Consider the following 230,686-nt stretch of genomic DNA (forward strand, 5'->3'; position numbering starts at 1 on the left):
AGGAGCCCCATTGACATACACGCATATTTTATTCGACGCGGACGATACGTTGTACGATTACTCGAAGGCGGAAAGCCAGGCCCTGACCGGGACGCTTGCCGAAGAAGGAATCGCCTGCACCGACGAGGTCATGAAAGCTTACCAGGCGATTAACCAGCAGCTCTGGCGGGAATTCGAGCAGGGACGAATCGCGCTGGCTGCGCTGCGGACGGAGCGGTTCGCCAGGCTGATTCGGGAGCTTGGATTAACTCCCCGCTCCCAGGTGGAGGAAATCAGCGAGCGTTACCTGGAACGGCTGGGAGAAGGCAGTTTTCTCATCGACGGCGCCGCCGATATCTGCCGGGATTTGAAAGAAGCGGGGGTATGTCTCGCCATCATCACCAACGGCATCAAGAAGGTACAGACGAGCCGGATCGTCGGCTCGGGATTGGCGGATATGTTCGAAGCCGTCGTCGTGTCCGAGGACACGGGATATCAGAAGCCGCATCCGGGCATTTTCGATTATGCGTTCGACAAGCTGGGTCTGCGACCGGAGGACAAAAGCCGGGTGCTGATCGTTGGCGATTCGCTGACTTCCGATATGAAAGGCGGCCTGGATTACGGCATCGATACCTGCTGGTTTAACCCGTTCCATCGGCCGAATACGTTGGGCCGGCGGCCGACCTATGAAATTCGCAGCCTGGAGGAAGTGAAAAAACTGGCTGGCGGCCGACGGAAGTAGAAACGATCCCTGCCCGAGAGGAGGTGGAGCGTGTGAGTACCGGACTGTTTGGAGTACTGCCCGGCCTGATGCTGCTGTTCTACATCGTCATGGCCGGTTTGGGATTATACGCGCTGATTTTATTCATTAAGCTGGCCCGCCGGGGCATCGAAGCCCTGGATATTTATCTTCGGGACCAAAGGGGAAGGTAGTTCGCGAAACCAAGGAGGGGTTCGGCATGGACGTTCGAATCGCGAAAATTTTACCGTCTCAAAAGACAAGGTTCTTTCATTTGTTTAATTTGTACTTGCATGATTTGTCGGCTTTCACCGGCGAGGAGCCGGGGGAAGACGGGAGATTCGACCTGGCGAACACGTACCTTTACTTGGAGCGGGAAGAACTGCATCCTTATTTTATTTACTGTTCGGGCAAGGTGGCCGGCTTCGTATTGGTTTGCGCACCGCCATTCGTGCCGGAGGACATCGACTTTACGGTGCAGGAGATGTTCGTGCTGCATAAATACCGCGGGCAAAAAACGGCGGAGAAGGCCGTATCCGAAATCCTGCGGCGCTTGTCGGGCCGGATCCGGGTGGAGCAACTGCAGAATAACGCCGTTGCCGTAGCTTTCTGGAAGAAGATTTACCGGCAGCACGGTATTTCATTCGTCGAGACGATCGAAAGCGTGGAAACCGAAGGCCTGCCCGGCCTCCACGAAGTTCTGGCACAAACCTTCTTGCTGCAAGGGACTTCGAAGACTCCAAACGATGCGAAATAGGGTATAATGGAGAGAACAACGCACGAGACCCGGCCCCAGGAAGAAATGATCGGCGGCCGGGCATTTTTTTACCTAGGGGGAGAGACATGGCGCATCTTTTTCACGCGGACCGCGTTACGTATCATCAGAAGCAATCGCCCATTCCGGAGTTTGCTTGGCATACCAGCGAACGCTTGGCGGAACTGACCGGCTCCAAGCACTTGACGTTTGATATCCGTTCGCTGGATCCGGGGAAGTACTCCTATCCTTATCATTTTCACCGCAATGCCGAGGAACTCTTCGTCATTCTGGAGGGAAGTGCGTTGCTCCGTACGCCGGAAGGGCATCAGGAATTGCATACCGGGGACATTGCGTTCTTCGAAATGGGGCCCTCAGGGGCTCACCAGTTGTTTAATCACACGGAACTACCGTGCAAGTACCTGGATATTCGCACGAATATGGGGCTGGATGTCTGCGAATATCCGGACTCGGGGAAAATTAATATTTTGCCTTATCAGGAAATTTACGAAAGCGCCGGCCAAGTGGATTATTTCAAGGGTGAGGGCCAGGTTGCCGACAAGTGGGCGGCGAAGGAGTGCGGGAAAGAGAATGTGTAATCGATCGCATCTTCGTTTTTATACCGAGGACGATTTCGAAGCGTTCCAACGGTTTGAGCTTCCTTCCGAGCAGGTCGCGTTTACCGCGCTGCCTGGCGAGGCTTTGGAAGCGGCGGCCCAGGATCCAAACCGCTATCCGGTGGTCATTCAGTCGCTGGAAGGGGAAACGGTCGGATTCTTCGTTCTGCACCTGAACGCGGAATTAACTTCGTTGGTCGACAATCCGCGGGCCATCCTCTTGCGGGCTTTATCGATCGACTTCCGGCAACAGGGACAGGGGTATGCCAAAGCGGCCATGCTGCAGCTTCCCGCCTTCGTGGGGAAGCATTTTCCGGAAGTTGATGAAATCGTGCTGGCCGTTAACGCGAGGAACCTTGCCGCGCAGCGGCTATACCATCAAGCCGGATTTGAAGACCGCGGCTTAACCCGAATGGGCCCGATGGGGATGCAACATATTTATCATTTCAAGGTGGAGAGAACCGTATGATGGAAATTAGAGAAATCCGGGAAGATGACGCTGAGCGTTTCTTGTGTCTCTGCTTGCGGTTGGATCAGGAAACGAAATATATGCTTTATGAACCCGGGGAACGGACCACGACGGTCGAGGCGCAGCGGGGCCGGATTCAAGCGATCCTGGCCGAAGGCCGCTCCACGATTGTGGTAGCGGAGGATCAGGGTGAGCTGGTCGGTTATTTGGCCGTTTTCGGCGGGAATGCCAATAGAACGAAGCATGTCGGTTACCTTGTCGTCGGCATCGTTGAAGCCCATACCGGAAAGGGACTGGGGACTTCCTTGTTCCAGGCAGCCGAGGCATGGCGCGCGCAAACCGGACTCACGAAGTTCGAATTGACGGTGATGGTCCCGAACGAACGGGCCATTGCACTATACAAGAAAATGGGTTTTGAAGTGGAAGGCGTTAAACGAAATTCTATCCGGATGGACGGGAAATACGTCGATGAATATTATATGGGCAAAATTTTTGAAGCCTAATCCTTAAGGAGGCGGAAACGTGATTCAGTGTCCTTGGTGCGGAGAGCGGGTCGTTTTGGTCCAAGACGTCTGCCCCGAATGCAGACACGAGGTGCTGCCGGAGCATCTGGAAGGGTTGCCCGGGCCGGAGCCCGGCGATCCCTCCGAATCCCCTCGGGTCATGGATTATTTCGATTTGGAGGAAGTGCTGCAGCGTCGCTTTAAATGCGGCAAGTGCGGGAACCGGGAAGCTGCGGTAAAAGAGGTGGCGATGACCGGCACCGGACTAAGCAAGCTAATGGACATCCAGTACAACCATTACTTATTCGTCTCCTGCCTGCATTGCGGTCATGTGGACATCTATGATCCGGAGGTGCTCCGGGGACAGCCGTCGGGGAAATTCTCGACGATTTTGGATTTGTTGTTTGGAGGCTAACGATGAGAAGGACGAATGTCGTGTATCTGTTGATTCCCGATGAGACTAGAACCAAGGTGCTCATGGTGCAAAATGAAAACGAAGCCTGGACACTGCCGGGAGGCGCGGTGGAGCCCGGCGAAACGCTGCAGATGGCGGCGATCCGCGAAGGCAAGGAGGAGACGGGGCTGGATGTTGAAGTCTACGGGATCGTGGCCGTCAATGAATTCGTACATACGGACAACAATGAGCACGTGATCTTGCTGACGTTCCGGGCGGAAATTGCCGGAGGCCAACTGGAGATTACCCGTCCGGACGAGATTTTGGACATCGCCTGGGTCGATTTGAACCGTGCCGACGAGCTGATGCCATACTACCCGGGAGGCATCAGTTCAATCGTGGCGAAGGGCGTCGAGGTCACATACTTCGACGAGGGCCGGATATGAATAAGGCTACGGTGAAGTTCCGCTATTTTCGAACATTATTTTCGGATCGTGCTATTAAGGTGATAAATTCACTCTATTTCGCTCAAATTCGGCGAAGATGAAGGAATAGGGTGAAAAAGTAACGCTATTGCTCGGAACCTGGGCGAAATGCGGTCAGTTGGAGTCACTTAAGGTGATAAATTCACTCTATTTCGCTCAAATCCGGCGAAGGTGAGGGAATAGGGTGAAAAAGTAACGCTATTGTTCGGAACCTGGGCGAAATGCGGTCAGTTGGAGTCACTTAAGGTGATAAATTCACTCTATTTCGCTCAAATTCGGCGAAGATGAAGGAATAGGGTGAAAAAGTAACGCTATTGCTCGGAACCTGGGCGAAATGCGGTCAGTTGGAGTCACTTAAGGTGATAAATTCACTCTATTTCGCTCAAATTCGGCGAAGATGAAGGAATAGGGTGAAAAAGTAACGCTATTGCTCGGAACCTGGGCGAAATGCGGTCAGTTGGAGTCACTTAAGGTGATAAATTCACTCTATTTCGCTCAAATTCGGCGAAGATGAAGGAATAGGGTGAAAAAGTAACGCTATTGCTCGGAACCTGGGCGAAATGCGGTCAGTTGGAGTCACTTAAGGTATCCAGCGAAGTGGCCTTCCGCCGGCTGAAGCGCAGCTGAATCACGAGAAACAGCAGCGCGATCAGCAGCGGGTAGAGCATGGCCCAGCCAGTGAACGGAAATACGACGGCCGTGGCCGCAAACGAAATCCAACTGAGGACGACGCCGGTGCGGCTGCCTTTCAGGAGCCGGATCCCGGCAGCGCACCCGCCCATGTACGTAAGAATAAAGGTCGCGTTCGGAAACTGGATCAACGTGCTTAAGGATACCGCCCCGGTTCCGTAAAGCAGCATCACCGCCGCAAAGCAGAACAACAGGAACAACAGCGATCCGGCGGGCGTATGAAACCGCGGGGATAACCCGCTCCACCATTTCGGAGCGTTCCCCTCGCGGGCCATGGCGTAAGCGACCCGGGCAGCGGCCCCGGTATAGGCGATGATCCCGGCCATGCAAATGAACAGCCCGGTGACTCCCGCAACAATTCCGCCCCAGGAGCCAAGCGGCTGGCTGATGATCCAGACCATCGAAGACTCCGAGCCGCCCTTCACGTAGCTTTGCGTGCCGACCGTGGCCAGCGCCGACAGAAAATATAAAATCCCGACGATAATCGCGGCGGCGGTCACTCCTTTGATCGCCGCTTTTTGCGGATCCTTAAACTCCTCGGACATGTGCGATACCGCCTCCCAGCCGATGAAGCACCAGAACAGCATCGACGCCGCCTGACCGACGCTGAACCAGCCGTGCGGCATAAACGGGGTGAAATGAATGCTTTCCATCCGCGGCAGCGCGGCCCCGAAAGCGAAGATCAATACGGAGGCGATGGCGATGACGACGGCAATCTGGATTTTGCCGGCGAGCTTCATGCCGATCCAGTTCGTCAGCAGGCCGGCGGCCAGCATCGCCGCGGCAACGGCCAGCTTGGCCCCTTCGCCCCAGCCCAGCGCGGCGGTTAAATACCCGGCCCCGGTTAAGGCGGCGACCGGCGCACCAATCGGCACCGACATCAGGAAGAACCAGCCGACGAGCGTCCCCGCCTTCTCCCCATAAGCCAATGTCACGAAGTGTGACACGCCTCCGGCATTGGGATATTTGGCCGACAGCAGTCCCATGGACAAGGCCATCGGCAAGATCAGCATCGTCATGAATCCCCACGCGAGCAGGGAGGCCGGGCCAGCCATTTCCGCCGCCAGCCCGGGGACGATCAAGACGCCGGAACCCAGTACGGCGCCGATGTATAAAGCGATGGCTTGCGGCAAGCCGATCCCTTTTTGAAGGTTGCTGCTTGTTTCTTTCATGGAGCGATTCCCGCTTTCGTTGTGTTTTTTTCTAGCGTATCAGATAATAGATCCATAGGAAAAACAGAATTATCGAATTCTATCCATTCGAATTTCCGATGGAAAAGCAGGTGAACTCATGGAATCCCGTCATTTGTTTACGTTTCTGGTTGTAGTCGAAGCCGGCAGCTTTACCCGGGCCGCGCAGCAACTCGATTATGCGCAGTCCAGCGTAACGGCGCAAATTCAGGCGTTGGAGGCGGAAATCGGCTTACCGTTGTTCGATCGGATCGGCAGGAGGATCGTTTTGACCGACGCGGGGCGGCGGCTGCTGCCTTACGCCCAAGAAATTTCCAAGATCCACGAGCTGGCCAAAAATGCCCTGCACCCGGAAGCCGAAATGGCCGGCTCCCTGAAGATCGGCGCGCCGGAATCGCTGGCCGCGTTCCGGTTGCCGGAGATCATCCGCCTTTACAGACAGCGTTACCCGCAAGTCCAGATCGTGCTAAAACCCGGCCAATGCTGGGAATTAAGGGATCTGGTGCGTTCGGGGGAACTGGACGTGGCCTTCTTGCTGCAGCCGGTAGTGGAGGATCGGGATTTACAGATTGAAACGCTCGTACATGAACCGATGGCATTGGTCGCACCGGCCGACCATCCTTTAAGCCGGGAACCGGAAGTCGTTCCGGTCCAGTTGAAGGATCAGACGATCCTGCACACCGAAAGCGGCTGTTCTTATCGCACCTTGTTCGAGCATTATTTGAACAGCCATGGCGTGTTCCCCGATCCGAATTTGGAGTTTTGGAGCGTCGAAGCGATCAAGCAATGCGTGATGTCCGGATTGGGATTGTCTTTCTTACCGCTGATTACCGTGCGCAGCGAGCTCAGGGAAGGCAAGCTGGTCAAGCTGAACTGGAACGACGAATCCCAGCGGGTCGCCACGCAGTTGGCTCTACACCGCAAGAAGTGGCGATCACCCGCTTTGGAGCAATTGGTCTCGATGGTTCGGGAGAAAGCGGAAATGTGGCGTGAAGAAGCCGCTTTGTAGTCTTGGCCTCAAGGTTATGCGACATAATTTCGCTAATTTTCGCCAATACTCCCTATAGTTTACTAAAGCTTAGGGAGGCATGGCTTATGGGCAGCGGCAAGGCTAGGGAAAAAGGGATCTCGACATTTCATTTAACGATGCTGGCGCTGGGAACCGTGGTCGGCGGTTCGTTTTTTCTCGGCTCGGGCGTGGCGATCAAAGCAGCGGGTCCCGGCATCTTGTTTTCGTACATCCTGGGCGGTTTGCTGGTCTACGTCATCCTCTATGCCCTCTCGGAAATGTCGGCCGCCGATCCGGTGCCGGGCTCTTTCCGCACGTATGCCGAACGCAGCTTTGGCCGGGGCGTCGGCTTTGTCACCGGCTGGGTATATTGGGTCGGCTTGATTCTGGCGATGTCCAGCGAATCGATTGCAGCATCGACCTTTCTGCGGGAGTGGTTTCCGAACTTCCCGGAAGTCGTTATGGGCATGCTCATTATTGTGGGGGTCACGCTGCTTAATTTGCTTGGGGCTGACTACTTGAGCAAGCTTGAAAGCGGTCTGGCGGCGGTCAAGCTGTTGGCGATCGTCGGGTTCATCGTGATCGGCCTGGCCCTGATCGCCGGCTGGGTCCCCGGAACTCCGGCCGCAGGCGCGGGTGAACTGCGCGGCGAAGCGTGGTTTCCCGGCGGAATTGCGGGGATTGCCGGCAGTATGCTTATCGTAATTTTCACTTACGCCGGATTTGAGGTGATCGGCTTGGCCGCGTCCGAGGTCGAGAACCCGAAGAAGACGATTCCCCGGGCGATTAACATGACCTTGATCAGCCTGGTGGCTCTTTATGTCGCCGCCATCGCCGTGATTCTCATGTTGTATCCGACGCAGGGCATGATCGCGGACCAAAGCCCGTTGGTATTGGCCCTGACTCGTTGGGGGATGGGGTGGGCCGGGACACTGATTAATATCGTGATGATTACGGCGATTCTGTCCACCATGCTGGCCGCGACGTTTGGCCTGGCCCGGATGCTGCGTTCGCTGGCGGCGGAAGGCCACGCCCCCGCCTGGCTGAAGGACCGGCAGGATATCCCGTACAAGGGCATCCTGTTCTCCGGCGCCGCGATGCTGTTCGGCCTGGCCATGGGTTACCTGCTTCCTCAACAGGTGTACCTCTTCCTGGTCAGCTGCGGCGGGTTTTCGCTGTTGTTCTCCTACTTTATCATTTTGGCTTCCCACTATCGCTGGCGGCGTACGACGCCTTGCTCCCCTGAAGCGGCCTGTCAGCTTCCGGGTTATCCGTATACGTCTTGGGCCGGCCTCATCGGCATGGTCGGAATCATCGTGAGCATGCCCTTCATTTCCGGACAGGGAGCGGGCCTGGTGGTCGGGTTAAGCCTGGTCGCCCTGCTTGCCGGGATCTACTGGGTGAAACAGAGACGGACCCGGGTGCCGGCTCAGTCTACCCAAGGACGGATTGCCGAGCCGCTAATGGAAGCGGCCGAGGAGATGACCGGCATTCGCGGAGATCGGGAGGCGCCTGGTGAAGCGCCGGACTTGGCCGCCACGCCCAGAAAGTAAATTTGCCCTGAGGCCTTCCCATTTGGACCGACCTGCTCCGATCTTTTCGGGGAAGGTCTTTTTTTGGTTTTGTTCCGGACTCCCGCGTAGTAGAATGGGATAAAATGCCGGAAAAGGAGTGGATCAGGAATGGAATCGCTGCAGCTTGAGGACTTTACCGAGTATCGTTTCCTGTCGGCCGTACAGCTCTCGCCGAACGGAGGCTATGCCGCATACGTCGTGAAAACGAGCAATCCAAAGAAACAGGGATATCTCTCCGACTTGTGGATCACATCGGTCCGGGACGGACAAACCCGTCAGTATACGGGAATGGGGGATGTAGGTTCGTTTAGATGGCTGGATGATGAGACGTTGTTGATTCAGGCCGACCGGGAGCATCTCGACAAGGAGCCGCATCCGCTTGAGCCGCAAACCGTCTTCTATACCCTCCGGCTCGATGGGGGTGAGGCGCTCAAGGCCTTTACCGTGCCGCTCCGGGTGACGGAAATCTTGCCGCTCGATGGAAGCCGCTGGGCGGTTCGCGCCACATATGACAACGCCTACCCGAGCCTGACTGGGCAAACGGACGCGGAGAAGGACAAGGCCCGGAAAACCTACGATGAAGAGCTGGATTACACCGTTATGGATGAAATTCCGTTCTGGCAAAACGGCGCGGGGATCACCAACAAGAAGCGCAGCCGGGTTTATTTGTACGATGCGGCAGCCGGGAGCTTGATGCCGGTGAGCGGCCCCTCTTTTGACGTATCCCTGATGAAAGTCAATAAGGCTCGTACGCAGCTGATGTACATAGGTGTGGACTATTCCGACAAAATGGAGCTGACCGATTCGCTCTGGACGGTGGACCTTGGCACGGGCCAGGCGCGCGAGCGGATTCCCGCCGGCACCTATCAGTTTCGGGCGGCTGAATATCTGGGAGACGATATCGTCTTCGCCGCCTCGGAGTGCCGGAAATATACGATCAATGAAAACCCGACGTTTTCGCGCATAGACCCGCAGGGACGGATTACTCGGTTTGCCGATCCGGACCTGTCCGTCGGCAACACGGTAGGAACGGATTGCCGTTTGGGCGAAGGCGGCTGGTTCACGGCGTCAGAGGATGGCGTCTACTGTCTCGTGACCGACCGGGCTTGTTCCCGGCTGTGCAAAATCACTTACGACGGCCGTACCGAGTTCCTCAGCCAAGCCGAAGGGTCCATGGATGTTTTGGCCAAGTGCAAGGAGACGGTGGTGTTCATAGGGATGCGGGAGCAGCGCTTGCAAGAGGTATACCGTTTGGACTTATCTACAGGGGAGGAGACGAAACTTACGAATTTCAATGATCGGGTCCTGCATGGAAAATACGTTGCCGTCCCGCAGCCGCTTGGCTTCGTGAACAAGGACGGCGTGGAGATCGACGGCTGGGTGCTGCTGCCGAAGGATTATGACGCTAAGCGGACCTATCCGGCGATCCTGAACATTCACGGCGGACCGAAAACCGTATACGGAACCGTGTTTTTCCATGAGATGCAGCTATGGGCGAATGAAGGTTACTTCGTGTTATACGGCAATCCGCGGGGCGGGGATGGCCGCGGAGACGATTTTGCCGATATCCGGGGACGTTACGGCACGATCGATTATGACGATCTAATGGAATTTACCGACCGTGTACTGGACGCGTACCCTGCGATCGATCCCCGACGGCTGGGCGTCACCGGCGGCAGCTACGGCGGATTTATGACGAACTGGATCATCGGGCATACCCAGCGGTTTGCCGCCGCCGTCTCGCAGCGCTCCATCTCCAATTGGATCTCGATGTGCTGTACCACCGATATCGGCTACTATTTCGCCGTGGATCAAACCGCGTCGACACCTTGGGACGGGGTGGAGCGCATGTGGGAACAGTCCCCGCTGAAGTATGCGGACCGTGTGCGAACCCCGACGCTGTTTCTCCATTCCGATGAAGATTTCCGCTGCTGGCAGGTGGAGGCGCTGCAAATGTTTACCGCTTTGAAAATGCACGGCGTGGCGTCGCGGTTGTGCCTGTTCAAAGGCGAAAACCACGAGTTGTCCCGTTCCGGCAAACCGGTGCACCGGATTCGCCGGCTGAAGGAGATTTCGGCCTGGTTTAAACATTATTTGCAGCCGACGACCTAACCGGATGATCTTGGCTCTTCGGCCGGCCGGTTCGAGAGATTTGGCATAGAAGGAACCGGGCGAAGATGGTAAAGTAGACGGAGTATGTTTACAGGAATTTTTATCCCAGAAGGAGCCCGGGATCATGGAGTTGTCCGTTCTTATTTTGCTTGGAGTCGTCGTCATCATGGTCGCCGGATTTACCCAAGGGCTGACGAGTTTTGGTTTTGCGTTGATCGCAACGCCGATCCTGGGGCAAATTATCCCGCTGCAGCAAGCCGTGCCCATCGTCGTGATTTTAAGCTTATGCACAAATGCGATCATATTTGCCGGCTGCTACAAACACGCCGACATCCGTAAGATTTGGATCCTGATCCTCTCTAGCCTGCTGGCGGCGCCGCTTGGTACCTATCTCTTGCTGTTTCTGAGCGGGGACGTCTTAAAGCTGGCAACGGGAGCCCTCATTATCATCGTGGCTGCCCTGCAGTTGGCGGGCAAGACGTTTCCGGTGAAGCGGGGCAGGCTGACCTACTTGCCGGTCGGGGCGGCGAGCGGGCTGCTGAACGGCAGCATCTCGATGAGCGGCCCGCCGGTTGCTTTGTTCCTTTCGAACCAAGGCGTGGGCAAGGAGACGTTTCGGGCGAATCTTTCGGTGTACGGAATTTTTCTGAACATTGTGACGATCCTAACCTACCTTTATGGGGGATTGCTGACACGGGAGACGCTTCACTATACCGCATGGTTCGTTCCCAGCATGCTGATTGGCGTATTCGTCGGCATTCGTGCGCTTCAGAAGCTTGACGAGCAGCGGTTTAAACGAATCGCCCTATGGCTGATCGTCGCATCCGGACTCTGGACGATCATCGGCGTCGTGACGGGGTAAGCCGGCTGCGATTCGGCCGGACGTTCCAGCGCTGACGTGGGGCAAGGGGGGATTGGCGTGATAAGGATTGAGCAGGCGCTTGAACAGGATATCGAAGGTATCGCCTACGTTCATACAGAAAGCTGGAAAACCACCTATCGCGGGTTAATTTCTGATGAGTTCCTCAACCCAATCACCCAAGAGCGCGGAATCAAGCAATGGTCAGGCGTCTTCTCCTCTTTTGCTAACAAAGAAATTCGGATTGGAACCGAAACAAAGAGCGAAATCGCTATTGGTTGGAGTCTACTTCGTTAGGAGGTTCAGTAAATGGACAACTTAAGCGTTTCATCCCTGGTTTGGCTGTTTCTCGCGGCGTTCGTCATCCACGACATGGAGGAGATCATCTGGGTGGGACCTTGGGCGAAGCGAAACCGTCAGAAGGCGGTGGCTGCGGTGCCGGCACGCATGAAGCGCCCGTTAGCGCAGATGCTGAACATCACCAGCAGTCAATTTGCCGTGGCCGTGCTGCTGGAATTTGTCGTCTTTGTGCCGTTTACGCTGCTGGCGGCCGAGCAGGGGAGGTATTTTGTTTTTGTATCGTTTAACACGTTGTTCTTTTTGCATGTGTTTACTCACGTGGCCCAGTCGTTGTATCTGAAAATGTACACGCCGGGCGTCGTCACCGCGGTAGTGATTGTGCTTCCTTATACGCTTCTGCTGTTTAGCCGCTTCCTCTCGGAGAACCTGGTTACCTGGGGAGAAATCCTGCTCAGCATTCCGGTCGGCCTGCTCGTTGTGCCGCTGGTGTTGGCCGGCCACGAACTGGGTAAACGTTGGGTGCAATCTTAGAGGCCGACGATGGTTGTGAACAAAATTACATATCAACTGGAGCGTGATGGTTTTGCAGGACATTTTCAAGCAAGTTCCGCTTTACCGGTTTCTGGCCTATTGCCTGGAGACGAATTTGCCGAGACGGATTCTCGATTGCGGGGCAGGCGGCGACATGCCTCCTTTAAGCCTGTTTAGCGCATACGGCTTTACAACCTGCGGCATCGATGTGGAACCGGCCCAATGTGAACGGGCTAACGATTATGGCCGGCAAAGGGGCCAATCCTTGAACATCCGCCAAGGGGATATGCGCCAATTGGACTTTCCGGATCAATCGATAGGATTTGTCTACTCCTACAATTCGATTTTTCATATGCGTAAAAAGGAGGTCCAACAATCGGTCGAAGAAATGAAACGCGTCTTGATGCCGGGCGGCCTGATGTTCGTAAACTTTTTGACCACAAACGATTTCCGGTGCGGACAAGGACCCGATGTAGGCACCCACGAGTATGAGCAATTTGACGATGACCTGCCGGTGATTCATTCCTACTACGAGCCGGGGGAGGCGGATCGGCTTCTCAGCGATATGGAGGTATTGTACAAAGAGGACCGGGTGCTTGAAAGAATTTATGCAGGCGAAGGCATCAGACAAGGGTTTGTCGATTACATTGTTAGAAAGAAAGCGATTTCATGAAAGGGGGTAGCTTTCCCCTTCGAGATCAGTGTATCATAGATTTGTAACGCGGCACTTGTATATCTTATTGACATCCGACCCGGCTGGAGATAGGCCCATATCCAAGGCTGGGTCCGGTTATTTATGACAGAGAAAGGATTGAAGCTGATGGATTCACTGCTGATCCGTCCGGCAAGGCTGAACGATATCGACGGCATTCGCGAGGTAGCCGTGGAAACCTGGAACAGCACGTACGAAACGATTTATCCGGAGCATTTTATCGCCACGTATTTGACCCATGCTTACGCCAAAAGCAGCCTGGAGCAAAGTATTACGCTGGATGAAGCGCAAACGTCGCGCAAATTTTTGGTAGCGGAATGGGAAGGGGAAATCGTCGGGTTCGGTCAACTGTCGGAGCCGGATGAGGGAGTCAGCGAGCTGACTCGGCTATATATATTGAAGGAGCATCAGCGGAAGAGTATCGGCAAGCAATTGCTGAACGAACTGATTCGCCAGAACCCCTTGATCAAGGAAATCTACGCCTGGTGCGAACGGGAGAACGGCATCGGCACGCTCTTCTACAAATCGAACGGATTCGTGTATACGGAAGAAAAGGAAGAAGTATTGTTTGACTACCGCACGATGATGGCCAAATACGTAAAACAAATCTAAGCAAGCCAGAATTTCGGAGAGCAAAGTGGAGATGAAATTCAATTGACGACCAATTTGGCGATTGTCTGTATCCTTACGATGATTATTCATGCAGCGGAGACCCTATCTTATTCGATTCGTTATGCCGGCGTGAAATTGAACAAAATCGTTGTGGCGCTTTCATTGACCAGCATCGTTGTGCTCGTATCCAGAACGGCCAATTTAATTCAGGCACCGATGACGGCCAAGTTCATTGATTTTGCCAAGAAACATCCCGATTTTCAGGTGATGGATACGCTGCGGATCATCCTGTTGGCCGGCTCCGCCGGAACGCTGCTGGCGATGTTTCTGTTTCCCACCTGCGTAAATCTCTTTGGACGCGTGATAGCGAAGCTGGAGGTTGCAGGATCGCTGCCCAAGCTGGTTACGAGCGTATCGGTTACGCAGCTCAAGAACGTCCGGCATTATTTTCGCAAACCGAGCTTTCGGCTTCGTTCCGTTCGTCCGTTGGGGGTTCCTAAGCGCTTTGTTTTGCTGAATATCGCGGTCACCGCTTTTTACACGGTTGGCGTGTTGGCTTCGTTGTATGCCGCTTATCTGGTGCCGGCGCTGAGCACGACCGCTTCGCAAGCGTCCGGCATCATTAACGGCGTTGCCACCATCCTGCTGACCATCTTCATCGATCCGCAGCTGGGGCTGATCACCGAACGCGCGCTGCATCAGGAGGAGTCCCGGCAGCAGCTCGGAAAGATCTATATTTTATTGATGGGCGCGAGATTTGCGGGTACGCTTGCGGCACAGGCGATTATCCTGCCGGCAGCCCATTTGATCGCCGTGGCGGTGCAGTGGATATAGTTCATTTTTACACGAAAGGATAGAATGCTATGTCGGACTCGATTCCGCAATTGCTATGGCTGGAATGGGCGAAGCAAATCCAGGCGATCAGCCAGGCCGGGCTGGCTTATTCCAAAGATAGGTATGACCTTGAGCGTTTTGAGATGCTGCGCGATCTTAGCGTGAACATCCTGGCCCGCTATACCGAAGCCGAGACGGAAACGGTGAAAACCTTATTCGCCGGCGAAACCGGGTATGCCACCCCAAAGGTGGACGTTCGCGGCATAGTGTTTCGGGACGACCGGATTTTGTTGGTCCGCGAGCGCATCGACGGTGCGTGGGCGCTTCCCGGCGGTTGGGCGGACATCGGACTTTCTCCGAAAGAAGTCGTTGTCAAAGAGGTGAAGGAAGAAGCCGGTTTTACCGTTGTTCCCGTCCGGCTGCTGGCCGTTTTGGACAAAAAGTTCCACGACCACCCTCCTGAAGCTTTCCATGTTTACAAACTGTTTATTTTATGCGAGATCGCGGGTGGAGAAGCGGAGGCCGGCATGGAGACGCTGGAGGTCGGCTTTTTTGGCCAAGACGAATTGCCGCCCCTGTCCACGGAGAGAAACACCGTGAAGCAGGTACAGCGCATGTTCTCATTGCGGCATGAATCCGAGGTATGGTTGGATTAGGATCTATCATCTCATGAGGAAGGCGGCCCCCTAATATGTCCAAACGCAGTGCGCTGATCATTTTGATTGCGACGCAAATCGTCTATGTTTTATTCTCGGTCGCGTGGCTGGTGGTGCTCGGCATTTCCTCGTACCTGTTTCAATCGTCCGGGGCGGTAGATCAAGGGATCAGGTGGTTGTTTTACTATCTGCAGGCTTACCCCGGCGGGCTGCTGCTGGCCCTGATTCTGAGTTGGACTTTCTTCGCCAAAGGCAAATACAAGCCGGCGCTTTGGTGGAACCTGCCGCCATTGCTTTGGGTCGTTCCTTATATCGGAATCATCATCTATGCGAATGTGTTGGCATAATCCAGCCATCCAGCCCGTGAAAAAGGAGGAGGTATATTGGAAAAAAAACATCTATTTCACCGGATCGGTCACATCCATGTGCCGACGACCGATTTGGACGCTTCCATAGCGTGGTACACCCGCCTGCTGTCGTTCAAACGGGTCAGCCGCTTTACGGACCGCGGGTCGGAGCTCGCCGTGCTCCATCATCCCCATATGCAGGCCATCGCTTTGTTGTTGATCCACACTGCCGATAAGCAGCGCCTCGAAATTTCGCGAAACGGAAAGCCGTTTCCGCTATTTACCCTATACGCGCCGGATATCGACGAGGCTTACCGGCATTTGACGGCGAACGGCGTTGAAGCGGACGGCATCCATGTTTTGGGGGACGGCGAATGCAAATATTTTTATTTTCGCGATCCCGAAGGCCATTTATTGGAGGCGTCCTGGTCCATCTGGGATCCGCAGGATGAGTTGAAACCCGGTTTTTAGCCATGATTCAGTTTTAAACGAAAGAAGGTCTTTTTTATGCCGCATATTCACGGGGAACGCGTGACGTTAAGGGAATACCGGATGGAGGATTTGTCCTATATCCGGCAATGGGTCAATGACGAAGACATTACCGGCCTACTGAGCGGGATCTTTACCTTTCCGCAGACGCTGCACGACAGCGAGTCGTTCTTAAAAATGATGGTTGAAGGGAAGACCGATGCCAAAGGCTTTGTCATCGCGGAAAAGGATACGCTGGAGTATATCGGCCAAATCGATCTGCACAAAATCGACTGGTTGAACCGTTCGGCCGTGCTCGGCATCGTCATTGGACGCAAGGACCGGCTTGGCCAAGGCTATGGCCGCGAAGCGATCGGGCTGCTGAAGCGGTTCGTCTTCGAGCGGTTGAACCTGAACCGGCTCGAGCTGGAGGTCTGTGCTAATAACGAGCGGGCTTACCGCTGCTACGTTAGCTGCGGCTTCAAGGAAGAGGGCAGGCTGCGCCAGAAGGTATTTAAGAACGGAGGGTATCACGATCTGATCCTGATGAGCGTGCTGGCGGAGGAATGCCGGTGATCCCGCTTGCTTTGGCATACTGAAAGGCAGGACCTTCGACGGGATATCCCGTTCGGGAGCAATAAACGGATAGGAGAGAGAAGATATGAGCAAATCCATGCTGGGCGTTCCTTTGGAAGGTTTCGCCGAATATAGCAGAATCGCGGCGGCCGAAGGCGGCGTCCTGTTGAAAAATGAAAACGCGATGCTTCCGATTGGGGAACATGAAGTTGTATCCGTTTTCGGAAGATGTCAAATCGATACTTATCGAAGCGGCACGGGATCGGGCGGCGCCGTGAACGTTCCTTATGCTGTCAGCATTTTGGACGGGCTGCGGGCAAATCCGCGCATCCGGGTCAATGAACGGCTGGCCGGGCAATATGAACAATGGATCGCCGAGAACCCGTTCGATAACGGCGGCGGCGGTTGGGCGGCCGAGCCTTGGTGCCAGAAGGAAATGCCGTTGACGGACGAAATCGTGGCGGAAGCCAAGAAAGTGACGGACAAAGCGGTGGTCATCATCGGCCGTACGGCCGGCGAGGACAAGGATAACGCCGATACCGAGGGCAGCTATCGGTTAACGGAGCAGGAACGGCTGAATCTCGAAACGGTCACCCGGCATTTCGACCGGGTCGCCGTCCTGATGAATGTCGCCAATGTCATCGACATGAGCTGGCTCCACGATCCGGTACACCAAGGCCGGATCCGGGCGGTGATGTTCGTATGGCAGGGCGGGATGATCGGCGGTCATGCGGTGGCCGATCTGCTGTCGGGGGACGTCACGCCAAGCGGCAAGCTGCCGGATACGATCGCTTATCGCATTGAGGATTATCCGTCCACGGCCAACTTTGGCAGCGAGGTGCGGAACTTCTACGAGGAAGATATTTACGTGGGTTATCGCTATTTTGAAACGTTCTGCCCGGAGAAGGTCCAATTTCCCTTCGGCTATGGTCTTTCCTATACCTCCTTCTCCTGGAACGTGCAAGGTGTGAAGCTTGAAGGAGCCGGCATCGATGCCCGGCTTGAGGTTGAAGTGGCGGTGGCGAATACCGGAACGGAGTTTGCCGGCAAGGAAGTGCTTCAGCTCTATTATGAAGCGCCGCAGGGGCAATTGGGCAAACCGGCCCGGGCGCTTGGCGCGTTCGCGAAAACCAAGCTGCTCCAGCCTGGCGAAACCGAAGTTCTGACGCTGCAATTGCCGGTGCGGCGGATGGCCTCTTATGACGATGGCGGCTTTACGGGGAATAAATCCTGTTATGTGTTGGAAGCCAGCGATTACGAGCTTTATATCGGCAACAGTATTCGCAGCGCGGAGCGTGTTGCCCTAGACGGGAAAGCCGCCTTCCGCCTTCCCGAACTGGCGGTTGTCGAACGGCTGGAGGAAGCCGCAGCCCCGGTTGAGCGTTTTTCCCGGATCAAGCCGGGAGAACGGAAGCCGGACGGTACGTTTGAGCTCGTACGGGAAGAAACGCCGCGGCGAACCGTCTCGCTGCGCGAACGCATCGCAAGCAGATTGCCGGAAGCTTATCCGCAAACGGGCAATCGCGGCATCAAGCTGAAGGACGTTCGGGCGGGCAAAGCCAGCCTGGAGGAATTCGTCGCCCAGCTCAGCGACGCGGAGCTGGCCACGATGGTTCGGGGCGAAGGCATGAGCAGCCCCAAGGTTACGCCGGGAACGGCTTCGGCCTTTGGCGGAGTAGGCGACAACCTGCTGGAGTACGGAATCCCGGTGGCCAGTGGCGCCGACGGCCCTTCGGGCATTCGCATGGACAGCGGCTTGAAAGCAACCCAACTGCCGATCGGCACGCTGCTTGCTTCCAGTTGGGATGTCGGCCTCGTCGAGTCGCTATACGTGCTGGAGGGGCAAGAGCTGCTGCAAAATGAAATCGATACGCTGCTCGGTCCGGGGATTAACATCCATCGGCACCCGTTGAATGGGCGGAATTTCGAATATTTTTCCGAAGACCCTTATTTGACCGGCTGTTTCGCGGCGGCCGTGACGCGGGGCATCAAGAAAGGCGGATCGTCCGCGACCGTGAAGCATTTTGCCGGCAATAACCAGGAACAGGCGCGTTCGAAAGTCGACACGGTCGTCTCCGAGCGGGCTTTGCGCGAGATTTACCTGAAAGGTTTCGAAATGGCGGTGAAAGAAGGGGAAGCCTCGTCGATCATGACCTCCTATAACCCGGTCAACGGTCATTGGGCCGCATCCAATTATGACCTAAACACGACCATTCTCCGAAACGAATGGGGGTACGAGGGCATCGTCATGACGGACTGGTGGGCGGTCATGAACGACTGCGCGGAAGGCGGACCGGCCGATGCCAAATACACGTCCTTCATGGTACGGGCCCAAAACGATTTATACATGGTCGTCAACAACAATGGCGCGGAGATCAATTCGCTGGGCGACAATACCCTTGAAGCGCTGGCGAACGGCACACTGACGGTCGGCGAGCTGCAGCGCTGCGCCATGAATATTTGCCGGTTTTTGATGAACGCTCCGGTGTTTGGGCGAGAACCGAAATCGGCTGACGAAGTTCGTTCGATCCAAGCCGTCCAAGGCCGCAAGCCGGATCCGGCGGAAGCATCGGACATCTATGCGCTGTCGCGTTCGCAAAGCGCCAGGATAACGCCAAGCGCACAGAAGGTAGTGGTGAAAGTTCGGGAAGCCGGCGTGTATACCGTTACGGCGCACATTCGCTACGAAGCGATGAATTTGTCGCAGTCGGCCTGCAATTTGCTGCTGAACGGCGAACTGCTGACCACGATACAGACGAACGGCACCTTCGGCAAATGGGTCACTCAGAAGCAGCTTCGCGTCGCGCTGACGGAAGGCGATTACGAGCTGAAGTTCGATTATATCAAGCCGGGGCTGGAGATCGGCTGGATCGAGTTCCTTTCATAAGAATCACAAAGGGATGAGCCCTTCCGTTCGGAAGCGAAGCTCATCCCTTTGGATTTCAAGAAGTTATGCCTTACGGCAAGGAGAGGAAACCGTCTTTAAAGATTTCCAGCAAATATTCCAGTGTCACCGGATCGCTATATGTCGAAGCGGCGGTATCGATTTCGATTACGCGGCCGTTTTTGACGGCCGGAATCTTCTTCCACGTATTGGATTGCAAAAATTCGTTTTGGGCCTCTTTATTCTGGCTCAGGACGATATAATCTCCGGCATATTCGGGAAGGATTTCGTTCGACAACGTGTAGTAGCCGGGGCCCAAGGCATCCTTCTTCGCTTTTTCCGGCATGCTGAGCTCCATCATCTGATACAACAGCTCCGTACCGCGAGCCCAGTTGTTTCCGAATACGTAAAAGTTCTTCGCATCATATTCGAAAACGGAGACGGTGGCGTCCTTGCCGATCTTGGCTTTGATCTCATCGCCTACGGCTTTGGCGCGGGCCGTGAAATCCTCAACCCAGGCTTTGGCCTCCGCTTCCTTATTCAATACCTTCCCGATCTCCACCTGCTGCGCCAAATAGTCCAGTTTGCCCCAGGTATAAATGATCGTCGGTGCGATTTCGCTCAGCTTATCGAGGTTCTTCATGTGCGACCCGGCAATGATGAGGTCGGGCTCCAAGGCGAAGATTTTCTCCGGATTCTCTTCGGACACAATGGCTACATCTTTTAATTTCTCGGTAAAAAGCGGGTTGTTCATCGTCCAACTGTCGACGCCGACCAGCGAGCCGCCCAGGGCCACGATGTTGGGAGCGTTCGTCAAAGCCACGATGCGCTTCGGATTGGCGGGGATTTCGATCGGACCGTTTTCCGCCGGATAAGTAACCGTACCGGAAGCCGTCTCCGCCGCCGCGTTATTCTGGGTATTGGACGCAGGGTCCTGCCGAGCCGCTTCGTTGCCGCAAGCGCCGGCCAGGACGGCAAAGGCTAAAATAAGGGGAATAAACAGCTTCTTCATACGCGATTCTCCTTGTCACCGATTAACATGATAATGATTATCAGTATCACGATACGGATTTCTCCGCCGTTTGTCAATACTTATCCTTGGATGTTCCCTCCAGCAATTTCTTAAGCTTGGCTTCGGTCGCCGTTCCTTCGATCGGGGTGTAGATGCTGCAGCGCAAATCGGCATCGCCCTGTACCTGAAGCGAGGTCAAATTAAATAACATTTTGCCGGCTTTGGCGTGGCGAAATTCAATCATAACCTCCGGAGCGGCGCTGACTTCGCTCTGGTTCCATAACTCTTGGAAATCCGGATAACGCCGCGACATCCGATCGATAAACCGCGAATACCAGGGGTCGGCGACGTATTGTCCGTAATAGGCGCGAAAGATGGCCAAGAAGCCCCTTACGAAATGCGGCCAGTTGACGGCCAGGCTGCGCAGCTCCTTCTTGGCGAACAGAAGGTAGATCAGGTTGCGCTCTTCTTCCGGGAGCTGCTCGAAATCCACAAACACGTGGGCGGCGGCCGGATTCCAGCCAACGATCTGGCAGTGGCGGTCGGAGATGATCGTCGGGCAATATTTCAGCTCCTGTAAAATTTTATGGAGCGACGGGTTGATCACCGGCGTCTTCTCTTCCACCCAATCGGGGTGAAATCCGCTGTCGGAGGCGAGGTCGAACAGGTACTTGCGCTCGTCGGTATTGAGGCGAAGCGCTCCGGCAATTGCATCCAGGACGGAGGGGGAGACCTTGATGTTCCGGCCTTGCTCCAGCCAGGTATACCATGTCGTGCTCACCCCGGCGAGCTGGGCGACTTCCTCGCGGCGCAAACCGGGCGTTCTTCGTCGCGAGCCCGTCGGCAGTCCTACGGTATGGGGGTGCAGCTTGGCGCGCTGTGTTTTTAAGAAATTGGATAAGGCCTCCAATCTCGGTTCCGTGCTCATCGGTCGGCGTCCTCCTCTGGGGTTTCTTTAATGTGTTATCTATTATACTAGGATAAATGAAAACTTGTAATAGGATACTTTGGAGATACAATAGAGAACAACAGAGGTTTGACCAGCAACACGCAGCAAACGATATGCCGTACTTGAAGGGGGATGCTTATGGAACGGGTTGTAATTACCGGGATGGGGATTTTGTCCCCGCTGGGCAATGATGTAAATACATTTTGGCAAGGGTTGCAGGAGGGAAGATCCGGAATCTCGCCGATCGACCGATTTGACGTCACGGGGTTTGATACCAGGATTGCGGGACAAGTGCACGGGTTTGACGGCGAGGCGTTGTTCGGGCGAAAGGAAGCCCGCAAAATGGACCTGTTCTGCCAATATGCGCTGTTTGCCGCCGAACAGGCGGTACAGGACGCCGGTTTGCAGCCGGAACTGCTGGATCGCGAGCGGTTTGGCGTATACGTCGGTTCGGGAATCGGCGGGATCGAGACGCTTGCGGACAATGTAAAAATTTTTGCGGAGCGCGGACCGAGCCGGGTGAGCCCGAGTCTCGTGCCGATGATGATCTCCAACATGGCTGCCGCGCAGATCAGCATCCGCTTCGGCGCGTTGGGCGCAACGCTGTCGCCGGTCACGGCCTGCTCGATCGGAAATACGTCGATCGGCGAAGCGTTCCGGCTGATCCGCAGCGGCGAAGCCGACGTGATGATCGCCGGCGGGACGGAAGCGGCGGTGCATCCGCTTGCCCTGGCCAGCTTCGGGAATGCGACCGCGCTGTCAAAGCGCAACGATGCCCCCGAGCGGGCCAGCCGGCCGTTCGATGCCGACCGCGACGGCTTCGTCATGGGGGAAGGCGCGGGGATCGTGGTGCTCGAGTCGTTGACGCATGCGCTGCGGCGTGGGGCGTGCATCCACGGCGAAGTGATCGGCTACGGCGCAAGCTCCGATGCCTACCACGTCGTTGCGTCGCATCCCGAAGGCTTAGGCGCCTATCAGGCGATGAAGCGGGCGATCGCTTCGGCGGGCATTACCCCGGACCAGGTGGACGTGATTAGCGCTCATGCGACAAGCACTCAGGTTGGCGATCTCGGGGAGACGAAGGGGATCAAGAAGGCGTTTGGCGAACACGCCTACCGGATTCCGGTCACGGCCAACAAATCGATGATTGGCCATATGTTCGGCGCGGCTGGCGGCGCGGAAGCGATCGCCCTGGTCCAATCGCTGAAGGAAGGCCTGGTCCCGCCGACGATCAACCTGATGAATCCCGACCCGGAATGCGACCTCGACTATGTTCCGAACCAAGCGCGCCGGGCCGAGCTCGAGATCGGGTTGTCCAACTCGTTTGGGTTCGGCGGCCACAACGCCGTCATTGTGCTTCGCAAATATCGCGAATAAATCCGATAGTTATCCGTCCCGTCATCCGGGGCGGTACTTTTTTTTGGCGGGACGGGCAACTTTCCGGCTTCGGGCTGCGTTAGGGTAGATAAGAGACGCCGGCGCATGGTGAACATAGAGCGAACCGACCAAGCCGCTGCGGGAGTCTTGAAAACCTGAAACAATAGGGGGTCATACCTATGGGGAAAAGGGGAAGAAAGGTTGTCGTTTGGGGCTTTATCGTAATGCTTCTGCTGCTGCTCGGCGGCTGTGGGAGCGCAAGTTATGATGCGGCCTCGAATTCGTTAGCCGGCAGCGAAGCGGCGAACATGGTAACCAGTACGGCCGAAAGCGAAATGGATGGAGGAGAAACCTCGGAGGTTGCCGCCGACATGGCGAAAGCGCCGGCCGCCGGCTCCGGTGCGCCGGATTCGGCGGCGGATAACGCCGGAAGCAGCAGCGCGACGGTCAACTCCGCGCCGGGGTTTCAGCAAGCTGCCGGGGATACCGGACTGAACAAAAAGCTGATCTACCGGGCGAACGTCGTCATGGAAGTGAAGGATTACGCCAAGGCGCAATCGGAGATCCGCAATCAGGTGATGCTGGCGGGCGGGTACATCGTGGAATTCTCCGAAAACCAGTCGCAGCACGAACAAGGCGGCAGCTTTGTGCTGAAGGTCCCGGCGGCGGGCTTCTCCTCGTTCCTGGATCGGCTGGAGGGGCTGAAGCCCGTGTCGATGCAGCGAAGCATTCAAGGACAGGACGTCTCGGAAGAGTATGTCGATCTGGAATCGCGGCTGAAGGTCAAGCAGGCCATGGAAGCGCGGTACTTGAAATTCGTCGAGGAAGCGACCCAAACCAAGCAACTGGTTGAATTCGTAAACGAGCTGGAACGGATTCAAACGGAGATTGAACAGATCAAAGGGAGAATGCGGTACATCGACAGCAATGTGTCCTTTTCGACGATCGAGATCCGCGTCTACCAGCCGGATGCGTCGAAGCTGACGGTATCGAGCGGCGACACGCCGCTGCTGGAGCGGATGAAGAACGCATTGACGGGCAGCATCGACGTCTTGTCGCTCTTCTTCCAGTGGTTGGTCGTGTTTGCGGCCGGAGCGCTGCCGCTGCTCGTCATCGCGGCCCTCGTCGTGATCCCGGTCTGGATCGCGCGTCGGAAGAACCGGGCGGAGCGGGAGAAACGCCGGGCGCAGCTTCATGCAGGCCCGGCGGCGGCACCGCCGGGAGCCTCGCCGCTGAAGCCCGGCACGGAGGAGGAACACGAAGAGTCTCCGCAAGATAATTAAGCGCAGGAACGAATAAAAACGCAAGCCCAAGGGAATGCCCTTAGGGCTTGCGTTATTTTTACGCGTAAGGACTCACGGAAAAACATCGCCAAATCTTAAACTAAACTTAAACGGGATGGAACCCGTTCTATGTTAAGATGAATCAAACCACTTGAGAAGGGAAAGGGCTGACACTGCGATGTTAGAAAACTATTTGTTCCCTATTAAATATGCTTTCGGTGCGTTTCCGTTTGCGGCGCTGCTGTTCACCCTGCCGTTCCTGGTGGTGCAATACCGGCGGCACGGTTATGTCAACAAGGTGCGGGCCTTCGTGCTATACTTGTTCCTGCTGTATTTGATGAACGCGTTATTCCTCGTGATGCTGCCGCTGCCCTCCAGCCGGCATAACCTGCCGCTTGGCGACGGGGCGCTGCAGTTGATTCCTTTTCATTTCATTCAGGATATCTTAAGGGAAACGTCAATCGTTCCCGGGGAGCCGTCAACCTATTTTCGGCTGCTTAAGGAGCGCGCTTTTTTGCAGGTTGCCTTTAACGTTGCATTGACCGTGCCGTTCGGGATGCTGATCCGTTATTACTTTCGCTCCGGTCCGATCGCGAGTCTGGTCCTGTCGTTCCTGCTGTCCTTGTGGTTTGAAGTGACGCAGTTGACCGGAATCTACGGGCTTTATGACCATCCTTACCGCGTCTTCGACGTCGATGACCTGATGACCAATACGCTGGGGGGAATGATTGGCTTCCTTCTGTCCGTGTGGTTATCCCGGTATTTGCCGCGGATTGAGCACCTGGACCGGGGCGTGGATCTGGCCGCCAAGCGGGTGACGTATACCCGGCGGGGACTGGCCTTGTTTTTCGACTGTATCCTCTCGGGGGCATTGATGACCGTCATTTCCCGGCTAGGGGTATCGGGGGCGTATTTTGTGTCTACGGGATTGTATTTCATGTTGATCCCTTATTTGAACGGCGGGAAAACTCCCGGTAAATGGCTGGTGCGGATCCGGCTGGTCGGACTTGCCTCAGACGAGGTTGAATGGACACGAAGGGGCCGGCTGGCCGCTGCCGCGCATCGGTATTTGTCCGCTGGAGGCGAGCGGCAAACCGTGGGACTGCTTCCCCTGATCGTTCGTTATGGGCTGCTTTATTGGGGAGTGTTCGGTTTAAACCGCCTGCTGGTCTTCCCGCCGGTCGGCATGCCGAGTTTGTTTCGGGTGGTGCTGGCTCTGATCGTGCTGGGCGTGAACGTCAGCTTCTTCATCCATGTCGCCAAATGTTTCTTTCGGAAGGAGCCGCGGCTGTTTTACGAAAACATCAGCCGTACCGGGCACGTCATCCTGCTGAAAGAGCCGGCTCGCCACAGGGCAGCCCGTGTACGGCACTAATGTGAATTGCGGAGAATATCATGTCAGGCACCTTCCGGTGCAATAGGTAATGTGACGATAAAAGCCGTTCCTTCTCCGGGGCGGCTTTCCGCTTCCAGCATCCCCCGGTGGTTCGAGACGAATTCCTTGGCGATGGCCAGCCCGAGCCCCATCCCTCCGGCGTGCCGAACACGCGCCTCATCCGTACGGTAAAATCGGTTGAACAAATATGGCAAATGTTCGGGTGCGATGCCGGGGCCGGTGTCTTGAACGCGAATCTGCAGCATCCGGATGGGGCCGGCGCCGGGGCCAGCCGACGAAACGCCCTCCACTTCCCGCAGGGACAAGAGGACGTGTCCGCCTTCCGGCGTATACCGCACCGCATTATGCAGCAGGTTAAGAAAAACCTGCATCATCCTCTCCGCATCGACCGAGACCGCCGGGCAATTTCCGTTCGCCTCGATGCAGACCGCAATGTGCTTCGCTTCCGCTTCATAGCTTACTCGCTCTATGGCTTGTCGCAGCAGCCCGGCCATATCCGTCGGCCGAAGATCCAGCGGCAGCTTGCCGGCTTCCGCCAGCGACAGCTGATGCAAGTCGCCGACGAGCCGCGTCAGACGGATCAATTCGTCCTGGATCGGCAGCAGGTTTTCCGGTCGAATCTCGCCGCTGCCTTGCTGCAGGAGCTCCAGCTTGCCGCGGACAATCGTAAGCGGCGTACGCAGCTCATGGGCCACGTCGGCGACCAGATTGCGGCGTACTTCCTCGGCCCTCGCCAACTGTGCGGACATGCCGTTGATTGCCTGTGCGACTTTGCCGTATTCATCCTTGGAGCTCACCGGCGCTTGAATCCCGAATTCGCCCCGGCCCAGACGGTCGATGATCGGAATCAACCGACGCAGCGGGGAGGTGAGCCAGCGAGACACGAAGAAAGCCGCTCCCAGCGACAGCAGGATGAAAACAACCGCCCCGGCTCCAACGAGAAATACGACCGAAATCGGCGTGCCAATCCGCAGCTTGGACAGATTGGCCACATCGGAGTCGTAATAATAGGCCCAACCGATGGTTTTGCCTTGGCTGGAGAGCTCCCTGTGAATTCCCAGCCGCTCCAATAATCGGACCGGCAAGTCGTCGCTAACCGTTAACATCCGCCGTTCCGAATCCATCAGCCCGATGCTGGACGCCTGTCTTCCCTCCGGCGCAAGGCGCGCCAAATCCGCAGGCGTCAACGCCGCCCATGAGTTTCCGTGTGCCTCATAATAGGCCTCGAGCTGATTCTCCAACGTATTCAGTTCCTCCGTTCTGGACGATTGCAGCATCACCTCCAAGGAGTCCCGAATCGTGAAATAGGTAAACAGCATAAACATCAGGCTAACCCCGAAAATAAAAGCGGCGATGACGAGAAAAAGCTTGCGTGATACGGTCATGGCTGCGGGTTCTCAAACCGGTAACCAAACCCGTAAACCGTTTGGATGTAGGCAGGGCGACTCGGATCGTCTTCGATTTTTTTGCGGATGCGGCTGATGTGGGCGTCGGCGGTTCGTTCATCGTTCAAGAAATCGTCCTCCATGGCGGCCAGCAGTTGCAGCCGGCTGTAGACGATCCCCGGTTTGGCGGCCAGCGTCAGCAGCAGCTTGAATTCCGTTGGCGTCAGGGCAAGCTCCATATCCCGCTTCCATACGCGGCATTGCGCTTCGGAAATCGTCAGTTCCCCACGTTTGAGCAGCGGCTCGGCCGCCGCATTCCCCTCGATCCGCCGTAATACGGAACGGATGCGGGCGGCCAGCTCGCGCAAAGAAAACGGCTTGGTCACGTAATCGTCGGCACCGACCTCCAGTCCGATCAATTTATCGGTTTCCTCCACGCGTGCGGTCACCATAATGATCCCGACCGGCCCCGACTTTCGCAGTTCCCGGCAAACCTCGATTCCGCTCAACTCCGGCAGCATCCAGTCAAGCACGACGAGCGACGGCTTGTGCAAGGCGGCCTTGTGCAACGCTTCCCTTCCCGTTGCGGCTGTGACCGTTTGAAATCCTTCCTGCTGCAAAAAAGGCTCCATAAATTCGATGACTTGACGCTCATCGTCGACAAGCAGCAAGGTGTGCGGCATTGGTGGTTGTCCTCCCATGCTTGTTTTTTTTTCATTATATCCGCTTTTCCCCCGCTTTCCATCCCGCTCGGGGAATTTCACGGAACCCGTAAAGGATCGTCACAAGTTCACAACATTTGACGGTTATGATGAGACCAACCCCGGAAGGAGGAGGAAGCGAGATGGCCGGAATCGGCTTGGAATTGAAAAAATCAATGCTCTGGAGCGCCTGCTTCGCTGGACTGATGCTCTTGGCCTCTTGCGGATATAACGAACTTCGTTACCCGGAGGAAGTCGATATGAGCCAAATGCACCACGGAGTCGAACATGGAAATGCCGCTAGTCATAGCGGCCATGAGGATCATGCTGTGCCCGGAACCGGCGAGCCGGCTGCTGCGGTATCCTGCGCCGAGTTGAAGGAGGCCGAACCCGCCGCGGGGGAGCGGGTGAGGAGTTATGAGCTGACCGCGGCAAAGACCGTTCTAACCTTGGACAATGGGAAAAGGACGGAGGCCTGGACGTTTAACGGAACCTCGCCCGGCCCGGAGCTGCGGGTCAAGGAAGGGGAACGCGTGAAAGTAACGCTAACGAATCGCGATATCGGCAAAGGGGTGACGATTCACTGGCATGGCGTCATCCTGCCCTGTTCCCAGGATGGTGTGGCCGGCGTCACGCAGAATGCCGTTTGGCCGGGCGAGCAGTTTACCTATGAGTTCATTGCCCGTCACCCCGGAACGTACTGGTACCATTCTCATCAGCAAAGCTCGGAACAGGCGGGGAAAGGGCTGGTCGGCCGGCTGATCGTCGAACCGAAGCAGTCAGATTTCGACTACGACCTTGATTACGCGGTCACGCTGCAATTGCTGAACGATAAGCTGAAGCTGACCAATGGCCGAGCCGATGGTTTACGTCTCGATGCAGCCCCCGGAGAAACGGTAAGGCTGCGGCTGATCAATGCCTATAGCGAGGTGCAGTGGATCGGGGTGGCCGGTGCGGAGTTCCGGGTGATCTCGATCGACGGGCAGGACTTGAACGGCCCGGAGGCTCTCAAGGAAGAGTGGATTCCGATCGGCGGAGGCCAGCGATACGACGTGCTGTTCACGATGCCGACCAGCGGGCAGGTCAAAATGTACAACAGAGAGCATCAAGCCTGGCACATTCTGTTGGGGAGCGGGCCCCAGCCGAAGCCGCTAAGCAAAGACGCGCCGTCATTCGATTTCACGGATTACGGGACGCCGCTTGCGGACGGGATTACCGCGGACATGAAGTTCGACCGGGTTTACGATCTAAAGCTCGGCGTCCTCGATATTAACGGCAAGAAGTTTCATGAAATTCCGCCGCTTCTAGTCAAGGAAGGGGAGTGGATCAAAATCCGTTTCAAACATACCTTTGGTGGTCCGCATCCGATGCATCTGCACGGACATCTCTTCAAGATCTTGACGAAGAACGGCAAGCCGCTGACGGGCAGCCCCATCTATGCGGACAGCGTGCTCCTGTTCAGCGGCGAAGAATATGAAGTGGTCTTCAAAGCGGATAATCCCGGCTTGTGGATGGAACATTGCCACAATTTGGGGCATGCCGCCAACGGGATGACGATGATGGTGAACTACGAAGGGGTGACTACGCCGTTTCGCGTAGGCACCAAATCGGGCAATCTCCCGGATTAACCAATCAGCGAAGATGGAGGAGGAATTTAAGTGAAAAAAGCACTTTGGCTTATCGCGGCGCTAGCCGGCGGTTTGATCGGCGGATTGGTGCTCAGCGAGCTGATCGCCATCACCGCGGTCACCTTGTTCAGAGGGGACCTCTCCTGGCTGAGAGGCATTAAATATTTGCCGCTCGTCACCGCGGCGCTGGCCGGCATCTTGGTGCTAAAGCGGACCTCGCGCCGCGGGAACCGCTAAGACATTTACGCGCCGCTATAATATTCGCCCAGAAACTGCCGAAACCGGCGCGCGGCTTCGGATAAATATCGGCGCTCCAGCCAAGCGACGGAGAAAACGCGCCGGCACACCGGGCTTTCGATCCGCAGCATCGAGTAGGGAGGACGTTCGTCCTTCCGACATGCCGGAACGAAGGCGACGCCCAGTCCGGCGAAGACGAGGCTGCCAAGCGCGCCGGGTTCATCCACCTCGCAGACGATGCGGGGGCGAATGCCTGCGGCCAGGCAAAACGCTTCGTTGATCTTGCGAAACGGGTGGCCCGCTTTATATTCAATGAAAGGTTCGTCCGCCACGTCCTCGAGGCGGACGCTTTTGCTTGCCTCCAGCCGGTGGCCGGGCGGGACGGCGAGAAACACCTCGGCGTCCAGCACCGGCAGCTCTCGCACTCCCGGATGATCAAGCGAGGAAGCAGTGAAGCAGAGATCCACCTCGCCCTTCTCCAACAGCTCGATCATTTCCGCAATGGATGCCGGCGACGTCTGCAGGATGCGGAAGTTCACCTCGGGATAAGCTTCGCGGAAAGCCCCGAGCGCAGCCGTAATGCGTCCCAGCGTATTCGTGGCCAAATGGATGCTGCCGCGCTCCATCCCCGCCAGATCCGCCACCTCCTGCCTTCCCTCTTCCAGGATGTCCAGCGCTGTCTCGACCTTTTTCAAAAAGGCTTTGCCGAAGGCGTTCAGCCGAATCTGACGATTTTGCCGATCGAACAACGGGACCCCCAAATCCTCCTCGAGCCTGGCAATCGTTTTGCTGAGCGCCGGCTGGGCGATATGCAGCTCTTGGGCGGCTCGGGTCATATGCTCCAAATGGGCGACCGTGCGAAAATACTCCAATTGCAGCAACTCCATGCGGATGACAACTCCTCTCTTAAGGGAATTTGATGATTAATATCCTTTAGGTTATGAATACATAAATTAATATATATTTTTCATTATTAATATTCAATCCTACAATAACTTGTGAGGAAATCGATAGGGGGGACGATACGATGAAAAATGCCGATTCATCCGAGGCACGCGAGAAGCTGATCCGCATTTTGGCGTTTACCATGATCTTGTCATCCATGGGGGCAACGATGTTTAATATCGTGCTCCCTGAAATCAAAGGTGAATTCGGCTTATCCGTCACTCAAGTCAGTTGGGTTTCGACGGCATATGCTCTGATTTACGCCATCGGCGCCGTGATTTACGGGAAGCTGGCGGATGCTTTTCAGTTGAAAAAACTGCTGACGTTCGGGTTAATCCTGTTTTGTTTGGGTTCAATGACCGGATTGTCGGCTCAGGCGTATTGGATGGTCTTGCTGGGCCGCGTGCTGCAGTCGGCCGGCGCGTCGGTGGTTCCCGCAGCCGCGATGATCATTCCGGTGCGGCATTTTCCTGCCGAGCGCCGCGGATATGCGCTGGGAATTACAGCCACGGGGCTGGCGATCGGGGGCGCGATTGGGCCGGTCGTATCCGCGCTGCTGGTCAGTCTGGTCGATTGGCGATGGTTGTTTTGCATCCCGATGCTGATGCTGTTTACGCTGCCGTTCTACCGCAAATACCTCAGCGATGAGCCGATTCGGGCCGTTCGGATCGATTGGCTCGGCGGAGGGGTGCTGGGCATCACGGTCACTCTGTTATTGCTCGGCGTAACCTATGGGCGATGGGAGCTTTATTTAGGCAGTTTGATCGGGTTTCTCCTGTTTCTATGGCGGATCCGCCTAGCTCCGCAACCGTTCGTGGATCCGCGATTATTTCGGAACACGGGCTATGCGCTGGGTCTGCTGTTGTCGGTGCTGGTCATGGGGATCGGCTATGCGCTGCCGTTCCTGACGCCGCAGCTGCTGGCCGAGGTGAATCGGCTGCCTGCCGGTTGGATCGGATTTGCCATGGTGCCCGGGGCTGTTGCCTCGGCGATCCTCGGCCGCAAAGGGGGCAAGTTGGCGGATGCCAAGGGCAATTCCTTCGTCATCTATGTGGCTTCCCTGCTGCTAATCAGCTGTTTTGCCCTGATTTCGGTGCTGTCCGGGGCGGCGGCGGGCTGGATTGCGGCGATTCTGATCCTGGGCAATGTGGGGCAAATGTTCATGCAACTGGCGTTGTCCAACACGATTTCCCGCACGCTGCCCAAAGAGCAGACCGGGGTAGGCATGGGTCTGTTGTCCATGTTGGGCTTTTTGTCCGGCGCGGTTTCGACCAGCCTTTACGGCCATGCCGTGGATCACGGCTCGTCGTCGCACTGGAATCCGCTGAATCCGTTTGAGGGCTCTGCCGTGTATGGCAATATCTACATGGTTTTGGCAGTGCTTCATATCGGAATCCTTCTTTTTTACTATTTTTTCTTTAGTCGAGTCGGACGATCCCGCAAGGAGGAATCGATAATGAGGCAGGTCTAAAGACCTGCATAAAAGACGGTTTTGGAGCCGAGTAGGATGAATCCGGATTAACAAATGACATGATCTGTGCCGATACAACTTCTAAAGAGCTTTATCCGATAAAGGCAAACCTGTCGAAAGGCAGGGACGCAAAGCTATAGGGCCTAAGATAGTTTGGCAGCCAGCTACCGAAGGGAGTTTTTTTGTCATGAGAAAGTGGATATCCGTAACGCTCGCGATCATTATTGGGTTCGGAGGAGCCGGCGCAATTCCGGTTCAAGGGGCGGAAACCCCGGGCTGGATCGATAAAACCATGGTGGATCAGGGAGCGATCCGCATCAACTATGACGTTAAGACGAAGATCAAAACCAAGCTGCAGATCGCCAAGGGCGAGGAGAAATACACCTACACGTTAACACCCGGAACGAACGGAGAGACGTTTCCGCTTCAACTGGGGAACGGAGAGTATGCGGTCAGTCTTTTGGAACAGCTTAAAGGGACAACGTACCGTTTGGTCCATAAGGACACGGTCAAGCTGCAACTGAAGGACGAGAAGCAGGTGTTTTTGCATTCCACGCAAAACGTAAATTGGGAACCGGACGGCCGCGCGGCGAAAATCGCCAACGAGTTGATTCAAGACGCGGTCGGAACCGAGGAAAAAGTTCAGATCATCTATGATTATGTCACCAGCACCATCAAGTACGACGACAGCTTGGCCTTCAGCGCCACCTCCAGTTACCTGCCCGATCTCGACCGGACGCTGACCCGGAAGAAGGACATTTGCTATGGATTCTCTTCCTTGTTCGCGGCGATGCTGCGCAGCGTAGGGATTCCGGCCAAATTGGTGATGGGGACCTCGGATTATGTCAGTACCTATCACGCCTGGAACGAGGTTTATGCAAACGGTCGCTGGATCACGATTGATACTACGGCGGACGCGGGCTGGAAAGGAACGACGACCGCTTATACGATGATCAAAGATCCCGCGAAATATAAGGCCGAGAAAATATACTAAGTTGCGAACCCAATCACGCCGGTTGCGGAATACGCGCCGCTTCTGACATTTCGATCCTGTTTGCCGGGTCGGGTGTCGAAGCGGCTTTTTTGCGTTCACCGTTCCTCCGATTCCCGCCAACCGATCAGGATTGTTCAGAAGTTGTATAGACTCCCTGTTTATACTCCTTGCAAACGTATGTCACAACAAAGCACGCCAAGCAGGGAGAGGTTCAAGGTGATGAATGTTGTCGCTCACTTTAGGGACGGTTCCCGCGGCATGGAGCTGGATACCTTTCGAGAGATCGAACTGACCAAGCAACTGAGAAGATACCGGCAAAGAGGCTTTTATATGAACTACCGGAAAAATCGAATCGGAATCGTGGCGACGCCGGACGGCCCCGTTTTTTTTGGCAACGGGCAGGTTTACCTTTTGCGGGAGCAGCCGTTTCGATTTTGGCTCCACCAGCAGAAATGGAGAATCGGGTTTCGCTTTGAATGGAACGGCGAAATGAAGCTGAGCTTCACCTATCCCCGGATCGTTTACCGCGATGGCCGAACGTGGGAGGTTGACGAATTTCGCGATTTTTGCTGCTGGTTGGTGGAAGCGGTGAAAAAAAACAATTTTATGGATTTCTATACCGTAAAAACCCAAGAAAGACAGAGTTATCGGGCGAAAAACGCCGGTCAAGTCAATGAATAATATCACTTATAACCAAGGGGACTTGGCTTTATTTGGTCGATTGTCGAGGAATTGTTTAGAATGCTGAAATACGATGGTCATGTTGCCCACCACAACGTTTCGAGAAGGAGGTAGGGAGAAGCGTCGTTTGAACACATCGATATCGATAGAAAAAAGGAGGCAAAAACACGACTTATGAAACGCAAATTCATGGCCATCATTATGGCTGCTGCTCTTGTTTTTCAAGGGACATTCGGAGCGGGAGCCACTCTGGCCAGCGCCGATTCGGAAGGAGCCCCGAGCGATGCCGCCGTCAGCGCCACGGATACGGTCACTGACGCGGTTTACGGCCCTGATGGGCGGCAGGGAGCAAACATCCTGCTCGCGGCTTCCGTGAGTCCGGTCATTACGGATAATCTTATTACAAACGCGGAAATTCGCAATCAAAAGCCCGAATATGATCCGGCTACCGGAGATTTAGTTATCAAGGGGGATCGGATTCAGGATATCCGGCCGGCGGTTAAGGATGAAGTGGCTGTCATTTACACATGGAGCTTCCCGAATGAATCCCACGGTTATGGGGACGGCTCTACCTTTACTTTTCAATTGCCTGACAAATTTAAAATCGGGCAGCGATTGACAGGCGATCTGGATGGTGAAGTTGGAGAGTATACGGTCGAACCCGACGGGGAAGTTACTTTTACTTTTAACGACAGTATTGTCGGGCAAAAGCTGAAAGGCTACTTTTACGTGTGGGTCAGCTTTGACGAAAACAAGTTTGGGGATGGCTTAGAGCAGCAGATTGACTTTAGTTCCAACGGGCTGGGAATCATCGATGTTCATTTTGCGAATACGGCCGAGGATAAGCTGAAAAAATCGGGGAAGGCAAACCGAAACGGCTTTAACTCCGACGAAATCGAGTGGACGATCGATTTCAACCAAGGCGAGAAGGAGATCCAAAATGCCGTCCTCGCGGATACTTTGCCGGCAGGATTAGAACTCGCTGGCCCGATCGAAATTCGCAAACTGCAGGTGCAGATTGACGGATCGGTCAAAGAGGGAGCTGTGGAACGTACGGAAACGGCGTTTCCGATTTCGCTGGGCGATATCCATGAAGCCTACCGAGTGAAGTACAAGACGAGTGTAGAGGCGCCAACCGCAGAGCCTTTTACCAACCGACCTTATAACAACGAAGTAGTGCTTACCGGCGACAATATCGAGGATAGCAAAGCTGCCGGAAGCGTGAGAATCAGCTTTAACGAGCCGTTGAACAAGGTAAGTAAAGCTTACGATCCGGTGACCCAGCGCATTACCTGGAAAATCGAGTACAACTATAACCAGCAAACGCTGGAGCCGTTTAATCCGGCCGATCCCAACAAACCGAATGTCGCGTGGCTCAAAGATCAGTTTGATACCACGAAGCAGCGTTTGGTTGAAGAGGCGGGCGAAGTTAACGTTCGCGTATATGAAGTTGAGCTTGATGATAGCGGGAAGGTCGTAAATCGTACCGGACCTATCGATTCGTCGGCGTACACCGTCACCAAGACGGCCGATGGCTTCGAGTTCAAGTTCAATCAAGGTATCAACAGCGCTTATGATATCGAATACCAGACGGAATCCATTAACCGCGTTTATGCGAACGACCGGATCACCAATTCGGTCGAACTCAAAAATGGCATGATAAAATCGGCGGAACAAGGCATTCGCGAAAATATTTTTGCGAAAAGCGTAAACAAAGAGGATTTCAACAAGAAGGAAATCGAGTGGAAGCTGGTTCTCAATTCCGACCTGAAGGACATGTCGGACATCGTCATTACGGAGAACTATGCAGGTAGATTTATGAAGCTGGTCCCTGACAGTTTGCAAATCACCGGTGCTCACAAGGACGATTTCGAACTGGAAGCCAACGCGGATGATCCGGATTATGAAAAAGGTTTCGTGCTCAAACTGAAGTCGGGCATCACGATTAACTCAGAGCATGTGTTCACATTCACCACAACCTTTGATCCGACAATGGGAATGCCTCTGGACAACCGGTACCGCAATGAGGCTACGCTTGACTGGAAAGAAGCCGGTGTGCAACAAACGGCAATTCTCAAGTCGGCCAGTGTCACAGCTCAAAGCTATACGATTGAAAACGGCAATAAAATAGGCGATTACAGCGCTAAGGATAAAGCGATCACCTGGAAGATCGACGTCAACTACAATTTATTCGATATTCAGGATGCCGTGGTCAGAGATACTTACACCGGCAACCAGTCTTATCTCGACGGTTCGATCCAGGTGAACAAGCTGGTGTTGGATAGCCGAAATAACGCCGTCGCTATTGGTGAGGAAATTAAGCCTAAAAGCCCGGACAATCCGAACGGCTTTGATTTCCAGCTAAATCCGGATGGCAAGGGCTTTACGCTCAATCTTGGCAATATCGGTAAGACGGCTTACCGGGTCGAGTATAAAACTAGTCTGGCCGGCGAGTTCCCGATTGTAGATACTTACTCCAACCATGCTACATTGCACGACGGCACGGTCTTGCGGTTTGAGAAATCTGCCGAAGTCGAGCCGGCACATGGCGGGAAGTATATCAACAAAACCGGGAGGCAGCAAGGGACAACCGATATCGCGGCCTGGACGGTGAGTATCAACCCGAGTCAATCTTATATCCCGGCAGGCTCCGAACTGACGGATACGCTGTCGGACAATCAAATTTTATTGCCCGATACGTTGAAGCTGTACAAAACGGATATGCCTGCGGATAATTCCGGAAATGTATCGATCAAAGCCGGGTTGGTCGATCCCGAAGATTATGAATTGGCCGTGAACGGGAATACCTTTACGTTCACCTTCAAAGAAGCGTTGACCACCGCGTTCATTCTGGAATACCAATCGTATATCAACGCGGACAATGGCGACCGGATTACCAATAAGGCCGAATTTGCCGGTCAAGACTCTTCCGTGAAGGGGGGAGACGGGCAGGAAGGCGTGAAGGTGTCGTTAGCCGGTGCCGGCGGCGGCGCCTCGGGAGGACGGGCGCCGATCCAGATCGTGAAGGTAGACGATCGGGGGCGGCCGCTGGAAGGGGCAGTATTCGAAATTTACAATGCTTCCGGGACCGTACTGCTGGAAACATTGCCGGCAACGAACGCTTCGGGCGAAACGACAAGCTTGAAGGAGTACCGGTTTAACGGCACGGACGGACTCCCGTATCGAATAAAGGAAGTGTCGGCACCAGCGGGTTATTTGCTGGATCCCGAATACGGCGCTGGCACAGGCAAACCCGTCGCCTTCAAAAACGATGGGCCGTTTACCGTCGAAAACAAAAAAATTCGGCAGGGATTCCAGTTCACGAAGGTGGATGCCGCCGATCCATCCAAGAAATTAAAGGGCGCCGTTTTTGATTTATACGTTAAGAACGGGGCAGACAGAGAATTCATCGAGACGTTGACGTCAGGTGAAGACGGCACGATCGCCAAGGGCGATCTGGCGCCGGGAGAATATGAACTGGTTGAAACGAAAGCTCCTGATTATTACCAATTGAATGCGCAGCCCGTTGCCTTCACCATCATCGCGAATCAAACCGAGATTGTTACTCGCGACGTACCGAATGAGCGGGGTTCCGGCGGCAAATTGGTGATCACAAAGGTCAATGCCAAGGACCAAACCGTTCTGAGCGGCATTGAATTTGAATTGCGCGACAGTGCTAATGCGGTGATCGGCAAGGAAAGCACCGACCTCGACGGCGTAATTGAATTCGATAACTTGCCGTACGGTCTCTATACTTTAGTGGAGATCCAAGCGGAGGGGTTTGTGATCGAAAAGCCGGAGACCGAGGTCTCCATTAAGGAACCGGTTACCGCTTTGACGATCGAAAATAAACCCATCGATCGTTCGGTGAAGTTAATTAAAACCAATGCCGCCAAAACGCTAAGACTCCAAGGTGCGGTATTTGAATTGCTCGCCCAGAGCGTGTTCTTTGATGCACAGGGAAATTATGAGTTTAAAAAGGTTGAATCGATCGATCCGGCCAAGCTCATCACGGATCGGAACGGCGAATTGTTCCTGGATCAATTGGAGCCCAACAAATATCGGCTGGTGGAAATTTCCGCGCCTGCGGGTTATGTGTTGGATAAAACGCCAATCGAATTTGAAATTACGGACAAACAAACCGAACCCGTGATTTTGGAAAAAACGAACAACCTGATCTACACTCCTACCAACCCGGGGGGTGGGGGCGATCCCGGTAATCCCGGCACTCCGTGGAACCCGGAGACACCGGTAGATCCTGAACAACCAGAACAACCAGAACAACCGGAACAACCGGAACAACCGGGCGACGGTACGGTTGAAGTGCCGGAGGATCCGTCGACTTCTGACGGAACGGGCGGCGAGAAGCCGCAGCCGGATCAAGACCAGCCTACGGATGTGGAACTGGATGAAGACGGCAATCCGCTGGGCGGTACCCGCGGAGCATTGCCTTCTGGCGATTCGGACGGAAAACCGGGGAACGGTCTCTTGCCGAAAACCGGGGAAGGCAGTCTTCTTCCGTGGCAAATGACGGGCGTTGCCTTCATCCTTGCAGGACTATGGTTCAGACGGAAACGTAAGCAACAAGAATCCTAAAATTAGGGGGCATTTCCAAGGATTCGGGAGACCGGAGCTTGGAGATGCCCTCTTTCAGTTTCATGTTCAGAAATTGTCCAGAACCATGAATTACAATAAGGGATGTCACATGACTTTGGGTAATCGTGAATTTTTTTCGGCAGTAAAAGGAGAAATCGGGCCATGAAACAAATGCGTAAACACGTCCTTTCTTCCGGGATTGGGATCCTCCTCGTCCTCGCGTTGACCGCCGGATGCCAGTCGGCAGGAAACGGATCGGACCTGGCGGGCGGCGGAGCTCAGGAGGTCGCCAAACCCGAGATTCATCGCTACACCGGGGAGAAGAGCCGGGAAATTCCCTTCGTATATACGGCCAAAAAGGAGTTGTCTCTCACGTTTAACGGGATGGGGGAGCGGGATACGATGTATCGGCTGTTGGACGAGCTGGATACTTACCGGATCCAAGCGACGTTTTTTTTGCCGGGCATGAGGGTGGCCGAGGAGCCGGACATCGCGGCCGAGATTTTGGCCAGAGGTCATGAGATCGAGAACAACACGCTGAATCAGTTGAACCTTAAAGATCTGGATTATGAGCAAATCTATAAGGAGATCAAGCTGAGCAACGAAGTGATCGAACAGCAGACCGGGGTTAAGCCGAAGTACGTGCGCACGAAATCCGGCGATTATCCGGAGGACGTTCCGCTGATCGCCGCGCAGTTGGGCATGAAAGGGGTCGTAAGCTACAACATCAACCCGCGCGACCGGGACATGCAGGACGCCAAAGCGATCGGCGATTACGTCAAACGGTATATCCAGCGGGGTGGGATCATCTCGCTGAACACCGACATCAACCCGGAGGTGATCCCGGCCATTCGCTACATCGCCGAAGCTGCCGATGAGATCGGGTACCGGCTGATCCCGCTGGACGAACTGGTCGAGCATGGAGGGATCCGCAAGCCGCTGGCGGAAATTCCGGGTTCCGACGCGGCCCAACTCAACCCGGATTATCAAGACGCCCAATACCGGTTGATCTATCAGGTAGATACGCCGCAAAAGCACGTGGCGCTTACCTTCGACGATTGGGGCAGCGACAAAACGGTCACCCGCATTCTCGACATTTTGGCGGAGGGCCATGTTCAGGCCACCTTCTTCCTGCGGGCCAAAGGCGTCGAAACGAATCCGAATCTGGCCCGGGCGATGGTGGAAGGCGGCCATGACGTCGCCAACCATTCCTATAGCCATCCGGTGGTGACGTCTTTAACTCCGGCCGAGCTGCAGGAAGACCTGGTCAAGGCGCACCAGGTCATTACCGAGGCGATTCAGCAGCAGCCCGTCATGTTGTTCCGCCCGCCGACCGGCGTCGTGGACGACGAGCGGGCCAAGGCGATTGCCGCCATCGGGTACCCCGATATCGCCATGTATGATGTGACGACGCTGGATTGGGATGCCTCCAACAGCGCCGATGACATCGTGAACGGGGTGCTGGAACAGACCAAGCCGGGGAGCGTCATTTTATTGCACATGCTTGACGATATCCATACGATCGAAGCGCTGCCGCGTGTGATTCAAAGCTTGAAAAGCAAAGGGTACGCGTTCGTGAAGATGGCGGATTTGATTCAAGAACAGAATTCGACAGTAACGGAGCAGAAATGATATGGACTTATTTGAGAAAATAACATCGCGCCAAGCCACGATCGCCGTGATCGGCTTGGGATACGTGGGGATGCCGATCGCGGTCGCCTTTTCCCGAAAAGCCAAGGTCATCGGATTTGATGTGAATGCGCGAAAAATCGAAGCTTATCGCCAAGGCCGGGACGTTACCGGCGATATCGGAGACGAGATGATCGAGAACTGCAGCATCGAATTCACGTCGGATCCGGAGCGGCTGCGGACGGCCGAGTGCTTTATCGTGGCCGTCCCTACTCCGGTGAAAAGCGGCAACGTGCCCGATTTGCAATTCGTCCGCAACGCGAGCAAGCTTGTCGGAAGCGTGATGGACAAAGGCGCGGTCGTCATTTACGAATCCACCGTGTATCCGGGGGTGACGGACGAGGTTTGCGTGCCGATCCTGGAAGCGGAATCGGGGCTTGCCTGCGGACCGGATTTTAAAGTCGGCTATTCGCCGGAACGAATTAATCCCGGAGATCAGCAGCACCGGCTTGAAAACATCGTGAAAATCGTCTCCGGGAACGATCGGGAGGCGTTGGAACTGGTGGCCCGGTTATACGGACTGATCATCGACGCCGGCGTCCACCGGGCGGAGAGCATTCGGGTCGCGGAGGCGGCCAAGGTCATCGAGAACGCCCAACGGGACATTAACATCGCGTTCATGAACGAGCTGTCGATGCTGTTCCATGAGATGGACATCGATACCAACGCGGTGCTGCAGGCCGCCGGAACCAAATGGAATTTCCTGCCCTTCCGGCCAGGGCTGGTCGGCGGGCACTGCATCGGGATCGATCCGTATTATCTTACCTATAAAGCGGAGGATGCCGGTTACCACTCGAAAATCATCTTGGCCGGCCGGCATATTAACGACGGGATGGGGAAATACGTTGCCCAAAACATCATTAAAAGGATGGTCCGCCAGCAGGTTGACCTCAAGCATTCGCGGGTAGGGGTGCTCGGTTTGTCGTTCAAGGAAGATTGCCGGGATATCCGGAATTCGAAAGTGATCGACATTATCCGGGAGCTGGAGGATTACGGTATCGCTCCGCTGGTGGCCGACCCGCTCGTGGATCCGCGGGAAGCATACGAGGAGTACGGCATCGAGCTTAGCGACATGTCCGCCATGCGGGATTTGAACGTGGTGGTTCTCGCCGTGCCGCATCGCCCGTTCGCAAGCTTAAGTCTCCCCGAGGTGGAGGCGATGTTTCGCCCGGGCCAGACGAAATTGATGGTTGATGTGAAGGGCGCTTTTTCCAAAAGCGGATATGAGGAGAAGGGCATCCATTATTGGAGCCTGTAGAGCTTGGAATGAAATAGATAGGAGAGCGAACCGTGTTCAGAAGGAAGTCTAAACGTTCGGAAGAAATCATAGCCGTGCCGCGCGGAGACAGAAGAACCCTTGGGTACGTCCCCGACCCCGAGCGCCTTCGCGTCTCGGCGGACAGGAGGGGGCGTCAGAAGGCATTGCCCCGCCGGATCCCCGGTCTGGATTCGCAACAACTCGGCCTGAGATATATCGCGGATTTTCCGGTCATGCTTAGCTTAAAAGGACATCGAAAAAAAGACGGCAGCCAGGGGCGAGCGGATGATATTTCCTCGACAGGGATGCTCGTTGAGCTGCCGGAGACAGTGCGCTTGGGCGAGAAGGATAAAGCGAAGCTTCGCTTCCGTATTCCCCCGGGGACGATGCCGGAAGGGTTCGAAGGGAAAGTGAAGCTGCCCGCGTCCGTCGTTCGGACGTTCGAAACAACCGGGGAAGGCGGCGTCAAACGCATGGCCGCTTTCGAATTCGATGAGCCGTTGACGGCCTATTTTCAGAAGAAACGCTGGGGTTATTCAGTGTATACGGCCAGCGCAACTATGCTGGCGGCCATCGTCTTCGTCATGCTGCTTCGTGCCGAAAGCGTCATCTACTTCAAATACAACCTCGTCTTGTACTTATACAGCTTGATCGCTGCGGCCTTCCTCATTACGCGCTATCTGTTCGGCGCGTTGTATCGGGATGTGCCAATCAACCCGGAATATACGCCGGGCGTGTCGATCATCATTCCCTGCTTCAACGAAGCCGAGTGGATCCAGCGGACGGTCGTCAGTTGCATGAATCAGGATTATCCGATCGACAAGCTGGAGGTCATCGTCGTCGACGACCGGTCGACGGACGCATCCGCAGCGCGCATTCGCAGCATCGTGGAGCAGCTTCATACCGAGGAGGAGCGTTTTGCCACCCACGAACGGCTGAAGTTTACTGTCCTGGAAGAAAACGGAGGGAAACGCGCGGCTCTCGTCAAAGGCGTGGAAATGGCCAAACATGATTTGGTCGTGTTCGTCGATTCGGACAGCTTTCTGGCGCCGACGGCGATCCGCCATCTGGTCCAGCCGTTTCAAGATCCGAAGATGGGCGGCGTGGCCGGACGCACGGATGTGGAAAACAAATATACGAATGCCATTACCAAGCTGCAGACGGTCAGGTACTACATCGCCTTTCGGGTCATGAAAGCGGCCGAATCGTGGTTCGATAGCGTTACCTGCCTGTCGGGGCCGTTATCCTGCTACCGCAAGGAGTTGATCCTGAAGCATGCCGAAGCGTGGCTGAATCAGAAATTTCTCGGTCAACCCGCCACGTTCGGCGACGACCGGAGCATGACCAACTTTATTCTGAAAACACACCGGACCGGCTATCAGGACACCGCGATCTGCTCCACGATCGTTCCTTCGCGGATGAACGTATTCCTGAAGCAGCAGATGCGCTGGAAGCGTTCCTGGCTGCGTGAATCGTTGCGGGCGGCGGGTTTCATTTGGCGGAAAGAACCGTTTATGGCGCTGTTTTTCTATATCGGGCTGATCGTTCCGATCGCCGCGCCGGTCGTGGTGTTGTACAATCTGGCGTACGTGCCGCTCGTTTACGGAGTTTTTCCGGGAACGTTCCTGACGGGGCTGCTGATGATGGCGATGCTGATGAGTTTGGCGCATCTGTTGTACCGCAAGAGCAGGTTATGGGTGTTCGGCTTTGTCTTTTGCCTGTTCTACGAATTCGTGCTGCTGTGGCAGATGCCGGTCGCCTGGGTGACGTTCTGGAAGTCCACTTGGGGCACGCGGGAGACGCCGCAGGATGTTGAAGCAAAGCGAAAAAAGGAAGCGCGAAAGAAAAACAAACAAAAAGGGATCGGAATCCCCTTTTAGTGCCTACGAATGCATTGATTTGGGTTTGGGGTGAGAATGACTGCGATGGCACGGAAAATACGAAACACTGTTATGAACGTCCGCCGGAAAAACCGTCGGAAACTCGTTCGGGTCCTCCTGCAGGCGGCGATCTTGCTGATCTTGGGAACCGTCCTGTACCAAGTGGCGTTCGACGCGAAGACTTACGAGGAGCCGGACAAATCGTCCTGGAATCAGAAGCGGGGGTTCATCGCGTTGTCCTATTTCGGCGTGGGGCGGAACGGAACGGCGAAGCTGGTGGCGAAGAGCCAGCTGGATGAGCAATTGAAGGCGCTGCACGATCAGGGATATCGGACGATCTCGCACCAGGATATCCTCGATTTTTATACCAAAGGCGCTCCGTTGCCGGACAAGGCGCTGTTTCTTGCGTTTGAGGACGGTCGCAACGACTCGAGTTTGTTTGCCGAGCCGCTGCTGGAAAAATACAACTATAAAGCGACATTCCTCTCCTATGCGGACAAAATGGGCAACAGCGAACGAAAGTTTGTGCAGCCCAAGGACATGCTCGGCATGGCGAAATCCGGCTTTTGGGAGCTCGGAACGAACGGGTATCGGCTTAGCTATATCAACATTTTCGACAAGGACGGCCGGTTTATCGGGATGAAGGACGAAAAGGAATTAACCGACAAGGCAAACGTAGCCTACTACAACCATTACTTAATGGACTTCATCCGGGACGAGAATATGATTCCGGTCGAAAATCGCGCGCAAATGGAGGAGCGGATCGAAAGCGACTATACGGCGATGAAGGAAGTCTATACGAAATCGCTCGGATACGTTCCTTCGGTTTATATGATCATGCATGCGAACGCGCTCGGAGAAGGCATGAATCCCTTGGTGACGGCAACCAATACGGCGAATATCGAACGGTTGTTCATGCTTCATTTCAACCGGGAAGGTTCGTCGTTGAATACGAAAGACAATGGCGTGTTGGACTTGACCCGGGTTCAACCCGAACCCTATTGGTCGACGAATCATCTGCTGATGAAAATCCGCAAGGATACCGGGGAAGCGTTGGAGTTTGTCCGCGGGGACAAGGAGGCGGCGAGCGCCTGGGAAGGACTGGACGGGGCCGCGGAGTTTGCCGGCAACAAGATCGTGCTGACGTCGCCTCCGGGCGGCATCGGCAGACAGGTCCTGAAGGGGGAGGTCCGCGACGTCAAAGTAGCCGCTACGGCGGCCGGCAACGTCGTCGGCAAGCAAATGATCGACCTTCGTTACGACCGCGAGAAAGAAAGCTATGTGCGTTTGACTTTGGAAAACAACAACGTCTCGGTCGTGCAGAAAAAGTCCGGACGTCCGCCGGAAATCCTGTTTAAGCGGGAGCTGGCACCCGTCACGTGGCAAGAGGAGGATCTGGCTTTTGACAAAGCTTCGGTCTATACGCGGGAGCAGACCGCGGCCGGTGCTTCGAAAGAGATGGAAATTCCGGTCAACATCCGGGATTCCCGGCGAATCGAAGCCGTACTGCAAGAAAACGAGCTGAAGCTGACGGTGGACGGGGAGGTTCTGCTGGACCGTCTGCGTATCGACGACTCGATCCGCTCCGGGCGGGTCGCGTTAGCGGCGCAGTACAGCGAGCAAAACGAAAAGGACGATATTTACGACGCGGTGTTCGAGAATGTGCAGATCACCTCGCTGGGGGCGGTGGACGGCAGGCCGGCGGTGTTGTTCAATAATCGGCATTCGGGCTGGAAGGGCTTGGCAAGGCAAGCGAAGTTCATGTTTGACGGCACCGTCAACTGGATGATCGAGCATTTTTGAATCGAGAACGGACGTTTCGGATAAGGGGGACAATCGGTGCGAAAGAAGCTGTCGCTGCTGTTTATCATCCTTGGATTCGCCATTTTGGTCGCTCCGGCGCTGCTGGAGTGGAGCGCGGACCGGGAGCAGGAGAAATTGCTGGCCCTGGCGGAGCAAACGCAGGGGAGGGGCGGCTCCGCGGAGGCTCCGGAGCTGGCCGCCGGATTGGAGCGGGTATCTCGCTTGCTGGAAGAGGAAGCTGTCGAAGAGCCGCCGGCGGAGGAGTCCGCGCCCTTTACGCCGGGAGTGGATGGGAAAACGCCGATCGCCATGATTGAAATTCCGGCGATCGATCTAAAACTTCCCGTGCTGGAAGGCGCGACGAAAGCGAACATGAAATATGCGGCGGCGCATATGACTGAAACGGCGCCGCTCGGCGAAGCGGGAAACGCGGCGATCGCCGCCCATCGGGCGCGCACAAAAGGGCGGTTGTTTAACCGTCTGAACGAGGTGAAGATCGGGGATCAAATCGAGATCGCCACCGAAGGCGGACGCTTCGTTTATGAAGTTTTCGAGATTTCGGTCGTTGAGCCGACCGACGTCTCCGTTCTGGAGCCAAGAGGCGACGAGCGGATGTTGACCTTAATCACTTGCGACCCGCTGAAAAATCCGACCCACCGGTTGATCGTTCATGCCAAACAGCTTCCCGGGGACGGGAAAGAATCACAAAAATCCATATAGAAGATCACTTTATTATCGTTACTCCTCCTGGACAAGATAGTAGAATGGAAGAAGATTCGTACAAGAAAAGTCAGATTAGAACATTCCAGGAGGATCGTGAAATGCCCATCATTTTCGACGAAGCGAAAGGCCTCTTCCATCTGCAATCCCGCAATACGAGTTACTTGATTCAATTGGTTCACGGGTATCCCGCCCATGCGTATTTTGGCGCTAGGCTGCGGCACGACAGCAATCTCGAAGGCTTGGTGACCTTTCAGGAGCGCGCTTCGTTCAGCCCGAACCCCGTCCCGGAGGACAAATCGATTTCGCTGGACTCCCTTCCGCAGGAATATCCGCAGTACGGGACCAGCGACTTCCGCAGCCCGGCCTATCAAGTGCGGCTTGCTAACGGAGCCCGGGCGACCGAACTAACGTACCGTTCCCATCAGATCATCCCGGGGAAACCTGCTCTTGCGGGACTTCCAGCCGTTTACGCGGAGCGCGAAAGCGAGGCGGAAACTTTGGAGTTGGAGCTGGAGGATCGCGTTTTCGGGCTAACGGTTGTTTTAAGCTACACGGTTTTTGCCGATTTCGACGCCATTGCGAGATCGGCCCGGTTCAGCAACGGCAGCGGTGACCCGATCCGGTTGGAGCGGGCGCTCAGCGCGTCGGTCGATTTCCCGGATGCTTCCTACGACGCCCTGTATCTGTCGGGTGCCTGGGCGCGCGAACGCCATGTGCAGCGGAGACGGCTGGCTCCGGGCGTAACCGGGATCAGCAGCCGACGCGGATCGAGCTCGCATCAGCAGAATCCGTTCCTGGCGCTGCTGCGGCCGGACGCAACGGAGCAGCAAGGCGAGGTATACGGCTTCAGCCTGGTCTATAGCGGGAACTTTACCGCCGAAGCGGAAGTGGAGCAATTCGGGACGACCCGCGTGTCGATCGGGATCAATCCGTTTGATTTTAATTGGAAGCTGGAGCCCGGCGAGACCTTCCAAACGCCGGAAGCGGTGCTTGTGTATTCCGCCGAAGGGCTGGGGGGCATGTCCCGCACTTATCACCGCTTGTACCGGACCCGGTTGTGCCGCGGGCCGTTCCGCGATCAGGAGCGGCCGATTCTCGTCAACAACTGGGAAGCGACGTATTTTGATTTCAACGCCGACAAAATCGAGTCGATTGCCAAGGCGGGCAGCGAGCTGGGGATCGAGTTGTTCGTGCTCGACGACGGCTGGTTCGGCCGGCGCGACCGCGACAACAGCTCGCTGGGCGACTGGTACGAGGATCGCCGCAAGTTGCCCGGCGGATTAGCGGACTTGGCCCGCCGCGTCAGGGATACCGGCTTACAATTCGGTCTATGGTTCGAGCCGGAAATGGTCTCCCCGGACAGCGACTTGTACCGGGCTCATCCGGACTGGTGCCTGCACGTCCCGGGGCGGCGGCGTACGGAAGCTCGTGACCAGTTGGTGCTCGATATGTCGCGCAGCGATGTGCGTCAGTACTTGTATGAGCGCTTGAGCGACATCTTCTCCAACGTGCCGATCACTTACGTCAAATGGGACATGAACCGGAATATGACCGAGATCGGTTCGGCAGCCAGCCCGGCCGAGCGGCAAGGGGAGATCGCCCACCGTTATATGCTGGGGCTGTATGAGCTTCTCGAGCGCTTGACGGGCGAATTCCCGCATATTTTGTTCGAAAGCTGCTCCGGCGGCGGCGGACGGTTTGATCCGGGCATGCTGTATTACATGCCGCAAACGTGGACGAGCGACGATACGGACGCGGTGGAGCGCTTGAAAATCCAATACGGCACCAGCATCGCGTATCCGGTGTCGACGATGGGTGCCCATGTCTCGGCGGTGCCGAACCATCAGGTGGAGCGGACGACCCCTCTTGCATTCCGGGGGGATGTAGCGATGTCCGGGAATTTCGGCTATGAACTGGATCTCACCAAGTTTACGGACGAGGAGAGAGAAACGGCCCAACGCCAAATCGCCTTGTATAAAGAAATTCGCGGCTTGGTACAGCAAGGCGATCTCTACCGCTTGCAAAGCCCGTTCGAAGGCAACGAGACGTCATGGATGTTCGTCAGCCCGGACCAAAACGAGGCGCTGCTGTTTTACTTCCGCGTCTTGGCCGAGCCCAATGGCCCGCTGCGCAGCGTCAAGCTGCAAGGGCTTGACCCGGCGAAGGATTATGAAGTGGCCGACAGCGGCGAGGTCTACGGCGGCGACCGCTTGATGAGCGCCGGCTTGTCCGTGGCCAAGGTTCGCGGCGACTTCAGCAGCCTGATGGTGCGGTTGAAAGCCGTGCGATAATGTCAAAAGACCTGAAGAAGGGATCGGCCTTCTTTCAGGTCTTTTTTTGGTACGCTTACGCTTCGTCGCGGCAGCCGGGAAACATGCCCGTGGTGATGGCGATCCGGTTCCAGCAATTGATGACATTGATCGCGAAGATGAGATCCATCGTTTCCTTCTCGCCGAAAAAGACGCGAACCCGGTCATATACCGGCTGCGGCACGCCGTTATCGGCGATTCGCGTCACGGCTTCGGTCAACTCCAGCACGGCTTGTTCCCGCTCGGTATAGCAGGGCGATTCCCGCCAAACGCTGATCAGGGCAATCCGCTGCTCGCTTTCCCCGAGCTTGCGCATTTCCGATGTATGCATATCGAGACAAAAAGCGCAGCCGTTGATTTGCGAAGCCCGGATTTTGATCAGCTCATACAATACCCGGTCAAGCCCGCTCTCCGTGACTTGCCGTTCCAACCGGCTCATCGCCTGGTAAACGTTCGGATTGGCTTGATAATGATCCATTCTGACTTTCATGAGATATCCCTCCATCAAAGAATGATTTGTTTCTTACACAGGTAAGACAAGAGGAGGGAGCGATTTGTGACCGGTCCTCAAGGCTATTGCCTCGGGGCTTTGGCGATTTTCTCGGGATTGCTGATCAGATAGAAACGCCGGATACGGCCTTGCGCATCGCCTTCAAACAAAATCACGCGAATGACCTTCCCGTCGCGGTAATGAACAAGCCCGATTTCCCCGTTGATCCGCGTCGGCACCAGTTCGCCCTGCAGCGAGCCTTTAGCCCGGATGCCTTGCCAAAACGCAATAATGCGGGCTTTGGACAGGATGGGATTGAGGGCAGCTCTGACCTTGCCGCCACCGTCGGTAACCAGTACCGCATCCTCGCGAATCACTTCCAGGAGCGGTCCGAAATCTCCGGTTTTTGCGGCTTTCAAAAATTCACCGGTCCATTTCGCCACGGTTTTTTCGTCTGCGGAGGCCGCTTCCCGATCGGTTTTGACCTTTTGCCGGGCCCGGCTCAGCAGCTTGCGGCAGGCGACCGCGCTTTTACCCAAAAGCTTGGCGATTTCTTCGTATTCCATGGCGAACGATTCCCGCAGGACAAAGACGGTTCTCTCGTCAGGGGTCAAGCGCTCCAGCAAAACCATGAATGCATAAGAGATTTGTTCTTCCCGCAACAAGCGATCAAGCTGCGTCTCCGGGAGCGGTTCGAAGACGGGTTCCGGCAACCAGGGACCGGTATACAGCTCCCGGGACAAACGCGGCGATTTCAACGCATTAAGACTGCGGTTTACGACGGAACGCATCAAATAAGACTTCGGCTGACGAATACCGTCCACCTGTACGTTCTGCTGCAGCTCGGCAAATACTTCCTGCACGATATCCTCCGCTTCCGACCACGATCCGGTTAGCCGATAGGAGAGAGCGGTCATGGAAGCGCGGTAATCGCGATAAAATTGGGCCAGTTGGGCAGATGTCAGCAGGTTGCCCGCCTCCTTTCATTAATACTCACCATCTATTATCTTATCTAAAAAATGAAAAAAGCCCAGCCCCCTTGCAAATGTGGGCTGGGCTTGTGCGGCGACGGGTTAAAACTTGAAGATATGTATCGTCTTTTGCAGTTGAAATACCGCGTTTTTCATCGCTTCGGCCTCCTCGGCCATCGCCCGGATCGAGGTGATTTGCTCATTCATGGATGCCGATACCTGTTCGGTGCCCGCCGCGGATTCTTCGGTGATAGCGGAAATGTTCTGAATCGCGGCCGAGATATTTTGCGCGCTTTCCAGCATCGCTTCGCTTTCTCTGGAGAACGCGGCGATTTCCCCGCTGATGTACTGTACGCTTTGCACGATTTCCTGGAAGATCTGCTCCGCTTCACGGATCATTTCGCTTTGTTGCCGGACAACCTCTTCATTGATCTTGATGTTTTGTCCCGCCCGTTTTACGTCCTGCTCGATGCTGCGCACCAGGTTAAAGACTTCTTTGGTCGATGCGGTCGATTCTTCGGCCAGCTTGCGTACCTCGTGGGCAACCACGGCAAAGCCGGCCCCGTGCTCCCCTGCGCGGGCGGCTTCAATGGAGGCGTTCAGCGACAGCAGGTTGGTCTGCTCGGCAATTTCCGAGATGGTGGCGGTAATTTTGGTGATGCCCTGCGCGTTTTTGGCCAAAGCCTCGATGGAATCGGCGACTTTCTCCGTCGCTTCAATGTTCTTGCGCATGCCGTTCGCTTGCTTGGAGACGGATTCACGTCCGCGTTCCACCAGCAGGATCATTTCGTCGGAACGTTGATTCATTTCACGGGTGGCATCGGTATAATTGCTTACCTTCTGTTCGATCTCGCCGATCGCGTCTTTCATGCCGCCGACGTCCTCGGAGATCGCGTTAGCGCCAAGCGCCAGCTCATTGGAGGAGTGGGTGACTTGGGTCATGACTTCGATCAATTCTTGATTGCGGTCGGAAATGCTACGGCTGGAATCCATCACCTTGCGGGTGATATCAGACGTCTCCTGCAGAATCTTCCGCAGCTTGTCCACCATGCTGTTGAAGGAGCGGCTGAGATCGTCCATGCCTCCGGAGTCCGCAATTCGACTGGTGAAGTCGCCTTTGGCGATCTTTGCCGAAGCGCTGGTGATATCGTCGAACGAACCCGTAAGCGCTTTCTGGAGATAACGCGAAAGCGGGAAAGTAAGCGCTGCCAACACTGCGATCAACAGGATGCCGATGACGATATGTCCCAGGAAAATGTAGACGAGCAGCGAAGGGACGGCAAAGAGCGCGGCTACGAGATAACACGCAGCGGAGATCTTTCCGGATAAGGGAAGTCGGTTGAACCATGCCATGAGATTCATGTCCTCCTTAAGTAATAGGTGAATTCTACCATGATTATATCATTCAGACCGTCAGGGGGATAGGACGAAATTTTCCAAGAAATCCTAACCCAGAGTTGAACAGACCCAACATACGGGCAAAGCCCTTTCGGCTTTCTGACGGGAAGCGAAAGGGCTTTGTTTATTTATTATCCGAGCACCACTTCGACACGGTGCACGCCGCCGTCGCCAACCGGCGCAATGACATTGCCTTGGATCGGCTGGCCGTCGACCGTGATGCGGGCTACGCCTTTTTCCACATGGTTCGGGTTGCTGACCCGGATCACATATGTGTCGCCGCGGAAGACGCGGGTGATCTCGTAGCCGTCCCAAGCGGACGGAATGCAAGGGTCCACCTTCAGACCGTTAAAGTCGGCTTGAATGCCGAGAATTGCCTGCGTAATCGCTACGTAGTTCCATGCAGCCGTCCCGGTGAGCCAGGAGTTCTTCGCTTCGCCGTGACGCACCGCGTCTTTACCGGCGATCATTTGCGAGTAGACATACGGCTCCATCCGATGAACCTCGCTGATCTCTTCAAGGTAAGCCGGCGCGATCTTGGCGTACACTTCAAACGCCCGGTCGCCGTGGCCCAATACGGTTTCGGCGATCATGATCCACGGGTTGTTGTGGCAGAAGATCCCGGCATTCTCTTTATATCCTGGCGGGTAACTGGAGATTTCGCCCAGGTTCAGATAATATTTCGAATACGGCGGCTGCTGCAACACGATGCCGTATTTTGTATCCAGACGCTCCGCGACGGAAGTGAGCGCTTTGGCTGCCAACCCTTCCTGGACGCCGATGCCGGCCATGACGCACATGCCTTGCGGCTCGATGAAGATTTGTCCTTCGGCGTTTTCCTTGCTGCCGATTTTCTCGCCGTAATGGTCGTAGGCACGCAGGAACCAGTCGCCGTCAAAGCCGTGCTCCAAGGTCGTTTTGCGCATTTTTTCGGTCCAGTCGAGCGCCTCTTTCGCTTCGGTGTCCAGCCCGCGCAGGCGGCAGATTTCCGCGAAATCCGGACCGACGAAGACGAACAGGCCGGCGATAAATACGGATTCGGCCACGCGGCCTTCGATGTTTGCGGTCGTTTGGAACGACTCGCCCGGTTCCTTGGAGAAGCAGTTCAGGTTGAGGCAGTCGTTCCAATCGGCGCGGCCGATCAGCGGCAAGCCATGCGGCCCGAGGTTATGCACGACATGATAGAAGGAACGTCTCAAATGCTCAAACAGTGTCGCCGTGTTGTCCGGGTTGCTGTCGAACGGCACTTGCTCGTCGAGGATGCTGATATCGCCGGTCTCCTTGATATAAGCCGCCGTTCCAAGCACCAGCCACAACGGGTCATCGTTAAAGCCGCTGCCGATTTCGTTGTTGCCTTTCTTCGTGAGCGGTTGATATTGGTGGTATGCGCTGCCATCCTCGAATTGCGTGGCGGCGATGTCGAGGATCCGCTCTCTGGCCCGTTCCGGAATTTGATGCACGAAGCCAAGCAAGTCCTGGTTGGAATCGCGGAAGCCCATGCCGCGGCCAATGCCGGATTCGAAATAGGAGGCCGAACGCGACATGTTGAACGTTACCATGCATTGATACGGATTCCAGATGTTGACCATGCGGTTCAGCTTGTCGTCGCCGCTTTGGATTTGGTATTTGGACAGCAAGCCGTCCCAATATGCCGCAAGGTCGGCCATCGCGCGGTCAACGTCGGCGTCGGTGGCGAATTTGGCGATCATGTCAAGCGCCGGTTTTTTGTTGATCACGCTTGGGGATTCCCATTTGTCCTCTTCCGGCAATTCGACGTAACCGAGGATAAAGATCAGGCTTTGCTCTTCGCCCGGCGCCAGCTTCAGCGTAATCTCATGCGAACCGATCGGCGACCAGCCGCTGGCGACGGAGTTGGAGGCTCGGCCGGCCACGACGACCTGAGGTTCGTGCAAGCCATTGTACAAGCCCACGAACGATTCGCGATCCGTGTCGAAGCCGTCGATGTCGCGATTCACGGAATAGAAGGCATAGTGATTGCGGCGTTCGCGGTACTCCGTTTTATGGTAGATGACCGAATCCAGCACTTCCACTTCACCGGTGCTCAAGTTGCGCTGGAAGTTCGTCATGTCGTCCTGGGCGTTCCAAAGGCAGAACTCGGCGAACGAGAAGAGGGAGATTTTTTTCGTCTGGGACCCCGTATTTTTTACCGTCAGACGATGGATTTCACCATTGTAGCCAAGCGGAATAAACGCCAGTTGCGTCACGGAAATCCCGCCGCGTTCCCCGGTGATCGACGTATACCCCAAACCGTGCCGGCATTCGTAAAAATCAAGCTCGCGCTTAACCGGCATCCAACCCGGCGTCCAGAAGTCGCCGTTGTCATGGTCGCGAAGGTAGTAGTAGCGTCCGCCGGTATCGAGCGGAATGTTGTTGTAACGGTACCGGGTCAACCGGCGCAAGCGCGCATCCCGATAGAACGTGTAACCGCCGGCCGTGTTGGAGATCAGCCCGAAAAATTGCTCATTGCCGAGGTAGTTAATCCAAGGGTAAGGGGTTTGCGGCGTATGGATCACATACTCTTTACGCTGATCATCAAATGCTCCGAATTTCATGAATAGGAACTCTCCCTTCGTTTGTGAACGCGCGTTTATTTTATTGAAAAAGAAATCCTCCCGGCGATCATCGATCGAATTGCGGAGGAAAATGCCCGCCCGGCTTATTCCGCCGGAGGACGGCAGGAATCCCGGATCACCAGGCGGGTCGGAAAGCTGATCGTGCTGAACGTGGGCCGCTCCGCTTCGCAAAGCTCGATCACCTTCAATACGGCGGCCTTGGCCATTTCATCGACGGGCAGACGGACGGTCGTCAGCTTGGGCGTGATCCGGGAGGCCAGCTCGACATCGTCAAAACCGATGACGGACAGTTGCTCCGGCACACGGATCCCTCTCTCCGCAAACGCTTCCATCGCGGCGAAGGCCATGTCATCGTTGGCGCAAAACAACGCCGTCGGCAAGGTTCCCTGCTCGATGAGCCTGCGGGTTTCGCGGTAGGCGCTCTCCTTCAGGAATTCGCCTTCGAGGACAAAAGCTTCCGGCAGCGGCAATCCGTGCTTCCGCAGCGTATCCTCAAAAGCCAAATACCGTTCGCGCCCCGAATACGTATTCATGCTGCCTTTCAGGATACCGATGTTCCGATGTCCCAGCCCGATCAAATATTCGATCGCATGGGCGGTGCCTTCATAGTCGTTGGAGTTGATGACGGCCAGGTGGTTCTTGTTCAGCCGCTCCGCCATGATTTCCGCGATGTCGTAATCGACGAGCACCAGCGGCGCTTCCTGATCCACCATTTCCCGCACCAGTTCGATGTCCTTTTGGGTGCCGACCAGAATGCCGCCGTCGATTCGCTTCTGCAAGAAGGCCTGCTTAATCTTCTGAAAATCCCCCGGCGAATAGACGGTATGAATCAGCACGTAAAATCCGCGGGCGTTGGCCGTATCGACGACCATATCGACGATCGGGGCAAAATAGCTGTTCTGATAAATACGGCTGGCGTCTTCCTTCTCGGTCATGCTGATCGCGAACAGGCCGATCGTATCCGTCCGTTTGCCGGCAAGCGCCCGGGCAAAGCTGTTCGGCTCGTAATGGTGCTGCTCGATGACGCGCAGCACTTTGGCCCGCGTCGCTTCCGGAACGTTCGGATAATTGTTGATCACCCGTGAGACGGTGCTGCGGGACACCCCGGCAAGTTTAGCTATGTCTTCGCTGCGCATCAGGTTGGTCCCCACTTTCGTAAACGCGCGTTTATAGGGTTATTTTATAGCATCCCGAGAAATTAATCAATTGTGAAAAACTCACGAAAAAAAGGCGGCTATTCCGCCGCCTTGGGGAGATTCTCCAAATACTTCTTCATCATCTCGACCGCTTTGTCTTTATTCTTCGTATCGGCGCGGAGGGAGATGATCATGTCCGTCAGGCCGAGCGGCAGTTCCTTGACGAGGGCGCTGTCGGTGACGTTAATCCCGTACACGTGCTCGGTATTGTCTTCATCGGACACATCTTTGACGATGTTGTCCTCGGTCAGGAGATCCTTCAGCTCGCCGTTCGCCACGTCGTCAAGGCTAAGAAAGGCGCCGCCGTTCGACAGCCACTGAAACGTAGGCGCATCGGTAATATAAATATCCGGACTGGTCGTAGCGATCACGGCCATCGCTTTTTGCTGGTAAGCCATATCCGCGGAACTCACTCCGGCTTCGCCTTGCGGCGGCAAATACACCAATTCAATTTCCACTCGTTTGAAGCCGGGAATCTGCGTAGTTATCGCTTGCTCCACGGCGTCGACACCGCCGTTTTGGTCGTCGGTCATGTAATTGCCGACCATCATGATCGACAGATCTACGGGGGGCAGGGCGGCCAGCCGTTTTTGTTCTTCGCGGTGGTCAAGATAAGCGTTCGTGCCGTAAATAATGGCAACCAAAGCGATGAGTCCAATAATCACGTGAGTCCGGTAGAGCCGAAAGAAATCGTCGATCTTCTCGGCGGTCCCTGCGAATTTGCCCCATTTCGCATAGCGCTGGCGGCGCAAATCGTCGATTTTCCGCTGTTCCTCCGTCTCCACGATCCGCTTGTAGGCCTGGATCTTCCGTTCGATTTCCTCGGTTTCGCCGGGATCGAGCTGGCGAGAGCGGGATTTGCGCAGCAAAATATCGAACTCTCTTTCCAGCTCTTGGCGGGAAGCGTTTTCGGGTAGGCCCAGCATTGCATAAGCCTGTTTCAAATTGTCGTTGTCCATCGTCTTTCTCCTCTGAATCCATCGGGTTTTAAGGTATAAATAAGATATGGAAAGTGGTGCATACATTTATTATACTTTGTATTTGTAACGAAGGGAAATCGTCGGACGGCCACTCAAAAAAGCCGGGCGAACCCCAGCGGTTCCCCGGCCTACTTCATAAAGCTCTGGCTTGAATCAACGAATTCGGCGCATGGATATGACCATATCGCTCCAATACCCGCTATCCAGCGAACTGATTTGAACCCCGGGGTCGCCCCAGGTGTGAATGAATTTGCCATCGCCGATGTAGATGCCGACATGGCCGGCGATATTGTCGGATTTAAAACGGCCGGGGACGGTGAAGAAGATCAAGTCTCCGACTTGAAGCTGACCGCGCGTCACCGGCACGCCTTCTCTGGCCTGATCCCGGGCCAGGCGCGGCAGGTCTTGGCCGAATTTTTTGAAGACATGGCGGGTGAAGGAGGAACAATCGAAGGTTTTGGACTGTTCGTAGGGAGGCGCACCAAATTCATAGGGAACGCCCAAATATTGCTTGGCATAGGCGATCATTTCATCCTGTTGATCGGCAACGCCGAGAATTCCGTACCGGCTGGTTCCGGTCTGCGGCTGGTCGATGCCGTCTACGGGGGCGATGCGTCCAATTGCCAAGTCTCCCGTACGCGAATCGATCCGGGCTTTCGTTTGCAGCAGCGCCGATACGGCATCCGTTGTCATGAAAATTTGACCGTTCTCGCGTACTGGCGCTTGAGGCAGGGAAATCGGACGTCCGAAGGAAATCGCGTGCCTTTGGCTAGGCTGGACGGTAAACATGACATCCGTAAACCCGAGATTGGCGCTGTCGTCCGTTTCTTGCAGCCGCAAGCTGAGGCTGTCGGCGACTTGCGTCAGCGGAACCCAGGTCGTGCCGCCGGTATCAGCAGCCGCTTCCGTTCTTACCGGCGAATCGCCAGCCGGAGGGACGGAATTCGAGCGGAGCCGCTCCTGCTGGCTGCATGAGGCAGCGAGCGTCAACGGCAGGGCCATACAAACAAGAATCATCCCAAACTTCAAGGAATTGCGCATAGGGTAAGCAGCACTCCATTCATTCAGATTAGCGAATCACTTGAAGTATGTAAAAAAAGAGATCGAACTATTCGGGCAGAAGCCAAAGGAGCATCCATCCACCATGAAGAGCGGCATCATTCAAAAAACGCATGTGCAGCGCAAGCCGTCCCGGCAGCGCCGCAACTTGGCGATTGCGACCTGGGAAGGCGTCCCTTCCACGATATTTCAGACCTTGCTCGGCGGCCAGTTCTTGACCGGATTTCTGCTGTACCTGGGAGCCAACTCCGCGCAAATCGGTTTCGTACTGGCCATTACGACCTTTGTCAATATTGCCCAAATCGCGGTTGCGTTTCTGATCCAACGATTGACCAGCCGCAAATGGGCGCTGGTGCTGTTCATCGGAATGCACCGGATCCTATGGGGGGCGACCGGCCTCGTTCCGTTTGTTTTTCCGCATCAATATTGGGTAGCCGGATTTATTGGATTATATGTCGCCGCATTTATGTTCAACACGGTCGGCGCGATGCTGTGGAACTCGCTGATTAGCGATATTGTGCCGGCCCGCGTGCGGGGCAGGTATTTCGGGATCCGGAATACGTTCCTCAATGCGCTGAATACGTTGGTCATGTTTCTGGGCGGGATGGTGCTGGACCATTACCCGGCGGCGCAAGGGTTCTTCTATTTATATATCGTGATCTGGATTTGCGCCATTGCCAACATCCTCGTGTTTATGTTTTATCCGGATGTGGCCTTCGAGCGCTCGGCCGAAAGCAAGTTTTTGCCGATGCTGCGCAAGCCGCTCCGCGACGGGGCCTTTATGAAAGCCACGTTGTTTCTGGCCGGCTTCCTGCTTCTGCAGAACCTTGTCGTCCCTCTGTATTCGTATGTGATGCTGGAGCTGTTGCACATCAAATACCAAACCATCTCGCTGCTGAATGTGACGCAAACGGTGTTCATGATGGTGAGCTTCTACGTTTGGGGTAATCTGAATGCGCGTTACAGCAATCGGCGCCTGCTGTTTTGGACGCTGCCAATCATCGCGCTTGCCATTTTATGCTGGGGCGGGTTGTCCTTTCTGCCGATGCTGCCCGTGCTTTTCCTGGCTCATATGGTGTTCGGGGTGGGAGTCGGCGGCTTTAACCAACTGGCCTTTAACTTTATGATCGGCGATACCCCCAAGCCCGAACGTCCGATGTACATGGCGATGTACTCGGCCGTCACCGGCGTCGCTTCCTTCTTTGGCCCGCTGCTGGGCGGGCAGATACTGGAATGGATCGAAGCGTGGCCGACTTGGACTCAAGTGTTCGGCATGCAGCTGGCCGTGGGGACGGTCATGCTCGTTGTGGCCGCGAGTTTGGGCCGGCGAATCTTGCGTGACGTTGGATAGGCTTGCGAAGGGAGCGGGGGAGGGATTTCGCTCAAGCTATGACGGACAGGGGTGACTTTTGGAGGCGCTTTAAGGTATATTACAAGTTGAGCAGCTAAGCAATGAAGGGAGATATCATCCATGGTACAAAGAACGGCTTATGAAGGCACGTATCAAGGTGAAAAGGCGGTATGGCTTAAATCCGGGCAATATGAGGCCGTCATGTTGCCGGAAATCGGCGGCAACCTGATCGCTTTCCGCGATATCGAAAGCGGTTACCGTTTCCTGCGCGAACCCGGTGAGAGCGAGATGGAAGCCTTCAAAGGCAATCCGGGGGTTCATGGCATTCCGGTGCTTTTTCCTCCGAACCGCTACGAGGACGGTTTATTCCCGTGGAAAGGCGAAGTTCTCCAATTCCCGGTTAACGAAGCGGCGACTCACAACCATCTGCACGGATTTTTACATACGACAGCCTGGGAGATTGAGGATTTCGGTCAAACCCCGTTGGAAAGTTATGTTTCCGTCAAGGTATCGGTTGACGAGAACCATGAGGTGTACCGTTACCTGCCATTCAAGTTCACCATGCGACTGAAGTACACGTTAAGTGATGATGGGCTGGCGCAGCAGGTGTTCGTCCGCAATGACGGGGACAAGGAAATGCCGTGCTTGCTGGCCTTCCATACGGCGGTCAATGCGCCGTTTGCACCGGGAAGCACGGCGAAGGACTATCGGGTGAAGCTGACGATCGGTCAGCGTTGGCAAATGAACGAGCGGATGCTTCCGATCGGCTCTTATCAACCGTTGACGGCGGAAGAACTGCTGATGCAGGGGGAAGGCGTCTACCCGTTCTTCGCTTCGATGGATAACCACTATACGGCGATGCCGCAAAACGGCCGAAACCGGATGGAGCTGACCGATACGAAACTGGGCAAGACCCTCGTTTATGACGTGGGAACATCCTACAAACAATGGATGATCTGGAATAACGGCGCGACGGAAGGCTTCTTCTGCCCCGAGCCGCAGATCAATCTGGTGAATGCGCCGAAGGCCGACTTGCCTGCGGAAGAAATCGGGCTGTTCAGCCTGCTTCCCGGCGAGATTTGGGAGGAGCGCTCTCGTCTGTACGTGAAATAGCGAGAACAAAGGAAAAAGCAGCGGACCCGCCGTCCTGTGACGTCGCGAGTCAGGCTGCTTTTTCTTGTTTTGCCACTGGAATTAATTGATCCCGGCCGTTACCTTGCCGCGCTGTGACGGAATTAGCCGTTTCATTTGCTCCAGATTGCGTCTGGGCACATGAATCGTCTTGATGCCATGCCGTTCATCCCGGAACCAGACCACGTTGTCGCGAATTTCGGAAACCTGGGACAGATTGACATAACAGTTCGTGCTGATGCGGTAGAAGCGAGGGTCCGAGATCAGTTTCGCGGTCTGTTCGGCGGATAATCTCTGTTTGATACTGTAATTCCGTCCATGAAAGCAAACCAGTCCGTGAGCTCCGATCTTGAAGAAATACGTCTCGTAAGGATTGAGATCCTCGTAGACGCTTCTTTCTTCGAGTCCGACGTTCATCATTCCAAATCCCCCTTTAGAAGATGCTTTCGGAAGCGCTTACAGTATATCATATTTTAACCCGTTTGGGTAGGTGACCGGCTCATGTTAAAAATTTTATCTTTTTTCGGTCGAGACTGGACTTTTATGCGCATTTACGGAAAAATATAGAGGATGTCATTTTAAAACGAGCTTCCTGAAGGAGGAGAATCAATTGTCAGCATCCCAACCTCGATTGCTGCTATTTGTGGGATCGTATGCCGAAGCGGGCGATCCCGGAGTTTATGTATATGAAATGGATTCGGCCAGCGGGGAGATCCGTCTTCTGGATCAAGCCTCCGGGTTGAAGAATCCAACCTTCCTCGGCGTGGACGCAGAGGCCCGCAAGGTTTACGCCATATCGGAAACGACCCGGGAAGGAGAGCGGATCGGCGAAGTCATCGCGTTCGACGTGAATGACGAGGGCCGATTGCGCGAACTGAACCGGGAGGTTACGATCCGTCCTTCCTCTTCGCATATCCAGCTCGACCGGAGCGGGCGGTTTGCCGCCGTATCGGGTTATCACGGCGGGAATGTCGGTCTTGTGGAACTGCGCGCGGACGGAACAGTTGGTACTTTGCTCGACGAGCGCCGGCACGAAGGCCAAGGGGCCGACCCGGTGCGCCAGGACCGCCCGCACCCGCATTCGGTTATCTTCAGTCCGGACAACCGGTTTGCGTTGGTTGCCGATCTGGGATTGGACCGCATTGTGTCGTATTCGCTCGAAATGGAAGCCAGCCGGCTGGTTTATCGCAGCGAAGCGTCTACCCCTCCGGGTGCCGGTCCGCGTCACCTGGCCTTTCATCCCAATGGGCAATGGCTTTACTCCATCAATGAAGTGAATTCTTCGATTTCCCTGTTTGCTTACGACGCCGCGACAGGTCAGTTGGAATTGCGGGATACGGTGCCGACCTTACCGCCGGGATATAAAGGGGAAAACACGACGGCAGAAGTCGCCATTTCGGCGGATGGACGTTATCTCTATGGCTCCAATCGCGGTCATGACAGCTTGGTGCAGTTCGCAATCGATCCGCAGAGCGGCCGGCTTGAACTGATCGGACATGTGTCCAGTGAAGGCGGGCATCCGCGTCATTTTTCGCTCACTCCGGACGGCCTGCATCTGATTGCGGCGAATCGGGACGATCATCTGCTTGCGGTCTTTGCTGTTGATCCGGGGAGCGGAAGATTATCGTATACCGGTCGGACGGTCTCCGTATCCAAGCCGGTCTGCGTTAAGCCGGTACAGTTCTAAAAGGATTCATTTGCATTGTGACAGAGGCTCGCTTAAGATTAACGCAGAGGATTTTTCTCCAGTAAACATGAAATGAAGGAGCCGGTTGTAACTCATGACGTTTTTTAAGGAACTGTTTCAAATGGCGGGGTTCCGCAGGGTGCTTGCCCTGCTAATTGTCGTTATCGTATTGTATTTCGCCCGAAGCATGCTGAACATGCTGCTGATTACGTTTATTTTGACCTACTTGATCAATCGGCTGCACAATTTCATCGGCCGGAATGTGGCCAAGGTGATCCGCGTCAACCGAACCGTTACCGTGCTGTTCATCTACGTCGTGATGATTATGCTGCTCGGATACGTCCTTTATTACTATCTACCGGTGTTGCTCACTGAATTGACCGACCTGGTCAACCAGGTGATGTCCTTCTATTCGAATCCTCCGGTGTTGCCGGATAACCCGATCTTGAATTACATTGTCGAGTATTTGCAAGATATCGATTTATCGGCCTATATCAACAACGGTTTAACGTTCTTGCTCAGTACGCTGACGGACATCGGGGAATGGAGCTTGAATTTATTCATTGCGATCGTGCTCAGTTTGTTTTTCCTGCTGGAAAAAGAGAAGGTCACGAATTTTGCGGTCCTGTTCCGCGAAAGCCGGATCGGCGGACTGTTTAAGGAACTGGAGTACTTCGGACGGAAGTTTGTCCAATCCTTCGGCAAAGTGATCGAAGTGCAATTTCTGATTGCCCTCGTCAATGCGGTTTTATCGACGATCTTCTTATGGATATTCGGATTTCCGAACCTGCTCGCGCTGGCGATCATGATCTTCCTGCTCGGGATGATTCCGGTCATGGGCGTCATCATTTCGTTGATCCCGCTCTGCGCGATCGCCTTCAAAATCGGCGGATTGCTCAAAATCGTCTATGTTCTGGTGATGATCGCCGTGGTGCATGCCGTCGAAACCTATTTCCTGAATCCGAAATTCATGTCCAACAAAACCCATTTGCCGATTTTCTTCACTTTTCTTATTCTCTTGGTTTCCGAGCATTTCCTCGGAGTCTGGGGACTGATCGTCGGCGTGCCGATTTTTATCTTTCTGCTGGATATCGTCGAGGTCCCTGTGGGGACTCATCCGTCTAAGGCCGTAAAAGTGGCGACGGAATCGGGTTCGACAGGGGAGAATTAACCGCAGGGCCAAATGATGCAAAGAGGTAAACCGCTGAGCAACCCGTAGAGGTAGCCCAGCGGTTTTTTCATGAATCCACCGCAGCTTTCGCCTTCCGTTAGTGGGGCAGATGGCTCCAGTTGACCTGATTGTTCCGGTAATCCGCCGCCGGTTGCCCCGTATCGCGGTCTTTCCAGGAGCGGTTGATGACCTTCTTCAGCTTCTCCGGGAGCTTGGCTTTGATCTTATTCGCCTTTTCCCGGTCGATCTTGCCCTCGGCGAGCGCTTTATCAATATTGCGGTTGGCCGATTCGGTCAGCTTCTTAAGGTATTCTTCTTCGCTCCAGCCTTTCTCGGACTGTACGATCTGCAGCAAGGTTTTGCCCTGCTTCAACTGCCCTACCAGCACTTTGGGGTCGGTCCCCAGCAGTTCGGCCGTATCTTTGACGATATGGCCGCCGCGGAAATGGCCGTGCGGATGCGGAGGGTGCTTCGTTTCCGTCTGCGAAGGATTGGGATTGACCTGTTGCGGTTGATCCGATGCCCCCGTTTTCGCTTGCACGGTACCCGCCGCGGCGGTTGAGCCGGCGGCGAGCAGAAACGCAAGGGTCAATTTGCCGGCAATCGGTTTCAAGTTCTTCATAAACATGGACTTTTTTCACCTCTTCGTTTAGAATAATTTGGTCCTTGCCTTCATCAGTCTTGACCAAAATAACCTAGGATATCTGAAACCTACCTTAATATTTCTTAAATTTTCGCTTAAAATAAATGGAATGTGTCGTGGAACGTAGGGGGAATGGAAGTGACATTTGGCGCAAGAATGTTGAAAACGGGGGTCGCGGTAACTTTGGCTCTATATGCCGGCACTTTGCTTGGATTGTCTTCACCGGTCATTGCGGCGATCGCCGCCATCTTTGCCATGCAGCCGACGATTTACCGTTCCTGGCGCTACTTAATCGATCAATTGCAGACCAATACGCTGGGGGCCATCTTGGCGATGTTGGGAGGCATGGTGTTCTCGAACGAACCGATCGCCGTTGGCCTCGTATGCATTCTGGTCATCATGATTTGCCTGCAGTTGAAAATGGGGGATACGATCGGCATTACGCTGGTTACCGTCGTTTCGGTGATGGAGGCGTCGGGCCAGTGGGAATTTGCATTGAACCGTTTTTTGCTGAGCTTGATCGGTATTTTTTCCGCATTTATCATCAATATTGCCTTGTTTCCGCCTAAGCCGAAGGTGCAGCTCGAGCAGCAGTTCCGGCAAACGTTCGATCGCTTGTCGCTGCTTCTGCGAACCGCCGTCTCCGACGAGATCAAAGAATCGGTTTTTCGGGCCGACAAACGGGAGCTGGAGGAGACCATCAGCCAACTGGCCGATAAGTACAAGCTGATGGAGGAGGATCAGAAGAAAATCAAAGCTCCGAAATTCAGCGATCATCGCCAACTGGTGGTGTATAAGCAAATGCTGCGCGCGCTTCGCAAAGGGTTCGAGGTATTGGATGCGGTGGAACAACACTATTTCCAGGCTACCCGCACGCCGGAGTTAAACCGGGAATTCGACGAGCATCTGGAGAAGTTGACTAAGTTTCACGAGCATATCTTGCTGAAATTCGGCGACAAGCTGAAGCCGGGCTACAGCGAAACGTTGCGGTTCGAAACGGAAAACGACGAGTTTTTGCGGCGTATGCTGGATCGGTATACGGAGGAACGTACGGGCGTATTGCGCTTATCGATCGTGTCGGCCGAGATGTACGAATACGGTCATCAATTGGAACGTCTGAATCGCTTGGCCGACCATTCCGCAGCAGGGACCGGGGACGAGGCGAAAACAAATTAAAAAAAGTCCTGCCCTAGGGCAGGACTTTCATGTCGGAAATTACACCAACCTAATTGATAAGTAAAGATCTTCTTGATACAATAAAAGATAGACTGCATACGATTCAAAAGACATAATATATCTATCGATATTATATCACGATTTACTTTGGTTGTCAACGGATCGTCTGCGGACGTGTATAGATGCCATTCAAGGGAGCGATTTAATTGGATCACACAGATCAGGCTTGGCAGGAAGAACAACGCCGCGTAGAGTACGTGGCCGATCAAATCGACAGCAGAATCCGCAAGCTCGAGCGGGAGGTCGGCAGCGTTCGCGGAGACGTTGTGGCGATGCGGAAGGATTTCTGGGACGAGGTGACGGTAAATTTCAGCGAGGCTGACGATGTCGGCGAAACGTCCACCAGCTTGCGCCAGCAGTCCCAGGTGCTCGCGGAGCGGGAAAAAAGCCATCAGCACGCTTCGGTCGCATTAGGAAAAATGAAACGGCTAAAACAATCGCCGTATTTCGGCCGCATCGATTTCGCGGAAGACGGCGAACCGGAGGAAGCCATCTATCTAGGGGTCGCTTCCCTGCTGGAGGAGGGGGACGAAACGTTTCTCATCTATGACTGGCGGGCGCCGATATCCAACCTGTACTACGACAGCGTTCCCGGCCCTGCGTCCTATGAGACGCCGTCCGGCATCATTGAGGGAACGATGTCCCTGAAACGCCAGTTCGTGATTCAAGGCCGCAACATCAAGCTGATGTTCGACACCGGCGTCACGATCGGAGACGAGCTATTGCAGCAGGTATTAAGCCGCAGCTCCGATGCGCAGATGAAGAGCATCGTGGCGACCATTCAGCGCGAGCAGAATAAAATCATCCGCAACGATCGCAGCCGGATGTTGATCGTGCAAGGCGCAGCCGGGAGCGGCAAAACATCGGCCGCTTTGCAGCGGGTCGCCTACTTGCTCTACAAACACCGCGAGGTGCTGTCGGCCGACCAAATGATTTTGTTCTCCCCCAATCCGATGTTCAACAGCTACGTCTCGACCGTGCTTCCCGAACTTGGCGAGGAAAACATGCGGCAAACAACGTTCCAGGAGTATCTGGAGCATCGGCTCGGGAGGGAATTTACGCTCGAGGATCCGTTCGTGCAGATCGAATACGTGCTTTCCGCTCCGGAGGACGAGGCTTATCGGGCCCGGATCAGCGGGATACGCTATAAATCGTCGGTCCGTTTTCTGCAGGCGATTACGCGGTATAAGGAACTGCTTGAGCAAAAAGGGATGCTCTTCAAACCGCTGCGTTTCCAGGGGAAGGAGATTGTCGGGGCGGAGGAAATTGCCCGGCAGTTCTATGCCTATGATCCGGCGATTCGGCTGGCGAACCGCTGTGAGTTGCTGAAGGAGTGGCTGCTCAAGGAAATCGCCGCCTTCGGAAAGTCCGAATTGGACCAGCCTTGGGTCGAAGAACAAATCCAACTGCTGGATACCGAGGATTATCAGCGTGCTTACCAGCGTATGCGGCGCAAGCAGCAGGGCAAGGGGACTTCGTTCAACGATTATGAGGACGAAAAGGCAATCCTGGCCAAAATGGTCGTTAGCGATCGGCTCAAGCCGCTCCGAAAATGGGTCAAGTCGCTGCGGTTCGTCGACGTGACGCGGCTGTATACGCAGCTGTTCAGCGACGCGTCCGTGATCCGCGAGATCAACCCGGAAGGGCCGGCCGACCGATGGGAAGAAATCTGCGAACAAACGTTGCGGAAAATTGCGGAGGGTGAGCTCTACTATGAAGATATTACCCCTTTCCTCTATTTAAAAGAGTTATTGCTCGGCTTCCGGTCCAACACTTCGATTCGTCACGTCATTATCGACGAGGCGCAGGACTATTCGCCGTTCCAGCTGTTCTTCCTGAAACGTCTGTTCCCGCGGGCCAGAATGACGGCGCTTGGCGATTTGAACCAGGCGATTTATGCCCACGCTTCGGTTCTTCAGCAATCCTCCGTGCTAAGCGATCTGTACGGAGCGGAGGAGAGCGAGCTGATTACGCTGGAGCAAAGCTATCGTTCCACCCGTCAAATCGTCGAGTTCACCCGAGAAATGATTCCCGGCGGAGAGTCGATTGTTCCGTTCAACCGGGAAGGCGCGATGCCGGAGGTTCATCGAGTGGCCGATACCGACGAGCTCCACGCCTCGCTGGAGGAAACCATCGGTCAACTGCGCGCGGATGGGTACGAATCGATTGCGGTCATCTGCAAGACAGCGGAGGAAAGCCTGAACGCCTATGAACGGCTGAGCGCCAAGCTGCCGGCCAAGCTGATCAAGAAAACGACGTTGTCGTTCGAAAAGGGCGTCCATGTGATCCCGGCTTATCTGGCCAAAGGCGTGGAGTTCGATGCCGTGCTGATTTATGACGGGTCCGATCGGAGATACACGAGGGAAGCCGAACGGAAGCTGTTTTACACGGCTTGTACGAGAGCGATGCACCTGCTGCGCATCTATTTCGTCGGCGAACCGAGCCGATTTATCCGGGAAGCGGCACCGTCGACTTATCTCTTGCTTCCTTAAGCGCGGTATAATTTCAGCAAAATGAATCACACTAACCGGGTCTGTTTGAAACTTCTTCTTGAAGGGTGGCGTGATGGTTAGATGGTCGGCAAAAAAGGCGATTTGATTGCATTGGCATCCATACCGCTTATCATGACGCTGGGGAACTCCATGCTGATTCCGATTTTGCCCCAAATTGCCCGTGAGCTCCACGTTACCTCTTTCCAGGTGAGCATGCTTATCACCGTATATGCGGTTGTGGCCATTTTGCTGATTCCGATTGCCGGCTATCTTTCCGATAAATTCGGCCGTAAAGCGATCATCGTGCCCAGCCTGATCGTCGCGGGGATCGGCGGTTGTATTTCGGGGGTTGCGGACTGGTTTACGGAGGGGCTGGCCGTATATTGGATGATTCTGGGAGGTCGTTTCCTTCAGGGAATCGGTGCGGCCGGCGCCTTCCCCATCGTGCTGCCCCTCGTCGGCGATCTGTTCGAGAACGAAGAGGAGGTCAGCCATAATCTGGGCGTGATCGAGACCTCCAATACGTTCGGTAAAGTGCTAAGCCCGATTCTGGGTGCTCTGCTGGGCGCCTGGATTTGGTATGCGCCGCTCTTGTCGATACCGGTGCTCTGTCTTGTCTCCGTGCTGCTGGTGATCTTCCTGGTACATGAACCGAAGGAACGGGAGAAAGCCAAACCGCTGCGCGAGTTCATTTCCGCCGTCAAAGAGGTGTTAAAGCAAAAAGGACGCTGGCTGTACGCCATATTTTCGATCGGCTGCATCTCCATGTTCCTGCTGTTCGGCGTCTTGTTTTATCTGTCCGAGCAGTTGGAGACAAAGCACGGATTACAAGGGGTTATCAAAGGATTGGTGCTGGCGATCCCGCTGGCGGCCTTATGCTTGGCATCGTATATTACCGGCAAGAAAATCGGCAAAGACAAAAAGCTGATGAAATGGTCCGGCGTTACCGGTCTAATCCTATCCACCGGCGCTTTATTTGGAATCGGTTTCTTCAGCAACATCTATTTTGTGATCGCTTGCCTGATCGTCTGCGGGGCCGGCATCGGCATCGTCCTGCCAAGCTCCGATGCCTTGATTACCGAGGGGATCGAGAAGGAGATGCGAGGTACGGTCACTTCCATCTACAGCAGCATGCGGTTTATCGGCGTGTCGGCGGGTCCGCCGGTGATGTCGCTGCTGATGAAGGCCGGTCACATGACGATGTTCTTCGTTATCGCCGGAGTATCGCTCGTGGCGGTCATCCTGCTGCTTACTCTGGTTAAGCCGGATTCGGGACGCGGCGGGACGGTTAGACCGAAGAAGCCGCAGAAGCGGACGAAAGTGACAAGGCCCTTGCATCAGGGGTAAGCGGATTTCGATACCGCCTCTTCGCAGCAGCGGGTTCCTTCGGGGGCACGCTGCTGTTCTATTGTCCGGGCTTTTTTGGTATGATAGGAGCGGAGTGCCGCCGGGCCGAATGAGTTCGGCGGGCAGGGTACGAATCGTCATGATGTTGGAGGGGTAGACATGAATGCCAAACAGGCGGCGGGTTACCGCGCTGCAGAATGGGTCAAGGACGGAATGACAGTGGGTCTCGGAACGGGCTCGACGGCTTATTATGCGATTGAGAAAATCGGCGAAATGGTGGGGAGAGGTCTTAAGATCCGTGCGATCGCGACCTCCAAAGCCTCGGAGGAGCTTGCCGTGAAATATCGGATTCCGCTGATTCAGGCAGGGGATGTGGACAAGCTTGATCTGGCCATCGACGGGGCCGACGAGGTAGATCCGCAAATGGCGCTGATCAAAGGCGGCGGCGGCGCTTTGCTGCGGGAGAAGCTGGTCGCCATCAACAGCGACCGGTTTATCGTGATTGCCGACCAAGGCAAGGTGGTCTCCAGCTTGGGTCGTTTCAAGCTGCCGATTGAGCTGGTTCCGTTTTGCTACGAATGGACATTGCGGGAGTTAAAGAAACGTTATAACGTGCCGTTCGAAATGCGGATGCAAGGAGACCGGCTGTACGTCACCGATAACGGGAATTATATCGCGGATGCGGCCTTCGGACAAATCGCCGACCCCGCCCGGTTAAGCGAAGAGTTAAAGGCAATGACGGGCGTCGTCGAGCACGGATTGTTTGTCGGAATCGCAAAGGCCGTCGTGATCGGTTATGAAGACGGCCGTACGGAAATCAAGGAGGCTCCATGTTTAAGCCAATAAATTCGCGGGTGGACGAGCCGGGGGTTCAAGAATTGCTTGAATGTGCGGTCGTGTTCGACCCGGACGCGCTGGAGACGGCGGTTCGTTTATACCGGGAAGGCGATCCCTACAAGCTGTATGGTTATGTGGAGGAAGACGGGATTGCCGGACTCATCGGCTTTCGTGTTAATGCCTTGCGAACGCTCGAAATCGCCCATCTTGCCGTCCATCCGGAACAGCGGATGAAAGGGTATGGCCGCGCCTTGGTGCTGCTCGCCCTTACGGAAGCCGGGCCGGAGCGGATGGAGGCCGTCACCGATGAGGAAGGGGTGGATTTTTTTCGGAGCATCGGGTTTCAAATCACCGGGTTTCGGGATGAAGCTGCCGGGGAAGAGCGGTTTCGCTGCATCTATAAAGTGAATGAGAACGAAGAGGAATAGATTGGATCGTTAGGTATGGAAGGCTGCGGGTTTGCCCTGCAGCTTTCTTTGTTAGGATGGACAATTTGCCCCAAAAGAATTTGACTTTCGGAGCCCAATCGCCTATAGTTTCATTGTCGAACTATTTTACTGTAGAACTAACTGGACGAGTTTCATTTCGGATGACAAGGGGGATTCGGGAGGTGAATCTTGAATCGAAGCAGTTGATCGAGCGGTATATGGCCGCTTATTTTGAGGTTACCAAGCGGCTGAACGGGCAAATCCGCGATATTATTCAAGAGGACATCACCATGGAGCAATTTCAGATTTTGAAGTATATCGCCTCCCGCGGCAGGTGCACATCAACGGAGTTGGCCGAGACGTTTGGGGTAGGCAAAAGCTCCATCACCGCCATGATCACGCGGATGGTTGATAAAGGGTTGCTGCGCCGAACCCGGGATGAGGAGGATCGCCGCGTCGTTTATTTGACCATGACGGAACAGGGAAATCGCAATTACGACATTGTTCAGGAGCAAATTATGAGCACCGTCTCGACGTATTTGGTGCATTTCAGTGCGGACGAGGTAGAAGGGTTTATCAGTGCGTTTGAGAAATTAGCCAGACTGATCGGCGAAGGGAGTACGGTGAAATGAGATTCATACTGAAGGCAAGATGGTGGATCTTGCTGTTGTGGATCGCTTTGGCGGTTCTATTGATGGTAACGGCACCCTCCATGGCGGGACTGGTGCGGGAGAACGGGGAAATCACCGTGCCGGACGGTTACTCGTCTTCCGAAGCCTCTGCCATTTTGGAAGAAGTGGCTGTGATGCAAGGCGGTGCGAAAGAGACACAGATCGCCCTCGTTTTCCATGATGAGCAAGGCATCGATGATGCCGATCATCAAGAGATTGAACAAGGCATTTCCGCCCTGCGAGATCATATGGAGGAGATCGGCATCGCTTCGATTACCGATCCGTACGGCACGCCGGAAGCGAAGGAGAAGCTGATTTCCAAAGACGGCAAAACGGTGTTAACCTCTTTGTCGGTGCTCGACGAGCAGCGTCCGCTCAAGGAGATCGAGCAGGACATCCACCAAAACCTCGATTCTCTCAAGGTCGAGCATTATTTGACCGGGCAAAAGCAAATCAACGAGGATATGGTGGTCAGTTCGGAGCAGGGGTTGAAGAAATCGGAATATTTCACGGTCATCTTTATCCTCTTGATCTTGTTCGTCGTCTTCCGCTCGGTCGTGGCGCCGTTTATTCCGCTGCTGACGGTCGGGCTCAGTTATGTCGTGTCCCAATCCATCGTCGCGTTTCTGGTGGATTCGGTGAATTTTCCGATTTCGACGTACACGCAGATCTTCATGGTGGCGGTCATGTTCGGGATCGGGACGGACTATTGCATCCTGCTGATCAGCCGCTTTAAGGAAGAAATGCAGCATACGGACGATCAATGGGAAGCGATCGTTCAAACGTACCGCAAGGCGGGGAAAACGGTATTCTTCTCCGGATTGGCGGTCCTGGTCGGCTTCTCGACGATCGGCTTGTCGCAGTTCATGCTGTACCGTTCGGCGGTAGCCGTGGCTGTCGGCATTGCGGTCATGCTCCTGGCTTTGGTTACGGTGGTGCCGTTCTTCATGGCCGTATTGGGCACGAAGTTGTTTTGGCCGATCCGCGGATCGCTGGAGCATAAGGAAAACCGGTTCTGGGGCGCGATCGGCTCCTTCTCTTTGAAGCGTCCGTGGGCGGCGCTGCTGATCGTGGCCGCAGTGACGGTGCCGTTCCTGATTTCTTACAGCGGCAATGTTTCTTTCAACAGCATGGAGGAAATCGGAGATGAGTACGAATCGGTCAAAGCGTATAACCTCATTTCCGAAAGCTTTGAACCGGGCGAATCGCTGCCGTCTACCATCGTCATTAAGAATGACGAGCGCATGGATAATGCGGAGTATATGGCGTTAGCCGAAAAGATCAGCCGCGAGGTGGAGAAAACGGACGGCGTTGCAAGCATAAGGGGTATGAGCCGTCCGACGGGCGAGGTTCTTAAGGATTTCAATTTGAGCAACCAGGTGAAGACGGTCGGCGAAGGCTTAGGCGAAGGCGGGGAAGGCCTTGGCCAAATCCAAAACGGATTGTCGGAAGCCAGCCGGGCGCTATCGGAAAACGCGCCGAAGCTCCAGGAAGCTGCCGACAGCACCGGCAAGCTGGTGGAGGGAACCGCTAAGCTGAAGGACGGCATATCGCAGCTGTCCGGCGGCCTAAATGCTATCGAGAAAGGAATTCGCGACGGTTCGGTTGGCGCCGGCGAGCTGAAGCAAGGACTGCAGCAAGCGCAAAAAAGCGCCGAAGATCTAGCGAACGCCCAGGGGCAATTGCTCGAGTCGTATCAGCAATTGGCTCAAGGCGTCTCCGGCCTGGGCGGAGGGATCACGCAAATCCGCGAACAATTGGGCGCCGCCTCGCAGGGGTTGACCGCATTGACCGCGCGTTTCACGAGCCTTGAAGGGAAGTTCCCCGAATTGGCGGCGGATCAAGATTATTTAACAATCCGAGGTACGGTTGCGGAAGCCGGCAAAGGTCTCGGTCAACTCACCGCCGGGCTGCAGCAAGCCGAAGAACAGCTCGGGCAAGTGGCTGCAGGGCTGAACCAAGCCAACCAAGGATCCGTCCAAGCGGTGGCCGGCGGGAAACAGTTGGTCGGCGGATTGAACCAGATCGTCGCCGGTTTGGCGAAGCTGCAATCCGGGCTCGAACAGGCGGCAGCCGGGCAAGGGAAGATCGTCGCTCAACTGCCTGAGGTCGAATCCGGCTTGGGGCAAATTCAAACCGGGCAGGAACAAATTCAAACCGGGTTCAGCCAGTTCTCCGGTCAAATCACGCAATTGACCGACGGTTTGGATCAAAGCGTGGACGGCCTGGCGCAGGTATCCGGCGGTTTGAACACCGCGAAGGATTATTTGACGGAGGTCGGCGGCACGGACGATGGCCTGGACGGCTGGTACGTCCCGCAGCAAGCGCTCGAGAACGAGCAAATTACGCAGGTGTTCGATACGTATTTGTCTGAGGACCGCAAGGTCATGAAGCTGGAAGTCGTCTTCTCCAGCAATCCGTACGGCCGGGAGGCGATCGATCGGATCGATGCGGTGGAATCCGCCGTTCAGACGGCGGTCAAAGGGACGCAACTGGAGAACGCCAACATCGCGATCGGCGGCGTATCCAGCACGTTTCACGACCTCAAGACCATTTCGGGCAACGACTATACGCGCACGGTGATTCTGATGTTGGCCGGGATCTTCTTGATCCTGGTGGTGCTGCTTCGTTCGCTGGTGATGCCGGTGTACATTATCCTGTCGTTGGTGTTGACGTTCTACGCTTCGGTCGGCTTTACGGAATGGGTATTCGTCGACATTTTCGGGTACTCGGGCGTAAGCTGGGCGACGCCGTTCTTCGGGTTCGTCATCCTGGTGGCGCTGGGCGTCGACTATAGCATCTTCCTGATGGACCGCTTCAACGAAAACAAGGAGTGGAACGTTGGCGATGCGATCTTGCATTCGATGCGCAACATGGGAACGGTTATTCTGTCCGCGGCGATCATTCTCGGAGGTACGATGGCGTCGATGTATCCGTCCGGCGTCATGTCCATGCTGCAAATTGCCACGCTTGTGCTCTCCGGCTTGGCACTCTATTCGGTCATTATCCTGCCGTTCCTCATCCCGGTCATGGTGAAAATGTTCGGGCAAGGGAACTGGTGGCCGTTTCACCGGCGCATCGGCGAAAGCTCCGAGCAAGGAAACAACTTCCATTTGTAAAAACGGTCTTCCAACAAACAAAAAAAGTTGGATGGAGAATGTCACCTTCTCCATCCAACTTTTTTGTGCTCAGGGACCTCCATCAGCCATTAACCCAACGTCCCGCGTTTCAGGTAGCTGCGCAGCGCCCATTTTCGTTCTTGACGCTTCTTATACTTCGGCAGGGAGCGATAGACCGCAATCGATTCATTGAAGGCCCGCTGGGCCTCTTCTTTGCTGTTCAGCGACTGATAGAGGCTGCCGAGCAAATAATAAGCCTCGCTGGAGGAGGATTGGATTTCGCCGAATCGGGCGGCGTACTGCAGCGCTTTCTGCGGGTCGCGTTCGCGGAAGGCGGAAGCTAACCGCAAATAAGGTTGTCCGTACTTCACGCGCTCGTTCAAGCTTAAGGCGTGCAAAATATGGGCTTCGCCTTCTTCGATTCGCCCGAGTCCCAAACAGGCCGTTCCCAGGTCATCCCAAAACTCCGCCGACGTCTCGGAGGCGTCTTTCGCCTCTTCCAGCAGCCGCTGGGCCTCGGCATATTTCTTGCGCTCTAACAGCAAACGGGCAAGCTCGCGTTTGGCGGAAACATCGAAGGGGCTGGCGGATAGCTGCTGCCGGAGCCGCGAAATGCTGCGGCTGCGCTTAAACGGTTTGGAAAGGCTCGGAAATAATCCGACGTAACGCCGATCAACGAAATAAAGGATCAAGAGCAGCACGATAATGGCAATAAACGGATTGCCGAACAGCCAAGACAAAAAAACAAACAGGAAAATCTTACTCATTCAGTCTTCCACCCATCACATCATAATTTCCAATTATAACACAGCGTAAAGAGGACGAGGGAAAATAATGATAACAGCCGCCTTGTAGGCGGCTGTGCGATTTTAGGTTATTGAAAGCTGCGCATCGAGCTTGAGGAGCTGATGGAGCCTGAGCCTATACCGGAGCCTGTACCCTGGGAACTCATGGAGCCCATCATCCCCGAGGAGCCGGAGCCGATGGAGCTAAACGATCCCGTACTCGGCGAGCCCGAAATCTGGCTATTGACGGTGGAGCCAAAGCTTCCAATGCCGGACCCGTTGAAGCCGCTTTGACCGATGCCTTGCGTGCTGTAGGAGCTTTGTCCGACGTTGGGCTGGGTATAGCTGGTGCCGATCCCGGACATCGAGCTTACGCTGTGTTCAAGCTGTCCGGCGATTTGCGCTACGCGCTGGAATTGCTGCATCGCGGTTTGATGGCCGTGCAGCGCCGTTTGAATCGTTTGCACCGCTCTGCGCTCGCGCTGTGCCAGCTCCTCCAACTGGATGGCGTTTTGCTGCTCCTGTTGCAGCATTTGCTGGTACATCATGGTGGCCTGGCGGGTTTGCTGCTCCAACTGGCGCATCGTTTGTTCGATTTCGCGGAGTTGCTGATTGACGTTGTTGTACATGTGTAGTAAATCCTCCTCGTGATAGGTTGGGTTGTAAAACCATGGTTAGGTTACCCTCCGTACCTCCGTCTATGCATCCTTTGAGACGACAAGGTAAAGGTCCAATCCCTCGTCCAAACGGGTTCATAAATTAAGATGGAGGTGAATGCGAATGGACATACACGGATTTATCGAAAAAATCGCCCCCCTTGCCATCGCCAGCTCGAAGAAAAGCGGTATTCCGGCCTCGTTGACGATTGCCCAGGCGGCTTTGGAATCGAACTGGGGCGCCAGCCGCTTGGCCATCGAAGGCAACAATTTGTTCGGGCTCAAAGGCAGCGGGCCGGCGGGTAGCTTAACTCTGCCCACTACCGAATACCGGTCGGGAAAACGGGTAACAGTAAATGCCGCCTTCCGCAAGTATCGATCCTGGGCGGAGTCCATTGCCGACCATGCCCGTTTATTGTCGGCAAATCGCTATGCCGGGGCGGTTCGGAAGACGGGGCCGGAAGCGGCTCGGGCTGTCGCCGCGGCCGGATACGCGACGGATCCGCAGTATGCGGGGAAGCTGATCCGTTTAATGGAGGCCTACAATTTGACTCAGTATGACGAAACGAAAGGAGATGAACCGATGACCGCGGAGGAGAAGAATCAATTTGCAGCGCTCCAGGAAACCGTTCGCGCGCAGGCGAAGCAAATCGCCGAACTGGAGAAATGGACCCGGCCCGGCATCCCTGCCTGGGCGAAGGAAGCGGTAGCGGCGGCGGTGAATTACAGCAAAGGCGATCCGCTGCTGCAAAACCCCGAGCAAGGCAGCGTCGATTTTTACCGTATCATCACCGTGATGCACCGCAGGGGGTTGTTTGATAAGAAATAAGGCCGCAGCTTCAGGGGCGGATGCACATGGCTCATGCTGTTGTATTCGGTCTTCTTTCGATGGTACGATGGGGTTGGGTTGGAAGATGAGGGATACTGCCGCGAGGAGGAATTACGATACGCAAGAGATGGTGGATCACAGCGGCCTGCGGGGTGGTGCTGGCGGCGGCGATTTATACATGGTGGTATATCGAGAACGTATCTCCGGTTAAGTTGACGAAGACCCTTGAGGGAATGGCGTGGATGGAGGAGGACCCCGCGTTTGCGCTGCCGGTTCGAATCTCGTTAGACGGCTACTATGACAAAGGGGACGATCAATTTAGAGGAACCGTACGGATCAATGGGCGGGTTTCTTCGGATATGATTCTGAACAGCGGGTATCTTGCGACCTCTTTTGACGGCAAGAACCTTATTCATTTCGGGCAGATTTATTTCGATGAAGAGTTAGAACGCCTGGCGTGGTCCGTCCCGCAGTCCAAGCTCCCTCCGGAACTGACCCATCGGCAGTTTCCCGAAGCGGAGCTATGGCTCGTTGCCCCGGCATCTTCCGGTGATGAGGCAAGAAACCTGCGGCAGGAGCTGGAGTATGGCTACTTGGCGAAGCTTAGAGATTGATCTCAAGGCCATGCCCAGCTTATCCAATTGGCCAGTTAAGCTGTGTTTTGATCTTATTTACCTGCATATCCCCTGCTACAATATTCACAGAAGGCTGTGGGAGCGGTATGAATGGTGAAGAACTAATGGCGGTAAATGAACGCTTGGATCGGAATGACAGATCCGGGAAGTAAATCAACATCATTTCAATCCATGGATCAACGTCTCAGCCGTATTGAAGCAAGACCAGCATTTAATAAAAAGTGCCGTTTTGGATACGAATGAACGGGGAGTTAGGATGGAAGAAGTCCTGGAGAACCAGCACAGAATTATAGAAGCTGAACTGAAAAGAATTAAGTAAATCGATCCGGTGCCGGCGCATCGGATTTTCTTTTCTGCCATGCTGTTGTACATCACGTCATTACATGGATTTGGAGATTGGAGCAAAAAAAAGGACAAAAACCCTCGTAGAAAACCTTGCTACAAGGGCTTTTGTCCGGGCATCCCTTGCGGGACGCCCATCATGGGAGAGGAGAAACCGGACGAAGAGCTTATGGGGAAACGTAAGTCTTCTCCGCGGTTGTCTACGACATTTGGTGATGTCGATAATCTAAGTTTGTCCGGGCAGGGGGCTTTTATACCTTGGATCCGCAAAATTTTGTATGATTTTTTTCGTTTTTCATTCCGAGGCGGATTATGGTACGATATCGACAGGAATTTTCCAGGCATATAAAGGTGTGTGAACAAACCGATGAGAGTCATTTCGGGCAGCGCCCGCGGCAGATCGCTCAAAGCCGTTCCCGGCATGGGGACAAGGCCGACGACGGACAAAGTGAAAGAGGCGATATTCAGCATGATCGGGCCGTACTTTGAAGGAGGCGTGGCACTGGACTTGTATGCGGGCACCGGCGGTCTCGGGATCGAGGCGCTAAGCCGCGGCATGGATAAGGCTGTTTTTATCGATAAAGAATTCAAAAGCATCGAGACGGTCCGGCAGAACCTGAAAGCAACCGGACTCGAAGCGAAGGCCGAAGTGTACAAAAACGACGCCGAGCGGGCGCTCAAAGCTCTCGCGAAACGAGGCGCGGCATTCGATTTGGTGTTTCTCGATCCGCCTTACCGTTTGAAGCACGGGGATGCGCTGATGGCGAAGATGGACGAGATGCAACTGCTTGTGCCGCAGGCGAAGGTCGTGCTGGAATATGAGTCCTCGTATGCTTATCCAGAGCGGTTTGGACCTTTCCTGCAGATACGCAAAGCGGAGTACGGGGAAACGGCCGTTTCGATTTATGCCTACGATTCCGAGTCGAACGCGGTTCAAACCGACGAGCAAGGAGGAGCAACAACATGAACGAACAGCGGCAACCGCGGGTAGCGGTCTATCCGGGCAGCTTTGATCCCGTCACGAAAGGGCATATGGACATTATCCAACGAGCCTCGCGCCAGTTTGACCGGCTGATCGTGGCGGTGCTGAACAATTTGAGCAAGAAGCCGCTATTTACCGTCGACGAGCGCAAGGCACTGCTTGCGGAAGTCACCGGACATCTGCCGAACGTCGAAATCGACAGTTTTCGAGATTTGCTGGTTAATTACATGGATTATAAACAAGCCCATGTCATCGTCCGGGGCATTCGCTCCGTGACCGATTTCGAATACGAGCTGCAGCTCGCTTCCACCAATCACAAGCTGAACAGCGAGGTTGAGACGATCTTTATGATGACTCATCCGAAGTATTCGTATTTAAGCTCCAGCGTCGTCAAAGAGATCGCCAGCTTTCACGGCGATGTTAGCGATCTCGTTCCGCCGGAGGTAGAAGCGGCGCTGCGCGGGAAGTTCAAGGAGAAGCTGGGGCCGAGCTAGGAGCTCGGCTTAACGTTCGTCTTGGCGTCGCCAGAGGAGCGCAAGGGTCAAGAAGCCGAACGTCAGCATACCCAGCATCCATAGCTGCCACTTCATCACCCCGAACGCTTGCTGCCATCCGGGCAGCGGGGCGGACGGGGTGTCGCTACCTAAGAAGGCCGGTTCGCCGCCGCCCACAGCCGGGAGTAGGCCCGGCAGCCAGCGGGTAAACGGCTTCCATAGAAGCAACGTAAGGATATAAGCGTAGGCGGCATGCAGCAAGCGGGTCAGCAAAAACGAGCGTTCGCCGATGCCGGCGGGTCCCAGGATTGCCCGCACCTGCAGATAAGCGCACAGGCCGCTCCACCCGAGCGCCGCTCCCAGCAGGGAAGCGGCTAGGGCCGGGGGAAGGGACGGAGCCAGCCCGGAAAGCGCGTAGGAGCCCAAATGGACCTCCAGCACGCTTTTTACGGCAACAGCAAAAGTCCGGTCCGGTAAGGCCAGCAGAAGAACGTGGATGACGACCGCAAAAATAAGCATATACCCGCCGGTGATCATCAGCGTCTGGACACCGGAGGCGACGGAGTCGCCCAGCAGCTTGCCGAAGCTGCGGCCGTCCTCGCGGCGAGCTTCCTCCATGCGCCGCATGGCCAGCCGCAGCAAGGAGACTTGCGGCTTGGCTGCGGATTTCGCGGGGGCAGGCGTACCGGATGCGGAGCGATCCGGAAACACCAGATGCAGCGTGAGGCCTGCCGCTAAACCCGCAGCCCAATGCACGGCCAGCAGGAGCAAGCCGAACTCGGGCCGGCCGACAAACCCGGCGCCGATCACGACGACGAGCAGCATCGGGCTGCAGAAATGGGCTGCAGCCGCGAGGCGTTCGGCTTCGTTTGCGGTGACTTTGCCCTGCTTATACAACGTAGCCGCCGCTTCGGCCGCGGCGGGGAATCCGGCGGTCATGCCCAGCGGCAGCACCCAGCCAAATGAGCCGGGCAGCCCCAGGACGCGGCGGGTAAAGGGATCGAGCAGCGCGCCCAGCCCATGAGCGAACCCTGCGGCAAGCAGCATTTGCGACAGGACGACGAACGGCAGCAATGCCGGAAAAACGATTCTCCACCAAATGGCCAAGCCCTCGCCGGAAGCTTTAAACGCTTCGCTGGGGGCATAAACGACGCAGACGACGACCAAAACGGCCAAAAAACCGGACAACAGCGTGGACAGCGGGCTGGCGGCCAAACGTCGGAAATTCATATGTATAGTTCCACCTTCTTTGTCATTAGATAAAGACCGATAGCAAAACAATGCATAGTACATGCTATGCATCAGCCGTGAAGGACAGACTAGCGGTTTGACGGAGCCGGCAACCCAAGCGGGATGGGAGAGGACGGAGGGCGGATGATCGCCGCAGTACAGGAAGGGAGGAGAGTGGGATGCGACCATCCAGAGCCAAAGCGATCAAATCGGGGCTGTACGTCCTGACGATTGCGGTGATTGTTTATGTTGTCGTATACATGTCCACCCCGTATATGATCAATCAACCGGGGACGGCGGAAAAAATCAAACCGATGATTTCGATCAAGTCGGGGGATCCGGAGGAAAAAGGGGCGTTTATGCTGACGACGGTTTCGGTCAGTTACGCCAACGTGTGGATGCTGGCGACGGCCCGCTTTCACAAGCATGCCGAAATCGTCCGCAAGGAGCCGGATCGCGATGATGAAGAATATGAAACCCAGCAGCGCTATTACATGAGCAGCTCCCAATCGAGCGCCATCATGGCCGCTTACAACAAGGCGGGCGTCAAATACGACGTCGTCTCGGAGTACGTTTTTATCGTCGGCTTATCCAAAGAAAACCCGCCGAAAGGGGACTTCCATTCCGGCGACATCCTCCGTGAGGTGAACGGCCAGCCGGTAAAGCGGTTTGAGGACCTTGGCAGCCTGCTGCAAGACAATCAGCCCGGAGATCGGGTAAAAATTCGGCTGGAGCGCGGCGGCAAAGCCATAGAGCGGCAAGTGGAGCTCGTGGAGATCCCGGCGGCCGGCGGCGGCCGGAAAGCCGGCCTCGGCGTGACGGTAGGCGAGCTGCGCAAAGTGCAGGCGGCCGATCCGGCCCAGGAAGTGCAGTTTGCCGACACGCGGATTGGCGGCCCGTCCGCCGGTTTGATGTTTACGCTCGAGATCTACAATCAGTTGACGCCGGGCGATTTGAGCAAAGGCTACCGGGTGGCCGGCACCGGCACGATCGCCGAGGACGGAACGGTCGGCGCGATCGGCGGGGTTCAGTTCAAGATCGTGGCGTCGGACCGGGAAAAGGCGGAAATATTTTTCGTTCCGGAGGCAAACTATAAAGACGCGAAGGCGAAAGCGGAGGAGATCGGTTCGAACATGAAGCTGGTGCCGGTGAAGAAGCTGGACGACGCCTTGAATTATTTGGCTTCGCTAGAGCCGAAAACTTCATGATCCGGGGCGGCCTCCTAAAGCGGCAACCTTTCAGCTTCGAGATTACCGTTCTGCCAGGCGTACAGGAGCCTGGCGATATTCGCGCAGCAGTTCCTCTGCCCGGCGTTGCGGCATCGCGTTCGCGTAGGCGGCGGCAGCCCGGATGTCGAGGGCGAGCTGCGGATGTTCGAGCTCGGCGGCCCGGGTGATGATCGGCAGCCGGGCCGTTTGTTTCATCCGCTTCAGCAGCCGCTGTCCGGCGGCGCTGAAGCCGAGAACGCGCAGATACCCCGGGCCTTGGGCGAGCGCCTCCGGCGCGAGCAGCTCGCGGGGGTGCTGCAGGAGAATGTGCAGCAGCATGCGCTGCAGCTTTGTATGGGTATAGCGTTTCGTTTTAAGCTGCGCCAGCAGCTCGGTAACCGTCGGCTGCGGCAGGCGGGGCAGCGTTTTTTTGATCCGGTATTCCAGCCCTTCCGTCACCTCGTGAAGGGCGGCGAGCTGCTCCGGCGTTGCCAGGAGCAACTGGTGGAAGAGCAGCGCGGCCAAGCTCTCCCATGTCACGGGCCCGCGGCCCGCCGCGAACTCGCGGGCGAGGATGTCCGCCGTGGATGGCGGAAGGTACGGCGCGGCCGCGGCGAGGCCGCCGCCGGCGATCAGCCGCCGCACGGCGGTGGCGCTGGCGATGCTCGCGTCCTGCGGCGCGACATCGCCGTGCCCTGCGGCCCGGCGCCGGACGGTGACCGGCGCGATGCCGCTGCCCAGCCGCCGCAGCGCGATCAGGTAGTGCAGCCCCAAGCTATTGTTGGGCTGCTCCAACAGCGCTCGCGCTTCGGCGGCGCTGCCGCCGAGCGTGCGCGCGGCCGCGGCGGCGTAGGCCGCGGGGTAGCTCGCCCCGGTGGCGAGCTCCTCCGCGATGGCCGCCCGCAGCGCCTGCGGCTCGGCGGCGAGCCGCTCGGCCAGCGGCAGCAGCGCCTCCAGCGCGCCGGCTTCGCTGCCGAAGCACAGGTGCGTCGCGACGCCGGTCGCTTCGAGCAGGGCCACGGCCCCGTAGGCGAACCACTCCGCCGGCTGGGCCGCATAGGCGACCGGCAGCTCCAGCACGACGTCGACTCCGAGGCGGAGGGCCATTTCGGCCCGCGCCCATTTGTCGACGAGCGCCGGCTCGCCGCGCTGCAGGAAATCGCCGCTCATGACGGCGATTGCCGTATCGGCGCCGGTAAGCCGCTTCGCTTCGGCGAAGTGATAGGCGTGGCCGTTATGCAGCGGATTGTATTCCACAATGATACCGACGATGTTCAAAGGTTCTGCTCCTTGTTTCCGAGGGATTTGAGGTGAAGCTTTCACCTATGAATATACCATGAAATTGGAGCTGAACTAAAAATATGGAGCCGGCCGCAGCGGTTTCACCGGAAAACAGCTTTTTTGTTGACAAAACTTACTTAAAATCGGTATAATAATTTTTGTTTGTTTGGAGTGATGCTGATGTTTATTCATTTACGTCAGGTGACCTCGTCCGAAGCTCCGGTGAAGCTCCATCAGGCTTTGGACGTTAGCCGTGTCGTTAAAGGTCGCAGGGATATTACCGCGATCAGTCCGCTGCAGGTCGATTTGCAGGCGGAAGCCGCAGACGGAGACGCAGTTGCCGTTACGGGCAGACTGACGGCGGAACTCGATATGACCTGCTCCCGGTGCCTAAAGCCCTTGAAACGGGTCGTACAAGCGGAGTTTGCGGAAAGCTTCAAGCAAAGCGATGATCCCGAGACGGACATGCAGGCGCAGGAAGAAGACGAAGACTTGCAATATGTCGCCGACGACAAAGTCGATCTGGTGCCGTATGTGGAGGAGACGTTGTTGCTTCATCTTCCGTATGCCGCCCTGTGTCAGGAGTCCTGCAAGGGGCTGTGCCCGAATTGCGGGGCCGATCTGAACGAGCAGGAATGCGGCTGCAATACGGACGTGATCGATCCGCGGCTCGCAGCGCTCGGCGATTTTTTCAAAAAATAAGCAAGTAAAAACAACGAATAAACCCCCGGTTAGGGTTGACTTGAATAAGGAGGTGGGAACCATGGCAGTACCTCAACGGAGAACGTCCAAAACGCGCCGCGACAAACGCCGCACGCATTTCAAATTGGCTGTGCCGGGCATGGTAAAATGTGAACAATGCGGAGAATTGAAGCTTGCTCACCACGTATGCAAAGTTTGCGGAACATACAAATCGAGAGAAATCATCGGCCAATAAGCTTTAGGCATCCAACTGAAAGTAGTACTTCATTTCGGTGAGGTGCTATTTTTTTTGCTCACTCCGGCCCGGATCAACAATAGCGATGGCAATTTCGCTTTTCTTTTGCGTCGGGATGCTTTATACTACAATTTAGTACCAGGTTCTAATGGGCTTTCCCAAAATTTACATATCCGAAATCGTTAATTTATAGATCAATATCATAGTTTGTTCAAACCAGGGGGGGATACCCATCGAACGTTTGCCGAAGCGGGCGAGGCAGCAGCAGCTCGTCCAAATGATAGAAGCCAATCCGTTTATAACGGACCAGGAACTGACGCGTCAACTGAAGGTCAGCATTCAGACGATCCGGCTTGACCGGATGGAGCTGGGCATCCCTGAACTCCGGGAACGGATGAAGCTGATGGCGGAACGGTCGTACGACCAAGTCCGTTCTTTGCCGCTACACGAAGTCATCGGGGAGATCGTCGATCTGCAATTGGACAAGAGCGGGATCTCCATCTTTGAAATCCGTGAGGAGCACGTGTTCTCCCGGACAGGCATCGCCCGCGGACATCATGTGTTCGCGCAGGCCAACTCCCTGGCCGTGGCCGTGATCAACGATGAAATCGCCTTGACGTTCTCCGCGGATATCCGGTTTATCCGGTCGGTTCATTTAGGGGAGAAATGCATCGCGAAAGCTTACGTAAGGCCAAGCTCCGGCCAGAAAGGCAAAGCCAAGGTTGAAGTGTTCACTTATGTAGGCGAGGAAATGGTATTCCAGGGGAATTTTGTCATCTACCGGTCTACCGGAGACGATAATCAAGAAGGAGGAAGTCCGCATGAAAATCGCCATTGATGCCATGGGCGGGGACCACGCGCCGCACAGCACGGTGGAAGGTGCGCTGGCCGCAGCCAAAGAATGGAACGACACCGAAATCATTCTGGTCGGCGATGAACAGGTGCTGAAGCCGATGGTGCAAGGCGCTCCGGCGAATTTGCGAATTGGCCACGCGTCCGAGGTGATCGGTGCGGAGGACGAGCCGGTGAAGGCCGTTCGCCGCAAGAAGGACGCGTCGATGGTTGTGGCCGGACGACTTGTCCGCGAAGGCGAAGCCGCCGCGATGATTTCCGCAGGCAACACCGGCGCGCTGATGACGACGGGACTGCTGGTGGTCGGACGAATGGAAGGGATCGAGCGGCCAGCGCTGGCGCCGATGATCCCGACCCTTGACGGACGCGGGGTTCTGGCGCTTGATCTGGGCGCGAATATGGATGCCAAGCCGGAGCATCTGGCGCAATACGCGTTGATGGGCAGCATTTACCGCGAGAAGGTGCACGGAGTCGCAAAACCGCGGGTAGGGCTGCTCAACGTCGGCACTGAAGCGATGAAGGGCAATGAGTTGACCAAGGAGGCTTACCCGCTGCTGGAGGCGATGCCAATCAACTTCGTCGGCAATGTAGAAGCCCGGGACGTCTTGACCGGAGCTTGCGATGTGCTCGTCTGCGACGGCTTTGCCGGGAACATTTTGCTGAAATCGCTGGAAGGTACGGCGGGCGCGATGTTTTCGATCTTGAAGAAGGAATTTTCGAAATCTCTGAAAAATAAGCTGGCCGCAGCCGTGTTGATGCCGTCGCTGCGCAGTTTGAAAACGATGATGGATTATAAGGAGCATGGCGGCGCACCGCTTCTCGGCCTTAGCGGTCTGGTCGTGAAGGGACACGGGTCCTCGGACGGCGGCGCGATCAAAAACGCCGTTCGTCAGGCGCGGACGGCGCTGCAAAGCCATCTGACGGAGAGCATAGCACGGGAAATCAGCGGGAAGTGAGTGACGAGAGTGATGAATTTACGTTCGGTAGGGATTATCGGAACCGGGAAATACGTGCCGGAGAAAGTGTTGACGAACGCCGATCTGGAGAAAATCGTAGATACGAACGACGAGTGGATCGTCTCGCGGACGGGGATCAGGGAACGGCATATCGCCGCGCCGGAAGAGGCGACCTCCGATCTGGCATATGAAGCGGCCGTCCGAGCCTTGAAGTCCGCGAACCTTAAGGCGGAGGAACTGGATCTGATTATCGTAGCCACGATTACGCCGGATACGGCGTTTCCGTCGACGGCCTGCATTTTGCAGGATAAGCTAGGCGCGAAAAAAGCGGCGGCCTTCGATTTGTCCGCTGCCTGCTCCGGGTTCGTGTACGGAATGGCGACGGCAAACGGCTTTATCCAGACGGGCATGTACCGCAACGCGCTGGTGATCGGCGCGGACACGTTGTCCCGGATCACGGATTATTCGGACCGGAACACCTGCGTGCTGTTCGGGGACGGAGCCGGAGCCGTTATTCTCGGGGAGGTGCCGGAGGGACGCGGGTTCTTGTCCTTCGATCTCGGCGCGGAAGGCGCCGGCGGCGAATTGCTGAAGCTGGAGGCGGGCGGTTCCCGACTGCCGGCCTCGGCGGCCACCGTAGCGGACCGCAAGCATTATATCTACATGAACGGGCGCGAGGTATTCAAGTTTGCCGTCCGCGTGATGGGGACGGCAACCGAAGAAGTGCTTCGCAAAGCCGGGAAGAGCAAAGAAGACATCGACCTGTTTGTGCCTCATCAGGCGAATATCCGCATCATCCAATCGGCGATGCAGCGCCTGGATCTGCCGGAGGAAAAATGCGTCATCAACGTGGACAAATACGCGAACACGTCGGCGGCATCCATTCCGCTGGCGCTGGTGGAAGCGGCGGAAGAGGGGCGGATGAAGGAAGGCGACACTGTCCTGCTGGTCGGCTTTGGGGGCGGTTTAACCTGGGGGGCGTCCGTACTGGTGTGGTAAGGCGCGATTTCACGGCTGGCGGCTGCGGCCGGGGGTTGCGATCAACCGGACTTTAACGATAGGGAGTGCACAGGATGGGAAAAATCGCTTTTGTTTTTCCGGGACAGGGTTCCCAAAGCGTAGGAATGGGCAAGGATATATATGACGCGTTGCCGGCGGCGCGGGCGCGCTTCGAATCGGCTGACCAACAGCTGGGCTTTTCGCTGAGCGGCTTGATCTTTAGCGGGCCGGATACCGAACTGAAGCAAACGGCCAATACGCAGCCGGCGCTGCTGACGACGAGCGTGGCGCTGTACGAGGCGTTTGCGGCCAAAGGCTTCAAACCGGACTATGTCGCCGGCCATAGCCTGGGGGAGTACAGCGCGCTGACGGCGGCTGGCGCTCTCAGCTTCGAGGATGCCGTAAAGCTCGTACGAGCCCGCGGTGAATACATGGAGCAGGCGGTGCCGGGCGGACAAGGCGCGATGGCTGCGGTGCTCGGCGGCGAACGCGAAGCGCTCGCGCAACTGTGCGCGGACATTTCGACCGGCGGTGCGCTCGTTGAGCTGGCGAATGTCAACTGTCCGGGACAGATCGTCGTGTCGGGGAGCCAAGAAGGGGTTACCCTCGTTGTAGAACGAGTGAAGGAAATTGGCGCCAAGCGGGCGATCCCGCTCGAAGTGAGCGGACCTTTCCATTCCTCTCTCATGAAGACGGCGGCTGAACGGCTTGGCGAACGGTTGTCCGTCGCCTCGTTCCGCGACGCCGAGGTGCCGGTCGTAGCCAACGTCACGGCCCGTCCGGTGCACAGCGGGGCGGAAATCGCGGAGCTGTTGGTACGCCAGGTGTATTCTCCCGTGCTTTGGGAGGATAGCGTGGGTTGGCTCCTCTCGCAGGGAGTCGATACTTTCGTGGAGATCGGCCCCGGCAGCGTCTTGACCGGTTTAATCAAGAAAATCGATAAATCGGTGCGGCTCTTTAACGTCAGCGGGTTGGACAGCCTGGAACAGACGGCCGAAGCCTTAAATTAAGGATGCCGAGGGATCAAGGTTTACCTTCGCCGCAAAGGAGCTGTTACGGCTCAAGGAATGGCGATGAGTTTCACGCAAGACGGAGTTTTGATTTGGATGCGTCTCATGTCTCATAAACAAGGCGAAAGGAGATGAACCTTTTGAGCAAACCGCTTCAAAGCAAAACCGCTTTGGTGACGGGGGCTTCCCGCGGAATCGGACGCAGCATCGCGCTGGCTTTGGCCGAGGCTGGAGCCGATGTTGTCGTAAATTATGCGGGAAATGAAGAAGCCGCCGCCCGCGTCGTTTCCGAAATCGAGACGCTTGGCGCGAAAGCCTATGCAGCCAAAGCGCATGTAGGCAGCAGCGAGCAATTCGAGGATATGGTGAAGTCCGTGCTCGAGGCGTGGGGCCGGATCGATATTCTGGTGAATAACGCCGGAATTACAAGAGATAATTTAATTATGCGTATGAAGGAAGAAGAGTTTGACCAAGTCATTGAGACAAACCTGAAGGGCGTATTCAACGGCATCAAAGCCGTGACGCGTCCGATGATGAAGCAGCGCTCAGGACGAATCATCAATATCTCTTCCGTGGTCGGCGTGCTCGGCAACGCGGGTCAGGCGAACTATGTCGCCGCCAAAGCCGGGGTCATCGGCCTGACGAAAGCATCGGCCCGCGAGTTGGCTTCGCGCGGGATCACCGTAAACTGCGTCGCCCCCGGGTTTATCGAGACCGACATGACGGGCGAGCTTCCGGAGGAATATCGCCAGAAACTGCTCGGAGATATCCCGCTAGCCCGTTTGGGACAGCCGGAGGAAATCGCAGGCGCGGTTTTGTTCCTTGCCTCGGACAGCGCGGCCTATATGACCGGTCAGACGCTGCATGTGGACGGCGGAATGTATATGTAACTCGCGCCTTTCGCTTCTATGGCATTTTAACTTCAAATCTCTTATAATACCAAAGAGGAGGTGAACCGGATGTCCGATGTATTGGATCGCGTAAAACGCATTGTGGTCGATCGCCTCGGCGCTGATGAAGCCGAAGTGACGCTGGAAGCGTCTTTCAAAGACGACTTGGGTGCGGATTCGCTTGACGTAGTTGAATTGGTCATGGAATTGGAAGATGAATTCGATCTGGAAATTTCCGACGAAGATGCAGAGAAGATTACGACTGTAGGTGAAGTTGTAAACTACATACAATCTCATACCTAAATGTCATCCCAAAGTCCCGTACCTCCTACACAGCAGGCGGGACTTCTCCTCATCTTTACCCTTTGCGCTCATTCGCGGGTAAATCCAAGCATGATAAGTACACATGAAGTCCATACGAGGTGAGTGTGTTTGAAGCATAGAGTAGTAGTTACGGGAATGGGAGTCGTGACGGCACTTGGCCAAGACCTCGATACGCTGTGGAACAACCTGGTTCAGGGGAAATCCGGCGTTTCGAGAATCGAAGCGTTTGATGTCAGCGAATACCCGACGCAAATTGCCGCTTCCGTGAAAGATTTTAATCCCGAGGACTATGTCGATCGGAAGGAAGCGCGGAAAATGGACCGCTTCGTGCAGTTTGCGACCGCTGCGGCGGTGAACGCCATGAAAGACAGCGGACTCAACATCGCCGAGCAGGCCGACCCGGAGCGGGTTGGCGTGATGATCGGTTCGGGGATCGGCGGTCTCGGAACTTGGGAGGACCAGCACAACATTTTGCTGGAGAAAGGGCCGAAACGCGTCAGCCCGTTTTTTATACCTATGATGATTGCCAATATGGCCTCAGGCCACGTATCGATCCTGTTCGGGGCGAAAGGTCCGAACACGACGGCGGTGACTGCGTGCGCGACCGGAACTCATTCCATCGGCGATTCGTACAAGCTCATCCAGCGGGGTGATGCCGATGTGATGATTTGCGGCGGCGCGGAAGCAACGATCCGTCCAACCGGCATGGCGGGATTCTGCTCAATGCGGGCGATGTCGACCCGCAACGACGAACCGGAGAAAGCCAGTCGGCCGTTTGATCTGGAACGCGACGGTTTCGTCATGGGCGAAGGCGCCGGCATTCTGATCTTGGAATCGCTGGAGCATGCGCAGAAGCGCGGCGCCAAAATCTACGGCGAAATTATCGGCTACGGCTTAAGCGGGGATGCGCACCACATGACCGAGCCGGACCCGAGCGGTCCGGAGCGCTGCATGAAGATGGCGATCCGCGATGCCGGCATCGCGCCGGAGGAAGTGGATTACATTAACGCCCACGGCACGTCGACGCCGGTTGGGGACCGTTCGGAGACGATTGCGATCAAGCGTGCGTTTGGCGACCATGCCTATAACTTGGCCGTTAGCTCGACCAAATCGATGACCGGTCACTTGCTTGGGGCTGCCGGCGGCGTGGAAGGCGTCATCTGCGGACTTACGCTGCAGCATGGGGTCATTCCGCCAACGATCAACCTGGAGCACCCGGATCCGGAATGCGATCTGGATTACGTTCCGAATGAAGCCAGACGTGCGGACGTCCGCGTTACGATGTCCAATTCGTTCGGATTTGGCGGACATAACGCCACGATCATAATGAAGAAATACGAAGCGTAAGGGGTTAAGTCTGGTGAATGGAGATCTGAAGCAGTTACAGCAAAAACTTGAACTGGCATTCCAAAATCGGCAGCTTCTGAAACAAGCCTTCACCCACGCGTCATACGTGAACGAGCATCGCTTCAGCCAATACGAGGATAACGAGCGCCTGGAATTTTTGGGCGACGCCGTTCTCGAGCTGACCGTCTCGGAGCATTTATATCGGTTATTTCCGGATCGTCCCGAAGGGGAGTTGACCAAGCTACGCGCCGCCATCGTATGCGAGCCGTCGCTCGTGAAGTTCGCCGAAGGCCTGGAATTCGGGCAATACGTCCTGCTGGGCAAAGGCGAGGAGCTGACGGGAGGACGTACCCGTCCGGCGCTGCTTGCAGACGTGTTCGAATCCTTTATCGGCGCATTATACCTGGACCAGGGCCTGGAAGCCGTCACTGCGTTCCTTCATCGCCACGTATTTCCTAAATTGAACCTGGACGGCAAGCTGGCGACCAGCGACTTCAAGACCGAGCTGCAGGAGTTGACGCAGCATCACGGCATGGGCGCGTTGGAATACCGGATCGTTGAAGAACGGGGACCGGCTCATGAGCGCGAATTCGTCGCGGAGGTCTGCATGGAAGGGCGTACGCTCGGGCAAGGCACCGGGCGATCCAAGAAGGAGGCCGAGCAGCAGGCGGCCGCCGTGGCGTTGGAGCTGCTGAAGGGCTCCAAGCTTGACGGAAATTAAAGAAAAAAAGGTCGTCTCCAAGGTCTTGCGGACCAAGCGGGGACGACCTTTTTTAGAGCCAGTGTATTCCTGTGGAGCTCTAACGCTGATCAGCGTTGCTATTGATGTATTTATTCAGGATTGTAAATTGTAACGCTTATCAGGAAGCTTATTAGTAGGTTTTTTATCCAAAGAGGGGTTATTTGGTGTCCATAAGCTCGCTGGTCAGCGTTAGCCTCGAAACTCTGTGCTTTTTGACTCTATAAGCCTCCTGGCAAGCGTTAGCGCAAAAATTGCCGTAGATCCGAGGGATCAAGTTCAGTGCAGTTCCATTTCATCTTCGGCCCTGTGCCACCTTGGACTTCGTACTAAGGCAGCCGTTTGCGGATTTCCGTCATCAGCGTCAGCGTATCCATCCCGGCATGATTGCCGAGCAGAATGATCGTGTACCCGCCGCCAAGCTCCCGGGACATCCCGGTGGCGTAGCCGGTGCCGCTGCCGTTGTGAAAGATGCGCGTCCCCCCGTTTTCCTGGCGGATCATCCAGCCGTAGCCGTAATTTTTCTCGGAATATGGGGTGAACATCTGGGCGATGGACGCTTGGCGGAGTACCTGCTCCGTTTCAAACGAGGCGATCCAGGTCAGCATGTCGTCGGCGGTGGAATATAGCGTGCCGGTGCCGGATTGGGAGAGATACGGGCCGGCCGGTGCCCATATCTGGTCTCCGGCGCTAACGTAACCTTGGATCACCGGGACCGATGATTTCGCTTCTCCGGTTCCGTTTAACCCCAGCGGCTCCCAAAAGCTCTGCTTCAGGTAATCCCCGTAACTCATCCCCGATGCCTTCTCGATGATTCCCGCCAACACGACGTAGCCGCTGTTGCTGTAAATGAACTTGCTGCCCGGTTCAACCAGCAGCGGTTTGGAGCGGATGGCCTCGATCGTATCCTGCAAGGACATCCCCGCTTCGCGAGGAAAGTTGGGGTTAATGCCCGACAGGTGGGACAACAGCAGGTGAACGGTGATCCGGTCTCCGGCTGGGAAACCGGGGACGAACGATTCCAGCGAGTCGTCCAACCGCAGCTTCCCTTCTTCCGCCAGCTTCATCACGGCCGCCGCCGTAAACGACTTGGTCAGCGAACCGAGGCGCGATTTGCGATCGGCGCGGACGAGATGGGTCTCGCTGTCATATCCGTAACCTTTGCGCAGCAGGATCTGGTCCCCTTTGGCGATCAACGCGATGCCGGAATACCGCTGGGCGATCAAATAGCGGTCCGCCGCCTCCGTCTCGGTAGAGCTGACAGTCGCACGATCCGGCATCAAGTCGACGCGTTTAGTGCCGGCCACCGCCGCCGAGGCACGGACTTCGGCCTTCATGATCTCGGCCATCGCCCGCAGCGGCACCAGCGTGACGCCGTCGCGATCGATGGAAACATCGTCCGTCCGAAGCGGGTCGCCGTTGACGCTGAACAGATCCGTCCCGGCGCGGTGCAAGATCGTATCTCCATGAACCCGTACCTCGGCGGCGCGCTTGGCGGTGTTCCACTTCACTTCCGCGCCCAGACGCTCGGCTGCTTCGCGCAGCGGCACATATGTCACTCCGCGATAGAGGAACGGTGCGGTTGTCCAAGCAACCTCCTGCTCACCGATCGTCACTTGCACGGAGGCAAGGGGCTGCGTCCGCATAGCCGCTGCCACGGGCAGAGCCGGACTTGCCAGCGACCCGGCGCTAAGGCACAAGGATAATAGCAGCAAGCCGGCCCGGCGGGAAAGCTTCCTTTTGCTCATCAAGGATACTCCTTTTACCGATATAAATGATTGGATTTTTCTATCACACTAGCAAAAAGCAATTTGAATTACAAGCGAGCGCGGGAAGCGTGAAGCCGGGCCTCCATACGAGACGGATTGCCTGTCCTCCGGGGCTTCGGGTGTGTTACAATAGTCGGTAGAGGTGATTGTGAACGTATGTTTTTGAAACGGATAGAGTTAGCGGGCTTCAAATCGTTCGCCGATAAGACGGAGATGGAATTCGTCCGCGGCATTACCGCCGTGGTCGGGCCGAACGGGAGCGGCAAGAGCAATATCTCCGACGGGATCCGCTGGGTGCTGGGGGAGCAAAGCGCGAAATCCTTGCGCGGCGGGAAAATGGAAGATATCATCTTTGCCGGGAGTGACGCGCGCAAGGCGGTGAACTTCAGCGAGGTGTCGCTGACGCTGGATAACACCGATCAGGCGTTGCCGCTCGATTTCAGCGAAGTGACGGTAACCCGGCGTGTCCATCGCAGTGGGGACAGCGAATATTTCATCAACAAGCAATCCTGCCGGTTAAAGGATATCACCGAGCTGTTCATGGATACGGGGATCGGGAAGGAAGCTTACTCTATCATCGGGCAGGGCCGAATCGAAGAGATTTTGAGTACGCGGTCCGAGGATCGCCGCGGGATTTTCGAAGAGGCTTCGGGGATCGTGAAATACAAGAGCCGGAAGCGCGACGCCCGCCGCAAGTTGGACGATACGGAGCAGAACCTGCTGCGCATCAACGACCTTGTCGTTGAGCTGGAGGATCAGATCGAGCCGCTGAAGGAGCAATCCGAGAAAGCGCTCAGATTTAAGGAATTGCGCGAGCAATTGAAAAATAAAGAGATTTCGCTGTATGTGCACCAGATTGAGCAAATCCACGCTTCGTGGAGCGAAGCCAACGCCAAGCTGGCCAAGCTGCAAGAGGAGCAGTTGGCTTTGTCGACCGTCGTCTCCGCGCATGATGCCAAGCTGGAGAGCGACCGGCTCGCGCTCCGTCAGGTCGAGGATCAAATCGAACTGCTGCAGGGGCAACTGCTTGAATACAGCGAAAGCTACGAGAAAACCGAAGGTTACGGCGAGGTGCTGAAGGAGCGCGCCAAAAACCTGACCCAAAACCGCGAGCAGCTTCGCCAGTCGCTTGCGGTCAGCGAAGAGCGGTTCGCCCAGCGGCAGCAGGAAATGGAGCAGTTGGCGGCCAAATTCGCCGCAGCGGAGCAGCAGCTTCGCGAGCTGCAAAGTGAACTCGCGGCCGAAGAAGCGAAGCTGATCGGCGTGACCGGCGGCATTAGTCAGGCGCAGGAGGAAGGCTTGAAAGGCCAACTGCTGGACATCATGAACCGAATGGCGCAGGCGCGCAACGAGATCCATTATGCCGAGCAGCAGAAGGACAGCGTGAAGCGTCGGATGGAACGCGCCGAAGAGGAAGGCGTCAAATGGACGGACGAGCTGGAAAGGCTAAAGGGCAGCAAGGCCGAACTGGAGAAGGTGCTGGACAAGCTCGGCAAGGAGATTGCCGATTTGCGCGGACAGTACATTCAGGAGAGCGAGCGCGTAAATTCGCTGCAGAAGCTCGTTGAAGAGAGCCAGAGCAATATACGCAAATGGGAGCAGAAACGCGAGGCGCTCGTATCCCGCCGCGACACGATGAAGGAAATGGAGGATGATTACGACGGATTTATCCTCGGCGTCAAGGAAGTGCTGAAAGCGTCGAAAAAATCGACGTTGTCCGGGGTCCACGGCGCGGTTGCGGAATTGATTCGGGTTCCGGAGAAGCTTGAGCTTGCCGTAGAAACGGCGTTGGGCGCCGCGATGCAGCATATCGTTATGGAGAACGAAGCCGTATCGCGTCAGGCTATCGCGTTTCTGAAGCAGCGACAGTTGGGACGGGCCACGTTCCTGCCGCTCGACGTCATTCGTCCGCGCCAGATTTCCACAGCGGACAAGCGCCTGCTGGAGGAAGCGGACGGATTCGTCGGGATCGGCGCGGAGCTGGTCGGCTATGAGCCGCGGTACGCGGACATCGTCGGCAGCCTGCTCGGCAACGTCGTATTTGCCAGCGATCTGGAGCGGGCCAACAAGATGGCCGCTCGGCTGCAATACCGCTTCCGGATCGTGACGCTGGAGGGCGATGTCGTAAATGCCGGCGGTTCGATGACCGGCGGCAGTCAGCACCGCAAGAACAGCAATCTGCTGGGCCGCAAGCGCCAGCTCGATCAGCTCGCCAGCGACATCCGCGAGAGCGAGGAGATGCTGAACAAGCTGCGCAAAGGGCTGGCGGATCTTCGCAGCCAGTTGGCCAAGGCGGAAAGCGAGCTGACGCGGCTGCGCGAAGCCGGCGATGCCAAGCGGGTCGAGGAGCAAGCTTGCGCGGGCGACCTGAAGCAGGTCGACCACGAGTGGCGTCACGTCTCCGAGCAATATGAGCTGTACGGCCAGGAGAAGGGCCATTACTTGAAAGAGCTCGAGGAGCTTGAAGCTACGAAGAAAGCCGCGGAAGAGCGTCTTGTGGAGCTGGAGAAAGAGGAGCAAACCGTTCGGCAGTCGATCCGGGCCGCCGAATTCGCGCGTAAAGCCAGCGAGTCGGCCAAGGAGGAACTGCAGGATTTGCTGACGGGCCTGAAGGTCCGGGAAGGCAAGCTGGATCAAGAATGCCAGTCGCTGCGTGAGCAGCTGCGCCGCGCGGAGGACGAGTTCAAGGTGCAGGAGCGCGAGTTGGGGCAAAACCGTACGATTCTGCAATCGATCGAAGCCGATCTCCAGCAAAACGAGGAGCAAACCGTCAAGCAGCGCGAGGAGCTGAACGACTTCAAGCTGAAGAAGGAACGCGCTGGTGAGCAGTTGGAGCTGGAGCGGGCTTCGCGCGCCGTACTCGTCAAGAAGCTGGAGGAAGGCGAAAGCGAAACGAAAGAGCAGCGGCTTGGGCTTAAAGCCGTGGAGGACCAACTGCGCCAGACGGAAATCCAGGCGAACCGCCTCGATGTGGAGCTGGACAACATCCTGCGCAAGTTGTCGGAGGATTACGAGCTCAGCTACGAGCTGGCCAAGCAGCGTTACGCCGTGCCGGAGGACGTGCCGCAAACCCAAACGGACGTCAAGGAGCTGAAGCGGCAAATCACTTTGCTCGGCGAAGTGAATCTCGGCGCGATAGAGGAATATAACCGCGTGTCCGAGCGTTACCAGTTCCTCAGCGAGCAGAAGGATGATCTGGTCGAAGCGAAAACGACGTTGTACCAAGTCATCCGCGAGATGGACGAAGAGATGTCCAAACGGTTCAAAACGACGTTTGACGCCATTCGCCGCGAATTCGTGATCGTCTTCTCGAAGCTGTTCGGCGGCGGACGTGCCGACCTGATCCTGGTCGATCCGGATCATCTGCTGGATACGGGGATCGACGTGGTTGCCCAGCCGCCGGGCAAGAAGCTGCAAAACCTGCAGCTGCTCTCCGGCGGGGAGCGGGCATTAACCGCCATGGCGCTGCTGTTTGCGATTCTGCAGGTGAAACCCGTGCCGTTCTGCGTGCTCGACGAAGTCGAGGCGGCGTTGGACGAAGCCAATGTGGCCCGTTTCGCCCAGTATCTGCGCGAATTTTCCGAGCAGACCCAGTTTATCGTGGTCACCCACCGCAAAGGCACGATGGAGGAAGCCGACGTGCTGTACGGCGTGACCATGGAGGAAGGCGGCGTGTCCAAGCTCGTCTCCGTGAAGCTGGAGGACGAAGAGACGGTCGAAATCGCTTAAGCCGGACGCAAGGTCGAAAACGGTGGCTTGAGAGTCAAGAGGATGGCTTGGCTCTCCTGCCACGTTTTTATTTGCGACCCGGCGGTTGGCGGAAATTGCTTGGACCCTCGCAGTGTGCGATAATGAGTTCGAAGTGATGAAGGAGGATCTGTTCCCTATGAGTTTCTTTAAGAAACTGAGAGAAAGCATTGCATCCAAAACGGAATCCGTAACCAAACAATTTCGGGACGGCTTGGAGAAAAGCCGCAAGGGCTTTGTTGAAAAAGTGACGGAGCTCGTGACCCGGCGCAAAAAAATCGACGAGGAATTTTTCGAAGAGCTGGAGGAAATTCTGATCGGTGCCGACGTCGGCGTGAACACCGTGCTGAAGTTGATCGACGATCTGCGGGAGGAAGTCAAGCAACGCCGCATTGAGGAAGCTTCCGAGCTGCAGCCGCTGCTGTCGGAGAAGCTGACCGAGCTGCTGCGCGGGGATGAAGACAGTGAAATGCATTTGAATCCGGACGGGATCAGCGTCATTCTGTTCGTCGGCGTCAACGGTGTCGGCAAAACGACGACGATCGGCAAGCTGGCCCATTATTATAAGCAGCAGGGCAAGAAAGTTATCCTGGCTGCGGGCGACACGTTCCGCGCCGGCGCGATCGAGCAGTTGGAGGTATGGGGCAAGCGGGTGCAGGTGGACGTCATCAAGCAGCAGGCCGGTTCCGACCCGGCGGCGGTCATGTTCGACGCGGTTCAGGCGGCTAAGCAGCGTGGGGCGGATATCCTGCTGTGCGATACGGCGGGACGGCTGCAGAACAAGTCCAACCTGATGGAGGAGCTGAACAAAATTTACCGCGTGATCCAGCGGGAAATTCCGGGCGCTCCGCATGAGGTGCTGATGGTGCTCGACGCCACCACCGGACAAAACGCGCTTAGCCAAGCGAAGATGTTCGGCGAGAAGAGCGGCGTCACCGGTCTGGTGCTCACGAAGCTGGACGGCACCGCCAAGGGCGGGATCGTCATCGCCATCCGTCAGGAGCTCAGCCTTCCGGTGAAATTCGTCGGTCTCGGCGAGAAGGTGGACGACCTCCAAAAATTCGATTCCGAGCAGTTTGTGCACGGCTTGTTTGCCGGCTTGATCGCGGAGGAGGAAGAGGCCGAAGAGGCTTAAACCGGCAATCCGTTGTAACAAGCAGCGGGGCATTGACGTATGATGATTATAGGCGGACGCCCGGAAAGACATACTAACTAGAGATTTTAGGAGGTGACAGGATGGCCAATACGCATACTTACGACCGCCGCGAGGAAATCGCCAATGCGATCACTCACGGCATCGGCGCTTTGCTTAGCGTGGCGGGATTAGTATTGCTGATCGTTTTTTCCAGCATGAAGGGCACGGCTTGGCATGTCGTCAGCTTTACCATTTACGGGGCGAGCATGCTGCTGTTGTACCTGTGTTCCACCCTCGTGCACAGCTTTAAGGAAGGCAAATTGAAAGACTTGTTCGAGTTTTTCGATCATTCCTCCATCTACATTTACATCGCGGGAACGTACACACCGTTTCTGCTGGTGGCCGTTCGCGGGCCGCTCGGCTGGAGTCTGTTCGGAACCATTTGGGGGATCGCGCTGCTTGGCGTCGTCTTCAAAGCCTTTTTCGTCAAAAGATTCCTGTTCATGTCGACGTTTTTTTACCTGATCATGGGCTGGCTGATCGTCATCGCTTGGGGACCGCTGACCGCGGCCATGCCGCATCAGGGGATCGTCCTGCTGGTTGCGGGCGGGCTGGCGTATACGCTTGGGACGGTTTTTTACGTATGGCGGGGCTTCCCTTACCACCATGCGATTTGGCATCTGTTCGTGCTTGGCGGAAGCGTGACGCACTTCTTTGCGATTCTGCTGTATTTGCTGCCCAATCATTAAACGCTTGATGGCGGTCAAGCCGCTTTCCGAATCTTCGGGAAGCGGCTTTTTTCCGGATTGGCGGTGTCGTAAGCGCCGTAGATAGATGTTAAGGAAAAATGCTTGACATCGACCCCGGCATTCGGTATCATAGGAAAAGTTGATGCGCTGTAAAGTGTTTTTCCTTGACGGAGGGGGTGCCCAGATGAGTCAGGAGAATAGGCTTGAGAAGACGAACCGGATCAACCTTTTGTTTGATTTCTATGAAGCGCTGCTTACGGAGAAACAGCAGACGTTCTTAAAATATTATTTTCTCGATGACTTCTCGCTGGGCGAAATCGCTGCCGAGTTCGAGATCAGCCGCCAGGCGGTGTACGAGCATATCAAACGGGCCGAAGGCATGCTGGAAACGTATGAGGAGAAGCTGGGCCTGCTGAAGAAGCATGAGGCGCGGAGCGGCGTGTTGTCCCGGCTGGAGCGGCTGGTTGAAGACAGCGCCATGTCCCCGTTACATAAAGAAACGGCAAGAAATTTGCTTCGCGAGGTGGAGCAATTGTAAGATGACGATATATATGAAAATCAAAGTTCGAAAAGTTCAGCTTTTTGAACTACTCTTTTTGAGAATGGGGGTGACGGGATATGGCATTTGAAGGTTTGACAAGCCGCTTGCAAAGTGTGTTCAGCAAGCTGCGCGGCAAAGGCAAGGTATCGGAGGACGATGTCAACGAAGCGATGCGCGAGGTGCGGCTCGCTCTGCTGGAAGCGGACGTCAACTTTAAAGTCGTCAAGGAATTCATCGCCAAGGTGAAGGAGAAGGCGGTCGGCAAAGAGGTCATGGACAGCTTTACGCCGGGCATGGTCATCATCGATATCGTCAACAAAGAGCTGACCGAGTTGATGGGCGGAAGCCAAGCCAAGCTGGCTCGCAGCAATCGGCCGCCGACCGTCGTCATGATGGCGGGTTTGCAAGGGGCCGGTAAGACGACCACTTCGGCCAAGCTGGCCAAGCTGCTCTTGAAAGAGAATCACCGGCCGTTGCTCGTAGCGGGAGATATTTACCGTCCCGCGGCAATCAAGCAGTTGCAGGTGCTCGGCGAGCAGATCAAAGTTCCGGTCTTTACGTTGCCGGAGGGCAACAGCCCGGTCGAAATCGCCCGTCAGGCTTTGCAGCATGCCAAGGATAACGGCAACGACTACCTGCTGATCGATACCGCCGGGCGGCTGCACATTGACGAAGAGCTGATGGAGGAACTGCGGCAAATCCATGAGGTGACGAAGCCGGATGAAGTCCTGCTGGTCGTGGACGCCATGACCGGCCAGGACGTGGTGAACGTGGCCGAAAGCTTCAACCAGCAGCTGACGCTGACCGGGGTTGTGCTGACCAAGCTCGACGGCGATACCCGCGGCGGCGCGGCGTTGTCTGTTAAAGCCGTCACCGGCTGTCCGATCAAATTCGCTGCGCTTGGCGAGAAGATCGATGCGCTGGAGCCGTTCCATCCGGAACGGATGGCTTCGCGGATTCTCGGCATGGGCGATATGCTGTCGCTGATCGAGAAAGCCCAGGCCAACATCGACGCGGACAAAGCGAAGGAAATGGAACGCAAAATGCGCAATGCGGAGTTTACGTTCGACGATTTCCTGGAGCAAATGGATCAGGTCAAGAAGCTCGGGCCGCTGGATCAACTGATGGACATGATCCCCGGCATGGGCAAGATGAAACAGATGCAGAATCTCAAGGTTGACGAGAAGCAAATGAGCCGGGTGGAGGCCATCGTGCACTCGATGACCAAAGAGGAGAAGCAACATCCCGACATGATCAATCACAGCCGGCGCAAGCGGATCGCCGCAGGCAGCGGGACTACGCTGGCCGATGTCAACCGCTTGATCAAGCAGTTTGACGAAATGCGGCGTGTGATGAAGCAGTTCTCCGACATGATGGGACCAAAGGGCAAAGGCAACAAGATGATGAAGCAACTAAGTAAAGCCGGCAAAGGGATGCGTTTCCCTTTCCGTTAATCTAAAGCAAATGTTCATTCTTTGAAGGAGGTGAATTCCGTGGCAGTTCGTATTCGTTTGAAACGTATTGGTGCTCATAAAGCTCCTTTCTACCGTATCGTGGTTTCGAATTCCCGTTCCCCGCGTGACGGCCGTTTTATCGAGGAAATTGGTTACTATAACCCGGTTGCACAGCCGGCAGTAGTTAACATCGATGAAGAGAAAGCATTGAAATGGCTCCAAGACGGTGCGCAAGCATCCGATACCGTTCGCAATCTGCTGAGCAAAGCAGGCGTTATGAAGAAATTCCATGAGCTTAGACAGCAGAAATAATTGCTGATTCGGAGGGTCGCATATGGAACAATTAGTCGGCGTTATCGCGAAGGCTCTTGTTGATCATCCGGACGACGTTCGTGTGGAGGTCGTGGAGAAGGAACACCTGATCGTCTATGAGCTTTCCGTACATCCCGACGATGTAGGGAAGGTCATCGGCAAGCAGGGGAGAATCGCCAAGGCGCTCCGCACGGTCGTAGCATCGGCAGCGGTCAAGATGGATAAGCGGGTTACCGTGGATATCATGTCTTGAACGGCAACTTCATAATGGTAGACGAAAGCGGGTTAGGATGTTTGTCCTAGCCCTTTTTCGTACATGCTGAAGCAGAAGGATCCCGGGACGGGAAAGCCAGCTGCGAGAACGACGAGGAGATTTCAATCGGGAGGTTATTATGTCGGATTCATTGTTATCGGTAGGAAAAATCGTGAACACGCACGGGATACGCGGGGAGCTTCGGGTACTGCTGCAGACGGATTTTCCGGAGGTGCGTTTTGCTCCAAAAAGCCGGCTTCTGATCATTCATCCGGATACCGGGGAGCGGCTGGAGGTTACTGTGCAAACGGCCCGGCCTTACAAGCAGATGTACATTGTGAAATTTGCCGAATTTTCCAGTATCAATGAGGTGGAGCGTTTTAAAGGCCGGGACCTGAAGGTGAGCAAGGCCGAATCGGTGGAGCTTCCGGAGAATGAATATTATTTCCACGAGATCATCGGCTGCAAGGTCGTCAGCGATGAAGGCGAGGATCTCGGCGAAATCGTGGAAATATTGAGGCCGGGCGCCAATGATGTTTGGGTGGCCAAGCTGCCAAGCGGCAAACAGTTGCTGCTTCCGGTCATCGATGACGTCGTCTTGGATGTCAACGTCAAGGAGAAAATCATTCAAGTGCATGTTATGGAAGGGCTGTTGTAAAGATGAGGGTGGATGTATTGACCCTGTTTCCGGAGATGTTTGCCGGTGTATTCGGCAGCAGCATCCTCGGCAAAGCCCGGGAGAAAGGCATCGTTTCGTTCAACGCGATCAACTTTCGGGACTATTCGGGCAATAAGCATGGGAGCGTCGACGACACGCCTTATGGCGGCGGCGGCGGGATGGTGCTTAAGCCGGAACCGATCTTCCGCGCCGTCGAGGATTTGCTCGGTCGGCAAGTCGGCGAGGATGCGGTTGGTTCATCGGGGGAAGAGGCCCCCGGCGTTGATCCCGGCCTGGCGTCTAACGCGTCCGTCCGTCCGCCGCGGATTATCCTGATGTGTCCGCAGGGCGAGACGTTTACGCAAAAGAAGGCGGAAGAGTTGGCCCAAGAAAATCATCTTGTCTTTATTTGCGGCCATTATGAAGGTTATGACGAACGGATTCGCGAGCATCTGGTCACCGATGAGCTGTCGATCGGCGATTACGTGCTGACTGGCGGCGAGCTGCCGGCGATGGTCGTGATCGACAGCGTCACGCGCCTCCTGCCGGGCGTATTGGGCAATGAAACGAGCGCGGTGACGGATTCGTTCAGCACCGGATTGCTGGAATACCCGCATTACACGCGCCCGGTCGAATTTCGCGACTGGAAGGTGCCGGATATTCTGCTGAGCGGGCACCATGCCAATATTGAGGAATGGCGGCGAAAAGAAGCGCTTCGGCGCACTCTTTTGCGCCGCCCGGACCTGCTGGAGAAGCTGGAATTATCGTCTCAGGATTTGAAATGGCTGGAGCAACTAAAAACTCATCCTCCGGAAATCAAGGATTGAGCAATTTCTCCATGTCAGTGTTCGAGGTGACCGTCAGTCGATTCAAGGTCATCAACCGATCCCCGGGTTTTACGAAGCCCTGGCGGACGGTGAAGGCCATTCGGTAACCGTTTTCCTGGAGATGATAAATCATTTGCCGGGTTTTCTCTCCAAATGGGTAGGCGAAGTAAGGAGAGTCGACCACTTTTTCTTTCATTAGGGCAATATCTTTTTCCACTAGGGCGGGGTCTTGCCCCGCGGCTGTCTTTACCCCGCAGATCTCATAGCCCTTATAATGAAGATTGTAAGTATGGCTGTGAAACTCGAAGACATCGCGCGCAGATTCCATTTCTTCCTTCGATAGATACGTTTTTTTTGCGGGATCAAAGGCTTGGGGGTGCTCTTCCAATATACTGCCAACGACAAAAATGGCTGCCTTATATCCGTATTTTTTGAGAATCGGGTAGGCATAAATATAGTTGTTCTGATATCCATCATCAAACGTTATGACGACGCTTTTGGCCGGCAGGGAAATCTGTCCTCGGACGTATTGCTCCAGTTCGCTTAACGAAGCCGTATAGTACCCGTGGTCGTGCAGATAGTCGAGATTTTGTTCAAAGGCTTCCAAATGGATGATGGCATTGTTGTCCGGATACTTATTGTATTTCTTCGGTGTGATGTAGTGATACATGAGCACGGGTACTTGCTCGGCTGTACCGGGCGCAACGGAAAAGCCTTTGGGCAGCTTAGGGTATACCTCATGTTTATTATGGGTTAAAGTGAATATCGTGTTGTTGACCATGCCCCATGAGGTGCACGTCTTGCGTGACAATACGGTGCTTGGATGGTTCACCGCCACCGCATAAATCAGCACAAGAATGGCCAGTGAGAATAATGCATACTGAAAGATTCTTTTTCTCATTAGCTTGATAAACTCCTATCCTATCTAATTGTGCAACATATCTATTTTACATAGAATAGAAAAATGTGGGTTACGAATTGGTTGCAAAATGAAAGCAAACCGCGGAAATCCAAGCGACTTTGCGATTATATGGACGCAGTGGGTAAAGAAGGCGGCTGACCCAGCAGGAAATCCGACGGATTGGTGAAGTCCTGGCGCTCAAAAGACGGACGTTGACCTTGCGCTTGGCACCGTTATTTTCGCGGTCGAAAACGTTAAGACGAGGACGGGGGCACGTTACTTTTAGCGAAATTCCAGCGCAAGGGTGCGCACCTAAATATTGCAGGGAAGTACCCTTATAAGGTATAATACGATTACCGCGTTTGTTGACCGCTGGACGTACGTATGGACGAACGTTGTTTTTATGCGGGACCTCCGCGCATAGCTGTCGGGGTATGGCGCAGTCAGGTAGCGCGCACCCTTGGGGTGGGTGAGGCCGTGGGTTCGAATCCCGCTACTCCGATCAGAGCAAACCCAGAAACAGACAAATTCAACGTGAATTTTGTCTGTTTCTTTGTTTTTGCAAGGCAAGTATACTTTAAGGGATTAAGAACGGAACGAGGGTTGATGTCTATGACAAATCAAGAGATATGGGAGATCGCCATGCGGCAATCCGCGATCGATGCGAATTGCCGTGCAGAAGATTTTCGCCAACAAATAAACAAGGTCATATTATCCTCGGAGCATCCAGGGGCCAGAAAGTACTTGACCTTGCCCTTTTATTGCCATTTGATTTCCTACGGAAATAACATTGTTGCCTCCGTTCATCCGGAGATCCGCGATGTCGTAGAATCCTATATCAACAAGTACTCCATTGAGCATTGTTTTGAGACTCCGAATTTGCATGTGCTGAACGATGAGCTTCAACGCAGAAACCGGCGGATCTGCTTTATGGCCGAGTATTTTCTTCCGGATGTTCAGTTGCTGAAGGCCGGAAAGTGCGATTACGAGACACGGATTTTGGGACCTGACGCTTTTGCCGGTTTGTATACAGCGGAGTGGAGCAATGCCTTATGCGAAAAACGAAAACATCTCGATGTCCTGGCGGTCGCGGCTTATGACGACGACAACCTGATCGGGTTAGCCGGATGCTCCGCGGATTGCGAATCGATGTGGCAAATCGGAGTCGACGTCTTGCCTCCTTATCGCCGAAAGGGCATTGCTTCAGCCTTGACGAGTCGTTTGGCGGTAGAGATTCTTGAGCGGGGCAAGGTACCATTTTACTGCGCCGCCTGGTCGAACCTGAAATCGGTGCGAAATGCCTTGAAAAGCGGTTTTCGACCGGCTTGGGTCGAGATGACGGCGAAAGATAGCGAGTTTGTCGCGGCATTTAACCGGTAGTCGCCCATACCGTTCGTCCAATGTCCTCATACTATGCAGTAGCTTGTAAAAGGAAGGGGAACGAGGGGAATGGTAGAGGCTTATTATAACTGTTTGCACTGTATGAACAAGAAGGTTCGCATATTAACCCGTGATGGCGGCGTATATGAAGGTACGATCGTGAAGGTGGACCGGGAGAACGTTTATTTGAAAAGATCGGCGAAAGGCCGGGCGCATACCTCGGCGTTTATACCGCCTTACGGCTATGGTTACGGTTACGGCCCCTATGGCGCTAACGAAGAGATTCTAACGCTCAGTTTGTTCACCTTGCTGGCCATCGCATTAATCTAAAGATACAACGTTTGCCTCCAAGGATTGGAGGCATTTTTTTGCCGTCATCGAGATAGGATAAAAACAGGCGGCTTGCGAATGAACAGCTGGTGTGTTTCTTTGTACATTTTCCTTGCGATGCCTATGGAATTATGATAAAATTCAATTTGTTGTGAATTCGGTGGTCCGCTGCGGATGATGAAGGAGAACAAGAGGTTCTTCGGAAGAGGCATGAACACCTGAGTGGAAGTTTGATTACAGCTACTGCCACTTATATTTACAACAATGCCAATCATATCAATGAATTTCGGCATTTTTATGAAGTGAATAAGATAGCGTTCATGTGTGAACTTGCTTATTGAATCATGAACCACTTTCTTTTCTGACCACAAATCTGAAAAGGGAGTGGTTTTTTTGTTACTGAAATTTGCTGTTAAGGATTTCCATGATGACGTAAAATATCGGAACTTATCTTCAAAGACAATTAATGGTTATCTGATGACTCTCAACGAATTTCAAGAGTATGCCGTTAATAATGAAATAGTAAATGTTGAAGATGTACGCACTGGAACAATTCGTTCTTACCTGCTTTACTGCCGTGAGGAAAGAGGGAACAACCCAACAACAACTAATTCTAAGCTGCACACCTTGAAAGTATTCTTTAACTATTTGGAAAGGGAAGAAGTAATTCAATCCGCAAAACTAAACCCAATTAGAGGAATAATGTTTGCAAAAGAGGATATTCAAATTCAAACTTTTAACGAAAATCACATAAAACAGATCCTTAACTACTACCGCAGAAGCAAGGACAAGTATAGTTCCTTTTCAGCTTACCGTAACTACTGTATGGTAATTTTCTTTCTTGGAAGTGGAGCGAGACTGGGCGAGGCAGTTAATCTTAAGTGGAACGATGTTGATTTAGTTAATGGCGTGATTGTCCTATATGGCAAAAAGCGTGAACAGTCGTCTATTCCGATCACTGAAAAACTTGTTAAAGAACTTGCTGAGTTTAAGGTGTTCTGCGAACAGAACTTTAAACAAACATCAGAATATGTATTTGTAACAGACGACAACACACAATTGGCGGTTGATTCTGTAAAAACAATATTCAAGCGTTTAAAAAGGGATATGAATTTTAAGGACGTCAGATGTAGCCCACACACATTCCGTCATACTTTCGCCAAAAATTACCTAATGAATGGTGGAGACGCTCTAAGCCTTCAAAAAATGCTTAGACATAAACAACTTGCCATGACACAACGATATGTAAATTTGTTTGGTACTGAGTTAAGAAAATTGAATGATCAGTACAACCCTCTCCAACATATGGACATTTAAGGGGGTGATAACATGGCATCCCCACTAATTGATTTAATGGACTCGCAATTGTCACTTGGTCGCCTAATCTGGATTATGGACGATGAGACAGCAGATAAGCTGCTGGAACTCTCCAGAAGGCATTTAGAGCTAGTTAAACTAGCAATTGATAGAGATACTACCCCAGAGCGTAAAATGGCTATAAAGCAGGAAATTGAGGATATAAGGTATCAGATTGACAAAACCATTGTCACGTTTAAACAATCCATATAAATAATATAAGCCCACTCCATTTTTAGGAGTGGGTATTTGTATATATTTACTTAATTAAACATAATTATACATATTGATCACATCATGCTATAATAATATTGTTAAATCTATGAGAAAGTAGGTATACCATGCAGCAATGGGATTATCTTTTGGAAAACACCAGCATATTTGATCTTGACCTAGACCAGAGAATCAAAGAGGCTATAGACCCTTCTGGAGATTCCTTTGATGCGAAGGGAACCTATAATCTAACATTAAGTTATAATGTTTATACACTTAGGGATCCGGTGTTAGAAATAATTGAACTACCTGTTGAGTATATCCAGAGAACTAATGACACAACAAAAGATAAAATGTATAATTTGCTCAATTTTCAATTAGATAAAGCGGATAAGATACTTACTAGCAGTTTTGAACTAAACATAGTTAGTGCAGCAATACAAGGAGAAGAACTTGATGGCCTATATCAAATAAGAGTTCGAATTAGTGAAGTGAAGGGTGAGCCAATAAAAGTAAAGAGAGGCTTTAATCCCAAAATTATAACTATTGTTCCTAGTCTGCCATATACACAAGATTTAGTTAGCGAGTTAGCATCAAAAAGACTAAGTGAAATCTACATTGATCTCATGAGAAAAATCAAAAATAAAAAAATCATGTCTGAAATATTAGATATTGAACCAACTGAAGATGATAGTAAATTATTTTTAGCATTTGCGGATCAGTATAGGGAGTTATGGCTCTCAACACGTGTAGACGAAGAAGCTTTGTTTGAGAAGCTCCGACAAAGATTAATAACTGTACTTGAAAAGTACGAAGCTAAGCAAAAAAATGAATAGTATTATAGGTTGGAACAATTCAAGCCCATTCCTTCGGAGTGGGCTTTTTCATTTAAGTAATTTAATTAGTTTATCCTGTGTTTGTTTCGGTATGTGGGTTGAATGTTCATAAAGACTTATCAAATAGGTCAAAACATCACTTTCATTCGATAATTTCAATTCATCTTTAATTTCCTGTAGCCGGTTTTTGGTTGATTCGTAGACCATTACACTTTTTCTCGCTTCTTTTTCCTCCAAGCGCTAATCCCTCCGTAGAAAGAAATTACATTAATTATATCATAAATGAATTCAGAAGCAATGAATTTGAATTTAAAAGTGGTGAATATGAATACAAAAATCTTGACAATGAATTCAAAATGGATTATTATGAACACATAAGATTTCACTTTGAATTCAAAGGAGAATGAAATTATGACAAACCAAATTACCATTAGCCAAATTCTAGAACATTGCGAGATCAACCCCGAGGTAGCAACTATCGTAATAGAGAGTCTTAATTTTTTCCTGCAGAATAATTCAGATCGTTGTAAATTTATTGAACAATATGAGTCCCAGCAACTTTGGAGAGATCCCAAAGAAACATTAAAAATGATGGAGTTGGCGAAGAATGTTGGAAGTTACCACCATACATATGGTTCAGTTGAGCAACTGTCCAACATGCCAATTAAGCAGGCTTTAGAAAAACTTTTTAATGAACCAATTAACCAGGCTAAAATTTTTCGCTTCAATGAATCCGGTAAAACTTTAGATAATTTTATACAGTTTAAGTTAAATAACCCCCAAAAGGCATTTATGACATCCTTATTGTATCTAACCGCCTGACGAGTACCTTGGATAAGGACGAAACCTACCGGCTTATGCCGGGATGGTCGCGGATATCCGCCACGAGCCAGACATCTAGGAATGGCCTTGATATATATCGATCATTGAAAATATTAATTATGACATTTTTAGGGGAGAGTGCTGTTTATGCTTGATCCAATTAAGTCAATTAATTTAACAATGAGTTATCTTGTTAAGGAAGCATCAAACAGGCAAACAACAAAGGAGAGAAGATTAGAAATCAGGGGGGAACTTACACAATTGAGAAGGGAGAAACGGAAACTTGCAACCTAAAGCACCGCAAAAAGAAAAAGCGCAAAGCCTACGCCAAGGCTAAGCGCCACAACTAGAAAGCATTTACCCAATGGAATGGGGCGGTTAATCCGTCCCGCCTTCCCTTACATTTTAACTCTATTTGTGAATATATAGCAAGTAAATGGTTTCCATATTAAAAAGAAAATTAGTATAACCCTCTTCACAAAAAACGAAGAAGGTGATATATTTATATTAATACTATTTTGGAGGTGATTATAAGATGATCAATCTTACATTGATAATATAACACATATAAATAAGGAATGCAAGCGTAGATACCATACAATTTTTCTTATATGGTATCTAGAGAGGGTTGGAATGTAGAAAAGTGCAAATAAAACTAAATTAAGAGAGGAACAAATGTATTGGCAGAAGCAACAATTAATATTTTGACCGGAACAGTAAGAGATCCGGAGGTAACGTCAAATTCATTTGCATTAATATTGTTTTTAAAATTGAAAATTTTTGAACTTAAAGGATATTCGTTTTATGTGTCATCAGATGAAATGAGAAGATATACAGGTTTATCTGATAAACAGCTTAATAACTCACTGGCTAATTTGTTTTTATTAAATTACATAACAAAAGAAATAGGGAAAAGAATTCCGAACAAGCCGGTACATATTGAATTGAACCGAATAAAATTTGATACTGACAACCGCAAAGAGGGAGAGTATTTTACTCGCCTCCCAATAAAGATACTGTACTTATTAAAGGATGGAGTTTTAAGTACTAAAGAAGTTAGATTTTTATATTACATCCAATCTTTTATAAATAATAACAAAGCCAATAGATTATTTTGTTTTGCCGGAATTGACACTCGAATGATTCATGAACTTGATATGACCAAACCAACTATAATCAAGGTACATAAATCTTTAACGCAAAAGAAGTTGCTGAAGGTTGAGCAGCAAAATATCTATTGGCAATATGATGAAGAAGGCAATTTGTCTCATACACGTTATAATAATCATTACTATATCTGGTGGGAAAATATAGATAAGTTGCTTCAAAAAGCTAATAGTAAAGAAAGTGCTTTGTCCTAGTAAAAATAATGTAGTTATGTAGTAAAGAATATGAATTAGTCTAGTAAAAATTGTGCGTCCATTTGTTTACCGTAGGTAGTAATAATAGATAACTAGATAATATAGATAATATACATACAGTATTTAAAAGGGCGCGCGCGTAGCTTGCTTCCTTTTGGAAATCGTTGCGCTAACGCTTGAATTTTATGTTTTTGATGGATTTATTATTTTATTCTATTTTGAATTATGAAATTACCTGAAAGGGCGAACCAGATAAGTCCCACCTAATTAACTCTTATGAGAAAAGGATGGTAATAAAGATGAAGAAGAAGAAACGGCAACTTTATTACAAATTAAAAGGAGATTTAGACTATATTGAACAGCCCAGCTACACAATACCGCTATAATATTTATAAGAATTATTTCGAGAAAACCAATCCTGATCATGAGCCATTACGAACACTTACACCAGAAGAGAACGTTAAATTACAATGGATTCCAGTATCCTTTGATCTGGTTCCTGATGAAGTTAAAAAACGATGTGCAACGTTAATTGAGAGATCCAGCAAAAGGAAACTAGCTGACCTACCAAATTACATATTCTTCGTCCCTGCACCACTTGATTATGTGTACAAGGTGATTCGTACATATATAAAATACAACCAAAACATAGCAGACATAGAACAAAGGGTTAATATCTTAGAATATATATTTAAATCTCAATTTGGCGACTTAAAACGGCATTATGGGGATGAATCAATAAATAAATACGACACTGTTTATGTTGATGATTTCTTTGCACATTATCATAGTAGATATAAAGCTAAACAATATTCACCCGAGTATTTTAGCATTATGGAATTCCTGGCTAATTACATAATCAACTCAAAAATGAGAAATAAACAGCAAGAGTTTGATGATAGGGTTAAACGCATCGAAGATATGTTAAAGCACGTTGATTTTGAAGATGATGATTTTTGTGTTGATGACATTATCAATCCGCAACAAGATGAGATATCGGTATGGATGGATAAAAGTTGCAAGATCCTAGATAAGCCAAGTAAAAAGTATCCTCTTGCAGCCAACTGGAAAGATGTAAACAAACTACATACACCTTACAACGAAATGACAGATGAACAACGAAAAACATACGATGAGATGGAGCAAATCAGAGCGATTGCTAGGCGATTGCAAAGAGGTAGTTACCAGCAGAAAATGCTATATACCATTGCTAACGAGTTGCAGCAGAAGTTGAAAATCTTAGAGAGCAACGAAGTAAGTAGGAGTAAAGGAAAAGAAGTTGTGGATTCAGATTACATTGGAGTAGTTAACGATAAAATCATTAATAACTTAGATTATACTGACCAAAATCATATACATGGACTGATACTAAATTACTTTGATTTATGGGTCAAATATAAAGATCAAACCGGTAGTTTAATTTATACCATATTGGCAGAGTTTCAACAAAACCTAGAAAAAATAAATTTTATGAAACAAGTACATAGTGATGTTGTTTATGCTTTTCTACATAATTCAAGCACAAATAAATTAAACATAGAATATTTGCAACAGAACCATGATTATGCCGATCTGACAACCGAAAAAATGAATAGAATGTTGAAGAATACGATCTCCAAACAAATAAGTGATTATTTTGATAAAAATGTCGGGTTTTGAAAAAAAAAGATTTATATATAGTATAAGGAAGCTTTGCCTTCTTCCTTGTAAACGTATGTAGCATATATGTATAAACCTCTCTTGACACTCCATCATGGGGTGTCTCTTTTTGCCTGTTTGACTTAACTTTTTAAATTAAAACTTTAAAGGATGGTGTAAAGAAAGATGGAAATTACAGAAGAGATTCAACAATTCCTGGACGGTGAAAAGGCGAAATGGGAGGATGAGCATTTAAAGCCACTCATTGCTGAGCTTAACAGCTTGCTCCAATTTAAACCTAAAGAGGAAAGTGAACAAGATAAGGAAATTGCACGCTTAAAGGCTGAACTTAGTCACCAAAAAATTGTATCTCAATTGAAAGCTGCTAACCTTGATGATTTTATTGATTTGGTAAATTTCGAAGACGAAAAAGAGTTGCCTAAGCAGATTGATCAACTTAATGCAGTACTTCAGGCTAGAAAACTAGATAATAGTTTCGTGCCTGACCAGCATCGGCAGACAAGTAAATATGAACAGGCTGCGAGTAAAAACGATACTGTAGGCATGATTAACGCTAAACTATCAAAATTGTTTGGTTAAATATAAATACATAAAAAGGATGATTAATTGATGTTTAAATCTTCAAATTTTCTCAAGGATGAAATCATATCTTTAGACCGAGAAATTACGAAATTGGGAATCCAACAAACTCCGCTATCTTCCCTCCTAATGGCTTTAGGAAAAGTAGGGAAGATCCATGCACCAGTCCATACATGGCGAGAGGTTACATTAGATGATACCGACGATATCGGAGCCGTGGAAGGTAATAAGGATATCCAATTCTATCAGTCTGGGCGCGCTCAACTGAACAACGTAGCAGAAATCTTTCAAAAAGGGGTTTCCCTATCAGGTACTGCACAAGCAATGTCTGGAAACGGCATCAGTAATCAATTTTCCCAAGAGACGAATGACCGTTTGTTAGAGTTAAAAACTGCTCTCGAACGCAAGCTAGTATCTGGTACTAAAAATGACGGATCAACTGCACCTTACATTAGACGTTTACAAGGTACCGAGAATTGGGTTGATGCCGCTAATATTGTGACAGCAGCCACTCCAACAGTTGTGACTGAAGATGACATTGTAGCTACAGTGCAGAAGCTATGGATTAATAACGGCTCCGGTTCATACTATGCACTTGTAAACGCACCGATCAAAAACCAATTGGATAAACTCTATAAAGATGCTTATCATTATGTCGCACAGACTAATACATATGGCTTGGTGCTCAACAGAATCCAAACATCGTATGGTACTGTGGATGTGCTTTTGTCACCGTTTGCAGATGCTAATAAGATGACTATTTTCGACCCAAATGACTTGAAAATTGAATATCTGCGACAACCTCAGTTTCAAGCATTGGGCAAGCAAGGAGACGCTTCAGAGGGCTTTGTTGTCGCAGAAGCTACATTGTATGTAGCAAGCCCGAAAAAGCTTGCTCAATTGGACATCGGCTAATACATAATCGTGAGGGTGGGTTAATCCCACTCTCTTTTTATCTCAAACATACTTAATAATTTTATAAGGAAGTGAATGAAGTGTATGATGAACGTTCCAAATGGAGACTTGAGCGGCTACGAAAGCGAATTAAACTTATTGATGTCGCCCAAGCATTAGGTATAACTGCTAGTTATATATCTCAACATGAGTCAGGTAAGTTGAATCTATCGGAAGCGCAGTATGAAAAATATGTAAATTATATTGTCAGCAATAAAAACGGGTAGGGTTAATATGCAAACAATCAAACTTTGGATGAAAAATAAAGATAAACCCAAAACACTATACACAGACGAAGAGATAGTAATGGATTTTACTGACTTTATGGTAAACGCTAGTGGTAAATCATCCTTTCATTTTCAGGAAGGTGAAAGACATTTTTTAGTGTATCGGAATGCGTTGCAAGGATTTGAAGTTGACTATATAGAGGGGAAAGATGAAGAATGAAAAATATTATTTTTACATTGAAAAACGGAACTAAGACAACAGGGTTTGAAAAATACACATCCGATTTGGTCGAACTAACTGTTAAAGCTGTCTTAGATGGTGAGGATCTAGAATATAAATATGAAGATGGCACAGAGGTAATTATTAAGGCTGACGAGATTGCAAGCTTTGAGGTGATTCTATGAGTTTATGTATTAGCGCTTCAAAAGCAAGAGAGCACTATATAGCCGTAGATACCGCAGTAAGTTTTATCCGTGACGGTCAGCAATACCGCAACACTGATGTAACTGCGGATGATAAGCTAATCATTATTGATGGCGAAGCTTACTTTTTTAGCGGTGATATGAATCTGGTTAAAAAATTACAAATAAATTTTGAGTCACAGTCAGATAGGAGTTTTGAAAAGTTAACTTCAATCGGCCAAGAATTGTTTTCTTTCTTTGCCGAAGATGGCGACGAATTAGCATTTAGCAAATACGGATTTGACGAGTCGAGAAGAGCTTACATACAATACACAAACAATTGGCTTAACTTTATGCCCAGCAATCGAGTATACGGCAATGATAAGATTAACTTTATGGCTTATGGGAAAAACATGAATCTTGCTGGTCAGCAAATTGATTTGAGAACCACTGTAATTTCCCCTGATTTCTTTATCCCAATATATGAAGCTGTAGCTGATGAGGGTGTAGGACATTCGATTTATGTTTATCACCTCACACAGAATCAAATCGGAAAAACTCCAGAAATTCCACTTAAAGAACCGGCAACGATTAAGAAAGCAGCACCAGAGAAAATCAAAAATCATTATTCTTTTGTAGGTAGTGGTGACGATGCCTTCCCTGTAATGATTTGCGGGGAAGGGGACGGACAAAAGGACTTTGGGGCTGATAACCCTATTCATCCATCTATGGCCGGTCAACCGATGAGCGGGAAGGGATTCCTATCTAAGCCAAGCGGAAGCTATGATATGCTGTATTATACAAGTAATTATGCGCGCGAACGTTCGGTTCGCCTAATGGATGATGAGATTTTGATAAAATCAGAGAACAGCAAAATACATATGACCGCCACAAATTATGAAATTGAAGCTGATCAAGGATCGGTAAAGATTGTACTAACTAACTCAACTTTCGCAGCATGAAATCGGCAAGTAAGCCTTAATGTAGTTGGGCAAAGCAGCAATCCACTGCTGGAGTTGACGCTGAATGAGAGCCGAAAATTTCTTCCCGGCTTTGGTGGCGATCTCATGGATTAAATCGACCAGTTGCTGCAGGGCCAAGGCCCAATCTAGCGTACCGACTTCGTCGCAAAGCAAATAAAACAGACCACCGAACGAACGGGCGTCCGTACTTTGCCGATGCTGCCAAGCGAGCAGAATGTAGCGCGAAAACACAATGGTCGTGTGACTGATGAGCAAGTCGTAGGAACGGCCTTGAAATTCCTTTTGCAGCCGCAGCAGCGATTTGGTGCACTTGAAGAATACCTCTATGTCCCAGCGCATCCGGTAAATGCGGATGATATCCGAAGCCGCCAGGCTCAGGTCGGTGGAAAGCAGCGCCAGCCATTCGTTTTTCTTGGAACGATGGCGGACAAACACGATCACCACCGGGATTCCCGGAGCGAGCTGTGTTCGGATCAGGCGAAGAATGTTGCGGTTCTTCCCTTCGACACGCGGGGCCACGGCGTATAGTTCCTTCAGACTGAGCCGCTGCCCGTTTACGAGATAGCGCTTGTTGTCATTCTTGACCATGCCGATCACATGTAGCCCGCGACGGAGGATTTCTTGAACAAGCGGCGCATGCGTGAACCAACTATCCATCAAGGCGTACGAGGCCGAGATACCGGCTTTTAACGCACGATCCAGCATGGCTAAGATGACTTGCGGAGCCGAACCAAACGCTTCTTGCCGACGCTTGTAACCGTGACTTCGTTTGTCGATCCTGTCTGCCATTCCTGTGATGCCGGACTTTGCTGAACTCAGTAGCGCAAAGTCTACGGGGACGAACGAATGGCCGTCCGACCAGCCCGTGGTCAGCATGCGGAAGCCTTTGTAGAAAGCCCCTGTGGCATGATCTTTAAAGCGTGCCAGCATCTCCACGGCCTTGCTTCGGTTACGTTCAAACATGGAGTCGTCGAAGATGAAGGCCGTCTCCCGGCTGGACGAGGTCAGCGGTTCCATTCGAGCGATCGTGTCACCGCTGAGCGCGAGCAAAAACCGGCGCCAAGCATAACCGCTATGATTCAAGAAACGATAAACCGTGTCTTTACTCGGGAACCTTTCGCCTTTCTTGCTTTCCAAGAGACGGAACCAGTTTTTCTGATGAAACAGCAGGACAAACACAAGGCGGAATAGATAGGCGCACGTGAAGCCAAATTTCTTTTTGAAACCTGCGTCGCGCAAGTGTTTGAGCACCTTTAGTTCCTGAAAAGCAGGTTTGATTTCGTTTGGCAGTTGATCGAATGGTTGATTTTGATCTATCATAGAGAAGACACCTCTTCTGTGTGGTAGTGATTGCTAGTCACCTTCACTTTACCAAACGAAGCGGTGTTTTTCTATTTTTGTCAACCCAACAACCCAATTGACTTCAAACCTAAGCTACACGTACTGTTATACTATTTTTGACTGTGCGAAAGTTGAGTAACTAATGGTAGCAAGTTTGAACTTACTGCGGATGGTGACATAACCGCTTATGCGGCTAGGAATATTAGTTTATCGGCAGATGGCAAGGTAAATGTCTCCGCACAACAGTATGATTTTGCATAAATACATAAGGAGAAAACCTAAATGAATATATATGAAGCGCTAAAAGGCGGCGTTCCAAACAAGAAACGCCTCTATTTTCTATGGAAATTTAATCTTAATTGGGATCAAACAAAAAAACCTAAAAGTGAAGCAGAATTCTTGAAAATGGTTGGAAGTAAAACTATGAATGGATTCCTTGCATGGGAAAAAACAGAGGAATATCGGAATCTGGTAGCTATCTTATTGAATACTCGTTTTGATACCGATTTAGAAGAAATTTATGATTCGCTATCTATAAAAGCAAAAGAGGGCGACGAAAAAAGTATTAAGATGCTTCTGCAGTTGGGTAAGGAAATAAAAGTATTCGCGAAGGAAGCAGTAAAAGGGTTTGAAACTGATGATGATGAAGATTGGGATGATTGAGCAGTATTAATGCTGCTCTTTCTTTATTTGGAAGGTGGTTAAATGGTAGTTGATAAACAACGAACAAAAAAAATGAAAGATAAGATGCAGGATTTTGAATTGTTTGCACATCGATTTATTAAGGTTCCAAACTCACAAAATGAAATGGTTCCCTTTATCCTTCATCCTGAACAAAAGGAATTAAATGATAGTCTAGCAAAAAATACAATTTTGCTAAAAGGTCGTCAGATCGGTGGAACAACCTACGGTTTGGCAAAGATGCTCCATAGTGCGATTATTAGACCAGAATCAAACTATATTATTGTCACTCACCATGCAGATGTGAGTAAGTCACTTTTTCGCAAATTAAAGAAGATGTATGCCTATCTCCCTCACAAAAAATATCCAAACCTATTCCCGAAAGAACATTTAAATAACAGAGAAGTCTTTGAATTAGACAACGGCAGTAGAATAATTATATCAACGGCAACTGGTGGCGATAACATTTCAGGAAATACATTCCAGATGATTCACCTCTCTGAGATGAGTAAATATCCTTTGGAAGCACAGGAAGAAATATTATCTACTTCAATTGCTGCTCTTGCGAAGAACCCCGAAGCAGTGCTGCTGATCGAATCTGCCGGTTATGGGTTGCCTGGACTATTTCAGGAATTATTTCTTAAAGCATGGAAGGATAAAAATAGCGTTTGGAAACCACTGTTTTTTAATTGGCTATCAAAAGGATATGCTGAATTGTTTAAAAGTGACCTTGATGAAGCGGAACAACATTATAAGAATCAGAATAAAGGAAAACGGCTAACATTTGATGATCTGGACAAGGAAGAAAAGACGCTATATGAAAAGCATGGAGCAACTTATCGCCAGCTAATGTGGCGGCGTTTTATGATCGAGCGTTACAAGGGAAGCGTTCAAAAATTTAAAGAGAATTTCCCCACAGTCCCAGAAGAAGCATTTTTGGGGAAAATTGAATCATTATTCGATAAAGAGAAGTTAATTCAACGTTTAAATTATGTGTTACCTCCAGTATCAAAAGAGAAAACTAAGCTTGAACTTCCTAACCTTGCAAGGTATGCAGGAAGGGAACTGCTTGTTTATCATACTCCAAAGAGGGCAGAAAGATATTGGGCTGGTGTTGATTGCGCCGGGGGAAATGGTGGTAACAATGATGACAGTTTTATTGTTGTGTTTGATTCAAACAATGAGGAAGTATGTTCGTTTTCATCAAACGAGGTAAAACCTTGGCAATTTGCTGATATTGTCCATGAAATAGCGACCTATTATAATATGGCCTATTTGACTATAGAGCGTGATACAGGTAACGGGAACAGCGTCATTGATAAATTGAAGAACGAGTATAGATATTTGAATCTTCATCGTGATAGGAAATTTAATGAAGGTAAGAGAAAATCAGTAATTGGTTTTCAGCCTACAGCGATCAGTAAACAAATGATGATTAATAATTTGGTTGAACTGATGAGCAAGGAACAAGTTTTAATTCATACAAAGAAGATACTCGAACAAATGATGATATTTCAGGATAAAGATGGCAAGCTCGGTAATAAAAGAGGAACAAATTTACATGATGATGGCGTAATTGCTACCGCTTTAACCTTTGTTGGAATGGCGAAGAAGATCCAATATTGCGACTGGAACTATATGCAGGAGGTACGATAAATGAATCTAAATCAATACATATCAAGTTATTATGAAGGTAAATCAGATTGGTTTGTGGAAGAAACGAACCAAGTTAGAAATTACCAGCGAATTAATCAGATCCTAGATTTACGTGAGTATATAGACGGGAGTCATAGAATTACTAATCAGAGTGTAGAAATTTACAACGGAAAAGAATATAAACCCAAAGGTGTAATGATTGATTACATTAACCTGGTGATTGATTTTCATACAAATTACTTGTTGAGGAATACGCCAACACTTGCTTCTTCGTCCGAAGATGTAACAAATAAGTTTAAAGAGGTGTATGATGCTGGATTCTATGAAGATACAGATGCGATGATTCTCGGCGATTTAATAAAGTATGGTAATGCCTATGAGTATGTTTATTGCGATTCGGAAAAGACAATAAAAAGTAAGATTATTCCACCAGAAGACGCATATCCAATCTATTCTCCGGCAACAAGTGAGATGATAGGGTTTATTGAACACTTTACGATAGATAATATCAGTTACTGGAATATATATGATGGCTTGAAGGTAACAAGTTATTCAAATATAGGCGGTGATAAGCGACTTATAGCGGAATATAATTCACCTTCTGGATTACCGATTCATTATAAGGGTAATAACGAGTTAGACCATACATATGGCAAATCTGAATTGATTAAGTTAATACCATTGTTAGACGATTACGAAAGCAATATATCAAAATTCAGCGATACATTTTATAAGCATCATAATCCGATTTTATTTACATATGGAGCTAGAACGGATGAATATAATATGTTTCCTTCAATCGTTGGTCAAGGTGTAAGTATGGACTTAGATAGTAGGGCAGAGATGATAAGTCCTAGACTTGATTATCAGTCATTCAAGGAATTAATGGGAAAGTTGTTTATTGATTTCATTACAATTGCAGGCATTCCGTCTGTAGCGATTAATCATAGTACCATTAGCAACGTTTCAACGGAAGCAATCAGTATGATGTTTGAAGGCGCTGAAAATGTAGCTGCAACTCATATCAAGCAGCTAAAGAGAGGATTCATAGAGCGTTGGAGGAAAATGCGCAGATTACTTGAAGCAAAAGGCATTCAAGTTGATAACAAAGGGTTCCAGAAACTTAATATTGTTTTTATGACTGCCAAGCCAGCAAATACAACTGAAATCATAACAAATATGGTAGCGTTGAAGGGGATCAATGGAATTAGTGTAGAAACCATTATTGAGAATAGCCCATTCAGTGTAGATAAGGAACTGGAACGTAAACGATTGATAGACGAAGGAACATTAAAATCTGAACAGTTTACCCTAAACCATTGATATCAGTGGATTATGTAGGTGATAGTGTTGGTCAACAAACACGCGCCTGTTACTATAACATATTAGCACCAGGTGCTAATATGTACCGTACTGGGTGCTAAAACTTCGTTTTTTAATGATAATTTGTAAATTATTTTGTATCTATATCCTTCCCGGCCTTGTTTGGTCTTAGATACTATACAAGATATGTTGTATGGTATTTGGAACACAATCTAGTGTAGTTAGTGGTCTTATTTTTGCGACTTTTTACTATTTAAAGATAATTTGATCAATTTTAGTTGCCGGTTTGTACTATTTGTATCATTATAAGGAATGCGGGAATATAAACGATACCCCAAATTTGAAATGAAGGCCCCGAGCATACCGATTTACACATGAGCAAAAAATTGAAAAGGATAGATATTAATGAAAATTGATGCTTCGTTAATAGCAATAGTTATTTCAATTTTGGCAGTTATAATTAATTTTATTAATGTTTCTCGTGTTCGAAAGGCAAATTTGAAAAATGATGAGGAGAAGTTTAAAAGAGAACTTAATCTAAAAACAAGTGATGAATTTATAGAGGTGTTAGTCAATTCGAAAATCAATCTTCAAAAATTCAGCGCACTAATCAGTGATTTCAATTTATCAATCTTCATTTATGGTGAGACAGTTGAGACATGGAGTAAAATGAATGATAAGTTATGGGATCTGACAAATGCATCCTCGGAAAATTATTATAGTGTCTTGTCTTACTATCAAAAAAGAAAAGTGATACTAAAAGGCCATGCAAAAGACATCTATACATTGGAATTACAAAAAAAAGAGCTAGATCAAGTAGTCTTTAAGGCCAAAGAAGAAATAATAAATAACTATGATAATGAAGCTTTTAAAAGTGAAAGCCTGACTCCTTATTTAAAAAATATTCTAGTGGTTTTGAACGAGCATATAAATCAATATGAGAAGATAATAGATGAAGCTCAAGTAAATTTTCTAGGTAAGTTGTATACATAGTTCTTGTTGACCACTAACCATATTTTCCGTCTAACCCCATAGACCTATTTTGTCGAAAATGGTATTATGATGTGGAAAATACTAGGTTTGGAGGAATTAGGAAATGAATAATAAGATCAAAATTGTTTCTGCCTTTCTTTGCGGTGCAGTTTTCTTTAGTGGGGTTTCTTATGCAGCAGATTTTTTAAAGGCTATTCCAATTAAAAGCAACATTATTATTAATGGAACTGAAACTAAATTCAACGATCCTATTGTTTCTATTAACGATCGACTATACATACCCTTAAAAGAGTTTACTCAAAAGACCGGTTTTTCAGTAACAACCGGAAGTACTATCCAGATAGAGAAGTATGAAAGCCTACCGTTAAGTAAGACTCAAGACGGTGTGGAAATTACTTTGAATTCATTAGAAAAGAATGGCGATAAAGTAACCTTGAATATTACGGTAAAAAATGAATCTACTCAAAGTATTAAACTTGAATTGACAGGAATTACAGCTGATTTTAATGTTCAAGGGAGAAAATATTACACGCTTGGAGGCCAATTATATTCATTTATACCTATAAACGATTCTTTTAGTTATGAAGTGAAGCGATTTTTAGACGATCCCATACAACAAGGTGAAGAGATTACTGGAGATGCTGAACTCTCTTCTTCCATCACAGCAGGAACACAAAATATGAGATTGGATTTCAAACTATATAAAAAAAATATACCGACAAATCTTTCCTTTTATATAGACACTAAAGGGATGTTTTAAATGAGTTGAATGAAGTCGCCAAAATTTAGGCGGTTTTTTCTCTTGATGCTTAATTTTATCTCATAACTTATGAACGCTAATCTCCATGATAATTTTTCCAACTCCATACTGTTCGTGTTATGTGTTACATGATACAATGTAATTGCAGGTAATACCTAATATAAGTATTAAAATCACCAAAGAGGACATAACTTTTACCAAGTAAAATTACTTGGAGGTGAATGTCTTGGGTAACGAAGGAGATGAAAAAGATATGGAGATTGCAGCTCAATCACCCATTGTTAATCGGGCAAAGCTTTGGGAAAAAGCTAATAAAAATACAATACGCAATAAAGACGGATATACTGTTTCAACCAAAAGTGATCCATATCGAAAAGAACTTGGATGGAAAGCAACAATAAAGGATTCTAAATAATTATATAATGCAACGTCAATTTACAATTGGAGATGTATGGTATGCAAGATTTCCTCTTGAGGAAAATCCGAATCAATACATCGAAAGACCAGTAATTATTGCAGATGTTAATTTGCCCGATGTCGCAATAATTAAAGTTACAAAACATGATCCAAGAGATAATGATCCATTTGATACTATTATCGTTCACTTTAATCATGCAAAGCTTAAAATGAAATCTACTGCGAGAGTTTCGAAATTAGTAGTCGTTAATGAAAATCAAATTTTGAATCGTAAAGGGAGTCTTCACCCAGAAGATTATAATAGTGTATTCACTGCATTGAATAATTTCCTAGATGAAGATTGAAAAGTCACTCCAAATCGGAGTGGCTTTTTTTTATGAAAATCAAAGTGGGTGAGAACGCCGAAAATATGCACAACAAAGTAGGGCTACCGATTCGGCAGTCCTAGAGGGGTGGTAGATACGGATGTTATGCAGTACGAGTCACAATGTAACCTTCAGCTTCAAGCTGCTTAATCATTAAAGATTGTTTGCGCTTATGACTCTCGGATTTATAGCGGTCCAAGTAATCAGGGCCAATCTCCAAATAAGGACGTTTGTGGAGCAACATGTGGTAGATAATGCGTAACAACGTATGACCAAGTGCAACTAGGGCTTTCTTCTTGCCGAGGCGTTTCACCCACGACCAGTACCTTGCAGACAATCGTGTGTTTCGTGTCATGGAAGCAGCCCACGCACATTCGCATAGCACAGCTTTTAACATGCTGTTTCCGGATCGGGCTCGTTGCCGTTTTTTTTACCCGCACTTTCATGGTTTCCCGGACTTACACCGGCCCATGCGGAGAGACTGTGTTCATTCTTAAATTGGCTCATGTCAGTGCCAATCTCAGCAAGAATGATGGAGGCCGCTTGTTCGTTAACGCCGGGGATGGTCACAAGAAGATCCACTGCTTCCTGTTTTGTAGCAAGGCGTTCTCGAATTTCTTGCTCTACATCTTTAATGGACTGTTCGATGAACAAGAGATGGTTCCAAGACATGCGAATGAGATCCCGATGATGCTTGCGAAGTCTGCTGTTTAGGGATTGAAGAAGCTTCGGGGATTTATGCTTGAGTGTTCCTTTCATGTGCTGCTCTAGGAACGACAGAGTGATGACCTCACCGTCAACGACCTTCTGCAGTAGAATGCGTCCGGATGTACCGAAGATATCTGACATATGCGTCGTCAGTTTGACGTTGGCATCTTGGAGAAGCTTATGGATTCGATTCTTCTCTGCGGTGGCATCGTGAACAAGCTTCTTGCGATAACGAGTCAGATCGCGCAATTCCCGGATTGCGATCGGCGGTACGAAACTTCCTTCAATCAATCCGCAACGCAAAAGCTTAGCGATCCATTCGGCGTCCTTCATGTCAGTCTTCCGACCGGGTAGATTCTTAATGTGATGGGCATTCGCAAGTAACAGTTCGAGTTCAAAGGCTTCGAGGACGTTCCACACGGGTTTCCAGAAAACGCCCGTACTTTCCATGGCGACATGCGTGCACTGCATGTCCGTTAGCCACTCGCCAAGAGAAAGCAATTCGTCAGTCATCGTTCCGAACGTACGAATCTCCATCTTGGGAGACTGATCTAGTGTCCCGAATAACACGCAGGCGACAACCGTTTCTTGATGGACATCCAGACCGGCACACCGTTCGAGAATGGCTTCCATCATGAGACTCAACTCCTTTACGGGATTTATGAACCAGCGGGACAACCTGAATCATGAAATTTTTTTATCCGGACTCTCGGTCCAATAGCCTGTGCTTCGAAGGTTGTCCATTCAGTTTTGTTTTCGGGGTAAGATCCACCGCAAAAAGCCTGGAACTTGTGCTGGTAATTTAAGTATGCAAGAAGGAAAGAAAAAAGGCTACGACGAAATTTTCATCATAGCCTGTGACCGGGACGGTCATGAAAGTTTTGTTTGTAAATAATTAAGGAGCAATCAAAATGACAAATATTGAACGTTTGCAACTCGAAACAAAGGGAATTATCTTAAAGCCGGATGAACTACTCGTTTATCTTGCCGAAGAAGGTATTACAAATCCTGACGCTGAATATGACGCTTCATCCAACACAGCTAAACGGAAAATTTATGCTGCGGCAATGTCCATCTTAAATAGTATTGCTAATAATCCAGCACTAATGAAGTCATATAAAGAGGATGATATTACTGTTTCTGATTTTGCCGATTCACTACAGAACAGAATTGACCAATTGGAACGAAAGATAAGAAGCATGGCAATCAATGAATCAGACAACGGCAGTAATACGTTTATGTTGTTTAGTCACTAAGGAGTAATGAAATGATCAATCTATTCGATAACAATAATGAAGATTTTGCTTTCCTCCTTGATCAGATGGGCAGCGACATATTATTAAATGATAATACAATAAGGGCTTTAATTATGAATACCAACCTAGAACAAAACTATGATGATAGACGTATCTCTAGCCTGTCACCTCTGAAAAGGGGTGATACTATTGTTTATAACAGTAAAAAGTACCTTATCATTAGTGAAGTCAACGAGAAGCGATACAGCAAATACAAGGGAATCATGCGATCCTTACCACATAAGATCATTGTCAATTCCCAATGTCGATTCTATGCTCTGGATTGCTATATAAATACAAGTAATCTAGGGGTAATAGATGGGCGGGTACTATCTATCCCAGATGGGGAGATAACTGTAATTTCCACATTAATTAATAATGATTCTGACCTTAAAATTGACGCTAGGTTCCTTCTGTATGGAGAAGCCTTTAAAGTCACAGGAATTGACCGGTATAGTAAACCTGGAATGCTAATTTTGACGTGCAAAAAGGATTTGATTGATACTGTTGCAGATGATTTAATTAATGGTATTGCTGGTGGTTTAGCTTGCCCTGTAGACATTACAAGTAGTGATATCAGTATTGCTGTAGACTCAACACATCAACTCACTTGGACAAGTACAGAGGATGCACCTGTGAAATTCTCAACATCTGATGAAGCAATTGCAACCGTAGACGCTAACGGCATTGTAACAGGGGTTTCTGAAGGCATAGCAACAATTACTATTGCTAACGCTACAAACGAGCGTATACAGGATACAGTGACGGTAACGGTTCAGGATATGCCAGCAGGATATACAATTAGCCTGACAAGTACAGGGGCATTAGATCAAATCAATAAGGGATACACAAGAACCTATAACGCCGTTGTAGCGGAGAGCAATAATGTAGTAAACGAACCGGTAAAGTGGGAACTGTTTGCTGATGATCAAGTATCAACAACAACGTTAGCGGAAATTACAAGTCAAACGGGTACATCATGCGTTGTTAAGGGCATAGCACTTGGTTATGTACAATTAAAGGTTAGTTTGGTTAGTGACCCAGTAGTGTACATTTGGCAACGGATTCGGGTGAAGAGTTTGATCTGAGAATAAAAAATACATTACTGTCTATTTAAATAATGAACACTATCTTCAAAATTAACTTGACCACTTTACTCTTCATTTTGAACCCTCTATAATTTTATTTAGTGGAATGAAAAGTTAGTGGTCATTTCCTTCTTAATAATGGAGAAATTCATCTTTCTGGGGCATAATCAGGATGTACATTTTCCTTGCGATGCCTATGGAATTATGATAAAATTCAATTTGTTGTGAATTCGGTGGTCCGCTGCGGATGATGAAGGAGAACAAGAGGTTCTTCGGAAGAGGCATGAACACCTGAGTGGAAGGAGGGAGTCCTAGATGAATATCGTACAAGCGATTACGCAAGAACAACTTCGCAAGGATATTCCGAGCTTTCGTCCCGGGGACACTTTGAAAGTGTTCGTTAAGGTTATCGAGGGATCTCGTGAACGTGTCCAATTGTTCGAAGGTGTTGTGATCAAGCGTCGTGGCGGCGGAATCAGCGAAACTTTTACGGTTCGTAAAATTTCCAACGGTGTAGGCGTGGAAAGAACTTTCCCGCTTCATTCCCCGAAAATCGATAAAATCGAAGTGGCTCGCCGTGGTAAAGTGCGTCGTGCGAAGTTGTATTATCTTCGCGAGCTTCGCGGTAAAGCAGCGAGAATTAAAGAAGTACGTCGTTAATTTTACGTTAACGAACAGGGGGCTTGTATCCAATCAAGCCCCTTTACTTTTTATTTCGGCCATTTCGATCAAGTACATATTTTATGAGATAAGGAGAGTCACGATCCATGGAGAAGCAAGAACAACAGGATCATCCGGAAGTTTCGCCGACTTCCGAACAGGTGGGACAACGACCGGACGGGCCGGAAACGGTGCAGTCGCCGCCAGCGGGCAAGAAGGAAAAAAGCGAGGCGTTGGAATGGCTGAAAGCCATTGTCATCGCCGTTGTGCTGGTTCTCCTGATTCGTTGGCTTTTCTTTGCTCCGTTTATCGTAGACGGTCCGTCGATGCAGCCGAACTTCCATACCGGGGAACGCATCATCGTGAACAAGATCATTTACGATATTCGCGCTCCCAAGCATGGCGAAGTGATCGTTTTCCACGTTCCGTCCGAGGGACGGGATTTCATCAAACGCGTCATCGGCGTTCCCGGCGATACGGTTCAAGTTGAAGGGGATACGGTTACCGTCAATGGGCGGGTCGTGGATGAAACTTACATTAAAGATGCCGTGATTGAGAAACATAACAACAACGAGCTCTACAATAAGGAAGCGAATTTTCCGAACGAGCTGATTCCGGACGGAACCGTTCCGCAAGGGTACGTCTTCGTGCTGGGGGACAACCGTTCGAACAGTACGGACAGCCGGCGCATCGGCTACGTGCCGTACAAGGATATCGTAGGCCGCGCGGATTTGGTGTTCTGGCCGCTCTCGGACCTCCAGTTCATCAGACATTAGACTGCGCGTTCTTGGGATAGATGAGGTGAAGGTAGATGACAATTCAATGGTTTCCCGGCCATATGACCAAAGCACGCCGGCAGATTCAGGAGAAACTCAAGCTGATCGACGTGGTCATCGAACTGCTTGACGCACGGCTGCCTTTGTCCAGCCGCAATCCGATGATCGATGAGATTTTGCAGGGGAAGCCGCGCCTGATCGTGTTGAATAAAGCCGATTTGGCCGATCCTTCGGTCACCCGGCAATGGATTGCTTATTTTAAGGAAGAAGGGCATCTGGCCGTTGAGGCGGACGCCGCAAGCGGGCAAGGCTTGAAGGAAATTCCCCTGTTGGCCAAGGAACTGCTGAAGGAGAAAATCGAAAAGCAGATCGCCAAAGGGATCAATCCTCGGGCGGTTCGGGCTTTAATCGTCGGGATCCCGAACGTCGGCAAATCGACGCTGATCAATGGCCTGGCCGGACGCAAGATCGCCGCGACCGGCGACCGTCCCGGCGTGACCAAAGGACAGCAATGGATCAAGGTTGGCACGGAGATGGAGCTGCTGGACACGCCGGGCATCTTATGGCCGAAGTTCGAGGACCAAAACGTCGGTTACCGGTTGGCCGTGACGGGGGCGATCCGCGAGGAGATTTTGAACGTGGAGGACATCGCTTTTTTTGCCGTCAAATATTTGGTTCGGTATTACTGGGAACCGTTTCAAGAGCGGTTCGAGCTGGATCGGGCGCCACGCGATTTCGAGGATGCGGATGAAATCGTCGCCGTTATGGAGGCGGTTGGACGAAAACGCGGGTGTCTCGTTAGCGGCGGCCGGGTGGATTTGGAGAAAGCTTCGAGCATTCTGCTTCGCGAGTTAAGAGCCGGCAAGCTGGGCCGATATTCGCTGGAAGCGCCATACTAGATAAATTGAAGCCGCGGCGGTTGCCGGCGGCTTGTTTTTTTTAGGCTTTAGCCAGTTGAGTACGCGAAGCGTGCGAAACAAAAAACCACCCGCTATGCGGGTGGAGGGAACGAGGGTTTGACCAACAAGACCATCCCGATAAAATTGAGATGTTCAGGCTCAATGAAAGGAATGGTCTTAGATGGCAAACAAGAACTACAGTCTTGCTCACACAAAGTGGATGTGCAAATACCATATTGTGTTCACCCCGAAGTATAGACGGAAAGAAATCTATAATCAAGTGAGGAAAGACTTGATCGAAATTTTCAAACGTCTATGTAAGTATAAAGGCGTGGAGATTCTAGAAGGTCATATGATGCCGGATCATGTACACATGTTGGTAGCCATTCCACCAAAGATATCCGTGTCATCTTTCATGGGATATCTGAAGGGAAAAAGTTCCCTCATGATCTTTGAGAAACATGCCCAATTAAAGTATAAATACGGGAACCGAAAATTTTGGGCGGAGGGATATTATGTGAGTACAGTGGGACTGAATGAAGCTACCGTAGCAAAGTATATTCGTGAACAAGAAGTACACGACCAGGCGATGGATAAGCTGAGTGTAAAAGAATATGAAGATCCGTTCAGCAGTAACGGTGGCAAGAAGAAGTAAACCAGTTTAACTGGTAAGTGAAGGTGACAAAATACACTGAGCCTGAACAATTTTATTGTCAGGCTAGCGTCTTTAGGCGCAGTTTGGCAACAGGGGGTTATACCCCAAGAGCAAACCACCCGTTGGACGGGTGGTTATGATTGGTGAAAGGCTGTAGAATCGAGAGAGGAAAGCCGATAATATAAGGGAAGAACGGTTTTTATAGATGAAAAGGATAGAGGATGGATGCACTCCAGGCGTGGGACCCCCCATTTCCGGTACCGGGAATGGGAATCATCATGGAACGGCTAGCAGCGGGGAAGGTTCGCGAAGAACAAGGAGGCACTATGGACGATTGCTTAAAATATGAGCGCGAGTATTGGCAGTCGGGATATTCGCATATTGCGGGGATCGACGAGGTCGGCAGGGGCTGCCTGTTTGGAGACGTGGTGGCCGCCGCGGTGATTTTGCCGCAGGATCTTGTGCTCGAGGATGTCGATGATTCGAAGAAACTAAGCGCAAAGAAACGCGATAAGCTGTTTGATATTATCATGGAACAGGCAGTTTCAGTGGGAATCGGATTTGCGGATGCGGACACGATTGATCAAATCAATATCAAGCAGGCGACGCGCCGAGCAATGAAGCAGGCGGTCGAGAAATTGACGATCCGGCCGGACTTTCTGCTGATCGACGCGGAGAAGGTGGAGGTTCCCATTCCCCAGCTCTCGGTGATCAAGGGGGATGCGACCAGCCAGTCGATTGCTGCCGCGTCGATCATCGCCAAAGTAACGCGGGACCGCTTATGCCAAGGCGAATGGGACGCGCGTTATCCCGAATATGGAATTGCCGTACATAAAGGCTATGCGACGAAGCTGCACCGCGAACAGATTCAAGCGCTGGGGCCGACGCCGATGCATCGGAAGAGCTTTATGCGGAATTTGTTCGTAGAAGAACAAACGTTGTTTTGACCGGCATGACTTACCCGCTCTCGTAAGAGGCGGGTTTTCCATATCGTAATCGAAGCGAAGGGGGAGCTTATGAATATCGGACCGCTGCTGCGCAGCATGATGGGAGACGTTCGTTCCGGCGAACCGAAGTCGTTGGAACTCAAGACGGGGCAGGTGGTCCGCGGTACGGTGCTGTCCGTTTCCGAGGACGGGCAGGAAGCCGTCATCCAGGTACAGGGCGTCAAGCTCCATGCGGCTTTGGAAACGCCGCTCCGTCCAGGGGAAACGACGCTTTTGCAGGTACAGCCGGAGTCCAAGGACGGACTGGCGGTGTTGAAGCCGGTTCAATCGACCCCGGGTGCCGTATTGTCCGCCGCTTCCCTGGCCAAGGCGCTCGACTCGTTGGGACTCGAAAATACGGCCGCTAACCGGGATTTACTGCAGTTGATGCAAAAAAGCGGAATTCCGTTAACGTCAGACAATGTGGCGCTCCTACAGCAGGTTTCCGGGCAAAAGCCGGGCGGAGTGCCGCTGGCGGAATGGATCCAGGCCGCAGGAATTGCCTTCGGGCGAGGCTTGCCGATCACGGGCGAGTCGGTAGCCGGTCTGCACCAAGCCGTTTTTGGGCCGCCGCTTCATGTCCTGCTTTCCTCCCTTGAGGAGCAAATCGCCGGATTTTTGCGCCAAGCGGGGCAGGATGCGGCCGGAACCGGAGGACGTGCCCCAACGGGCTCTACTGCCGAACCGTCGGGGCAGCCAATGTCGGCAGGGCCTGCTGGCGGTGCGGCTTCTCAAGCGTCGGGCACCAACGCCGGGACAGCCACAGGGACAACCGCAGAGGCTTCGGCTTTGGCGGGAACGGCGCCTTCCGGCGGAGGGGCTCAGCCGAACCAGGCGGCCGGGTTGGTGCAATTGGCCCGGCAGGGGGCGTTTGCGGACGTTCCGGGCGGTCCGCAGACGCTTCAGCCGGCCTTGCAAGGGCAAGCCGCCGCCGGGGGAACTGGCGGGGCGTTGGTCGCGAAGCTGCAGGCCGTGCTGGCGGAGCTGCAGGCGTCCATGCTCCAAGAGGGCATGGACGGAGCGAAGGGGCCGGGCCGGGGGGCTGGCGGCCCGGCAGGGGGCTCTCCCGTCGCCGCGGGCATGACGGGAGGCACCGGCGCCGCCGCCGGAGGCACGGCTCCGGCGGCGGCGCCGCAAGGCGAAGGGCCCGCAGGGCCTTCGCCAGCGGGCACGCGCCCCACCCCCGCGGCGGAGCCGTGGGTGGGGCGCGTGCTGAAGCTGCTCGGTGCGGAGCACGAGCAGCAGGCGCTGCGCGCTGCCGCGCCGGCGGGCACGCCGGCCGCGGGAGCGGCGCAGGAAGCGCCGCCTGCGGCAGGCGCTTCGGCGCCATCGCCGCTGCGCCAAGCGGCAGCGGCGGGCAGCGCAGCCCCGGGCGGGGGGCTGATCCCGCCCGGGACAGACCCGGCCGCGCCGGCGGAAGCGCGCGCGGGCCAAATCCCGGCGCAGCCGCCGGGCAGCGCCGACGAAGCCGCCGCCTTCCGCGGCGGCAGCGGCACGACGGCCGCGGGCACGGCTGCGCATGAGACGCTGAAGGGCCTTCTCCTACAGGTGATGGCCTCAGAAGATCTGCCCGCGCCGCTGCAAGAGGCGGCGCGTCAGCTCGTACAGCAGCTCACCGGACAACAGCTGCTGCTGAATACCGACCGGACCGCGCCGTTTGCCCAGGTCACGATGTTCCTGCCCTTTATCGGCCCGGACGGCCGGCAAACCGCCGCCGTGCACATCGAGTCGCGGCGTGGGCGCAAGGGCGAACTGGATCCGGATAATTGCCGACTGTGGTTCGATTTGCAGATGAAGGCGCTGGGCCAGATCATGGTGGACGTGCAGGTTGCCGACAAGAAGGTACTGCTTAAAATCTACAGCGAAAAGGAAGCCACCGGTTCGTTTCTGGAATCTCGCCAGGAAGAAGTGAGCGAGGCCTTGGAGAAAGCGGGATATCGGTTGTTGTCGCTGAAGGCCGAGCTTTTGATTCCTCCGGATGGCGCGGACGGTGCCGAAGCTGATTTCAGCTTGCCGATGTCCTACGCCCCCAGCGTGTACAAAGGAGTGGATTATCGCGTATGAAGGAGCAACCGCAACCATCCGCGCTGGCCTTCAAAAAGGCGGTTGCCCTTAAATACGATCCGGGCCAGGGCGAGGCTCCGGTCGTTGTCGCCAAAGGCAGGGGCGCGATCGCCGATCGCATCCTGGACACCGCATTGGAGCACGGAATTCCGGTACAGGAGGACGCCGCCTTGGTCGAAGTGTTGTCCAAGCTGGATTTGGATCAGCAGATCCCGACCGAATTGTATGATCTGGTTGCCGAGATTTTAACCTTTATTTATCGATCCGATAAAATGGCGGAAAGAGGGTTGTTCTTTGAGTAACTTCGGCATGAACGGGCAAAGAGCGGATGGTCGAAAAGATCGTGGCCGTAAAGCGGAGGAGCTTGCTTGCAAGCGCCTGCTTGCGCTGGGTTATACCGTGGTGGAGCGGAACTGGCGCTGCCGAACCGGGGAAATCGACATCGTCGCCCGCAAAGGAGATACGCTCGTCATCGTAGAAGTACGGAGCCGCAGCCAACAGGCTGCGGCTTTCGGCACACCGGCCGAATCGGTTACTGCCCGCAAAATCAAGCAAGTTCGCGAGACGGCCGCCGTCTATCTTCATCGCACCGGACAGTCCGCCGCGAATATTCGATTTGATGTGATGGCCGTAACCTTTGGCCGGGAAAAGGAGACAACGGTGGAACATATCGAAGCCGCTTTTTAAAGAGGTAGCGTACCTTGGGGGCTCTGCTATTGCCTTTGCGGGATTATCCCTTTTGTTCAGGCAGGAGCGGGAATGGACAGGAGAAGGATAAAGAAAACAGAGATGCGGGGGAGAACGAGTGATTCAGGCGAGATTTCGACTTGAGAGGGGGCCCTTCTGCCATCTGATCAAACGGGATAATCATGCAAAGCGTCCGGACGACAAGTATGAACCTAACACCCGGCCCGATGGCCGTCCCGTCCCCAAGCTTTCAACGTCATTTAAGCAACGGAGTACTCCTCGACGTGGGTCTACAAGATAAATTAACTTCGCCAGCGGCGAGGTTTTTTTATTTCTTCTTTATGTTTATCCGCCAGGGAGATGGAAAGTATACTTGACATGAAGGCGGCTTTCATTTATGTTGTAAATGTAAAGCTCGCTTTCCATTTAGGCGTCTCAAAGGAGGGAGCATGTGAAGAACAGGCTGGAGGAAATCCGCAAGCAACAAGGGATAAAGCAAGAAGAACTGGCGGCGGCTTTGGAGGTGTCGAGGCAAACGATCGGTTCTTTGGAAAACGGAAGGTACAACCCTTCGATCCTCCTCGCGTTTAAGATCGTCCGCTATTTCAAGATGTCCATTGAAGATATTTTTATTTATGAGGAGGAGGAAACCGTATGAAGAAGAACCGGGTGGTGTCCCAAACGGTTTTACTGCTGCTGGGTATGATTATGTTGGCCGCGGGGCTAAAGGGCATAGGCGGTATGACGAAAATGGCGGCTGGATTGTGCACGGGCATGGGCGGAGGATTAATCGGCCTGAGTATCGCCAATCTGTTCATCGGCGCGTATTACAGAAGGCACCCCGAAGCCCAAAAGCAATCCGATATCGAAGCCCAAGACGAACGCAATGTTGCGCTTACCGATAAAGCAAAGGCTAAAGCTTTCGACCTGAATAATAAAGTATTGATGCTCGTTCCCTTCCTGCTGATTCTAGCCAATTCTCCGTTATGGATAACGCTTTCGGCCGTAGGCGTGTACTTGTTTGGTTTCGGAGCACAAATTTATTTCACGATGCGGCTCAGCAGAGAGATGTAGACATTATGAAATATTTTCGAAAAAAGCTAAGCAGCGACCGTTTGCGTGAACGCCTCTTTTTTTCGGTTATTCTATGGGCGGCGTTATTTTTCGGCGTCATGATCCTGAGTTATTTCCTGCTTCCGGAGGGGTTACTGAAAAATCGGAACCCGCTGCAAAACTGGGAAACCTCCAACAATACCTTCATCCTGGTGCTGCAAATTTTCTTTTACAACCAGATGTCGGTTTTGGTCATTATTGCAGCAAGTTTATTTGCCAAGAAAAAAGCAAAGGAGGCGAACTACCTCTCGCTGGGCTATCTCACATTTTTTACACTGATGGCAATCAATGGCGTGGTTGTGGGGACGTGGTCCTTTTCCGTGGAGAGCGAGCCCCTTCCTTTGTTTCGTAGAGTCACCCGCACTTTCGATCTCCTGCATCGAGCCGGGCTTTGGGAGATGATGGGACAATTGTTGATTACCTGTGCCGTTGCCCGCATCGCGATCATCCTTACCTCCGGCAAAGATACCGTTACTCGAAAATTCGGCGCCATTCGCCTGGAAAAGCCGGAAATAATGGCTTTCGTGTCCGGCTTCGTGTTGATGCTAATCGGCGCCATCGTAGAAAGTTTGGCTATTCACAGTCTCTAGCCGGCAGAAATGCGTCTATCGTAGAAAGGGAAGGACTCTCGCAATCGACGATTTATCCTGCCGCCTCTTGGCGCCGGTCCAACTGCCGGTATTGAATCGCTTCCGCCACATGCTCGGCGCGGATGTCCCGCTCCCCGTCCAGATCGGCAATCGTTCGCGACAGCTTGATGATCCGGTCGTAAGCTCGCATGCTGAGTCCCAACGTCGTGAAGGAAGCCTGCAGCAGCTTGGAGGCAGCGGGGGCCAGCGGGGCGAATTGGCGCAGCAAACTGCCGTATAATTCGCTGTTGCGGGTAATCCGGCTGCCGTGGTATCGCTCCTGCTGGATCCGCTCGGCCGCCATCACCTGCGCCCGCATCGCCGCGGAGCCTAGAGGCTGCGCATCCTCCTGCCAGCGTTGTGGGCGGGGAACCTCCACTTGCATATCGATTCGGTCCAATAGCGGGCCGGATATTTTTTCGCGGTATTGGGCGATCCGCCAAGGCGTGCAAGTGCACGGCGGCAGCGGGGGCTCCGCACCCAAATACCCGCACGGACACGGATTTAACGAACCTGCCAGCAAAAAATGTGCGGGAAACGTGAACGATGCGCGGGAGCGGCTGATGGTGACGACGCGATCCTCCAGCGGCTGACGCAGCACCTCCAATACGCCTCTGGAAAACTCCGGAAGTTCGTCAAGGAACAACACGCCGTGATGGGCGAGGCTCACTTCGCCCGGCTTCGGAATTCCGCCTCCTCCGATCAGGCCGCCGGCAGAGATCGTATGGTGCGGCGAGCGGAAGGGTCGGCGTTGGATCAGTCCTTGCCCGGAATCGCTGAACTTGCCGGCGGAGCTGTAAATTTTCGTGACTTCCAGCGACTCTTCCGGCGTCAAGGGCGGCAGAATGGAGGGGAGTCTCTGTACGAGCATCGTTTTGCCTGTGCCCGGCGGACCGATCAGCACGATATTATGAAAACCGGCGGCGGCGATGGTCAGCGCCCGTTTGATTTGCCGCTGGCCCATCACGTCGCTGTAGTCGAGCAGCGGGGGAAGATCCGCCGTCGAAGCGGTGGTGTCGTTTTTTTGTTCGAGGTGATTTAAAGTTTCGAGGACAAGTGGAGCTGTCTTCTCTTGTTCCCTCGGTGAACGCATAGGGAGCGGCATGACGGCCGCCTGGTTCGGATCTTCGGGGGTGGGAGGGGCCAGCTCGGCAAGATGGCCGATCCCGTAGACGCGTATGCCGCCAAGCAGCCGCGCTTCTTCGGCGTTATCCCGCGGCAGCAACACCGAGGTAAAACCGTCGCGGCGCGCCCGGTCGACCATGGACAAGACGCCGGGGACCGGCCGCAGCGTCCCGTCTAGCGACAACTCGCCGATGATGAGCAAACGCTCCTCTGCCGGCAGCTTCACCTGATCGCTGGCGGCCAGCAAGGCAAGAGCGATGGCCAAATCGAAGGCGGAGCCCTCCTTGCGCAGGTCGGCCGGCGCCAAATTGATCGTTATGCGCTGAAGCGGAAAGCGGTAGCCGCAATTTTTGATCGCGGCCCGAACTCGATCGACCGCTTCGCGGACGGCCGAGTCCGGCAAACCGACGATGCTTGTGTGCGGAATTCCGCTGGACAAGTCAACCTCAACCTCGATCATGACGCCGTCAATGCCATACAAGCAAGCGCTGTATAATTTTCCGTACATAATAAAAACACCTCTCTCCAAATCATATCGGACCGTTTGCCAATGCAAAGGTCGAATTCGGAAAAAGGTGCTTCCTTTTTTTCCTTGTTAATAAAGCTACAGGTATTCTAGGACGATTCATACAGTTTGTCAAGTTTTGCATAAGGAGGCGGCTAGACTTGCTTATCGGGGGTTTAAGACCGCGAACGGAAAATGGCAAGCATATTTCTCACAATTGCAGCTTCTCTTCGAAATTGCCGAATCTTGCCGGAATTCATCTCGCGACGAGATACGTGCAGGTGGAATAGGCCCCTTCCATTGAATAGATCAGTCGAAATTTGTCCTTTTAATTCAACTCTCTAAAGCTTTGAAAACGGTTTATAAAAGCTTGATTATTTTCCCCTCCTGCGTCAGCTATTCATCTCAACTTGAGATGAAAACGATATAAAAAAGTTGTGTATAAATCATGAACTTTTTAAGGAAAGCGTTTTAAAAAAGTGGTACAATATTCTGGGTTTCAGCTGATGTAATTCGAGAAGGGGGACCTCAAGCCGCTGGGTTTTGGGAACCTCTAAATACCGCCTGTTGATAGGAGGATTTTTACGCATGAATATCCATGAATATCAAGGAAAAGAAGTCCTGAAACAGTACGGCGTGACCGTACCCGAAGGACGAGTGGCGTTTACGGTCGAAGAAGCCGTGGAAGCGGCGGTAGCGCTGGGCACCCCGGTTGTTGTGGTCAAGGCGCAAATTCACGCCGGAGGCCGCGGCAAAGCCGGCGGCGTCAAAGTGGCGAAAAATTTGGATGAGGTCAGATCCTATGCCCAGGAAATTCTCGGCAAGGTACTGGTAACGCATCAAACGGGACCGGAGGGCAAAGAGGTGAAACGCCTCTTGATCGAGCAAGGCTGCGACATCAAGAAGGAATATTACGTCGGCCTCGTTGTGGACCGGGGAACGGGCCGCGTAACGATGATGGCGTCCGAGGAAGGCGGCACGGAAATCGAAGAGGTCGCGGCTGCGACTCCGGAGAAAATTTTCAAAGAGGCGATCGATCCGGCGATCGGCTTGACGCCGTTCCAGGCACGCCGATTGGCTTACGCAATTAACATTCCAAACGAGTTGGTAGGCAAAGCCGCGCAGTTTATGCTGGCTTTATATGAAGCTTTTGTGGACAAAGATTGCTCCATCGCGGAGATCAATCCACTGGTCGTCACGGGCGACGGCAATGTAATGGCGCTCGACGCGAAGCTCAATTTCGATTCCAATGCGCTGTTCCGCCATAAGGATATTCTGGCTTTGCGCGACCTGGAGGAAGAGGACGAGAAGGAAATCGAAGCCTCGAAATTTGATCTCAGCTACATCGCGCTGGACGGCAACATCGGTTGTATGGTCAACGGGGCCGGTCTGGCGATGGCGACGATGGACATCATCAAATATTACGGCGGCGACCCGGCGAACTTCCTGGACGTTGGGGGCGGCGCTACGGCCGAGAAAGTGACGGAGGCGTTCAAAATCATATTATCGGATGCCAAGGTGAAGGGGATTTTCGTCAATATTTTCGGCGGCATCATGAAATGCGACGTCATCGCTTCGGGGATCGTGGAAGCGGCGAAGCAGGTTGGTTTGGACCGTCCGCTCGTCGTGCGCCTCGAGGGGACGAACGTCGATTTGGGCAAGCAAATTTTGGCCGAATCGGGACTGGCGATCGTTTCCGCGGACTCGATGGCGGACGGCGCACAGAAAATCGTAGCGCTTGTATCCTAAAGGTCGCATTGTAGAACGCAATCACCTATCCATAAGGGGAGGCTCGAAATATGAGTATTTTGGTCGATAAGAATACGAAGGTCATCACCCAGGGGATCACCGGGAAAACCGCGTTGTTCCACGCCAAAGGGGCGCTCGACTACGGCACGCAAATGGTCGGGGGGACGTCTCCGGGCAAGGGCGGCACGAAGGTCGACATTACCTTGGAAAGCGGCGAAACCGTCAGCCTGCCGGTGTTCAATACGGTGCGCGAAGCCAAGGAAGCGACCGGAGCTACCGCCAGCGTGATTTACGTACCGCCGGCATTTGCCGCCGATTCGATTCTGGAAGCCGTGGAAGCGGAATTGGATTTGGTCATCTGCATCACGGAGGGCATTCCGGTTCTTGATATGGTGAAGGTTAAACGTTATATGGAAGGGAAAAAGACCGTCCTGATCGGCCCGAACTGTCCGGGCGTGATTACGCCGGGCGAATGCAAGATCGGCATCATGCCGGGGTATATCCATTTGCCGGGCCATGTCGGCGTCGTATCGCGCAGCGGCACGTTGACGTATGAAGCGGTGCATCAGCTGACGACGCGCGGCATCGGCCAATCGTCGGCGGTGGGCATCGGCGGCGATCCGGTGAAGGGCTCGGAGTTCATCGACATTTTACGCCGGTTTAATGACGACGACAACACGCATGCCGTGATCATGATCGGGGAAATCGGCGGTACGGCCGAAGAAGAAGCGGCGGAATGGATCCAGAAGAACATGACGAAACCTGTCGTTGGGTTTATCGGCGGCGTGACGGCGCCTCCGGGTAAACGGATGGGGCATGCGGGGGCGATCATTTCCGGGGGCAAAGGCACGGCCAAAGAAAAAATCGCCAAGCTGGAGTCCTGTGGCATCAAAGTAGCGCCAACACCGTCCGAAATGGGCGCAACGCTTGTCAGCGTTCTGGAGGAACGCGGCATCTTGAATTTGTGCACGACACATTGAGCTTTTTTTGATATAATCATTCGCAAAGGTAAGCAACCTTCTCAGCCGAAAGCGGCTCGGAAGGTTGCTTTTTTTATTTTCGGAGGAGGGATTCGGGAGTGGAGAAGAATTGGGTGTTGGCGGGATTGCATGAGTGTCCCGGGGTAGGCTGGAAAACGCTGCAGCAGATCGTTGAATACGATGAGGATTGGGAACATGCCCTGGAGTTTACCGCTGTCGATTGGATGGCGCGGGGGCTGAATTCGGAGCTCGCGCTGCAGTTGTCGGAGCAGTTCACCGCCGAGTGGATTGAAGCCCGAATGGAACAACTTCATCGCAAGGACATCCAAGTGATTACAAGACTGGATTCGGAGTATCCTATTCTAATGAAGGAGACCGTTCGACCGCCTTGGGTATTGTATTGCCTGGGTGAGGTCGGACTCCTGAACCGCCTCTCCGTAGCGATGGTAGGCACACGGCTGCCGACCGCCTACGGACGTAAAGTGGGGGCCGTATTGGCCGGTGAGCTTAGCTCTCGCGGAATAACCATCGTTAGCGGGATGGCCCGGGGGATCGACGGAGTTTGCCATGAAGCGGCTTTACAGGCGGGAGGACCTACTCTGGCCGTGTTGGGGACGGCTATCGACGTCGCCTATCCGCCGGAGCATACCTCGCTGTACCGCAGGATTGCCGAGCAAGGACTAATCGTTTCGGAATATCCGATCGGCACGCCGGGTCATCCCGGGATGTTCCCCCAGCGTAACCGGATCATCGCGGGGATCAGCCGGGGCACCGTGGTTGTGGAAGCCGACGCCCGCAGCGGTTCGCTGATCACGGCGGACTGGGCGCTGGAAACCAATCGCGACGTGTTTGCAGTTCCCGGTCCGGTCACCTCGCCGAAAAGCCGGGGGACGTTGTCGCTACTGAAGCAGGGAGCAGCCAAAATCGTGACCGAAGCCGAGGATATCTGGGAGGAATACGAAGCCTTTTTACCTGCCACGAAAGAGTCCCAAAAGGAAGCGGTAACAGGAAACAAGTTGACAGATGAGGAGCGCCGCATATACCATATGTTGGAGCAGGGCATCACGAGTTTCGATGATTTGCTCGTGCAGACCGGGTGGGATTTTGGACTTTTACACTCAGTTCTGTTATCTTTAATCATGAAAAAAACGGTGGTTCAACTCCCCGGCTCCGTGTACCAGCTAATATAGTCCATTCCTAACCGAGAGTGGCCCGATTATATGACTATATGAATATTCTATATGAACATGAATTTGATGAGCTTCGTATTGTTTGAGAGGAGGACGAACCTGTGGCGGATTCACTCGTCATCGTGGAATCGCCTGCCAAGGCGAAAACGATTGGCAAATACTTAGGCAGCAAATACATCGTGAAAGCCTCAATGGGTCATGTTCGCGATTTGCCCAAGAGCCAAATTGGGGTTGAAGTAGAGAACGACTTCAGTCCGAAGTATATTACGATCCGTGGGAAGGGTTCCGTATTAAAAGAATTAAAAGATGCCAGCAAAAAAGTGAAAAAAATCTATCTGGCAGCCGACCCCGATCGCGAAGGAGAAGCGATTGCCTGGCATCTGGCCCATGTCCTGGATATGGACGAAACGGAAACATGCCGCGTCGTATTTAACGAGATTACAAAGCAAGCGGTTAAGGATGCGTTCAAAACCCCGCGCCGAATCAATATGGATTTGGTGAATGCTCAGCAGGCCAGACGGATTCTAGACCGGCTGGTCGGTTACAAGGTCAGCCCATTGTTGTGGAAGAAGATCAAAAAAGGAATGTCGTTTGGCCGCGTGCAATCGGTAGCGGTAAAGATCATTTTGGATCGGGAGAACGAAATATCCGAATTTGTTCCGGAGGAATATTGGAGCATTACGGCAAAGCTGAAAACCGGAGAAGCTGCTTTCGAGGCGAAGTTCCATCAATTCCAGGGCCAGAAGTTGGAGCTGCAAAGCGAACAGCAGGTTCGGGAAATTCTGGAATCGATCGAGAAAGCCAAGTTCAGCGTGGCCGAAGTGAAGGAAAAGGAACGCCTCCGCCATCCGGCAGCGCCGTTTACGACCAGTTCCCTGCAGCAGGAGGCGGCCCGCAAGCTGAATTTCCGCGCTGCGAAGACGATGTCGGTCGCTCAGCAGCTGTATGAGGGCGTTGACCTCGGCAAAGAAGGGACCGTCGGTCTCATCACCTACATGCGTACGGACTCGACGCGAATCGCCGCCTCGGCGCAAGAGGAGGCGAAGGAATATATCCTGGGGAAATTCGGAGAGGCATTCGCCCCCGAGACGCCGCGCCAGTATTCCAAAAAAGCGGCAAGCGCGCAGGATGCCCACGAAGCGATCCGTCCGACATCGGCGATGCGCGATCCGGAATCGGTGAAGGAATTCACCAGCCGCGACCAATATCGGTTGTATAAATTGATTTGGGACCGGTTTATGGCCAGCCAAATGACCTCTGCCGTGCTGGACACGATGTCGGTCGATATCGCCGCCGGTGAAACAGTATTTCGCGCTGTCGGCTCGAAAATCCGGTTTCCCGGGTTCATGAAGGTCTACGTGGAAGGTAATGACGACGGGAACGCCAATGAGGACGAGAAGTTTTTGCCGCCTCTGCATAAAGGAGAAGTACTGACCAAAGAATCGATCGAGCCAAAGCAGCATTTCACCCAACCGCCGCCTCGTTATACGGAGGCGCGTTTGGTTAAAACGCTGGAAGAGTTGGGGATCGGACGCCCTAGCACGTACGCGCCAACGCTGGAAACGATCCAAAAACGCGGCTACGTGGCCATCGAGGAGAAGAAGTTCGTCCCCACCGAATTGGGCGAGCTCCTTATTGAGCAGACGGAACAATTTTTCCCGGAAATTCTCAACGTCGAGTTTACGGCTCATATGGAGGAAGAACTTGACCATGTCGAAGAAGGTTCCGAGGATTGGGTAAGGGTGCTGGGCGAATTTTATGAGTCGTTCGAGAAGCGGCTCCGCGTAGCGGAGGAAGAAATGAAGGAAGTCGAAATCGAAGACGAGGTCTCCGATGAGATATGCGAGAAATGCGGGAAACCGATGGTGTATAAATTGGGACGCTTCGGGAAGTTCCTAGCTTGCTCGGGATTTCCGGATTGCCGCAATACGAAGCCGATCGTCAAGGACATCGGCGTAACCTGCCCGAAATGCAAAGAGGGCCATGTGGTAGAGCGTCGCAGCAAAAAAGGACGGATCTTCTATGGATGCGACCGCTACCCGGAGTGCGATTTCGTGTCGTGGGATAAGCCGTCTCCGAAACCTTGCCCGAAATGCGGTTCCTTGCTTGTGGAGAAACGGAATAAGCAAGGCGGGAAGCTGCAATGTACCGCCTGCGATCATGTGGAAGCCCTCGAGGACAATGATGACGCAATGGAAGATTGAACGGAACTGCACAGCTTGCAGGTAAACTTACAACTTAGAAACTCAGCAAGGGATTTTGGGGGGATTAGTGATGACGAACAAAGTAACGGTCATCGGCGCGGGGCTGGCCGGCAGCGAAGCGGCTTGGCAGATCGCGAGCCGAGGCATCCCCGTGGTCTTGTACGAGATGCGTCCGGTGGTAAAAACCCCGGCGCATCATACCGATAAATTCGCCGAGTTGGTCTGCAGCAACTCGCTGCGGGCAAACGGTTTGACGAACGCGGTTGGCGTCCTCAAGGAAGAGATGCGGATGCTGAACTCGCTGGTGCTTGGCGCGGCGGATCGTAACGCGGTGCCGGCCGGCGGGGCGTTGGCTGTCGACCGGGACGGGTTCTCCGGGGAGATCACCCGCACGCTGCGGGAGCATCCCCTGATCGAAGTGGCGAATGAGGAGATCAAGGAGATTCCGCAGGAAGGGATCGTCGTGATCGCGACCGGTCCGCTGACCTCTCCTGCCCTATCGGAGCAGATCCGGAAGTTGACCGGCGAGGATTATTTTTACTTTTACGATGCCGCCGCTCCGATCGTGGAGAAGGAATCGATCGATATGAATAAAGTATACTTGGCCTCAAGGTACGACAAAGGCGAAGCGGCCTACCTCAATTGCCCGATGACGGAAGAGGAGTTCGACGCTTTTTACGATGCATTGATTCATGCGGAAGTGGCGCAGCTGAAGGACTTTGAGAAAGAAGTGTATTTCGAAGGCTGCATGCCGATCGAAATCATGATGCGCCGCGGCAAGCAGACCGCATTGTTCGGTCCGATGAAGCCGGTGGGCCTGGTGAACCCGCATACCGGCAAGCTGCCTTACGCCGTCGTGCAACTGCGTCAGGATAATGCGGCCGGAACATTGTACAACCTGGTAGGGTTTCAGACCCATTTGAAATGGGGCGAGCAAAAGCGCGTGTTCTCCATGATCCCTGGGCTTGAAAATGCCGAGTTCGTCCGCTACGGCGTGATGCACCGCAACACGTTCATCAACTCGCCCAAACTGCTGATGCCGACCTACCAATTGAAGGCGCGGCCGACGTTGTTCTTCGCCGGGCAGATGACCGGCGTTGAAGGTTACGTCGAGTCTGCCGCGTCCGGCCTGATCGCAGGCATCAACGCCGCACGTGCCGCCGCCGATATCGAGGGGATCGTCTTCCCCGAGGACACGACGCTCGGCAGCATGGCGCGGTATATCACGACCGCGGACTTCGAGCATTTCCAGCCGATGAACGCCAACTTCGGCCTGTTCCCGAAGCTGGACACCCGCTACCGCAAGAAAGCGGAGAAGAACGAAGCGCTCGCTCAGCGCGCGCTTAATAGCTTACGCTCCTTTATGGCAGAAGAACGGTTGGGTTAAACCACCGTTTTTTTTGCAATCTGGGGGGCAAACGGGTTATGCTGAAAGCATACACATAGAATTAGCCCAATAAATCAGAAACGCAAGCGAATCCCGAAGGAAAAGCGTTCCATGCACGAAGTAGAGCGCATCCCCGCAGGGGACAGCGGTTCAGGAGCGCCTCAGTTGATCCCGCGTTCTTCCGGTGTTTCAGGTAACTCGGGAGCACCCAAAGTAAGACGTACCCGAAGGGGGAAAAGCGTTCCACGCACGAAGTAGAGCGCATCCCCGCAGGGGACAGCGGTTCAGGAGCGCCTCATTCGATCCCGCGTTCTTCCGGTGTTTCAGGTAACTCAGGAGCACCCAAAGTAAGACGTACCCGAAGGGGGAAAAGCGTTCCACGCACGAAGTAGAGCGCATCCCCGCAGGGGACAGCGGTTCAGGAGCGCCTCATTCGATCCCACGTTCTTCCGGTGTTTCAGGTAACTCGGGAGCACCCAAAGTAAGACGTACCCGAAGGGGGAAAAGCGTTCCATGCACGAAGTAGAGCGCATCCCCGCAGGGGACAGCGGTTCAGGAGCGCCTCATTCGATCCCGCGTACTTTAGGTGTTTCAGGTAACTCGGGAGCACCCAAAGTAAGACGTACCCGAAGGGGGAAAAGCGTTCCACGCACAAAGTAGAGCGCATCCCCGCAGGGGACAGCGGTTCAGGAGCGCCTCAGTTGATCCCGCGTTCTTCCGGTGTTTCAGGTAACTCGGGAGCACCCAAAGTAAGACGTACCCGAAGGGGGAAAAGCGTTCCACGCACGAAGTAGAGCGCATCCCCGCAGGGGACAGCGGTTCAGGAGCGCCTCAGTTGATCCCACGTTCTTCCGGTGTTTCAGGTAACTCGGGAGCACCCAAAGTAAGACGTACCCGAAGGGGGAAAAGCGTTCCACGCACGAAGTAGAGCGCATCCCCGCAGGGGACAGCGGTTCAGGAGCGCCTCATTCGATCCCGCGTTCTTCCGGTGTTTCAGGTAACTCGGGAGCACCCAAAGTAAGACGTACCCGAAGGGGGAAAAGCGTTCCACGCATGAAGTAGAGCGCATCCCCGCAGGGGATAGCGGTTCAGGAGCGCCTCATTCGATCCCACGTTCTTCCGGTGTTTCAGGTAACTCGGGAGCACCCAAAGTAAGACGTACCCGAAGGGGGAAAAGCGTTCCACGCACGAAGTAGAGCGCATCCCCGCAGGGGACAGCGGTTCAGGAGCGCCTCATTCCCTCCCACGTTCGTTAACTTTGCGGGAGACCAGAGGGCAGCGGGCCCTCGGGCGCCCTCCCTTACGGTAAGGGAGGGATGGGGAGGGTTGAGATCCCACAAGAAAGGAAGTGCAAACATCCATGGACCTATCTTTTCACGCCACAACGATTTGCGCCGTACGCCTCAATGGCAAAGGGGCCATTGCCGGTGACGGGCAAGTCACGTTTGGTCAGAACGTCGTGATGAAGCAGACGGCGAAGAAAGTCCGCCGGTTATACCGCGGGCAAGTGATTGCCGGTTTTGCCGGTTCCGTTGCCGATGCCATCACACTATTCGAAAAATTCGAGGGGAAACTGGAGGAGCATCAGGGCAACTTGCAGCGGGCGGCCGTCGAACTGGCCAAGGATTGGCGGCAGGATCGCGTGCTTCGGAAGCTGGAGGCTTTGATGATCGTCATGGACAAATCCGGCATGCTGCTGATTTCCGGGAGCGGCGAAATTATCGAACCGGACGACGATGTGCTGGCGATCGGGTCAGGCGGTAACTTCGCTTTATCCGCTGCGCGGGCGCTCAAACGACATGCTCCGGGTTTGGAGGCGAAGGATATCGTGCGGGAATCCCTCCAGATCGCTTCGGAAATATGCGTGTATACCAATAGCAATATTATCGTTGAAGAGCTTTGAGTATCCGTTGAAACTATCGTGTTCAGGGGGACGAATCATGACCGATATGAATTTAACGCCAAGACAAATCGTGGCCGAACTGGATAAATACATCGTAGGACAAAAACAAGCGAAGAAGTCGGTTGCCGTCGCATTGCGGAACCGGTACCGGCGGAGTCTTCTCCGGGAAGAGGTTCAGGACGAAATCGTGCCGAAGAACATCCTGATGATCGGGCCGACCGGGGTTGGGAAGACGGAAATTGCCCGGCGGCTTGCGAAACTCGTCGGTGCCCCTTTCATTAAGGTCGAAGCGACAAAGTTCACCGAGGTTGGATATGTTGGCCGGGATGTCGAGTCGATGGTCCGCGACTTGATCGAAACGGCGATCCGGACAGTGAAGCTGGAGCGCACCGAAAAGGTGAAAGATAAGGCGGAGGAACTCGCCAATGAACGTCTCGTTCATATCCTGGTACCTTCCGAGAACAAAGCCAAAGGGGTTCGCAATCCTTTTGAAATGCTGTTTGGAGGCGGCAACGGAAACAGCGCCCCTGTCCAAGAACAGCCGGAGGAGGACGGTACGCTCACCGAACGCCGCCGGCAAGTGCGTTTCAAATTGCTGGCCGGTCAATTGGAGAACGATATCGTCGAAGTCGAAGTAGAGGACAATGCGCCGACGATGATGGATATGTTCGCCGGTCAGGGCAATGATCAGCTTGGCATGAACATGCAGGAAATGTTCGGCAACCTCTTGCCGAAACGGACCAAGAAGAGAAAGCTGACCGTCAAGGAAGCCCGCAAGCTGCTGACGCAGGAGGAAGCGGCTAAACTGATCGACCAGGACGACTTGATTCAGGAAGCCGTCACGCGGGCGGAGCAAACCGGGATTATCTTTATCGATGAGATCGATAAAGTGGCCAGCCGCGGCCAGGGTTCAGGGCCTGACGTTTCCCGCGAAGGCGTGCAGCGCGATATATTGCCGATCGTGGAAGGCTCAACGATCATGACCAAATATGGTCCGATCAAAACCGATTATATTTTGTTTATCGCCGCAGGGGCTTTCCATATTGCCAAGCCGTCCGATTTGATCCCTGAGCTGCAAGGGCGTTTTCCGATTCGGGTCGAGCTAAGCAGCTTAACGCTGGAGGATTTTGTATCGATCTTGACGGAGCCGGAGAACGCCTTGACCAAACAATATATCGAGCTCCTACGCACGGAGGATCTGGAAATCGAGTTTTCGGACGCGGCGATCCATGAAATCGCCCGTATAGCAGCTACGGTTAACGCGAATACCGAAAACATCGGAGCCAGACGGCTGCACACCATTCTCGAAAAACTGCTGGAGGACCTGTCCTTCGAAGCTCCGGAGTTGACGCTCGAGAAAATGGTGATTACTCCGGAATACGTAAAGGAAAAACTAGGAAATATTGCCCAGGATCGTGACCTGAGTCAATTTATTTTGTAGCTCCGGTCTCTGGTTCTCGGGTCGGGACTTCTCATTCACTAGGACCTGATCCGTTTTTCACAAAACTGTAAAATTTAAGGCCACTTTGCCATAACAGGGCGGGTGGCCTATATTAATTCCAAGAAAGCCGATTGATTTTAATTCAATTGGATTTTGTTGGATTTTGACGATTAATTTGCAAATATTGTATTTTTGACCAAAAACGATGTCAAACCGTTGAAAGATAGGGCTTTTTTCTTATTGTAATAATGTCGAATCTCCATGAAACTTAGGATATATGACATTATTAAACAAGTTTCATGTCTAGGACATAAGAAAGACAATGAGAAAGACAATAATTAGCAATAAAATGTCGAAAAAAGAGGATTTGTCTATTGTTTGTAGAATCATTATGACTAAGATCTAATGAGACTAAGGGGGGAAATAAAGTGCAGTTGTTGAACGGTCTGGGATTTGAGAGGTTGGATACCGCAATCCAAGCCGCAAATCTTCGGCAAGGGGTTATCTCCAATAATATTGCGAATGTGGATACCCCTTATTTTAAAAGGTCCAGCGTCTCTTTCGAAAGCATGCTGCAAGCTGAAGTGAACGGCGGCATGCCGGCGCTTCAAGGGAGGAGGACGGACGTGAGGCATTTCGTGATAGGTCCAACGAATGAAGTCCCTGAACCGGTCGTAAGCACGGACCAAAGCACGGCGATGAACAATAACCAGAATAACGTCGACGTCGACAGCGAAATGACCAAACTTGCCGAAAACCAGCTGAGGTATAACGCTTATATCGAACAAATGAACTATTTGATTAAAATGAAACGTACCGCTGTGGAAGGGAGATAATCGGTCTTGAAGATCAACGATAGTTTTGGGATTAGTTCTTCCGCATTAACCGCACAACGTCTTCGCATGGACGTGATTTCCTCCAATATCGCCAATGCAGATACGACCCGGGCCAGGATTGAGGACGGCAAGGCTGTTCCTTACCGGCGCAAAACGGTCGTCATGACTCCCAAAGAGATGGATTTCGACAACGCTTTGAATTCCGCCATGGGCAAGGACGCAAGCAGCCAAGGGGTGAAAATCACAAAAATACAAGAAGATCCCTCGCCGTTTAAACCGGTTTATAACCCAGCGCATCCCGATGCGGATAGCGAAGGGTATGTCTATATGCCGAATGTCGATATTTTGAAAGAGATGGTAGACATGATTTCGGCAACGCGTTCATACGAAGCTAACGTTACGGCGCTGAACGCCAGCAAGGCAATGTTCACCAAAGCCTTACAAATTGGTAAATAGAGTCCATATATAATCAATTCGTAGAATAGGAGTGTTGCACGTTGATCGAGAGAATGAGTTTTGACTCCTTAAGACCACTGACGGGGGTGCAAACGTCCGGCAATGCGCAGAAGCTCACGCCTGCGGAATCGATGAAGCAATTCAGTTCTTTCCTAAGCGATGCGCTGGACGGAGTTGCTGCACAGGAAGCCCATGCACAACATGTAAACAACCAATTTCTGTTAGGAAAAGTGAATGCCGACGAGATGATGATCGCCTCGGAGCAAGCCTTGTTAAGTTTGCAGTTGACTACGCAAGTCCGGAATAAAGTGATAGAAGCTTATCAAGAGATTATGCGTACGCAAATTTAAGGATCGAACATGCTCGGATGAGGTGACATTGTGAATGAGAGAATTACACAGTACCGCGATCGATTGCTCGGGTACTGGAGCCAATTTAGCAAAAAACAGAAAACATTATTGATCTCAACGGTGACATTTATCCTGCTCGCCATCATCCTGCTTACGATCCAATTCTCCAAAACGGAATATGACGTGGCATTTACGGGGTTGGATTCGACAGATGCGGCAGGAATCATCAATTACTTGGAATCCGGCGGGATTCCATACAGGCTCGGACCGGACGGCACGACGATTTCGGTTCCCAGCAAGGATGCGGCTCGGGTCAAGGTCGACGTCGGCTCGCAAGGGATCGTGCAGAACGGATCGATCGGTTTGGAAGCCTTCAATGCAAGTTCTTCCTTGATCGGAATGACCGATAACGAATTTAATGTCAAGTATAAAAGTGCCCTAAACGGCGAAGTTGAAAAACTGTTGAAGCGAATGCAGGGCGTCAACGATGCGAAGGTGCTGATCAACCTTCCGACGGAAAACGTGTTCGCCAGCCCGGACGAGCAGGAGAAAGCAACGGCCTCCATCGTTCTATCGTTCAAGCCGGGCTATCGGCCAAATCAGGAGGCCGTCGACGGTTATTTTAATCTGGTGAAAACTTCGGTTCCCAATTTGCCGGTGGAAAATATCTCGCTCTCGTCAAGTGACGACACGGTATTGCTTCCAAGCGGACAAGGCGGAGCCACAGGCTCGCTGACTTCGGCAGTTCAGGAGAATATGGCGCTTCAGAAGAAATTCGAGAGCGACGTGCGACAAAGCGTAAAGCAATTCCTCTCCAGACTGACCGGCCCGGACAAAATCGAAGTGCTGGTTGCGTCAAAACTCAACTTCGACCAAGTCAGCCAGAAGGATAATCTGGTTACTCCGGTGGATACCGATAATATGAAAGGTATCGAAATCAGCGCACAAAAAGTGCAAAAAAGCTACACCGGAGCAGCTAGTCCGAACAGCGGAGTTCCCGGTACCGGCGAAGAAGACGTCGTCAATTATCCTTCGGCAGAAACGAACGGGGGATCGTCTTCGGAAGAAAGCTCGTCAACGATCAACTACGAAGTCAATCGGATTACGAAGGATATTATCGCTAGTCCTTACGTCATTAAGGATTTAACCATCAACGTTGCCGTTGAACCACCTGAAGGTCAGGAAACTTTGGATGATAATACCCGGACCGCGATCGAAAATATCTTAAAAAATATCGTAGGGTCCTACTTGGCCGATTCCGGTACTACTTATACAGACGAAGATTTGCAGAGAAAAGTTTCAGTGTTGTCCCAGCCGTTTCATTCGGACGCGACCCAAACCGCTGGTTTGAGTTTGTCAAACCCGTGGGTCTGGGGAGTGGGGGGCGTGGCTCTGCTTGCGCTGGCAGGCCTTGGAATCGTGTTGTTCCGCCGCCGCAAGCAAACGACAGAAGAGGAAGAAGAAATCGATTTGCCTCTTACGCCGGAGTTCCCGTCCATTAATTTGGATACGGTCACGAATGAAAACCAAGTGCGCAAACAACTGGAAACGTTGGCCAAGAAGAAGCCCGACGAATTCGTTAACTTACTTCGCACCTGGCTGGCTGATGAATAGGGGTGAACGCAATTGTCAAAAACATCGAGCCCGGGTTTAAGCGGGAAACAGAAGGCAGCCATATTGTTGATCACATTAGGGCCTGAGGTGTCCGCCCAAATTTTCAAGCATTTGCGGGATGATGAAATCGAACAGTTGACACTGGAGATTGCCAACGTCCGAACGGTGGACAATGCGGAAAAAGAAATGATCATGGCTGAATTTCACCAAATCTGTCTGGCGCAGGAGTATATCACCCAAGGCGGCATCAATTATGCCAAGGAAATTTTGGAGAAGGCGCTGGGCCAATCTAAGGCTGTGGATATCATCAACCGTTTGACCGCTACGTTGCAGGTCCGGCCTTTCGATTTTGCCCGCAAAGCGGATCCACACCAAATTCTCAACTTTATCCAAAACGAAAACGCGCAAACGATCGCTTTGGTCTTGTCCTACTTGCAATTCGAACAAGCGGCCGCAATCCTATCTTCGCTGCCGCAGGAGAAACAGGCGGAGGTCGCAAGAAGAATCGCGGTCATGGACAGCACGTCGCCGGAAGTGATCGCTCAGGTCGAACGCGTGCTGGAGCAGAAGCTTTCCGCAACGGTCACGCAGGACTACACCAGCGCGGGCGGGATCGAGTCCATTGTGCAGATTTTGAACGGGGTCGACCGGGGAACCGAAAGAACGATTCTCGACTCCCTGGAAATCCAAGATCCGGAACTGGCCGAGGAAATCAAGAAGCGGATGTTCGTATTTGAGGATATCGTCAATATCGACAACCGTTCCATTCAACGGATTATCCGCGATATCGAGAATGCCGATTTGCAGCTCGCCCTCAAAGTGGCCAGCGAAGAAGTCCGCGAGGCCGTCTTCCGCAACATGTCGAAGCGGATGTCCGAGACTTTCAAGGAAGAAATGGAATACATGGGGCCAGTGCGGCTGCGTGATGTGGAAGAAGCACAAACTCGCATCGTAGCGACGATCCGCAGACTGGAAGAAGCCGGTGAGATCATTATCGCCCGCGGCGGAGGAGATGACATCATTGTCTAATTTGATCAAGGTGTCTCAATACGTACCGGTTGAAATCTTAAAACAGCTGAATTTGGCCAAAGTCCATCCGTCCGTTGAGGACCCGCCTTCCGGTCAAACCGAAGAGCCGATGGTTCATGGGCCTTCCGCCGAAGATCTTGCGGCAGAAGAAACAAGGCGGCAGATGCTGGCCGATGCCAAAGAGTTTGCCGAACGCCAGGTTAGGGAGGCGGCGGAACAAGCGGACCGCTTGCTGGCCGAAGCCCGCGAGCAAATCGAAGCTTGGTGGCAAGAGCGCCGTGAACAGGATGAGCACATGATCGAAGCTTTGAAGGCCGAAGGTTTTAACCAGGGTTATGAGGAAGGGAAGACGCAAGCTGAGGCGACGTTAAGCGCCCGAATCGAGGAGATGATGGGCGAAGCCGAATCGGTGCTGCAGCAGGCTTATGTCGAGAAGGAACGGATTATACAGGAGGCCGAGCCGTTTTTGGTCGAATTAAGCTGCGCAATTGCCGAGAAGATCATCGATAAGCAGCTTGAGCTTGAGCCGGAATACGCTGTGGATCTGATCAAGAAGAGTCTGGCACGCAAACATGAGCAGGGGATCCTGACGCTGTGCGTTTCGCCAAGCGACTTCGCTTTCGTGCAAGCGGCACGGGAAGAACTGAGCCTAGCCATCGATTCGCAGGCCGAGCTTCAGATTTTACCGGATCCGACGGTTAAGGACCGCGGCTGCGTCATTCGTTCTTCTTTCGGAAGCGTCGACGCCAGAATCGATACGCAGTTAACGGAAATCAAAAAAGAACTCTTGCGGGTTTCTCTGCAAACGGAGGAGCGGGATCCAGCGAATGACGATTTTGAAGGCTGAACGTTATATCGATCATCTCAGGCAGCTTGACCCGGTACGAATCAACGGGAAAGTGACGCAGGTTATCGGGTTGATGGTCGAATCCGAAGGTCCGGACGCCAGCATCGGCGACTTGTGTTATATATATCCGAGCAAAGCGGCTCAACCGCTGCAGGCCGAAGTCGTCGGCTTTCGCGAGAACAAGGTGCTGCTGATGCCGCTGGGCGAGCTTCAGTCGATCGGCCCGGGCTGCGATGTCGTCGGGACCGGCAAGCCGTTGACCGTGCAGGTGGGATCCGAGTTGCTCGGCAAGGTGCTGGACGGCTTGGGCCAACCGCTGGACGGTTCGCTGTTGCCTTCGCGGATGGGCTACTACTCAACCTACAACAAGCCGATGAATCCGCTCAATCGTCCGCGGGTGGCCGAGCCGATCGGCATCGGGGTGCGAGCCATCGATGGTTTGCTGACGATCGGCAAAGGCCAGCGCGTGGGGATCTTCGCCGGTTCCGGGGTTGGGAAGAGCACTTTGATGGGCATGATCGCCCGCAACACTTCGGCGGACGTCAACGTGATCGCGCTTGTCGGGGAACGGGGACGCGAGGTGCTGGATTTTATCGAACGGGACCTCGGGCCTGAGGGGCTGGAACGCTCCGTCGTCGTCGTGGCAACCTCCGATCAGCCGGCTTTGATCCGGATGAAAGGCGCCTTGATCGCAACGACGATTGCCGAATACTTTCGCGATCGCGGCCTTAACGTCATGCTGATGATGGATTCGGTAACGCGTTATGCGATGGCGCTGCGGGAGGTGGGGCTGGCTGTCGGGGAACCGCCTGCCATGCGCGGATATACCCCTTCCGTGTTTGCCGCATTGCCGAAGCTCATGGAACGGGCGGGAACCGGACCGACAGGTTCGATTACCGCCTTCTACACCGTGCTCGTTGATGGCGACGATATGAATGAACCGATCGCCGATGCCGTCCGGGGAATATTGGACGGGCATATCGTTTTGAACCGCGGGATCGCAAACAAGGGTCATTTTCCCGCCATCGATATTCTCGCCAGCATCAGCCGGGTGATGAAGGATATCGTGACCGACGAGCAAAACGAAGCGGCCGAGAATCTGAAACGCCTTATGGCAGTTTATAAAGACTCCGAGGATCTGATCAATATCGGTGCTTATCAACCGGGCTCCAACGCGGACATCGACGAAGCGATTGGTTTCATCCAAGACATTTGGAGCTTTACGAAACAAAAGGTTAACGAGAAAGTGACGCTCGCCGAAGTTCAGGAACGGCTAATTTCCGAATTCGCAAGGAGATGAAACGTAAAGCATGAAGTTCCGATACGTCTATCAAAAAATAGTAGATTTGAAATCCAACGAAAAGACGCAGGCCGAGTGGATGTTGTCCGCTGCCGTCGGCCAACTGCAGTCGGAACAACGTTCGCTGGAGCAGTTGTTGGAGGATAAAGCCAAAACCGCGGCGGTGATCGCGGCCGAAGCGGAAAATACGGCCTCCATGATCAAGCTGCAGGAACTTCAACGATATATGGACTTTATCGATCAAGCGATTGATCGGAAGTTAGCCGATATTCGCGAAGCCGAACAACATGTCGACCGCAAGAAGAGAGAATTGAAGGGGAAGATGCTGGACGAAAAGGTGTGGCTTAAAGCGAAAGAGAAAGCCATGGACAAATTTCAGCACGAAATGCTTCTTCGGGAACAAAACGAGCTGGATGAGATGGCCACGGTCCGGTTCGCCATGAGAGCCCGATAAAGAAGGCGGGCGCCCATACGGTTGTTCGAAGGAGGGAAAGAGATGGCAAAAGAAGTGCTGGATGAGGAATTGGAAGAAGAGTCGGGGGGAGGACTTTCGCGGTTTCTGTTCTTTATGACCCCCATTCTTTTTACGGTCGTACTGCTGGGCGTACTCTTAACATTATTCAACATCGACTTCCGCAATACGCTGATCGATTTGGGGAATCGGATTCCCGTTGTGAAGGATCTGGTGCCGGATCCGGAAGCCCCCGAGGGTGAGAAAAAGCAAGTCGCGGAGAAAAAGAAAAAGCAGCAGGAGAGTACCGACGCTACCGTAAAAGAACTTAAGCAGCAGCTTGAGAAGCAGCAAGCGGAGCTGCAGGCGGCTAATCAGCAAGCGTCCGAGCAGCAGGAGTTGGTCAAAGATTTGGAGGATGAGTTGGCCGCTGTTCAGCAGGAGAAGAACGAACAAACGCAGTCGGCGGAAGCGGAAGCGTACCAGAAGGAAGTAAAGAAGCTGGCCAATCTGTATGCGGAAATGAGCCCGAGCAAAGCCGCGGCGATATTCGATAAGCTGACGACGGAAGAGACGCTGCAAATGCTAAGTGTCATGAGCAACGAAAGTAAAGTGGCCATTTTAGAAAAAATGGATCCGCAAAAAGCAGCTGATATTTCGATCAAGCTAAAAGATGTAAATGCATCCGAGGATTTGGCGATTGCTGCGCTGCAATCCAGGCTCAAGATGGAGGCTGCGGATACGGCTGCCACCACAACCGGAACAGGCCTCGATGATACCGAGCTTAGTCAGACTTTTTCGTCGATGGGTGCGGCAGACGCTGCCAAGCTCGTGCTTCAAACGTATAAGCTGAGCCCGGAAAAGGCGCTTAAGATCATGAAGGCGGTGAACGGAACTACCCGTTCGAAAATTTTGGCGGAAATGGCCAAGACCGACGAGAAAACTTCGGTGAAGATCTTGAATCAGCTGGTGAGCAAGTAGACGCTGACCGGATATTGAGCTTGAAAGGAGGTGAGAAACAAGATGAGTCAAACCGTAACCCAAGTTAATGTGACAAAAACCGGATCCGCCAATTCGTTGTGGTATGGATCGACGGGCAAGACGGAAGCGGGACAATCCGCAGCCTTGTCTTTTGACCAGAAGCTCCTCGCCATGCTGCTTGGCAATGCCCAGCCGCAGGACGGACAAGCTGCTTCTCAGCTCTTGACCTTGGCCGGTATACAGAAAGCCGCACCTTCCGAAGAAGCCGATAGTACGCTGGCGACTATGATCGAGGGTTTACTGCAGCAACTGCCGAAATTGGACGATGCACTTCAAGCGGACCCTTCGTTGATGGCGGCGCTACAAGGCTGGCTGCAAAATGTCCAATCCTTATTACAGCAGACAAGTACGCAGCAAGTGGCCAGTGCGGCGTCTGAGGAACCCCAAGGGCTGCCGGTGCTGGCGCAGCAGCCGGAGACGATGCGGTTTGCGGTGCAAGATGCGTTGGTCCAATTGTTGGCGGCAGCGGGATCGAATGCCGATGTCGGCAATATGACGGCTAGCGCTCAAGGCCATGCGGCAACTATGCTGGATACGTTGCAAGGGATATTGGATTCGCTTCCCGAAACGACAGAAACGAAGCTGAATGTCGGTAAAGGACCCGAACCGGCAGGAGGAATGCATCCGCGAGTCCTTATGGCGGAACAAGGGGAAGGAGCTAACCCGCAAGGCAGCTCCGGCTCCAATGGAGATGCTTCAAACCGGGGAGATGCCCAGACTGTTCAGCACAGCTTGAAAACGGGCAGTAACGCGGCCGCAATTCACTACAGCAGCCAGACGCTTGAAACCGAAACGGCAATCGACGGTTTAACGGTTGGACCGAAAGAGCAGGAGGATTCCGTGCCGACAGGGCAAATCGTGACCGCGGGACAACTCGCGCTCCGGGACAGCGGCATCAATACCATTAAACACGTGGCCAAACCGGTTCCGGTTGAGCATTTCGCCAAAGAAATGAGCGGTTTCCTGGTGAACAAACTGGAAATCGTTAATCTGAAAGGCGTCTCCGAGGCGAGAATCTCGCTTTATCCGGAGCATTTGGGCCATGTCGACGTGCGGATTACGATGCAAAACGGGCAATTAACCGCTCAATTTATGACGGAGCACGCTTTTGCCAAGGAATCGCTGGAGCAGCAAATGGCGCAACTGAGATCGGCGCTGCAATCCCAAGGACTTCAGGTCAGCAAATTGGAAGTCACGCAAAACACCGCCTTGTCGTCCCATATGTACCATGACGGCCGGCAATCCGGCGGAGGAGCAGGGCAGCAGCAAAGCGAAAAACGCCGTCCGTTGACGGAGGACGATGCACTGGCCATTCGCGATATTAACGAAGAATGGAACGAGTGGAACGCCGAGGTCCGAGCCAAAGAGCAAAGCTACGGCAGTTCCTTTGTCGCCCGTGCTTGAGTTTAGTTGAAAGGAGGTTTCTCCGTGGCTGGTACGTATACTCCCACAGTAAGTTGGCCGAATTATGCGCAGAGCAATGTTGAAAAGGCCAGTAAAAAAAGCAATGAATTGGGAAAAGACGCTTTTCTTAAATTGATGATGACCCAAATGCAATATCAGGATCCGTTGTCTCCGATGGACAATTCGCAGATGGTTGCCCAGATGGCTCAAATTACGTCGGTCGAGCAGTTGAACAATATCTCGGAACAATTGTCCACATTAGGTCAATCGCTTGGGAACGAATCCGGACTGATCGGCAAACTGGTTGCCTGGGTCAGCGAAACCAAAACGGGCAATTACGATGTAGCTACCGGAAAAGGGGAAGTTATCATCGAGAAGGCAAGCGGAATTGTGGATTCCATCATCGTTCGGGACGGCGTTCATTACGTCAAGGTTGGGGATAAGGAAATTAAAATCTCCGATATTGAGCAGGTCGGAATCCCTACTGACGAAACGGACGGAACGGACGAAACGGGGGAAGACGGTCAGGGGGCGGATCCGTCATGAATGGACCGATCCAAGTAGGGCAGCTATTCCCCGGCAAAATTGGGCCGAATACGCTGTCGACCGGCAGCAAAAGCACGCGAGCGGGTAATGTACAAGGGGCCAGCTTCGAAGAGATGCTGCAGGACCGGTTGGTGCATTTCAGCAACCATGCGGCTAAACGTATGGAGCAGCGCGGCATTCAGCTTAAGCCGGAGCAGCTTCATCAAATCGAATCGGCCATTGACAGCGCAGCGGCCAAAGGAGCGAAGGATTCCCTGATTTTGTTGAATGACATGGCTCTCATCGTCAACGTGAATAATCGAACCATCGTGACCGCGATGGACGGCAGCAGTATGAAGGATAACGTGTTCACTCAAATCGACAGCGCCGTCATCATTTCTTGATTGGCTGGACCGGTTCACGGGAGCCAAATAAGCCGCAGACCGACTGAAGCGGCTATATGCAAGTAAATAATTGTCACTGGGAGGAATGGGAACACATGTTAAGATCAATGTACTCGGGCGTTTCCGGGATGCGCGGTTTTCAAACGAAGCTGGACGTCATCGGCAATAATATTGCGAACGTAAATACGGTAGGCTTCAAAACCGGCCGCGTCATGTTTAAGGATATTATGAGCCAGACGATTAGCGGCGTTACCGCTCCGGAGGAGGGAACATCCGGCGGGATTAATGCCAGACAGGTCGGTCTGGGAACTTCCATCGGTTCCATTGACACGATTCATACCGGGGGGAGCGCAATGACGACGAATAACCCCCTTGATTTGCGGATTGATGGAGACGGTTTTTTCTTGGTTAAGCTGAGCGGCGATCAAGAGGTGCCCTTCTTGACAAGAGCCGGGGATTTCCAAGTTGATGCGCTGGGTCAACTGGTCACTTCCGATGGATTACTGGTTTGTAACGCTGATGGGGATGCACTCGATCCTATTGTTACGGGAGGGGTAACAGCATTTTCCATTTCGGCAGACGGCACGATTACAACCAAACTAGCTGACGGAACGACCGGTACGGCCGGCCCGATTGGTTTGGCAAAAGTTACGAATCCTGCAGGATTGGAAAAAATCGGAGGAAATCTTTATCGTGTAACAACAAATGCGATTGCGGATGGTGAGCTTGATGCGGGATACACGACCCCGAACGCAAACGGCGCCGGTGGTCTCGTTGTCGGCGAATTGGAAATGTCCAATGTCGAGCTTACTGCGGAATTCACCGAGATGATCGTAGCACAGCGGGGGTTCCAAGCCAACTCGCGGATTATCACCACCTCCGACGAAGTGCTTCAGGAAGTCGTTAATCTGAAACGTTAAGCGAAAGGGTAGCCGGGGAAGGGCAAACCGTTCCCCGGCTGTTTCCCCCGCTTCCTTGATCGCTTAGGAGGGAAATCATGATTTCAGTAACACGCTTGAACGGTTCTCAGATGTGGCTGAACGCCATCATGATCGAGACCGTGGAGGAAACACCGGATACTTACGTCACCTTGATCACGGGGAAGCGTATTATCGTGCTGGAGAAGGCGGCCGATGTTATTGCCATGATTCAAGCGTACTATCAAGATATCGGCATCCACGCAGCAACTATTAAAGTGCAACAAATGGAGGAATGGTCATGAAAAAAATGTTGCCTTGGCTAATTACGATTTTGCTTGCAATCACCTTGATCGTATTGGCCGCCTTCCTGCTGGTGAATCAAATGAACAAGCCCGCGCCTGGCACCGAGGTGAACGCTTCGGTAAACAGCGTGGCTGAGCCGGCGAAATTGCCGGTGGACGAAATCGTCAAAGTCACTTCAACGATCGACGATATCAAGACGAATTTGTCCGAACCGAATTACGTTGTGGTCATCGACTTTGCTTTCCAGTTGGATAGCGAGGTATCCAAGGAAGCCTTCGACAAGATCAAAGACTACAAAATCAAACCGATCATCATCAAGACGTTGGCCGATACCAAGCCGGAGGAACTGACAGGTGCATCGGGAAAAGACAATCTGAGCTCCAAATTGCTCAACCTGATCAACAAGTCGCTGCCGCAAGGGAAATTGATTCAAATCGATATTACCGATTTTATTATGCAGGCGATCTAGACAATATCGATCGAAACTGATTTTTCTAAGGGGGTGAGATGTTTGGTTGATGTGTTGTCGCAGAACGAGATCGATGCGCTGCTTGCTGCGTTATCGTCGGGCGAAATGGACGCCGAGGAACTGAAGAAGGAAGAGACGCAGAAGAAGATCCGCTCCTATGATTTTAAGCGAGCCGTGAGATTCTCCAAAGATCATATTCGGAGCTTGACCCGGATTCATGAGAACTTTGCCCGTTTTCTCACCACCTACTTTTCAGCACAGTTGCGCACCTTCGTGCAAATCAACGTTGTTCAGGTAGAGCAGCTTCCTTATGATGAGTTTATTCGCTCTATCCCGAAAATGACGATCCTAAACATTTTTGAAGCCGAGCCGCTGGAGGGGAGAATGGTTTTAGAGGTTCACCCTAACGTTGCGTTTGCTATGCTGGATCGGTTATTAGGCGGCCTCGGAACGGCACCTTCGAAAATCGGAACACTTACGGAGATCGAAACGATTATCATGGAGCGGATTTTCAGCCGAGCCTTCGAAAGCTTGCAGGAAGCCTGGAGAACCATCGTGGATATAAATCCGCGGATGGAGGGCTTGGAAACCAATCCTCAGTTCATGCAAATCGTATCACCGAATGAGACGATCGCGTTGATTTCACTAAGCACGAAAATCGGGGATACCTCAGGGATGATTAACCTTTGTATTCCACATGTCGTTATCGAACCGATCATGCCTAAGCTTTCGGTTCACCACTGGTTCGTCTCCCAGAAAAAATCGCGTGCGCCTGAAGAGGTCGAGGCGCTTCGCAACCGGGTGAACAAAGCCAAGCTGCCGGTCATCGCGGAGCTTGGCGAATCGCAGATCACCGTCCGTGAATTCCTGGGATTGTCCGTCGGTGATGTAATCTCATTAAACAAGCCCGTTCAGGATGGGTTGCAGATCCGAATCGGCGACAAGTTGAAGTATATTGGTAGCCCCGGAACGGTGAGGGATCGGATTGCCGTCCAAATCGATGAAATTGTCAGCGAAGGAGTTGAGGAACTTGACGAGCAATGATTACTTGTCCCAGGAAGAGATAGACGCTTTGCTTAAACAAGCCAATCAGGATACGGCGCAGGAACCGACTATTAACGATGTACTGACGCCTTTGGAACAGGACGCCCTGGGTGAAATCGGGAACATTACGTTTGGCAGTGCGGCTACGGCGCTATCCACCCTATTGAACAAAAAGGTGGACATCACGACTCCGAAGGTCTCTGTCATTACGCGTTCCCAGTTCGAAGCCGAGTTTCCGAAGCCGCATGTCGCTATCCACGTCGAGTATGTGGACGGTTTTGAAGGGATGAACTCTTTGGTCATCAAGACAAAAGACGCCCAGGTCATTGCGGATCTAATGCTTGGCGGGGAAGGCAATCCTGCCGAGGAAGAGCTAAACGAAATTCATATCAGTGCCGTTCAAGAAGCCATGAACCAAATGATGGGCTCTTCGGCGACATCGATGTCTACGATTTTTAACCGGTTTGTTAATATCTCGCCTCCTGGCATCGATATCCTAAATATGTCCAGCGGGCGTGGCCTGAGCAGCTTGCCAGAGGCGGATCCGCTAATCAAGATCTCCTTCCGCTTAACGATTGGAGATTTGATCGACTCTACGATTATGCAACTGCTAACGGTGAAATTCGCCAAGGAAATGGTGGACAGCCTGATTAGCGGATCCGCTTCGGAAGCGAATACGGGCACCAAGGAAAGCGCTGCTGCGGCCGCAACTCCTGCGCCCCAGCCTGCTTCTGCTTCGCAGGCCGCCGTCTATCAACAGCCACCTGCGCCGTCGCAACCGATGCAGCAGCCGCCGATGCAAGATGGGTATGGTTACGGACACCCGGCGCCTTACGGATATTCGCCCCAAGGCCAGCCTTCCGGCGAACCGCATCATTACGGTACAACGCCAGGGCGTAATTTGAATGTACAACCTGTACAATTTGCAAATTTAGGGAATCCGTCTTTTAGTCAAGTGGATGAAAATAATTTGAACTTATTGATGGACATACCCCTTAAAGTCACCGTAGAATTAGGAAGGACCCAACGGCAAATCAAAGATATCCTGGAATTGTCCCAAGGCTCCATTATCGAGTTGGACAAGCTTGCCGGTGAGCCTGTGGATATTCTGGTGAACAACAAACTGATCGCCAAGGGCGAGGTTGTCGTCATCGACGAAAACTTCGGTGTACGCGTCACGGATATCGTCAGCCAGTGGGACCGCATTCAAAAATTACAATAGTAGAAGTTTAGGGAGGATTTTAGATCAATGGCAAACCGAATTCTTATCGTAGACGATGCAGCATTTATGAGAATGATGATCCGGGACATTTTGACAAAAAACGGGTTTGAAGTCGTGGGTGAGGCTCAAGACGGCGTACAGGCCATCGAGAAATTCAAAGAGTTGCATCCGGATCTAATCACGATGGATATTACGATGCCTGAAATGGACGGCATCGCCGCGTTGAAAGAAATCAAGAATCTGGACCCTAATGCAAAAGTGATTATGTGCTCCGCGATGGGTCAACAAGCGATGGTTATCGATGCGATTCAAGCCGGTGCGAAGGACTTTATCGTAAAGCCTTTCCAATCCGACCGGGTGATCGAAGCGATCAACAAAACGCTTGGGGTGTAAGCTAAGCGATGAATAATCCGCAGGAGTATGGCTCTGGGGATGTCAACCTTTGGGGGAACTTGTTTACCGTCATCGTAGTTCTTGGCCTGATCATTGCTCTAATTATCTTGCTGATCCGTTTTCTTGGCAAAAGGAACCGATATTTATCCCATAGTCGCTCAATCCGCACTTTGGGAGCCATTGGCCTCGGACCGAACAAATCCCTGCAAGTGATTGAGCTCGGGGGGAGCGTCTATCTTGTCGGTGTCGGCGAGGATATTTCCCTGGTGGACAAAATATCCGAACCGGACGAGGTGGCTTTGCTGGTGCAAGCCTTTGAAGATGAGGGAGCGGAAATTGCCGGATTATCGTCGACCTTGTCCGGCTTGATCTCCCGTTTCCGCAAAGAGCCCCCGCGCGAGGAAGAAGAACTTGACGGAGTGGCTTTCCATGAGGTGTTTCAATCACAACTGCGGAAGATGCCGGACCGGAAGCGACAAATGGAGGAACTACTGCAGGATCCGGAAGAACAATCTACAGATCGGTCGAGGGATTCATGAAGAGAAAATTGTTGATTGTCAGCTTGTTGTTGATGACATGGAGTCTATTTGCAATCTCCATAGCTTCAGCAGAACCGGTTAACCCAATTCCGAATATCGACATTCAAATCGGTAATTCGGGCTCGGGTGGGGCGCCAGGAACCAGTTCATTGTCGATCATATTGCTGATTACCGTACTCAGCATCTCGCCTGCGATTTTGGTGCTGATGACAAGCTTTACCCGAATTGTCGTAGTATTGGGGTTTGTTCGAAATTCCCTAGGGACGCAGCAAATGCCTCCGAATCAGGTATTAATCGGACTTGCCTTGTTCTTAACGTTGTTCGTAATGAGCCCTACGATATCGACTATCAATGAGGTAGCGTTACAGCCTTACATCAAAGGGGAGATTACCCAATCGGAAGCGTTGGATAAAGCGGCGGTTCCCATGAAGAAATTCATGTACACGCATACGAGAACCAAAGATCTTCAGCTGTTTATGGGCTATACCAAAATGGAAAAGCCCAAGAGCTACGAGGACATCCCGCTTTCAGTCATGGTGCCCGCTTTTGCCATCAGTGAACTTAAGACAGCCTTCCAAATGGGCTTTATGATTTTTATCCCGTTTCTGATTATCGATATTGTTGTATCCAGCGTACTCATGGCAATGGGGATGATGATGCTGCCGCCGGTCATGATTTCACTGCCGTTCAAAATCCTGCTGTTCGTGCTGGTGGATGGTTGGTATTTGATCGTTAAATCACTTCTTGTTAGCTTTAACACCTAAAATTCAGGAATAGGGCCAGGTTCAGGGAAGGAGAAGCGGTTTATGAGTTCGGAATTTATTATCGGTTTGGCCGGACAAGCCGTTTATACCGTGTTGAAGGTCAGCGCACCGATGCTATTGATTGCTCTCGCGGTGGGACTCTTGGTGAGTATTTTTCAAGCGACGACCCAAATTCAGGAGCAGACGCTTGCCTTCGTTCCCAAAATCGTTGCTGTTTTGGTCGCTTTGCTGTTGTTCGGTCCTTGGATTTTAACGACGCTGGTAGACTTTACTTATGGAATTCTAAATAACCTATCTAGTTATATCGGTTAGGTCGCATAAAATATGGATACTTTACTGCACGGAATTTCTGCTTTCATGCTTATTTTTTGTCGAATGACAGCTTTTTTTGTGGTTTCACCGATATTTTCATCTCGAACGGTACCGACAACGTTTAAGGTGGGACTCTCCGGTATTATTGCGGTCCTTATTTTGTTAACGATCGGTCCGAATCAAGCCATACCTAATGATTTGGGTTACATATTGTTTGTTTTGCGCGAGGTGCTGGTTGGTCTGCTGATGGGATATGTCGCGAACCTGATATTCTCCGTCATTCAAATGGCCGGCTCCTTCATCGATATTCAAATCGGCTTTGGGATCGCGAATGTGATCGACCCCATGACCGGAGCGGCGGCGCCGGTATTAGGAAACCTGAAGTATATTTTCGCAACCTTGATGTTTCTCAGTATGAACGGACATCATTACCTGCTGGATGCGGTCATTCGAAGCTATAACTGGATTCCGCTGTCCAATGATCTGTTCCAGCAAATCTACAACGGGGATCTGGCGGAATTTTTGGTTCAAACCTTCAGCCAGGCGTTTATGCTGGCGTTCCAAATGTCGGCACCGCTTGTCGTCGCCTTGTTCGTCACCGACGTGGCGCTGGGGTTTTTGGCTCGAACGGCGCCGCAATTCAATATTTTCGTTATTGGCATACCGGTAAAGATCATCGTGGGTTTGCTTGTGATGCTCGTGCTTGTGCCCGGCTTTATCGTTGCGTTTCAGTCTTTGTTCGAGGTATTGTTCCGTGCGCTGCATGACCTGCTCGGTACGGTCGGTCAAAGGCCGAGGTAGGATGGGGGATCGCTATGTCATATCGATATTCGCTTGATCTGCAGCTATTTGCCGGCGAAAAAACGGAAAAAGCGACTCCGAAGAAACGTCAGGACGCCCGCAAAAAAGGGCAGGTGGCCAAAAGCCAGGAACTGACCGGGGCTCTGTTATTGATGGCCGGATTTATATGTTTGATGGCGTTTGGCGGTTATATCAAAGAAAGGTTGGTTGGCCTCTTCGTCGACGTGTTCTATAACCGGTTGACCATGGACGTAACGCAAACCAACGTCATGACCATGCTGGGGGATTACGCGGTTCAGGTGCTTCTGTTGGTCGCTCCGATTTTCCTTGTTGTGGTGGTGATGGCCGTTGTTGCCAACTATGCGCAGATTGGCTTTCTGTTTATCGGGGAGCCGCTCAAAATGAAGTTCAGCAAGCTGGACCCGATCAAAGGTTTTAAAAACATTTTTTCGATGCGGTCGCTGGTTGAATTTCTCAAGACACTTTTTAAGCTGCTAATCATCGGATATCTCGTCTTCTCGACGATTTGGGGGTATCGCGGAAGCTTGTCCGCCCTGGGTCATATATCGGTAGAGGACACGTTCCATTTTACGGCTCGCCTGACGATGAATATGGGCATTAAGATTGCGGCTGCTTTGATTGTGCTCGCTGCCTTGGATTATATGTATCAACGATATGAACATGAGAAGAACCTCAAGATGTCCAAGCAGGACATCAAAGACGAATATAAGAAAATGGAAGGCGATCCGATCATTAAAGGTAAAATACGGGAACGTCAGCGGCGGATGGCCCTGCAGCGAATGATGCAGGAGGTGCCAAAAGCCGACGTGATTATCACCAACCCTACCCATTTCGCGGTCGCTTTGAAGTACGACGGATCATCCATGGATGCCCCGCAAGTCATCGCCAAAGGGCAGGACTACGTGGCGCTACGCATTAAAGAAATCGCCAAGGAACATGGCGTGATGACCATGGAAAACAAGCCGCTGGCACGGGCGCTGTTTCAACGAACCGAAATCGGGGATACGATCCCTGCGGATTTGTTTCAAGCCGTTGCCGAAGTGCTGGCTTACGTATATCGAATTAAAGGCAGGGCCAAATAACGATGGGATCGGAGGGGAACAAACGTGAAGAAATTTAAGGACCTATTTATTCTAGTTGGCATAATCGGCATCGTTTTGCTGATGATCGTTCCGATCCCGACTTGGTTGCTGGATATTTTGCTGATCATCAACATTTCGCTCGCGTTGATTATTTTGCTTGTTGCGATGAATACTCGGGAGGCTTTGCAGTTCTCGATCTTCCCGGCCATGCTGCTCATCACGACGTTATTCCGTTTGGCATTAAACGTTTCGACCACCAAGCTGATTCTGGGACAGGCCAAAGCCGGCCACGTGGTGGCCACCTTTGGTTCATGGGTTTCCCATGGGGAACCCGTTGTCGGTTTTGTCGTCTTCCTGATTCTCGTGGTCGTTCAGTTTATCGTTATTACCAAAGGATCGGAACGTGTGGCCGAAGTCGCTGCACGATTTACGCTCGACGCGATGCCGGGGAAACAAATGAGTATCGACGCTGACCTGAACGCCGGGCTGATCAATGAGCAGCAGGCGCGCGAGCGTCGCGGCAAAATCGAACGGGAAGCCGATTTCTACGGCGCGATGGACGGGGCGAGCAAATTCGTTAAAGGGGATGCTATCGCGAGCATCATCATCCTCCTGATCAACCTGATCGGGGGGTTTATTATCGGGATGACCATTCACGGCATGTCCTTTCCCGAAGCGCTTTCGACTTACTCGCTCCTGACGATCGGGGACGGCCTGGTCAGCCAGATCCCGGCCCTGCTGATCTCCACGGCAGCCGGTTTGATCGTGACGCGCGCATCCTCGGAAGGGAACTTGGCGGAAGATATTACGGGGCAACTGTTTACGTACCCCAAGCTGCTGTATATTGTAGCTGGGACAATCGCCCTACTCGGCACGTTTACGCCGATCGGCATATGGACGACCTACCCGTTCGCCGGATTGATGATTTTTGCGGCCTACACGATGCAGAAGAATATGGATCGCCGGCAAATCGAGCAGGAACAACAAGAGGAGGAGCAACAGATCGAGGAAGTTCGCAGCCCCGAGAGCGTCATCAATCTTCTGCAAGTGGATCCGATCGAATTCGAATTCGGATACGGCCTTATCCCGCTGGCCGATACCGGCCAAGGCGGCGATTTGTTGGACCGGATCATCATGATTCGGCGTCAATGCGCGCTTGAATTGGGTCTTGTCGTTCCGGTCATTCGCATTCGCGACAATATTCAACTAAAACCGAACGAATATGTCATCAAAATAAAAGGAAATGTCGTAGGCGGCGGTGAATTATTACTTAATCACTATTTGGCCATGAGTCCCGGGATGGATGATGATTCGATAACGGGTATCGAGACCCGCGAACCTGCGTTTGGTTTGCCGGCCCTATGGATCGACGAAGCGACGAAGGATCGGGCGGAACTATCCGGTTATACCGTGGTCGATCCGCCGTCCGTGGTGGCGACGCATTTGACGGAATTGATCAAGAAGCATGCGCATGAGCTGCTTGGCCGTCAAGAGACCAAAGCCCTGGTCGACAATCTCAAGGAAAATTATGCGGTGCTTGTCGACGAGTTAATCCCCTCGGTATTGTCGATCGGGGATGTGCAGAAGGTGCTGGCCAAATTGCTGAGGGAGAAAATCTCGATTCGCGATATGGTGACGATCTTCGAGACGCTGGCGGACTACGGAACCTATACCAAGGATCCGGACGTGCTTACCGAATACGTCAGACAGGCACTCTCTCGGCAAATCACGCAGCAATTCACCCAACCGGGCGAAACGATGCGCGTCATCACCGTAGGGCCTAGCCTCGAGAAGAAAATTGCCGAGAGCGTGCAGCAGACGGAACAAGGCAGTTATCTGGCGCTGGATCCAGCTTCGACGCAAACGGTGTTCCAGAAACTGACGGAGCAAATCAACCGTCTGGTGCAAACGGGCCATCAGCCGATCCTGCTCACCTCGCCGACGATCCGGATGTATTTGCGGCAGGTCATCGAGCGAAGCATGCAGGATATACCGGTACTATCCTACAGCGAGCTGGAACCGAATGTTGAAATTCAAAGTGTCGGGGTGGTGAATTTATGAGAGTCAAACGGTATATCGTTGACACAATGCCTGACGCCATGCTAAAAATCCGCAGCGAGCTGGGGGCGGATGCGGTTATCTTAAGCACGAAAGAAATGAAGGTTGGCGGTTTCCTCGGCATGTTCCAGAAAAGGAAGATCGAGGTCATCGCCGCTACGGAAGGGAATGCGGCGCCTGCGCCGAAAGGAAAACCGACCCTGCCGGCCAAACCGCCGGTGTCCACTCCGGTCGCTCGTCAAACCGTGCCGGAGGCCTATCGCAAGACGTCGCAGCTGGCCCAGCCTGCAGCATCGGCGCAGGTTGCGACAGGTTCCTCAACTTTGACCGCGGTCGGTTTGCAGGAAAGGGAGGAGCCGATCATCACCCCAATCCCCCTGGCAGTAAAGCCTCAAGCCGCCGCCCCGGAGCAGAGCCAAGCGTCGGTTGAAGCTGTGCCGAATTCGCCGCCGGCCCGGTTGGAGGCCGCGATTCAAAGTGCTGCCGCTCAGGAACATTCCTCGCCTTTATCTATGAAAGAGAGCGCCAGCTCCGTTAAAGAAGAACGCTTGCTTGAAGAGATTCGGCAAATGAAGATGTGGATCAGCCAGTTGGCCAAAAAGCAAGGCGATACACGCGAAATGCCGCCGGGCTTGCAGTCCTTCCAACAACGGTTAATTAACCAGGAAGTGACGCCGGAGCTTGCAGAGCATTGGATTGAAGAGATCTACGAAGCTTGGCTAAGCTCCGGCAAGACCTTAAGCGACGATCAATTGGAGACCAAGGTTCGCACCGTTGTCAGAGACTTTCTGAATGACCGTATCGATAGGGGCATCGGCGACAATACGCGAATCGTATACATCGCCGGACCTACCGGCGTCGGAAAAACGACGACCATCGCCAAGCTTGCGGCCGACCAAATTTTCCGTTTGCGCAAAAAGGTCGGGTTCATCACCGCCGACACCTACCGGATCTCGGCGATTGAGCAACTGCGAACCTACGCTTCCATCTTGAATGTTCCGCTCGAGGTCGTGCAATCCCCAGGCGACGTACAACGGGCGATGCAGCGGTTGAACCATTGCGATCTGATTCTGATGGACACCGCCGGGCGGAACTATTTGAACGAGCTGTTCGTGGCTGAGCTGCATAGTCTGCTTGCCCCGTCGGACGTCAGCGAGACGTATCTGGTCCTAAGCTTGACCTCCAAACTGCAGGACATGAAACGGATCACCGAGCATTTTAGCAAATACAGCTTGGATAAGGTGATTTTTACGAAACTGGATGAAACGGATACGGTTGGCTCGATTTATAACTTGTTACACGAGTATCCCCTGAACGTATCATTCCTGACCAACGGGCAGAATGTACCGGATGATCTGCTGCAGGCTGACGGGGAATTGCTGGTCGACATTCTTCTGGGAGAACGGAAGTTATGAGCGACCAGGCCCAAGCACTCAGACAACTGGTATCGTCACAGGGTGGCCCCGCAGACTCAAAAGTTCGTAAAGGATCAGCCAGGATTCTGACCGTCAGCAGCGGCAAGGGAGGCGTAGGCAAATCCAACTTCACGTTGAATTTTGCCTTGGCCCTCAAGTCACTGGGACGCAAGGTGCTGCTCTTCGACGCCGATATCGGGATGGCCAATATCGACGTGTTGATGGGCATTAGGCCGAGATACAACCTGTATCATTTGCTGAAGGGAGAAAAGGATATCACCGAAATTGTGGAATTGGGCTCGCATGCTTTGCCGTTTATCGCGGGAGGCTCGGGGCTTGCCGATCTGTTCTCGTTATCCGAAGCGGATTTGAACTATTTCACGTCGCAGATCGAAACGATCTCCGAGGAGATGGATTACATTCTTTTTGATACCGGAGCCGGATTATCCAGGGAAACGCTGAATTTCATTACCGCCGCCGACGAATGTCTGGTCGTCACGACGCCCGAGCCGACCTCGATCACGGACGCGTATGCGTTGATCAAGGTCGTTCACGGTATGGAGGCAAACGTGCCGTTCCGATTGGTCATTAATCGGGTCTCGGGGGAACCGGAGGCCAAACAGGTCGCCGACAAAATTTCGCTGGTCGCCGGCCGCTTCCTCGACATGGATATCCCCACGCTTGGCTATCTCAGCGACGATGCGCATGTGATGCAGGCGGTCAAGAAACAGGTTCCTTTCTCCATCGCTTTCCCCGGTTGCTCGGCAACGCGCGATATTCAGCGTTTGGCTTTGACTTATCTGAATGTTCCGCAAACCAAGCCGAGGGACACTTTATCGGGAATCAAAGGATTTATGCATAAATGGTTGAAGCTGGCAAAATGATTCTTCGTGAAGGAACAGGAGTGGAACGTGGATGTCTTATCGAGTGATGGTGGTAGACGATTCGGCGTTTATGCGTAAAATCATCTCGGATCTCATCGAACAGGAAGAGGCATTTGAGGTTCAGGCGACGGCCAAAAATGGACGCGAAGCGATCGAGCAAATCGCTCGAATTCAGCCGGATTTGGTGACCATGGACGTGGAAATGCCGGAAATGAACGGCCTGGATGCGCTCAAGGTCATTATGAAAGAACACCCACTGCCGGTGATTATGCTGTCCGGCATCAACGAGCAAGGCATGCGGGAGACGATCATGGCGCTGGAGCTTGGCGCCTTCGATTTCATCCGCAAGCCATCGGCAACCACCAGTTCTCACGATATCGAGCAGGTGGGGCGCGAGCTGCGCGAGCAGATTCGGGCCGCGATGCAGGCGAAGGAGCGCCGCGAAGCCTGGACGGCCGCGCAGAAGAGCGCGCCGCCGAAAACGAGCTCCGGTAAGCCGAAGCCGCCGTCGCCGACGACACCTGGCGCGGCCGCTTCCGGCTCAAGCGACGCAGCAGCCGTGTCCCCGGCGCCGCCTGCCGGGCGGGCGCTTGCCGGCGGCGAGGCCGCTGCGCGCGCGCCGCTCACGGACGGCCCTCGTCCGGCGACGAGGCCGCCCGCAGCGAACCCGTCCGCGCCTGGCAGCGGCCGGGAGGCCCCGGGCTGGCGCCAGGCGAAGGCGCCGGCGGAGCGCGCGCGGCCGACGGTACGGCCCGCGCCAACACCGGGCGGCGAGGCGAAGGCCGCCTCGCCGGCCCGGCAAGTCCCGCCGCAGCAGCCGGCGGCGGAGGCGGCGGCCGCCCGTGAAACGGCGGGCGGCGCTGCCGCCAGAGGGCGACCGGGGCGCGGTCGTCCTTCGGCGGGGTTTACCGATCTTGTTGCGATCGGTACCTCAACGGGAGGCCCCAAGGCGCTGAAAGCGGTCTTGGAGAAAATCCCGGGCGACTTTCCGGCACCGATCGTCATTGTACAGCATATGCCGCCAAACTTCACCAAGTCGCTCGCTCAGCGCCTGAATAGCTTGTGCGACTTGAATGTCGTTGAGGCGGAGGAAGGCCAGGAATTGCAGTGTGGTACGGCATACATTGCTCCGGGAGGTTTCCATTTGAACGTTGTGCCTGGTCCTGCAGGAAGCGGCTATCGCGTGCATTTGACGAAAACAGCGCCCTGCAACGGACATCGGCCTTCAGTGGACATCTTGTATGAATCGCTGCTGCCGCTGCAAGCGCTGAAACGCCATATCGTGCTGCTGACGGGGATGGGTAGCGACGGGGCGAAAGTCATGAAGCGGCTGTACGACGCTGGCGTGACTTCGACCATTGCCGAAAGCGAAGAGACGTGCGTCGTTTTCGGAATGCCGCGCTCGGCAATTGAATTGAAATGCGTCAGTCATGTATTACCGCTATACGAAATTGGCCCCAAGCTTGTACAAGAGGTAGCTAAAAAAGTCAACTAGTAAATTTGTCCTGACCTTTTTAGTTCGCCGAAAAAAGGGAGGGTTCAAAAAGTTGGGTTAACGGGACCGGAAGACCGGACATTTTGAACAACCTCTACAGTTGTGAAATAACGGAATCTCTTGGAGGAGGTGCCTCACCATGGACATGAATCAGTATTTATCCATGTTTATCGATGAGTCGAACGATCATTTGCAATCATTAAACGAAAAAATGCTGGAGCTGGAAAGCAACCCTGACGATATCAGCATCGTTCAGGTGATCTTCCGGTCGGCCCATACGCTGAAAGGCATGGCGGCAACGATGGGCTTCGAGGATCTGTCTTCGCTAACGCACCAAATGGAAAACGTGCTTGACCTGGTTCGAAACGAAAAGCTGAAGATGCAGGAGTTTATTTTCGACACCTTGTTCAAGAGCCTGGACGCCCTGCAAATGATGGTGCAGGACATTACCCAAGGCGGCGAAGGCAAAGCGGACGTCAGCGAGATCGTCGCTTCGCTGCAGTCGATCGTACGCGGGGATTTCGCGGGAAGCGGGAGCTCGGCGGCAAGCAACCCGGCGGCGACCGGGACCGCTGCTTCCGGCACGTCGTCCATCCAATTGGATCAATATCAATTCTCCGTATTGGAGCAATCCATTACGGAAGGACATAAAGTGCTGTACATCGATGTCGCGATCCGGGAGGATTGCCAATTGAAAGCGGCGCGCGCCTACCTTGTCTTCGACCTCCTGGAAAGATACGGGGAAATCGTGAAATCTTCGCCATCCGTTCAAGAAATCGAACAAGAGAAATTCGAACGCAGCTTCTCTCTTTATTACATAACCCAAAAAGAGGCTGTCGAGATCCAAAACATGATCCTGAATCTGTCGGAAATCGAGACGGCCCAAGTTGCGGCGTTGGACCATGAGACGCTGTCACAGCTCACTTCGGTAGCGAACGAGGCGGCTGCGGCTGCTGAGGCTGCAGCGCCTGCACCTGCCAAAGCCGAAACGGCTCCGGCCAAACCGGCCAACGCTGCCGAGGCCAAAATTAACGCCCGTCCCGCAGGGGGAGCCGCCGCTCCTTCCCGGACGATCCGGGTTGATATCGACCGTTTGGACGTGCTGATGAATCTGCTCAGCGAGTTGTTGATCGACCGTGCCCGTTTGGAGCAACTGGCCGAAGAAGTCAAGCGCAGCGACCTGACCGAAACGGTCGAGCATATGAGCCGCGTTGGCAGCGATTTGCAGAACATCGTGTTGAAGCTGCGGATGGTGCCGGTCGATACCGTATTCAACCGCTTCCCGCGGATGATTCGGGATTTGGCGAAATCGCTCGACAAGAAAATCGATCTGAACATCGTCGGTGCGGAAACGGAGCTGGACCGCACAGTGATCGACGAAATCGGCGATCCCTTGGTGCATTTGCTTCGGAATGCGGTGGACCACGGAGTCGAATCCACGGCCGAACGGATTGCTGCTGGCAAACCGGAAACCGGGACCGTTCAGCTTCGCGCTTTTCATAGCGGCAATCACGTATTTATCGAAATTGAAGATGACGGACACGGCATCGATCGCAATAAGGTGCTGCAGAAAGCGCTCAAAAACGGTGTCGTAAATGAAAGCGAAGCCGCCTCCATGACGGACGAACAGGTGTATATGCTGCTGTTCGCCCCGGGCTTCAGCACTGCAGAGGTCATCTCCGACATTTCCGGACGCGGCGTTGGACTTGATGTCGTCAGATCCAAAATCGAGTCCTTGAGCGGCGTCGTGTCGGTCGAATCGAAACTGGGCTCCGGGACAAAGTTTTCGGTTCAACTCCCGCTGACCTTGTCGATCATATCGGCCATGCTGATCAAGGTTGGGGCGGAGAAATATGCGATCCCTTTATCCTCGATCGTCGAAACCGGCTTGATCAAACGCGATCAGATTCGGGAAGTGCACGGCTATACGATGGTGTCTTACCGGGATACGCATATTCCGCTGCTGTCGCTCGCCAAGCTGTTTGACGTTCCGGGATTCTCCGAGGACGAAGAAGAGGAGACGGAGATTGTCGTCATCCGCAAAGGGGAACGGTTGGCCGCGTTAACGATCGAAGATTTCATCGGCCAAAGCGAAATCGTCATCAAAAATCTGGGCAAGTATTTGCCGTCGGTGCAAGGGGTCGCCGGAGCAACGATCTTGGGCGATGGCCAAGTTGCTCTCATCATCGATCCGAATGCTTTCATTAAATAAGGCCATTTTTACACTCTAAGGAGGGTTTCCACATGGGAGAGGAATTGAAAGTCATCGTATTCAAATTGGGGCATGAGGAATACGGTATCGACGTAGACAAGGTTCAAACGATTGAGCGCATGATGCCGATCACCCGCGTTCCCAAAACGTATGCATTCGTCAAAGGGGTTATCAATTTGCGGGGCGTGGTTATTCCGGTCATCGATTTGCGCGGCCGCTTCGGGTTGCCTGAAGCCGAGTACACCGATCAAACCCGGATCATTATCGTGTCGGCCAACGAGATGGAGGTCGGATTCATCGTGGACTCGGCCAACGACGTTATCGATCTGAATTCCGATCTGATCGATTCGCCGCCGGATGTGGTTGGAGGCATTAAAGCCAAATATCTTCACGGGGTAGCCCGCATCTCCGAGGAACGCCTGCTCGTCATGCTGAACCTGTCGGAAGTGTTGAGCCGGAAGGAAATCATCCAATTGGAAAGCTTAGAGGGCTAAACCGTGGACCTGTTCAATGGGCTTGAAGACTTCAAAATGGACATTTTAAAGGAAGTGGGCAATATCGGAGCGGGGAACGCCGCCACCGCGCTATCCAAGCTGCTCGACAAGCCGATCGATATGGCCGTTCCCAAAGTCCAAATGCTTCCGTTCGAGGCGATTGCGGATCGCGTTGGCGGGGCGGAAAACCTGGTGTTGGCCGTGTTCTTCCGTGTGGAAGGCGATGCGCCAGGCAATCTGTTCTTCATCCTGAGTCCGGAAGCGGCGAAGAAGCTTCTGCATCGCTTGGCCGGCATTACTGTGGACAACGAAGAAACCTTCTCGGAGATGGAGTGGTCGGCGCTGTCGGAAATCGGAAATATATTGGCCGGATCGTACTTGTCCTCGTTGGCCGATTTTACTTCCCTGTCGATGTCGCCTACCGTTCCCGCTCTGGCCCTTGACATGGCGGGAGCGATCTTAAGTTACGGACTCCTGCAATTTGGTGAGATGGGGGATTCCGCCCTGCTGATTGATACGACATTCATTGAAGGCCATCATGAGGTGGAAGGTCAATTCTTCCTCATACCTGATCCGGATTCGTTCGCCAAAATTTTTGAAGCGCTTGGGGTAACGATAGATCATGATCGATGAGCAATATGTCGTCAAGGTAGGCATGGCCGAGTTGAATGTCATTACTCAGCAGGGACTGATACGAACAACCGGCCTAGGCTCCTGTGTAGGGCTGACTTTGTTTGACCCGCAACTCCAAGTTGCCGGTCTTGCACACGTGATGCTGCCTTCCTCGGATATCGCCCGCGAGGGGGCGCTGAATATCGCTAAGTATGCGGATACCGCCATTCCGGCACTCTACCGGAAGATGCTGGGGCTCGGGGCGGCGCCCGGCCGCCTGGTCGCCAAAATGGCCGGCGGTGCGCAAATGTTTACTTTTGCGAGCGGCGGCGACTCGATGCGAATCGGTCCGCGAAATGCAGAATCTTGCAAGCAACAGCTGTCCGAACTGGGCATCCCTTTGCTCGCGGAAGATACGGGCGGCAATTACGGCCGAACGATCGAATTGGACAGCGTGACGGGGATTTTATATGTGCGAAGTGTACAAATGGGGATAAAGGAATTGTAGCCATGCCAGGAAAATTGAGATATTACTTGTTGTCGGGCTTTATCGGTTTTCTGATTACGTTAGCCGTTTCGGCGGGGAACAATCTGTTCATGACCAGCTTTATCCGAGGTCTCATTTCTTTTGCCGTCTGGTTCCTGCTTGCGTTCGCAGCAAGCTGGATGCTTGGATTTTTGAAGGAAATGCCGGGAGATTACGCATCTGTCGAGGAAACAAGCCCGGCAGTTGAAGAAGGCAAGGGCGGTGCTCTCGATTTGACGACGCCGGATGAGAGCGATCTGCTGGGCGATTTGTTGAAACCTGGTCCGGACGCTTCGGATACGGAGAAGCAATTTGCGCCACTAAATCCGCCCAAATTAGTTAAGACACCTGACGACAAAGATCCTGAAGAGCTGGTTAAGGTCGTTCGTCACCTGACAGAACAATAAGGAGGGTGAAGGCAATTGAACGAACGGAAGACATCCACTCTGAATCACGCCGACCTTTGGGAGAGTTGGAAAGAGCACGGCGATTTGGAAGCCAAGAAACAACTTATCGAGAAGCATCTGCCTATTGTCGACTACGTTTCAGGACGTCTTGCCGTCGGCTTGCCCAAAAACGTGTCCAAAGACGATCTCGCCAGCAACGGTGTCATGGGATTGATCGATGCGGTTGAAAAGTTTGATTACAAACGGGGACTTCAATTTGAAACCTATGCATCGTGGCGGGTTCGGGGCGCCATTTTGGATGGCCTGCGGCAAGGGGACTGGGTTCCCCGATCCGTGAGAGAGAAAGCCAAGAAAATCGAAGAGGGATACCAGCATTTGGAGCAGCAATATCTCCGCTCTGTCACTGATTCCGAGATGAGCTCCTATTTAAATATCAGCGAGAAGGAATTTCAAAGCATGCTCCAGGAAGTCGCCGTCATGACGCTTTGTTCTCTGGAAGATCCGATACGGGAAGAAGAATCGGAGACTCGTCTTACTTTACTCGTTGACGAAAAAGCAAAAAACCCGGATTATAAAGTCAGGGAGTTTTATTTGCGCGATTCCCTGGCCAAAGGGATCGAGAAATTGACCGAGAAAGAACGCACGGTCGTTTCCCTGTTGTATTACGAGGATTTATCCTTGAGCGAAATCGCCGAAGTGATGTCTTTGTCGCCCTCGCGTATTTCGCAATTGCATTCCAAGGCGATATTACGCCTTCGCGGCAGCTTGGAGAAGCAGCGTGATCTGTTGATGCGTGAAGACTGACGGGTTATTTTTAAGCGAGTATATGATGGAGGGAGGACGGCTTCGTGGAGCTTCTGGATGATTTAAAGCAAATCCTGAGCGTAACGCTGAACGACGATAAGACGGTGGCCTACCTGCAGTTTCTGAAGAAGGAAGATGATTTTGCCTGTACGGCGGATGCGCTGCTTCAATTCCTGAGAAGCGAGGGCCTGAAATACGGAATTCAGGAGGATATCGTAAAGCGTTTCGCGGTGAATCCTAAGGAGTACTTTTTCAGCAAAACGCCGATTGCCATGGGCCAGGAACCGATTCACGGGGAGAACGGATTCATCCGTTACGCGATTTCCCTTGACGATGACAATCAGCATCGGCCGATTGAATCGGAAGACGGCAAGGTGGATTTGAAGGAGGTCACGCGGTTAAACAATATCCGCAAAGGTCAACTGATCGCGGAGCTCGTGCCTTCCGTTCCGGGCCACCCCGGTAAGGCGGTGACAGGCGAATCGATCCCATGCAGGGAGGGGAAAGAGGCGCGTTTTAAAGTTGGGAAGAACGTGGTGTTGAACCCTGAACAGACTGCGATGTATGCAGCTATTGACGGCCTGGTCACTCGAACGGATAAGGGCAAGCTGAATGTGTTCCCAGTATACGAGATTAATGGGGACGTAGATTACAGTATCGGGAATATCGATTTCGTAGGAACGGTCGTTGTCCGCGGAAATGTGCTGACGGGGTTTCGCATCAGCGCTGCCGGGGACATTCGCGTCGTTGGCGGGGTTGAAGGGGCTGAATTGCTTGCGGAAGGGTCTATCGAAATCTCCGGAGGCATCATCGGATACAACAAAGGGTTGATCCGAGCGGGGCAGAATGTCAAAAGCTCGTTCATTCAGGACGGCAACGTTCAGGCAGGCGAAGACGTAATCGTGTCGCAAAGCATTATGCACTCCAATATTCGCGCCGGACGGGATGTGATTTGCAGCGGCGCCAAAGGGCTGATCGTTGGGGGCAACATCCAGGCGGGCGAGAAGGTGATCGCACGAGTGATCGGAAACCCTATGTCGACAGCGACTTCAATTGAAGTCGGGGCCTTACCTGAGCTAAGGAACGAACTGCAGGAACTGCGACAGCAAGTCAAAGATCAACTGGCGAACTTGGACAAAACGGAGAAGGCGCTTACTTTGCTGGATCAGCTCGCTGCAATGGGAAAGTTGACCCCCGATAAGGTGGAGATGCGCTCGAAGCTCAATATGACCAAGAAATCCAACATGCAGGAACTGAACCAGATGAAGGAACGCATGCTGTCGATTGAAAAGGCGCTCGAGGATACCGGCAAAGCCCGGGTCGACGTCCTCAAGATGATTTACGGCGGATCCAAAATCGTCATTGGGAGATACACCAAGTATATTAAGGAGCCCATTTCGCGAATGTCCTTTTACTTTAGCGAAGGGGATATTTCCATGTCGGCTTACATCTAGATAAGGCACTCATAGGAACGGTATTCGAGTTATCCATTCCTTTGTTTGAATGAGGTGATCCCATGAATATGAAATCCGTGGAAATGCAAATCGCGGTCCCTCGGACCAGCGAAGCGGGACGTGTTCAGCATGATCAGCAGCATCGACCTCTTCTCGATCAAAGTCTATTATCGGTTCAATCCTTAAAGGACAGCGAGATAGAGCGCCGGCGCAGTGCCGGCGTCGATGAGAGCGCCCATAATACGACCGTAAGGCGGGAAGGAAATGGTTCTTTCGCGCAGGAGCAGGAACATGGCCGCTCCGGGGACAAACCGGACGAGCAAGGACAGGAGCATAAAGCGGAACACCCCTACAAGGGCCGACACATCGACCTGTCGTTATAAAAGAGGTCACATCAACGCAAAAAGGTGAGGATTACATTGTCATTTGGAGAGCCTTGGTTTTACGTCGTGTTGCTTGGGGCGGCAGCGCTTGTTTATGCCCTGCTGCTTCCGGGACGCCACACTGCGGCGCCCAAAGCGGAAATGGCCAGAGAGCTGGAGGCCACTTTGGAGCAGTACATGGCGGAAATCGAAAAAGAAAACCAAGAACTGATCGACATGGTCGCGCAGATGAAGCAGGAGTTCGTCTCCAAGCAGTTGGCTCAGCAGGAGCAAATCGACGAGTTCCGCCGACGGCTGGCCGACGCAGAAGCTTCCGCCAAACAAAGTGAATCGCGACTTCGTCTCATGGAAAGCACCATGACGGAGAAGTCGGCCCTCGCTGCCGCTTTTGCGCAGGGAGAGGCGCCCCAACTTCCGCAACCTCAGGCCGGAGAACCGGCGGTTGCCGCGAAGCCCGAGAGTCTAACGGTAAGCCAACCGCCATTGCCGGAGGAACCGGAGCCGCCGCAAGAGCAGGTTCGGGACCGATATCCCGAACTGTTCGAGTTGTACGACAAAGGGAAATCGATCGACATGATCGCCAAAACAACGGGCCTTCAACGCGGCGAGGTACAGCTGATCTTGCAACTGGCCAAGAAGGAGGAGTCCCGATGATGAAGAACCGTCAGTTTATGTTGGGATTGGGCTGCGGACTCATCGCCGGAGCTTTGCTTCTCCAATTGATGCTGATCGGGCAAGGGGGCGGCAAAGAGCTCTACACTAGAGAGCAGATCGAGCGCGCCGCCGTGTTAGCGGGGTTAAAGGTCGTGGAGGCGGATCAAGAGCTTTTGACGGAGGAAGAGTGGTTGGAGCGGTCCGGCGAAGCCTCGGGTTCGGCGGACGTGGCGGGGGATAACCCGACTGCGCCGGTCGTTCCCGAACGGCCCGATGCGCCCAAGGCTCCCGAAACACCGGACAATCCGAAAACGGATAAAGGGCAAACGTTGCCCGAAGCAAAGGACGGCGAAACGGAAACGAGCGGACCTGTAGACCCGAATTCGCCTCAGCCAGCGACAGTGGAATACCGGATCGTCGGCGGCACGACATTGGAAGGCGTTGCTCAAGGCTTGGAGCAGGCGGGGGTCATCGCGGACAAGAGCGCGTTTGTGAAGAAGGCCGTATCCAAGAAGATCAACTACAAAGTTCGTGCGGGAACGTATACCTTTGAAGTTGGCGAGGATGTCGATTCGATCATCTCTAAAATCTCTCCGAAGGCTTCCGGGACCGATTAAGGAATACAGGAAAAGACACCAGGGATGCCTTTTCTTTGTGCCGTCAATTTACGTCAAACTTCGGTTGCATCCGCTTTTTACTTATGGTATAGTAATTGACGGTGTTATAACGCACGCAGGATGATTTCGTCAAGGGTGCTCGCTTATTCGATAAAGGGAGTTTTGGCGGAAAATGAAACCTGCGGAGGAAGCATCAAAAAAAACCAAACTTAGGAGGTGCGTGAAGATGGCAGTAATTTCCATGAAACAACTGCTTGAAGCAGGCGTTCACTTCGGTCATCAGACTCGTCGCTGGAATCCGAAAATGGATCGTTATATCTTCACCGAAAGAAACGGTATTTACATCATTGACCTGCAGAAGACGGTCAAGAAAGTGGAAGAAGCTTATAACTTCGTTAAGAGCATTGCGGAAGAGAATGGAACCATTCTGTTCGTAGGCACGAAGAAACAAGCTCAAGACTCCGTGAAAGAAGAAGCGGAACGCGCGGGTCAATTCTACATTAACCAACGTTGGCTGGGCGGTACGCTGACCAACTTCCAAACGATCCAAAAACGGATCGACCGTTTGAAACAATTGGAAACTTGGGAAGAGGACGGCACATTCACCGTATTGCCGAAGAAAGAAGTTATCATTCTTCGCAAAGAGAAAGAGCGTCTCGAGAAATTCCTGGGCGGAATCAAGAACATGAAGGGCTTGCCTAGCGCTTTGTTCGTCATCGATCCTCGCAAGGAACGCATCGCGGTTGCCGAAGCCCGCAAATTGGGTATCCCGATTGTAGGGATCGTCGACACGAACTGCGATCCGGACGAAATCGACTACGTCATTCCGGGTAACGACGATGCGATTCGCGCCGTGAAACTGTTGACCGGCAAAATGGCGGATGCCGTGATCGAAGCTCATCAAGGCGAGCAAACGACGGCTTAATGGCCTTGGCCATACGCTAAATCGATAAATTAAATGAAAAGGGTGGTTGGTAGGTGTCAAACCTCTCACTACCCTTTTTTTAAAGTGAAGATGACGGTATAAAATCGGTTGCCCGTTACGATGTTATTACATATGCCGACAAATTTATGCCTTTAAGACTTGAAGGGGAACACCCCTATACATCGATATGGAGGGAATTTAACATGGCTGTAGATGCAAAATCGGTCAAAGAACTACGTGAAAAAACCGGCGCGGGGATGTTGGATTGCAAAAAGGCGCTGGAAGAAGCAAACGGCGATATGACGAAAGCGATTGAGCTCCTGCGTGAAAAAGGTTTGGCTGCCGCTGCGAATAAAGCGGGCCGGATCGCTACGGAAGGGGTTGTTGAATCTTATATCCATGCCGGAGGCCGCATCGGCGTTCTGGTTGAGATCAACAGCGAAACGGACTTCGTAGCCAAAAACGAACAGTTCAAAGAATTTGCTCGCGACGTTGCGATGCATATTGCGGCGATGAGCCCACGTTACGTACGTCGGGAAGAAGTTCCGCAAGAGGAACTCGAAAAAGAGAAGGAAATCCTGAAAGCCCAGGCCTTGAATGAAGGCAAACCGGAGAAGATCGTTGAGAAAATGGTCGAAGGCCGCATCGGCAAGTACTACGAAGAGTTCTGCTTGATGGAACAAGCTTTCGTTAAGGATCCGGACAAAACGATCGCTCAGTTGCTGAATGAAAAAATCAGCACCATCGGCGAGAACATCTCCATTCGCCGCTTCGTTCGGTACGAGCTTGGCGAAGGCTTGGAGAAGAAGGTGGACAACTTCGTGGAAGAAGTCATGTCCCAAGTCAACAAATAAGCAAACCGCCTCACAACCATGTGAAGGAATGTTGGAACACGCCGTGTTCCTTCTTTTTTAACCCGCGAATGAGTTCAATGTGGAGGTATACATTTGGAACAGCCAGTGTTTAAACGTGTTGTCTTGAAGGTCAGCGGGGAATCGTTAGCCGGCCAAAACGGTTACGGCATCGACGCCGAGACGATTGCATCCATCGCCGAGCAGGTGAGGGAAGTGGTGGAGCTGGGCGTGCAGGTGGCCATCGTTTGCGGCGGCGGCAACATTTGGCGCGGAATTGCCGGCAGCGCAAAGGGCATTGACCGCGCCACCGCAGACTACATGGGGATGCTCGCCACGGTGATGAATTCCCTGGCTCTGCAGGACGCACTTGAGCAAATCGACGTGCCTACCCGGGTGCAAACCTCGATTGCGATGCAGCAAATCGCCGAACCGTACATCCGGCGCCGGGCGATCCGCCATTTGGAGAAGGGTCGGGTCGTGATTTTTGCGGCGGGCACGGGCAATCCGTTCTTTTCCACGGACACGACGGCAGCGCTGCGTGCTGCGGAAATCGAGGCGGAAGTCATCCTGATGGCGAAGAATAAGGTGGACGGCGTATACTCCGCGGATCCGTTTGTTGATCCGAACGCGGTGAAGTATGAATCTCTCACGTATTTGGAAGTGCTGAACAAAAACCTGGGGGTCATGGACTCCACGGCGTCCTCGCTGTGTATGGACAATGACATCCCGTTGATCGTTTTTGCCATTACGGAACAAGGGAACATTAAGCGCGTCGTTCTCGGTGAAAAAATCGGGACGATCGTCAAAGGGAGTGTAGATTAATGCCGCAAACGATTAAGAAACATGCTGAAGAACGCATGGACAAAGCGATTCAGGCCCTGAAAAGAGAGCTTTCGACATTGCGCGCCGGAAGGGCTACACCTTCGCTGCTTGATCGCATCCAGGTTGATTATTACGGTTCTCCGACCCCGATCAATCAGTTGGCCAATATCAACACGCCGGATTCTCGGACGTTGATGATCCAGCCTTGGGACAAATCGTCGCTATCCGAGATCGAGCGGGCAATCCAGAAGTCGGATCTCGGATTAACCCCCGCGAACGACGGTACGACCATTCGCTTGTCCATTCCGGCTCTGACCGAGGAACGCCGTGTCGAGTTAGTGAAAATGACGAAGAAATTCGGCGAAGAGGCGAAGGTTGCGATTCGTAACATCCGCCGGGACGCCAACGATGACATCAAGAAGCTGGAGAAAACCGATATTTCCGAGGACGAATCGCGCCGGCATCAGGAAGACATTCAGAAAACGACGGATAAGTTTATCGCGGAAGTGGATAAGGTCCTCGCTGCGAAAGAAAAAGAGATCATGGAAGTCTAAGAGACAAAAAAGCGGCCCCTCCTATTACGGTGGGGTTTTGTCTCTTTTTCATCATCGGCTGGAGGAAAAGCAATGATCAAGTTATTTCAACCCTGGCGGAAAAAGAAGAATCCTGGGGCATCCGTCAGCCTGTCCCCGGACAATATCCCGAAACATGTCGCCATTATCATGGACGGTAACGGAAGATGGGCGCGCAGGCTGGGTTTGCCGCGAATCGTTGGCCATCGATCGGGGATGAAGGCCGTGAAACGGGCTACGATTGCGGCGGACGAACTTGGTATTTCCATCTTGACGCTGTATGCTTTTTCGACGGAAAACTGGAAACGGCCGAAGGATGAAGTGGATTATCTGATGTCGCTTCCGCAGGAATTTCTGGCGATCGAACTGGATGAATTAGTCGAGAAGAACGTCCAGGTGCGTATGATGGGACATACGGATGAACTGCCCAAGCATACGATCGCCGCAATGGAGGAAGCGATTGAGCGGACGAAACACAATACCGGCTTGATCTTGAATTTCGCTTTGAACTACGGGAGCCGCCGCGAGATTACGGAAAGCGTCAAGGATATCGCCAGGGCCGTTCAGTCCGGTGAGTTGTCGGTGAAAGACATAACGTCTGAGACGATCGAAGCCCGGCTGTTGTCCGCCGGGTTGCCTGAACCCGATTTGCTGATCCGTACGAGCGGAGAACTGCGGTTGAGTAATTTTATGCTCTGGCAAACGGCATATAGCGAGTTATGGTTCACGGATATTTTGTGGCCGGATTTCGGCAAGGAGCATTTAATTGAAGCGGTGGCGGAATATCAGCGCCGCACGCGGCGATACGGCGGATTAACCTAGCGATGGAAGGTGTAGACTGGTGAAACAGCGGTTGATTACGGGCATCATTGCCGGCGGCTTTTTCCTCGGAATGTGCTGGCTTGGCGGAACCCTCTATCATGTACTTATATTGCTTATGGCTCTGATCGGATATTACGAATTTGTGCGCATGACCCGTATCCCGGCGTTCCAAGGGCCCGCCATCCTGGGTTATCTGGGCGTAGTTTATCTGGTGTTCCCGTGGCATCTGCTGGATATCGCCAGACCGCTCGGCGACTCTGCGGTGCTTTGGTTATTCATGCTGCTCTTGTTGGCCGTGACCGTGATCACCAAAAACGAAATGCCGATTGGCCAGGTCGCCTTGCTTTATTTGGGCATGGTTTACGTTGGCATCGGCTTCGCGGCGATCGCGGAAACTCGCAATACGGCAGACGGGCATGGTCTGTTCTGGACGTTTCTGATGCTGGCGGCGATATGGAGCAGCGATGCGGGAGCCTATTTCACCGGCCGGCGTTTCGGTAAGCATAAGTTGTGGCCCGCCATCAGCCCGAACAAAACCGTGGAAGGGGCGCTGGGCGGAGTCTTGCTTGCCGTCATCGTAGCTGTGATCTTCGCGTTCGCATCCGGCGGATTATTGACGATCGGACGAGCCGTGCTATTGGGGATATCCGCCGCGGTGGTCGGTCAATTTGGCGATCTGATCCAATCGGCGTACAAGCGCGCCTACGGCATCAAGGATTCAGGCAAATTGCTACCCGGCCATGGCGGGATTTTGGATCGGTGCGATAGTTGGATCGTGGTGTTCCCGTTCATACATATCCTAACCCTTCTTCCTTAGCAAGGAAGTCCCCGTACGCTGGGCTAACGGACTCCAGTGACCTTATTGGTGCAAAAAAGAAAGGGTTCTGAAGCTAACGGGCCTCAGAGACCTTATTTGGGCTAGAACCATCTAGATGGCTGGTTTATGCTCTAAATAACGCCGCTGGAGTCCGTTATGGCGGGAAATGGTCGAGAAATTGATAAATAACGGCGCTACAGTCCATTAGAAGGTTTTGGTTCTCTTTGAATCTCTGTGAACACGAGGTGCAACATGAAGAAAATCGCTTTGATCGGCTCGACCGGTTCCATCGGCACACAAACGTTGGATGTAATTCGGGCTTATCCCGGGGAATTTTGCTTGGAAGGATTGGCGGCCGGCAGCAATATTGAGTTGTTTGCCCGGCAAGTACAAGAGTTTCGGCCCAAGAAGGCGTCTGTGGCTACGAAAGATTTGGCCGACCGCATCCGTCCGCAGCTTCCGGATGGCGTTGAGCTTTACTATGGCGATCAGGGATTGATCGAAGTGGCGGCGGGGACCGAAGCCGATACGGTTGTGACGGCTATTGTCGGCAGCGCGGGGCTGCCTGCGACGCTAGCGGCCATCGAGGAAGGCAAGCATATCGCGTTGGCGAACAAGGAAACGCTGGTGACGGCCGGTCACCTGGTTATGGAACTGGCTCGCCGCAAAGGCGTGGCGCTGCTCCCCGTCGATAGCGAGCACTCTGCCATTTTTCAATGCCTGAACGGTGAGCATTCTCAAGAGGTAAGTCAAATCACATTGACGGCTTCCGGAGGTTCGTTCCGCGATCTAACGCGAGAGCAGCTTCGAGACGTCACGGTGGAGGACGCTTTAAAGCATCCCAACTGGGCTATGGGAGCCAAAATCACGATCGATTCGGCCACGATGGTCAACAAAGGGTTGGAAGTCATCGAAGCCCATTGGCTGTTTGGGCTTCCTTTTGAGCAAATCGGGGTTCTGCTCCACCCGGAAAGCATTATCCATTCCTTCGTTGAATATCGTGACGGCAGCGTGATCGCCCAACTCGGAACGCCGGATATGCGCGTGCCGATCCAATATGCGCTAAGCTACCCGCATCGCTGGCCATCGGCTGCGAAACGATTGTCGCTCAGTGAAGTCGGGAAGCTGCATTTTCGCGAGATGGACTTCGAACGGTTCCCTTGTTTAAGACTGGCCTTCGAGTGTGGTAAAATAGGAGGTACGGCAACCAGCGTTTACAATGCCGCCAATGAAGCGGCCGTCGCTCGTTTTTTGAAAGGCGAAATCCCTTTCCTGCAGATCGAGACCATCATTGAGACGGCTTTAGCCAAACATGATGTGCAGTCCCACCCGGATCTGGAGACGATCCGCGAGGCGGACCGCTGGGCAAGAGCGCTAGCGGAGACGCTATAAGCCGAAGGATCAGGCTGAGTTCAAGATTCGAAGCCGACTTCACTTTATTGCAGCGCTTCGTGATCAAAAGGGGCAGCTTTTCAGCACCGAGAAGGTTGGATGAAGCAGGGACTGAGCAGCGGAAGGCCAGGCTGAGTTCAAGATTCGAAGCCGAATTCACATCATTGCAACGCTTCGTGATCAAAAGCTGGGGGTGGCGGTATTCTCTTGTGCCTGATCGGAGAATATATTAATCTAAAGTAACGTTGGACGATCCGTGGCCAGAAGGGGGATGCTTACGCTTGGAATTGCTGAAAATCATATTTTTGACAGTACTCATGTTTTTCGTCATCGTGACGGTGCATGAATGGGGACATTACTTCTTTGCGAAGCGTGCCGGCATTTTGGTACGGGAGTTTGCTATCGGGTTCGGCCCCAAGCTGCTGTCTTTTAAACGGGACGAGACCCAGTTCACCTTGCGTTTGCTACCTTTCGGCGGTTACGCGCGCATGGCGGGTGAAGATCCGGAGCTGATTCAGATCTCGGACGGACAAACTATCGCCTTGCGGCTGGAGAACGACCTGGTTCGGAAGATTTATCTGGATCGGCTGGACAGCCGCAAAAACGTGATCCGCGGCGAAGTACAGCATATCGATCTCGAAGATGATCTTGCGGTACGTTTGGACGTGGACGGCGAAACGCTGACCTACAAAGTGCACCCGCAGGCGATGATGGTGACGAAAGGCAAAGAGACGCAAATTGCGCCGAGAGACCGGCAGTATGGGAGCAAGACCGTAGGGCAACGCGCCCTATCGATTTTCGCCGGACCACTGATGAACTTTTTGTTGGCATTCGTGCTGTTTGCCCTGCATACTCAAATGGCGGGGATTCCGCTCGAACAACCCAGCCACCTGCAAATCGGCGAGGTGATGAAAGGAATGCCGGCCGAGGAAGTCGGGCTGCAACCGGGCGATATCATCGAAACGATCAACGGAACTCCGGTGGGAACCGATGCGAATAAAATGATCGAAATGATCCAGGCTTCGAAAAACAAGCCGATGGTATGGACGGTCAAACGCGGCGAGGAAACGCTCAGCGTGACGATTACGCCGAAAGGGGCCGACAATGAGGACGGCAAAATCGGGAGCACCATCGTCACGATATTCCCGACGCGCAGCGCGTCATTCGGAGAGACCTTCACAGTGGCTGGGGAAGAAATGGTTGACAAAACCAAAATGATTTTCCTCGGCTTCCAGCAGTTGATCAACCGCTTTAACATGGACGATTTGGGAGGTCCGGTCCGTACGTTTGAGGTTACCGGCCAAATCGCGAAGCAAGGGATCGTGCAGTTGACCTATTGGGCGGCGATTTTGAGCCTCTATTTGGGCATCTTCAATCTGCTGCCGATTCCGGCGCTGGACGGAAGCCGCCTTATTTTCCTGGGGGTCGAGGCCCTGCGCGGCAAACCGATCGATCCGAATCGCGAAGGCATGGTACATTTCATCGGATTTGCGATGCTGTTCCTGCTTATGATTGCGGTCACTTATAACGACATCTTGCGCTTGATTCACGGCTGATCCGTATGGACGGCCCTGATCGGCGCAAGTGGACATTAAACTTGTGGTTTTAACGGGAGGACAAAGGTTCTTATGGCAAACGAGGAGAAACAATTCGTCACGGAGATTACCCCGCAGGGAGTGGACTTTTCCCGCTGGTACATCGACGTCATCAAAAAAGCGGATCTCATGGATTACTCGCCGGTCCGCGGCTGTATCGTATTTAAGCCGGACGGCTACGAGATCTGGGAGCATATCCAAACCGAACTGGACCGCCGTTTTAAGGAAACAGGCCACCGTAACGCCTATTTCCCGCTCTTTATTCCGGAGAGCTTCTTCCAGAAGGAAAAAGAACATGTGGAGGGCTTTAACCCGGAGCTGCCGTGGGTAACGGAAGCCGCCGGCGAGAAGCTGGAGGAACGTCTGGCCATCCGTCCGACGTCCGAAACGATGATCGGTCACATGTACGAAAAATGGATCCAGTCCTACCGTGATCTGCCGGTGCTGATCAACCAATGGGCGAACGTTGTGCGCTGGGAGAAGCGGACGTTGCCGTTCCTCCGCACGAGCGAATTTCTGTGGCAGGAAGGCCATACCGCGCATGAAAACGAGCAGGAAGCCCGCGAAGAAACGATGCGCATGCTGGAAATTTACCGCGATTTTGTCGAGAACTATCTGGCGATTCCGGTGATCGTCGGGCAAAAGACGCCGTCCGAGAAGTTTGCCGGCGCGGTGGACACCTATTCGATCGAAGCGATGATGAAGGACGGCCGTGCCGTGCAGGCCGGGACCTCCCATTATCTGGGCACCAATTTTGCCACGGCATTCGATATTCAGTATTTGAACCGTGAAAACGTACGGGAGTATGTCCACACGACTTCTTGGGGCGTTAGCACCCGGCTGATCGGCTCGCTGATCATGGTGCACGGGGATGACCGCGGATTGGCACTGCCGCCGAAGGTAGCGCCGAAGCAAGTCATGATCATTCCGATCGGGCCGCCGAAAACATGGGAAGCGGTTGTGGGCAGAGCGGACGAGTTGTTCGCCGAGCTGAAAAAAGCGGGCATTCGCGTCGGCATTGACGATCGCTCCGAGTTCCGCCCAGGCTGGAAGTTTAACGAATATGAAATGCGCGGAGTTCCGGTTCGTTTGGAAATCGGGCCCCGGGATATGGAGAACGGCGTTTGCGTGCTCGTCTCCCGCATCAGCGGCGAGAAGAAGGTGATTCAGCAAGACCGCTTGGTCGAAGAAGTCCAGGCGATGCTGGAGCAAGTTCATCAGGAATTGTTCGAGCGGGCCAAGGCGTTCCGCGAGGAGCATTTCTACAGTGTTGACAGCTTGGATGAAATGAAGGCGAGCATCGAAGAGAAACGCGGCTTTACTTTGGCCGGCTGGTGCGGCTCGGAAGCTTGCGAACGTCAGGTGAAAGAGGAAACGGGGGCCACCAGCCGCAATATTCCGTTCCATCCGCAAACGGTTAAGGACACGTGTCTTGTTTGCGGTGATAAAGCGAAGCATACCGTTGTTTTTGCCAGAGCCTATTAAGGAGTAACTTTCGCGTTATTGTCCCGCTGGAGCTCCGGGAAACAAACTTGGGACGCGGGCGAACGGCACAACCACAAGAGGGCTTTCGGCAGTCAGCGCCTGCAGGCTTTTTTACGCCGCCGGCAAACCGCCGGGAGCCTTTTTTTCGTTTCATGGCAATAAGTCAGCTAGCAAGGTGAGGGGAGAGGACATGACCGAGACGCAAGACAAGAGACATCGGCTGGAGCTGTTGATGAAGCAGGCAGAGGTGCCCGCTTCGCTGATCGATCCGTATTTTCTTGACGGGCATATCGAAAAGGTAGAGGTCAGCCGCAGCAATCGGGAATGGAGAATCACCATTCAGAAGGACACGCTGGTGCCGGCCCAGGCTTACCGCACGTTTTGCCTTCGGGTGAGGGAACGGATGGAGCATATCGCCATCATTTCCTTCGAATTTCATTACGGTGCCGGCCTGTCCGCCAAAGAAGTCGTTAGTGAATATTGGCCGCTGTTTCTCGAATGGGTGAAACGGCAGATTCCGTCGGTGAACGGCTGGATGGCGAGAGCCGGGTTTGACGTGGACGGCGATGTGGTGACCGTGACGTTGGGAGACGCCATGGCACTGGAATTGGCGCGCAAAAAACAAATCGACAAAGCGATATCGGTTTATTACGAAACGTATTTTGCGCTGTCGTTAAGGGTCAAGCTGCAAACCGGCGAACCTAATGCCGAAGCGTTTGAAGAGTTCCAGCAGCGGATCGTTGAGGAGGAGCGCGAGGTTATCCAACAGATGATGGAGAGCATGACGGCCGAAGCTCCTCCGGAAGAAATCGAAGGGGAAGTCATCAAGCTGCAACTCGGATATGATATCAAGGAACCGCCGGTCCCGATCCAGCAAATTCAAGACGAAGAGAAGAAAATTACGATTCAAGGAACGATTTTCGGCCTGGATCGCAAAGAGCTGCGGAACGGCAACACATTGTTTATGTTTTTCCTGACCGATTTTTCCGATTCCTTGCAGTTGAAATTGTTCGCCAAAAATAAAGAAGATCTGAAGGTCATGGGGCAGCTCGCCAACGGCAAATGGATCAAAGCGCGCGGCAAAGTGGAAATGGATCGCTTTATGCCGGTCCCCGAATTGGTCATGATTCCTTCGGATCTGTGCGAAGTATCCGCGCCGCCGGGGCGAAAGGACAATGCGCCGGAGAAGCGCGTCGAGTTCCATCTGCATACGACCATGAGCACGATGGATGCCGTAACGCCGATCGGCGATTACGTGAAGATGGCCGCCAAGTGGGGGCATAAAGCGATTGCTGTAACGGATCACGGCGGCGTGCAAAGCTTTCCGGACGCGGCGAAGGCGGCAAAGAAAAACGGCATCAAAATGATTTATGGCGTTGAAGCCAACGTCGTGAACGACAACGTGGCGGTTGTACTCAACCCGCGGGGCGACGACTTGAAGTCGGCAACTTATATCGTTTTTGACATCGAGACCACCGGCTTGTCGGTTACCCAGAACAAAATCATTGAAATTGCCGCGGTGAAAATGCAGGAAGGCAAGGAGATCGATCGTTATGCGACCTTCGTCAATCCGCATGAACGGATTCCCTATCATATTCAACAGCTGACGAATATCAATGACGATATGGTGAAGGACGCGCCCGACGCGGAGCCAGTGCTCAAAAAGTTCGTCGAGTTCGCGGGGGATGCGATTCTGGTCGCCCATAACGCCCGGTTCGACTATGATTTCGTCAACGCCAAGCTGAAGGAGTTGGGACTTCCCGTCATGGAAAATCCGGTGCTTGATACGCTGGAGCTGGCCCGGATGCTGTTTCCTTCCATGAAGAATCACCGGCTGAATACGCTGGCCGCCAAGTACAAGGTTTCGCTGGAGAATCACCACCGGGCGATCGACGATACGCTGGCGCTCGGCGAAATTCTAAACGGCCTGCTGGACGACGCCGCCAAGATCGAAGGATATAAAACGCTGGATCGTCTGAACGATAAGGTCGGGAAGGACTTGTCCAATGCCCGTCCGTTCCACTGCGGGATTTATGCGCTGAATCAGGTCGGCAAGAAAAACCTGTTTAAGCTCATCTCGATGTCACATACCGATTACTTCAAGCGGGTGCCCAGCATCCCCAAATCCAAGCTGGTGGAAATGCGCGAGGGACTGCTGATCCTGTCCGGCTGCGAGAAGGGCGAATTTTTCGAAACCGTGTTGAATAAGTCGGTCGAGGAAGCGGAAGCGGTCGCGGAATTTTATGATGTGTTGGAAATACAGCCGCTCACGATGTACATGCATCTGGTAGAAAAAGGGCTGGTCGGCAGTACGGAAGAACTGGAAACGGCCCTCCGCAAAATTGTCGAGATCGGCACGAAGCTGGACAAGCCGGTTATCGCTACCGGGAACGTGCATTACCTGGACCCGAAAGACAAGCTGTTCCGCGACATTACGATTCACGGCATCACCGGGTTCAGCCCGTTGAAAGATATCCGCAAGCCGGACGCACATTTCCGGACGACGGAAGAGATGTTGGAGGAGTTTGCTTTCCTGGGGAAGGACAAGGCGCATGAAGTCGTGGTGACCAACACGTCGTCGCTCGCAGATCGGTTCGAGGAACTGGAGCTGTTCCCGGACAAGCTGTTTACTCCGATCATCGAGGGGGCGGACGAAGAGATTCGCCGAACGTGTTACGACACGGCCAAATCGATTTACGGCGAAGAGCTGCCGGAAGTCATCGTCAAGCGGTTGGAGAAGGAACTGGAGCCGATCATCAAATACGGGTTCTCGGCCAACTACCTGATCTCCGAGCGGCTGGTTAAGAAGTCGAACCAGGACGGTTATCTCGTCGGCTCTCGGGGTTCGGTCGGCTCGTCGGTGGTTGCGCTGTTCCTTGGCATTTCCGAGGTTAACCCGCTGCCGGCCCACTATATTTGCCAAAATCCCGAATGCAAACACAGCGAATGGTTCCTGGACGGCAGCGTGCCCAGCGGCTTCGACCTCCCCGACAAAAACTGCCCGAAATGCGGCGGCAAGCTGAAGGGCGAAGGCCAGGACATCCCGTTTGAGACGTTCCTGGGCTTCAAAGGCGACAAGGTGCCGGATATCGATCTGAACTTCTCCGGCGAATATCAGCCGGTAGCCCATAACTACACCAAAGTACTGTTCGGGGAGAAAAACGTCTTCCGCGCCGGGACGATCGGTACGGTTGCCGAGAAAACGGCGTTCGGATTCGCCAAGAAATACGAGGAGGAGCATAATAAGCACTGGCGCGGGGCTGAGCTCAATCGCCTGGCGGCGGGATGTACCGGCGTCAAGCGAAGTACCGGGCAGCATCCCGGCGGGATCGTCGTTGTGCCGGATTATATCGAAGTCGAGGATATCACTCCGGTGCAGTACCCGGCCGACGATACGGAGTCGGAATGGAAAACGACCCATTTCGATTACCATGCCTTTGACGCCAACCTGTTGAAGCTCGATATTCTCGGACACGATGATCCGACGATGATGCGGATGCTGCAGGATTTGACCGGGGTTGATCCGACAACGATCCCGATGAACGATCCGAAGGTTATGAGCATGTTCAACTCGACGGAATCGCTGGGGGTCATGCCGGAGCAAATCCGTACGCCGGTCGCCACCTATGGCATTCCGGAAATGGGGACCAAATTCGTCCGCCAAATGCTGGTCGAATCCCAGCCGTCCTCGTTTGCGGACTTGCTGCAAATTTCCGGGCTGTCGCACGGAACCGGCGTTTGGCTGGGGAACGCGCAGGAGCTGATCAAAAACGGAACCTGCAACATCAAAACCGTGATCGGCTGCCGCGACGATATTATGCTATTCCTGATTTATAAAGCGGGTATGGATGCCGGCTTGGCCTTTAAAATTACGGAAAGCGTGCGTAAGGGCAAAGGGTTGACGCCGGAATGGATCGAGGAAATGAAGAAATGCAAAGTACCGCAATGGTACATCGACTCTTGCCTCAAGATTCAGTACATGTTCCCGAAGGCACACGCCGCCGCTTACGTTATCTCCGCGGTGCGGACCGCCTATTTCAAACTGTATTATCCGATCGAATATTATGCGACGTACTTCTCGGTCCGCGGCGAGGATTTCGATATCGAGCTGTGCTGCCAGGGGTACGAAGCGATTTACCGCAAGATCGAGGAAATCGAGCAGAAGGGGTTTCAGGCGTTGCCTAAAGAAAAGGCGATGCTGCCGATCCTGGAGATGGCGCTTGAAATGACGGCTCGCGGCTTCCACTTCAAGCCGATCGACCTGTACCGCTCCGATGCCACCAAATTTATCGTTGACGGTGATTCGTTGATCCCGCCTTTCTCCGCGCTAGCCGGCATCGGGGAGAACGCGGCCAAGAATATCGCCGCTGCGAAAGAGCAAGGCGAGTACCTTTCGGTGGAGGATTTCCAGCAGAAATCCAAAGCGAGCAAAACGATCGTCGAACTTCTGAACTCCATGGGCTGTTTCCGCGGCCTGCCGGAAAGCAACCAGCTCTCATTATTTTAATTCGCATCGTGATCGAAAGACGTCTTTTTAAACGACCTGATTTCAATAAAGGGTTACAAAGACGGGTTTGGAGCACCGAGAAGGTTGAATGAAGCTAGGGACTGAGTAGCGGAGCGTACGTTTTGGGTACGTGAGCAACGGAAGGCCCGGCTGAGTTCAAAATTCGACGTAGAGTAAACTTCCGGCATCCGCATCGTGATCGAAAGACGTCTTTTTAAACGACCTTATACAGTAAAGGTGTTTTACTTGTCACTCGGTATGTACTATGTTATAATTTTTTTGGCAATCATGAAGATAGAACCGTTGTTTAAAGAGTGGGGAAACCCACTCTTTAATCTTTGGTATACAGGATTCAATTATTGGAGGTAATGTACGCTTGAGCACACCAAAGATCAAAGCGACCGTAGAACAAATGGTCACGCCTTATTTGGAGGAGAACGGCTTTGAACTGGTTGACGTGGAGTACGTCAAGGAGGGAAGCAACTGGTTCCTCCGCGTATTCGTCGACAAGGACGGCGGCATCGACATCGATGACTGCGGCCGGATCAGCGAATACCTTAGCGAGAAGCTCGACGAGAACGATCCGATTCCGTCGGCTTATTTTCTGGAAGTGTCTTCGCCGGGAGCGGAACGCCCCCTGAAGAAAGCCGAGGATGTATCCAAGGCGATCGGCAAAGACGTGTTTGTCACTACATACGAACCGGTAGACGGCCTGAAAGAATTTGAAGGCCGGCTCCTTTCCTTCGATGGCGGCGAAATGGTCGTCGAAGTCGGAAAGAAGCGTCACGCCATTCCATATAGCAAAGTCGCCAGCGCCAGATTGGCCATAATTTTCTAGTGTGACCTACGGGGAAATCATGAAAGGGGGAACTCGAGGCAAATGAGCATGGATTTTATCGAAGCCTTGAATGAGTTGGAAAGGGAAAAAGGGATCAGCAAGGATATCTTGTTTGAAGCGATCGAAGCGGCGCTGATTTCCAGTTACAAGCGCAACTTTAATACGGCGCAAAACGTGCGTGTGGATATGAACCGCCATACCGGCGCAATTAAAGTGTATGCCCGCAAGCTTGTGGTTGAGGAGGTCCTTGATCCGCGCACGGAAATATCGCTGCCTGCAGCGCGCGAGATCAATCCCAACTATCATCTTGACGACATCACCGAAATCGAGGTAACGCCTCGGGACTTCGGCCGGATTGCGGCGCAAACCGCGAAACAGGTCGTCACGCAGCGCATTCGCGAAGCGGAACGCGGTCTTATCTATAATGCGTTCGTGGAGAAGGAAGAGGACATCGTAACCGGGATCGTGCAGCGTCAGGATTTGCGCAACATTTACGTCGATCTCGGCAAGATCGAAGCGCATTTGCCGCTGAACGAACTCATGCCGAACGAGAAGTTCAAGCACGGCGACCGGATCAAAGCGTACATCACCAAAGTCGAGAATACGACGAAAGGACCGCAAATTTTGCTTTCCCGCACGCATCCGGGCCTGCTGAAGCGGTTATTCGAGCTGGAGGTTCCGGAAATTTTCGACGGTGTGGTGGAGATACGATCCGTGGCCCGCGAAGCCGGCTTCCGCTCTAAAATCGCCGTGTACTCACGCAACAGCGAAGTTGATCCCGTAGGTTCATGCGTGGGGCCGAAAGGTACTCGCGTGCAAACCATTGTGAATGAGTTGCGCGGGGAAAAGATCGACATCGTTCGTTATTCGGAGAACGTCGAGGAGTATGTTGCGAACGCGCTGAGCCCGTCCAAGGTGCTGGAAGTGCAGGTGTTTGAGGCGGAGAAGATGGCTCGCGTGATCGTGCCGGATTACCAACTGTCGCTGGCAATTGGGATCAAAGGACAGAATGCTCGCCTCGCAGCCAAATTGACCGGTTGGAAAATCGACATTAAGAGCGAAACCCAAGCGGAAGAGGAATTCGGCAGAGAAAAAATCGATCAAAGCGAAATGCCTCAGGATTCCATCTCCGTGGACTAACGGGGGGCAAGGATGAAGCAAAGAAAAGTACCGCTGCGCAAATGCGTAGCTTGCCAGGAAATGATGCCCAAGAAGACGTTGATCCGCATCGTGCGTTCCCCCGAGGGCGAGGTGTCGATCGATCTGACGGGCAAAAAGTCGGGTCGCGGCGCCTATCTTTGCGGCAAAACCGCCTGCTTCAAGCTCGCCCATAAATCGCGTGCCCTTGATCGGGCTTTGAAGGCACCGGTCGGGACCGAGGTTTATGAGCAGCTGGCTCGCGATTTTCTGGCCGTGGAAGATGAATTCCTCGCCGCTCAGGCGCGGGATGAGGATGAAGATGAATAAGGCCCGGACGTTGTCCGGACTTGGCCTCGCGATGCGGGCCGGTAAACTGGTCACCGGGGACGAAATCGTCCTGAAGGCGATCCGGTCGGGGGAAGCCAAGCTCGTGATTGTAGCGGGCGATGCTTCAGCCAATACGCAGAAGAAATTCCGCGACAAATGCGGGACTTACAAGATCCCGCTTCTGATCGGATTCGACCGGGAAACGCTCGGGGGGAGCGTCGGCAAACCGGAACGGGTTGTTCTGGCTCTCACCGATCAAGGGTTTACCGAGCTGATCCGCAAAGCGATCTTGAAAACATCGGAGGTGGAGTATATTGAGTAAACAAGAAAAACAAGATAAGCTCAGGGTGTATGAGTACGCCAAATCACTCAACATGAGCAGCAAAGAAATTATTACGATTCTTAAGCGTCTTAATATCCCGGTCAACAATCACATGAGCGTCATGGAGAACGATACCGTTGACCGTGTGGAACAGTTTTTTAAGGATATTAAGAGCAATGCGGCGGCGAAACGGGAAAACTCGGGACGTAACGATGCTCCGGCCAAATCGCCGGCTCCGGCTTCCGCAGGAGGAAGCCAATCACCGAAAGCTTCAGCCGGAGAATCTTCCGGTCATCGCGGAGATCGTGGACGCCATGTACAGGGTAGCACCAACGCACCAGTCAAAAACCAAAATCAACAGGAAAAGCAGGTAAGCATGAATAATAAACCCAAAACAAATCAAAACGTAACGAATGGCAGCACGGCTGTTCAGGAAAGATCGGGCCGTTCCAACGGCGGCAATCATCAAAACTCTCGTCCTCAAGGCCAAGGCGGGGGGAATCCGTCCGGCGCTAACCGGAATCCGCAAGGGAACCGGGGGCAAGGCCAAGGCGGACAGCCGCGGAACGATGGCGGCCAGCGGCAAGGGCAAAGTCAAAGCCAAGGCGGCGGAAACCGCGGGCCGCAGCAGCAAAACCGCAGCTTTGCGCCAAGCAATAACGGCGGCAATAACGGCGGCAATGGCGGGGGCAAAGGCCAAGGGCAAGGTCAGCGAAGAGGGAACAACAATAACGGCGGCAGAAACCAAAGAGGTTATGAGGATAACCGGAACGGTAACAATTATCGCAATAACCGCGGCGGCAAGGGCGGACGCGGCAAAGGCGGACCACAGCAGCCGCCGCGCGAGAAGATCGACAATACGCCGAAGAAAATTATCGTCCGCGGCACGATGACGGTTGGCGAAACCGCCAAATTGCTGCACAAGGACGCTTCCGAAGTCATTAAGAAGCTGATTTTGCTCGGGGTGATGGCGACCATCAACCAGGAGCTTGACATCGATACCATCCTGTTGCTTGCAGGGGAGTTCGGCGTTGAAGTGGAAGTGAAAATTCCGGTCGAAGAAGACCGTTTCGAGACTGTCGAAGAAGTTGACGACGAAGCGGATCTGAGAGAGCGTCCGCCGGTCGTCACGATTATGGGCCATGTCGACCATGGCAAAACCACATTGCTTGACGCCATTCGTTCGACGAACGTGACCGGCGGCGAAGCCGGCGGGATCACGCAGCACATCGGCGCTTATCAAGTCGAAATCAATAGCAAGAAAATTACGTTCCTCGACACGCCGGGCCACGAAGCGTTTACGGCGATGCGTGCCCGCGGTGCCCAACTGACCGATATCACGATTATCGTAGTTGCGGCCGACGACGGCGTCATGCCGCAAACGGTGGAAGCGGTGAACCATGCCAAAGCAGCCGGATTGCCGATCATCGTTGCCGTCAACAAGATCGATAAACCGGACGCCAATCCGGATAAAGTGAAACAGGAATTGACAGAATATGAGCTTGTTCCGGAAGAATGGGGCGGCGATACGATTTTCGTCAATGTTTCCGCGAAACAAAAGATCGGGCTGGAAGGGCTGCTTGAAATGATTCTGTTGGTGGCGGAAGTCAACGAGTACAAAGCCAATCCGGATAAACGCGCCCGCGGCGCGGTCATCGAAGCCGAGCTGGATAAATCCCGCGGCCCGGTAGCCCGCGTGCTGGTTCAACACGGGACGCTGAAGGTCGGCGACGCCTTCGTTGCAGGCAACTGCTTCGGCCGCGTCCGCGCGATGGTCAACGACCGGGGACGCCGCTTGAAAGAAGCGGGTCCGTCGACGCCGGTGGAAATCACGGGCCTTAATGAAGTGCCGCAAGCCGGCGATCCGTTTATGGTATTCGAAGATGAACGCAAGGCTCGTTCGATCGCCGACAAGCGGGCGACCACGCAGCGTCAGTCCGATCTGGGCTCGAATACGCGCGTCACGCTGGACGATTTGTTCCGTCACATTAAGGAAGGCGAAATCAAGGACCTGAATGTGATCATCAAAGCCGACGTGCAGGGTTCGGTCGAGGCACTCAAGGGTGCGCTTGAGAAGATCGAAGTCGAAGGCGTCCGCGTCAAAATCATTCACAGCGGCGCCGGTGCCATTACCGAATCCGATATTATTTTGGCGGCGGCTTCGAACGCGATCGTGATCGGTTTCAACGTTCGTCCGGACAACCAAACGAAAGCGACGGCGGAGCAAGAAAAGGTCGATATCCGCTTGCACCGCGTCATTTACAACGCGATCGAAGAGATCGAGCAGGCCATGAAAGGGATGCTTGATCCAGTTTATAAAGAATCTGTCATTGGTCACGCCGAAGTCCGCAACACGTTCAAAATCAGCAAAGTCGGAACGATTGCTGGCTGTATGGTAACTTCCGGCAAAATTACCCGTACGGCGGAAATGCGTTTGATTCGCGACGGGATCGTTGTATACGAAGGCAAAATCGATTCTCTGAAACGTTTCAAGGACGATGCCAAGGAAGTCGCTCAAGGTTATGAGTGCGGGATTACCCTGGACAACTACAACGACCTTAAAGAAGGCGACGTCATTGAAGCGTTCATCATGGAAACTGTCGAACCGAAGTAAGGTGGGTGTCTAAAATGGCCAAAAATCGTACCGGCCGCGTAGGCGAACAGATTAAAAAAGAACTTAGCGTGCTCATCCAGAGCGAATTGAAAGATCCGCGCATCGGTTTTGTCACGGTGACCGGGGTCGATGTGACAAGCGATTTGTCGCAGGCCAAAGTGTATCTCAGCGTGTTTGGCGACGAGGAGAAGAAGAACGAGTCCTTAAAAGCGATAGAGAAAGCAACCGGCTTCTTGCGCACCGAAATCGGCAAACGAATTCGGTTGCGCCATACGCCGGAGCTGATTTTCAAAATCGACGAATCCATCGCTTACGGCAGCCGGATCGAAAAGCTTCTCGGCGAAATTACGCACGAGCACGAAGAATGATTTTATTAAGGGATCAAAAAATGAGTTTTTGATGTCCTCTAAAAGGAGACGGCAATGCAGACCTATGAACGGGAGCTGAGTCAGAGCAAGGAGTTTTTGACTCGGAACGATCATTTCCTAATCGTGTCGCATGTTCAGCCGGACGGTGACGCAGTCAGTTCCACTCTAGCGGTGGGCTGGCTTCTGTCATGTCTGGGTAAAAAATTCGTGATGGTCAACGAAGGGCCGATCCCGAAGCGGATGCGTTATCTTTGGCACGCGGAGGAAATTCTCGATTTGTCGGTCACGCCGCTTGACCATCGGTTTGATCACGTGATCTGCGTGGATTGCGCCGACTTCAAGCGGGTCGGCACCACACACGAACGATTTGCCGAAGGAGCGCGGCTGCTCAACATTGATCATCATCCGACCAATGACCACTACGGTACGGTCAACCTCGTCGTACCGGGCGCGGCGGCTACCGCCGAAATTTTGTTCGATCTCATCGCATCTATGGGGCTGGAATTGGACAAATCGGTGGCTACGGCTCTTTATACGGGATTGTTGACGGATACCGGCGGGTTCCGGTATTCCAATACGTCGCCGAAGGTCATGGCGACCGCTTCCAAACTACTGGAATACGGTGTGGACGGTCCCGGCTTATCCGAACTGCTGCTGGAGCAAATGACGCTGCCGCAGCTGCGATTGCTGACGCGAGCCTTAAACGGTCTTCAGCTTACGGATGACGGGAAAATCGGTTGGGTCTCCGTAACGGATGAGGATTTAAAAGTGACAGGTGCGGTGCACGAAGATATGGAAGGCATCGTGAACTATCCGCGAAACATCCAGGGAGTCGAAGTGGGGCTGCTGTTCAAAGTCATCAATGAACATGCCGTGAAGGTGAGCATGCGATCGGCCGGGAAAGTCGACGTCGCTCGCGTCGCCCTAAGCTTCGGTGGCGGCGGACATGTACGGGCTGCGGGAGCCCGCATAGAAGGCAGCTTGGATGCGATCGTCCCTAAGGTGCTGGAACAAGTGAGGCTGCAGCTATGAGTTTATACGAAGGCATTTTGCCTATCCACAAGCCGGCTGGATTCACTTCGCATGATGTGGTTGCCAAATGCCGCGGCATACTGAAGATGAAGCGGATCGGCCATACGGGGACGCTGGACCCAGCCGTTACGGGCGTGCTGCCCTTATGTTTGGGACGCGCGACGCGAATGGTTGAATATTTACAGGAATTGCCGAAGGAGTACGAGGCAACGCTGGTGCTTGGCTTGGCAACCGATACGGAGGACATGACGGGCGAAATTATCGAACGGGCGGAAGAAGTTCGGGTCACGGAGGAGGAAGCGCGTCGCGCGCTGTTCCGTTTCGTTGGGACGATCTCGCAAATCCCGCCGATGTATTCCGCGCTGAAGCAAGACGGCAAGCGTTTGTATGAGCTGGCGCGGGAAGGGAAAACCGTGGAACGCAAGCCGCGCGAAGTGACGATTCATGAACTGGAGCTGCTTGCCTTCCATCCGGAAGGTTCTCATCCCCGCCTCTCTTTTCGGGCGTTATGTTCCAAAGGGACGTATATCCGCACGTTGTGCGTCGATATCGGGCGTGCCCTTGGTGTGCCTGCGGCGATGTCCGAACTGAAGCGGACGATGTCGGCCGGCATCACGGAAGCACATTGTTTGACGCTGGATGAGGTTGCCCGGCACGTCGCAAACGGAACGCTGCAGGACTATTTGCTGCCGGTTGACAGGGCCGTGGAGCATTTGCCGGCTCATACCGTTGCTGCGGAGAAGGTCAAAGCCGCATTGCAAGGTCAGCGACTGTCTTTCTCCGCGGTATCTCCCGCCGTCAATCGCGGCGAGATGCTCAGGCTCTACGGCCCAGAACGGCAATTTTTAGGCATCTTCCGGGTGGAAGAGGAGACGATGGCCGTGAAGGCGGTCAAAGTATTTTTACCCGAATAAGCCTCATGAAATCCGCATTCCGAGGGAAATTGCAGGTGACACAATCATGGAAATGATAAGATTATCCTATCCACTAACCGAACGTTTTATTGAACAAAATGCCCACCCGCAGGTGCTGGCGATCGGCCAATTTGACGGGCTTCACTTGGGACATGCCAGCGTGATCGATTCTGCCGTGCGGCTGGCAAAGGAATTGGGCCTGCCCGCCTCCGTCATGACATTTCATCCCCATCCGAAGGAAGTCATGAAGAAAGGCGATTACGACGGATATTTGACGCCTCCGGAGGAAAAGGAACGGATCTTGCGCGATATGGGCGTGGATTACGTGTATATCGTTGAGTTTAACGATGCTTTTTCCCGAGTGAGTCCGCAAAATTTCGTTTCCGGTATCCTTGTGCCGCTCAAGGTACATACCGCGGTCGTGGGCTTCGACTTCCGCTATGGCTATCGAGGCGAAGGGAATGCGGGAATGCTGCGCGAATTGAGCGGCAACGTCCTGGACGTAAACACGGTTCCCCCGTTCCTGATCGACGGGGAGAAAGTCAGCAGCTCGGGCATCCGCAAAGCGCTGCAGGAAGGCAAGATCGAGCTCGCCAATCGTTGGCTCGGTCGGACGTATACGTTGAAAGGGACGGTTATGCACGGCGAAAAACGCGGGCGGCAGCTCGGGTTTCCGACCGCCAACCTCAAACTGGCGGAGCATTATGTCGTGCCGGCCAGCGGAGTCTACGCCGTACGGGTTACCCACGAAGGCACGACCTACTCGGGCGTGATGAATGTCGGGGTTAAGCCGACCTTCCATGAGGATGGCAAGATCTTTTGGCTGGAAGCCCATCTTTTTGAGTTCTCCGCCGAGATTTACGAGGAGAGCTTGTCCATAGAATTGGTTCATTATATCCGGGAGGAGCGCAAGTTCGGCTCACTCGATGAGCTGATCGCTCAAATCGGACGGGACGCCGATACGGCCAAACGTTTGCTGAAGGCTTCCCGCTAACCAAATCGAACTCGGCATTTACTTTGCCCCTAGGCTATGGTATACTATGTAACGTTGTCATGCGGAAGAATAAGTTTTTTCCAGGCGGCAGCAAGAACCTTGGCTTGGTTGCGCGGTTTCACCGCCGGCGACGAGGCTAACGGCGATTTGAGATAAAGGAGGTGAACAGGATGGCATTAACCCAAGAACGTAAACAACAATTGATCCAAGAGCACAAAACTCATGAGTCCGATACCGGATCCCCTGAGGTGCAAATTGCTATCCTTACGGAGAACATCGTGAATTTGACGGACCACTTGCGCACGCACAAGAAGGACCATCATTCCCGTCGCGGTCTTCTGAAGATGGTTGGTCAACGTCGTAAGCTGTTGGCTTACCTGAAGAACAAAGACGTAAAACGATACTCCGCTTTGATCGAGAAACTCGGATTGCGTCGTTAATCGGAAATGTTTGATAAAAGCAGCCTAGTTGCATGGCGGACGCTCGCGAAGCGTGCGATGTGCGGCCGGGTTGCTTTTTACAAATTAGGGTTTGTTGCGATAGGTTCCACGAAAAGCTCCGTCAGGAGCTTTTGTTATGAGGACATTATTCTGCTGCCGGAAAACCATTCAACATTATGAATTGCCGAAAAGCAGGAAATAATGAACTCAGTACCGAACTTGTATTGGTGATAAGGAGGGATTTCATGCAGAATCAAGTGAAAATGGAATTGGGGGGAAGACCTCTCATCCTGGAAACCGGCCGATTGGCCAAGCAAGCGAATGCGGCCGTGATGGTTCGCTATGGCGATACGGCGGTGCTTTGTACGGTGACGGCTTCTTCGGAGCCCAAAGATTTGGACTTTTTTCCGTTGACCGTCAATTATGAAGAGAAACTTTATGCGGTCGGTAAAATTCCCGGCGGCTTCATTAAACGGGAAGGACGTCCAAGCGAGAAAGCGATTCTGGCCAGCCGGTTGACCGACCGTCCAATCCGCCCGCTGTTCCCGGAAGGCTTCCGCAACGACGTGCAAATCGTGAACCTGGTCATGAGCGTGGATCAGGATTGCGAGCCGGAAATCGCGGCGATGATCGGGACTTCCGCGGCGCTGAGCATTTCCGATGTACCTTTTAATGGACCGATCGGCGGTGTGGCAGTCGGGCGGGTCAACGGCCAATTCGTCATCAATCCGAACGTAGCTGAGCAAGAAGCCAGCGACATTTACGTTGTCGTAGCCGGTACCAAAGACGCCATCATGATGGTGGAGGCGGAAGCGAACGAAGTGCCGGAAGAGGTCATGCTCGAAGCGATCATGTTCGGCCACGAGGAGATCAAAAACATCGTTGCCGTCATCGAAGAGCTGGTTAAAGTCGCCGGCAAAGAGAAGATGCAAGTGAAGCTTCATTCCGTGAATGAAGAGGTGAATCGGGAAGTTCGCGCCTTTGCCCAGGATCGCCTGGTTGAAGCCGTGAAGATCGCCGAGAAGCACGCGCGTCAGGATGCGATTGATGCCATCAACGAGGAGACGGTGGCTTATTTCGAAGAGAAATACATAGAATCGCCCGAGCTGCTTGCCGATGTGAAAGAAGTATTGCACGACATCGTCAAGGAAGAAGTCCGCCGCTTGATTACCCATGACAAAGTGCGCCCTGACGGCCGCAAGCTGGACGAAATTCGTCCGATCGAATGCGACATCAGTCTGCTGCCTCGCACGCACGGCTCCGGTCTGTTTACGCGCGGTCAAACGCAGGCGCTGAGCGTATGTACGCTGGGAGCTCTGGGCGACGTTCAAATCCTTGACGGCATCGATCTGGAAGAGTCGAAACGGTTTATGCACCATTACAACTTCCCGCCGTTCAGCGTGGGCGAAGCTCGTCCGCTGCGGGCTCCGGGCCGCCGCGAGATCGGTCACGGCGCTTTGGGCGAACGCGCGTTGTCGAAGGTCATTCCGCCGGAATCCGAATTCCCGTATACGATTCGTCTCGTATCGGAAGTGTTGGAATCGAACGGTTCCACCTCGCAGGCGAGCATTTGCGCCAGCACGCTGGCGATGATGGATGCGGGCGTGCCGATCAAAGCGCCGGTTGCCGGGGTGGCCATGGGGTTGATCAAGGACGGCGAGCAGGTCTCGATTTTGACCGACATTCAAGGGATGGAAGATCATCTCGGCGATATGGACTTCAAAGTGGCCGGTACTGCGGAAGGTGTAACCGCGATTCAAATGGATATCAAGATCGACGGCATCGACCGGCAGATTTTGACCGATGCCTTGAAGCAAGCGCGTGAAGGCCGGATGTTCATCCTGTCCAAAATGATGGAGCGCATCCAAAAGCCGAAGGAGCATCTGTCCCCTTACGCGCCGAAGATCGTCATCATGCAGATCAACCCGGACAAGATCCGCGATGTCATCGGGGCCGGCGGCAAGATCATCAACAAGATCATCGAGGAAACCGGCGTGAAAATCGATATCGAACAAGATGGCCGCGTCTTCATCGCTTCCACCAATGAAGAGATGAACGACAAAGCGCGTTCCATCATCGAAGGAATCGTCAAGGAAGTCGTGGTGGGCGAAATTTACGTGGGAACCGTCAAACGGATCGAGAAATTCGGCGCTTTCGTCGAGATTTTGCCGGGTAAAGACGGCTTGGTGCATATTTCCCAGCTGTCGACGGAACGCGTAGCCAAAGTGGAGGACGTCGTGGCGATCGGCGATACGGTGACCGTCAAAGTGACCGAGATCGATAACCAAGGTCGAATCAATCTTTCCCGCAAAGCGGTATTAACCGCGGAAACGGAAAAATCCCCATCCAAGTAAATCATGCAGCTTTTGCGACGCAGGCGATCCTTGCGGGAAAAGAGACAGAATGAATTAATTCTGGCTCTTTTTTTAATGCATATCCGCGGGCTTGTCAACATATGATGGGGACAAAAACCGTTTGAGGGGATGAGCTTCAGCATGGGGCGGAACAAGTTTGCGGTCATTGCGATATGCATTGCCTTTGTCATGATATTGGGGCAGTTTGCCGGCATTCGGGCTTTTGTCGCCGAAAGCTCGGAGGGGAAGGGCGGCAGCTTCGCTTTCCGTCTTATTAATGACTTGGCCGGCGACCCGAACGCCAAAGGCGCGCAAAATATCAAAAGCGGCGGAAACGGGAAAGAATCGGATCCCTTATTGGCTTGTATTCGCGAAGAGGCGGAGAAGCGGCGGGTCGAGCCGGTGGACGCCGTGGTCGACCGGGTCTGGAAAGCCATTCCCGGCTATAACGGCCGCGAAGTGGACATCGAGCTCACGTATGCCAAAGCTAAGCAGCAGCCCGAAGGCACGGAAATCGAATACGTTTACCGGGAGCTTAAACCGAAGATCAATCTCGACGATTTGGGCGCGCAGCCAATCTACCGGGGGAATCCGAACAAACCGATGGCCGCGCTGATGATCAATGTCGCTTGGGGCAACGAATATTTGACGCCTATGCTTGATACGCTGGATGAGGCCAAGGTGCAGGCAACCTTTTTCCTTGACGGCAGTTGGTTGAAGAAGAACGGGGAACTGGCAGCCGAAATCAAGCGACGCGGGCATCAAATCGAAAACCATGCCTACTCGCATCCGAATATGAGCCAGCTGGAGTCCACCCGGGCCCGGCTTGAGATTGCGAAGACGAAGGAACTGTTGAAGGAGAAGCTGGACGTGGAAAATCGCTGGTTTGCGCCGCCTTCGGGCGATTATAACATGCAAACCGTTAAACTGGCGGCGGAGCAGGGACTAAAGACGGTACTTTGGACCTTGGATACGGTTGATTGGCGAAATCCGCCGGCTTCCGGCATCATCAGCAAGATCGGCAGCAAAGTGGAGCCCGGTTCGCTCATTCTGATGCATCCGACGGCATCGAGCCGGGATGCGCTCGCAGGGATGATACAGGCTATCCGCAGCAAAGGCTTACGGCTCGGCACGGTAGAACAGACGCTGTCGACGGATCGGGTGGAGGCCGAGATTCCGCGGAGTTGAGCTTGCCGCCTTTTTTTGGTAGGATAGGGATGCATTTATTATCGATGCACAGGAATACTTCGCAAAACATTTAGGAGGGCCTTTCGTGAAAAAAACGCAATTAAAAAACGGCCTTCGGGTGGTTATGGAGAAAATACCGACTTGCCGCTCGGTCTCGTTCGGCATTTGGGTCAAGACCGGCTCGCGCAACGAAAGCCCTGAACGGGGCGGGATTTCGCATTTTATCGAACATATGCTGTTTAAAGGCACGGAGCGATTCAGCGCCAAAGATATCGCGGAGCAATTCGATGCGATCGGCGGGAATGTGAACGCGTTTACATCCAAGGAATATACCTGTTATTACGCCAAAGTGCTGGATGAGCATTTACCGATTGCGGTCGACGTATTGTCGGACATGTTTTTTCGTTCCTTGTTCGATGGCGAAGAATTGCGGAAAGAGAAAAATGTGATCGTGGAAGAAATCTCTATGTACGAAGACACGCCGGATGATATGGTGCATGATCTCGTATCGCAGGCGGCGTACGGGGAACATCCGCTGGCGTTGCCGATTCTGGGCACGGAGGAGCAACTTCGCGCCATGGAATCCGAGCATCTACGAGAGTATATGCGCGAGCATTACACGATCGAGAATACGGTCATCAGCGTAGCCGGAAATATCGATGAGCAGGTGACCGATCTGCTGGAGAAGTATTTCGGCGATTTTTCGAACCGGGGAAGCTCCAGCGCGTTAGTGGCTCCCGATTTTTTGGGCGGACTTCAATTTCATCGCAAAAAAACGGAGCAGAACCATATTTGCTTGTCCTTTCCGGGTCTGCCGATTGGGGACGACAAGCAGTATGCGATGGTGCTGCTGAACAATGCGATCGGCGGGGGCATGAGCTCGCGGCTCTTCCAGGAGATTCGCGAGAAACGCGGCTTGGCGTATTCGGTGTACTCGTACCATAGCTCGCATGCGGACAGCGGCTTGTTTACGGTGTATGCCGGAACTGCGCCTCGCCAAACCAAAGATGTGCTGGAATTGACCAAGGAGATCCTGCACGACGTATCGGTTAACGGGATTACCGCCAGCGAGCTGAGCAAGGGGAAGGAACAACTGAAGGGAAGTTTGATACTGAGCCTGGAAAGCACCGGAAGCCGCATGAACCGGCTTGGCAAAAACGAGCTGATGCTCGGCAGACATTATTCCTTGGATGAAATGATCGCCCGCATCGAGGCCGTGACGATGGATGACGTTAACGAGGTGCTGAAGTCGATGTTCAGCCAACCATTTTCGCTCGCAATGGTGGGCTCGTCGGATCGCGTGATATCGGGAGTTAGGAGAGATGAACTTGTCGTTTGAAGTGCAAATCAACCGTTTGGCAGGAAATGAAGATATCGAGCTGCCTCGCAAAATGTCGGAGCTGGCCTCCGGCTTTGACCTGTACGCCGCCGTTACGGAGGAACTGACGCTCCAGCCGGGACAGCGCGCCCTCGTACCGACGGGGATCGCTATCGCGATGCCCGGCGGCCTGGAGGCGCAAATCCGTCCCCGCAGCGGCCTGGCCTACAAGCACGGAATTACGTGCCTGAATACGCCGGGGACGATCGACGCCGATTACCGCGGCGAAATCAAGGTGCTGTTGATCAATCTTGGGCATGAGCCGTTTGTCATTCGACGAAATGAGCGCATTGCGCAAATGGTGTTTCAAATCGTTCCCGAGGTGAACCTCGTGCGGGTGGACGAGCTGTCCGAAACCGTTCGGGGCGCCGGCGGGTTTGGCCATACGGGAACGAAATAAGGCGAAGAGGTATAAGAGACCGTCCCACTGGACGGTCTTTTTACGTTTTATGGCGATCTTCATAATCCTCAGACTCTCTTGGCGGGGGCTCCCTTTTCACCACTTCGTAGGCCCCGGCATAAGATGGTCTATACTGTGTTGCTTGGAAGGAGTGCCGTCTAAGAATGCTGACCGGAATAACGATTGTATTTCTCGGTGGTGACGCCCGGCAGGTGGAAGTCATCAACAAATGTCTGGAATTGGACGCTACGGTTCGGGTTGTTGGCTTTGACCGGCTGGAGAAGCCGCTTAAGGGAGTAGCGCAGGAGACGTTAAGTCCGGGATTGCTGGCCGGCGCCGACGTCATCATCCTTCCGGTAATCGGTTGCGATGATCACGGTGTCGTCCCGGCGCCGTTTTCTGCGGAACAACTGGTCATTCAACGGGAATGGTTTGCAACTGTCAGAAAAAGCACGCTCGTCTATACCGGGATTGCCAAAAGCCTCTTGAAGCAAATGGGGAACGAACACGGCTTTCGAATCATTGAGGTGCTTGAACGCGACGATGTCGCCATCTATAACTCGATACCGACGGCGGAAGGCGCTGTCATGATGGCGATCCAGAATACGGACATCACGATTCACGGGTCGACCTGTATCGTGTTGGGGATTGGGCGAACCGGTTTTACGCTGGCTGCCACGTTGCAGGGGCTGGGAGCGAATGTAAGGGTAGGGGTACGCCGGGAAGACGATGTGGCCAGAGCGGTACAAATGGGCTGGAAGCCTTTTGCGACAAGGGATTTGGCCGCTAACGCGGGGGATGTTGACTTGATTTTTAATACGATTCCGACTATGATAGTCACAGCGCAAATCATCTCGAAACTCCCCCGCACGGCGGTGATTATCGATCTTGCTTCGGCGCCCGGAGGAACGGATTTCCGTTTCGCCGAGAAGCGCGGAGTGAAGGCGATTTTGGCCCCTGGCATCCCCGGTATCGTCGCTCCCAAAACGGCTGGAATTATTATGGCGAACACGATTTGTCAGTCGATTTTGGATGAGTATCAATTACGGGGGGATGAACAGTGAATTGGCAGGGAAAGACGGTAGGTTACGCCATTACGGGCTCGCATTGTACGTTTGCTGAAGTCATGCCTCAGATTCAGCGTTTTGTCGACGGAGGGGCGAAGGTTGTGCCGATCATATCCCAGTCGGTCTTGACGACCGACACCCGTTTCGGCAAATCGGAAGATTGGCGCAAGCAGTTGAAAGATATTACCGGGAATGATATTATTTCTTCAATTGTCGAAGCTGAACCGCTGGGTCCAAGCAAGCTGCTCGACGTTTTGGTCATCGCTCCATGTACGGGAACGACCACAAGCAAGCTGGCTAACGCTGTAACGGACAGTCCGGTGCTGATGGCGGCGAAAGCGCAGTTACGCAACGGGCGTCCGCTCGTCATTGCGGTGTCGACTAATGACGGTTTAGGTTTTAATTTGGCGAATATCGCCAAATTAATCGTGGCCAAAAACGTGTATTTCGTGCCGTTCGGCCAAGACAATCCGATCGGCAAACCGAATTCGCTCGTAGCGAACATGGGATTGGTGCCCGAAGCTTGTTATGCCGCGCTGGAAGGCAAACAGCTGCAACCTCTGATTATCGAACGCTTTCATCAGTAAAGCACCAGTTCCGGGAAATTCGTACCAATATTATCGTGAAAATCGTGCAAACCCGTTTACGCCGCGATTTTTACAGGACGGACTCCATATCGGCGGGAAAGATCGGAACAATTAGCTCAAAGGCGCAGCATGGAATGCCGTATTTAATCGCGGAGATCATTGCGGCGAAGGGGTATGTTTTCGAAGCTCTGGGTTCGTTCATCTTGCAATCAAACGGAATGAAGTCATCGCTTTACTCCGCACTTATTAACTGGAGGAATATCCATGCGCATTTTGGTGCAGAAATTCGGTGGCACGTCTCTTTCGACGAAGGAAGCGAGAGACCATGTCATCTCACACGTTCGCCGGGAACTGGATAACGGTTTCCGGCTCGTCGTGGTGGTATCGGCCATGGGCCGGAAAGGCGATCCTTACGCGACGGATACTTTGCTTGATTTGGTCGCTGAGGGGGATGGCAGTTTGCCGCCCCGCGAACAAGATTTGCTGATGGCTTGCGGGGAAATGATTTCCGCAGCCAAGCTGTGCAGCCTGCTGGCTGAACGCAAGATCTCCTCGGTCGTGCTGACCGGCGCCCAGGCGGGCTTCCGAACGGACAGCCAGTTCGGTAACGCGAGAATCTTGGATATCGTCCCGACAAGGGTGCTGGAAGAATTGCAGCAGAAGGATGTCGTGATCGTAACGGGATTTCAAGGACAAAATCAGGACGGCGACTTCACGACGCTGGGGCGCGGAGGCAGCGATACGTCGGCAACGGCGCTTGGAGCCGCGCTGCACGCCGAGATGGTCGATATTTATACGGACGTCAATGGGATATTGACCGCGGATCCGCGGATCGTCGAGGATGCGAAGCCGCTGGAATACGTCAGCTACGCGGAAATCTGCAATATGGCGCATCAGGGCGCTAAAGTCATTCATCCCCGCGCAGTGGAAATCGCGATGCAATCGGGGATTCCGGTTCGCGTTCGCTCGACTTTTTCGCAAGGAGAAGGAACGCTGGTCGCCAACCCCGAAGGATTTAAGGACGTTCAGGTCGGAATCGTGGATCGTTATGTGACTGGGATTGCTTACGTGGCGAACGTGACTCAGATTCGGGTGAAATCCGCCGGTAAAGGCCCGGATAATCTGCAGCTGCAGGTTTTTAAAGCGATGGCGGAGAACGATATCAGCGTTGATTTTATTAATGTGACCCCAACCGGTGTCGTTTATACCGTATTCGACAAAGATTCGGCCAAGGCGGAAGCCGTGCTGAATTCGCTGGATCTCTCTCCGCAAATCTGCACCGGCTGCGCGAAGGTGTCGGTCATCGGCGGCGGGATCAACGGCGTACCTGGGATTATGGCCAAAATCGTCGAGGCGCTGACCGAGCACGACATTCAGATCCTGCAGTCGGCGGATTCGAACACCACGATTTGGGTACTGGTGCATAAGGACGATATGGTGCAGGCGCTGCGGGCGCTGCATGCCAAATTCGAGCTCGGCCGTTGATCTCGAAAGCGTTGGAGCGCATAAGGAAAGGGCAGGGAATGCATAGAGGGCAGCAATAATAAAAAGTGAAGCGGGAGACGGAAGGAGGAAATGGCGTGATTGATTTCGGAAGAATGATTACAGCCATGGTAACGCCTTTTAATGAGGAAGGGAAAATCGACTGGGACCAGACCGCAAGCCTGATCGACTATTTGGTGGAGGAGCAGCAGTCCGATAGCTTGGTCGTGAGCGGAACGACGGGGGAGTCTCCTACACTAACGGATGAAGAAAAGCTTGAATTATTTGCCTTTGCGGTGAAGCATGCGGCCGGGCGCTGCAAAATTATCGCCGGCACGGGCAGCAACGATACCGCTCATTCCGTCAATTTGACGCGCGAGGCCGAAAAATGCGGTGTGGACGGGATTTTGCTGGTCGCTCCGTACTACAACAAGCCGAATCAGGAAGGCCTTTTCCGCCACTTTGAAACCGTCGCGGCCGTCACAAGCCTGCCGGTAATTCTATACAACGTACCGAGCCGTACGGTCGTAAGCCTAAGCGTGGAAACCACGCTGCGGCTGGCGCAGATCCCTAATATCGTGGCTACCAAAGAATGCGCGCCGCTGGATCAGATTGCCGCAATCGTGGCCCAAGCGCCCAACCATTTCATCGTTTACTCGGGAGATGATGCCTCGGCGCTGCCGGCGATGGCGGTGGGCGCTTACGGGGTGATCAGTGTAGCCAGTCATCTTGCCGGCCGCTCGATTAAAGAGATGGTGGTGAAATTCTTTAACGGGCGCGTCGATGAAGCAAGTCGGCTTCATCGCGAGCTTCTGCCGCTATTTAAGGTTTTGTTCGAATGTCCGAATCCGGTCGCGGTCAAATATGCGTTAAATGAAACGGGCCATCCCGTCGGTTCGGTTCGCTTGCCGCTTGTACCGCCGAATGAGCAGGAAGCGCTGCGGATTCGCAGCTTGCTGTAGCTTTCGGCCTGATCTTTAAGCTAAACCAGATATGTGCTGCTTTTCCAGAAACCGATGCCTTGCTCGAAGGCATCGGTTTTTTTGTTTAGGCTTTAGCCAGTTGAGTACGCGAAGCGTGCGAAACAAAAAACCACCCGCTATGCGGGTGGAGGGAACGAGGGTTTGACCAACAAGACCATCCCGATAAAATTGAGATGTTCAGGCTCAATGAAAGGAATGGTCTTAGATGGCAAACAAGAACTACAGTCTTGCTCACACAAAGTGGATGTGCAAATACCATATTGTGTTCACCCCGAAGTATAGACGGAAAGAAATCTATAATCAAGTGAGGAAAGACTTGATCGAAATTTTCAAACGTCTATGTAAGTATAAAGGCGTGGAGATTCTAGAAGGTCATATGATGCCGGATCATGTACACATGTTGGTAGCCATTCCACCAAAGATATCCGTGTCATCTTTCATGGGATATCTGAAGGGAAAAAGTTCCCTCATGATCTTTGAGAAACATGCCCAATTAAAGTATAAATACGGGAACCGAAAATTTTGGGCGGAGGGATATTATGTGAGTACAGTGGGACTGAATGAAGCTACCGTAGCAAAGTATATTCGTGAACAAGAAGTACACGACCAGGCGATGGATAAGCTGAGTGTAAAAGAATATGAAGATCCGTTCAGCAGTAACGGTGGCAAGAAGAAGTAAACCAGTTTAACTGGTAAGTGAAGGTGACAAAATACACTGAGCCTGAACAATTTTATTGTCAGGCTAGCGTCTTTAGGCGCAGTTTGGCAACAGGGGGTTATACCCCAAGAGCAAACCACCCGTTGGACGGGTGGTTATGATTGTGGTGCAAGGTAACGTTAAACGAAGGTAAAGCGCCTGACTTGTTTTTTGCCAATTTAATCATGTATAATGATTTCAAGTGACTGGGTGCGGTGAATTTTTAAATTAAGGGTCGTTCAATCAAGTTGGCTTCCGTCGGCAAGCGAATGCGAAGTACGATAGGGCAAATCGCTTATGCGGAACGAAGCTGCGGGTTACCTTAATTTGATCGAACAACCATTATAGGATGATGACTTTGAGAAACGGCCAGATCGTCTTGATCGAGGCGGTTGTTTGTTCCTGCAATTTATGAAGCTTTGGAATTCAGATGCAGCGGTCGGAGCCATTTCCATAGGAATTTTCGATACGACGTCCAAAATAATTAGGAGGGTTAGATTCACTTGTCTAAAAAAATGAATAATGAAAAATTGACGATTTTCGCATTGGGCGGCGTCGCAGAGATTGGGAAAAACATGTATGTCGTTCAATATGCCAATGACATCGTCGTGATCGACTCCGGGCTGAAATTTCCGGAAGAGGACATGCTTGGCATCGACATCGTCATTCCCGATATCACTTACTTGACGGAGAACCGCGATAAAGTAAGAGGCATCGTGCTGACGCACGGACACGAAGACCACATTGGCGGTTTGCCTTATGTGCTGAAGAACTTGAACGTTCCGGTTTACGGGACGAAACTGACTTTAGGGCTTGTCGAGAACAAGCTGAAGGAAGCGGGGCTGCTCGGCGAAACCAAACGGGTGCTGATCAACGCCGACTCCGTCATCGAGCTCGGTGCGACGATGAAAGCTTCGTTCTTCCGGACAAATCATAGTATTCCGGATTCGGTCGGCGTATGCATCGAAACCCCGGAAGGCAATGTCGTTCATACCGGCGACTTCAAATTTGATCATACCCCAGTCAATGATCAATATGCGGATTTGCACCGGATGGGCGAAATCGGGAAAAATGGCGTTTTGGCACTTTTATCGGATAGCACCAATGCGGAGAGACCGGGCTTTACGCCTTCGGAAAAGAACGTGGGCATCGTGCTTAGCGATATTTTCCATAAAGCGAAGCAGCGCGTCGTTGTGGCCACCTTTGCTTCCAACGTGCACCGGATCCAGCAGGTGATCGATGCGGCGTACGCCACGAACCGGAAGCTGACCATCATCGGACGCAGCATGGTGAACGTTGTGACGATCGCCGAAGAACTCGGTTATTTGAACGTACCGGACGGTATCATCATTGAGCCGGAGGAAGTCAACAAAATGTCCGCGGACCGCGTCGTCATTTTGTGCACGGGCAGCCAGGGAGAACCGATGTCCGCTTTGACGCGGATGGCCCGCTCGACGCATCGCAAGGTGGATATCCTTCCGGGCGATACGGTCATCATTGCGGCAACACCGGTACCGGGCAACGAGAAATATGTCGGTCGAACGATTGACGAGTTGTTCCGCCTCGGCGCGGAAGTGATTTACAGCGGATCGAATTCCGGCGTGCACGTATCGGGCCACGGCAGCCAAGAAGAGTTGAAGCTCATGCTTAACCTGATGCGGCCGAAATATTTCATTCCGATCCACGGGGAATACCGCATGCTGCGGAAGCACGCGCTGCTCGGCGAGTCGGTTGGCGTGGAACCGGACAACATTTTCCTCGTCGATATCGGGGATACCATCGAGATTCAGAACGGCGTCGCTCGTAAAGCGGGGAAAGTACCGGCCGGCAACGTGCTGATCGACGGACTTGGCGTAGGCGATGTCGGCAATATCGTATTGCGCGACCGCAAGCTGTTGTCTCAAGACGGCATCTTGGTTGTCGTTGTGACGCTGAGCAAGCAGGACGGGACGATCGTTTCCGGACCGGACATCATCTCCCGCGGCTTCGTTTACGTCCGCGAATCGGAAGGGCTTCTGGACGAGGCGAACCGGATTGTATCCAGCACGCTCGAGAAGCTGATGAGCGAGAACGTGAACGAATGGGCTTCGCTGAAAACCAACGTGAAGGATGCGCTCGGCCGTTTCTTGTACGAGCAAACGCGCCGCAGACCGATGATTCTGCCGATCATTATGGAAGTATAAACCCAATTGCACACAGTTGCCTCTTTTTCTGCCGGAGTTGGACGGTTCCTTGCAGAAGAAGGGGCTTTTTCGTGTCCGCAGGTTCAGCGTACATGTTCTTCTCCACGGCTTTGGTATAGATTGAAGAAGGTTGTCGGCATACTAAGGGCTGCGTAGTGAAACGAGACTTCGTCGGATACGCCGACACCGAAAGGAAGGCATAACCATGAACAAGGACTTGAGCAAATCGCCCGTAAGCGGCGAATCCGAGCTGCCGCCGAACGAACCGGAGAAGAAAGAGGCCACCGTACCGGAAATGATTCAGCAATTGGGACAAACGGCAGTGCCGACCCCAGGAGAATCCAATGTTTATTGCTTGACGATTATCGGTCAGATCGAAGGCCATTTGGTGCTGCCGCCGCAAAACAAAACGACCAAATACGAGCATCTGATCCCGCAGCTTGTGGCGGCCGAACAGAATCCGCGAATCGAAGGACTGTTAATCATCTTAAATACTGTGGGCGGCGATGTCGAGGCGGGACTTGCTATCGCGGAGATGATCGCTTCCCTGACCAAACCGACCGTCACCGTCGTGATCGGCGGAGGACATAGCATCGGCGTACCGATCGCCGTCGCCTCCGATTATTCGTTGATTGCCGAAAGCGCGACGATGACCATTCATCCGATACGCATGACCGGGCTGGTGATCGGGGTTCCCCAAACGTTTGAATATATTGAAAAAATGCAGGAACGGGTCGTTCGCTTCGTCACAACGCATTCGCGCATCTCGGAGGAGATGTTCAAGGAGCTGATGTTCAAGACCGGGGAGCTGAATCGGGACATCGGCACGGCGGTTGGCGGCACGGACGCCGTAAAGTATGGGCTCATCGATGCGATCGGCGGCATCGGCCAAGGGCTCACCCAACTGAATTCGTTGATCGAATCGCGGAAACAAGCGGGAGGGATGAAGCAATGACGCATTATACGATACTGCCTGAAGAAGCCTATTGGGAAAATGCCGAAAACCAGGAGGCGTATGGTGAAATTGAACTCAACGGGGTATTGATGCAGGTGCGGATGGAAGCCGGAAACCGGGCGACGATCGTTCGGCTGCTGCGCTGCCGGCTCGAGGATTATTTGAACCCCGAACTGGCGCCCGGTCGACAAATCGCTTTTTTTCCAACTTTATTGAAATGAGATTGATGCCGGCCGCGGTATCTTCTCTAGGTCCCCCTCGGTGAATATGGTATAATATTCATCTAGGGGGTGTTTTCGTTTGCCACGGAAACGGAAGAAGAAGAAAGCGGCCATCGGCAGCATGCTCAAATACGAAATATACGGAATCATCCTGATTACCTTATCCATTATCGCCTTGTCCGGGGAGGCGGCCGTAGGAAGAACGCTCTCGAAAATGGCCGCATTGATCCTTGGCAAATTTTATTTTGTGATCCCCGTCGTCGGAATTTACATAGGACTTGCCGTCATGATTCACCGGAAGTGGCCCAGCCGCTGGAACGCCCGCCGCAGCGGCGTGTTGTTGGCAGTGTTATCGCTGGCGCTGATGAGCACCATTTCGGCCATGCAGCATAAGCTCGCTCCGGCGTTGCCTTTGTCCGCAGGCAACGTGCTCGGCCAAATTCATCGCGATCTGCAGGGAGCCCTGTTCCAGCCCGCGTCGAGCGATGCCGGGATAAGCCTCCTGGGAATGGACATCAGCGGCGGTTATGTCGGCGCCCTGGAGTTTGCCCTGCTGTACTCTTTGTTCGGGATGGCCGGCGCCAAGCTGATCATGATCGTACTGCTGGCAATCAGTTTTATGCTGGTAACCGGTCTATCTTACGTTGACCTCTTCCGCATGTTGCGCTCGAGATTGGCCGTGCTGGGCGAAAGCCTGGGGAAAAAAATGCGGATGCTGCGCCCGGTGCCGGTGCGCGGCAAAGTCAAGCGGGCCGAGAAGCCGACTCCGGCGGTTACTTCCTACGATGATCCGGAGGAAGAAGATTCCGACCTCGATGACGAGGCGCTGCCGGCTCCGGCCCGCAAGAAGCCGGTGTTCTTCCAATTGTTGAACTTTAAGGGAAGACCGGATGAGCCGCCGGCGGCGGAAGCGCCGATCCCGCAGGAAGCGGATGGAGGCGGGGAATCCGCCGAACCAACTGCCGATGCGGGAATCAACTGGAATGAGCTGAATTACATCGCCAGGGAAGAAGGGACGGAGAGAGGCGAGCCGGATGATCGCCGTGCCGGCGACTCCGGGCCGATCATCCGCGATTTCTTCGACCATATTCAGCGGGAAAGCTTCAGCCATGACGAGGATGGAGAAGATGCCGAGCAGGGAAATCCAGGCATCCTCGGCGATTCGTTGGCGGAGGGAACGGTTGGCGAGGCTGATGACGCCGCATTCGCCGGGTTCCCGGACGCCGATTACGACGGTGAGCCGGGACCGGGACTGGCGGGTCCTGCGGACGGAACGCTGGAGGGGCATGCCGGCACGGCTGACCCTGGCGAGGACGTTCCGCCTCCGCCCCCGCCCAAACCGGCACCGAAGCCGTACAAGCTGCCTTCGTTCCGGCTTCTGTCGAAACCGGCCGGCGCAGGGAAATCCGGCGACCAAGCGGATTACATGCAGACGGCCCGCAAGCTGGAGGCCACGCTTGAGAGCTTTGGCGTTCGGGCCCGGGTGCTGGAGGTGGTGCGCGGACCGGCGGTAACCCGCTATGAAATTCAGCCGGATATCGGCGTGAAGGTGAGCCGAATCGTCAACTTGACGGACGACATCGCCTTGGCTCTGGCCGCCAAGGATATCCGGATGGAAGCGCCGATTCCGGGCAAATCCGCGATCGGCATCGAGGTGCCGAACAACGAGGTGTCGCTGGTCACAATGCGCGAGGTGATGGAGACGCCGACGTTCATAGATGCGGAGTCCAAGCTGAGCATCGCATTCGGACGCGATATCTCCGGCCAGACGATCGTCGGCAACCTGGCGAAGATGCCCCATCTGCTGGTCGCCGGGGCGACGGGTTCGGGGAAATCGGTGTGCATTAACGGCATTATTACCAGCATCCTGTTCAAAGCGAAACCGGATGAAGTTAAATTCATGATGGTTGACCCGAAGATGGTCGAATTGAATGTTTATAACGGGATTCCGCATCTGTTGACCCCGGTCGTTACCGATCCGCGTCGAGCTTCGCTGGCGCTGAAGAAGATCGTCGTCGAGATGGAGAAGCGCTATGAACTGTTCTCCAAATCGGGGGCGCGGAACATCGAAGGCTACAATCACATGATGGCGGATCAACCGGATGCGATCTTGCCGTACATCGTGGTGATCGTGGACGAGCTGGCCGATTTGATGATGGTTGCGGCCAGTGACGTCGAAGATGCGATCGCGCGTCTGGCGCAGATGGCCCGTGCTGCGGGCATTCACTTGATCATCGCCACGCAGAGGCCGTCGGTCGACGTCATTACCGGCGTGATCAAAGCCAATATCCCGTCGCGGATCGCGTTCGGCGTCTCGTCTCAGGTCGATTCGCGCACGATCCTCGATATGGCCGGGGCAGAGAAGCTGCTGGGCCGTGGGGATATGCTCTACATGCCGATGGGCGCATCCAAGCCGATTCGGGTGCAGGGGGCGTTTATGAGCGACCAGGAGGTCGAAGCGATCGTCAATTATGTACGCGGGCAGGGCCAAGCCGAATACGACGAAAGCCTGGTTCCCGAAGTCGGCGAGGAAGCGCAGGAAACGGAAGAGGTGCTGGACGAGCTTTACGACCAGGCCGTCCAAATCGTGCTGGAGGCGAAGCAGGCTTCCGTCTCGCTGCTGCAGCGGCGCATGCGCGTCGGCTATACCCGGGCCGCGCGGCTGATCGATTCCATGGAGGCCCGAGGTATCGTTGGGCCATATGAGGGCAGCAAGCCGCGCGAAGTGTTAATGTCTATCGAGCAATACAAAATGGGAAGGATCTCTTCCTGATCTTGCAGGATCGGGGGATTCTTCCCCTTTCTTTTTTTAGAAGGTCTCGAAACTTGGGGTGCATAGGAAAGAACGACGCTTGTCATACTAAAGTTACCCATCCTTGTTGGACAACTTCTAAAAAGAAAGGTAGAGCTAAACGTTATGAAGAAAGCAAAGATCTGGTTTGCCTCCGGTTTAGTGCTGCTTTTGTTCGGAATCGGATATGGCGCGAGCGTGCTCCGGCATACGCTTGACGAAGGCAAAGTCAATACCCATAAAGCGCAGCCCGCATTCAGTGAGCAGGTGATTGATTACGGAGCATTCGGCAAAGACGTGTATGAGTTGCAGGGCCGACTTGCTTATCTCGGGTTTTACCACGGCAAGCTGGACAGTTACTTTGGCCCCAAGACCCGTGATGCCCTCAAGTGGTTCCAGTCGGAGTTCGGGATGGAGGCGGACGGCCTGGCCGGCCCCAAAACGAAGTTAAAGCTTTATAACGCCACTAAAAAGTGGAAGCCGGGTATGGAGTATACCCATGCCGGCGGGAATGCAAAACCGCAAACCGGAACGGCGAATAAAACCGGCGGAGGCGGTGGCGGCAACGCTCAACAGGAATCCACGGATCTGTCCGCCTCCAATGCCATGGGGCTGTCGGAGAACGATTTGCGGATTATGGCGAATGCCGTTTACGGAGAATCGCGTGGGGAACCGTTCGAGGGCCAAGTAGCCGTCGCTGCGGTCATCTTGAACCGGGTGAAGTCGCCGAGTTTCCCCAACACCGTATCCGGTGTCATATTTCAGCCCGGAGCATTTACGGCCGTCGCGGACGGACAAATCTGGCTGGAACCCAATGAGCAGGCACGTAAAGCCGTGCAGCAGGCGTTAAACGGCTGGGACCCATCCGGCGGTTGCTTATACTACTTTAACCCCAACACGGCGACATCGAAATGGATCTGGTCGCGTCCGCAGGTCAAGACGATCGGAGAGCACATCTTCTGTATGTAAATAGCTGATTATCGAAGGAGCAGCCGCTTGTCGTCAGGTTGCTTCTTTCCTTTGGATTGGTATAGAATGGAACTGACTTTCTTGTAAAGGAGTTTTGGGTTTGAACAAAACGCGATTTGAGCGCGGCACGGTAGGCCACATTCGGCTGCACGTCTTGCCGACCAACCGATTCAAAACATTTGCCATCTCCCTTTATGCGGGATTGCCGCTGCAAGAGCAAACGGTTACCGCAACGGCCCTCACTCCGTTCGTGCTGCGCCGGGGCACGGAATCCTACCCGGAAACCACGCAGTTCCGCGAGCAGTTGGAGCGTTTGTACGGGGCGGGCTTCGGCTTTGATGTATATAAACGGGGCAACTACCAACTGGTTCAGTTCCGTATGGACACGATCAACGATTCCTTCGTGAAGAGCAGCGAATCGCTCCTCGGCCAAAGCTTTGCTTTTCTCGGCGAAGTCGTGACCAGACCGGCCAAGGAAAACGGTGTCTTCCGCTCGACTTACGTCAACTCGGAACGAGAGTCCGTCCGCAAGAAGCTGGAAGGGATCATTAACGATAAAATTCGTTACGCCGCCGAACGATGCACGGAAGAGATGTTTCGGGACGATCCCTACCGTCTTCACCCGCTAGGGGAACGGAGCGAACTGGACGGGATGACGCCCGAATCGTTGTACGCCTCGTATCAGAGCTGGTTGCAGCAGGCACACCTTGATCTGTACGTGGTTGGGGATACCACATTGGCCGAGGTGGAAGAGCTGGTCGCCAAGCATTTCAGCCTGAGCCGTTCGAATTCGCCGGAATACGAGCCTGAGCAAGTGGATATTCGGGGGGGCGAGGTCCGGACCGTCACAGAAGCTCTCGACGTCAATCAGGGCAAGTTAAATCTGGGCCTCCGCACGCCGATCACCTACGGGGACGACCGTTACGCTTCTTTGTTGCTGTATAACGGCATTCTCGGCAGCTACCCGCATTCCAAGCTGTTCATCAATGTGCGGGAAAAAGAAAGCTTGGCCTACTATGCAGCCTCTCGTTACGACGGCCATAAAGGCATCGTTGGCATTCAATCGGGCATCGAAATCGCCAATTATGAGAAAGCGCTTCGCATTATCGAAGCGCAGTTGGCAAGCATGCGCGCCGGAGAAATCAGCGAACTCGAAATGTCCCAGACGAAGGCGATGATCCGCAACAGCCTGCTGGAAATGCAGGATTCCGCGTTTGAAATGATCGCCTACGATTTTAACCGCGTCTTGTCCGGCAAAGACCGGCCGGCGGAGGAACTGCTTCGCCAGGTCGAGCAGGTTCAGCCGCAGGACGTCGTGGCGGCCGCGGAAACCGTCCAGCTTGATACGATCTACTTTTTGACAGGCCAGAAGGAGGGGTAGGCGAATGGAAACGATACGTTACGATGCTTTACAGGAAACACTGTATCGCGAAACGATGGAGAACGGTCTGCAGGTTTATGTGCTTCCGAAACCGGGCTTCCAGAAAACGTACGCCACGTTCGCGACCAAATACGGCTCGATCGATAATCACTTTCGGGTAGAAGGGCAGGCGGACATTTCCGTCCCGGACGGCATCGCGCATTTTCTGGAGCATAAAATGTTCGAGGAACCGGAGGGGGACATTTTTGCCACCTTCGCTTCCCAAGGCGCTTCGGCCAATGCGTTTACGAGCTTCGATCAGACGGTTTATCTATTCTCCGCGACCGAGAACATTCCGGCAAACCTGGAAACGCTGATCAATTTCGTGCAGCATCCTTACTTTACCGATCAGAACGTCGAGAAGGAAAAGGGCATCATCGGCCAAGAGATCGGCATGTACCGGGATAACCCGGATTGGCGGGTGTATTTCGGCCTGATCGAAGCGATGTACAAAATTCATCCCGTTCACATCGATATTGCCGGCACGGTGGAGTCGATCGGAACGATCACGAAGGAAACGTTGTATACGTGTTACAATGCTTTTTATCACCCAAGCAATATGCTGCTTTTCGTCGTTGGCGGCGTCAATCCCGAGGAAGTGTTCAAGCTGGTGCGCGACAATCAGGCGAAGAAGGATTATAAACCGCAAGGAATGATCGACCGCCTGTTTGACCCGGAACCGCGTGAAGTAGCCGAGAAACGGCGCGAATCCCGCCTGCCGGTGTCGCAGCCGAAATGCTTATTCGGTTTTAAGGAGACCCGGCTGGGCTTGACCGGCGAGGAACTGCTGCGCAGAGATCTTGCCACGAAGTTGGCGCTTGATCTGCTGTTTGGTGCCAGCACGAAGCTGTACCAAAAGCTGTATGACATGGACTTGATCTCCGACAGCTTCGGGCATGAGTATAACAGCAATCCCAATTACGCCTTCTCGGCGATCGGCGGGGATACGAAGGATCCGGACCGGATGTTGGCCGTGATCAAGGAAGAAATCGAAGTCCTGCTGGCCTCCGGATTCCGTCAGGAAGACTTCGAACGGGCGCGCAAGAAGAAAATCGGCGGGTATTTGCGCATGCTGAACTCGCCGGAGAACATCGCCCACGAGTTTACCCGTTACAATTTCCGCGGCGGCGACTTGTTTGCGGTACTTCCGCTTTACGAATCGCTGACGCTGGATGCGATCAATGCCCGGCTGCGCGAGCATATCGATTGGGAGCAACTGGCCGTATCGATCGTGGTGAGCCCGTAAATGGCAATGGATCATGGGATAGGAAAGAACCTTGCGGACATGACCGTCCTTATCACCGGGGCAAGCCGGGGGATCGGCGCCGAGGTAGCGCTGCGGTTTGCCGCGGTGGGCATGAACGTAGTGATACACTATATGAAGTCGCACGAGGCGGCGAACGAAGTCGCCCGCAAATGCCTGGAGCTTGGAGCCAAGGCGTATACGGTCGCGGCCGATTTGCGCAGCAAAGAACAAATCTTGCGGATGATGGAGAGGCTCGAAAATTATGGGCTGCACCCCGATATTCTGGTTAACAACGCGGGCATCTCGCATTATGCGATGCTGTCCGATGTGTCCGAATCGGATTGGGACGACGTCATGAACGTCAATTTAAAAAGCGTGTTTCTTTGCAGCCAGCTGTTTATGCCGTATATGATCGGCCAGCGATTCGGGCGGATTATTAACGTTTCTTCCGTTTGGGGGATCTCCGGTGGCTCTTGCGAGACGGTATATTCGGCAGCCAAAGGCGGCGTTAATGCGTTTACCAAAGCGCTGGCGAAGGAACTGGCCCCCTCCGGCGTCACGGTGAATGCGGTGGCCCCGGGTGCGGTCAAAACCGAGATGCTGGAGCGCTTCGACGAGGAGGAACTCCGTCAGCTTGAGGAGGACATTCCTGCGGGGCGTCTTGCTTCGCCGCAGGAAATCTCGTCGCTCGTGTATTTTCTGGCGTTGCCGGAATCGGGTTATATCACCGGGCAAATCATTAGCCCCAACGGAGGTTGGATTACCTAATCGTCCCTTAGTGCACAGGTTTTGCTGTACGCTGCCGGCTGCAGCCTGCGCATAAAACCCGCGGGAATTTCGCATATTACGACTGTTGATTTTAAATCGCCAAACGAAGGAGGATTTATTCATGTCAACGGTACTCAAAAATTTTGATACATGGAAGAAATTTCTGGGTGAACGCGTCGAGCATGCGGAAAAGGCCGGCTTCAGCGAAGAGGCGATTGCTAAGCTTGCTTACGAAATCGGCGGTTTTCTGGACGACAAAGTCGATCCGCAAAACGAATCCAATCGGGCCCTCAAAGAAATTTGGGATGTCGGTACCGAAGAAGAACGGAAGACCATCGCCCGTTTGATGGTCAAGTTGGCCAAGAAGAACGCATAGTTGGGCCCTTGAAAAGCTCCCGATCCGGGAGCTTTTCACCCATTTTCTCCGGCCGCTTGCCTTTTATTTTCATTTTATTTATCATAAAACACATATGAACATGTTATATCAGTATTGGTAAGAAATGTTTTTGTGAATTGTTTTTGCAAATTAGCAGGAATTAAGACCTATTTTGTCGAATGGTGCATGAGGATATGGAGAAGGTGTCTGGAATGGTAGAGAAACAATGGTATCTGGAATACAAAATACATAAGAATCGACCGGGACTATTGGGGGATATCGCTTCGATGTTAGGGATGCTGGAGATCAATATCCTGACGATCAACGGCGTGGAAGGCAAGACTAGAGGACTACTTCTGGAAACCGACGATGACGGCAAAATCGAACAGGTCAGCCAATTGTTGAATAAGGTGGACAGCATCACGGTGACGGCCTTGCGCAACCCGCGACTGGTCGATCTGCTGGCCGTTCGGCACGGTCGTTATATCGACCGGGATTCCGACGACCGCAAGACGTTTCGGTTTACGCGGGATGAATTGGGGATTCTGGTTGATTTTCTCGGTGAAGTGTTTAAGCGGGAAGGGCATCAAGTCATCGGATTGCGGGGAATGCCCCGCGTCGGCAAGACGGAATCGATTATCGCCGGCAGCGTTTGCGCGATGAAGCGATGGACGTTCGTCTCCTCGACGCTGCTGCGGCAAACGGTTCGCAGTCAATTGTCCGAGAATGAGATGGATCCTCACAATGTGTTTATCATTGACGGTATCATCAGTACGTTACGTTCCAATGAAAAGCATCATCAGCTCCTGCAGGAGTTGATGTCTATGCCTTCGACCAAAGTCATAGAGCATCCGGACGTGTTCGTCAAAGAGTCCGAATACGGTTATGACAATTTTGACATTATTATAGAATTGCGTAACAATCCGGAGGAGCAAATCGTTTACGATACGTTCACGACAATTTATACGGACGATCTATAAGGATTTGCCGCATAGTCTAATCATAGCAGGAGGTGATGGTCGTGTCGGATTTGGGCCAGCAGTTAAGGGAAGCCCGCCTTGCCAGAGGTTTGTCGCTGGATGATGTACAGGAAATGACGAAGATTCGCAAACGATATTTGGAAGCCATCGAAATGGGGGATTACAAGGTTCTCCCAGGGAGCTTCTATGTTCGGGCTTTTATCAAAACGTATGCGGAAACCGTTGGCTTGGACGCGGACGAACTGCTTGCCGAACATCGGCAAAACGTGCCTTCTACGGACCCGGAACCGACGATGGAACCGGTTATCCAAAAACGCCGCAGCCGGCAACACAACGAGCGCAACTCGAAATGGCTGTCCACCACGCTGATGTGGTCGTTTGCCGTGCTGATTTTAATTGTAATTTATATGTATTTCTCGGTTTGGGGCAACAATAACAATGAAGCCGAGGGAAATAAGGAACCGGATCCTACGCCGGTGACCCGGGACGCGAACAAAAACGGAAGCACTACCGGAAACGCGTCGAGTGGCGATACGGTTGGCGGGAACAAGGGTGCGGAGAACGGAACGGGTAACGCAACGGACCCGGGAACGAATAACGGTTCTAACGCCAATACGGGGAATGAGGACAACGCCGGTAATGAAAATCCGGTTAACGATCCCGGTAATCAGCCTGTTGCGGTCGTGCCGGACGGAACGGAAGGCAGCAAGACGAAGTTCAAGATTCAAAACTCCGGAACCCAGCCGGTTCAGGTCGTCATCACGGCTAGCGGAAGAAGCTGGGTTGAGGTGCGTAAAGGCAACGATAAGGGTGAGAAGCTGTATTATGACAACACAAACGAAGGTGACGTGTTGACATATGACATCGGCCCCGAAGGGTTATTCGTTAAATCGGGCAACTCCTCCCAAACTGTGATCACGGTCGCCGGACAGACCATCGATGATGGAAAAACGACGTCCAAGTTTTTATTGAACCTTGACGACGGAACTGGCGGCGGGGTTGGAACAGAAGGTAACGTTACCGACAATGCCGGTACGGGAGAAAACGAAACGACGACAGATGGCGGCGAATAAGCGAAAGCGGCGGGAAGACGATCGCTTATTCGCTTTATAAACAGCGCGGTTGGACCGATCCGGTCAAACCGCGCTGTTTTGGTTGTCATGAGGCGGTGGCGACTGAGAAAACTCGACTTTGCGAATTTTTTTACATATAATTTATTTATGAAAAGATTGGAAACCGAGAAAGGAATGTGACTTATGGCATCGGAAAATTCTTTCGACATCGTTTCAAAAATGGACATGCAGGAATTGACCAACGCAATCGATCAAACGGAACGGGAAATCGCGAACCGTTTCGATTTCAAAGGGAGTAAAAGCGAGCTCAAGCTGGAGAAAGACGTGCTGGTGATCGTATCCGACGACGAGTACAAGCTGGGCGCCGTCATCGACATCCTGCAATCGAAGATGATCAAGCGCGGCTTGCCGATCAAAAATCTCGATTACGGCAAGGTTGAACCGGCCTCGCTCGGCACGGTGCGGCAGCGGATTAACCTGAAGCAAGGGATCGACCAGGAGAACGCTAAGAAAATCAATGTGTTGATCCGCGATTCCAAGCTGAAGGTTAAAAGCCAGATCCAAGGCGATCAAATTCGCGTCACCGGTAAGAGCAGAGACGATTTGCAAGAGATTATGCAGATGCTGCGCAAAGCCGATTTGACGGTGGATTTGCAGTTCACCAATTTTAAATAGAGTGGAAGGGTCTCTTGCGGCGTTATTGACGAGCTGCTGCGGAGGCCATTTTCATATTTTTGACAGCATCGGTTCTGGAATATTATACTTGTAGAGGTTGTTCAATCCTTAGTTTGACGGGAATTTTGGCTTTCAACGATGGGGGAAATGGTTCATGACAGAAAAGGTAAAAATCGTGACGCTCGGCTGCGAGAAAAATCTGGTCGATTCGGAGATCATGTCGGGCCTGATTGAACAGCGGGGCTATTCCTTAGTGGATCATCGCGAAGATGCGACCGTCATTATCGTCAATACCTGCGGATTTATCGATGCGGCCAAGGAAGAGTCGGTCAACACGATTCTGGAGCTCGCCGATCTGAAGGAAAACGGGCGGCTGAAGGCGTTGATCGTTTCCGGGTGTTTGACGCAGCGATATAAGCAGACTTTAATGGAGGAAATGCCGGAGATCGACGGGATTGTCGGGACGGGGGATTTTCACCATATCAACCGGATCGTTGACGAAGCGCTTAAGGGTAAGAAACCGGCGCTGGTCGGTAATCCTGTTTTTAATTATGAGCAGGCGCTGCCGCGCAAGCTGACCACGGCCCGTTACACGACTTACGTGAAAATCGCCGAAGGCTGCGACAACAATTGCACATTTTGCAGCATTCCGATCATGCGCGGGAAGTTCCGGAGCCGCTCGATGGAATCGATCCTGGAAGAAGTGCGGAGCATGGCCGCCCAAGGCGTTAAGGAAATCAGCCTGATCGCGCAGGACTCCACCAATTACGGTACCGATTTGTACGGGGAGTTCAAACTGGCGGAGCTGATGGACCGGGTTACGCTGGTGGACGGCATCGAGTGGGTGCGTCTGCATTATGCTTATCCCGGCTTCTTTACGGACGAGCTGATCGAGAGGATGGCGACCAATCCGAAGATATGCAAGTACGTGGATATGCCGCTGCAGCATAGCGAAGACGCAATTCTGAAGCGTATGCGCCGCCCTGGACGAAACCGCGATATCCGTGAACTCGTCGGCAAGATCCGCGCTCGGATTCCGAACGTTTCGCTGCGCACCTCCCTGATCGTCGGATTTCCAGGGGAAACGCAGGAAGATTTTGAGCGGTTATGCGAGTTCGTGCGTGAAGTGAAGTTCGACCGGCTTGGCGTATTTACTTATTCCAAGGAAGAGGATACGCCGGCGTCGCGATTGCCGGACCAGATCGACGAAGACGTGAAGGAATGGCGGGCCAATACGCTGATGGAGATTCAGCGCGAGGTTGCCAATGCGAACAGCGGCAAGTACATCGGACAGGTGCTGGACGTGCTGATCGAGCGATACGACGGACGCAGCGATGTCTACGTGGGCCGTTCGCAATACGACGCTCCGGAAATTGACGGGGAGGTATTCGTCACGAATTGCCCCGTAGGGCTTGGAGAAATGACCAAGGTGCGGATTACGCATGCTTTTGACTATGACCTATCCGGGGAGGCGGTCCTGTGAATTTGCCCAACCGTATCACATTAACCCGTATTTTTATGATTCCGGTGATGCTGGTCTTCTTGCTGGTGGATGTCGGGTGGCTGTCCCATGAGCTTACGCTCGGGAATTACTCGCTGCCCGTCAATCAATTGATCGCCGCGGTGTTGTTTATCGTTGCGGCCAGCACGGATGGGATCGACGGCTACATCGCCCGCAAACATAACCTCGTCACCAATTTAGGCAAGCTGCTGGATCCGCTCGCTGATAAGCTGCTGGTCGGAACGGTGCTGATCGGCCTCGTGGCATTGGGAAAATGCGATGCCTGGATTGCGGTCATCATCATCGCCCGCGAGTTCGCCGTGACTGGTCTGCGCGAAGTTGCTCTTTTGGAAGGCTCCGTGATCGCGGCCAGCAAATGGGGCAAGGCGAAGACGATTACGCAGATCATCGCCATTTCGGTGTTGCTGCTGAACAATTTTCCGTTCGAATGGCTGTCGTTCCCGTTCGATGATATCGCGATGTGGCTGGCGGCTGTCATCACGTTGTACTCGGGCATCGATTATTTCGTGAAGAATAAAAGCGTGCTTTCTTTTTCCAAAGCTTAAAATGATGGTGTTGGCCGGTAATTTGAAGGAGGCATGCACAAGATGAAAGCGGAAATTATCGCGGTTGGCACGGAGTTGCTGCTCGGCCAAATCGTGAATACCAATGCGCAGTACTTATCGCAGGAGCTTGCCGGGCTGGGGATCGACGTGTATTTTCAAACCGTGGTTGGCGATAACATGAACCGGTTGGCGGAGGCGGTGAGGACGGCGTCGGGCCGTGCGGATGTTCTGATCTTTACCGGCGGGATCGGCCCGACGCAGGACGATCTGACCAAGGAAGCGCTGGCTGGGGTACTGGGCCGGACGCTCTATATCGACCCGGAAGCGCTGGCGAACGTTGAGCGCTTCTTTCAGGGCCGCGGGGTTCCGATGACGGAGAACAACCGGCGCCAGGCGCTGGCCATCGAAGGAGGCACGCCGCTTCCGAACGAAACCGGGCTGGCCGTGGGCAATGCGCTCGCGCAAGACGGCAAATTTTATATTGTGCTGCCCGGCCCGCCAAAAGAAATGAAGCCGATGTTTGAGCATCAAGCGAAGCCGTGGATTCTGGAGCATGTGCTGACCGGGGAGATGCCGATCTATTCGCGAATGTTGAAATTCGCCGGAATCGGCGAATCGGCGCTCGAAACGAAGCTGCTTGATCTCATCCAGGCTCAAAGCGATCCAACGGTTGCGCCTTATGCGAAGGAAGGCGAGGTCACGATTCGCGTGTCCACCAAGGCGGTTAGCGCACAGGACGCGGCGGCGAAGCTGGACGCCATGGAGCGCGAGATCGCCTCACGGCTGTCGGAGCATCTGTACGCGAACGTTGATGAGCCGATCGAGAAAACGATTCTCGACTTGATGGCTGCACGCGACCTGACGCTGAGCGTTGCCGAAAGCTGCACCGGCGGTTTGCTCATGGAGATGTTCACCGCGCTGCCGGGCAGCTCGGCCGTGTTCGCCGGCGGGATCGTGTGCTACTCCAATGAAATGAAGGAGAAGCTGTTGAACGTGCCGCATGATCTGCTGGAAGGCGACGGAGCCCCCGGCGCGGTCAGCGCGGAAACGGCCAAGGTGCTGGCCGAGCAGGTGCGTCTCACTGTCGGTACCGACTTCGGCCTGTCGATCACCGGCGTGGCCGGTCCCGGCCATTCCGAGCGCAAGCCCGTCGGCCTGGTGTACATCGCGATCTCGCGCCGTGGCTTCGACACCGCGGTGTTTGAGCTGAATCTCAAGGGGAACCGCGAGATGATCCGTTTGCGCGCGGCGAAGACGCTGTTGTACCGGTTGTGGAGAGCGCTGCAGGCATAACGGCGTTTGGAGTGCACATTGCATGGGAGCATCCTTTTGGTCATTATCCCTTTCACTCAGGTGTGATGGGTAAGCCTCTCAGCAACACACTAAAGGTAGTGCAATAGGCAGGCTCTTGCGCTTTGGAAGATAATGACATATAATCAAGGCACGGAAGAACCGTAGCAAACTGATTCAGTTGTGCTGCGGTTCTTTTTTGTTGTTGGAGTAACCATGGGAGGGGATGGGGATGAGGATGAGGGCAGCAGCTAAGTAGGTACGTAAGGCCGGGCTAACGTTAGACGAGTTGTGGTGCGAGTGTGATGGGAGGGGACAACGAATTCTGTTCGAATAATCATATATAACGGTGCCCCTTGAGTACAAATTTACTTGATATGTATGAAAACATTCATGGCTTACTAGCCACAACATACATATCTAGATGTAACATAACTCTTCCGCTATGGTGAGCGCATTTCCGAAGGAAACAGCGCCTATGGAGCTGTGTAAAGCGATCCACGCGCCAAAGTGAGCGAATCCCCGTAGGGGAGAGCGTCTTAGGAGCGTCACAGTCACTCCCACGTTCTTCCGGCGCGCAGCCGGGTGCCAACGACGGAAGGAGGCCGGCACCCCTCCAGAGAGGCAGGTCCCCAAGGAGCGCTCAAAGTAAGACTTACCCGAAGGGAGAAAAGCGATCCACGCGCCAAAGTGAGCGAATCCCCGTAGGGGAGAGCATCAAGGGAGCGTCACAGTCACTCCCACGTTCTTCCGGCGCGCAGCCGGGTGCCAACGACGGAAGGAGGCCGGCATCCACCCAAGAGGCAGGTCCCCAAGGAGCGCTCAAAGTAAGACGTACCCGAAGGGGGAAAAGCGATCCACGTGCCAAAGTGAGCGAATCCCCGTAGGGGAGAGCGTCAAGGGAGTATCTCAGTCACTCCAACGTTCTTCCAATTTGCGGGATCCCCAAGGGCAGCGGGCCCTTGGGGGCCCTCCCTTACGGTAAGGGAGGGTTTGGGAGGGTTGAGTTCCAGGTTTGGGACGGTTGAGAACAAATTACGAATGTATGTTCGAAAAAACGCTTGGCAAACATTCCAAAACAAGGTACAATGATATACGTGAGAAGTTACAAATGGACATGAATTATAATGGAATTTATGTTATTCAAGTATCTGTGATTTATATCTAATTTAAGGATGTGAGCTGATTGTCAGATCGTAAAGCAGCGCTGGAGATGGCGCTTCGCCAAATAGAAAAGCAATTCGGTAAAGGTTCGATCATGAAGCTGGGAGAATCGACGCACATGCAGGTGGAGATCGTTCCGAGCGGATCGATCGCCCTGGATATCGCCCTCGGTACCGGAGGACTTCCCCGCGGGCGGATCATCGAAGTCTACGGGCCGGAGTCTTCCGGTAAAACGACGGTCGCGCTGCACGCGATTGCCGAGGTTCAGAAGATCGGCGGACAAGCTGCCTTCATCGACGCCGAGCATGCGCTCGACCCGTCTTACGCCAGCAAGCTGGGCGTGAACATCGACGAATTGCTGCTGTCCCAGCCGGATACGGGGGAACAAGCGCTGGAGATCGCCGAAGCGCTCGTTCGCAGCGGCGCGGTGGATATTATCGTCATTGACTCCGTTGCGGCATTGGTACCTAAAGCGGAGATTGAAGGCGAGATGGGGGATTCGCACGTCGGCTTGCAGGCCCGTCTGATGTCGCAGGCGCTGCGGAAGTTGTCGGGGGCGATCAGCAAGTCGAAGACGATCGCCATCTTTATCAACCAGCTGCGCGAGAAAGTCGGCGTGATGTTCGGTAATCCGGAAACGACGCCAGGCGGACGTGCGCTGAAGTTCTATTCGACGGTTCGTTTGGACGTTCGCCGCGTCGAGACAATCAAGATGGGCAACGATATGGTGGGCAACCGGACGCGGGTCAAGGTTGTGAAGAACAAGGTTGCTCCCCCTTTTAAACAAGCTGAAATCGACATTATGTATGGAGAAGGCATTTCCAAAGAAGGCAGCCTTATCGACATCGGAACGGAGCTGGATATCGTAGACAAGAGCGGTGCTTGGTATTCGTATGCTGGCGAACGCCTTGGACAAGGTCGCGAGAACGCGAAGCAGTTCTTGAAAGAACATCCGGAAATCGCGAATACGATCGAGGCGAAAATCCGGGAAGCCAGCAATCTGACCACGTCGGTTGCCCCCGCTTCCGCCAGCGATTTGGAAGCGGAGCTTGAGGAAGAACAAGCGCTGTTCGGAGATGAATAAGCTCTTTAAGCCGTAGCCATCAAGCGCTCTGACCGCCGGCATTTCGCCGGGTCAGGGCGCTTTTGCGGTACTTGGGGAATTATATTGAAAGCTTAAGTTAGAACCGGAGGGATATGATGTGAGTACATGGGGACGATCGCGGGGAAAATCCGCGGGAAGAGGAGCCGGATCTACCTCTGGCGAACGGAGAGCGGACGAAATCGTAGACATTTCCGACGAGTCGTACTGGGAACCGCGGCCGCGAAGTGCCGGCCGGGATCAGGAGGGTGGGAAAACGGAAGAAACCGCAGGTTTGGACGCCTTCCCCGAGGACGTGGAGCTGGCGATTACGTCCGTATTGATGCTGAAACGGCCGAAGCATCGCTATCGGATCTCTTTTGGCGTATATACACTGGAGGTTCATGAGGATGTGATGATCAAATACCGCATGATCAAAGGCGCGGTATTCACCAAAGCGGAGCTGGAAGAAATCGTATCGGCCGACGAGCGTCAACAGGGATATGCCGACGCGCTGAAGTTTTTGAGCTTGAAGCCGCGAACGGCTTATGAAATATCGCATCGTTTAGGAGAAAAAGGCTGGGGCGAGGAGACGATTCAGGACGTACTGGGCCGTTTGCAATCGGAAGGGTACGTCGATGACGCCGCTTACGCCCAGGAATGGGCTTCTCAACGCGTTAGACTACGCGGGAAGGGGAAGCTGTGGGTTAAGCATGAATTGCGCCAGAAAGGCGTGTCCAAGTCGCTGATCGAGGAGGCGCTCGGCGAAGTCAGCGAAGACGACGAGTTTGAGAGCGCTCTTCAGTTGGGGTTAAAGAAATGGCAGGCAACCACGGGAGAGCCGCTTGACCGTAAGCGCAAGACCGGAGCATTTTTGCAGCGCCGCGGGTTTAGCGGTAGCGTCGTGTCCCGGGTCATGCGCGAACTCGCAAACCGGGAGCAGATGCATGGAATGGACGATTGGGACGAAGAATAAGAGGACGGGAGGGAACTCCTGTCATTTGCTTGACAATATCTTTTGTCAAATAATAAAATGAACATGAATCCATATCGTGAAAGGCCCTTTTTTTCCTTCCAAAATTATGGGTCTGAGGGTGGGGTTTATGTTCTCCAATCATGAAGGCAAAGCGCCTCTCGCCTTGTGATGGGGGAAGGGTCATGCTTTACAGCATGAACTGCTGAACTGAATGGGCAAGTCATGAATTCTTTGTATGAATGATGAACCTAAGAAACGAAAAGTAACTACAACTGCAAACATCCCAAGGAATGCCTTGGAGGAAACAACGGGGAGGTGAACAGATGCCATCAGTAATCTGGATCGTTCTCGTTGCAGCCGCTTTATTCTTTGGGTTCGTGATCGGGTATTTTATTCGCAAGTCTCTTGCCGAAGCTAAAATTTCCAGTGCAGAGCACGCGGCCAGCCAAATCTTGGAGACTGCCAAGAAGGACGCGGAAGCACTGAAAAAGGAAACGGTTCTGGAAGCCAAGGACGAAGTCCACAAGCTGAGAACCGAAGCTGATAAAGACATTCGTGAACGTCGGAATGAAATACAACGACAAGAAAGACGATTGTTGCAAAAAGAAGAGTCGCTGGATAAAAAATTGGAATCGCTTGAACGTAAAGAAGAGCAAGTGGTCAGCAAAGAGAAACGGATCGAAGAAACGCAGCAGCAAATCGACCTGATTTATAAAAGTCAGGTTCAGGAATTGGAGCGGATTTCCAACCTTACGATGGAAGATGCCCGTGCGATCATTTTGAACAATGTGGAGCAGGAAGTTCGCCATGAAACCGCGCAGATGATTAAGGACATTGAACAGCAGGCGAAGGAAGAAGCGGATAAGAAATCCCGCGAGATCATTACGCTGGCCATTCAACGTTGCGCTGCCGATCATGTGGCGGAAACGACGGTTTCCGTCGTAACGCTGCCGAACGAAGAGATGAAAGGACGGATCATCGGCCGGGAAGGCCGGAATATCCGGGCGCTCGAAACCTTGACCGGGATCGATCTGATTATCGACGATACGCCGGAAGCGGTGATCTTGTCGGGCTTCGACCCGATTCGCCGCGAAATTGCCCGCACCGCTTTGGAGAAGTTGGTGGCGGACGGACGGATTCATCCGGCACGGATCGAAGAAATGGTCGAGAAATCCCGCCGGGATGTGGACGAACGCATTCGCGAATATGGCGAACAGGCTACATTCGAAGTGGGCGTTCATGCGTTGCATCCGGATTTGATCAAGATTTTGGGACGTCTCAAGTTCCGGACAAGCTACGGTCAAAACGTACTGAAGCACTCGATGGAAGTCGCTTACCTGGCCGGATTGATGGCCGGAGAGCTGGGCGAAGACATCGCTCTTGCCAAACGCGCAGGTTTGCTGCACGATATCGGTAAAGCGCTTGATCATGAAGTGGAAGGGTCTCATGTCGAAATC

At 53.0% G+C, this 230,686-nt stretch carries 222 protein-coding genes, 1 tRNA gene and 1 riboswitch (1 of these 224 only partly in view); of the genes, 198 read left to right on the top strand and 25 right to left on the bottom strand.

Annotation, left to right across the window (positions count from 1 at the left end; genetic code table 11):
• The first annotated feature begins 10 nt into the window (after nucleotides 1-10).
• The 8 genes from ACZF99_RS10220 to ACZF99_RS10255 all read left to right on the top strand — a co-directional run bounded on the left by ACZF99_RS10220 (nucleotide 11) and on the right by ACZF99_RS10255 (nucleotide 3,901).
• Entirely contained in the window at nucleotides 11-721 is a 711-nt protein-coding gene (locus ACZF99_RS10220) for a YjjG family noncanonical pyrimidine nucleotidase (RefSeq protein ID WP_483611407.1), read from the top strand.
• 32 nt (nucleotides 722-753) lie between these two features.
• Nucleotides 754-912, top strand: coding sequence for a hypothetical protein (locus ACZF99_RS10225; RefSeq protein WP_483611409.1), 159 nt, complete (start codon nucleotides 754-756; stop codon nucleotides 910-912).
• A 26-nt stretch (nucleotides 913-938) separates the two neighbouring features.
• The gene (locus ACZF99_RS10230; RefSeq protein WP_483611411.1) at nucleotides 939-1,475 is read left to right on the top strand and encodes a GNAT family N-acetyltransferase; all 537 of its coding nucleotides are present in this window, start codon (nucleotides 939-941) and stop codon (nucleotides 1,473-1,475) included.
• Nucleotides 1,476-1,561: 86 nt separating this feature from the next.
• Entirely contained in the window at nucleotides 1,562-2,071 is a 510-nt protein-coding gene (locus ACZF99_RS10235; RefSeq protein ID WP_483611413.1) for a cupin domain-containing protein, read from the top strand.
• Complete coding sequence (locus ACZF99_RS10240; protein ID WP_483611415.1) at nucleotides 2,064-2,558, top strand: GNAT family N-acetyltransferase; 495 nt, start codon at nucleotides 2,064-2,066, stop codon at nucleotides 2,556-2,558. Before ACZF99_RS10235 ends, ACZF99_RS10240 begins: the two co-directional genes overlap by 8 nt.
• The gene (locus tag ACZF99_RS10245; protein ID WP_483611417.1) at nucleotides 2,555-3,061 is read left to right on the top strand and encodes an N-acetyltransferase family protein; all 507 of its coding nucleotides are present in this window, start codon (nucleotides 2,555-2,557) and stop codon (nucleotides 3,059-3,061) included. The genes ACZF99_RS10240 and ACZF99_RS10245 overlap by 4 nt, the downstream gene beginning before the upstream one ends.
• Nucleotides 3,062-3,080: 19 nt before the next feature.
• Entirely contained in the window at nucleotides 3,081-3,476 is a 396-nt protein-coding gene (locus ACZF99_RS10250) for a zinc ribbon domain-containing protein (RefSeq protein WP_483611419.1), read from the top strand.
• Between the two features lie 2 nt (nucleotides 3,477-3,478).
• Nucleotides 3,479-3,901 (top strand): NUDIX hydrolase, encoded by a 423-nt coding sequence (locus ACZF99_RS10255; protein WP_483611421.1) that lies wholly within the window; start codon nucleotides 3,479-3,481, stop codon nucleotides 3,899-3,901.
• Nucleotides 3,902-4,506: 605 nt separating this feature from the next.
• Here the strand turns inward: ACZF99_RS10255 and ACZF99_RS10260 are convergent.
• Entirely contained in the window at nucleotides 4,507-5,802 is a 1,296-nt protein-coding gene (locus tag ACZF99_RS10260) for an amino acid permease (RefSeq protein WP_483611423.1), read from the bottom strand.
• Between the two features lie 118 nt (nucleotides 5,803-5,920).
• Between ACZF99_RS10260 and ACZF99_RS10265 the strand changes: the two genes are divergently transcribed.
• The 14 genes from ACZF99_RS10265 (at nucleotide 5,921) to ACZF99_RS10330 (ending at nucleotide 19,297) form a co-directional block, all read left to right on the top strand.
• A complete protein-coding gene (locus tag ACZF99_RS10265) occupies nucleotides 5,921-6,829 on the top strand; it encodes a LysR family transcriptional regulator (RefSeq protein ID WP_483611425.1) in 909 nt (302 codons plus the stop codon).
• An 86-nt stretch (nucleotides 6,830-6,915) separates the two neighbouring features.
• Nucleotides 6,916-8,382, top strand: a complete 1,467-nt coding sequence (locus ACZF99_RS10270) for an amino acid permease (RefSeq protein ID WP_483611427.1) — start codon at nucleotides 6,916-6,918, stop codon at nucleotides 8,380-8,382.
• A gap of 129 nt (nucleotides 8,383-8,511) precedes the next feature.
• Nucleotides 8,512-10,515, top strand: coding sequence for an alpha/beta hydrolase family protein (locus ACZF99_RS10275; protein ID WP_483611429.1), 2,004 nt, complete (start codon nucleotides 8,512-8,514; stop codon nucleotides 10,513-10,515).
• A 124-nt stretch (nucleotides 10,516-10,639) separates the two neighbouring features.
• The gene (locus ACZF99_RS10280) at nucleotides 10,640-11,377 is read left to right on the top strand and encodes a sulfite exporter TauE/SafE family protein (protein ID WP_483611431.1); all 738 of its coding nucleotides are present in this window, start codon (nucleotides 10,640-10,642) and stop codon (nucleotides 11,375-11,377) included.
• Nucleotides 11,378-11,434: 57 nt separating this feature from the next.
• Nucleotides 11,435-11,671 (top strand): hypothetical protein, encoded by a 237-nt coding sequence (locus ACZF99_RS10285; RefSeq protein ID WP_483611432.1) that lies wholly within the window; start codon nucleotides 11,435-11,437, stop codon nucleotides 11,669-11,671.
• Between the two features lie 12 nt (nucleotides 11,672-11,683).
• A complete protein-coding gene (locus tag ACZF99_RS10290; protein WP_483611434.1) occupies nucleotides 11,684-12,205 on the top strand; it encodes an HXXEE domain-containing protein in 522 nt (173 codons plus the stop codon).
• Nucleotides 12,206-12,257: 52 nt separating this feature from the next.
• Complete coding sequence (locus ACZF99_RS10295) at nucleotides 12,258-12,878, top strand: class I SAM-dependent methyltransferase (protein ID WP_483611436.1); 621 nt, start codon at nucleotides 12,258-12,260, stop codon at nucleotides 12,876-12,878.
• A gap of 123 nt (nucleotides 12,879-13,001) precedes the next feature.
• Complete coding sequence (locus ACZF99_RS10300) at nucleotides 13,002-13,529, top strand: N-acetyltransferase family protein (protein WP_483611438.1); 528 nt, start codon at nucleotides 13,002-13,004, stop codon at nucleotides 13,527-13,529.
• A gap of 42 nt (nucleotides 13,530-13,571) precedes the next feature.
• Nucleotides 13,572-14,363: a lipid II flippase Amj family protein gene (locus ACZF99_RS10305; RefSeq protein WP_483611440.1), complete on the top strand. Its 792-nt coding sequence runs from the start codon at nucleotides 13,572-13,574 to the stop codon at nucleotides 14,361-14,363.
• A gap of 29 nt (nucleotides 14,364-14,392) precedes the next feature.
• Nucleotides 14,393-15,019 (top strand): NUDIX hydrolase, encoded by a 627-nt coding sequence (locus ACZF99_RS10310; RefSeq protein ID WP_483611442.1) that lies wholly within the window; start codon nucleotides 14,393-14,395, stop codon nucleotides 15,017-15,019.
• Nucleotides 15,020-15,054: 35 nt separating this feature from the next.
• Complete coding sequence (locus ACZF99_RS10315) at nucleotides 15,055-15,366, top strand: hypothetical protein (RefSeq protein ID WP_483611444.1); 312 nt, start codon at nucleotides 15,055-15,057, stop codon at nucleotides 15,364-15,366.
• Nucleotides 15,367-15,402: 36 nt separating this feature from the next.
• Complete coding sequence (locus tag ACZF99_RS10320) at nucleotides 15,403-15,837, top strand: VOC family protein (RefSeq protein WP_483611446.1); 435 nt, start codon at nucleotides 15,403-15,405, stop codon at nucleotides 15,835-15,837.
• Between the two features lie 36 nt (nucleotides 15,838-15,873).
• A complete protein-coding gene (locus tag ACZF99_RS10325) occupies nucleotides 15,874-16,410 on the top strand; it encodes a GNAT family N-acetyltransferase (protein ID WP_483611448.1) in 537 nt (178 codons plus the stop codon).
• Between the two features lie 85 nt (nucleotides 16,411-16,495).
• Complete coding sequence (locus ACZF99_RS10330; protein WP_483611450.1) at nucleotides 16,496-19,297, top strand: glycoside hydrolase family 3 C-terminal domain-containing protein; 2,802 nt, start codon at nucleotides 16,496-16,498, stop codon at nucleotides 19,295-19,297.
• A gap of 70 nt (nucleotides 19,298-19,367) precedes the next feature.
• On the opposite strand, the gene ACZF99_RS10335 is transcribed toward ACZF99_RS10330, so the two are convergent.
• Nucleotides 19,368-20,306 carry an iron-hydroxamate ABC transporter substrate-binding protein gene (locus tag ACZF99_RS10335; protein ID WP_483611452.1) on the bottom strand — a complete coding sequence of 313 codons (939 nt, stop codon included), beginning with the start codon at nucleotides 20,304-20,306 and terminating at the stop codon, nucleotides 19,368-19,370.
• A gap of 73 nt (nucleotides 20,307-20,379) precedes the next feature.
• Nucleotides 20,380-21,234, bottom strand: a complete 855-nt coding sequence (locus ACZF99_RS10340) for a helix-turn-helix transcriptional regulator (RefSeq protein ID WP_483611454.1) — start codon at nucleotides 21,232-21,234, stop codon at nucleotides 20,380-20,382.
• A gap of 159 nt (nucleotides 21,235-21,393) precedes the next feature.
• On the opposite strand from ACZF99_RS10340, the gene fabF (ACZF99_RS10345) reads away from it, so the two are divergent.
• The 3 genes from fabF (ACZF99_RS10345) (at nucleotide 21,394) to ACZF99_RS10355 (ending at nucleotide 25,290) form a co-directional block, all read left to right on the top strand.
• On the top strand, nucleotides 21,394-22,632 hold the full coding sequence (fabF, locus tag ACZF99_RS10345) for a beta-ketoacyl-ACP synthase II (protein WP_483611456.1): 1,239 nt from the start codon (nucleotides 21,394-21,396) through the stop codon (nucleotides 22,630-22,632).
• Between the two features lie 179 nt (nucleotides 22,633-22,811).
• A complete protein-coding gene (locus ACZF99_RS10350) occupies nucleotides 22,812-23,915 on the top strand; it encodes a DUF4349 domain-containing protein (RefSeq protein ID WP_483611458.1) in 1,104 nt (367 codons plus the stop codon).
• Nucleotides 23,916-24,093: 178 nt separating this feature from the next.
• On the top strand, nucleotides 24,094-25,290 hold the full coding sequence (locus ACZF99_RS10355) for a VanZ family protein (protein WP_483611460.1): 1,197 nt from the start codon (nucleotides 24,094-24,096) through the stop codon (nucleotides 25,288-25,290).
• Between the two features lie 23 nt (nucleotides 25,291-25,313).
• Here ACZF99_RS10355 and ACZF99_RS10360 read toward each other — a convergent pair whose 3' ends face one another.
• Both ACZF99_RS10360 and ACZF99_RS10365 read right to left on the bottom strand, forming a co-directional pair.
• Nucleotides 25,314-26,696, bottom strand: coding sequence for a sensor histidine kinase (locus ACZF99_RS10360; protein ID WP_483611462.1), 1,383 nt, complete (start codon nucleotides 26,694-26,696; stop codon nucleotides 25,314-25,316).
• The gene (locus ACZF99_RS10365) at nucleotides 26,693-27,379 is read right to left on the bottom strand and encodes a response regulator (protein WP_483611464.1); all 687 of its coding nucleotides are present in this window, start codon (nucleotides 27,377-27,379) and stop codon (nucleotides 26,693-26,695) included. Before ACZF99_RS10365 ends, ACZF99_RS10360 begins: the two co-directional genes overlap by 4 nt.
• Nucleotides 27,380-27,540: 161 nt before the next feature.
• Here ACZF99_RS10365 and ACZF99_RS10370 point away from each other — a divergent pair, with 161 nt between their 5' ends.
• A complete protein-coding gene (locus ACZF99_RS10370; RefSeq protein WP_483611466.1) occupies nucleotides 27,541-29,025 on the top strand; it encodes a multicopper oxidase family protein in 1,485 nt (494 codons plus the stop codon).
• 30 nt (nucleotides 29,026-29,055) lie between these two features.
• The gene (locus ACZF99_RS10375; protein ID WP_483611468.1) at nucleotides 29,056-29,262 is read left to right on the top strand and encodes a DUF5957 family protein; all 207 of its coding nucleotides are present in this window, start codon (nucleotides 29,056-29,058) and stop codon (nucleotides 29,260-29,262) included.
• 5 nt (nucleotides 29,263-29,267) lie between these two features.
• On the opposite strand, the gene ACZF99_RS10380 is transcribed toward ACZF99_RS10375, so the two are convergent.
• Nucleotides 29,268-30,149: a LysR family transcriptional regulator gene (locus tag ACZF99_RS10380; protein WP_483611470.1), complete on the bottom strand. Its 882-nt coding sequence runs from the start codon at nucleotides 30,147-30,149 to the stop codon at nucleotides 29,268-29,270.
• Nucleotides 30,150-30,289: 140 nt separating this feature from the next.
• Between ACZF99_RS10380 and ACZF99_RS10385 the strand changes: the two genes are divergently transcribed.
• The 10 genes from ACZF99_RS10385 (at nucleotide 30,290) to ACZF99_RS10430 (ending at nucleotide 47,593) form a co-directional block, all read left to right on the top strand.
• The gene (locus ACZF99_RS10385) at nucleotides 30,290-31,678 is read left to right on the top strand and encodes an MFS transporter (RefSeq protein WP_483611472.1); all 1,389 of its coding nucleotides are present in this window, start codon (nucleotides 30,290-30,292) and stop codon (nucleotides 31,676-31,678) included.
• Between the two features lie 93 nt (nucleotides 31,679-31,771).
• Nucleotides 31,772-31,850, top strand: a riboswitch (cyclic di-GMP riboswitch).
• A gap of 15 nt (nucleotides 31,851-31,865) precedes the next feature.
• Nucleotides 31,866-32,672, top strand: coding sequence for a transglutaminase-like domain-containing protein (locus ACZF99_RS10390; RefSeq protein WP_483611474.1), 807 nt, complete (start codon nucleotides 31,866-31,868; stop codon nucleotides 32,670-32,672).
• 216 nt (nucleotides 32,673-32,888) lie between these two features.
• A complete protein-coding gene (locus ACZF99_RS10395; protein ID WP_483611476.1) occupies nucleotides 32,889-33,353 on the top strand; it encodes a hypothetical protein in 465 nt (154 codons plus the stop codon).
• 174 nt (nucleotides 33,354-33,527) lie between these two features.
• Nucleotides 33,528-37,949 carry a SpaA isopeptide-forming pilin-related protein gene (locus ACZF99_RS10400; protein ID WP_483611478.1) on the top strand — a complete coding sequence of 1,474 codons (4,422 nt, stop codon included), beginning with the start codon at nucleotides 33,528-33,530 and terminating at the stop codon, nucleotides 37,947-37,949.
• Between the two features lie 171 nt (nucleotides 37,950-38,120).
• Nucleotides 38,121-39,581, top strand: a complete 1,461-nt coding sequence (locus ACZF99_RS10405) for a polysaccharide deacetylase family protein (RefSeq protein WP_483612649.1) — start codon at nucleotides 38,121-38,123, stop codon at nucleotides 39,579-39,581.
• A 1-nt stretch (nucleotide 39,582) separates the two neighbouring features.
• Nucleotides 39,583-40,896, top strand: coding sequence for a nucleotide sugar dehydrogenase (locus ACZF99_RS10410; RefSeq protein WP_483611480.1), 1,314 nt, complete (start codon nucleotides 39,583-39,585; stop codon nucleotides 40,894-40,896).
• Between the two features lie 32 nt (nucleotides 40,897-40,928).
• On the top strand, nucleotides 40,929-42,776 hold the full coding sequence (locus ACZF99_RS10415) for a glycosyltransferase family 2 protein (RefSeq protein WP_483611482.1): 1,848 nt from the start codon (nucleotides 40,929-40,931) through the stop codon (nucleotides 42,774-42,776).
• Between the two features lie 72 nt (nucleotides 42,777-42,848).
• Entirely contained in the window at nucleotides 42,849-44,579 is a 1,731-nt protein-coding gene (locus tag ACZF99_RS10420) for a polysaccharide deacetylase family protein (RefSeq protein ID WP_483611484.1), read from the top strand.
• 36 nt (nucleotides 44,580-44,615) lie between these two features.
• Nucleotides 44,616-45,299 carry a class D sortase gene (locus ACZF99_RS10425; RefSeq protein ID WP_483611486.1) on the top strand — a complete coding sequence of 228 codons (684 nt, stop codon included), beginning with the start codon at nucleotides 44,616-44,618 and terminating at the stop codon, nucleotides 45,297-45,299.
• Between the two features lie 101 nt (nucleotides 45,300-45,400).
• Nucleotides 45,401-47,593, top strand: coding sequence for an alpha-galactosidase (locus ACZF99_RS10430; protein WP_483611488.1), 2,193 nt, complete (start codon nucleotides 45,401-45,403; stop codon nucleotides 47,591-47,593).
• A 55-nt stretch (nucleotides 47,594-47,648) separates the two neighbouring features.
• Here the strand turns inward: ACZF99_RS10430 and ACZF99_RS10435 are convergent, their stop codons facing one another.
• The 7 genes from ACZF99_RS10435 to ACZF99_RS10465 form a co-directional block, all read right to left on the bottom strand.
• The gene (locus ACZF99_RS10435; protein WP_483611490.1) at nucleotides 47,649-48,101 is read right to left on the bottom strand and encodes a carboxymuconolactone decarboxylase family protein; all 453 of its coding nucleotides are present in this window, start codon (nucleotides 48,099-48,101) and stop codon (nucleotides 47,649-47,651) included.
• Nucleotides 48,102-48,184: 83 nt separating this feature from the next.
• Entirely contained in the window at nucleotides 48,185-49,018 is an 834-nt protein-coding gene (locus ACZF99_RS10440) for a sigma-70 family RNA polymerase sigma factor (RefSeq protein WP_483611492.1), read from the bottom strand.
• A gap of 156 nt (nucleotides 49,019-49,174) precedes the next feature.
• Entirely contained in the window at nucleotides 49,175-50,425 is a 1,251-nt protein-coding gene (locus ACZF99_RS10445; protein WP_483611494.1) for a methyl-accepting chemotaxis protein, read from the bottom strand.
• Nucleotides 50,426-50,601: 176 nt separating this feature from the next.
• Nucleotides 50,602-53,043, bottom strand: coding sequence for a glycoside hydrolase family 94 protein (locus tag ACZF99_RS10450; RefSeq protein ID WP_483611496.1), 2,442 nt, complete (start codon nucleotides 53,041-53,043; stop codon nucleotides 50,602-50,604).
• 104 nt (nucleotides 53,044-53,147) lie between these two features.
• Nucleotides 53,148-54,200 carry a LacI family DNA-binding transcriptional regulator gene (locus ACZF99_RS10455; RefSeq protein WP_483611498.1) on the bottom strand — a complete coding sequence of 351 codons (1,053 nt, stop codon included), beginning with the start codon at nucleotides 54,198-54,200 and terminating at the stop codon, nucleotides 53,148-53,150.
• A gap of 98 nt (nucleotides 54,201-54,298) precedes the next feature.
• Nucleotides 54,299-55,219, bottom strand: coding sequence for a molecular chaperone DnaJ (locus tag ACZF99_RS10460; RefSeq protein ID WP_483611500.1), 921 nt, complete (start codon nucleotides 55,217-55,219; stop codon nucleotides 54,299-54,301).
• Between the two features lie 174 nt (nucleotides 55,220-55,393).
• Nucleotides 55,394-56,281, bottom strand: coding sequence for a C40 family peptidase (locus tag ACZF99_RS10465; protein WP_483611502.1), 888 nt, complete (start codon nucleotides 56,279-56,281; stop codon nucleotides 55,394-55,396).
• Nucleotides 56,282-56,384: 103 nt separating this feature from the next.
• On the opposite strand from ACZF99_RS10465, the gene ACZF99_RS10470 reads away from it, so the two are divergent.
• The gene (locus ACZF99_RS10470; RefSeq protein WP_483612651.1) at nucleotides 56,385-57,650 is read left to right on the top strand and encodes an MFS transporter; all 1,266 of its coding nucleotides are present in this window, start codon (nucleotides 56,385-56,387) and stop codon (nucleotides 57,648-57,650) included.
• A gap of 120 nt (nucleotides 57,651-57,770) precedes the next feature.
• Nucleotides 57,771-58,763: an aldose epimerase family protein gene (locus ACZF99_RS10475; protein WP_483611504.1), complete on the top strand. Its 993-nt coding sequence runs from the start codon at nucleotides 57,771-57,773 to the stop codon at nucleotides 58,761-58,763.
• An 81-nt stretch (nucleotides 58,764-58,844) separates the two neighbouring features.
• Here the strand turns inward: ACZF99_RS10475 and ACZF99_RS10480 are convergent, their stop codons facing one another.
• Complete coding sequence (locus ACZF99_RS10480) at nucleotides 58,845-59,201, bottom strand: LytTR family transcriptional regulator DNA-binding domain-containing protein (RefSeq protein WP_483611506.1); 357 nt, start codon at nucleotides 59,199-59,201, stop codon at nucleotides 58,845-58,847.
• 211 nt (nucleotides 59,202-59,412) lie between these two features.
• Between ACZF99_RS10480 and ACZF99_RS10485 the strand changes: the two genes are divergently transcribed.
• Nucleotides 59,413-60,468 (top strand): lactonase family protein, encoded by a 1,056-nt coding sequence (locus ACZF99_RS10485; protein ID WP_483611508.1) that lies wholly within the window; start codon nucleotides 59,413-59,415, stop codon nucleotides 60,466-60,468.
• A 94-nt stretch (nucleotides 60,469-60,562) separates the two neighbouring features.
• On the top strand, nucleotides 60,563-61,639 hold the full coding sequence (locus ACZF99_RS10490; protein ID WP_483611510.1) for an AI-2E family transporter: 1,077 nt from the start codon (nucleotides 60,563-60,565) through the stop codon (nucleotides 61,637-61,639).
• A gap of 97 nt (nucleotides 61,640-61,736) precedes the next feature.
• On the opposite strand, the gene ACZF99_RS10495 is transcribed toward ACZF99_RS10490, so the two are convergent.
• Complete coding sequence (locus ACZF99_RS10495; protein ID WP_483611512.1) at nucleotides 61,737-62,267, bottom strand: hypothetical protein; 531 nt, start codon at nucleotides 62,265-62,267, stop codon at nucleotides 61,737-61,739.
• 153 nt (nucleotides 62,268-62,420) lie between these two features.
• Here ACZF99_RS10495 and ACZF99_RS10500 point away from each other — a divergent pair, with 153 nt between their 5' ends.
• The 7 genes from ACZF99_RS10500 (at nucleotide 62,421) to ACZF99_RS10530 (ending at nucleotide 72,412) form a co-directional block, all read left to right on the top strand.
• Nucleotides 62,421-63,458 carry an FUSC family protein gene (locus ACZF99_RS10500; RefSeq protein ID WP_483611514.1) on the top strand — a complete coding sequence of 346 codons (1,038 nt, stop codon included), beginning with the start codon at nucleotides 62,421-62,423 and terminating at the stop codon, nucleotides 63,456-63,458.
• A 206-nt stretch (nucleotides 63,459-63,664) separates the two neighbouring features.
• A complete protein-coding gene (gene helD, locus ACZF99_RS10505) occupies nucleotides 63,665-66,010 on the top strand; it encodes an RNA polymerase recycling motor HelD (RefSeq protein WP_483611516.1) in 2,346 nt (781 codons plus the stop codon).
• Nucleotides 66,011-66,091: 81 nt separating this feature from the next.
• Nucleotides 66,092-67,357, top strand: a complete 1,266-nt coding sequence (gene bcbE, locus ACZF99_RS10510; protein WP_483611518.1) for a bacillibactin exporter BcbE — start codon at nucleotides 66,092-66,094, stop codon at nucleotides 67,355-67,357.
• A 159-nt stretch (nucleotides 67,358-67,516) separates the two neighbouring features.
• Nucleotides 67,517-68,203 (top strand): ribose-5-phosphate isomerase RpiA, encoded by a 687-nt coding sequence (gene rpiA / locus ACZF99_RS10515; RefSeq protein ID WP_483611520.1) that lies wholly within the window; start codon nucleotides 67,517-67,519, stop codon nucleotides 68,201-68,203.
• On the top strand, nucleotides 68,188-68,622 hold the full coding sequence (locus ACZF99_RS10520; RefSeq protein ID WP_483611522.1) for a GNAT family N-acetyltransferase: 435 nt from the start codon (nucleotides 68,188-68,190) through the stop codon (nucleotides 68,620-68,622). The genes rpiA and ACZF99_RS10520 overlap by 16 nt, the downstream gene beginning before the upstream one ends.
• A gap of 182 nt (nucleotides 68,623-68,804) precedes the next feature.
• A complete protein-coding gene (locus tag ACZF99_RS10525; protein ID WP_483611524.1) occupies nucleotides 68,805-69,254 on the top strand; it encodes a MarR family winged helix-turn-helix transcriptional regulator in 450 nt (149 codons plus the stop codon).
• Nucleotides 69,251-72,412, top strand: a complete 3,162-nt coding sequence (locus tag ACZF99_RS10530; protein ID WP_483611526.1) for an MMPL family transporter — start codon at nucleotides 69,251-69,253, stop codon at nucleotides 72,410-72,412. Before ACZF99_RS10525 ends, ACZF99_RS10530 begins: the two co-directional genes overlap by 4 nt.
• Before the next feature lie 89 nt (nucleotides 72,413-72,501).
• On the opposite strand, the gene ACZF99_RS10535 is transcribed toward ACZF99_RS10530, so the two are convergent.
• Both ACZF99_RS10535 and ACZF99_RS10540 read right to left on the bottom strand, forming a co-directional pair.
• Nucleotides 72,502-73,179, bottom strand: a complete 678-nt coding sequence (locus ACZF99_RS10535) for a tetratricopeptide repeat protein (RefSeq protein WP_483611528.1) — start codon at nucleotides 73,177-73,179, stop codon at nucleotides 72,502-72,504.
• 107 nt (nucleotides 73,180-73,286) lie between these two features.
• Entirely contained in the window at nucleotides 73,287-73,826 is a 540-nt protein-coding gene (locus tag ACZF99_RS10540; protein WP_483611530.1) for a hypothetical protein, read from the bottom strand.
• Between the two features lie 151 nt (nucleotides 73,827-73,977).
• On the opposite strand from ACZF99_RS10540, the gene ACZF99_RS10545 reads away from it, so the two are divergent.
• The 5 genes from ACZF99_RS10545 to coaD all read left to right on the top strand — a co-directional run bounded on the left by ACZF99_RS10545 (nucleotide 73,978) and on the right by coaD (nucleotide 77,135).
• The gene (locus ACZF99_RS10545) at nucleotides 73,978-74,682 is read left to right on the top strand and encodes a glycoside hydrolase family 73 protein (protein WP_483611532.1); all 705 of its coding nucleotides are present in this window, start codon (nucleotides 73,978-73,980) and stop codon (nucleotides 74,680-74,682) included.
• Between the two features lie 152 nt (nucleotides 74,683-74,834).
• Nucleotides 74,835-75,296 carry a hypothetical protein gene (locus ACZF99_RS10550; protein WP_483611534.1) on the top strand — a complete coding sequence of 154 codons (462 nt, stop codon included), beginning with the start codon at nucleotides 74,835-74,837 and terminating at the stop codon, nucleotides 75,294-75,296.
• A gap of 379 nt (nucleotides 75,297-75,675) precedes the next feature.
• On the top strand, nucleotides 75,676-76,008 hold the full coding sequence (locus tag ACZF99_RS10555; RefSeq protein ID WP_483611536.1) for a hypothetical protein: 333 nt from the start codon (nucleotides 75,676-75,678) through the stop codon (nucleotides 76,006-76,008).
• A gap of 18 nt (nucleotides 76,009-76,026) precedes the next feature.
• Complete coding sequence (rsmD, locus tag ACZF99_RS10560; RefSeq protein ID WP_483611538.1) at nucleotides 76,027-76,626, top strand: 16S rRNA (guanine(966)-N(2))-methyltransferase RsmD; 600 nt, start codon at nucleotides 76,027-76,029, stop codon at nucleotides 76,624-76,626.
• Entirely contained in the window at nucleotides 76,623-77,135 is a 513-nt protein-coding gene (coaD, locus tag ACZF99_RS10565) for a pantetheine-phosphate adenylyltransferase (protein WP_483611540.1), read from the top strand. Before rsmD ends, coaD begins: the two co-directional genes overlap by 4 nt.
• 9 nt (nucleotides 77,136-77,144) lie before the next feature.
• On the opposite strand, the gene ACZF99_RS10570 is transcribed toward coaD, so the two are convergent.
• Nucleotides 77,145-78,365 (bottom strand): nucleoside recognition domain-containing protein, encoded by a 1,221-nt coding sequence (locus tag ACZF99_RS10570; RefSeq protein WP_483611542.1) that lies wholly within the window; start codon nucleotides 78,363-78,365, stop codon nucleotides 77,145-77,147.
• Nucleotides 78,366-78,544: 179 nt separating this feature from the next.
• On the opposite strand from ACZF99_RS10570, the gene ACZF99_RS10575 reads away from it, so the two are divergent.
• On the top strand, nucleotides 78,545-79,573 hold the full coding sequence (locus ACZF99_RS10575; protein ID WP_483611544.1) for a SepM family pheromone-processing serine protease: 1,029 nt from the start codon (nucleotides 78,545-78,547) through the stop codon (nucleotides 79,571-79,573).
• A gap of 42 nt (nucleotides 79,574-79,615) precedes the next feature.
• On the opposite strand, the gene ACZF99_RS10580 is transcribed toward ACZF99_RS10575, so the two are convergent.
• Nucleotides 79,616-80,851 carry a nucleotidyltransferase gene (locus ACZF99_RS10580; protein ID WP_483611546.1) on the bottom strand — a complete coding sequence of 412 codons (1,236 nt, stop codon included), beginning with the start codon at nucleotides 80,849-80,851 and terminating at the stop codon, nucleotides 79,616-79,618.
• Nucleotides 80,852-81,034: 183 nt separating this feature from the next.
• Here ACZF99_RS10580 and ACZF99_RS10585 point away from each other — a divergent pair, with 183 nt between their 5' ends.
• The 10 genes from ACZF99_RS10585 (at nucleotide 81,035) to rnc (ending at nucleotide 88,890) form a co-directional block, all read left to right on the top strand.
• The gene (locus ACZF99_RS10585; protein WP_483611548.1) at nucleotides 81,035-81,556 is read left to right on the top strand and encodes a YceD family protein; all 522 of its coding nucleotides are present in this window, start codon (nucleotides 81,035-81,037) and stop codon (nucleotides 81,554-81,556) included.
• A gap of 61 nt (nucleotides 81,557-81,617) precedes the next feature.
• Nucleotides 81,618-81,791 carry a 50S ribosomal protein L32 gene (gene rpmF / locus ACZF99_RS10590; protein ID WP_009222962.1) on the top strand — a complete coding sequence of 58 codons (174 nt, stop codon included), beginning with the start codon at nucleotides 81,618-81,620 and terminating at the stop codon, nucleotides 81,789-81,791.
• A gap of 241 nt (nucleotides 81,792-82,032) precedes the next feature.
• Entirely contained in the window at nucleotides 82,033-82,629 is a 597-nt protein-coding gene (gene fapR, locus ACZF99_RS10595) for a transcription factor FapR (protein ID WP_483611551.1), read from the top strand.
• Nucleotides 82,613-83,599: a phosphate acyltransferase PlsX gene (plsX, locus tag ACZF99_RS10600; RefSeq protein WP_483611553.1), complete on the top strand. Its 987-nt coding sequence runs from the start codon at nucleotides 82,613-82,615 to the stop codon at nucleotides 83,597-83,599. The genes fapR and plsX overlap by 17 nt, the downstream gene beginning before the upstream one ends.
• Nucleotides 83,600-83,611: 12 nt before the next feature.
• Nucleotides 83,612-84,598 (top strand): beta-ketoacyl-ACP synthase III, encoded by a 987-nt coding sequence (locus ACZF99_RS10605; protein ID WP_483611555.1) that lies wholly within the window; start codon nucleotides 83,612-83,614, stop codon nucleotides 84,596-84,598.
• Nucleotides 84,599-84,672: 74 nt separating this feature from the next.
• Nucleotides 84,673-85,608 carry an ACP S-malonyltransferase gene (gene fabD, locus ACZF99_RS10610; protein ID WP_483611557.1) on the top strand — a complete coding sequence of 312 codons (936 nt, stop codon included), beginning with the start codon at nucleotides 84,673-84,675 and terminating at the stop codon, nucleotides 85,606-85,608.
• Nucleotides 85,609-85,748: 140 nt separating this feature from the next.
• A complete protein-coding gene (gene fabG, locus ACZF99_RS10615; RefSeq protein WP_483611559.1) occupies nucleotides 85,749-86,498 on the top strand; it encodes a 3-oxoacyl-[acyl-carrier-protein] reductase in 750 nt (249 codons plus the stop codon).
• Nucleotides 86,499-86,567: 69 nt separating this feature from the next.
• Nucleotides 86,568-86,801 (top strand): acyl carrier protein, encoded by a 234-nt coding sequence (gene acpP / locus ACZF99_RS10620; protein ID WP_018750834.1) that lies wholly within the window; start codon nucleotides 86,568-86,570, stop codon nucleotides 86,799-86,801.
• Between the two features lie 129 nt (nucleotides 86,802-86,930).
• Nucleotides 86,931-88,169 (top strand): beta-ketoacyl-ACP synthase II, encoded by a 1,239-nt coding sequence (gene fabF, locus ACZF99_RS10625; protein WP_483611561.1) that lies wholly within the window; start codon nucleotides 86,931-86,933, stop codon nucleotides 88,167-88,169.
• 13 nt (nucleotides 88,170-88,182) lie between these two features.
• Nucleotides 88,183-88,890, top strand: coding sequence for a ribonuclease III (gene rnc, locus ACZF99_RS10630; RefSeq protein WP_483611563.1), 708 nt, complete (start codon nucleotides 88,183-88,185; stop codon nucleotides 88,888-88,890).
• 347 nt (nucleotides 88,891-89,237) lie between these two features.
• Here the strand turns inward: rnc and ACZF99_RS10635 are convergent, their stop codons facing one another.
• Nucleotides 89,238-90,656, bottom strand: a complete 1,419-nt coding sequence (locus ACZF99_RS10635; protein ID WP_483611565.1) for a serine hydrolase domain-containing protein — start codon at nucleotides 90,654-90,656, stop codon at nucleotides 89,238-89,240.
• Between the two features lie 177 nt (nucleotides 90,657-90,833).
• Between ACZF99_RS10635 and smc the strand changes: the two genes are divergently transcribed.
• The 9 genes from smc (at nucleotide 90,834) to trmD (ending at nucleotide 100,353) form a co-directional block, all read left to right on the top strand.
• Nucleotides 90,834-94,406: a chromosome segregation protein SMC gene (gene smc, locus ACZF99_RS10640; protein ID WP_483611567.1), complete on the top strand. Its 3,573-nt coding sequence runs from the start codon at nucleotides 90,834-90,836 to the stop codon at nucleotides 94,404-94,406.
• A 157-nt stretch (nucleotides 94,407-94,563) separates the two neighbouring features.
• A complete protein-coding gene (gene ftsY / locus ACZF99_RS10645) occupies nucleotides 94,564-95,559 on the top strand; it encodes a signal recognition particle-docking protein FtsY (RefSeq protein ID WP_483611568.1) in 996 nt (331 codons plus the stop codon).
• A 101-nt stretch (nucleotides 95,560-95,660) separates the two neighbouring features.
• Nucleotides 95,661-96,308 carry a PAQR family membrane homeostasis protein TrhA gene (gene trhA / locus ACZF99_RS10650; RefSeq protein WP_483611570.1) on the top strand — a complete coding sequence of 216 codons (648 nt, stop codon included), beginning with the start codon at nucleotides 95,661-95,663 and terminating at the stop codon, nucleotides 96,306-96,308.
• 184 nt (nucleotides 96,309-96,492) lie between these two features.
• Nucleotides 96,493-96,846: a putative DNA-binding protein gene (locus tag ACZF99_RS10655; protein WP_483611572.1), complete on the top strand. Its 354-nt coding sequence runs from the start codon at nucleotides 96,493-96,495 to the stop codon at nucleotides 96,844-96,846.
• An 80-nt stretch (nucleotides 96,847-96,926) separates the two neighbouring features.
• Nucleotides 96,927-98,303: a signal recognition particle protein gene (gene ffh / locus ACZF99_RS10660; protein ID WP_483611574.1), complete on the top strand. Its 1,377-nt coding sequence runs from the start codon at nucleotides 96,927-96,929 to the stop codon at nucleotides 98,301-98,303.
• Nucleotides 98,304-98,342: 39 nt separating this feature from the next.
• Nucleotides 98,343-98,615: a 30S ribosomal protein S16 gene (gene rpsP / locus ACZF99_RS10665; protein ID WP_059045412.1), complete on the top strand. Its 273-nt coding sequence runs from the start codon at nucleotides 98,343-98,345 to the stop codon at nucleotides 98,613-98,615.
• Nucleotides 98,616-98,637: 22 nt separating this feature from the next.
• On the top strand, nucleotides 98,638-98,868 hold the full coding sequence (locus ACZF99_RS10670) for a KH domain-containing protein (RefSeq protein WP_068780674.1): 231 nt from the start codon (nucleotides 98,638-98,640) through the stop codon (nucleotides 98,866-98,868).
• Between the two features lie 139 nt (nucleotides 98,869-99,007).
• Nucleotides 99,008-99,526 carry a ribosome maturation factor RimM gene (rimM, locus tag ACZF99_RS10675; RefSeq protein ID WP_483611577.1) on the top strand — a complete coding sequence of 173 codons (519 nt, stop codon included), beginning with the start codon at nucleotides 99,008-99,010 and terminating at the stop codon, nucleotides 99,524-99,526.
• Between the two features lie 2 nt (nucleotides 99,527-99,528).
• Nucleotides 99,529-100,353 carry a tRNA (guanosine(37)-N1)-methyltransferase TrmD gene (gene trmD, locus ACZF99_RS10680; RefSeq protein WP_483611579.1) on the top strand — a complete coding sequence of 275 codons (825 nt, stop codon included), beginning with the start codon at nucleotides 99,529-99,531 and terminating at the stop codon, nucleotides 100,351-100,353.
• On the opposite strand, the gene ACZF99_RS10685 is transcribed toward trmD, so the two are convergent.
• Nucleotides 100,343-101,254, bottom strand: a complete 912-nt coding sequence (locus tag ACZF99_RS10685; protein ID WP_483611582.1) for a polysaccharide deacetylase family protein — start codon at nucleotides 101,252-101,254, stop codon at nucleotides 100,343-100,345. The two genes, trmD and ACZF99_RS10685, sit on opposite strands and share 11 nt — an antisense overlap.
• A 428-nt stretch (nucleotides 101,255-101,682) precedes the next feature.
• Here ACZF99_RS10685 and ACZF99_RS10690 point away from each other — a divergent pair.
• The 14 genes from ACZF99_RS10690 (at nucleotide 101,683) to ACZF99_RS10755 (ending at nucleotide 112,335) form a co-directional block, all read left to right on the top strand.
• Nucleotides 101,683-101,756, top strand: a tRNA-Pro gene (locus ACZF99_RS10690).
• A gap of 110 nt (nucleotides 101,757-101,866) precedes the next feature.
• Nucleotides 101,867-102,634, top strand: a complete 768-nt coding sequence (locus ACZF99_RS10695; protein ID WP_483611584.1) for a GNAT family N-acetyltransferase — start codon at nucleotides 101,867-101,869, stop codon at nucleotides 102,632-102,634.
• 69 nt (nucleotides 102,635-102,703) lie between these two features.
• Nucleotides 102,704-102,964, top strand: coding sequence for a hypothetical protein (locus ACZF99_RS10700; RefSeq protein ID WP_483611586.1), 261 nt, complete (start codon nucleotides 102,704-102,706; stop codon nucleotides 102,962-102,964).
• A 384-nt stretch (nucleotides 102,965-103,348) separates the two neighbouring features.
• Nucleotides 103,349-104,281 (top strand): tyrosine-type recombinase/integrase, encoded by a 933-nt coding sequence (locus tag ACZF99_RS10705; RefSeq protein ID WP_483611588.1) that lies wholly within the window; start codon nucleotides 103,349-103,351, stop codon nucleotides 104,279-104,281.
• A 12-nt stretch (nucleotides 104,282-104,293) separates the two neighbouring features.
• Nucleotides 104,294-104,533, top strand: coding sequence for a hypothetical protein (locus ACZF99_RS10710; protein WP_483611590.1), 240 nt, complete (start codon nucleotides 104,294-104,296; stop codon nucleotides 104,531-104,533).
• A 128-nt stretch (nucleotides 104,534-104,661) separates the two neighbouring features.
• Entirely contained in the window at nucleotides 104,662-105,369 is a 708-nt protein-coding gene (locus ACZF99_RS10715; RefSeq protein ID WP_483611592.1) for a hypothetical protein, read from the top strand.
• Nucleotides 105,370-105,780: 411 nt separating this feature from the next.
• Nucleotides 105,781-106,191 carry a hypothetical protein gene (locus tag ACZF99_RS10720; protein WP_483611594.1) on the top strand — a complete coding sequence of 137 codons (411 nt, stop codon included), beginning with the start codon at nucleotides 105,781-105,783 and terminating at the stop codon, nucleotides 106,189-106,191.
• Between the two features lie 680 nt (nucleotides 106,192-106,871).
• The gene (locus ACZF99_RS10725) at nucleotides 106,872-107,552 is read left to right on the top strand and encodes a hypothetical protein (RefSeq protein ID WP_483611596.1); all 681 of its coding nucleotides are present in this window, start codon (nucleotides 106,872-106,874) and stop codon (nucleotides 107,550-107,552) included.
• Between the two features lie 354 nt (nucleotides 107,553-107,906).
• Nucleotides 107,907-109,211, top strand: a complete 1,305-nt coding sequence (locus ACZF99_RS10730; protein WP_483611597.1) for a hypothetical protein — start codon at nucleotides 107,907-107,909, stop codon at nucleotides 109,209-109,211.
• A 165-nt stretch (nucleotides 109,212-109,376) separates the two neighbouring features.
• The gene (locus ACZF99_RS10735; protein ID WP_483611599.1) at nucleotides 109,377-109,790 is read left to right on the top strand and encodes a hypothetical protein; all 414 of its coding nucleotides are present in this window, start codon (nucleotides 109,377-109,379) and stop codon (nucleotides 109,788-109,790) included.
• Nucleotides 109,791-109,820: 30 nt separating this feature from the next.
• A complete protein-coding gene (locus ACZF99_RS10740; RefSeq protein ID WP_483611601.1) occupies nucleotides 109,821-110,705 on the top strand; it encodes an SU10 major capsid protein in 885 nt (294 codons plus the stop codon).
• Nucleotides 110,706-110,978: 273 nt separating this feature from the next.
• Entirely contained in the window at nucleotides 110,979-111,191 is a 213-nt protein-coding gene (locus tag ACZF99_RS10745) for a hypothetical protein (RefSeq protein WP_483611603.1), read from the top strand.
• On the top strand, nucleotides 111,188-111,376 hold the full coding sequence (locus ACZF99_RS10750; RefSeq protein WP_483611605.1) for a hypothetical protein: 189 nt from the start codon (nucleotides 111,188-111,190) through the stop codon (nucleotides 111,374-111,376). Before ACZF99_RS10745 ends, ACZF99_RS10750 begins: the two co-directional genes overlap by 4 nt.
• Nucleotides 111,373-112,335, top strand: coding sequence for a hypothetical protein (locus ACZF99_RS10755; protein ID WP_483611607.1), 963 nt, complete (start codon nucleotides 111,373-111,375; stop codon nucleotides 112,333-112,335). Before ACZF99_RS10750 ends, ACZF99_RS10755 begins: the two co-directional genes overlap by 4 nt.
• Here the strand turns inward: ACZF99_RS10755 and ACZF99_RS10760 are convergent.
• Nucleotides 112,318-113,676 carry an IS4 family transposase gene (locus ACZF99_RS10760; protein ID WP_483605564.1) on the bottom strand — a complete coding sequence of 453 codons (1,359 nt, stop codon included), beginning with the start codon at nucleotides 113,674-113,676 and terminating at the stop codon, nucleotides 112,318-112,320. The two genes, ACZF99_RS10755 and ACZF99_RS10760, sit on opposite strands and share 18 nt — an antisense overlap.
• 303 nt (nucleotides 113,677-113,979) lie before the next feature.
• On the opposite strand from ACZF99_RS10760, the gene ACZF99_RS10765 reads away from it, so the two are divergent.
• From ACZF99_RS10765 to ACZF99_RS10795, 7 genes are all read left to right on the top strand, one after another.
• Nucleotides 113,980-114,360 carry a hypothetical protein gene (locus ACZF99_RS10765; RefSeq protein ID WP_483611609.1) on the top strand — a complete coding sequence of 127 codons (381 nt, stop codon included), beginning with the start codon at nucleotides 113,980-113,982 and terminating at the stop codon, nucleotides 114,358-114,360.
• A 42-nt stretch (nucleotides 114,361-114,402) separates the two neighbouring features.
• Nucleotides 114,403-116,034 (top strand): terminase large subunit domain-containing protein, encoded by a 1,632-nt coding sequence (locus ACZF99_RS10770; protein WP_483611611.1) that lies wholly within the window; start codon nucleotides 114,403-114,405, stop codon nucleotides 116,032-116,034.
• The gene (locus ACZF99_RS10775; RefSeq protein WP_483611613.1) at nucleotides 116,035-117,357 is read left to right on the top strand and encodes a phage portal protein; all 1,323 of its coding nucleotides are present in this window, start codon (nucleotides 116,035-116,037) and stop codon (nucleotides 117,355-117,357) included. It abuts the gene before it with no gap.
• 405 nt (nucleotides 117,358-117,762) lie between these two features.
• Nucleotides 117,763-118,350: a hypothetical protein gene (locus ACZF99_RS10780; RefSeq protein ID WP_483611615.1), complete on the top strand. Its 588-nt coding sequence runs from the start codon at nucleotides 117,763-117,765 to the stop codon at nucleotides 118,348-118,350.
• Between the two features lie 103 nt (nucleotides 118,351-118,453).
• Entirely contained in the window at nucleotides 118,454-119,110 is a 657-nt protein-coding gene (locus ACZF99_RS10785; RefSeq protein WP_483611617.1) for a hypothetical protein, read from the top strand.
• A gap of 226 nt (nucleotides 119,111-119,336) precedes the next feature.
• The gene (locus tag ACZF99_RS10790; protein ID WP_483611619.1) at nucleotides 119,337-119,525 is read left to right on the top strand and encodes a hypothetical protein; all 189 of its coding nucleotides are present in this window, start codon (nucleotides 119,337-119,339) and stop codon (nucleotides 119,523-119,525) included.
• A gap of 7 nt (nucleotides 119,526-119,532) precedes the next feature.
• Complete coding sequence (locus ACZF99_RS10795) at nucleotides 119,533-119,871, top strand: type II toxin-antitoxin system PemK/MazF family toxin (RefSeq protein WP_483611621.1); 339 nt, start codon at nucleotides 119,533-119,535, stop codon at nucleotides 119,869-119,871.
• A 124-nt stretch (nucleotides 119,872-119,995) separates the two neighbouring features.
• Here the strand turns inward: ACZF99_RS10795 and ACZF99_RS10800 are convergent, their stop codons facing one another.
• Both ACZF99_RS10800 and ACZF99_RS10805 read right to left on the bottom strand, forming a co-directional pair.
• Nucleotides 119,996-120,289 carry a hypothetical protein gene (locus tag ACZF99_RS10800; RefSeq protein ID WP_483606408.1) on the bottom strand — a complete coding sequence of 98 codons (294 nt, stop codon included), beginning with the start codon at nucleotides 120,287-120,289 and terminating at the stop codon, nucleotides 119,996-119,998.
• Nucleotides 120,283-121,236, bottom strand: a complete 954-nt coding sequence (locus ACZF99_RS10805) for an IS110 family RNA-guided transposase (RefSeq protein WP_483606406.1) — start codon at nucleotides 121,234-121,236, stop codon at nucleotides 120,283-120,285. The genes ACZF99_RS10800 and ACZF99_RS10805 overlap by 7 nt, the downstream gene beginning before the upstream one ends.
• Before the next feature lie 275 nt (nucleotides 121,237-121,511).
• On the opposite strand from ACZF99_RS10805, the gene ACZF99_RS10810 reads away from it, so the two are divergent.
• The 13 genes from ACZF99_RS10810 to ACZF99_RS10870 all read left to right on the top strand — a co-directional run bounded on the left by ACZF99_RS10810 (nucleotide 121,512) and on the right by ACZF99_RS10870 (nucleotide 131,413).
• Nucleotides 121,512-121,856 (top strand): hypothetical protein, encoded by a 345-nt coding sequence (locus tag ACZF99_RS10810; protein WP_483611623.1) that lies wholly within the window; start codon nucleotides 121,512-121,514, stop codon nucleotides 121,854-121,856.
• Between the two features lie 11 nt (nucleotides 121,857-121,867).
• On the top strand, nucleotides 121,868-122,983 hold the full coding sequence (locus ACZF99_RS10815) for an Ig-like domain-containing protein (RefSeq protein WP_483611625.1): 1,116 nt from the start codon (nucleotides 121,868-121,870) through the stop codon (nucleotides 122,981-122,983).
• Nucleotides 122,984-123,298: 315 nt separating this feature from the next.
• The gene (gene rplS, locus ACZF99_RS10820; RefSeq protein WP_059045398.1) at nucleotides 123,299-123,643 is read left to right on the top strand and encodes a 50S ribosomal protein L19; all 345 of its coding nucleotides are present in this window, start codon (nucleotides 123,299-123,301) and stop codon (nucleotides 123,641-123,643) included.
• Nucleotides 123,644-123,750: 107 nt separating this feature from the next.
• Nucleotides 123,751-124,419: a signal peptidase I gene (gene lepB, locus ACZF99_RS10825; protein ID WP_483611627.1), complete on the top strand. Its 669-nt coding sequence runs from the start codon at nucleotides 123,751-123,753 to the stop codon at nucleotides 124,417-124,419.
• A 35-nt stretch (nucleotides 124,420-124,454) separates the two neighbouring features.
• Nucleotides 124,455-125,318, top strand: a complete 864-nt coding sequence (gene ylqF / locus ACZF99_RS10830; protein ID WP_483611629.1) for a ribosome biogenesis GTPase YlqF — start codon at nucleotides 124,455-124,457, stop codon at nucleotides 125,316-125,318.
• Between the two features lie 181 nt (nucleotides 125,319-125,499).
• The gene (gene tnpA / locus ACZF99_RS10835) at nucleotides 125,500-125,973 is read left to right on the top strand and encodes an IS200/IS605 family transposase (protein ID WP_240268557.1); all 474 of its coding nucleotides are present in this window, start codon (nucleotides 125,500-125,502) and stop codon (nucleotides 125,971-125,973) included.
• A gap of 326 nt (nucleotides 125,974-126,299) precedes the next feature.
• Nucleotides 126,300-126,920, top strand: coding sequence for a ribonuclease HII (locus tag ACZF99_RS10840; RefSeq protein WP_483612653.1), 621 nt, complete (start codon nucleotides 126,300-126,302; stop codon nucleotides 126,918-126,920).
• Nucleotides 126,921-126,989: 69 nt separating this feature from the next.
• Nucleotides 126,990-129,023, top strand: a complete 2,034-nt coding sequence (locus tag ACZF99_RS10845) for a flagellar hook-length control protein FliK (RefSeq protein WP_483611631.1) — start codon at nucleotides 126,990-126,992, stop codon at nucleotides 129,021-129,023.
• The gene (locus ACZF99_RS10850; RefSeq protein WP_483611633.1) at nucleotides 129,020-129,325 is read left to right on the top strand and encodes an EscU/YscU/HrcU family type III secretion system export apparatus switch protein; all 306 of its coding nucleotides are present in this window, start codon (nucleotides 129,020-129,022) and stop codon (nucleotides 129,323-129,325) included. Before ACZF99_RS10845 ends, ACZF99_RS10850 begins: the two co-directional genes overlap by 4 nt.
• On the top strand, nucleotides 129,318-129,710 hold the full coding sequence (locus ACZF99_RS10855) for a YraN family protein (RefSeq protein WP_483611635.1): 393 nt from the start codon (nucleotides 129,318-129,320) through the stop codon (nucleotides 129,708-129,710). The genes ACZF99_RS10850 and ACZF99_RS10855 overlap by 8 nt, the downstream gene beginning before the upstream one ends.
• 451 nt (nucleotides 129,711-130,161) lie before the next feature.
• A complete protein-coding gene (locus ACZF99_RS10860) occupies nucleotides 130,162-130,368 on the top strand; it encodes a helix-turn-helix transcriptional regulator (RefSeq protein WP_483611637.1) in 207 nt (68 codons plus the stop codon).
• Nucleotides 130,365-130,784 carry a hypothetical protein gene (locus ACZF99_RS10865; RefSeq protein WP_483611639.1) on the top strand — a complete coding sequence of 140 codons (420 nt, stop codon included), beginning with the start codon at nucleotides 130,365-130,367 and terminating at the stop codon, nucleotides 130,782-130,784. The genes ACZF99_RS10860 and ACZF99_RS10865 overlap by 4 nt, the downstream gene beginning before the upstream one ends.
• Before the next feature lie 5 nt (nucleotides 130,785-130,789).
• Entirely contained in the window at nucleotides 130,790-131,413 is a 624-nt protein-coding gene (locus tag ACZF99_RS10870) for a hypothetical protein (protein WP_483611641.1), read from the top strand.
• 52 nt (nucleotides 131,414-131,465) lie between these two features.
• Here ACZF99_RS10870 and ACZF99_RS10875 read toward each other — a convergent pair whose 3' ends face one another.
• Nucleotides 131,466-133,085 carry a YifB family Mg chelatase-like AAA ATPase gene (locus tag ACZF99_RS10875; protein WP_483611643.1) on the bottom strand — a complete coding sequence of 540 codons (1,620 nt, stop codon included), beginning with the start codon at nucleotides 133,083-133,085 and terminating at the stop codon, nucleotides 131,466-131,468.
• Nucleotides 133,086-133,670: 585 nt separating this feature from the next.
• On the opposite strand from ACZF99_RS10875, the gene sucC reads away from it, so the two are divergent.
• From sucC to rny, 91 genes are all read left to right on the top strand, one after another.
• A complete protein-coding gene (gene sucC / locus ACZF99_RS10880) occupies nucleotides 133,671-134,831 on the top strand; it encodes an ADP-forming succinate--CoA ligase subunit beta (protein WP_483611645.1) in 1,161 nt (386 codons plus the stop codon).
• A gap of 50 nt (nucleotides 134,832-134,881) precedes the next feature.
• Nucleotides 134,882-135,811, top strand: coding sequence for a succinate--CoA ligase subunit alpha (sucD, locus tag ACZF99_RS10885; RefSeq protein WP_483611647.1), 930 nt, complete (start codon nucleotides 134,882-134,884; stop codon nucleotides 135,809-135,811).
• Between the two features lie 98 nt (nucleotides 135,812-135,909).
• A complete protein-coding gene (gene dprA, locus ACZF99_RS10890) occupies nucleotides 135,910-137,001 on the top strand; it encodes a DNA-processing protein DprA (protein ID WP_483611649.1) in 1,092 nt (363 codons plus the stop codon).
• Nucleotides 137,002-137,102: 101 nt separating this feature from the next.
• A complete protein-coding gene (gene topA, locus ACZF99_RS10895; protein ID WP_483611650.1) occupies nucleotides 137,103-139,205 on the top strand; it encodes a type I DNA topoisomerase in 2,103 nt (700 codons plus the stop codon).
• A gap of 70 nt (nucleotides 139,206-139,275) precedes the next feature.
• A complete protein-coding gene (trmFO, locus tag ACZF99_RS10900; RefSeq protein ID WP_483611652.1) occupies nucleotides 139,276-140,592 on the top strand; it encodes a methylenetetrahydrofolate--tRNA-(uracil(54)-C(5))-methyltransferase (FADH(2)-oxidizing) TrmFO in 1,317 nt (438 codons plus the stop codon).
• Between the two features lie 1,360 nt (nucleotides 140,593-141,952).
• Entirely contained in the window at nucleotides 141,953-142,495 is a 543-nt protein-coding gene (gene hslV, locus ACZF99_RS10905; RefSeq protein WP_483611654.1) for an ATP-dependent protease subunit HslV, read from the top strand.
• Between the two features lie 37 nt (nucleotides 142,496-142,532).
• Nucleotides 142,533-143,936: an ATP-dependent protease ATPase subunit HslU gene (hslU, locus tag ACZF99_RS10910; RefSeq protein ID WP_483611656.1), complete on the top strand. Its 1,404-nt coding sequence runs from the start codon at nucleotides 142,533-142,535 to the stop codon at nucleotides 143,934-143,936.
• 428 nt (nucleotides 143,937-144,364) lie between these two features.
• Nucleotides 144,365-144,772 (top strand): flagellar basal body rod protein FlgB, encoded by a 408-nt coding sequence (gene flgB, locus ACZF99_RS10915; RefSeq protein WP_483611658.1) that lies wholly within the window; start codon nucleotides 144,365-144,367, stop codon nucleotides 144,770-144,772.
• A 6-nt stretch (nucleotides 144,773-144,778) separates the two neighbouring features.
• A complete protein-coding gene (gene flgC / locus ACZF99_RS10920; protein ID WP_483611660.1) occupies nucleotides 144,779-145,228 on the top strand; it encodes a flagellar basal body rod protein FlgC in 450 nt (149 codons plus the stop codon).
• A 41-nt stretch (nucleotides 145,229-145,269) separates the two neighbouring features.
• Nucleotides 145,270-145,578 carry a flagellar hook-basal body complex protein FliE gene (gene fliE, locus ACZF99_RS10925; RefSeq protein WP_483611662.1) on the top strand — a complete coding sequence of 103 codons (309 nt, stop codon included), beginning with the start codon at nucleotides 145,270-145,272 and terminating at the stop codon, nucleotides 145,576-145,578.
• 30 nt (nucleotides 145,579-145,608) lie between these two features.
• A complete protein-coding gene (gene fliF / locus ACZF99_RS10930) occupies nucleotides 145,609-147,192 on the top strand; it encodes a flagellar basal-body MS-ring/collar protein FliF (protein ID WP_483611664.1) in 1,584 nt (527 codons plus the stop codon).
• 12 nt (nucleotides 147,193-147,204) lie between these two features.
• Entirely contained in the window at nucleotides 147,205-148,221 is a 1,017-nt protein-coding gene (fliG, locus tag ACZF99_RS10935; protein ID WP_483611666.1) for a flagellar motor switch protein FliG, read from the top strand.
• A complete protein-coding gene (locus ACZF99_RS10940) occupies nucleotides 148,214-149,068 on the top strand; it encodes a FliH/SctL family protein (RefSeq protein WP_483611668.1) in 855 nt (284 codons plus the stop codon). Before fliG ends, ACZF99_RS10940 begins: the two co-directional genes overlap by 8 nt.
• On the top strand, nucleotides 149,049-150,368 hold the full coding sequence (gene fliI, locus ACZF99_RS10945) for a flagellar protein export ATPase FliI (RefSeq protein ID WP_483611670.1): 1,320 nt from the start codon (nucleotides 149,049-149,051) through the stop codon (nucleotides 150,366-150,368). Before ACZF99_RS10940 ends, fliI begins: the two co-directional genes overlap by 20 nt.
• A gap of 10 nt (nucleotides 150,369-150,378) precedes the next feature.
• Nucleotides 150,379-150,822 carry a flagellar export protein FliJ gene (gene fliJ / locus ACZF99_RS10950; protein ID WP_483611672.1) on the top strand — a complete coding sequence of 148 codons (444 nt, stop codon included), beginning with the start codon at nucleotides 150,379-150,381 and terminating at the stop codon, nucleotides 150,820-150,822.
• Between the two features lie 42 nt (nucleotides 150,823-150,864).
• The gene (locus tag ACZF99_RS10955; RefSeq protein WP_483611674.1) at nucleotides 150,865-151,800 is read left to right on the top strand and encodes a MotE family protein; all 936 of its coding nucleotides are present in this window, start codon (nucleotides 150,865-150,867) and stop codon (nucleotides 151,798-151,800) included.
• A gap of 42 nt (nucleotides 151,801-151,842) precedes the next feature.
• Nucleotides 151,843-153,264: a flagellar hook-length control protein FliK gene (locus ACZF99_RS10960; RefSeq protein WP_483611676.1), complete on the top strand. Its 1,422-nt coding sequence runs from the start codon at nucleotides 151,843-151,845 to the stop codon at nucleotides 153,262-153,264.
• A 24-nt stretch (nucleotides 153,265-153,288) separates the two neighbouring features.
• Nucleotides 153,289-153,810, top strand: coding sequence for a flagellar hook assembly protein FlgD (locus ACZF99_RS10965; protein WP_483611678.1), 522 nt, complete (start codon nucleotides 153,289-153,291; stop codon nucleotides 153,808-153,810).
• A complete protein-coding gene (locus tag ACZF99_RS10970; protein WP_483611679.1) occupies nucleotides 153,807-154,193 on the top strand; it encodes a TIGR02530 family flagellar biosynthesis protein in 387 nt (128 codons plus the stop codon). Before ACZF99_RS10965 ends, ACZF99_RS10970 begins: the two co-directional genes overlap by 4 nt.
• A gap of 95 nt (nucleotides 154,194-154,288) precedes the next feature.
• Nucleotides 154,289-155,113, top strand: coding sequence for a flagellar basal body rod protein FlgG (flgG, locus tag ACZF99_RS10975; protein WP_483611681.1), 825 nt, complete (start codon nucleotides 154,289-154,291; stop codon nucleotides 155,111-155,113).
• A gap of 77 nt (nucleotides 155,114-155,190) precedes the next feature.
• Nucleotides 155,191-155,415, top strand: coding sequence for a flagellar FlbD family protein (locus ACZF99_RS10980; protein WP_483611683.1), 225 nt, complete (start codon nucleotides 155,191-155,193; stop codon nucleotides 155,413-155,415).
• Nucleotides 155,412-155,885, top strand: a complete 474-nt coding sequence (locus ACZF99_RS10985) for a flagellar basal body-associated FliL family protein (protein WP_483611685.1) — start codon at nucleotides 155,412-155,414, stop codon at nucleotides 155,883-155,885. Before ACZF99_RS10980 ends, ACZF99_RS10985 begins: the two co-directional genes overlap by 4 nt.
• A gap of 42 nt (nucleotides 155,886-155,927) precedes the next feature.
• The gene (fliM, locus tag ACZF99_RS10990; protein ID WP_483611687.1) at nucleotides 155,928-156,929 is read left to right on the top strand and encodes a flagellar motor switch protein FliM; all 1,002 of its coding nucleotides are present in this window, start codon (nucleotides 155,928-155,930) and stop codon (nucleotides 156,927-156,929) included.
• Entirely contained in the window at nucleotides 156,916-158,151 is a 1,236-nt protein-coding gene (gene fliY, locus ACZF99_RS10995; RefSeq protein ID WP_483611689.1) for a flagellar motor switch phosphatase FliY, read from the top strand. Before fliM ends, fliY begins: the two co-directional genes overlap by 14 nt.
• A gap of 27 nt (nucleotides 158,152-158,178) precedes the next feature.
• Entirely contained in the window at nucleotides 158,179-158,544 is a 366-nt protein-coding gene (locus ACZF99_RS11000) for a response regulator (protein ID WP_483611691.1), read from the top strand.
• Nucleotides 158,545-158,552: 8 nt separating this feature from the next.
• Nucleotides 158,553-159,083: a flagellar biosynthetic protein FliO gene (locus tag ACZF99_RS11005; RefSeq protein ID WP_483611693.1), complete on the top strand. Its 531-nt coding sequence runs from the start codon at nucleotides 158,553-158,555 to the stop codon at nucleotides 159,081-159,083.
• A gap of 32 nt (nucleotides 159,084-159,115) precedes the next feature.
• Nucleotides 159,116-159,847, top strand: a complete 732-nt coding sequence (gene fliP, locus ACZF99_RS11010) for a flagellar type III secretion system pore protein FliP (protein WP_483612655.1) — start codon at nucleotides 159,116-159,118, stop codon at nucleotides 159,845-159,847.
• Between the two features lie 42 nt (nucleotides 159,848-159,889).
• On the top strand, nucleotides 159,890-160,159 hold the full coding sequence (gene fliQ / locus ACZF99_RS11015) for a flagellar biosynthesis protein FliQ (RefSeq protein ID WP_483611695.1): 270 nt from the start codon (nucleotides 159,890-159,892) through the stop codon (nucleotides 160,157-160,159).
• A 12-nt stretch (nucleotides 160,160-160,171) separates the two neighbouring features.
• Nucleotides 160,172-160,960 (top strand): flagellar biosynthetic protein FliR, encoded by a 789-nt coding sequence (gene fliR, locus ACZF99_RS11020; RefSeq protein ID WP_483611697.1) that lies wholly within the window; start codon nucleotides 160,172-160,174, stop codon nucleotides 160,958-160,960.
• Between the two features lie 14 nt (nucleotides 160,961-160,974).
• Complete coding sequence (gene flhB / locus ACZF99_RS11025; RefSeq protein WP_483611699.1) at nucleotides 160,975-162,063, top strand: flagellar biosynthesis protein FlhB; 1,089 nt, start codon at nucleotides 160,975-160,977, stop codon at nucleotides 162,061-162,063.
• 81 nt (nucleotides 162,064-162,144) lie between these two features.
• Nucleotides 162,145-164,124 carry a flagellar biosynthesis protein FlhA gene (flhA, locus tag ACZF99_RS11030; RefSeq protein WP_483612657.1) on the top strand — a complete coding sequence of 660 codons (1,980 nt, stop codon included), beginning with the start codon at nucleotides 162,145-162,147 and terminating at the stop codon, nucleotides 164,122-164,124.
• Nucleotides 164,121-165,536 carry a flagellar biosynthesis GTPase FlhF gene (gene flhF, locus ACZF99_RS11035; protein ID WP_483611701.1) on the top strand — a complete coding sequence of 472 codons (1,416 nt, stop codon included), beginning with the start codon at nucleotides 164,121-164,123 and terminating at the stop codon, nucleotides 165,534-165,536. The genes flhA and flhF overlap by 4 nt, the downstream gene beginning before the upstream one ends.
• A complete protein-coding gene (locus ACZF99_RS11040; protein ID WP_483611703.1) occupies nucleotides 165,533-166,420 on the top strand; it encodes a MinD/ParA family protein in 888 nt (295 codons plus the stop codon). The genes flhF and ACZF99_RS11040 overlap by 4 nt, the downstream gene beginning before the upstream one ends.
• A 31-nt stretch (nucleotides 166,421-166,451) precedes the next feature.
• Entirely contained in the window at nucleotides 166,452-167,915 is a 1,464-nt protein-coding gene (locus tag ACZF99_RS11045) for a protein-glutamate methylesterase/protein-glutamine glutaminase (RefSeq protein WP_483611705.1), read from the top strand.
• 139 nt (nucleotides 167,916-168,054) lie between these two features.
• Nucleotides 168,055-170,127, top strand: coding sequence for a chemotaxis protein CheW (locus ACZF99_RS11050; protein WP_483611707.1), 2,073 nt, complete (start codon nucleotides 168,055-168,057; stop codon nucleotides 170,125-170,127).
• Nucleotides 170,128-170,159: 32 nt separating this feature from the next.
• Entirely contained in the window at nucleotides 170,160-170,621 is a 462-nt protein-coding gene (locus ACZF99_RS11055; RefSeq protein ID WP_059045320.1) for a chemotaxis protein CheW, read from the top strand.
• A 36-nt stretch (nucleotides 170,622-170,657) separates the two neighbouring features.
• Nucleotides 170,658-171,254: a chemotaxis protein CheC gene (locus tag ACZF99_RS11060; RefSeq protein WP_483612659.1), complete on the top strand. Its 597-nt coding sequence runs from the start codon at nucleotides 170,658-170,660 to the stop codon at nucleotides 171,252-171,254.
• Entirely contained in the window at nucleotides 171,244-171,741 is a 498-nt protein-coding gene (locus ACZF99_RS11065; protein WP_483611710.1) for a chemotaxis protein CheD, read from the top strand. The genes ACZF99_RS11060 and ACZF99_RS11065 overlap by 11 nt, the downstream gene beginning before the upstream one ends.
• 2 nt (nucleotides 171,742-171,743) lie before the next feature.
• Nucleotides 171,744-172,166: a hypothetical protein gene (locus ACZF99_RS11070; protein WP_483611712.1), complete on the top strand. Its 423-nt coding sequence runs from the start codon at nucleotides 171,744-171,746 to the stop codon at nucleotides 172,164-172,166.
• A 15-nt stretch (nucleotides 172,167-172,181) separates the two neighbouring features.
• Nucleotides 172,182-172,970, top strand: a complete 789-nt coding sequence (locus ACZF99_RS11075; protein ID WP_483611714.1) for a FliA/WhiG family RNA polymerase sigma factor — start codon at nucleotides 172,182-172,184, stop codon at nucleotides 172,968-172,970.
• A 44-nt stretch (nucleotides 172,971-173,014) separates the two neighbouring features.
• Entirely contained in the window at nucleotides 173,015-174,424 is a 1,410-nt protein-coding gene (locus ACZF99_RS11080) for a DUF342 domain-containing protein (RefSeq protein ID WP_483611716.1), read from the top strand.
• 62 nt (nucleotides 174,425-174,486) lie between these two features.
• Entirely contained in the window at nucleotides 174,487-174,807 is a 321-nt protein-coding gene (locus ACZF99_RS11085) for a hypothetical protein (RefSeq protein ID WP_483611718.1), read from the top strand.
• A gap of 36 nt (nucleotides 174,808-174,843) precedes the next feature.
• Nucleotides 174,844-175,461: a hypothetical protein gene (locus ACZF99_RS11090; RefSeq protein WP_483611720.1), complete on the top strand. Its 618-nt coding sequence runs from the start codon at nucleotides 174,844-174,846 to the stop codon at nucleotides 175,459-175,461.
• Nucleotides 175,458-176,078 (top strand): hypothetical protein, encoded by a 621-nt coding sequence (locus tag ACZF99_RS11095; protein WP_483611722.1) that lies wholly within the window; start codon nucleotides 175,458-175,460, stop codon nucleotides 176,076-176,078. The genes ACZF99_RS11090 and ACZF99_RS11095 overlap by 4 nt, the downstream gene beginning before the upstream one ends.
• Before the next feature lie 226 nt (nucleotides 176,079-176,304).
• Nucleotides 176,305-177,003: a 30S ribosomal protein S2 gene (gene rpsB / locus ACZF99_RS11100; protein WP_483611724.1), complete on the top strand. Its 699-nt coding sequence runs from the start codon at nucleotides 176,305-176,307 to the stop codon at nucleotides 177,001-177,003.
• 203 nt (nucleotides 177,004-177,206) lie between these two features.
• Nucleotides 177,207-177,857 (top strand): translation elongation factor Ts, encoded by a 651-nt coding sequence (tsf, locus tag ACZF99_RS11105; RefSeq protein WP_483611726.1) that lies wholly within the window; start codon nucleotides 177,207-177,209, stop codon nucleotides 177,855-177,857.
• A 93-nt stretch (nucleotides 177,858-177,950) separates the two neighbouring features.
• On the top strand, nucleotides 177,951-178,679 hold the full coding sequence (pyrH, locus tag ACZF99_RS11110) for a UMP kinase (protein ID WP_483611728.1): 729 nt from the start codon (nucleotides 177,951-177,953) through the stop codon (nucleotides 178,677-178,679).
• The gene (gene frr, locus ACZF99_RS11115) at nucleotides 178,679-179,233 is read left to right on the top strand and encodes a ribosome recycling factor (protein ID WP_483611730.1); all 555 of its coding nucleotides are present in this window, start codon (nucleotides 178,679-178,681) and stop codon (nucleotides 179,231-179,233) included. Before pyrH ends, frr begins: the two co-directional genes overlap by 1 nt.
• Nucleotides 179,234-179,305: 72 nt before the next feature.
• Nucleotides 179,306-180,073, top strand: coding sequence for an isoprenyl transferase (locus ACZF99_RS11120; RefSeq protein ID WP_483611732.1), 768 nt, complete (start codon nucleotides 179,306-179,308; stop codon nucleotides 180,071-180,073).
• Nucleotides 180,074-180,092: 19 nt separating this feature from the next.
• Entirely contained in the window at nucleotides 180,093-180,890 is a 798-nt protein-coding gene (locus ACZF99_RS11125; RefSeq protein ID WP_483611734.1) for a phosphatidate cytidylyltransferase, read from the top strand.
• Nucleotides 180,891-181,142: 252 nt separating this feature from the next.
• Nucleotides 181,143-182,282: a 1-deoxy-D-xylulose-5-phosphate reductoisomerase gene (locus tag ACZF99_RS11130; protein ID WP_483611736.1), complete on the top strand. Its 1,140-nt coding sequence runs from the start codon at nucleotides 181,143-181,145 to the stop codon at nucleotides 182,280-182,282.
• Nucleotides 182,283-182,563: 281 nt separating this feature from the next.
• Nucleotides 182,564-183,838 carry an RIP metalloprotease RseP gene (gene rseP / locus ACZF99_RS11135; RefSeq protein ID WP_483611738.1) on the top strand — a complete coding sequence of 425 codons (1,275 nt, stop codon included), beginning with the start codon at nucleotides 182,564-182,566 and terminating at the stop codon, nucleotides 183,836-183,838.
• Between the two features lie 72 nt (nucleotides 183,839-183,910).
• Nucleotides 183,911-185,362: a proline--tRNA ligase gene (proS, locus tag ACZF99_RS11140; protein WP_483611740.1), complete on the top strand. Its 1,452-nt coding sequence runs from the start codon at nucleotides 183,911-183,913 to the stop codon at nucleotides 185,360-185,362.
• 190 nt (nucleotides 185,363-185,552) lie between these two features.
• Complete coding sequence (locus ACZF99_RS11145) at nucleotides 185,553-189,869, top strand: PolC-type DNA polymerase III (protein WP_483611742.1); 4,317 nt, start codon at nucleotides 185,553-185,555, stop codon at nucleotides 189,867-189,869.
• 376 nt (nucleotides 189,870-190,245) lie between these two features.
• Nucleotides 190,246-190,707: a ribosome maturation factor RimP gene (gene rimP / locus ACZF99_RS11150; RefSeq protein WP_483611746.1), complete on the top strand. Its 462-nt coding sequence runs from the start codon at nucleotides 190,246-190,248 to the stop codon at nucleotides 190,705-190,707.
• Between the two features lie 42 nt (nucleotides 190,708-190,749).
• The gene (gene nusA, locus ACZF99_RS11155) at nucleotides 190,750-191,847 is read left to right on the top strand and encodes a transcription termination factor NusA (protein ID WP_483611748.1); all 1,098 of its coding nucleotides are present in this window, start codon (nucleotides 190,750-190,752) and stop codon (nucleotides 191,845-191,847) included.
• A 12-nt stretch (nucleotides 191,848-191,859) separates the two neighbouring features.
• Nucleotides 191,860-192,174 (top strand): RNase P modulator RnpM, encoded by a 315-nt coding sequence (gene rnpM, locus ACZF99_RS11160; RefSeq protein ID WP_483611751.1) that lies wholly within the window; start codon nucleotides 191,860-191,862, stop codon nucleotides 192,172-192,174.
• Nucleotides 192,167-192,496, top strand: coding sequence for a L7Ae/L30e/S12e/Gadd45 family ribosomal protein (locus ACZF99_RS11165; protein ID WP_483612661.1), 330 nt, complete (start codon nucleotides 192,167-192,169; stop codon nucleotides 192,494-192,496). Before rnpM ends, ACZF99_RS11165 begins: the two co-directional genes overlap by 8 nt.
• Entirely contained in the window at nucleotides 192,489-195,110 is a 2,622-nt protein-coding gene (gene infB, locus ACZF99_RS11170; protein ID WP_483611753.1) for a translation initiation factor IF-2, read from the top strand. Before ACZF99_RS11165 ends, infB begins: the two co-directional genes overlap by 8 nt.
• 14 nt (nucleotides 195,111-195,124) lie before the next feature.
• Complete coding sequence (gene rbfA, locus ACZF99_RS11175) at nucleotides 195,125-195,478, top strand: 30S ribosome-binding factor RbfA (RefSeq protein WP_483611755.1); 354 nt, start codon at nucleotides 195,125-195,127, stop codon at nucleotides 195,476-195,478.
• A gap of 54 nt (nucleotides 195,479-195,532) precedes the next feature.
• A complete protein-coding gene (locus ACZF99_RS11180; RefSeq protein ID WP_483611757.1) occupies nucleotides 195,533-196,510 on the top strand; it encodes a DHH family phosphoesterase in 978 nt (325 codons plus the stop codon).
• Nucleotides 196,507-197,424: a tRNA pseudouridine(55) synthase TruB gene (gene truB, locus ACZF99_RS11185; protein ID WP_483611759.1), complete on the top strand. Its 918-nt coding sequence runs from the start codon at nucleotides 196,507-196,509 to the stop codon at nucleotides 197,422-197,424. The genes ACZF99_RS11180 and truB overlap by 4 nt, the downstream gene beginning before the upstream one ends.
• Before the next feature lie 46 nt (nucleotides 197,425-197,470).
• The gene (locus ACZF99_RS11190) at nucleotides 197,471-198,418 is read left to right on the top strand and encodes a bifunctional riboflavin kinase/FAD synthetase (protein ID WP_483611760.1); all 948 of its coding nucleotides are present in this window, start codon (nucleotides 197,471-197,473) and stop codon (nucleotides 198,416-198,418) included.
• 170 nt (nucleotides 198,419-198,588) lie between these two features.
• Nucleotides 198,589-198,858 (top strand): 30S ribosomal protein S15, encoded by a 270-nt coding sequence (rpsO, locus tag ACZF99_RS11195; RefSeq protein WP_068786003.1) that lies wholly within the window; start codon nucleotides 198,589-198,591, stop codon nucleotides 198,856-198,858.
• 245 nt (nucleotides 198,859-199,103) lie between these two features.
• Nucleotides 199,104-201,212 (top strand): polyribonucleotide nucleotidyltransferase, encoded by a 2,109-nt coding sequence (gene pnp / locus ACZF99_RS11200; RefSeq protein ID WP_483611762.1) that lies wholly within the window; start codon nucleotides 199,104-199,106, stop codon nucleotides 201,210-201,212.
• A 141-nt stretch (nucleotides 201,213-201,353) separates the two neighbouring features.
• Nucleotides 201,354-202,400, top strand: a complete 1,047-nt coding sequence (locus ACZF99_RS11205) for a polysaccharide deacetylase family protein (RefSeq protein WP_483611764.1) — start codon at nucleotides 201,354-201,356, stop codon at nucleotides 202,398-202,400.
• An 85-nt stretch (nucleotides 202,401-202,485) separates the two neighbouring features.
• Nucleotides 202,486-203,739, top strand: a complete 1,254-nt coding sequence (locus ACZF99_RS11210) for a M16 family metallopeptidase (protein WP_483611766.1) — start codon at nucleotides 202,486-202,488, stop codon at nucleotides 203,737-203,739.
• Nucleotides 203,723-204,178, top strand: a complete 456-nt coding sequence (gene dut / locus ACZF99_RS11215) for a dUTP diphosphatase (RefSeq protein WP_483611768.1) — start codon at nucleotides 203,723-203,725, stop codon at nucleotides 204,176-204,178. Before ACZF99_RS11210 ends, dut begins: the two co-directional genes overlap by 17 nt.
• A gap of 164 nt (nucleotides 204,179-204,342) precedes the next feature.
• Nucleotides 204,343-205,242 carry a dipicolinate synthase subunit DpsA gene (dpsA, locus tag ACZF99_RS11220; RefSeq protein WP_483611770.1) on the top strand — a complete coding sequence of 300 codons (900 nt, stop codon included), beginning with the start codon at nucleotides 204,343-204,345 and terminating at the stop codon, nucleotides 205,240-205,242.
• Entirely contained in the window at nucleotides 205,239-205,832 is a 594-nt protein-coding gene (locus ACZF99_RS11225) for a dipicolinate synthase subunit B (RefSeq protein WP_483611772.1), read from the top strand. Before dpsA ends, ACZF99_RS11225 begins: the two co-directional genes overlap by 4 nt.
• 264 nt (nucleotides 205,833-206,096) lie before the next feature.
• Nucleotides 206,097-207,317: an aspartate kinase gene (dapG, locus tag ACZF99_RS11230; RefSeq protein ID WP_483611774.1), complete on the top strand. Its 1,221-nt coding sequence runs from the start codon at nucleotides 206,097-206,099 to the stop codon at nucleotides 207,315-207,317.
• A 95-nt stretch (nucleotides 207,318-207,412) separates the two neighbouring features.
• On the top strand, nucleotides 207,413-208,276 hold the full coding sequence (gene dapA / locus ACZF99_RS11235; RefSeq protein ID WP_483611776.1) for a 4-hydroxy-tetrahydrodipicolinate synthase: 864 nt from the start codon (nucleotides 207,413-207,415) through the stop codon (nucleotides 208,274-208,276).
• 226 nt (nucleotides 208,277-208,502) lie between these two features.
• On the top strand, nucleotides 208,503-208,976 hold the full coding sequence (gene tnpA, locus ACZF99_RS11240) for an IS200/IS605 family transposase (RefSeq protein WP_240268557.1): 474 nt from the start codon (nucleotides 208,503-208,505) through the stop codon (nucleotides 208,974-208,976).
• 521 nt (nucleotides 208,977-209,497) lie between these two features.
• Entirely contained in the window at nucleotides 209,498-211,177 is a 1,680-nt protein-coding gene (locus ACZF99_RS11245) for a ribonuclease J (RefSeq protein ID WP_483611778.1), read from the top strand.
• Between the two features lie 205 nt (nucleotides 211,178-211,382).
• Entirely contained in the window at nucleotides 211,383-212,132 is a 750-nt protein-coding gene (locus ACZF99_RS11250) for a ClpP family protease (protein ID WP_483611780.1), read from the top strand.
• Nucleotides 212,129-212,353 carry a YlzJ-like family protein gene (locus ACZF99_RS11255; RefSeq protein WP_483611782.1) on the top strand — a complete coding sequence of 75 codons (225 nt, stop codon included), beginning with the start codon at nucleotides 212,129-212,131 and terminating at the stop codon, nucleotides 212,351-212,353. The genes ACZF99_RS11250 and ACZF99_RS11255 overlap by 4 nt, the downstream gene beginning before the upstream one ends.
• A 121-nt stretch (nucleotides 212,354-212,474) precedes the next feature.
• The gene (locus tag ACZF99_RS11260; protein ID WP_483612663.1) at nucleotides 212,475-215,126 is read left to right on the top strand and encodes an FtsK/SpoIIIE family DNA translocase; all 2,652 of its coding nucleotides are present in this window, start codon (nucleotides 212,475-212,477) and stop codon (nucleotides 215,124-215,126) included.
• A 144-nt stretch (nucleotides 215,127-215,270) separates the two neighbouring features.
• On the top strand, nucleotides 215,271-216,113 hold the full coding sequence (sleB, locus tag ACZF99_RS11265) for a spore cortex-lytic enzyme (RefSeq protein ID WP_483611784.1): 843 nt from the start codon (nucleotides 215,271-215,273) through the stop codon (nucleotides 216,111-216,113).
• Between the two features lie 100 nt (nucleotides 216,114-216,213).
• Nucleotides 216,214-217,494, top strand: coding sequence for an EF-P 5-aminopentanol modification-associated protein YfmF (gene yfmF, locus ACZF99_RS11270; RefSeq protein ID WP_483611786.1), 1,281 nt, complete (start codon nucleotides 216,214-216,216; stop codon nucleotides 217,492-217,494).
• A 4-nt stretch (nucleotides 217,495-217,498) separates the two neighbouring features.
• Nucleotides 217,499-218,779, top strand: a complete 1,281-nt coding sequence (gene yfmH, locus ACZF99_RS11275; protein ID WP_483611788.1) for an EF-P 5-aminopentanol modification-associated protein YfmH — start codon at nucleotides 217,499-217,501, stop codon at nucleotides 218,777-218,779.
• Nucleotides 218,780-219,547, top strand: a complete 768-nt coding sequence (ymfI, locus tag ACZF99_RS11280; RefSeq protein WP_483611790.1) for an elongation factor P 5-aminopentanone reductase — start codon at nucleotides 218,780-218,782, stop codon at nucleotides 219,545-219,547. It abuts the gene before it with no gap.
• A gap of 121 nt (nucleotides 219,548-219,668) precedes the next feature.
• Nucleotides 219,669-219,923 carry a DUF3243 domain-containing protein gene (locus ACZF99_RS11285; protein WP_483611792.1) on the top strand — a complete coding sequence of 85 codons (255 nt, stop codon included), beginning with the start codon at nucleotides 219,669-219,671 and terminating at the stop codon, nucleotides 219,921-219,923.
• Between the two features lie 212 nt (nucleotides 219,924-220,135).
• Nucleotides 220,136-220,903 carry a DUF3388 domain-containing protein gene (locus tag ACZF99_RS11290; protein WP_483611794.1) on the top strand — a complete coding sequence of 256 codons (768 nt, stop codon included), beginning with the start codon at nucleotides 220,136-220,138 and terminating at the stop codon, nucleotides 220,901-220,903.
• A gap of 41 nt (nucleotides 220,904-220,944) precedes the next feature.
• On the top strand, nucleotides 220,945-221,976 hold the full coding sequence (locus ACZF99_RS11295; protein WP_483611796.1) for a helix-turn-helix domain-containing protein: 1,032 nt from the start codon (nucleotides 220,945-220,947) through the stop codon (nucleotides 221,974-221,976).
• Between the two features lie 183 nt (nucleotides 221,977-222,159).
• The gene (locus tag ACZF99_RS11300; protein WP_483611798.1) at nucleotides 222,160-222,651 is read left to right on the top strand and encodes a YajQ family cyclic di-GMP-binding protein; all 492 of its coding nucleotides are present in this window, start codon (nucleotides 222,160-222,162) and stop codon (nucleotides 222,649-222,651) included.
• Nucleotides 222,652-222,805: 154 nt separating this feature from the next.
• Entirely contained in the window at nucleotides 222,806-224,134 is a 1,329-nt protein-coding gene (gene rimO, locus ACZF99_RS11305) for a 30S ribosomal protein S12 methylthiotransferase RimO (RefSeq protein WP_483611800.1), read from the top strand.
• Entirely contained in the window at nucleotides 224,131-224,718 is a 588-nt protein-coding gene (pgsA, locus tag ACZF99_RS11310) for a CDP-diacylglycerol--glycerol-3-phosphate 3-phosphatidyltransferase (protein ID WP_483611802.1), read from the top strand. The genes rimO and pgsA overlap by 4 nt, the downstream gene beginning before the upstream one ends.
• 42 nt (nucleotides 224,719-224,760) lie before the next feature.
• Nucleotides 224,761-226,011 carry a competence/damage-inducible protein A gene (locus tag ACZF99_RS11315; protein WP_483611804.1) on the top strand — a complete coding sequence of 417 codons (1,251 nt, stop codon included), beginning with the start codon at nucleotides 224,761-224,763 and terminating at the stop codon, nucleotides 226,009-226,011.
• Nucleotides 226,012-227,194: 1,183 nt separating this feature from the next.
• Nucleotides 227,195-228,256 (top strand): recombinase RecA, encoded by a 1,062-nt coding sequence (gene recA / locus ACZF99_RS11320; RefSeq protein ID WP_068785980.1) that lies wholly within the window; start codon nucleotides 227,195-227,197, stop codon nucleotides 228,254-228,256.
• Between the two features lie 118 nt (nucleotides 228,257-228,374).
• On the top strand, nucleotides 228,375-229,229 hold the full coding sequence (locus tag ACZF99_RS11325) for a regulatory protein RecX (protein ID WP_483611806.1): 855 nt from the start codon (nucleotides 228,375-228,377) through the stop codon (nucleotides 229,227-229,229).
• 323 nt (nucleotides 229,230-229,552) lie between these two features.
• Nucleotides 229,553-230,686, top strand: the 5' portion of a protein-coding gene (gene rny, locus ACZF99_RS11330; protein ID WP_483611808.1) for a ribonuclease Y. 408 nt of this gene lie beyond the right edge of the window; the window shows 1,134 of its 1,542 coding nt (coding positions 1-1,134); the start codon lies at nucleotides 229,553-229,555; its stop codon lies beyond the right edge, outside the window.

Source organism: Paenibacillus sp. JL3B1040, from assembly GCF_057063165.1.

Excerpts from the sequence above, each read along its gene's own strand:
- ACZF99_RS10230 (WP_483611411.1), top strand. The coding sequence starts at position 939 with ATGGACGTTCGAATCGCGAAAATTTTACCGTCTCAAAAGACAAGGTTC.
- ACZF99_RS10235 (WP_483611413.1), top strand. The coding sequence starts at position 1,562 with ATGGCGCATCTTTTTCACGCGGACCGCGTTACGTATCATCAGAAGCAA.
- ACZF99_RS10240 (WP_483611415.1), top strand. The coding sequence starts at position 2,064 with ATGTGTAATCGATCGCATCTTCGTTTTTATACCGAGGACGATTTCGAA.
- ACZF99_RS10245 (WP_483611417.1), top strand. The coding sequence starts at position 2,555 with ATGATGGAAATTAGAGAAATCCGGGAAGATGACGCTGAGCGTTTCTTG.
- ACZF99_RS10255 (WP_483611421.1), top strand. The coding sequence starts at position 3,479 with ATGAGAAGGACGAATGTCGTGTATCTGTTGATTCCCGATGAGACTAGA.
- ACZF99_RS10260 (WP_483611423.1), bottom strand. The coding sequence starts at position 5,802 with ATGAAAGAAACAAGCAGCAACCTTCAAAAAGGGATCGGCTTGCCGCAA.
- ACZF99_RS10265 (WP_483611425.1), top strand. The coding sequence starts at position 5,921 with ATGGAATCCCGTCATTTGTTTACGTTTCTGGTTGTAGTCGAAGCCGGC.
- ACZF99_RS10270 (WP_483611427.1), top strand. The coding sequence starts at position 6,916 with ATGGGCAGCGGCAAGGCTAGGGAAAAAGGGATCTCGACATTTCATTTA.
- ACZF99_RS10275 (WP_483611429.1), top strand. The coding sequence starts at position 8,512 with ATGGAATCGCTGCAGCTTGAGGACTTTACCGAGTATCGTTTCCTGTCG.
- ACZF99_RS10280 (WP_483611431.1), top strand. The coding sequence starts at position 10,640 with ATGGAGTTGTCCGTTCTTATTTTGCTTGGAGTCGTCGTCATCATGGTC.
- ACZF99_RS10290 (WP_483611434.1), top strand. The coding sequence starts at position 11,684 with ATGGACAACTTAAGCGTTTCATCCCTGGTTTGGCTGTTTCTCGCGGCG.
- ACZF99_RS10300 (WP_483611438.1), top strand. The coding sequence starts at position 13,002 with ATGACAGAGAAAGGATTGAAGCTGATGGATTCACTGCTGATCCGTCCG.
- ACZF99_RS10310 (WP_483611442.1), top strand. The coding sequence starts at position 14,393 with ATGTCGGACTCGATTCCGCAATTGCTATGGCTGGAATGGGCGAAGCAA.
- ACZF99_RS10315 (WP_483611444.1), top strand. The coding sequence starts at position 15,055 with ATGTCCAAACGCAGTGCGCTGATCATTTTGATTGCGACGCAAATCGTC.
- ACZF99_RS10325 (WP_483611448.1), top strand. The coding sequence starts at position 15,874 with ATGCCGCATATTCACGGGGAACGCGTGACGTTAAGGGAATACCGGATG.
- ACZF99_RS10330 (WP_483611450.1), top strand. The coding sequence starts at position 16,496 with ATGAGCAAATCCATGCTGGGCGTTCCTTTGGAAGGTTTCGCCGAATAT.
- ACZF99_RS10335 (WP_483611452.1), bottom strand. The coding sequence starts at position 20,306 with ATGAAGAAGCTGTTTATTCCCCTTATTTTAGCCTTTGCCGTCCTGGCC.
- ACZF99_RS10340 (WP_483611454.1), bottom strand. The coding sequence starts at position 21,234 with ATGAGCACGGAACCGAGATTGGAGGCCTTATCCAATTTCTTAAAAACA.
- fabF (WP_483611456.1), top strand. The coding sequence starts at position 21,394 with ATGGAACGGGTTGTAATTACCGGGATGGGGATTTTGTCCCCGCTGGGC.
- ACZF99_RS10350 (WP_483611458.1), top strand. The coding sequence starts at position 22,812 with ATGGGGAAAAGGGGAAGAAAGGTTGTCGTTTGGGGCTTTATCGTAATG.
- ACZF99_RS10355 (WP_483611460.1), top strand. The coding sequence starts at position 24,094 with ATGTTAGAAAACTATTTGTTCCCTATTAAATATGCTTTCGGTGCGTTT.
- ACZF99_RS10360 (WP_483611462.1), bottom strand. The coding sequence starts at position 26,696 with ATGACCGTATCACGCAAGCTTTTTCTCGTCATCGCCGCTTTTATTTTC.
- ACZF99_RS10365 (WP_483611464.1), bottom strand. The coding sequence starts at position 27,379 with ATGCCGCACACCTTGCTGCTTGTCGACGATGAGCGTCAAGTCATCGAA.
- ACZF99_RS10370 (WP_483611466.1), top strand. The coding sequence starts at position 27,541 with ATGGCCGGAATCGGCTTGGAATTGAAAAAATCAATGCTCTGGAGCGCC.
- ACZF99_RS10380 (WP_483611470.1), bottom strand. The coding sequence starts at position 30,149 with ATGGAGTTGCTGCAATTGGAGTATTTTCGCACGGTCGCCCATTTGGAG.
- ACZF99_RS10385 (WP_483611472.1), top strand. The coding sequence starts at position 30,290 with ATGAAAAATGCCGATTCATCCGAGGCACGCGAGAAGCTGATCCGCATT.
- ACZF99_RS10390 (WP_483611474.1), top strand. The coding sequence starts at position 31,866 with ATGAGAAAGTGGATATCCGTAACGCTCGCGATCATTATTGGGTTCGGA.
- ACZF99_RS10400 (WP_483611478.1), top strand. The coding sequence starts at position 33,528 with ATGAAACGCAAATTCATGGCCATCATTATGGCTGCTGCTCTTGTTTTT.
- ACZF99_RS10405 (WP_483612649.1), top strand. The coding sequence starts at position 38,121 with ATGCGTAAACACGTCCTTTCTTCCGGGATTGGGATCCTCCTCGTCCTC.
- ACZF99_RS10410 (WP_483611480.1), top strand. The coding sequence starts at position 39,583 with ATGGACTTATTTGAGAAAATAACATCGCGCCAAGCCACGATCGCCGTG.
- ACZF99_RS10420 (WP_483611484.1), top strand. The coding sequence starts at position 42,849 with ATGAACGTCCGCCGGAAAAACCGTCGGAAACTCGTTCGGGTCCTCCTG.
- ACZF99_RS10430 (WP_483611488.1), top strand. The coding sequence starts at position 45,401 with ATGCCCATCATTTTCGACGAAGCGAAAGGCCTCTTCCATCTGCAATCC.
- ACZF99_RS10435 (WP_483611490.1), bottom strand. The coding sequence starts at position 48,101 with ATGAAAGTCAGAATGGATCATTATCAAGCCAATCCGAACGTTTACCAG.
- ACZF99_RS10440 (WP_483611492.1), bottom strand. The coding sequence starts at position 49,018 with ATGACCGCTCTCTCCTATCGGCTAACCGGATCGTGGTCGGAAGCGGAG.
- ACZF99_RS10445 (WP_483611494.1), bottom strand. The coding sequence starts at position 50,425 with ATGGCATGGTTCAACCGACTTCCCTTATCCGGAAAGATCTCCGCTGCG.
- ACZF99_RS10450 (WP_483611496.1), bottom strand. The coding sequence starts at position 53,043 with ATGAAATTCGGAGCATTTGATGATCAGCGTAAAGAGTATGTGATCCAT.
- ACZF99_RS10455 (WP_483611498.1), bottom strand. The coding sequence starts at position 54,200 with ATGCGCAGCGAAGACATAGCTAAACTTGCCGGGGTGTCCCGCAGCACC.
- ACZF99_RS10460 (WP_483611500.1), bottom strand. The coding sequence starts at position 55,219 with ATGGACAACGACAATTTGAAACAGGCTTATGCAATGCTGGGCCTACCC.
- ACZF99_RS10465 (WP_483611502.1), bottom strand. The coding sequence starts at position 56,281 with ATGCGCAATTCCTTGAAGTTTGGGATGATTCTTGTTTGTATGGCCCTG.
- ACZF99_RS10470 (WP_483612651.1), top strand. The coding sequence starts at position 56,385 with ATGAAGAGCGGCATCATTCAAAAAACGCATGTGCAGCGCAAGCCGTCC.
- ACZF99_RS10475 (WP_483611504.1), top strand. The coding sequence starts at position 57,771 with ATGGTACAAAGAACGGCTTATGAAGGCACGTATCAAGGTGAAAAGGCG.
- ACZF99_RS10480 (WP_483611506.1), bottom strand. The coding sequence starts at position 59,201 with ATGATGAACGTCGGACTCGAAGAAAGAAGCGTCTACGAGGATCTCAAT.
- ACZF99_RS10490 (WP_483611510.1), top strand. The coding sequence starts at position 60,563 with ATGACGTTTTTTAAGGAACTGTTTCAAATGGCGGGGTTCCGCAGGGTG.
- ACZF99_RS10495 (WP_483611512.1), bottom strand. The coding sequence starts at position 62,267 with ATGTTTATGAAGAACTTGAAACCGATTGCCGGCAAATTGACCCTTGCG.
- bcbE (WP_483611518.1), top strand. The coding sequence starts at position 66,092 with ATGGTCGGCAAAAAAGGCGATTTGATTGCATTGGCATCCATACCGCTT.
- rpiA (WP_483611520.1), top strand. The coding sequence starts at position 67,517 with ATGAATGCCAAACAGGCGGCGGGTTACCGCGCTGCAGAATGGGTCAAG.
- ACZF99_RS10520 (WP_483611522.1), top strand. The coding sequence starts at position 68,188 with ATGTTTAAGCCAATAAATTCGCGGGTGGACGAGCCGGGGGTTCAAGAA.
- ACZF99_RS10530 (WP_483611526.1), top strand. The coding sequence starts at position 69,251 with ATGAGATTCATACTGAAGGCAAGATGGTGGATCTTGCTGTTGTGGATC.
- ACZF99_RS10535 (WP_483611528.1), bottom strand. The coding sequence starts at position 73,179 with ATGAGTAAGATTTTCCTGTTTGTTTTTTTGTCTTGGCTGTTCGGCAAT.
- ACZF99_RS10540 (WP_483611530.1), bottom strand. The coding sequence starts at position 73,826 with ATGTACAACAACGTCAATCAGCAACTCCGCGAAATCGAACAAACGATG.
- ACZF99_RS10545 (WP_483611532.1), top strand. The coding sequence starts at position 73,978 with ATGGACATACACGGATTTATCGAAAAAATCGCCCCCCTTGCCATCGCC.
- ACZF99_RS10555 (WP_483611536.1), top strand. The coding sequence starts at position 75,676 with ATGCTGTTGTACATCACGTCATTACATGGATTTGGAGATTGGAGCAAA.
- rsmD (WP_483611538.1), top strand. The coding sequence starts at position 76,027 with ATGAGAGTCATTTCGGGCAGCGCCCGCGGCAGATCGCTCAAAGCCGTT.
- coaD (WP_483611540.1), top strand. The coding sequence starts at position 76,623 with ATGAACGAACAGCGGCAACCGCGGGTAGCGGTCTATCCGGGCAGCTTT.
- ACZF99_RS10570 (WP_483611542.1), bottom strand. The coding sequence starts at position 78,365 with ATGAATTTCCGACGTTTGGCCGCCAGCCCGCTGTCCACGCTGTTGTCC.
- ACZF99_RS10575 (WP_483611544.1), top strand. The coding sequence starts at position 78,545 with ATGCGACCATCCAGAGCCAAAGCGATCAAATCGGGGCTGTACGTCCTG.
- ACZF99_RS10585 (WP_483611548.1), top strand. The coding sequence starts at position 81,035 with ATGTTTATTCATTTACGTCAGGTGACCTCGTCCGAAGCTCCGGTGAAG.
- rpmF (WP_009222962.1), top strand. The coding sequence starts at position 81,618 with ATGGCAGTACCTCAACGGAGAACGTCCAAAACGCGCCGCGACAAACGC.
- plsX (WP_483611553.1), top strand. The coding sequence starts at position 82,613 with ATGAAAATCGCCATTGATGCCATGGGCGGGGACCACGCGCCGCACAGC.
- ACZF99_RS10605 (WP_483611555.1), top strand. The coding sequence starts at position 83,612 with ATGAATTTACGTTCGGTAGGGATTATCGGAACCGGGAAATACGTGCCG.
- fabD (WP_483611557.1), top strand. The coding sequence starts at position 84,673 with ATGGGAAAAATCGCTTTTGTTTTTCCGGGACAGGGTTCCCAAAGCGTA.
- acpP (WP_018750834.1), top strand. The coding sequence starts at position 86,568 with ATGTCCGATGTATTGGATCGCGTAAAACGCATTGTGGTCGATCGCCTC.
- ACZF99_RS10635 (WP_483611565.1), bottom strand. The coding sequence starts at position 90,656 with ATGAGCAAAAGGAAGCTTTCCCGCCGGGCCGGCTTGCTGCTATTATCC.
- smc (WP_483611567.1), top strand. The coding sequence starts at position 90,834 with ATGTTTTTGAAACGGATAGAGTTAGCGGGCTTCAAATCGTTCGCCGAT.
- ftsY (WP_483611568.1), top strand. The coding sequence starts at position 94,564 with ATGAGTTTCTTTAAGAAACTGAGAGAAAGCATTGCATCCAAAACGGAA.
- trhA (WP_483611570.1), top strand. The coding sequence starts at position 95,661 with ATGGCCAATACGCATACTTACGACCGCCGCGAGGAAATCGCCAATGCG.
- ACZF99_RS10655 (WP_483611572.1), top strand. The coding sequence starts at position 96,493 with ATGAGTCAGGAGAATAGGCTTGAGAAGACGAACCGGATCAACCTTTTG.
- ffh (WP_483611574.1), top strand. The coding sequence starts at position 96,927 with ATGGCATTTGAAGGTTTGACAAGCCGCTTGCAAAGTGTGTTCAGCAAG.
- ACZF99_RS10670 (WP_068780674.1), top strand. The coding sequence starts at position 98,638 with ATGGAACAATTAGTCGGCGTTATCGCGAAGGCTCTTGTTGATCATCCG.
- rimM (WP_483611577.1), top strand. The coding sequence starts at position 99,008 with ATGTCGGATTCATTGTTATCGGTAGGAAAAATCGTGAACACGCACGGG.
- trmD (WP_483611579.1), top strand. The coding sequence starts at position 99,529 with ATGAGGGTGGATGTATTGACCCTGTTTCCGGAGATGTTTGCCGGTGTA.
- ACZF99_RS10685 (WP_483611582.1), bottom strand. The coding sequence starts at position 101,254 with ATGAGAAAAAGAATCTTTCAGTATGCATTATTCTCACTGGCCATTCTT.
- ACZF99_RS10695 (WP_483611584.1), top strand. The coding sequence starts at position 101,867 with ATGACAAATCAAGAGATATGGGAGATCGCCATGCGGCAATCCGCGATC.
- ACZF99_RS10700 (WP_483611586.1), top strand. The coding sequence starts at position 102,704 with ATGGTAGAGGCTTATTATAACTGTTTGCACTGTATGAACAAGAAGGTT.
- ACZF99_RS10710 (WP_483611590.1), top strand. The coding sequence starts at position 104,294 with ATGGCATCCCCACTAATTGATTTAATGGACTCGCAATTGTCACTTGGT.
- ACZF99_RS10715 (WP_483611592.1), top strand. The coding sequence starts at position 104,662 with ATGCAGCAATGGGATTATCTTTTGGAAAACACCAGCATATTTGATCTT.
- ACZF99_RS10720 (WP_483611594.1), top strand. The coding sequence starts at position 105,781 with ATGACAAACCAAATTACCATTAGCCAAATTCTAGAACATTGCGAGATC.
- ACZF99_RS10735 (WP_483611599.1), top strand. The coding sequence starts at position 109,377 with ATGGAAATTACAGAAGAGATTCAACAATTCCTGGACGGTGAAAAGGCG.
- ACZF99_RS10740 (WP_483611601.1), top strand. The coding sequence starts at position 109,821 with ATGTTTAAATCTTCAAATTTTCTCAAGGATGAAATCATATCTTTAGAC.
- ACZF99_RS10745 (WP_483611603.1), top strand. The coding sequence starts at position 110,979 with ATGCAAACAATCAAACTTTGGATGAAAAATAAAGATAAACCCAAAACA.
- ACZF99_RS10750 (WP_483611605.1), top strand. The coding sequence starts at position 111,188 with ATGAAAAATATTATTTTTACATTGAAAAACGGAACTAAGACAACAGGG.
- ACZF99_RS10755 (WP_483611607.1), top strand. The coding sequence starts at position 111,373 with ATGAGTTTATGTATTAGCGCTTCAAAAGCAAGAGAGCACTATATAGCC.
- ACZF99_RS10760 (WP_483605564.1), bottom strand. The coding sequence starts at position 113,676 with ATGATAGATCAAAATCAACCATTCGATCAACTGCCAAACGAAATCAAA.
- ACZF99_RS10765 (WP_483611609.1), top strand. The coding sequence starts at position 113,980 with ATGAATATATATGAAGCGCTAAAAGGCGGCGTTCCAAACAAGAAACGC.
- ACZF99_RS10770 (WP_483611611.1), top strand. The coding sequence starts at position 114,403 with ATGGTAGTTGATAAACAACGAACAAAAAAAATGAAAGATAAGATGCAG.
- ACZF99_RS10775 (WP_483611613.1), top strand. The coding sequence starts at position 116,035 with ATGAATCTAAATCAATACATATCAAGTTATTATGAAGGTAAATCAGAT.
- ACZF99_RS10780 (WP_483611615.1), top strand. The coding sequence starts at position 117,763 with ATGAAAATTGATGCTTCGTTAATAGCAATAGTTATTTCAATTTTGGCA.
- ACZF99_RS10785 (WP_483611617.1), top strand. The coding sequence starts at position 118,454 with ATGAATAATAAGATCAAAATTGTTTCTGCCTTTCTTTGCGGTGCAGTT.
- ACZF99_RS10795 (WP_483611621.1), top strand. The coding sequence starts at position 119,533 with ATGCAACGTCAATTTACAATTGGAGATGTATGGTATGCAAGATTTCCT.
- ACZF99_RS10800 (WP_483606408.1), bottom strand. The coding sequence starts at position 120,289 with ATGTTAAAAGCTGTGCTATGCGAATGTGCGTGGGCTGCTTCCATGACA.
- ACZF99_RS10805 (WP_483606406.1), bottom strand. The coding sequence starts at position 121,236 with ATGATGGAAGCCATTCTCGAACGGTGTGCCGGTCTGGATGTCCATCAA.
- ACZF99_RS10810 (WP_483611623.1), top strand. The coding sequence starts at position 121,512 with ATGACAAATATTGAACGTTTGCAACTCGAAACAAAGGGAATTATCTTA.
- ACZF99_RS10815 (WP_483611625.1), top strand. The coding sequence starts at position 121,868 with ATGATCAATCTATTCGATAACAATAATGAAGATTTTGCTTTCCTCCTT.
- rplS (WP_059045398.1), top strand. The coding sequence starts at position 123,299 with ATGAATATCGTACAAGCGATTACGCAAGAACAACTTCGCAAGGATATT.
- lepB (WP_483611627.1), top strand. The coding sequence starts at position 123,751 with ATGGAGAAGCAAGAACAACAGGATCATCCGGAAGTTTCGCCGACTTCC.
- ylqF (WP_483611629.1), top strand. The coding sequence starts at position 124,455 with ATGACAATTCAATGGTTTCCCGGCCATATGACCAAAGCACGCCGGCAG.
- tnpA (WP_240268557.1), top strand. The coding sequence starts at position 125,500 with ATGGCAAACAAGAACTACAGTCTTGCTCACACAAAGTGGATGTGCAAA.
- ACZF99_RS10840 (WP_483612653.1), top strand. The coding sequence starts at position 126,300 with ATGGACGATTGCTTAAAATATGAGCGCGAGTATTGGCAGTCGGGATAT.
- ACZF99_RS10845 (WP_483611631.1), top strand. The coding sequence starts at position 126,990 with ATGAATATCGGACCGCTGCTGCGCAGCATGATGGGAGACGTTCGTTCC.
- ACZF99_RS10850 (WP_483611633.1), top strand. The coding sequence starts at position 129,020 with ATGAAGGAGCAACCGCAACCATCCGCGCTGGCCTTCAAAAAGGCGGTT.
- ACZF99_RS10865 (WP_483611639.1), top strand. The coding sequence starts at position 130,365 with ATGAAGAAGAACCGGGTGGTGTCCCAAACGGTTTTACTGCTGCTGGGT.
- ACZF99_RS10870 (WP_483611641.1), top strand. The coding sequence starts at position 130,790 with ATGAAATATTTTCGAAAAAAGCTAAGCAGCGACCGTTTGCGTGAACGC.
- ACZF99_RS10875 (WP_483611643.1), bottom strand. The coding sequence starts at position 133,085 with ATGTACGGAAAATTATACAGCGCTTGCTTGTATGGCATTGACGGCGTC.
- sucC (WP_483611645.1), top strand. The coding sequence starts at position 133,671 with ATGAATATCCATGAATATCAAGGAAAAGAAGTCCTGAAACAGTACGGC.
- sucD (WP_483611647.1), top strand. The coding sequence starts at position 134,882 with ATGAGTATTTTGGTCGATAAGAATACGAAGGTCATCACCCAGGGGATC.
- trmFO (WP_483611652.1), top strand. The coding sequence starts at position 139,276 with ATGACGAACAAAGTAACGGTCATCGGCGCGGGGCTGGCCGGCAGCGAA.
- hslV (WP_483611654.1), top strand. The coding sequence starts at position 141,953 with ATGGACCTATCTTTTCACGCCACAACGATTTGCGCCGTACGCCTCAAT.
- hslU (WP_483611656.1), top strand. The coding sequence starts at position 142,533 with ATGACCGATATGAATTTAACGCCAAGACAAATCGTGGCCGAACTGGAT.
- fliI (WP_483611670.1), top strand. The coding sequence starts at position 149,049 with ATGACGATTTTGAAGGCTGAACGTTATATCGATCATCTCAGGCAGCTT.
- fliJ (WP_483611672.1), top strand. The coding sequence starts at position 150,379 with ATGAAGTTCCGATACGTCTATCAAAAAATAGTAGATTTGAAATCCAAC.
- ACZF99_RS10955 (WP_483611674.1), top strand. The coding sequence starts at position 150,865 with ATGGCAAAAGAAGTGCTGGATGAGGAATTGGAAGAAGAGTCGGGGGGA.
- ACZF99_RS10960 (WP_483611676.1), top strand. The coding sequence starts at position 151,843 with ATGAGTCAAACCGTAACCCAAGTTAATGTGACAAAAACCGGATCCGCC.
- ACZF99_RS10970 (WP_483611679.1), top strand. The coding sequence starts at position 153,807 with ATGAATGGACCGATCCAAGTAGGGCAGCTATTCCCCGGCAAAATTGGG.
- flgG (WP_483611681.1), top strand. The coding sequence starts at position 154,289 with ATGTTAAGATCAATGTACTCGGGCGTTTCCGGGATGCGCGGTTTTCAA.
- ACZF99_RS10980 (WP_483611683.1), top strand. The coding sequence starts at position 155,191 with ATGATTTCAGTAACACGCTTGAACGGTTCTCAGATGTGGCTGAACGCC.
- ACZF99_RS10985 (WP_483611685.1), top strand. The coding sequence starts at position 155,412 with ATGAAAAAAATGTTGCCTTGGCTAATTACGATTTTGCTTGCAATCACC.
- ACZF99_RS11000 (WP_483611691.1), top strand. The coding sequence starts at position 158,179 with ATGGCAAACCGAATTCTTATCGTAGACGATGCAGCATTTATGAGAATG.
- ACZF99_RS11005 (WP_483611693.1), top strand. The coding sequence starts at position 158,553 with ATGAATAATCCGCAGGAGTATGGCTCTGGGGATGTCAACCTTTGGGGG.
- fliP (WP_483612655.1), top strand. The coding sequence starts at position 159,116 with ATGACATGGAGTCTATTTGCAATCTCCATAGCTTCAGCAGAACCGGTT.
- fliQ (WP_483611695.1), top strand. The coding sequence starts at position 159,890 with ATGAGTTCGGAATTTATTATCGGTTTGGCCGGACAAGCCGTTTATACC.
- fliR (WP_483611697.1), top strand. The coding sequence starts at position 160,172 with ATGGATACTTTACTGCACGGAATTTCTGCTTTCATGCTTATTTTTTGT.
- flhB (WP_483611699.1), top strand. The coding sequence starts at position 160,975 with ATGTCATATCGATATTCGCTTGATCTGCAGCTATTTGCCGGCGAAAAA.
- flhA (WP_483612657.1), top strand. The coding sequence starts at position 162,145 with ATGATCGTTCCGATCCCGACTTGGTTGCTGGATATTTTGCTGATCATC.
- flhF (WP_483611701.1), top strand. The coding sequence starts at position 164,121 with ATGAGAGTCAAACGGTATATCGTTGACACAATGCCTGACGCCATGCTA.
- ACZF99_RS11040 (WP_483611703.1), top strand. The coding sequence starts at position 165,533 with ATGAGCGACCAGGCCCAAGCACTCAGACAACTGGTATCGTCACAGGGT.
- ACZF99_RS11045 (WP_483611705.1), top strand. The coding sequence starts at position 166,452 with ATGTCTTATCGAGTGATGGTGGTAGACGATTCGGCGTTTATGCGTAAA.
- ACZF99_RS11050 (WP_483611707.1), top strand. The coding sequence starts at position 168,055 with ATGGACATGAATCAGTATTTATCCATGTTTATCGATGAGTCGAACGAT.
- ACZF99_RS11055 (WP_059045320.1), top strand. The coding sequence starts at position 170,160 with ATGGGAGAGGAATTGAAAGTCATCGTATTCAAATTGGGGCATGAGGAA.
- ACZF99_RS11060 (WP_483612659.1), top strand. The coding sequence starts at position 170,658 with ATGGACATTTTAAAGGAAGTGGGCAATATCGGAGCGGGGAACGCCGCC.
- ACZF99_RS11065 (WP_483611710.1), top strand. The coding sequence starts at position 171,244 with ATGATCGATGAGCAATATGTCGTCAAGGTAGGCATGGCCGAGTTGAAT.
- ACZF99_RS11070 (WP_483611712.1), top strand. The coding sequence starts at position 171,744 with ATGCCAGGAAAATTGAGATATTACTTGTTGTCGGGCTTTATCGGTTTT.
- ACZF99_RS11085 (WP_483611718.1), top strand. The coding sequence starts at position 174,487 with ATGAATATGAAATCCGTGGAAATGCAAATCGCGGTCCCTCGGACCAGC.
- ACZF99_RS11095 (WP_483611722.1), top strand. The coding sequence starts at position 175,458 with ATGATGAAGAACCGTCAGTTTATGTTGGGATTGGGCTGCGGACTCATC.
- rpsB (WP_483611724.1), top strand. The coding sequence starts at position 176,305 with ATGGCAGTAATTTCCATGAAACAACTGCTTGAAGCAGGCGTTCACTTC.
- tsf (WP_483611726.1), top strand. The coding sequence starts at position 177,207 with ATGGCTGTAGATGCAAAATCGGTCAAAGAACTACGTGAAAAAACCGGC.
- frr (WP_483611730.1), top strand. The coding sequence starts at position 178,679 with ATGCCGCAAACGATTAAGAAACATGCTGAAGAACGCATGGACAAAGCG.
- ACZF99_RS11120 (WP_483611732.1), top strand. The coding sequence starts at position 179,306 with ATGATCAAGTTATTTCAACCCTGGCGGAAAAAGAAGAATCCTGGGGCA.
- ACZF99_RS11130 (WP_483611736.1), top strand. The coding sequence starts at position 181,143 with ATGAAGAAAATCGCTTTGATCGGCTCGACCGGTTCCATCGGCACACAA.
- proS (WP_483611740.1), top strand. The coding sequence starts at position 183,911 with ATGGCAAACGAGGAGAAACAATTCGTCACGGAGATTACCCCGCAGGGA.
- ACZF99_RS11145 (WP_483611742.1), top strand. The coding sequence starts at position 185,553 with ATGACCGAGACGCAAGACAAGAGACATCGGCTGGAGCTGTTGATGAAG.
- nusA (WP_483611748.1), top strand. The coding sequence starts at position 190,750 with ATGAGCATGGATTTTATCGAAGCCTTGAATGAGTTGGAAAGGGAAAAA.
- rnpM (WP_483611751.1), top strand. The coding sequence starts at position 191,860 with ATGAAGCAAAGAAAAGTACCGCTGCGCAAATGCGTAGCTTGCCAGGAA.
- ACZF99_RS11165 (WP_483612661.1), top strand. The coding sequence starts at position 192,167 with ATGAATAAGGCCCGGACGTTGTCCGGACTTGGCCTCGCGATGCGGGCC.
- rbfA (WP_483611755.1), top strand. The coding sequence starts at position 195,125 with ATGGCCAAAAATCGTACCGGCCGCGTAGGCGAACAGATTAAAAAAGAA.
- ACZF99_RS11180 (WP_483611757.1), top strand. The coding sequence starts at position 195,533 with ATGCAGACCTATGAACGGGAGCTGAGTCAGAGCAAGGAGTTTTTGACT.
- truB (WP_483611759.1), top strand. The coding sequence starts at position 196,507 with ATGAGTTTATACGAAGGCATTTTGCCTATCCACAAGCCGGCTGGATTC.
- ACZF99_RS11190 (WP_483611760.1), top strand. The coding sequence starts at position 197,471 with ATGGAAATGATAAGATTATCCTATCCACTAACCGAACGTTTTATTGAA.
- rpsO (WP_068786003.1), top strand. The coding sequence starts at position 198,589 with ATGGCATTAACCCAAGAACGTAAACAACAATTGATCCAAGAGCACAAA.
- pnp (WP_483611762.1), top strand. The coding sequence starts at position 199,104 with ATGCAGAATCAAGTGAAAATGGAATTGGGGGGAAGACCTCTCATCCTG.
- ACZF99_RS11205 (WP_483611764.1), top strand. The coding sequence starts at position 201,354 with ATGGGGCGGAACAAGTTTGCGGTCATTGCGATATGCATTGCCTTTGTC.
- dut (WP_483611768.1), top strand. The coding sequence starts at position 203,723 with ATGAACTTGTCGTTTGAAGTGCAAATCAACCGTTTGGCAGGAAATGAA.
- dpsA (WP_483611770.1), top strand. The coding sequence starts at position 204,343 with ATGCTGACCGGAATAACGATTGTATTTCTCGGTGGTGACGCCCGGCAG.
- dapG (WP_483611774.1), top strand. The coding sequence starts at position 206,097 with ATGCGCATTTTGGTGCAGAAATTCGGTGGCACGTCTCTTTCGACGAAG.
- tnpA (WP_240268557.1), top strand. The coding sequence starts at position 208,503 with ATGGCAAACAAGAACTACAGTCTTGCTCACACAAAGTGGATGTGCAAA.
- ACZF99_RS11250 (WP_483611780.1), top strand. The coding sequence starts at position 211,383 with ATGAACAAGGACTTGAGCAAATCGCCCGTAAGCGGCGAATCCGAGCTG.
- ACZF99_RS11255 (WP_483611782.1), top strand. The coding sequence starts at position 212,129 with ATGACGCATTATACGATACTGCCTGAAGAAGCCTATTGGGAAAATGCC.
- ACZF99_RS11260 (WP_483612663.1), top strand. The coding sequence starts at position 212,475 with ATGCTCAAATACGAAATATACGGAATCATCCTGATTACCTTATCCATT.
- sleB (WP_483611784.1), top strand. The coding sequence starts at position 215,271 with ATGAAGAAAGCAAAGATCTGGTTTGCCTCCGGTTTAGTGCTGCTTTTG.
- yfmH (WP_483611788.1), top strand. The coding sequence starts at position 217,499 with ATGGAAACGATACGTTACGATGCTTTACAGGAAACACTGTATCGCGAA.
- ymfI (WP_483611790.1), top strand. The coding sequence starts at position 218,780 with ATGGCAATGGATCATGGGATAGGAAAGAACCTTGCGGACATGACCGTC.
- ACZF99_RS11285 (WP_483611792.1), top strand. The coding sequence starts at position 219,669 with ATGTCAACGGTACTCAAAAATTTTGATACATGGAAGAAATTTCTGGGT.
- ACZF99_RS11290 (WP_483611794.1), top strand. The coding sequence starts at position 220,136 with ATGGTAGAGAAACAATGGTATCTGGAATACAAAATACATAAGAATCGA.
- ACZF99_RS11300 (WP_483611798.1), top strand. The coding sequence starts at position 222,160 with ATGGCATCGGAAAATTCTTTCGACATCGTTTCAAAAATGGACATGCAG.
- rimO (WP_483611800.1), top strand. The coding sequence starts at position 222,806 with ATGACAGAAAAGGTAAAAATCGTGACGCTCGGCTGCGAGAAAAATCTG.
- ACZF99_RS11315 (WP_483611804.1), top strand. The coding sequence starts at position 224,761 with ATGAAAGCGGAAATTATCGCGGTTGGCACGGAGTTGCTGCTCGGCCAA.